The sequence below is a fragment of the Kitasatospora viridis genome, assembly GCF_007829815.1.
In the GTDB taxonomy this organism is placed as follows: domain Bacteria; phylum Actinomycetota; class Actinomycetes; order Streptomycetales; family Streptomycetaceae; genus Kitasatospora; species Kitasatospora viridis.
This window is the reverse complement of record NZ_VIWT01000001.1, coordinates 5032908-5263593: the sequence shown is the minus strand read 5'-3', so window position 1 is coordinate 5263593 and position 230686 is coordinate 5032908. Positions and strand designations below refer to the sequence as shown.

At 72.9% G+C, this 230686-nt stretch carries 190 protein-coding genes and 2 riboswitches (2 of these 192 only partly in view); of the genes, 78 read left to right on the top strand and 112 right to left on the bottom strand.

What is annotated here, in order from left to right; translation table 11 throughout:
* The 3 genes in view from FHX73_RS23640 to FHX73_RS23630 are tightly spaced (each overlapping or abutting the next) and all read right to left on the bottom strand, a layout consistent with a single transcriptional unit that may run on beyond the window.
* Window positions 1-1470, bottom strand: partial view of a TIGR02680 family protein gene (locus tag FHX73_RS23640; RefSeq protein WP_145906920.1) — the 5' portion only. It extends 2631 nt beyond the left edge of the window; 1470 of the gene's 4101 nt are visible here — the first part of the coding sequence; the start codon lies at window positions 1468-1470; the stop codon falls past the left edge of the window.
* Entirely contained in the window at window positions 1467-2651 is a 1185-nt protein-coding gene (locus FHX73_RS23635; RefSeq protein ID WP_145906919.1) for a TIGR02678 family protein, read from the bottom strand. The genes FHX73_RS23640 and FHX73_RS23635 overlap by 4 nt, the downstream gene beginning before the upstream one ends.
* A complete protein-coding gene (locus FHX73_RS23630; protein WP_145906918.1) occupies window positions 2648-4237 on the bottom strand; it encodes a TIGR02677 family protein in 1590 nt (529 codons plus the stop codon). Before FHX73_RS23630 ends, FHX73_RS23635 begins: the two co-directional genes overlap by 4 nt.
* Window positions 4238-4417: 180 nt before the next feature.
* Here FHX73_RS23630 and FHX73_RS23625 point away from each other — a divergent pair, with 180 nt between their 5' ends.
* Window positions 4418-6076, top strand: coding sequence for an N-6 DNA methylase (locus FHX73_RS23625; protein ID WP_145908477.1), 1659 nt, complete (start codon window positions 4418-4420; stop codon window positions 6074-6076).
* A 9-nt stretch (window positions 6077-6085) separates the two neighbouring features.
* Here the strand turns inward: FHX73_RS23625 and FHX73_RS23620 are convergent, their stop codons facing one another.
* From FHX73_RS23620 to FHX73_RS23600, 5 genes are all read right to left on the bottom strand, one after another.
* The gene (locus FHX73_RS23620) at window positions 6086-8221 is read right to left on the bottom strand and encodes a UvrD-helicase domain-containing protein (RefSeq protein WP_145906917.1); all 2136 of its coding nucleotides are present in this window, start codon (window positions 8219-8221) and stop codon (window positions 6086-6088) included.
* Between the two features lie 54 nt (window positions 8222-8275).
* Window positions 8276-9490, bottom strand: a complete 1215-nt coding sequence (locus tag FHX73_RS23615) for an McrC family protein (RefSeq protein WP_145906916.1) — start codon at window positions 9488-9490, stop codon at window positions 8276-8278.
* Entirely contained in the window at window positions 9487-11289 is a 1803-nt protein-coding gene (locus FHX73_RS23610) for a DUF4357 domain-containing protein (RefSeq protein ID WP_145906915.1), read from the bottom strand. The genes FHX73_RS23615 and FHX73_RS23610 overlap by 4 nt, the downstream gene beginning before the upstream one ends.
* A gap of 106 nt (window positions 11290-11395) precedes the next feature.
* Complete coding sequence (locus FHX73_RS23605; RefSeq protein WP_145906914.1) at window positions 11396-12535, bottom strand: hypothetical protein; 1140 nt, start codon at window positions 12533-12535, stop codon at window positions 11396-11398.
* A 112-nt stretch (window positions 12536-12647) separates the two neighbouring features.
* On the bottom strand, window positions 12648-13001 hold the full coding sequence (locus tag FHX73_RS23600) for a hypothetical protein (protein ID WP_246213677.1): 354 nt from the start codon (window positions 12999-13001) through the stop codon (window positions 12648-12650).
* A 188-nt stretch (window positions 13002-13189) separates the two neighbouring features.
* On the opposite strand from FHX73_RS23600, the gene FHX73_RS23595 reads away from it, so the two are divergent.
* Window positions 13190-14041, top strand: coding sequence for a helix-turn-helix domain-containing protein (locus FHX73_RS23595; protein WP_145906913.1), 852 nt, complete (start codon window positions 13190-13192; stop codon window positions 14039-14041).
* A 13-nt stretch (window positions 14042-14054) separates the two neighbouring features.
* Window positions 14055-14252, top strand: a complete 198-nt coding sequence (locus FHX73_RS23590) for a DUF397 domain-containing protein (protein ID WP_145906912.1) — start codon at window positions 14055-14057, stop codon at window positions 14250-14252.
* Between the two features lie 58 nt (window positions 14253-14310).
* On the opposite strand, the gene FHX73_RS23585 is transcribed toward FHX73_RS23590, so the two are convergent.
* From FHX73_RS23585 to FHX73_RS23575, 3 genes are read right to left on the bottom strand one after another with little or no spacing between them, the layout of a single operon-like run.
* Window positions 14311-18369: an Eco57I restriction-modification methylase domain-containing protein gene (locus FHX73_RS23585; RefSeq protein ID WP_145906911.1), complete on the bottom strand. Its 4059-nt coding sequence runs from the start codon at window positions 18367-18369 to the stop codon at window positions 14311-14313.
* Window positions 18369-21281 carry a DEAD/DEAH box helicase gene (locus FHX73_RS23580; protein ID WP_145906910.1) on the bottom strand — a complete coding sequence of 971 codons (2913 nt, stop codon included), beginning with the start codon at window positions 21279-21281 and terminating at the stop codon, window positions 18369-18371. Before FHX73_RS23580 ends, FHX73_RS23585 begins: the two co-directional genes overlap by 1 nt.
* Before the next feature lie 38 nt (window positions 21282-21319).
* On the bottom strand, window positions 21320-27559 hold the full coding sequence (locus FHX73_RS23575; protein ID WP_425461448.1) for a protein kinase domain-containing protein: 6240 nt from the start codon (window positions 27557-27559) through the stop codon (window positions 21320-21322).
* Between the two features lie 279 nt (window positions 27560-27838).
* Here FHX73_RS23575 and FHX73_RS23570 point away from each other — a divergent pair, with 279 nt between their 5' ends.
* The 6 genes from FHX73_RS23570 (at window position 27839) to FHX73_RS23540 (ending at window position 39265) form a co-directional block, all read left to right on the top strand.
* Window positions 27839-29752: a sigma-70 family RNA polymerase sigma factor gene (locus FHX73_RS23570; protein WP_145906908.1), complete on the top strand. Its 1914-nt coding sequence runs from the start codon at window positions 27839-27841 to the stop codon at window positions 29750-29752.
* A gap of 71 nt (window positions 29753-29823) precedes the next feature.
* Window positions 29824-32943 (top strand): helicase-related protein, encoded by a 3120-nt coding sequence (locus tag FHX73_RS23565; protein ID WP_145906907.1) that lies wholly within the window; start codon window positions 29824-29826, stop codon window positions 32941-32943.
* Entirely contained in the window at window positions 32940-34781 is a 1842-nt protein-coding gene (gene drmB, locus FHX73_RS23560; RefSeq protein ID WP_145906906.1) for a DrmB family protein, read from the top strand. The genes FHX73_RS23565 and drmB overlap by 4 nt, the downstream gene beginning before the upstream one ends.
* Window positions 34782-34790: 9 nt before the next feature.
* Window positions 34791-35885: a DEAD/DEAH box helicase gene (locus tag FHX73_RS23555; RefSeq protein ID WP_145906905.1), complete on the top strand. Its 1095-nt coding sequence runs from the start codon at window positions 34791-34793 to the stop codon at window positions 35883-35885.
* 713 nt (window positions 35886-36598) lie between these two features.
* On the top strand, window positions 36599-38803 hold the full coding sequence (locus tag FHX73_RS23545; RefSeq protein WP_170305011.1) for a tetratricopeptide repeat protein: 2205 nt from the start codon (window positions 36599-36601) through the stop codon (window positions 38801-38803).
* A 237-nt stretch (window positions 38804-39040) separates the two neighbouring features.
* On the top strand, window positions 39041-39265 hold the full coding sequence (locus FHX73_RS23540; RefSeq protein WP_145906903.1) for a hypothetical protein: 225 nt from the start codon (window positions 39041-39043) through the stop codon (window positions 39263-39265).
* A gap of 53 nt (window positions 39266-39318) precedes the next feature.
* On the opposite strand, the gene FHX73_RS23535 is transcribed toward FHX73_RS23540, so the two are convergent.
* Window positions 39319-40881 carry a serine/threonine-protein kinase gene (locus FHX73_RS23535; RefSeq protein WP_145906902.1) on the bottom strand — a complete coding sequence of 521 codons (1563 nt, stop codon included), beginning with the start codon at window positions 40879-40881 and terminating at the stop codon, window positions 39319-39321.
* Window positions 40882-41075: 194 nt separating this feature from the next.
* Between FHX73_RS23535 and FHX73_RS23530 the strand changes: the two genes are divergently transcribed.
* On the top strand, window positions 41076-42242 hold the full coding sequence (locus FHX73_RS23530; RefSeq protein WP_145906901.1) for a DUF1266 domain-containing protein: 1167 nt from the start codon (window positions 41076-41078) through the stop codon (window positions 42240-42242).
* Between the two features lie 31 nt (window positions 42243-42273).
* On the opposite strand, the gene FHX73_RS23525 is transcribed toward FHX73_RS23530, so the two are convergent.
* From FHX73_RS23525 to FHX73_RS23515, 3 genes are all read right to left on the bottom strand, one after another.
* Window positions 42274-43116, bottom strand: coding sequence for a siderophore-interacting protein (locus tag FHX73_RS23525; RefSeq protein WP_145906900.1), 843 nt, complete (start codon window positions 43114-43116; stop codon window positions 42274-42276).
* 96 nt (window positions 43117-43212) lie between these two features.
* Window positions 43213-45339, bottom strand: coding sequence for a potassium-transporting ATPase subunit KdpB (gene kdpB / locus FHX73_RS23520; protein WP_145906899.1), 2127 nt, complete (start codon window positions 45337-45339; stop codon window positions 43213-43215).
* 203 nt (window positions 45340-45542) lie between these two features.
* On the bottom strand, window positions 45543-46244 hold the full coding sequence (locus FHX73_RS23515; protein WP_145906898.1) for a C39 family peptidase: 702 nt from the start codon (window positions 46242-46244) through the stop codon (window positions 45543-45545).
* 220 nt (window positions 46245-46464) lie between these two features.
* On the opposite strand from FHX73_RS23515, the gene FHX73_RS23510 reads away from it, so the two are divergent.
* Complete coding sequence (locus tag FHX73_RS23510) at window positions 46465-48744, top strand: protein kinase domain-containing protein (RefSeq protein ID WP_145906897.1); 2280 nt, start codon at window positions 46465-46467, stop codon at window positions 48742-48744.
* Window positions 48745-48768: 24 nt separating this feature from the next.
* Here the strand turns inward: FHX73_RS23510 and FHX73_RS23505 are convergent, their stop codons facing one another.
* Window positions 48769-49626: a tetratricopeptide repeat protein gene (locus tag FHX73_RS23505; RefSeq protein ID WP_145906896.1), complete on the bottom strand. Its 858-nt coding sequence runs from the start codon at window positions 49624-49626 to the stop codon at window positions 48769-48771.
* Between the two features lie 183 nt (window positions 49627-49809).
* Here FHX73_RS23505 and FHX73_RS23500 point away from each other — a divergent pair, with 183 nt between their 5' ends.
* Both FHX73_RS23500 and FHX73_RS23495 read left to right on the top strand, forming a co-directional pair.
* Complete coding sequence (locus FHX73_RS23500; protein WP_145906895.1) at window positions 49810-52125, top strand: molybdopterin cofactor-binding domain-containing protein; 2316 nt, start codon at window positions 49810-49812, stop codon at window positions 52123-52125.
* A gap of 21 nt (window positions 52126-52146) precedes the next feature.
* Window positions 52147-52623, top strand: coding sequence for a (2Fe-2S)-binding protein (locus FHX73_RS23495; RefSeq protein ID WP_145906894.1), 477 nt, complete (start codon window positions 52147-52149; stop codon window positions 52621-52623).
* A 61-nt stretch (window positions 52624-52684) separates the two neighbouring features.
* On the opposite strand, the gene FHX73_RS23490 is transcribed toward FHX73_RS23495, so the two are convergent.
* Both FHX73_RS23490 and FHX73_RS23485 read right to left on the bottom strand, forming a co-directional pair.
* A complete protein-coding gene (locus FHX73_RS23490; RefSeq protein WP_145906893.1) occupies window positions 52685-54163 on the bottom strand; it encodes a purine-cytosine permease family protein in 1479 nt (492 codons plus the stop codon).
* A 158-nt stretch (window positions 54164-54321) separates the two neighbouring features.
* The gene (locus tag FHX73_RS23485) at window positions 54322-56313 is read right to left on the bottom strand and encodes a heavy metal translocating P-type ATPase (RefSeq protein ID WP_145906892.1); all 1992 of its coding nucleotides are present in this window, start codon (window positions 56311-56313) and stop codon (window positions 54322-54324) included.
* Window positions 56314-56473: 160 nt separating this feature from the next.
* On the opposite strand from FHX73_RS23485, the gene FHX73_RS23480 reads away from it, so the two are divergent.
* Complete coding sequence (locus tag FHX73_RS23480) at window positions 56474-56881, top strand: ArsR/SmtB family transcription factor (RefSeq protein WP_145906891.1); 408 nt, start codon at window positions 56474-56476, stop codon at window positions 56879-56881.
* Between the two features lie 15 nt (window positions 56882-56896).
* Here the strand turns inward: FHX73_RS23480 and FHX73_RS23475 are convergent, their stop codons facing one another.
* Genes FHX73_RS23475 through FHX73_RS23465 form a run of 3 tightly spaced genes read right to left on the bottom strand, consistent with a single transcriptional unit; the run spans window position 56897 to window position 59538 of the window.
* Entirely contained in the window at window positions 56897-57925 is a 1029-nt protein-coding gene (locus FHX73_RS23475) for an NAD(P)/FAD-dependent oxidoreductase (RefSeq protein ID WP_145906890.1), read from the bottom strand.
* A complete protein-coding gene (locus FHX73_RS23470; protein ID WP_145906889.1) occupies window positions 57922-58449 on the bottom strand; it encodes an isoprenylcysteine carboxyl methyltransferase family protein in 528 nt (175 codons plus the stop codon). Before FHX73_RS23470 ends, FHX73_RS23475 begins: the two co-directional genes overlap by 4 nt.
* Window positions 58450-58455: 6 nt before the next feature.
* Window positions 58456-59538 carry a type III polyketide synthase gene (locus FHX73_RS23465; protein WP_145906888.1) on the bottom strand — a complete coding sequence of 361 codons (1083 nt, stop codon included), beginning with the start codon at window positions 59536-59538 and terminating at the stop codon, window positions 58456-58458.
* Window positions 59539-59636: 98 nt separating this feature from the next.
* Here FHX73_RS23465 and FHX73_RS23460 point away from each other — a divergent pair, with 98 nt between their 5' ends.
* Both FHX73_RS23460 and FHX73_RS23455 read left to right on the top strand, forming a co-directional pair.
* Window positions 59637-60536, top strand: a complete 900-nt coding sequence (locus tag FHX73_RS23460; RefSeq protein ID WP_246213676.1) for a UbiA family prenyltransferase — start codon at window positions 59637-59639, stop codon at window positions 60534-60536.
* A gap of 170 nt (window positions 60537-60706) precedes the next feature.
* Window positions 60707-62407, top strand: a complete 1701-nt coding sequence (locus FHX73_RS23455) for an LCP family protein (RefSeq protein ID WP_145906887.1) — start codon at window positions 60707-60709, stop codon at window positions 62405-62407.
* A gap of 66 nt (window positions 62408-62473) precedes the next feature.
* Here the strand turns inward: FHX73_RS23455 and FHX73_RS44885 are convergent, their stop codons facing one another.
* Both FHX73_RS44885 and FHX73_RS23445 read right to left on the bottom strand, forming a co-directional pair.
* Entirely contained in the window at window positions 62474-63523 is a 1050-nt protein-coding gene (locus FHX73_RS44885; RefSeq protein ID WP_246213675.1) for an ALF repeat-containing protein, read from the bottom strand.
* A 264-nt stretch (window positions 63524-63787) separates the two neighbouring features.
* Window positions 63788-64990, bottom strand: a complete 1203-nt coding sequence (locus tag FHX73_RS23445; protein ID WP_211786245.1) for a helix-turn-helix domain-containing protein — start codon at window positions 64988-64990, stop codon at window positions 63788-63790.
* A 274-nt stretch (window positions 64991-65264) separates the two neighbouring features.
* Here FHX73_RS23445 and FHX73_RS23440 point away from each other — a divergent pair, with 274 nt between their 5' ends.
* Window positions 65265-65597, top strand: a complete 333-nt coding sequence (locus FHX73_RS23440; protein WP_145906886.1) for a hypothetical protein — start codon at window positions 65265-65267, stop codon at window positions 65595-65597.
* A 104-nt stretch (window positions 65598-65701) separates the two neighbouring features.
* Complete coding sequence (locus FHX73_RS23435; RefSeq protein WP_145906885.1) at window positions 65702-66202, top strand: hypothetical protein; 501 nt, start codon at window positions 65702-65704, stop codon at window positions 66200-66202.
* Window positions 66203-66295: 93 nt separating this feature from the next.
* Here the strand turns inward: FHX73_RS23435 and FHX73_RS23430 are convergent, their stop codons facing one another.
* The gene (locus FHX73_RS23430; RefSeq protein WP_145906884.1) at window positions 66296-68296 is read right to left on the bottom strand and encodes a S53 family peptidase; all 2001 of its coding nucleotides are present in this window, start codon (window positions 68294-68296) and stop codon (window positions 66296-66298) included.
* Window positions 68297-68640: 344 nt separating this feature from the next.
* On the opposite strand from FHX73_RS23430, the gene FHX73_RS23425 reads away from it, so the two are divergent.
* From FHX73_RS23425 to FHX73_RS23410, 4 genes are all read left to right on the top strand, one after another.
* A complete protein-coding gene (locus FHX73_RS23425; protein ID WP_145906883.1) occupies window positions 68641-69735 on the top strand; it encodes an S-adenosylmethionine:tRNA ribosyltransferase-isomerase in 1095 nt (364 codons plus the stop codon).
* Between the two features lie 54 nt (window positions 69736-69789).
* Complete coding sequence (locus FHX73_RS23420; RefSeq protein ID WP_145906882.1) at window positions 69790-70014, top strand: DUF397 domain-containing protein; 225 nt, start codon at window positions 69790-69792, stop codon at window positions 70012-70014.
* A 163-nt stretch (window positions 70015-70177) separates the two neighbouring features.
* Window positions 70178-72088 carry a molecular chaperone HtpG gene (htpG, locus tag FHX73_RS23415; RefSeq protein WP_145906881.1) on the top strand — a complete coding sequence of 637 codons (1911 nt, stop codon included), beginning with the start codon at window positions 70178-70180 and terminating at the stop codon, window positions 72086-72088.
* Between the two features lie 21 nt (window positions 72089-72109).
* Window positions 72110-73765: a DUF4132 domain-containing protein gene (locus FHX73_RS23410; protein ID WP_145906880.1), complete on the top strand. Its 1656-nt coding sequence runs from the start codon at window positions 72110-72112 to the stop codon at window positions 73763-73765.
* A gap of 3 nt (window positions 73766-73768) precedes the next feature.
* On the opposite strand, the gene FHX73_RS23405 is transcribed toward FHX73_RS23410, so the two are convergent.
* From FHX73_RS23405 to FHX73_RS23395, 3 genes are read right to left on the bottom strand one after another with little or no spacing between them, the layout of a single operon-like run.
* Window positions 73769-73996, bottom strand: a complete 228-nt coding sequence (locus tag FHX73_RS23405; RefSeq protein WP_145906879.1) for a hypothetical protein — start codon at window positions 73994-73996, stop codon at window positions 73769-73771.
* Window positions 73997-74027: 31 nt separating this feature from the next.
* The gene (locus FHX73_RS23400; protein WP_425461414.1) at window positions 74028-75758 is read right to left on the bottom strand and encodes a sodium:solute symporter family protein; all 1731 of its coding nucleotides are present in this window, start codon (window positions 75756-75758) and stop codon (window positions 74028-74030) included.
* The gene (locus FHX73_RS23395) at window positions 75755-77926 is read right to left on the bottom strand and encodes an alpha-N-acetylglucosaminidase (protein WP_145906878.1); all 2172 of its coding nucleotides are present in this window, start codon (window positions 77924-77926) and stop codon (window positions 75755-75757) included. The genes FHX73_RS23400 and FHX73_RS23395 overlap by 4 nt, the downstream gene beginning before the upstream one ends.
* Before the next feature lie 201 nt (window positions 77927-78127).
* Between FHX73_RS23395 and FHX73_RS23390 the strand changes: the two genes are divergently transcribed.
* The 3 genes from FHX73_RS23390 to FHX73_RS23380 are packed head-to-tail and all read left to right on the top strand — an operon-like array spanning window position 78128 to window position 81157.
* Window positions 78128-80077, top strand: a complete 1950-nt coding sequence (locus FHX73_RS23390) for an alkaline phosphatase family protein (protein WP_211786243.1) — start codon at window positions 78128-78130, stop codon at window positions 80075-80077.
* Window positions 80074-80526: a hypothetical protein gene (locus FHX73_RS23385; RefSeq protein WP_145906877.1), complete on the top strand. Its 453-nt coding sequence runs from the start codon at window positions 80074-80076 to the stop codon at window positions 80524-80526. The genes FHX73_RS23390 and FHX73_RS23385 overlap by 4 nt, the downstream gene beginning before the upstream one ends.
* Before the next feature lie 25 nt (window positions 80527-80551).
* Window positions 80552-81157: a hypothetical protein gene (locus tag FHX73_RS23380; RefSeq protein WP_145906876.1), complete on the top strand. Its 606-nt coding sequence runs from the start codon at window positions 80552-80554 to the stop codon at window positions 81155-81157.
* Window positions 81158-81182: 25 nt separating this feature from the next.
* Here the strand turns inward: FHX73_RS23380 and FHX73_RS23375 are convergent, their stop codons facing one another.
* The 3 genes from FHX73_RS23375 to FHX73_RS44880 all read right to left on the bottom strand — a co-directional run bounded on the left by FHX73_RS23375 (window position 81183) and on the right by FHX73_RS44880 (window position 83917).
* On the bottom strand, window positions 81183-82178 hold the full coding sequence (locus FHX73_RS23375) for a hypothetical protein (RefSeq protein WP_145906875.1): 996 nt from the start codon (window positions 82176-82178) through the stop codon (window positions 81183-81185).
* A gap of 222 nt (window positions 82179-82400) precedes the next feature.
* Window positions 82401-83588: an aminotransferase-like domain-containing protein gene (locus FHX73_RS23370; protein WP_145906874.1), complete on the bottom strand. Its 1188-nt coding sequence runs from the start codon at window positions 83586-83588 to the stop codon at window positions 82401-82403.
* Between the two features lie 65 nt (window positions 83589-83653).
* Window positions 83654-83917: a dsRBD fold-containing protein gene (locus FHX73_RS44880; RefSeq protein WP_170305009.1), complete on the bottom strand. Its 264-nt coding sequence runs from the start codon at window positions 83915-83917 to the stop codon at window positions 83654-83656.
* A 130-nt stretch (window positions 83918-84047) separates the two neighbouring features.
* Here FHX73_RS44880 and FHX73_RS44875 point away from each other — a divergent pair, with 130 nt between their 5' ends.
* Entirely contained in the window at window positions 84048-84461 is a 414-nt protein-coding gene (locus tag FHX73_RS44875) for a hypothetical protein (RefSeq protein WP_170305008.1), read from the top strand.
* Between the two features lie 17 nt (window positions 84462-84478).
* On the opposite strand, the gene FHX73_RS23355 is transcribed toward FHX73_RS44875, so the two are convergent.
* The 3 genes from FHX73_RS23355 to FHX73_RS23345 form a co-directional block, all read right to left on the bottom strand.
* The gene (locus FHX73_RS23355; protein WP_145906871.1) at window positions 84479-85711 is read right to left on the bottom strand and encodes an MAB_1171c family putative transporter; all 1233 of its coding nucleotides are present in this window, start codon (window positions 85709-85711) and stop codon (window positions 84479-84481) included.
* Complete coding sequence (locus FHX73_RS23350; protein ID WP_211786242.1) at window positions 85704-86249, bottom strand: ParH-like protein; 546 nt, start codon at window positions 86247-86249, stop codon at window positions 85704-85706. The genes FHX73_RS23355 and FHX73_RS23350 overlap by 8 nt, the downstream gene beginning before the upstream one ends.
* An 89-nt stretch (window positions 86250-86338) precedes the next feature.
* A complete protein-coding gene (locus FHX73_RS23345; RefSeq protein WP_145906870.1) occupies window positions 86339-86758 on the bottom strand; it encodes a helix-turn-helix domain-containing protein in 420 nt (139 codons plus the stop codon).
* A gap of 221 nt (window positions 86759-86979) precedes the next feature.
* Between FHX73_RS23345 and FHX73_RS23340 the strand changes: the two genes are divergently transcribed.
* Window positions 86980-87231, top strand: a complete 252-nt coding sequence (locus FHX73_RS23340) for a hypothetical protein (protein ID WP_145906869.1) — start codon at window positions 86980-86982, stop codon at window positions 87229-87231.
* Window positions 87232-87235: 4 nt separating this feature from the next.
* Here the strand turns inward: FHX73_RS23340 and FHX73_RS23335 are convergent, their stop codons facing one another.
* Window positions 87236-88267, bottom strand: a complete 1032-nt coding sequence (locus FHX73_RS23335) for a hypothetical protein (RefSeq protein WP_145906868.1) — start codon at window positions 88265-88267, stop codon at window positions 87236-87238.
* Window positions 88268-88363: 96 nt separating this feature from the next.
* The gene (locus tag FHX73_RS23330; protein WP_145906867.1) at window positions 88364-88816 is read right to left on the bottom strand and encodes a universal stress protein; all 453 of its coding nucleotides are present in this window, start codon (window positions 88814-88816) and stop codon (window positions 88364-88366) included.
* Window positions 88817-88968: 152 nt separating this feature from the next.
* On the opposite strand from FHX73_RS23330, the gene FHX73_RS23325 reads away from it, so the two are divergent.
* On the top strand, window positions 88969-92067 hold the full coding sequence (locus FHX73_RS23325) for a SpoIIE family protein phosphatase (protein WP_145906866.1): 3099 nt from the start codon (window positions 88969-88971) through the stop codon (window positions 92065-92067).
* A gap of 7 nt (window positions 92068-92074) precedes the next feature.
* Here the strand turns inward: FHX73_RS23325 and FHX73_RS23320 are convergent, their stop codons facing one another.
* The gene (locus tag FHX73_RS23320; protein ID WP_145906865.1) at window positions 92075-93625 is read right to left on the bottom strand and encodes a fatty acyl-CoA synthetase; all 1551 of its coding nucleotides are present in this window, start codon (window positions 93623-93625) and stop codon (window positions 92075-92077) included.
* 289 nt (window positions 93626-93914) lie between these two features.
* On the opposite strand from FHX73_RS23320, the gene FHX73_RS23315 reads away from it, so the two are divergent.
* The 4 genes from FHX73_RS23315 (at window position 93915) to FHX73_RS23300 (ending at window position 100431) form a co-directional block, all read left to right on the top strand.
* Window positions 93915-97409: a S8 family serine peptidase gene (locus FHX73_RS23315; RefSeq protein WP_145906864.1), complete on the top strand. Its 3495-nt coding sequence runs from the start codon at window positions 93915-93917 to the stop codon at window positions 97407-97409.
* A gap of 78 nt (window positions 97410-97487) precedes the next feature.
* The gene (locus tag FHX73_RS23310; protein ID WP_246213674.1) at window positions 97488-98390 is read left to right on the top strand and encodes a deoxyribonuclease IV; all 903 of its coding nucleotides are present in this window, start codon (window positions 97488-97490) and stop codon (window positions 98388-98390) included.
* 218 nt (window positions 98391-98608) lie between these two features.
* Window positions 98609-99823 carry a hypothetical protein gene (locus FHX73_RS23305; protein WP_145906862.1) on the top strand — a complete coding sequence of 405 codons (1215 nt, stop codon included), beginning with the start codon at window positions 98609-98611 and terminating at the stop codon, window positions 99821-99823.
* Entirely contained in the window at window positions 99820-100431 is a 612-nt protein-coding gene (locus FHX73_RS23300; protein ID WP_145906861.1) for a hypothetical protein, read from the top strand. The genes FHX73_RS23305 and FHX73_RS23300 overlap by 4 nt, the downstream gene beginning before the upstream one ends.
* Here FHX73_RS23300 and FHX73_RS23295 read toward each other — a convergent pair.
* Window positions 100338-102557, bottom strand: coding sequence for a tetratricopeptide repeat protein (locus FHX73_RS23295; RefSeq protein ID WP_145906860.1), 2220 nt, complete (start codon window positions 102555-102557; stop codon window positions 100338-100340). The two genes, FHX73_RS23300 and FHX73_RS23295, sit on opposite strands and share 94 nt — an antisense overlap.
* A gap of 308 nt (window positions 102558-102865) precedes the next feature.
* Here FHX73_RS23295 and FHX73_RS23290 point away from each other — a divergent pair, with 308 nt between their 5' ends.
* Window positions 102866-106066 carry an AfsR/SARP family transcriptional regulator gene (locus FHX73_RS23290; protein ID WP_145906859.1) on the top strand — a complete coding sequence of 1067 codons (3201 nt, stop codon included), beginning with the start codon at window positions 102866-102868 and terminating at the stop codon, window positions 106064-106066.
* Between the two features lie 311 nt (window positions 106067-106377).
* Here the strand turns inward: FHX73_RS23290 and FHX73_RS47285 are convergent, their stop codons facing one another.
* The 3 genes from FHX73_RS47285 to trpS all read right to left on the bottom strand — a co-directional run bounded on the left by FHX73_RS47285 (window position 106378) and on the right by trpS (window position 109860).
* Window positions 106378-107157 carry a DUF2785 domain-containing protein gene (locus FHX73_RS47285; RefSeq protein WP_145906858.1) on the bottom strand — a complete coding sequence of 260 codons (780 nt, stop codon included), beginning with the start codon at window positions 107155-107157 and terminating at the stop codon, window positions 106378-106380.
* A 20-nt stretch (window positions 107158-107177) separates the two neighbouring features.
* Complete coding sequence (locus FHX73_RS23280; RefSeq protein WP_246213673.1) at window positions 107178-108569, bottom strand: nucleobase:cation symporter-2 family protein; 1392 nt, start codon at window positions 108567-108569, stop codon at window positions 107178-107180.
* 292 nt (window positions 108570-108861) lie between these two features.
* Window positions 108862-109860: a tryptophan--tRNA ligase gene (gene trpS / locus FHX73_RS23275; protein WP_145906856.1), complete on the bottom strand. Its 999-nt coding sequence runs from the start codon at window positions 109858-109860 to the stop codon at window positions 108862-108864.
* A 293-nt stretch (window positions 109861-110153) separates the two neighbouring features.
* On the opposite strand from trpS, the gene FHX73_RS23270 reads away from it, so the two are divergent.
* The 3 genes from FHX73_RS23270 (at window position 110154) to FHX73_RS23260 (ending at window position 114146) form a co-directional block, all read left to right on the top strand.
* Window positions 110154-111833: a purple acid phosphatase family protein gene (locus FHX73_RS23270; RefSeq protein WP_145906855.1), complete on the top strand. Its 1680-nt coding sequence runs from the start codon at window positions 110154-110156 to the stop codon at window positions 111831-111833.
* A gap of 130 nt (window positions 111834-111963) precedes the next feature.
* Window positions 111964-112962 (top strand): phosphotransferase family protein, encoded by a 999-nt coding sequence (locus FHX73_RS23265; protein WP_145906854.1) that lies wholly within the window; start codon window positions 111964-111966, stop codon window positions 112960-112962.
* A 5-nt stretch (window positions 112963-112967) separates the two neighbouring features.
* A complete protein-coding gene (locus FHX73_RS23260; RefSeq protein ID WP_145906853.1) occupies window positions 112968-114146 on the top strand; it encodes an acyl-CoA dehydrogenase family protein in 1179 nt (392 codons plus the stop codon).
* 51 nt (window positions 114147-114197) lie between these two features.
* Here the strand turns inward: FHX73_RS23260 and FHX73_RS23255 are convergent, their stop codons facing one another.
* From FHX73_RS23255 to FHX73_RS23245, 3 genes are read right to left on the bottom strand one after another with little or no spacing between them, the layout of a single operon-like run.
* Window positions 114198-115151 carry an NADPH:quinone oxidoreductase family protein gene (locus FHX73_RS23255; protein WP_145906852.1) on the bottom strand — a complete coding sequence of 318 codons (954 nt, stop codon included), beginning with the start codon at window positions 115149-115151 and terminating at the stop codon, window positions 114198-114200.
* Window positions 115148-115933: an SDR family NAD(P)-dependent oxidoreductase gene (locus FHX73_RS23250; protein WP_145906851.1), complete on the bottom strand. Its 786-nt coding sequence runs from the start codon at window positions 115931-115933 to the stop codon at window positions 115148-115150. The genes FHX73_RS23255 and FHX73_RS23250 overlap by 4 nt, the downstream gene beginning before the upstream one ends.
* Window positions 115930-116685: an SDR family oxidoreductase gene (locus FHX73_RS23245; RefSeq protein WP_246213881.1), complete on the bottom strand. Its 756-nt coding sequence runs from the start codon at window positions 116683-116685 to the stop codon at window positions 115930-115932. The genes FHX73_RS23250 and FHX73_RS23245 overlap by 4 nt, the downstream gene beginning before the upstream one ends.
* Window positions 116686-116818: 133 nt before the next feature.
* On the opposite strand from FHX73_RS23245, the gene FHX73_RS23240 reads away from it, so the two are divergent.
* On the top strand, window positions 116819-117430 hold the full coding sequence (locus FHX73_RS23240; RefSeq protein WP_145906849.1) for a TetR/AcrR family transcriptional regulator: 612 nt from the start codon (window positions 116819-116821) through the stop codon (window positions 117428-117430).
* A 7-nt stretch (window positions 117431-117437) separates the two neighbouring features.
* Here the strand turns inward: FHX73_RS23240 and FHX73_RS23235 are convergent, their stop codons facing one another.
* From FHX73_RS23235 to FHX73_RS23210, 6 genes are all read right to left on the bottom strand, one after another.
* Entirely contained in the window at window positions 117438-118007 is a 570-nt protein-coding gene (locus FHX73_RS23235) for a methyltransferase family protein (protein WP_145906848.1), read from the bottom strand.
* A gap of 149 nt (window positions 118008-118156) precedes the next feature.
* Window positions 118157-119038: a S1 family peptidase gene (locus tag FHX73_RS23230; RefSeq protein ID WP_145906847.1), complete on the bottom strand. Its 882-nt coding sequence runs from the start codon at window positions 119036-119038 to the stop codon at window positions 118157-118159.
* Window positions 119039-119167: 129 nt separating this feature from the next.
* Window positions 119168-121312 (bottom strand): putative bifunctional diguanylate cyclase/phosphodiesterase, encoded by a 2145-nt coding sequence (locus FHX73_RS23225; protein ID WP_246213672.1) that lies wholly within the window; start codon window positions 121310-121312, stop codon window positions 119168-119170.
* The gene (locus tag FHX73_RS23220) at window positions 121309-122115 is read right to left on the bottom strand and encodes an SAM-dependent methyltransferase (protein ID WP_145906846.1); all 807 of its coding nucleotides are present in this window, start codon (window positions 122113-122115) and stop codon (window positions 121309-121311) included. Before FHX73_RS23220 ends, FHX73_RS23225 begins: the two co-directional genes overlap by 4 nt.
* Before the next feature lie 181 nt (window positions 122116-122296).
* Window positions 122297-124123, bottom strand: coding sequence for a glutamine--fructose-6-phosphate transaminase (isomerizing) (glmS, locus tag FHX73_RS23215; protein ID WP_145906845.1), 1827 nt, complete (start codon window positions 124121-124123; stop codon window positions 122297-122299).
* Between the two features lie 69 nt (window positions 124124-124192).
* Window positions 124193-124474 carry a hypothetical protein gene (locus tag FHX73_RS23210; RefSeq protein ID WP_145906844.1) on the bottom strand — a complete coding sequence of 94 codons (282 nt, stop codon included), beginning with the start codon at window positions 124472-124474 and terminating at the stop codon, window positions 124193-124195.
* Between the two features lie 261 nt (window positions 124475-124735).
* Between FHX73_RS23210 and FHX73_RS23205 the strand changes: the two genes are divergently transcribed.
* On the top strand, window positions 124736-126001 hold the full coding sequence (locus FHX73_RS23205; RefSeq protein ID WP_145906843.1) for an MFS transporter: 1266 nt from the start codon (window positions 124736-124738) through the stop codon (window positions 125999-126001).
* 113 nt (window positions 126002-126114) lie between these two features.
* Here the strand turns inward: FHX73_RS23205 and FHX73_RS47280 are convergent, their stop codons facing one another.
* The 3 genes from FHX73_RS47280 to FHX73_RS23190 form a co-directional block, all read right to left on the bottom strand.
* Window positions 126115-126636 carry a M50 family metallopeptidase gene (locus tag FHX73_RS47280; protein ID WP_281292695.1) on the bottom strand — a complete coding sequence of 174 codons (522 nt, stop codon included), beginning with the start codon at window positions 126634-126636 and terminating at the stop codon, window positions 126115-126117.
* 3 nt (window positions 126637-126639) lie between these two features.
* Complete coding sequence (locus FHX73_RS23195; RefSeq protein WP_145906842.1) at window positions 126640-127308, bottom strand: DUF6230 family protein; 669 nt, start codon at window positions 127306-127308, stop codon at window positions 126640-126642.
* Window positions 127309-127479: 171 nt separating this feature from the next.
* The gene (locus FHX73_RS23190; RefSeq protein ID WP_246213671.1) at window positions 127480-128199 is read right to left on the bottom strand and encodes a TetR/AcrR family transcriptional regulator; all 720 of its coding nucleotides are present in this window, start codon (window positions 128197-128199) and stop codon (window positions 127480-127482) included.
* Between the two features lie 308 nt (window positions 128200-128507).
* Here FHX73_RS23190 and FHX73_RS23185 point away from each other — a divergent pair, with 308 nt between their 5' ends.
* Window positions 128508-129449 (top strand): hypothetical protein, encoded by a 942-nt coding sequence (locus tag FHX73_RS23185; RefSeq protein ID WP_145906840.1) that lies wholly within the window; start codon window positions 128508-128510, stop codon window positions 129447-129449.
* 111 nt (window positions 129450-129560) lie between these two features.
* Complete coding sequence (locus FHX73_RS23180) at window positions 129561-130235, top strand: Tat pathway signal sequence domain protein (RefSeq protein WP_145906839.1); 675 nt, start codon at window positions 129561-129563, stop codon at window positions 130233-130235.
* A 327-nt stretch (window positions 130236-130562) separates the two neighbouring features.
* Here FHX73_RS23180 and FHX73_RS23175 read toward each other — a convergent pair whose 3' ends face one another.
* Window positions 130563-131387 (bottom strand): maleylpyruvate isomerase family mycothiol-dependent enzyme, encoded by an 825-nt coding sequence (locus tag FHX73_RS23175; RefSeq protein WP_145906838.1) that lies wholly within the window; start codon window positions 131385-131387, stop codon window positions 130563-130565.
* A gap of 123 nt (window positions 131388-131510) precedes the next feature.
* On the opposite strand from FHX73_RS23175, the gene FHX73_RS23170 reads away from it, so the two are divergent.
* From FHX73_RS23170 to FHX73_RS23155, 4 genes are all read left to right on the top strand, one after another.
* The gene (locus FHX73_RS23170; RefSeq protein ID WP_145906837.1) at window positions 131511-132203 is read left to right on the top strand and encodes a TetR/AcrR family transcriptional regulator; all 693 of its coding nucleotides are present in this window, start codon (window positions 131511-131513) and stop codon (window positions 132201-132203) included.
* 119 nt (window positions 132204-132322) lie between these two features.
* Window positions 132323-133897 (top strand): FAD-dependent monooxygenase, encoded by a 1575-nt coding sequence (locus FHX73_RS23165; protein ID WP_145906836.1) that lies wholly within the window; start codon window positions 132323-132325, stop codon window positions 133895-133897.
* A 70-nt stretch (window positions 133898-133967) separates the two neighbouring features.
* Complete coding sequence (locus FHX73_RS23160; RefSeq protein ID WP_145906835.1) at window positions 133968-135722, top strand: RNA ligase family protein; 1755 nt, start codon at window positions 133968-133970, stop codon at window positions 135720-135722.
* On the top strand, window positions 135722-138532 hold the full coding sequence (locus FHX73_RS23155; protein WP_145906834.1) for a poly(A) polymerase: 2811 nt from the start codon (window positions 135722-135724) through the stop codon (window positions 138530-138532). Before FHX73_RS23160 ends, FHX73_RS23155 begins: the two co-directional genes overlap by 1 nt.
* 20 nt (window positions 138533-138552) lie before the next feature.
* On the opposite strand, the gene FHX73_RS23150 is transcribed toward FHX73_RS23155, so the two are convergent.
* Both FHX73_RS23150 and FHX73_RS23145 read right to left on the bottom strand, forming a co-directional pair.
* Window positions 138553-140016: a cytosine permease gene (locus tag FHX73_RS23150; RefSeq protein WP_246213670.1), complete on the bottom strand. Its 1464-nt coding sequence runs from the start codon at window positions 140014-140016 to the stop codon at window positions 138553-138555.
* A gap of 181 nt (window positions 140017-140197) precedes the next feature.
* On the bottom strand, window positions 140198-141508 hold the full coding sequence (locus FHX73_RS23145; protein WP_145906832.1) for a hypothetical protein: 1311 nt from the start codon (window positions 141506-141508) through the stop codon (window positions 140198-140200).
* Between the two features lie 179 nt (window positions 141509-141687).
* Between FHX73_RS23145 and FHX73_RS23140 the strand changes: the two genes are divergently transcribed.
* Window positions 141688-142962, top strand: coding sequence for an MFS transporter (locus FHX73_RS23140; protein WP_246213669.1), 1275 nt, complete (start codon window positions 141688-141690; stop codon window positions 142960-142962).
* Between the two features lie 7 nt (window positions 142963-142969).
* Here the strand turns inward: FHX73_RS23140 and FHX73_RS23135 are convergent, their stop codons facing one another.
* Window positions 142970-143554 carry a TIGR03086 family metal-binding protein gene (locus FHX73_RS23135; protein ID WP_145906831.1) on the bottom strand — a complete coding sequence of 195 codons (585 nt, stop codon included), beginning with the start codon at window positions 143552-143554 and terminating at the stop codon, window positions 142970-142972.
* A 63-nt stretch (window positions 143555-143617) separates the two neighbouring features.
* Between FHX73_RS23135 and FHX73_RS23130 the strand changes: the two genes are divergently transcribed.
* Entirely contained in the window at window positions 143618-144418 is an 801-nt protein-coding gene (locus FHX73_RS23130) for a helix-turn-helix domain-containing protein (protein WP_145906830.1), read from the top strand.
* Here FHX73_RS23130 and FHX73_RS23125 read toward each other — a convergent pair.
* Window positions 144408-144986, bottom strand: coding sequence for a choice-of-anchor C family protein (locus FHX73_RS23125; protein ID WP_145906829.1), 579 nt, complete (start codon window positions 144984-144986; stop codon window positions 144408-144410). The genes FHX73_RS23130 and FHX73_RS23125 overlap by 11 nt on opposite strands.
* Before the next feature lie 141 nt (window positions 144987-145127).
* On the opposite strand from FHX73_RS23125, the gene FHX73_RS23120 reads away from it, so the two are divergent.
* The gene (locus FHX73_RS23120; protein ID WP_145906828.1) at window positions 145128-145742 is read left to right on the top strand and encodes a GDSL-type esterase/lipase family protein; all 615 of its coding nucleotides are present in this window, start codon (window positions 145128-145130) and stop codon (window positions 145740-145742) included.
* Window positions 145743-145746: 4 nt separating this feature from the next.
* Window positions 145747-146304, top strand: a complete 558-nt coding sequence (locus FHX73_RS23115) for a chloramphenicol phosphotransferase CPT family protein (RefSeq protein WP_145906827.1) — start codon at window positions 145747-145749, stop codon at window positions 146302-146304.
* Here FHX73_RS23115 and FHX73_RS23110 read toward each other — a convergent pair.
* The 3 genes from FHX73_RS23110 to FHX73_RS23100 form a co-directional block, all read right to left on the bottom strand.
* Window positions 146273-147232, bottom strand: coding sequence for a DMT family transporter (locus FHX73_RS23110; protein ID WP_145906826.1), 960 nt, complete (start codon window positions 147230-147232; stop codon window positions 146273-146275). The two genes, FHX73_RS23115 and FHX73_RS23110, sit on opposite strands and share 32 nt — an antisense overlap.
* 166 nt (window positions 147233-147398) lie before the next feature.
* Window positions 147399-148172, bottom strand: a complete 774-nt coding sequence (locus FHX73_RS23105) for a class I SAM-dependent methyltransferase (protein ID WP_145906825.1) — start codon at window positions 148170-148172, stop codon at window positions 147399-147401.
* Window positions 148173-148395: 223 nt separating this feature from the next.
* The gene (locus tag FHX73_RS23100; protein ID WP_145906824.1) at window positions 148396-149232 is read right to left on the bottom strand and encodes a TrmH family RNA methyltransferase; all 837 of its coding nucleotides are present in this window, start codon (window positions 149230-149232) and stop codon (window positions 148396-148398) included.
* 130 nt (window positions 149233-149362) lie between these two features.
* Between FHX73_RS23100 and cbiE the strand changes: the two genes are divergently transcribed.
* Both cbiE and cobM read left to right on the top strand, forming a co-directional pair.
* The gene (cbiE, locus tag FHX73_RS23095) at window positions 149363-150616 is read left to right on the top strand and encodes a precorrin-6y C5,15-methyltransferase (decarboxylating) subunit CbiE (RefSeq protein WP_145906823.1); all 1254 of its coding nucleotides are present in this window, start codon (window positions 149363-149365) and stop codon (window positions 150614-150616) included.
* Window positions 150613-151365, top strand: coding sequence for a precorrin-4 C(11)-methyltransferase (cobM, locus tag FHX73_RS23090; RefSeq protein ID WP_145906822.1), 753 nt, complete (start codon window positions 150613-150615; stop codon window positions 151363-151365). The genes cbiE and cobM overlap by 4 nt, the downstream gene beginning before the upstream one ends.
* Before the next feature lie 8 nt (window positions 151366-151373).
* Here the strand turns inward: cobM and FHX73_RS23085 are convergent, their stop codons facing one another.
* Window positions 151374-152492, bottom strand: coding sequence for a cobalt-precorrin-5B (C(1))-methyltransferase (locus FHX73_RS23085; protein WP_145906821.1), 1119 nt, complete (start codon window positions 152490-152492; stop codon window positions 151374-151376).
* 29 nt (window positions 152493-152521) lie between these two features.
* Here FHX73_RS23085 and FHX73_RS23080 point away from each other — a divergent pair, with 29 nt between their 5' ends.
* The 3 genes from FHX73_RS23080 (at window position 152522) to gcvH (ending at window position 154690) form a co-directional block, all read left to right on the top strand.
* The gene (locus tag FHX73_RS23080; protein WP_145906820.1) at window positions 152522-153253 is read left to right on the top strand and encodes a cobalt-precorrin-6A reductase; all 732 of its coding nucleotides are present in this window, start codon (window positions 152522-152524) and stop codon (window positions 153251-153253) included.
* 34 nt (window positions 153254-153287) lie between these two features.
* On the top strand, window positions 153288-154232 hold the full coding sequence (locus tag FHX73_RS23075) for an SDR family oxidoreductase (RefSeq protein ID WP_342795311.1): 945 nt from the start codon (window positions 153288-153290) through the stop codon (window positions 154230-154232).
* Between the two features lie 74 nt (window positions 154233-154306).
* Window positions 154307-154690 (top strand): glycine cleavage system protein GcvH, encoded by a 384-nt coding sequence (gene gcvH, locus FHX73_RS23070; protein ID WP_145906819.1) that lies wholly within the window; start codon window positions 154307-154309, stop codon window positions 154688-154690.
* On the opposite strand, the gene FHX73_RS23065 is transcribed toward gcvH, so the two are convergent.
* The 4 genes from FHX73_RS23065 to FHX73_RS23050 all read right to left on the bottom strand — a co-directional run bounded on the left by FHX73_RS23065 (window position 154669) and on the right by FHX73_RS23050 (window position 159632).
* Window positions 154669-156147 (bottom strand): helix-turn-helix domain-containing protein, encoded by a 1479-nt coding sequence (locus FHX73_RS23065; protein WP_145906818.1) that lies wholly within the window; start codon window positions 156145-156147, stop codon window positions 154669-154671. The genes gcvH and FHX73_RS23065 overlap by 22 nt on opposite strands.
* 175 nt (window positions 156148-156322) lie before the next feature.
* The gene (locus FHX73_RS23060) at window positions 156323-157825 is read right to left on the bottom strand and encodes a precorrin-2 C(20)-methyltransferase (RefSeq protein ID WP_145906817.1); all 1503 of its coding nucleotides are present in this window, start codon (window positions 157823-157825) and stop codon (window positions 156323-156325) included.
* A complete protein-coding gene (locus FHX73_RS23055) occupies window positions 157822-158448 on the bottom strand; it encodes a precorrin-8X methylmutase (RefSeq protein WP_145906816.1) in 627 nt (208 codons plus the stop codon). Before FHX73_RS23055 ends, FHX73_RS23060 begins: the two co-directional genes overlap by 4 nt.
* The gene (locus tag FHX73_RS23050) at window positions 158445-159632 is read right to left on the bottom strand and encodes a cobalamin biosynthesis protein CobG (protein WP_246213668.1); all 1188 of its coding nucleotides are present in this window, start codon (window positions 159630-159632) and stop codon (window positions 158445-158447) included. Before FHX73_RS23050 ends, FHX73_RS23055 begins: the two co-directional genes overlap by 4 nt.
* Window positions 159633-159752: 120 nt before the next feature.
* On the opposite strand from FHX73_RS23050, the gene FHX73_RS23045 reads away from it, so the two are divergent.
* Window positions 159753-160103, top strand: coding sequence for a hypothetical protein (locus FHX73_RS23045; RefSeq protein WP_145906814.1), 351 nt, complete (start codon window positions 159753-159755; stop codon window positions 160101-160103).
* Window positions 160104-160129: 26 nt separating this feature from the next.
* Here the strand turns inward: FHX73_RS23045 and FHX73_RS23040 are convergent, their stop codons facing one another.
* Window positions 160130-160528 carry a spore-associated protein A gene (locus tag FHX73_RS23040; RefSeq protein WP_145906813.1) on the bottom strand — a complete coding sequence of 133 codons (399 nt, stop codon included), beginning with the start codon at window positions 160526-160528 and terminating at the stop codon, window positions 160130-160132.
* A gap of 253 nt (window positions 160529-160781) precedes the next feature.
* Between FHX73_RS23040 and FHX73_RS23035 the strand changes: the two genes are divergently transcribed.
* Window positions 160782-161609 carry a hypothetical protein gene (locus FHX73_RS23035; RefSeq protein ID WP_211786241.1) on the top strand — a complete coding sequence of 276 codons (828 nt, stop codon included), beginning with the start codon at window positions 160782-160784 and terminating at the stop codon, window positions 161607-161609.
* Here FHX73_RS23035 and FHX73_RS23030 read toward each other — a convergent pair.
* The 4 genes from FHX73_RS23030 to FHX73_RS23020 all read right to left on the bottom strand — a co-directional run bounded on the left by FHX73_RS23030 (window position 161597) and on the right by FHX73_RS23020 (window position 164392).
* On the bottom strand, window positions 161597-162394 hold the full coding sequence (locus FHX73_RS23030; RefSeq protein ID WP_145906812.1) for an aldo/keto reductase: 798 nt from the start codon (window positions 162392-162394) through the stop codon (window positions 161597-161599). The two genes, FHX73_RS23035 and FHX73_RS23030, sit on opposite strands and share 13 nt — an antisense overlap.
* Window positions 162328-163521 (bottom strand): JmjC domain-containing protein, encoded by a 1194-nt coding sequence (locus tag FHX73_RS23025; protein ID WP_145906811.1) that lies wholly within the window; start codon window positions 163519-163521, stop codon window positions 162328-162330. Before FHX73_RS23025 ends, FHX73_RS23030 begins: the two co-directional genes overlap by 67 nt.
* Before the next feature lie 79 nt (window positions 163522-163600).
* The gene (locus tag FHX73_RS44870; RefSeq protein ID WP_170305007.1) at window positions 163601-163771 is read right to left on the bottom strand and encodes a hypothetical protein; all 171 of its coding nucleotides are present in this window, start codon (window positions 163769-163771) and stop codon (window positions 163601-163603) included.
* Window positions 163772-163957: 186 nt separating this feature from the next.
* The gene (locus tag FHX73_RS23020) at window positions 163958-164392 is read right to left on the bottom strand and encodes an ATP-binding protein (protein WP_170305006.1); all 435 of its coding nucleotides are present in this window, start codon (window positions 164390-164392) and stop codon (window positions 163958-163960) included.
* Between the two features lie 289 nt (window positions 164393-164681).
* On the opposite strand from FHX73_RS23020, the gene FHX73_RS23015 reads away from it, so the two are divergent.
* Both FHX73_RS23015 and FHX73_RS23010 read left to right on the top strand, forming a co-directional pair.
* Window positions 164682-166139 carry an NsdA family TPR-like regulatory protein gene (locus tag FHX73_RS23015; RefSeq protein ID WP_145906809.1) on the top strand — a complete coding sequence of 486 codons (1458 nt, stop codon included), beginning with the start codon at window positions 164682-164684 and terminating at the stop codon, window positions 166137-166139.
* 17 nt (window positions 166140-166156) lie between these two features.
* Entirely contained in the window at window positions 166157-166642 is a 486-nt protein-coding gene (locus FHX73_RS23010; protein WP_145906808.1) for a hypothetical protein, read from the top strand.
* A 185-nt stretch (window positions 166643-166827) separates the two neighbouring features.
* Here the strand turns inward: FHX73_RS23010 and FHX73_RS23000 are convergent, their stop codons facing one another.
* Window positions 166828-167037 carry a hypothetical protein gene (locus tag FHX73_RS23000; RefSeq protein WP_145906807.1) on the bottom strand — a complete coding sequence of 70 codons (210 nt, stop codon included), beginning with the start codon at window positions 167035-167037 and terminating at the stop codon, window positions 166828-166830.
* 70 nt (window positions 167038-167107) lie between these two features.
* A riboswitch (cobalamin riboswitch) is annotated at window positions 167108-167251 on the top strand.
* A 40-nt stretch (window positions 167252-167291) separates the two neighbouring features.
* On the opposite strand from FHX73_RS23000, the gene cobN reads away from it, so the two are divergent.
* Window positions 167292-170900 (top strand): cobaltochelatase subunit CobN, encoded by a 3609-nt coding sequence (gene cobN / locus FHX73_RS22995; protein ID WP_145906806.1) that lies wholly within the window; start codon window positions 167292-167294, stop codon window positions 170898-170900.
* 22 nt (window positions 170901-170922) lie between these two features.
* Here cobN and FHX73_RS22990 read toward each other — a convergent pair whose 3' ends face one another.
* The 8 genes from FHX73_RS22990 to FHX73_RS22955 all read right to left on the bottom strand — a co-directional run bounded on the left by FHX73_RS22990 (window position 170923) and on the right by FHX73_RS22955 (window position 176657).
* Window positions 170923-171576, bottom strand: a complete 654-nt coding sequence (locus tag FHX73_RS22990) for a class I SAM-dependent methyltransferase (protein ID WP_145906805.1) — start codon at window positions 171574-171576, stop codon at window positions 170923-170925.
* Between the two features lie 51 nt (window positions 171577-171627).
* Window positions 171628-172332 carry a zf-HC2 domain-containing protein gene (locus tag FHX73_RS22985; protein WP_145906804.1) on the bottom strand — a complete coding sequence of 235 codons (705 nt, stop codon included), beginning with the start codon at window positions 172330-172332 and terminating at the stop codon, window positions 171628-171630.
* A complete protein-coding gene (locus tag FHX73_RS22980) occupies window positions 172329-172871 on the bottom strand; it encodes a sigma-70 family RNA polymerase sigma factor (protein WP_281292694.1) in 543 nt (180 codons plus the stop codon). Before FHX73_RS22980 ends, FHX73_RS22985 begins: the two co-directional genes overlap by 4 nt.
* 72 nt (window positions 172872-172943) lie before the next feature.
* Window positions 172944-173498 carry a COG4315 family predicted lipoprotein gene (locus FHX73_RS22975; RefSeq protein ID WP_145906803.1) on the bottom strand — a complete coding sequence of 185 codons (555 nt, stop codon included), beginning with the start codon at window positions 173496-173498 and terminating at the stop codon, window positions 172944-172946.
* A 112-nt stretch (window positions 173499-173610) separates the two neighbouring features.
* A complete protein-coding gene (locus tag FHX73_RS22970; RefSeq protein WP_145906802.1) occupies window positions 173611-174357 on the bottom strand; it encodes a DUF4232 domain-containing protein in 747 nt (248 codons plus the stop codon).
* Between the two features lie 109 nt (window positions 174358-174466).
* Window positions 174467-175072 (bottom strand): vitamin K epoxide reductase family protein, encoded by a 606-nt coding sequence (locus tag FHX73_RS22965; protein WP_145906801.1) that lies wholly within the window; start codon window positions 175070-175072, stop codon window positions 174467-174469.
* Window positions 175069-175893 carry a DsbA family protein gene (locus FHX73_RS22960; RefSeq protein WP_145906800.1) on the bottom strand — a complete coding sequence of 275 codons (825 nt, stop codon included), beginning with the start codon at window positions 175891-175893 and terminating at the stop codon, window positions 175069-175071. Before FHX73_RS22960 ends, FHX73_RS22965 begins: the two co-directional genes overlap by 4 nt.
* Before the next feature lie 101 nt (window positions 175894-175994).
* Window positions 175995-176657, bottom strand: a complete 663-nt coding sequence (locus FHX73_RS22955; RefSeq protein ID WP_145906799.1) for a hypothetical protein — start codon at window positions 176655-176657, stop codon at window positions 175995-175997.
* Between the two features lie 226 nt (window positions 176658-176883).
* Between FHX73_RS22955 and FHX73_RS22950 the strand changes: the two genes are divergently transcribed.
* The 6 genes from FHX73_RS22950 (at window position 176884) to FHX73_RS22925 (ending at window position 182165) form a co-directional block, all read left to right on the top strand.
* Entirely contained in the window at window positions 176884-177792 is a 909-nt protein-coding gene (locus FHX73_RS22950) for a lysylphosphatidylglycerol synthase transmembrane domain-containing protein (protein WP_170305005.1), read from the top strand.
* Window positions 177793-177885: 93 nt separating this feature from the next.
* Complete coding sequence (locus FHX73_RS22945) at window positions 177886-179334, top strand: dihydrolipoyl dehydrogenase family protein (RefSeq protein WP_246213667.1); 1449 nt, start codon at window positions 177886-177888, stop codon at window positions 179332-179334.
* A 28-nt stretch (window positions 179335-179362) separates the two neighbouring features.
* The gene (gene trxA / locus FHX73_RS22940) at window positions 179363-179725 is read left to right on the top strand and encodes a thioredoxin (RefSeq protein WP_145906797.1); all 363 of its coding nucleotides are present in this window, start codon (window positions 179363-179365) and stop codon (window positions 179723-179725) included.
* A gap of 113 nt (window positions 179726-179838) precedes the next feature.
* The gene (locus FHX73_RS22935; protein ID WP_145906796.1) at window positions 179839-180297 is read left to right on the top strand and encodes a hypothetical protein; all 459 of its coding nucleotides are present in this window, start codon (window positions 179839-179841) and stop codon (window positions 180295-180297) included.
* A gap of 90 nt (window positions 180298-180387) precedes the next feature.
* A complete protein-coding gene (locus FHX73_RS22930) occupies window positions 180388-181389 on the top strand; it encodes an isopenicillin N synthase family dioxygenase (RefSeq protein WP_145906795.1) in 1002 nt (333 codons plus the stop codon).
* A 56-nt stretch (window positions 181390-181445) separates the two neighbouring features.
* Window positions 181446-182165, top strand: a complete 720-nt coding sequence (locus FHX73_RS22925) for a MerR family transcriptional regulator (protein ID WP_145906794.1) — start codon at window positions 181446-181448, stop codon at window positions 182163-182165.
* On the opposite strand, the gene cpt is transcribed toward FHX73_RS22925, so the two are convergent.
* Window positions 182146-182700, bottom strand: coding sequence for a chloramphenicol phosphotransferase CPT (gene cpt / locus FHX73_RS22920; protein ID WP_211786240.1), 555 nt, complete (start codon window positions 182698-182700; stop codon window positions 182146-182148). The genes FHX73_RS22925 and cpt overlap by 20 nt on opposite strands.
* Window positions 182701-182885: 185 nt before the next feature.
* Here cpt and FHX73_RS22915 point away from each other — a divergent pair, with 185 nt between their 5' ends.
* On the top strand, window positions 182886-185423 hold the full coding sequence (locus FHX73_RS22915) for a collagenase (RefSeq protein ID WP_145906793.1): 2538 nt from the start codon (window positions 182886-182888) through the stop codon (window positions 185421-185423).
* A gap of 76 nt (window positions 185424-185499) precedes the next feature.
* On the opposite strand, the gene FHX73_RS22910 is transcribed toward FHX73_RS22915, so the two are convergent.
* From FHX73_RS22910 to FHX73_RS44865, 3 genes are all read right to left on the bottom strand, one after another.
* The gene (locus tag FHX73_RS22910; RefSeq protein WP_145906792.1) at window positions 185500-185865 is read right to left on the bottom strand and encodes a bleomycin resistance protein; all 366 of its coding nucleotides are present in this window, start codon (window positions 185863-185865) and stop codon (window positions 185500-185502) included.
* 51 nt (window positions 185866-185916) lie between these two features.
* Window positions 185917-186636 carry a class I SAM-dependent methyltransferase gene (locus FHX73_RS22905; protein ID WP_145908462.1) on the bottom strand — a complete coding sequence of 240 codons (720 nt, stop codon included), beginning with the start codon at window positions 186634-186636 and terminating at the stop codon, window positions 185917-185919.
* A 73-nt stretch (window positions 186637-186709) separates the two neighbouring features.
* Window positions 186710-186868, bottom strand: coding sequence for a hypothetical protein (locus tag FHX73_RS44865; RefSeq protein ID WP_170305004.1), 159 nt, complete (start codon window positions 186866-186868; stop codon window positions 186710-186712).
* A gap of 185 nt (window positions 186869-187053) precedes the next feature.
* Here FHX73_RS44865 and FHX73_RS22900 point away from each other — a divergent pair, with 185 nt between their 5' ends.
* Window positions 187054-188502, top strand: a complete 1449-nt coding sequence (locus FHX73_RS22900; RefSeq protein ID WP_145906791.1) for a DUF4190 domain-containing protein — start codon at window positions 187054-187056, stop codon at window positions 188500-188502.
* Window positions 188503-188539: 37 nt separating this feature from the next.
* On the opposite strand, the gene FHX73_RS22895 is transcribed toward FHX73_RS22900, so the two are convergent.
* Entirely contained in the window at window positions 188540-190975 is a 2436-nt protein-coding gene (locus tag FHX73_RS22895; protein ID WP_145906790.1) for a helix-turn-helix domain-containing protein, read from the bottom strand.
* 152 nt (window positions 190976-191127) lie between these two features.
* On the opposite strand from FHX73_RS22895, the gene FHX73_RS22890 reads away from it, so the two are divergent.
* Window positions 191128-191361 (top strand): hypothetical protein, encoded by a 234-nt coding sequence (locus FHX73_RS22890; RefSeq protein WP_246213666.1) that lies wholly within the window; start codon window positions 191128-191130, stop codon window positions 191359-191361.
* Here FHX73_RS22890 and FHX73_RS22885 read toward each other — a convergent pair.
* Window positions 191354-192208 carry an MBL fold metallo-hydrolase gene (locus tag FHX73_RS22885; protein WP_246213665.1) on the bottom strand — a complete coding sequence of 285 codons (855 nt, stop codon included), beginning with the start codon at window positions 192206-192208 and terminating at the stop codon, window positions 191354-191356. The genes FHX73_RS22890 and FHX73_RS22885 overlap by 8 nt on opposite strands.
* A gap of 12 nt (window positions 192209-192220) precedes the next feature.
* A riboswitch (guanidine-III (ykkC-III) riboswitch) is annotated at window positions 192221-192288 on the bottom strand.
* Window positions 192289-192743: 455 nt separating this feature from the next.
* Between FHX73_RS22885 and FHX73_RS22880 the strand changes: the two genes are divergently transcribed.
* Together FHX73_RS22880 and FHX73_RS22875 are read left to right on the top strand one after the other, a co-directional pair.
* Window positions 192744-193556 (top strand): leucyl/phenylalanyl-tRNA--protein transferase, encoded by an 813-nt coding sequence (locus tag FHX73_RS22880; protein WP_145906788.1) that lies wholly within the window; start codon window positions 192744-192746, stop codon window positions 193554-193556.
* A 73-nt stretch (window positions 193557-193629) separates the two neighbouring features.
* Window positions 193630-195438 carry a non-ribosomal peptide synthetase gene (locus tag FHX73_RS22875; protein ID WP_170305003.1) on the top strand — a complete coding sequence of 603 codons (1809 nt, stop codon included), beginning with the start codon at window positions 193630-193632 and terminating at the stop codon, window positions 195436-195438.
* Between the two features lie 74 nt (window positions 195439-195512).
* Here the strand turns inward: FHX73_RS22875 and FHX73_RS22870 are convergent, their stop codons facing one another.
* The 9 genes from FHX73_RS22870 to FHX73_RS22830 form a co-directional block, all read right to left on the bottom strand.
* Window positions 195513-196814 (bottom strand): MFS transporter, encoded by a 1302-nt coding sequence (locus FHX73_RS22870; protein ID WP_145906786.1) that lies wholly within the window; start codon window positions 196812-196814, stop codon window positions 195513-195515.
* Window positions 196811-198208: a condensation domain-containing protein gene (locus FHX73_RS22865; protein WP_145906785.1), complete on the bottom strand. Its 1398-nt coding sequence runs from the start codon at window positions 198206-198208 to the stop codon at window positions 196811-196813. The genes FHX73_RS22870 and FHX73_RS22865 overlap by 4 nt, the downstream gene beginning before the upstream one ends.
* Window positions 198205-199479, bottom strand: a complete 1275-nt coding sequence (locus tag FHX73_RS22860; RefSeq protein ID WP_145906784.1) for a DegT/DnrJ/EryC1/StrS family aminotransferase — start codon at window positions 199477-199479, stop codon at window positions 198205-198207. The genes FHX73_RS22865 and FHX73_RS22860 overlap by 4 nt, the downstream gene beginning before the upstream one ends.
* Window positions 199476-200627 (bottom strand): MDR/zinc-dependent alcohol dehydrogenase-like family protein, encoded by a 1152-nt coding sequence (locus FHX73_RS22855; protein WP_145906783.1) that lies wholly within the window; start codon window positions 200625-200627, stop codon window positions 199476-199478. The genes FHX73_RS22860 and FHX73_RS22855 overlap by 4 nt, the downstream gene beginning before the upstream one ends.
* Window positions 200614-201747, bottom strand: coding sequence for a sedoheptulose 7-phosphate cyclase (locus FHX73_RS22850; protein WP_246213664.1), 1134 nt, complete (start codon window positions 201745-201747; stop codon window positions 200614-200616). The genes FHX73_RS22855 and FHX73_RS22850 overlap by 14 nt, the downstream gene beginning before the upstream one ends.
* 88 nt (window positions 201748-201835) lie before the next feature.
* Window positions 201836-202846, bottom strand: coding sequence for an ROK family protein (locus FHX73_RS22845; protein WP_145906782.1), 1011 nt, complete (start codon window positions 202844-202846; stop codon window positions 201836-201838).
* A gap of 659 nt (window positions 202847-203505) precedes the next feature.
* Complete coding sequence (locus FHX73_RS22840; protein ID WP_145906781.1) at window positions 203506-204324, bottom strand: methyltransferase domain-containing protein; 819 nt, start codon at window positions 204322-204324, stop codon at window positions 203506-203508.
* A gap of 121 nt (window positions 204325-204445) precedes the next feature.
* A complete protein-coding gene (locus tag FHX73_RS22835) occupies window positions 204446-204799 on the bottom strand; it encodes a beta/gamma crystallin domain-containing protein (protein WP_145906780.1) in 354 nt (117 codons plus the stop codon).
* Between the two features lie 241 nt (window positions 204800-205040).
* Window positions 205041-206555, bottom strand: a complete 1515-nt coding sequence (locus tag FHX73_RS22830) for an FAD-dependent monooxygenase (RefSeq protein ID WP_145906779.1) — start codon at window positions 206553-206555, stop codon at window positions 205041-205043.
* 123 nt (window positions 206556-206678) lie between these two features.
* Here FHX73_RS22830 and FHX73_RS22825 point away from each other — a divergent pair, with 123 nt between their 5' ends.
* Window positions 206679-207452: a MerR family transcriptional regulator gene (locus tag FHX73_RS22825; RefSeq protein ID WP_145906778.1), complete on the top strand. Its 774-nt coding sequence runs from the start codon at window positions 206679-206681 to the stop codon at window positions 207450-207452.
* Window positions 207449-207691 (top strand): hypothetical protein, encoded by a 243-nt coding sequence (locus FHX73_RS22820; RefSeq protein WP_145906777.1) that lies wholly within the window; start codon window positions 207449-207451, stop codon window positions 207689-207691. The genes FHX73_RS22825 and FHX73_RS22820 overlap by 4 nt, the downstream gene beginning before the upstream one ends.
* A gap of 76 nt (window positions 207692-207767) precedes the next feature.
* Here FHX73_RS22820 and FHX73_RS22815 read toward each other — a convergent pair whose 3' ends face one another.
* Entirely contained in the window at window positions 207768-208304 is a 537-nt protein-coding gene (locus FHX73_RS22815) for a GNAT family N-acetyltransferase (RefSeq protein ID WP_145906776.1), read from the bottom strand.
* Window positions 208305-208501: 197 nt separating this feature from the next.
* Between FHX73_RS22815 and FHX73_RS45670 the strand changes: the two genes are divergently transcribed.
* Entirely contained in the window at window positions 208502-210271 is a 1770-nt protein-coding gene (locus FHX73_RS45670; RefSeq protein WP_211786239.1) for an eCIS core domain-containing protein, read from the top strand.
* 58 nt (window positions 210272-210329) lie between these two features.
* Here FHX73_RS45670 and FHX73_RS22805 read toward each other — a convergent pair whose 3' ends face one another.
* The gene (locus FHX73_RS22805; RefSeq protein ID WP_145906775.1) at window positions 210330-211073 is read right to left on the bottom strand and encodes an RICIN domain-containing protein; all 744 of its coding nucleotides are present in this window, start codon (window positions 211071-211073) and stop codon (window positions 210330-210332) included.
* A gap of 314 nt (window positions 211074-211387) precedes the next feature.
* A complete protein-coding gene (locus FHX73_RS22800) occupies window positions 211388-212479 on the bottom strand; it encodes a DUF5937 family protein (protein ID WP_145906774.1) in 1092 nt (363 codons plus the stop codon).
* Between the two features lie 100 nt (window positions 212480-212579).
* On the opposite strand from FHX73_RS22800, the gene FHX73_RS44860 reads away from it, so the two are divergent.
* Entirely contained in the window at window positions 212580-212717 is a 138-nt protein-coding gene (locus FHX73_RS44860) for a hypothetical protein (RefSeq protein ID WP_170304789.1), read from the top strand.
* A gap of 70 nt (window positions 212718-212787) precedes the next feature.
* Here the strand turns inward: FHX73_RS44860 and FHX73_RS22795 are convergent, their stop codons facing one another.
* The 3 genes from FHX73_RS22795 to FHX73_RS22785 all read right to left on the bottom strand — a co-directional run bounded on the left by FHX73_RS22795 (window position 212788) and on the right by FHX73_RS22785 (window position 214087).
* A complete protein-coding gene (locus tag FHX73_RS22795) occupies window positions 212788-212979 on the bottom strand; it encodes a hypothetical protein (RefSeq protein ID WP_145906773.1) in 192 nt (63 codons plus the stop codon).
* 63 nt (window positions 212980-213042) lie between these two features.
* Window positions 213043-213234 (bottom strand): hypothetical protein, encoded by a 192-nt coding sequence (locus tag FHX73_RS22790; protein WP_145906772.1) that lies wholly within the window; start codon window positions 213232-213234, stop codon window positions 213043-213045.
* A gap of 7 nt (window positions 213235-213241) precedes the next feature.
* A complete protein-coding gene (locus FHX73_RS22785) occupies window positions 213242-214087 on the bottom strand; it encodes a helix-turn-helix domain-containing protein (protein ID WP_145906771.1) in 846 nt (281 codons plus the stop codon).
* Window positions 214088-214281: 194 nt separating this feature from the next.
* On the opposite strand from FHX73_RS22785, the gene FHX73_RS22780 reads away from it, so the two are divergent.
* A complete protein-coding gene (locus tag FHX73_RS22780; protein WP_145906770.1) occupies window positions 214282-214743 on the top strand; it encodes an ATP-binding protein in 462 nt (153 codons plus the stop codon).
* 9 nt (window positions 214744-214752) lie between these two features.
* Complete coding sequence (locus FHX73_RS22775; RefSeq protein WP_170305002.1) at window positions 214753-215061, top strand: DUF7677 family protein; 309 nt, start codon at window positions 214753-214755, stop codon at window positions 215059-215061.
* 16 nt (window positions 215062-215077) lie between these two features.
* On the opposite strand, the gene FHX73_RS22770 is transcribed toward FHX73_RS22775, so the two are convergent.
* Window positions 215078-215644 carry a DUF4291 domain-containing protein gene (locus FHX73_RS22770; RefSeq protein WP_145906769.1) on the bottom strand — a complete coding sequence of 189 codons (567 nt, stop codon included), beginning with the start codon at window positions 215642-215644 and terminating at the stop codon, window positions 215078-215080.
* A gap of 214 nt (window positions 215645-215858) precedes the next feature.
* On the opposite strand from FHX73_RS22770, the gene FHX73_RS22765 reads away from it, so the two are divergent.
* Window positions 215859-216965 (top strand): glycoside hydrolase family 19 protein, encoded by a 1107-nt coding sequence (locus FHX73_RS22765; RefSeq protein WP_145906768.1) that lies wholly within the window; start codon window positions 215859-215861, stop codon window positions 216963-216965.
* A gap of 87 nt (window positions 216966-217052) precedes the next feature.
* Here FHX73_RS22765 and FHX73_RS22760 read toward each other — a convergent pair whose 3' ends face one another.
* Window positions 217053-218747, bottom strand: coding sequence for a glycoside hydrolase family 27 protein (locus tag FHX73_RS22760; protein ID WP_145906767.1), 1695 nt, complete (start codon window positions 218745-218747; stop codon window positions 217053-217055).
* Window positions 218748-219263: 516 nt separating this feature from the next.
* Here FHX73_RS22760 and FHX73_RS22750 point away from each other — a divergent pair.
* Window positions 219264-220547, top strand: a complete 1284-nt coding sequence (locus FHX73_RS22750; protein WP_145906766.1) for an MFS transporter — start codon at window positions 219264-219266, stop codon at window positions 220545-220547.
* A gap of 39 nt (window positions 220548-220586) precedes the next feature.
* Here FHX73_RS22750 and FHX73_RS22745 read toward each other — a convergent pair whose 3' ends face one another.
* From FHX73_RS22745 to FHX73_RS46390, 7 genes are all read right to left on the bottom strand, one after another.
* Window positions 220587-221561 (bottom strand): LuxR C-terminal-related transcriptional regulator, encoded by a 975-nt coding sequence (locus FHX73_RS22745; protein ID WP_145906765.1) that lies wholly within the window; start codon window positions 221559-221561, stop codon window positions 220587-220589.
* 221 nt (window positions 221562-221782) lie between these two features.
* Window positions 221783-222607: a CHAP domain-containing protein gene (locus tag FHX73_RS44855; protein WP_170305001.1), complete on the bottom strand. Its 825-nt coding sequence runs from the start codon at window positions 222605-222607 to the stop codon at window positions 221783-221785.
* A gap of 98 nt (window positions 222608-222705) precedes the next feature.
* A complete protein-coding gene (locus FHX73_RS22735; RefSeq protein WP_211786238.1) occupies window positions 222706-223593 on the bottom strand; it encodes a peptidoglycan-binding protein in 888 nt (295 codons plus the stop codon).
* Between the two features lie 179 nt (window positions 223594-223772).
* Entirely contained in the window at window positions 223773-224207 is a 435-nt protein-coding gene (locus tag FHX73_RS22730) for a hypothetical protein (protein ID WP_145906764.1), read from the bottom strand.
* A gap of 276 nt (window positions 224208-224483) precedes the next feature.
* Window positions 224484-224753, bottom strand: coding sequence for a hypothetical protein (locus tag FHX73_RS22725; protein ID WP_145906763.1), 270 nt, complete (start codon window positions 224751-224753; stop codon window positions 224484-224486).
* A 9-nt stretch (window positions 224754-224762) separates the two neighbouring features.
* On the bottom strand, window positions 224763-225110 hold the full coding sequence (locus tag FHX73_RS22720) for a hypothetical protein (protein ID WP_145906762.1): 348 nt from the start codon (window positions 225108-225110) through the stop codon (window positions 224763-224765).
* 46 nt (window positions 225111-225156) lie between these two features.
* Window positions 225157-226137, bottom strand: a complete 981-nt coding sequence (locus tag FHX73_RS46390) for a helix-turn-helix domain-containing protein (protein ID WP_246213663.1) — start codon at window positions 226135-226137, stop codon at window positions 225157-225159.
* A gap of 296 nt (window positions 226138-226433) precedes the next feature.
* On the opposite strand from FHX73_RS46390, the gene FHX73_RS22710 reads away from it, so the two are divergent.
* Window positions 226434-227657 (top strand): glycoside hydrolase family 183 protein, encoded by a 1224-nt coding sequence (locus FHX73_RS22710; protein WP_145906761.1) that lies wholly within the window; start codon window positions 226434-226436, stop codon window positions 227655-227657.
* A gap of 58 nt (window positions 227658-227715) precedes the next feature.
* Here the strand turns inward: FHX73_RS22710 and FHX73_RS22705 are convergent, their stop codons facing one another.
* The 3 genes from FHX73_RS22705 to FHX73_RS22695 form a co-directional block, all read right to left on the bottom strand.
* Entirely contained in the window at window positions 227716-228165 is a 450-nt protein-coding gene (locus tag FHX73_RS22705; protein WP_145906760.1) for a MoaF-related domain-containing protein, read from the bottom strand.
* Between the two features lie 173 nt (window positions 228166-228338).
* Complete coding sequence (locus FHX73_RS22700; RefSeq protein ID WP_145906759.1) at window positions 228339-230507, bottom strand: 3-hydroxyacyl-CoA dehydrogenase NAD-binding domain-containing protein; 2169 nt, start codon at window positions 230505-230507, stop codon at window positions 228339-228341.
* Window positions 230508-230526: 19 nt separating this feature from the next.
* On the bottom strand, window positions 230527-230686 hold the final stretch of the coding sequence (locus FHX73_RS22695) for an acetyl-CoA C-acetyltransferase (RefSeq protein WP_145906758.1). 1055 nt of this gene lie beyond the right edge of the window; only the last 160 of its 1215 coding nucleotides appear in the window; the start codon falls outside the window, past its right edge; its stop codon occupies window positions 230527-230529.

Sequence of the window (230686 nt, the reverse complement as noted above, 5' to 3'; positions counted from 1 at the left end):
CCGGTCGGCGACGGCCTCGGCGGCGAGCGCGGCCCGCTCCCGTCCGGCCTCCAGGTCCGAGGCGCGGCGGTCCGCCTCCGTCCGCGCCTCCCGAGCCCGGTCGTCGGCCCGGTCGACGGTGGTGAGCAGCTCGGCCAGGCCGGTAACGGCCTGACGGCGGCGCTCCACCGCCCGCTCTCCCGTCCGCTGGGTGTCCTGGTAGGGGGAGTGATCACGAGCGAGTGCCTCGACCACCGGGGCGTGGTCGAGTCCGGCGTCCTCGGCACAATGGTGGGCGGCGTCCCCGGCCTGGTCGAGAACGTCCTGGTCCGCCGCCGTCTGGGCCAGGGCGGCCGCGCTGCGCCGGTTCCAGTCGGCTGCAGTGCGCTCTGCGGTCTGCTGCGCGGCCACCCGGTCGAGCGCGGCCCTGCGCAGGGTCCCGGCGGTCCGGGCGGCTTGCTCCAGCTCCCGGGCGGCGTCCATCTCGGGACTGCGGTTCAGCGCGTCACGGGCGGCCGTCAGCCGGACCCGGTCGTCCTCCAGCACCCCCAGTCGCGCCTCGGCCTGCGCCAACTCCTCCTCGGCGGTCGTGTGTTCCTTCTCCGCCTCGCCCAGGTCCCGGCCCAGGTGCTCGTAGCGGCTGTGCGCCACTCGCAGCACGCCGGCCTGGCGCTTGGCGGCGATCCGCGCGTACCGGCGGTAGTGGGCGAGGAAGCTCGCGGCGGCCCCGGAGGCTTCGGAGAGCGCCGCCAGCGCCTGTCGTTCCTCATCCAGGCCGCGGAACGCCTCGGCGACCTCGCCGACGAGCACCGGGTCCAGTGGGGGCAGGGACTCGGTCAGCGCCTTCGACAGGAGTTTCTCGTCCGGCCGCTTCGACAGCTGCGGCTGGCGCAACTGGATCAGCAGCGTGACCAACGCCTCGTAACGCGACTGGCCCAGGCCGAACAGCTGCTCGTCCACCGCGCGGCGGTAGTCGGTGGCGGTGTCGTGCACCAGGCCGTGGCCCTGCAGGGCGTCCCGCAGCCGTTCACGGGTGTAGGGGACACGCGTCGGGGAGAGCAGCGGCAGGTCCGGGCCGATCCGCAGGGCGGTGGTGAAGAACCAGTGCTTGGCGATGCCACGGCCCTTGACGGCCTTGAGCCCGCAGCCGATGGTCCGGTACTGCGCGGTGCCGTCCTCGCCGATCCGGCCGAACTCCAGCCAGGTGTAGCCGGTGCGTTCGTCGTTGGGGTGCTTGCCACCGAGCAGCAGGTTCCACTCCATCCGCTTGGCCCGGTCGCCGTCCGGCTCGACCCGGTTCGGCGCGAGTTCGCCGTCGAGCAGGAACGGCAGGGTGAGGGCGAGCACCTTCGACTTGCCGGTGCCGTTGTTGCCCCGCAACAGCAGGCGGCCGTCGTGGAACCGAAACTCCTCGGCGTCGTAGTAGAAGATGTCGACGAGCCCGGCCCGCAACGGCTGCCAGCGGGTCTTGGAGGGCTGCGGCAGGGTCATGAGCGGGAGCGGGCCTTTCGGATGATGGGTGCGGCGAGCGCGTAGCGGACCAGCGCGGGCTTGGCGCGCACCGCCTGGCCGTCCACGGTGGCGAGGTCCAGCGCGGTGAGGCGGTCCAGCGCCTGCGTCAACAGGTCTGCGGCGGCGGCCGGTTCGGCGGCGGACTTGCGCCAGAACGCGGAGTGCCGGACGGCGAGCTCGCGCACCAGGTCCACCAACTCCGGCACCGTGCGCGGACCGTCGGCGGTCGCGAGGTGGGCGGCGAGCAGCAGCGTCAGGTGCCCCTCGGTCCCCTGCTCAGGCATCCGCACGTCGGTCAGTTCGTCCTCGGGGTCCACCATGGCGATGCCCTCCGCCCGCACCTCCGCGACCAGTCCGGTGAGTTCGGTGATCCGTCGGGTGATCGCGTGCCGTTGGGAGGCCAGGTAGGCGCGTTCGCCCTCAAGGAGCTCGGCGTAGTAGACCACGGGGTCGTCGAGCAGCCGCCGGGTCAGCCGGTGGCGCAGCGAACGCAGCCTCAACTCGTCGGTGTCCGGCGACACTTCCTCGGTCAGTGCGGACAGGCGCCGGTCCGGGTCGGTGATCGTGACGGTGGACGGCCCGCGCGTGGTGGCGAGCAGCCCCGCCAGCACCCTGCGGCGCACGTCGTAGAGCACGTCGTTGGCGGAAGCCGACAGGTACGCCTCCTCGTCGCCGGCCACCCGGTGCAGCACGCCCCGCTCCAGCAGCAGCCGCACCACCGCGACCAGGTCGGAGCGCTCCTCGCGGTGCTCCAGCCGGAACTCGACCCCGGCCGCCGCCAGGGCCGGATCACCGGCCGCGGTGAGCACGCCTTCGGCGAGCCTGCCGAGCGTGATCTGCGCGTCCGCGCGTTCCAGCACGGCCAGCGCCAGGCAGATCAACACGTAGCGCCGCCGAGTGAACGCGACTCCGGTCCGCGGCGTGCGGGCGGGCCGGGTCGCGTCATCCAGCCGCGAGGGCGACTTGAACAGCCGAGCGGTCTCCGCATCCACCGCCAGCCGCCAGCCGGTCTCCTGGGTGAACCACGCGGCGAGCTCGGCCGCGTGCTTGCGCACCAGCCTGAAGTCCTCGTCCGCGGTGGTCAGCAACGGGGCGGCGAGCAGCGCTCGGGCGGCCCGGCGGCGCTCCGCCTGGACGTCGGCCGGCGGCCCGGAGTTCACTGCCGGCCCCCGGCCGGCGCCAGGTCGATGATCTCGACCACGTGCTCGGGACCGGACAGCACCCCGTCCACTGTCGGGATCTCCACCAGCTCCTGCGCATCCACCAGCTTCAGCCGGATCTCCATCGTGCCGTCACTGGTGACCGCCGAGGACTCACTCTCCCCTGGTATCCGGGCCGACAGCGCATCGCCGAGGACGGCGAGGAACAACCTGAACTCCTGGGCGTCCAGCCCGTTCGGGCCCGCGAGAGCGGACAGCAGGACCGGTCCGTCAGTGGCCAGCCTGGCCCTGGCCGCCGCCGTCTGCTCCGCCTCCTGCTCGACCAGTTCCGCCAGGACTTGCCGCGCCGGGGCCCGGTCGGCGACCCGGTTGGGTGCACCGCGCCGCTCGTACGAGCCCGTCTCGCGCAACCGCGGACTGATCTCCAGCGGCGGCGCCTCGCCCCACGGGGTCGCCGCCGGCAGGTCCGCGTCCTGCCAGAGCGCCTCGGTCACCGCGTCCACCGTCAGGTGCCGGGCCGGGGTCAGCCCGAACGCCGCCCGCCACAACCGGTGCGCCGCCGCGTCGTCCGGCGCCTCGGCGAAGAACCGGGCCAGGGCCCGGAAGTCGGCCGACCGGTCGGTCCGACCACCGCGCCGCTCGTTGAGCGCCGCAACCGTGTTGACCAGGCCGGTGATCGCACTGACCGCCGCACCACGCAGCAGCTTCGCCTGGGACGGCTGACGGCTGGACCGGCTCAGGAACCAGTCGGTCAGCCCGCGCCAGCGGTTCTCCCATGCGGTCAGCGCGGACGTCAGGGCTGTCTGCCTGGCCGCGTCGACAGCCTCCTCCTGTCCGTCGCCCAAGGGGACCGCGTCGCTGGCCTCACGCCGGGCGGCCGCCAGCAGCAGGCGAGCCACCCCGGCGCCTTCCAGACGGCCGATCAGATCCGCGATCTGCGCGCCCCGGTTGGCCAGGTCGGCGATGAACCGCTCGATGTACTCGACCAGCCGGTCCTTGTAGGCGATGAACGCCTCCTCGTCGCCGTCCTGGAAGTCGATGGTGCGGCGCAGCGAGGCCATGAACGCCTGCGCGTTGTCCGCGAGACTGCCGAACCGGTCGGCGAGTTGGAGCAGCAGCAGGTGGGCCTTGACCGGGTCGGGATCGCGCTGCTCGGCCAGCACCAGCAACAACCCGAGCTGCTCGGCGATGTCCGCGAGCGCGACCGACTGCAACTGCCCCCGCTGACCGAGCGCCTCCTCGTACAGCAGGACGGCGCGCAGCGCGGCCTGGCCGTGCCGGGTCAACTGGTAGAGGTAGCGGGCACGGTGGAAGTCCTCGACCGAGGTGACCCGCCCGGTGTCGGCGTCAGCCCGCAGGTTGCCCCACTCCACCAGCTGCTCCAGCGCCCCGCCCACCGCCTCCAAGGGCACCGTGCCAGCCCCGCCGTCCGCACCCCAGCGGAGTTCCCCGGCCACGTCCTCCGGCCGCAGGTGAACGATGAACCGCTCCCGGGCCTGCGCGAAGACGGTCAGTACCTGCCCGTACAGCTCGGCCTTTGGTGCGTTCAGGTAGGCGAACGGCTGTGGCGGCGGCGCGGTGGTCACGCGCCCACTATCGCAGGGCCCCTCCGCTCGCAGGGCCGGATCACGGAAATCGCCCGCACACGACCTGCCGCCGTACCACTTCCACGCTGTGGCCATGGCGTCTTCAAGGCGATGAATATGTGTACGCCGCCAACACAAGCATCGATTGATGCTGATCACGCGCCCGTGTACGGTGACGGCATGATGGATGACACTGGCCCCACCGCTGATCTCCTGATCACTGGTGCCGAGATCGCCCGCCTGGCCGGCGTTACCAGGGCCGCCGTCTCCAACTGGCGGCGGCGCTATGACGACTTCCCGACACCGGCGAGTGGTGCCGCGAACAGCCCGCTCTTCAACCTGGCCGAGGTGCGGTCCTGGCTCGCGAGGCAGCGCAAGGGGCAGGACGTGGCCGAGGAGGTCCAGCTCTGGCAAGCGCTGCGCGGGGTGTACGGGGACGACATGGTCTCGGGTCTCGTGGCGCTGGGCCAGCTCTTCACACAGGACGCACCACCGCCAGGGCTCGCGCCCGAGATCGCCCAGCGGGGGCTGGCGCTCGCCGGCGAAACCTCGAAGGCTGAGGTGCTGACGGCGCTGACCGAGCGCTTCCTGGATGCCACCCGCCGTGCGGGGTCGGACCAGGTCTCCTCCCTGAGGATCGTCCGCGCCGTGCGCCACTTCGCCGGATCCGTCCCCGAGACGGCACGCGTCCTCGACCCGGCCTGCGGAATCGGCAGCCTGCTCCTCGCTCTCGGCCCAGCCGCCGGACCGAGCCGGCACGGCCAGGAGATCGACCCGGCGATGGCCGAGCTCACCCGCCTTCGCGCCGCTCTGACGGGCTGCACGCCTACCGAGATCCGCTCCGGCGACTCGTTGCGCGATGACCGGTGGGGCGGTCTCAAGGCCGATCTGGTCGTCTGCGACCCGCCCGTCGGCTCGCCCGACTGGGGGCGCGAAGACTTGATCCTGGATGCGCGGTGGGAGCTCGGGGTCCCCTCCCGCGCCGAGGGCGAACTCGCCTGGCTGCAACACGCCTACGCGCACACTTCACCGGGCGGCAGAACCGTCATGGTGATGCCGCCCTCCGTCGCGTACCGCAAGGCCGGCCGCCGCATCCGCGCCGAACTCGTCCGCCGGGGCATCCTGACCCAGGTCGTCGCGCTGCCCGCCGGAACGGCGACGGGCCACGCCCTCCCCGTGCACCTGTGGTTGCTCGACCGACCGGACGGCGCGCCGGCGACGACGGTCCGGATGGTCGATCTCAGCTCGAACGCCCCCGACGATCCCTTCGATCCCGCCCCCGACCAGGTAGTCGACGTCCCACTCATCGATCTCCTGGACGACACGGTCGATCTCACCCCGGGCAACCACACCGGCGGTTCGACCCGCGACTACGCCGCCGACTACTCAGCCCTGCGAAGCCAGTTGCAGGATCAGCTCCGCGCGATCGGCGACCTGCTGCCCCGACTCGGACCTGGCGACGGTGCCGGCGCGCTGGACAGCGCCTCCGTGAGCATCGCCGACCTCACCCGGGCCGGACTCGTCGAGCACCCCGAGGACGGCCCCGTCTCCGCCAGCGACCAGTTGGACACCGACTACCTTCGGGGGTTCCTCGCCGGCCCCGCCAACCGGCGCCGTTCCACCAGCGCCAGCGGAACCTTCAGGGTCGACACGCGCGGGTCCCGCATCCCGCAGATGGGCATCGAGGATCAGCGCCGCTACGGCGCCGCCTTCCGCGCGCTCCAGGAGTTCGACGAGGGCGTGCGAACGCTGGCCCGGATCGGTGAGCAGGCCGCCTCACTGGCCCGGGAGGGCCTCACGAACGGCGGCCTGTGCCCACCACCTGTCACCGGCGCCTGACCTGCTCGCTCACCCATGCGCAAGCAGGAACTCGCTCGGTGCCCCGCTCCAGGAGACGGCGAGCGCCTCACGGGCCCGGGTGCAGGCCACGAACAGCAGGCAGCGCTCGCGCAGCAGATCCGTCTCGTGCTGCAACCGGTCCACGGTGGCCGGGGTGATCTCCCGGGCGAAGGGCACCGCACTGGCGGTCGCCCCGAGGACGGCGACCGCCCGGAATTCGAGGCCCTTCATGGCGTGCATCGTGGCGAGCCGTACACCGACCACGTGCGGCGCGGGACTGTCCTTCACCCTGGCGACCGGCACGCCGGCTGCGGACAGTCGGTCATGGACCTTGTCGAGCAACACGTTGAAGCGCGCACACACCCCGATCTCCGCCGGCCGGATGCCTTGGGCAATCCAGCCCTCCACGCGCTCGACGAGGGCGGCGACCTCGGCCTGCTCGGAGCCGTGGCCGTCGATGTGCGGGCGACGGCCGTGCAGCAGCGACCGGTACCCGGCGAGGCTGTCGTTGCCGTCCCCACCGAGGTCCTCGACGGGAACCGCCCCGATGATGCCGGTGGACCAGGCGAGGATCTCCTCGGTGCTGCGGTAGTTGATACGGAGTCGGCTGCTGCGGCCCTTGACGGTGATCCCGAGCGATCCCAGGGACACCCTGGAGTCGTAGATGCGCTGGTGCGGGTCCCCGGTGATGAACAGATCGTCGGGTCCGGGGGCGACAGCCGCTCGCAGTACCCGCCACTGCGCGGGGTGGAGGTCCTGCGCCTCGTCGACCACCACATGGTCGTAGCCCGCCCCGGCGCCGGCCAGCAGCCGAGCTGCCTCGGCGCACACCTGAAGATGCGTCACCGCGCCGCGCGCCTTCACTTCGGCGGTGAAGAGCTCCACTGCCGACCAGAGCAGCGGCCGCCGTGACGTGGGCAGCGGCGTGCGGCGCCCAGGACGGTCCGCCCCGAGGTAGTCGTCCAGAGTCCGCAGGTCGTGGGCGAGCACCACGTTCCGGTATTCCTGGGCGAGGAACTGCTCGGTCCACGGCAGGTCGAGACGCTTCCTGACCCGCTGCCAGATCTGCCGCTCCTCCTGGTCCCCGATCGGGGAGGGGGCCCGGCCGGCGAGCTCGGTGGAAATCCGGTGCGCGTACGCGTTCACCGTCGTCACGTCCACCCTGGCGAGCTGCGCGCCGTCGCCGTCGAGCAGCTGTGCCAGGTTCTCCCGCAGGGTCCCGGCGAGCGCGTTGGTGTAGGTGGTGAGCAGAATGCGGGTGTCGGGCGATCGCGACAGCAGGTGCTTGACGCGGTGCAGTGCCACCACGGTCTTGCCGGTACCCGGGCCACCGGTGACCTGGACGGAACCCGCGTACGAGACCCGGTAGGCGACACGACGCTGCGAGGGGTGCAGGAAGACCCGCCAGGCGGCGAAAGGCTTGTCCAGGATGTCGGCCAACTCGTCCGGCCCGGAAACGAGGGTGATCCGGCTGGCGGTGTTGGCGATGGCGGACGCGAGGTCCTCGACCGGTTCCGGCTTGGCGTCGGCGGGCCGGCGCTCGGCGACGACATCGCGGTAGACCTCTTCCGCGCTGTAGCCCTCGGCCAGGAACTGCAGGACCTCGAACTGGTCCTCCGGCAACAGGGTCCCGAACGCCTCCAACTGCGGCTTGTCGACGACGGTCCGCACAGCCCGCAGCACCTGGTCGTCGATACCGAGTTCCCGGAGCACCGTGTCCGAGTACTTCGCGAACAGCAGGGCCGGAGCTGTTGAGGCGGCCTTCTCCAGAGCCGGTGTCAGCTGCTCGATGGCGACGACGTTGCGGACCTCCAGCGCTCGGGTCGCCGTGTTGACGGTGTAGAGCCGCTTGGCCGCCCAGGTGTACGCGTCGTCGTGCGGCACCACGTTGATGAGCAGGAAGACGTCACTGCCGTCGTCCGGGGCCAGGACGACGCCGCGCCAGAAGTCGTTGATCCTGATCGTGCGCATCCGCGAGTCGCGGGCCTTGTCCACAGATTCCAGGTGAAGGCCTTTGTCCGCGTGCAGTTCGGGCACGGTGAGCTGCTGGAACTTCGCCATCGCCTTGCGCACACCGGATTTGACCGGCCGCTCCAGGACGTCGTAGCTCTCCCAGAAACTGTTCGCGAACGCGAGCTGCGGCATCGGCGGACTCCCTCGCCCTGACGGATCTGGCCCTGATGGATCTTCAGATCGTGATCATAGCGTTCGGTCGGCCGCCATCTTCCGGGCCAGCGAGCTGACTTCGGCCAGCAGCTCCGTGGGCGGCCGGTCGAGGTCCAGCGCGTGCTGATGGATGGTGATGCCGGCCTGGCGGACCCGGTGGGCGGCGTGCGGGGCGTTGCCTTTCGCGTAGACGAGGTGGCCCTGGGGCAGGCCCAGGGCGGTGCAGTAGGCGAGCATCTGGTAGAGATCGCCGTCCGGATAGCCGTCGCGTTTCTCGGCCTTGTACTTGGTGTCGGCGACGGCTCGTGGGGTGCCGGCCGGTCCGTACAGGACGAAGTCCGGCTTCATCCGGATCATGGACGCCTCATCGAGGTGGTGCGAGTCCTGGAAGCGGCAGGTGAGGTCGGTGGCCCGGTATGCCTCGCGCAGGGCGATCGTGACGAAGTCCTCGAAGAGCTTGTTCATGTTGAACAGGAAGCCGTCGATGCGCAGCTCACCGGTGGTGTGCTCGGGCGAGAAGCCGTCGAGGATCACACGGGCGAGGTGGAGGGCCTGGTGGTAGCGGGAGTTGAGACGCGTGGGGCGCCAGTCCGGGATTTCCTGACCGCGCACCAGCGGAGTCACCTCGGCGAGCCGGACCCGCTGGTGGAGCAAGCGGCGCCGTACGTCACGGGGCACGCCAGGCAGCCGGAGCAACCGTTCGACGGCGGTGCGCAGGATGCGGTTCTCGGCGATGTCGGTGGTGAACTCGTCGTAGGCAATCTCCACCGGCAGGGCGGCACCGAACCGGCGGCGGATCTGCTCGGCCTCGCGGATCCGGCCGCGCACCACGAGGGCACTCTCGTCGACTGCCCGGTACCCCTGCAGCAGGCCCTGGCGCAGTGCCCGGTCCACCTGGCGTTCGACGGCGTGGGCGAGGGCTGGGAGGACGTCGTGGTTCTCGCCCAACTCGACCTGGCCGTCGCGCCAGCCGCGTGGGTCGAGGCTGTAGCCGATCAGGAAGAAGAGGCGGGCGATCGGCACCTTGGGGGCGATGCGGACGGCGACGGGTTCACCGCCCGGCACGTCGAGGGTCACCGCGCCGACCTTGCTGCCGGCGCGGAGTGTCCAGTGGCCCGTCCGGTACGGGTCGGGGGCTGCGGTGTCGAGGATGCGGGAGGCGGCGAGCGCCCGGCCGGCCGTGTCCGGGAGCGGACGGCTGACGGCCGGGGCGTGTTCGACCAGTTCGACGACAGCACCGCTCGTCATGCCAGAGCATCCTTGAGAGCGGCGAGCCCGTACCGCTTCTCGATGTCGACACCCTCTCCATAGTGGTGCTCTTCGAGGAGCGGGAGGATCTTCGTCCGCCAGGTGCGATCGAGTCCGCCCTCCCGGTAGACGCCTGACTTCATCAGATAGGAGGGGCCGATCCGGAAGTCCGCTTCGTCGATCCGGGCGTTGAGGGCGTCCAGCAGGTCGGCCGGCTCGCTGTCGTATCCCTTGTCGGCCAGCCAGCGGCGCAGCAGGCCACTGGTCGGCTCGGTCCGCGGTGACAGCTCGACGAATGCGAACCGGCGCCGCATCGCCGCGTCGACCAGGGCGATGGAGCGGTCGGCGGTGTTCATGGTGCCGATGACGAAGAGGTTCGGCGGCAGGGCGAAGTCGTCGCCGGAGTAAGTGAGCCGCACCGACTTGTTGCGGTACTCCAGGAGGAAGTACAGCTCGCCGAAGACCTTCGCCAGGTTGGCCCGGTTGATCTCGTCGATGATCAGGAAGTGCGGCACGTGCCGGTTGCCCTCGCGGGAGGCGAGGTCGGCAAGTTCACGCAGCGGGCCGGCAGTGAGCCGGAAGGCGACCTCCCGCGTCTCCGGGTCCTCCTTGGGGCGGAAGCCCTCGAAGAAGTCCTCGTAGGCGTAGGAGGGGTGGAACTGGACCAGCTTGACCTGTTCGGGTCCACCGCCCAGGAACTCGGCGAGCTTCTGGGCGAGATAGGTCTTGCCGGTGCCCGGCGGGCCGTAGAGCACCAGCTGGCGCTCGTCCCAGAGCAGGTCGCGTACCTCCTGGAGCCAGGCCACGTCGTGGACGAGCAGGTCCCGGGCGAGCTCCGGGGTGGGCTCGGGGAGCGTCAGTTCGCGCCGGGCGATGAGGATCTCCACGCTCGGGTCGCGCTCTATGGCCTCGGCCTCCGCCGCCAGCTCCTGGTCGCTCACTCCCAGACCCTCGATCAGGGCCTGTACCGAGGTGAGATCGACGACGTCGTGCTGGATGGAGAGCTTCTGCTGGAGCTCCTCCGGCAGATCGGCGTAGGGGTACCCCTCGCTCTGCCAGTCCACTGGGCGGCGCAGGTTGGACCGCGCGTCCTCGGTGGGCGCCTGCTCTGCGGACCCCGTCACCTCACCCACGTAGAGCAGTCCACCGGAGATGGTGCACACGGTGTCACCGGGCTTGATCCGGGAGAGGAATGCGTGCAACTCCTCGACGAGGTCCTGCCGCTGACTGTACGTCGCGGCGGACTCGTAGTCCTCCTGGACGTACTCGCGCAGCTGCTCCTTGCTCGTGCCCTGCCCGACGCCCTGCCGCAACCGGGAGGCGGCGACGGTGGTCAGCCCCTCCGGCAGCCAGAGCCGCTGGACGAGGTCGAGGCCCGAGACGTTGGAACCGCGAACCAGCCAGGCCCGGTTGGGGCCCGCCCAAACACCCGGCATGAACTCTGACAAGGGCCGGTCGTCCTCAGTCCGCCACCGCGTCCAGCCGTTGGCCGAGCGGCCCATCAGGATCTCCGCCGCAGCGGACGGGGAATTGCATTCCACGTCCTCCACCAGTTCGAGGAGTCCGGGCCACTGCTCGGACGGGCGCAGCTTGCCGTCATCCGTCAACTGCATCCGCAGCCGGTAGGAGGATGCCCTCCGCTCCTCGAAAGACGGCACGACCCGTGCCCGCGCCGGCGCCCCCGCGTACACCAGGAACTTCTGACTGCCGTTGCTGCCCATCTCCGGCAGCAGCCGCCCGCGGGCGACCGGCCCGCCGACGGTCACCCGCAGCTTGAACTCCTGGTACTCGTCCTCCACGACCCTTTTCCGTCCCTCGCCCTCGAAACCCTGTACGCACAATAGGGCCTGGGGCCAAATGGCCGCGGCAACAGGCCGGACGGGCGAGAAGTCTCGCCCGTTTCGCTCAGGTCGGCCGGCGGTCGAACAGGCCCCGCGCCGGGAGCCAGGTCGGGTCGTCGAGTACGACCTCGCGCGCGAGACCGTTGCAAGCACCGAGTCGACGGCTGTCGGGATCCACCGCGAAGACGAAGGCCTCCACATCGTCGGCGAAGGCGAGCGCGGGTCGGGTGGCGGAGTTCTCCGTCACGAGGACCATCAGCCGTCGGCGCTTCGCGGCCGCAATGCCGTACAAGCGCTGCATGTCGGCGAGGCCGATGCTCTTCCATCGGGTCCACCACTCGATGTGGAAGGTATCCGAGTCAAGTCGCGTACGGCCATTGCTGTCCGGTACGACGCCCGCGAATCCCGTCCGAGCCAGCTCTCGGGCGGCGGAGTCGAGGAGGGTCGACCCCGCCGGGAGGGTGCTGACGAAACCGTCATCCACCGTGGGGACATGGGGAACGCGGGCCAGCTCGGCCACCAGGCCCGCGAGGTCGGCCCGGTCAACGCGGCCGGACTCCAAGCCGGGGACGGCGGACGGCTGGCCGAGGAGGAGACCGCCCAGGTCGAGCCGCTGTGAGGCTCCACCTTCCGCCGGCCGGACGTCGGCGACCCAGCCGGACAGCGGCTTGTGGGACACGGTGATCAGACTTCCCTGGCCCCGAACGACGAGGAAGTCGCCCTCGTCGCGTCCGAAGTACTCCTCCTTCGTGCCTCGTTCGACCTCCACAGCGCGGGACCTGTTCTGCGCCACGGCCATCAGGACGGGCACGCTGCGGGCTGCCAACTCGTCCGCGAGCGCCACGATTTCGCCGACCACGGGCTCGTCCCACCGCCAGGGGCTCTGCTCCTCGACGCGCCCGAGCTCGGCGACAGCTCTGGCGTGGAGTGCGTCCACGAGGATGTCGCTGCTCGTTGTCGCCGACCAGATGCGGGGCGGCTCGGCGATGTCGGGTCCCACCACTGCCCAGACTGGGGCGCAGTCGTACGGCTTGTCGAAACGCCACTGGGCGAGGAGCACCGAACGCCCGCCGGTCAGCGGCACCGACAGGTGCAGCGGTAACGAGTCCGGGACCTGTAGACGCGCGGCAAGATCAGGATGCCGCGTGCGGAACCGTTTGCCGAGCGACTGGTAGGTGAGGAAGCTCCCCACCACTGACAGCATGTCACTTGAGGGGAAGCCCACAGTAGTCTCACTTCCTGATGTTCCGTCAGCATCGTTCGCGCCAAGCGGGATGCTATCGCCGCCCACCGACGGACGGAGGCACGGAACTGGCTCAGGCAGCCTCAGCCCCATCGAGCGCGGCGGCGCCTGGTGCCGCGAGCCAGACCAGCCGCGCCGTGATCCCCGGTCGCCCGGCGAACAGGTGCACGGCGCACTCGGGCGAGGTGAGGGCCATCTGCGTCTGCCCCGCGACACTGACGATGCAGGCGGACTTCTCGCCGTCGGCGATCCCCCAGGCGACGACCCACCCGTCGGCGACCTCGGTTCCCTCGTCGCTCACGTGGACGACGGCGAACAAGCGGGGCGCGGTGTCGAGCACGAGCCCGCACAGCTCCTGCTCGAAGGGCACAGGAGTCGGCCACAGGGGCGTGACCGGCTGGGGGTTTTGCGAGGGCGCAGCAGTCATGGAAGTCTCCTACACGAAAGCGAGTTGAACGCGGCGCTGCCACCTCGACGGACAGCGGACGACTCTGACGCAGGATCAAAAGTAGCCAGTCGATAGGATGTAGTCCACCACTCTTGAAGGATCCATCGCATCATCACTCCCAAGAGTGAACGACGCCAGCAACGGCCAGTGAGGAAAGGAAGCAGCGGATGCCGCCCAGCAAGACCCCACCGAGCATCCGGCAGCGGAGGCTCGGCGCAGAGCTGCGCCGGCTGCGCGAGCAGGCAGGCTTGTCGGTTACGCGCGCCGGGGAGTTGCACGGCGCCACCCAGTCCCGACTCAGCAGCATCGAGTCCGGGGGCTACCCGGTGAGTGCAGACCGGGTGCGGGCCCTGGCGCGCCTCTACGACTGCGCCGACGACAAGCTGATCGATGCGCTCACCGAGATGACCGGCGGCCGGACGCGGGGGTGGTGGGAGGAATACCGCGAGATCCTCCCGTCCGGTGCGCTCGACTTGGCGGAGCTCGAACACCATGCACAGTCGATGCGGATCGCTTCAGCGATCCATATCCCCGGCCTACTCCAGACACCGGAGCACGCTCGCGCGCTCTTCCGAGACTCAGTGCCGCCGCTGTCACCGCCCGAGGTCGAGCATCTCGTCTCTCACCGCATCAAGCGACAGGCGGTGCTGTACGGCGCGGAGCCGACACCACTGTCGGTCCTCGTTCACGAGGCCGCCCTGCAGATGGGTTTCGGCGGCCCCGAGGTGGCCCGCGCCCAGTTGAAGCACCTGCTGACCATGAGCGAGAACCCTCACATCGACCTGCGCGTAATGCCATTCGGCACTGGCAGCTACCCCGGCTCCGGCGCTGGCATCGTGTATTTCAACGCCGAGGTCCCCCGACTGGACACCGTCCAGGTCGACGGGGCAACATCCGAGTTCATCGACACCGACCCGCAGTTGTTCAAGTACCGGATCGTGATGGATCGGTTGGAGATGAATTCGCTCAACCCGGAGGCGTCCCGCGACCTCATCCACCATGTCACACAGAACATCTGAGCAAGGAGCGAGCATGGTAGTTCAGAGCTGGCAGAAGTCCTCCTACAGTGCAGACGCCGCCAACTGCATCTACCTTGCTGCAGCTCCCGATGGCACCATCAAGCTGCGCGAGAGCGACGACCCGGATGTCATTGTCACTACATCGCCCGAGAAGCTCCGCGCCTTCATACTCGGCGTCAAGGCCGGCGAGTTCGACCACTTGGCGAACTAACTCCGATCGTGTGTGAGGGCCCGCCAGCTTGCTGGCGGGCCCTCACACACGATCGAGACTAACGCGGCCCGTGCACGATTAGCGTCGGGTGACGCAGCCCTTCGCCGGCGGGCAGCGTGAGAGTTGAGATGAAGTTCTCACCATCACGCAAGGGGACAGTAAGCCCAACGCCAGCGGCAGCCATTCGGTCGTAGATCGAAAGGATCAGATCTTTAGTGCGGTAAGCGCCATACTTGGCCTCATCCTTCCGCTTCACGATCGGGAAGGTTTCGAGGATGTAATCGACATCGTCGCGGGTAATGCCATAGAGATGGAAGAATAGCGCATCCAGCTCAGCACGGATGACCAGGCGACGTTCATCGTTCCAACAGAACGGGCCCTGAATATCGCCGAGATCACGTGCAAATTCCGCCATATCGTAAGCACTATAGGTCAACTCAAGCACTCGGGGCGTAATGAACGCAGAGTGGCAGGAAAGATCGGCCGGCGGAAGAACTGGCAGCTGCTCAGAGATGAAGAAATTGAGGTGAACGCTGCCAACCTTGAAGCGCGCATTGAAATCGAAGATGAATGAGCTCAAGCAAGCGAGTAGAGCTCCTGCTAGAGCCACGTTACTCCTGGACAACGTTGAGATCGGAAGGTTGTTCCCCACTGCCGACCGAGGGAACCCGCCAATGATTGCAGTACGCTCATCAGTCGCACGGCAGATATCGCGCCATCCGATAAACCAGTCGCGATTCCAATCCTTCGCACGCACCGCCTCCTCAACCTTCGACTCGGCTACCCAATACCGCGGCAGAGCAACAGTAGCCGGATCCAACCTTTCGGAAGTCATGAGATCGCGAGTGGAGCCGCTCTCATCATAGCTAGCCCAGTGATGGTCATAGTGATGGAGCATTTTCGCCTCGTACAGGGGAAGCATCTTTGCTCCAGCCTTGGAAAAGATATTGCCAGCAAGCATCCACCCATCACTTTCAAGATCCTGACGGGAATGAAAGAGATGGGAGTCACTGGTCATATTAAACAGACCCTGACTGAACGAAATGCCCCATGGATTCCCCTGCGGATCATCGTTCTTACTTAGCACTGGAACTCGCCGATAGATACCTAGAGAAATCTCGGCATCGCGCCGCGATCGGAACACTGGACATGTTCCGGTATTCGGATTGATAAGAGTAATCTCGTCGGGAGTGAGCCTGAAGACTCTATTTGTATCTTCGAGCTCCACCGGGTCATGCAAGAAGAAGGCAAGCCGCGCAGCTGGCTCCCGACGGAAGCGACCAACGAGAGAGAGGATGCTAAATTTCATCCGCGAATCGACGGCCGGAAATAGGGCAGCACGGTTTTCAAAATCGTACAGTGCCGCAATCGAGCCACTCTGAACCAAGTTCTTAAAAAAGAACTGCGTCGTAGCATCAGTGGCGATGCCCGTCGGAAGGACCATCCCCATGCGACCGTATGGCGACGTGAGCTTATGCCCCTGCTCTGCAAAAATCGAGTCCGTTTTGATACGGCCACGCCCGCACAATGGGAAGAGTCCAGAACTGCTGGCAAAGTGCCGAGTTCCATCGATATTTCGCTTCGCGGCCTCGTACGCCTCATGCAAGCTGGGATCTTCAGCGCGCAGTCCATCAATCAAATTTTTCCGCTTTACACCCGCCACCCCTGCAATTTTCGGCGCACGAGAAGAGAAGAACTCCTGCTCTTTGAGTTCAAGATGCTCCCAGGGCGGGTTGCCAAGCATGCAGCTGAAGCCGCCGACCCAGCCGGTACGCTGGTCGACTTCGAGTCCGGCCAATTCACCTGGCACGGTAAACACTTCGGGGAACTCAAGATGCCAGTGGAAGAAGCGGTACTGCTCGCGCAAACGCACGATCTCATCGTGCATCGCCTGGGAGGCGGCGCCGGCTTCTGGATCCTGCAGAGCCTGGAAGACCTCGTGCGTGACGGCTTGTGGAGCATCCGCCACCTTGGGCCAGACGAACGCCGCGCACCAGGCGTCGGCAGCCCGCAGGGCTCGCACATAAACGTCGGCCTCGGACCACTCCGTATAGGCGGACTCCTGCTGGCGAACGTCAGTCAGGGTGTCCGACTTGGCGGTGGTGATGCGGCGCAGGCCGGATGCGAAGGCAGTGTTGGCGATCTTCAGACCGTCACCGAGGTCGAAGAGGCTGCTCTGGCCCGAGAGCTCCTTGTCGTTCTGCTTCTCCAGAGACTTGGCGATCTTCTTGTCATCGCCCTCGATCGGCTTGAACGCCTCACTCGGAATCCCCTTGAGCAGCAGCGCGGGTGTGGCACCGACAAGACCATTGCCGTGCTTCACGTGTGCGTCCAGGAAGCTCAGCGCCTTGCCGGGCTCCATGGCCTCCAGCCACAGCGACACCTTGGCGAGTTCCACTGCCATCGGGTTGAGATCCACGCCGTAAATACAACGGGCGACGACCTCGTGGAGAGCATGGCGGACAGCAGAAAGCGTGGGCTCGGGGTTGCGCTCCCGAACGGCCGCCACCCGCTTGGCGATTCGCCGGGCGGCAGCGACCAGGAAGTGGCCTGAGCCACAGGCAGGGTCACAGACCGTCAAAGAGAGCAACTCGACAACGATGTCCTCCGCCGGATCGGACCGGCCCGCCGCGATGGCAGCCTGCTCACCACGCTTGACGGCGTCGTCTATGACCGGGTCGAGCGCCGAATCGAGCAGGCAGTCGATCAGCGAGGACGGGGTGTAGTAGGACCCCGTGGTCTTACGGGTGTTGCCCGCCAGTTCAACGAGTTCGAAGGTGCGATCCACCGCACTGTGCTGCGGGACGAGTTCGAGCAGGGACTCGTAGATGGAACCGAGTTCCTCCGCGTCCAGGTGGCGATAGTCAACGGCCCGCCAGCGCCGCGATCCCATGTCCCGCACCTGAGCCAGGTGGCGCACTGCCGTCAGAAGGTACTCATTCGACAGGGACAGACCGTCCAGCGGGGAGTCCGCATCGGTGTGAGTGAAGAGACCACCGAGACCAGGCAATCCGAGCTCGGGGCGTCCCTTTTCATCGCCCAACGCATCAAGGACGACCCTCAGGGCCTGCCACCGGTCGCCGTGCGCAGTGCCGCGCCGGCGCCGTGCGTGGGCACGAAGCCGGGCGGAAGAGAAGTACGTGGCGTACCGCTCGCGTTCCGTCTCCCCCACCTCAGGCGCATGCAGAACATCGCGGTCCTCGGCCACGAAGAGGAACAGCAGCCGGTAAGCCAGGCGCAGCAGGGCGTTGTGCAGGCCCTGGGCTTTGACATTCTCGCGCAGGGCAGCGTTGTCCGGGTGACGGAGGAACCCCGTGCCCAGGGTCGTGATGGCATCCTGAACGCCCTTGCGGAGCTGATCCAGGGCCCTGGTCCCGGAGGCGATGGCCTCGGTGCGCCACTTCTCCAGTCGGCAAGCCGAAGCCGCCGCGCCCTCCGCCACCTCGAACCGTGAGACGTGCAGCAGCCGATAGAGCAGGACGAACTCGCTGAAGAGCTCGCCGTCGAAGATCGCCTCAAGATCGAACTCGACGTACGACGCCGTTGCCATGGCGCTGGAGTCGCGCAGGAGCCTCAACTGGCGGCCGTTGGAGAGCACGCCCCACAGGTGCGCCTCGGTGCGGTTGAGGCACTCCTGGAGCATCGACTGCGGCGGGACGGTACCGGCGCCGCCGGGGCGCCTGTCGAGGTCGGTGTTCCACGGGGTGAGGTGGACCAACGCGTGCTGCCAGCGGTGGCTGACGGCGAATACTTTCTCCGTATCACTGTCAGCGGGGATACCGTCGCCCCCCACCACCGTGAGCCGCCCGAACCCCAACTCGGCGAAGAGCGGCTCCAGCCACTGCGCCACCGCGATCCCCGTAGGGTCGGCCGCCGGAACACCCGTCTCCGCGTCCTCGGGCAGCCGGCTGCGCAGCTCGCGCCAGACCGACTTGAGGTAGTCCCAGTGGCGTTCGGCATCATCCCGCACCGACCGCGAGCCGATGACCCCGTAGTCGGCGGGCTTCGCCCCCGACACGTCCTTGCCCTCGGCGATCCGGACCAGTATGTCGACGGGCAGCAGCCCACCCACCGTGTGAACGGCGGAGAAGACCTGGTTACGAGTGGTGGCGGACATCAGGCGCCCTCTCCGGTCGACGCAGCAGCGGGCAGGTAGACGTATGCGCCGAGCACGTCGGCGTGCTCCTGCGCACGCACGCGCAGGCCTCGGACGATCTCGCCGGTGGCCTCGCGCACGCGGCGGTGCGAGGCGTCGAGGTCGGCCGCGAGCTGATCGCCCTGTGACTTCAAGTAGTCGTTCACATCAACCAGTTGTCCCAGGATCCGGGCCATCGTCCGTTCGCCGAAGTGGCGGTCGGTGTTGAGCGTGGCCTGCGCCCCGAGCAAGGCCTGCGCCTCCCCCTCCGGCAGCCAGACGGCGTGCTTCGGCGCGCCTTGGAAGGCGAACAGCCGGGCTTCCTCGGCGACGATCTGCTTCTCCTTGTACCGCGAGGGCAGCGTGAGGTGGAACCGGTACCGCACCAGCAACAGCGTCGTACGGGTGGCCACCGCGTCCGTCGTCACAACACCGCAGCGGCGGGCCGGGCGGTTCCCGTCAGCCAGCGTGTCGAGCGCGGCATTGAGGACGTGACCCGCGAGAGCGCCGACGACCGGGTCGGTGCGCACCAGCGCCGCCTCGCCCCGAGCGACCGCCGGGTCGGAGCGAAACGGGATCGGCCGCCCCGTCTCAACAGCCTCACCACCGACAACAGGCGCCAGGGCATCACGCAACCCAGCCGGCGTACCCGACACCTCTGCCGTGAAGTCCCCGCTCTCGGTGTCCCGCAGCACGGCGCCGAGCGCGTTCAGCGAGTCCCGCACGAAGGTACGGATCTCCCCCGCACTCCCCAGCGCCTCACGAATCGCCGCGACCTCGCGGGCCACCTCCTGCGGGTGGATGGAGCGCTGGGCGAACTTGGAGACGGAGGCCTTCTCCCGCTCGGCCGCGGAATTCCAGTCCTTCTCCAGCTCGGCGGCCTTGGCATCAACGATGTCATCGATCGCGAACAGGCCCTCCTGCTGGCCCTCCCTCCCCCGCATCAGCAGCCACTCGACGATCGCGTCCGTGACACCAGCTGACATCTCGTCAGGGACGGACACCGAGATCCCCAGATCCTTGCGGATCTGCCGGTACTTCTTGATGAGGACTTCGAGTACCTTGCCGTCGATGCCGTTGTCGCCACCGTAGAGCGTGATGACGCGGACCTCGTCGCGCTTCTGCCCGTACCGGTCGACGCGGCCCTCGCGCTGGTCGTGGCGGGTGGGGTTCCAGGCCAGGTCGTAGTGCACGACGGCGTCGAAGTGGTGCTGGAGGTTGACACCCTCCGAGAGGCAGTCGGTGGCGACCAGGACACGGCGGGCGGCGAGGCTGTCCCCCGCCTCCTCCGCCAACCGCTCGATGCGTTCGATGCGCTGCTGTGGCGAGAGCGTGCCGGTGACGGCGGCCACGGTGGCCTTCACGCCGCCCTTGCCCTGGAGCGCCGCTGCAACGTACTCCGCGGTCGGGATGAAGCGGCAGAAGACGATCGGGTTGTACCCGTCGGCGAGCAGCGCCTTGAGGTGCTTGATCAGCGCCTTCAGCTTGAGGTCGTGCTCGGTGCCCTCCAGCGCCGCCGCCCGCTCAGCGAGCGTCTTCAGCCGCGCACCCGCATCGTCCGTCTCCGCGCCCGGGGCGACGTCCATGCCCTCCAGCGCGTCGCTGTCCGCCGAGTCGCTGGTGAGTGACGCGCTGAGCCGGTCCGCCTCCTCCGCACTCGCCGCGATCGCGGCGGCCGAACGGGTCGTCAGCGTCTGGGCTGCAGCACGCGGCGAGGAGACCAGCGAGCGCAGCAGCGCGATCGCCGACCACCAGGCGATCCGGGCCTCGCGCTTGCCCTGCACGCCGGCAGCCTCGACCCGGTCGCTCGCGTACGCGATGGCGTCGTCGAGCAGCGCGCGATAAGCCGGGGAGAGCTTGTAGGTCTCGTCCTTGAAGTAGCGGTCGGAGGGGAAGACGGTCTTCTCGGCAAGGCTGTCGTCGCTGAGGCCGTCCTCCTTGGTGAGGTACTGGCGCACGTCGGCCCGCTTGCGCTGCACGAAGTGCTGGGCGAGCAGTTCACGGCCACGCTTGCCGTCGAGGTCAACGCCGGCCAGCTCGGGCTTGACCAGGCCGAGCAGGTTGCGGAAGGCGGACTCCTTGCCGCTGTGCGGGGTGGCGGTCACCAGCAGCAGGTGCCGCTCCGCATCCTCGGCAACCCGGCGCAGCAACTCGTAGCGCAGCTGGTTCTGCGACGAGGCGCCGGTGTCGTCGGCAGCGACGCAGGTGTGGGCCTCGTCCACGATGACCAGGTCGGGGCAGTGGCGGACGAAGTCGTCACGGTGGCGCGGGGACTTGATGAAGTCCGTGGAGACGATGACGTGCGGGTACTTGTCGAAGATCGACTGGCCCAGGTCGAGCCCGCGCTCCAGCCGCGAAACGGTGGAGGAGAGCACCAGTTCGGCATCCAGACCGAACTTGGTCCGCAGTTCCTCCTGCCACTGCTCGGCCAGCGCCGGCGAGCAGAGCACGGCCAGCCCCTTCGCCTCGCCCTGGGCGAGGAGTTCACTCGCGATCAGGCCGGCCTCGATGGTCTTGCCGATGCCGACGTCATCGGAGATCAGCAGCCGGACGGTCTTCTGACGCAGCGCCATCAGCAGCGGCACCAGCTGGTAGGCGCGCGGCTCGACGGCGATGCCGGCGAGCGAGCGGAACGGACCGGCGCCGGAGCGGAAACCGATCCGCAGGGCCGAGCGGAGCAGGCCGGCGGCCCGCTGGTCGCCGAGGTCGCCCGGCTCGGGCGCGGCGAACTCGGCGCTGCTGACCTTCTCGAAGGCGGGGAACACGGCCGCGATGTCGTCGTCGGAGCCACCGAGGGGGCGCAGCACGAGCATGTCGGCCGCACTCTCGGGCAGTACGACCCATTCACGACCGCGGGCGGACACCAGGGAACCGGCGGAGTAGGTGAGCGTCATCAGGTGGGTCCTCGTCGAGTGGTTCGTCGGTTCCGTGGTCAGGCGGTCGGGTGGGCGGTGCCGAAGTAGCGGGGGTGGTCGGCGGCGATGGCCTCCCAGTCGCCGTCGTGCGGAAAGCGGATCACATCCCAGTTGGCGTCGTAGAGCCGTTCCTCGGCGTCCGCGTCGCGCAGCGCGGTCGTCTCGGTGTCAGGGTGATCGTAGAAGATCGCGACGTTCACGCCGGGCATGCGGTAGATGAAGTCCGGCATCGCGTTCGCCTCGCGGACCAGGGTCTGCGTTCCGTCGGGGAGCCGCAGCCCTCGCTCCTTCAGCCAGGTGACGAGGTCGCGCTCCAGCGGCGACTCGTCCGGGACAGCCGGCGCCGCTACCTGCTCGACCTGCTCGGCGAGCAGGCGCCGGAACTGCTCGCTCCGGGACTCGCCGCGCTCGTCCCGCCGTGCATTCGCGGACGCGAGCCGCAGCAGCAGGGCGCGGACGGTGCGGCGGTCGATCAGCCCGTGGTTGAGCTGGTTGCCGTACGTCAGCAAGCACTCGTAGCAGCCGCGCTCGCACGGCCGGTCCGGGTGCGGACCGCCCAGGTCGGCGCCCAGCTCATCGAAGTGACAGATCGCCAGCGCCTGGCGTGCCGCCTTGGCGAGCGCGTCCGGCTCCGCCTGGAGACGGCGGAGCACGCCCGCCCCGCCCTCGGCGGCCTCGGTGAACAGGAAGCGGTTGCGCGGACCGTCGTTCGGCGGCAGGAGTTCGCTGCTGAGCTCGGAGTCCTCCAGTTCGAAGGCGGCCTCGATGCCCCGCTCCAGCGCGTACATCAGGGAGACGGCGATCGGCTCGGGCAGCGGCTCGTCGAGGGTGAGGACGAGGATGTTCCGGCGGTCCTCCACGTAGGGGATCACCCGCTTCTTGCGGCGCTTCTCGTTGCCGTCGGCGTCGACCACGGGCAGCTCGCTGGAGTCGCCCGAGGCATCGGCAGCGTCGCGGTCGTTCATCCAGCGGCCGTCGGCGGCGTCCAGCCAGTAGCCGGCCGGGTCGTCCTTCTTCGCGCGCAGCCGCCCGACGTTGGTGATCCGCACTGTCGCCGAGTCGCCGTACGCCAGCAGGGCGAGCGGGCCGGTCTCGTCCGCGATCCTGGCGTCCTGACGGCCCTTGCGGGTGCCGTGGTCCTGGAAGGCGTACGAGGTCTCCAACTTGAAGCCGGCCCGGCGCCGCTCCTCCTCGTCCGAGGAGATCCGCTCGCGGCGCTGGGTGTAGACGGTGTGCAGCTGGAGCAGGCCGTAAGTGGCAGCGCCGAGCGGCTCGTCGCACATCTGGCAGCGGTCGTCCCTATTGCGCGGCTCGTGGTGGTAGCCGCAGTGCTCGCAGCGCCGGGCCTCGCTGGTGGTGATGTCACCGGTGGAGTCCGGCGGCAGCTGGATCCGGGTGACCTGGTAGCGGGCGCCCTCGTGGTAGATGAGCGCGCCGGGTCCGAACTCGCGGATCGCGAGGAACCGCGGGCGCTGCAGGTAGTCGCCCTCGCCGTATCGGCGGCCGGTGGTGGGGATGTAGGCGGCCAGCGGCAGGCGGGGGAAGGAGTAGCCGGGGAGGAAACCCTCGGATGCCAGGTAGCGATACGGGTTGAAGTCGGAGAGCACGGACTTGTTCTCCGCACTCTCGTTCTTGAGCAGGTTGAGCTGGGTCTCGGCCTCCCTGCGGCGGCCGACGGCGCGCTTGCGGTCGCCCTCGGTGAGGCTGTGGTCCAGGACCCGCTTGTTCTGCACGTACTGGTCGTCCAGGGCGGCGCGGTACAGCTCTCGCCAGCGGTCGAAGGCGTGGTGGAACCGGTCGGGGGCGGTGCGCACCCGGTCCTCGATCCAGCGCTCGTCCCACCAGGTGGTGTTGGCGAAGTCGAGCAGCAGGGGACCGAGCACCTGGTACGCGGCTGCGATCGTCCTCGTCTGGGCGTCAACGTCGCGCGAAGCGGCGTGGATGTCGGGGTGCAGCTCCAGGGCGGGGTCGGGACGGTCACCGGTCTCCGGGTAGGAGATGTCGAGGACCTCGGGCACGGCCCGGCCGAGCTTGAGACCGGCTTCGGCCAGCCAGATGCCCTGAACGTGGGAGAGCACGAGGTCTTCGTTGGCCAGGTCGAGGCGCGGCGGAGCGACGGCACCCGCCACCATGCGCTCGGACCGCCTGAAGTAGTACTGGTCGTGGCTGTTGCCCGTCGCGCAGTAGGTGGCGACAAGGGCGGGCTGGCCGCTGCGGCCGGCGCGGCCGGAGCGCTGCGCGTAGTTGGCCGGGGTCGGCGGGACGTTGCGCATCATGACCGCGTTGAGCGAGGAGATGTCCACGCCCAGCTCCATCGTCGGCGAGCAGTAGAGCAGTTTCAGGTCGGCCTTGCGGAAGGCCTCTTCGCGCTTCTCACGCTCGGTCGGGTCGACCTGGGCGGTGTGCTCGCGGGCGAACAGGCCGGCCAGGGCGCCGGCCGCGTTCTGGTAGAGGTCGCGGAAGAAGGTGTTGACGCGGGGGCCGTCGCCGCTGGCGTAGGTGCGGGTGAGCGGGTCGTGGGCGCCCCGCTCGCCCTTGCCGGCGCGCCAGATGAGCGACTGCGCGGCTAGCCGGTAGCCGGTGACGGCCGGTCCGGAGGAGCTGCGGAAGCGTCCCGAGCGCTGCGGGGTCTCGGAGACCTCCTTGACCAGCCCTGCCTTGCAGAGCACCTTCAGCAGTTCCTCGATGACGAGCTGCAGATCGCCCTTGTCCAGCTCCCGGAAGGCCCGGTCGGTGCGGCGCAGGTACTTGCCGAACTTGCCGGCAGCGGACAGGAACAGCGCCGAGCGGTCCAGGCCGGGGCGCGAGGGCTGGGGGTAGGCGATGCCGACCTTGGGGCTGTCGGTCCTGGTCAGCACCCAGGGGTCGATGAGGCGCTCCTCGCTGGCCCGCTGCAGTGAGTCGAAGTCTTCGCGGAAGTACTGGACATCGATGGCGAGGGACCGGCGCATCTCGTCGAGGAGCGCCTTCATGACCTCGGCCCGCAGCGCGGGATCGGCGTCACGCAGGGCCTGGTGGGTGCGGTCCCAGCGGTCCTGACGGTCCGCCACCCAGTCCAGGTCCTCATAACCGATCTCCAGCAGGCCGGTCTGCTCCAGATTGGGCATGGTGATCCGCCAGCCGCGCTCCAGATCCAGGTAGAGCCGGAACGCGATGACGTCGCGGAGCGTCTTGGCCGCGTTGCGGGCCAGCGCGGGCGGCAGGTCCGCCGCGTCACCGGCGTAGTGCGCCGGCTCCAGCGCGAGGGCGTTGGCGACGGCAGAGGCCAGCTCCTCGTGGTGGAGGCCGTCCTCGCCGGCCGCGCAGGCCGCGCGGTAGAGGGCACCGCGGAGCTGGGTGATCTGCACGAAGTCGTTGAAGTGGCCGGCCTGCAGGGAGGCGTCCTGCCGGTTGTCGACGAAGGTGAGGAGCTTGCGTGCCTCCTTGTCGAGCGCTTCCGCGGGTACCGACGTCAGCGAGCGGACGACGGAGGCGGAGATCAGCGAGGTCGCCGAGGAGCGGCCCTCCTGGTCGAGGGTGGCGAGCTTGGCGAAGTCCTTGCCGCGGGTCTGCTCGTACGCGACACCGCAGTGCAGGCAGAACAGGAACGGGGACGGGATGAAGGCAGCCTGCAGCTCGCCGTAACCCTCGGCGCCGTACGGATCCACCGTCACGGCGCGCGGCACCCGGTCCCGGTGCGACTTGCGGACGGCCTCCTGACCCTTGTCGTCGATCTCCAGCCACGACTCCGGGAGGCGGCGGTCGGCGATCGCCACGTCCGGGCTGAGCGGCCACGGGCGGTCATGATCGACGTACAAATAACCGTCGCCCTGGCGGCCACCGGTGGCCACGGTGTCGCGACGTGCCTGGTACCGCACCTCGCCGTCCTGATCGGTGCGCCACACCGTCAGGTACTCCTGGCCGCACTCGCGGCAGAAGGCGAGCGGCATCAGCAACTTGCCCCCGGAACGCGGCTGTTCGAGCTGGTAGGCGCGAGTGAGGTGGCGGGACGCCTTGTCCTCAAGGGTGACGTAGACGGTGTCGCCCTTGGAGAGGAACTGGTGCAGCCGGAAGGCGAACAACGGACGCTCGGTGACCGGGTGGCGGGCCTGCGAGCCGGCCTCCAGGGTGGCGCGGATCGCGGCGTCGCACTGGTCGACCGGCACGTCGCTGTGCTCGGCCAGCTCCGCGGCGGCCTCCTCGATCTTGGCGGGCTGACGGCGGACCAGGCGGCCGGTGGCCTCGTCGGTGGCGAGGCCGAAGCGGGTCTCGATCCAGCGTGCGAGCGGGTCCCGGACCAGCTCGGCGTACGCCCGCGGGGCGGTGGGGTCCACGAGGCACTCCGGCGGGATCGACTGCGGAGTCTCGTCCGTGGCACGGACCAGCGTCTCGCCGATGACGTGCGCAGGATCGACCCTGGTGCCGAAGAGAGTTGACGCGACGTTCGCGACGACCTTCTTCTGGTCCTCCAACGAGCCCTCGGTCGACATGGTGGCCGAGGTGCCCACGCACTGCAGACGACCGGCCTGGCAGGCCTCGCGGACGCGGCGGACGAGCAGGGCCACGTCGGCGCCCTGGCGACCGCGGTAGGTGTGCAGCTCGTCGAAGACCAGGAACTCCAGGCCCTTGGCCATCTTGATGAGGCTCCGGCGGTCGTCGGGCCGGGTGAGCATCAGCTCCAGCATCACGTAGTTGGTGAGCAGGATGTCCGGCGGGTTGTCGCGGATCTCCTTGCGGCGAGCGTCGTCCTCCTGCCCGGTGTAGCGAGCGTAGGTGACGGGCTCCCGGCCCTTGCCGTAGCCGTCGAGCAGGTACTTGTCCAGCTCCTTGAGCTGGCTGTTGGCGAGCGCGTTCATCGGGTAGACGATGATCGCCCGGACCTTCCCCCGGCCGCCGGCCGCCGGCTTCGCGCCTTCGGCCCGGCGGTCCTTCAGCACCTTGTTCACGATCGGCACGATGTACCCGAGGGACTTGCCGGATCCGGTGCCCGTGGTCAGCACGTACGAGGCACCCGACTCGGCGGCCTCCACCGCCTCCCGCTGGTGCTGATGGAGCGTCAGCGGCCGACCGTCGCAGACCGTGCCGCGCTCAGTCTTGCGCGACTGGAAGATCCGCGCGCACTCCTCGTGCAGCACGCCTTGACCCGCCAGCTCCAGCACGGTGCCGCCGCCGGCGAAGAACGGGTTGAGGGACAGCCAAGGGTCGGGCCACTGCGACTTGGCGTTCAGGTCCTTTTCGACGAACGCGGCGATCCGTTCGTCGCGGATCACTGTGCCGCCCTCGGTGAAAGCGCGGTAGTCCTTGATGAGGGTGCGGTGGAGGCCGAACACGTCCATGCCGGCGGTTGGGGCAGTGGCACTCGGGGACTCGTCGCCAACTGCCCCGCCAAGATCGGCGGGCTGGGCGCTGCGCAGCATCCGAACCGGGTCGAAGGCGCTCCAGGAGGCGAGCTGTGAGACATCGTCATCCAGCGCGGTGAGCGGCAGCAGGGCATCCCGGACGGCCACGGCGTCAGCGGGACGGTCGACCGGCTTCTTGGCGAGCAGGCAGTCGACGAGTCGGGCCAACTCCGCGGGCACGTCCTGGCGCAGCAGCCGCACCGGCGTGGGCGCCTCCTCGGTGTGCTTGCGCATCAGCTCGTACGGAGCCTGCCCGACGAAAGGCGGAACGCCGGTGAGCATCTCGAAGAGCAGGCAGCCCAAGGCGTAGAGGTCCGCGGCCTGGGTGACCAGCACCGCCTGGAACTGTTCGGGCGCCATGTAACGGGCGGTACCGACAGCGACGCCGGTGCTGGTGAGCCGGGTGTCTTCGGGGTCGTCGGCGATCCGGCCCATCCCGAAGTCGAGGATCTTGACCGTGCCACCCCTGGTCAGCATGACGTTGGCGGGCTTGAGGTCGCGGTGGACGATGCCGACGGCATGGGCGGCGCCCAATCCGTCGGCGATCTGGGCGCCGATCGCGGCGGCCCAGGAGACGGGGAGCCGGCGCTCCTCCTCGATGAGGTCACGCAGCGTCTCGCCGTCCAGGTACTCCATGGCGAGGTAGGGCAGGCCGCCGTGGGACTCGTCCACGCCGCCGTCGATGAGGCGGGTGAGGTGGGGGTGATCCAGACGGCGCATGATGCGCACCTCCCGGGCGAACCGCGCCACGGCCTTCGCGTCACCGTAGGTGTCGACGGCAGCACCGGAGCGGCGGCGGAGGATCGTCTTGACGGCGACGGTGCGGTCCGCGGATCCCTCGGGGGCGCGAAGATCTTCGGCCTTGTGCACCTCCCCCATGTTGCCGGAGCCGATGGCCCCCACCAGGCGGAACCGGTCGCCGATCAACTCCACGCCCACTGCCTCTCCTCCATCACCGGACTCGCTCCGTATGCCACCGGCTCCAGCCCGTGATGGCGGCAGAGTAGCCGAGACGGGGCGGTGACACCGAGAACCGTACACGAGCGAGCACTGTGTACGCCATGGCTTACATGCGTTGACACCGTCAACAGACTGACGCTAGGCTCGCCGTGCACTGAGGCTCGACGCCTCTCCACATCCGGACCGATGTGAGGTGACATGGACCGTCCGGCTGCCTCTCAGCCCACCGGCCCCGATCTGCGGTCGGCGCTCGCCACGATGTACGCCAACCTCCAGCAGGCCGCGGTGCAGGGCGTCGTGCCGCAGCAGGCGTTCCAGCGCGAGACCGAGGCGCTCGGGCTCGGCGAGGCGGAGCGTGGGCGACTGCTGGCGGAGCTGGGGCGGCTGAAGATCCGAGTGGGCGAACCTGCCCGTGTCACGGGGCCCCTCAGGCGGCAGCCGGCGAAGGCCGCACCTGCGACGAAGGCGGTGCGGCCGGCGCAGGTCGTCCAGTCGTCACGGATCGCGCTGGCCCGCCGGCTACTCGAACGCTTCACCGATGACAACGGGACGGTCACCATGCGGGCGACCGAAGGCGTCATCCGCCTCGCCGGACTCTCCGAGCCCGAAGGAGCGCAGCTACGAGCTCTGGTGACGGTCATTCAGACCACCGTACCGCCTCCCACCCCGGTCGGCGGGCCCGAACCCGAATCCTCGCCGGCCCCCGCACCGACTGTGCTCGGCGACCTGGACGCCGCTGTCTCCGCTGCTCGCGCGATCCTGGCCGAGGACCGGTTCGCACGGAACACCGCCAAGCGCATCCTCACCGCGATCGAGGAGGTTGGCCTGATCGTCCTGGTTCGCGGCGGACCGGACCGACTGCATGAGGAGCCGACGGACGCGGAGCTGAACCGTCTCGACCCGTCCGACGAGCGCCGGCGAGCCCGCGACTGCCTCATGGTGCACAACCAGGGACTGGTCCACGGCCAGGCCCGCCAGTACTCACTGGACGGGATGGACTACGACGACATCGCCCAGCTCGGAATGCTCGGACTCCTGCGTGCCACCCGAGGGTTCGATCCGACCATGGGCTACAAGTTCTCGACCTACGCCACCCAGTGGGTCAGGCAGTCAATCACCCGGGGCATCGCCAACGAGTCCAACGCCATCCGGATCCCGGTCCACATGCACGAGCAGATGCAGAAGGTAGCCCGCGCCGAACGTCAACTCCGTGCCAAGGGACTGCCGACGCCCGCCGCAGCAGTGGCCGTGGCCTGCGATCTCACGGTGCAGAAGGTCGACCAGATCCGGCAGCTGAGCAGGTGCAGCGACTCCCTCGATCGAGTGATCGGCGAGGGCACTCATCTGAGCGACCTGATCGAGGACCGCACAGTGATCCCCGGCGTCGAGCACACCGTGCTCTCCGCCCTGACCACCTCCGAGGTCCTGGCCGCCGTCGACACGCTTCCCGAACGCTACGGGCGGATCGTGGTGATGCGGTTCGGGCTGGACGGGAACGAGCCCGCCACTCTCGACCAGATCGGCAAGGAGCTCGAGGTCACCCGCGAGCGGATCCGCCAGCTGGAATCGCAGGTCGTGCCTGTACTGCGGCTCGCGTTCGCCAGCCGGACGGGCGCTCCGGCCGTCGCGATGCAGCAGATGCTCGACGACCCGTGGCACCGGTCATCGACGGCCAACCCGGTCAACGCGATCGTCAAGGACCTGCGGAAGCAGGACTGGGCGGTCGGCATCGAGGCGCTGCGGGCGTTCCGGGAGCGGGAGGGGCACGTCCGTCCGACCCTGCAGACCATCGAGGGCAGCTTCCCGCTCGGGGCCTGGTTGGCGAAGCAGCTCCTTCTCGGCGGTATCGGCGGTCTCGGGCTTCCTGCTCATCGCCGGTTCGATCTGGAAGCGCTGGGTGTGGGATGGCCACCCGACCCGACCGCGACCGTACGCCGCCGCCAGCGGCGGCGGGTGGGTGCTGCTCCGCGACCGATCGCCGCGCCGAGGCCCTCGGCCCGACCGCAGCCGGCGAACCTGTCCAGCGCCGAAGAGAGCCCGGCTTCCAGGGCCGTCGGGGCCGCAACTGCCAGGCCCGAGCAACTGGAGTTCGCGCTCTTCGATACCGAGTAGTGGGCCACCACCACGGACCGACCCAGCACAACCATCAGCCAGAACACCCGAATCCGAGAACGGACAGCAGCGTGGAGCCCAGGGACGAACTCGTCGAGTACCTTCGCCGCCGCCTCGTCGGGCCGGCCCACGGCACGGACGAGGTCCTCGACGCGCCGCCGGACCGACAGTACCTGCTCGGCACCCTCTACCCCCAGAACGCCGATCTCCAGAGGCAGTTGACGATCTCCGCCGAGGAGGCCGACGGCCCCGGCACGGAGTCGGGCGCAGCGGACACGAGTCCGTCCGCCGACCCGCTGCCCGAGTCCAACGCCTGGCTGCCGTCGTCCCTGGGGCTCAGTTTCTACACCGACGCCACCACCGTCGCAGTCGACTGCGAGGCCGCGCGGTACGTAACCCGGCAGGGTGAACGCGGCCGGTACTGGGAGCGGGTTCCGCTGCCGCCAGCGGCCGCGCAGCACCTCGGGCCGGAGCGCGACCGGATCACGGTACTCGACGGCCGGGCCGAGCTGCGGATGCGCCGACGCCCCTTCGGGGCGGGGCAGTTGGTCACCGTGTCGCTGGTGAACACGGCCCGCACCGAGGCGGCACTCGGCCGGGCCGCGCAGTGGGACCAGATGCTCTTCCAGGTCGGCCTCGGTGTGCGGCCGGTGGACGGATCGATCCGGCAGTACCCGAGCGTGCGCCTCGCCAGCCGGGACCCTGAGGAACGGGAGCTACGGCTCCAGTACCGGCACGTGCGCACGCACGCGGTCGGCCACGGCTGTGCGGTCGAGGAGGTCTCGGACGGCGACCAGGTGGTCGCGCTGAACGCGGCGCTGATGCCCGAGACCGAGGTGTCCGACATCCGGGCGTCCGGGCTCTCCAGCGCTCCGGTCCTGAACCTCGCCCACCTCGCCGACCCGGCCGTGCCGCCTTGGCAGCTCCGCCTCGAACTCGACAGGTTCACCGCCGACTACCGCGCCTGGTACGAGGGCCAGTGCCTCGCCGAGGTCCCGGAATGGGGCCGGGAGGCGGCACAGCGGATCACCGACCGGATCGGTGCGGCGGTCCGCCGGATGGAGGCGGGCGTCCAGACGCTCTGCGATCCCTCCCGGCCGGAGCTGCTGGAGGCGTTCCGGACCGCCAATCGCGCGATGGCGCTCCAGATGCGGCACTCCGCGCGTGACCTCGCCGGCGAGCGGCACTCCCGCCGCGGGAGCGGTGTGCCGCTCGCCCCGGAACCCCGCGCCGATGCCTGCTGGCGGCCCTTCCAACTGGCGTTCTTCCTCCTGTCGCTGGACGGGATCGCCGACCCGCACCACCCGGACCGGCGGATCACCGACCTGATCTGGTTCCCCACCGGCGGCGGCAAGACGGAGGCCTATCTACTGCTCGCCACCTTCACCATGCTGCTGCGCCGGCGGGAGGCGGACGGCGGCGGAACAGCAGTGCTCAGCCGGTACACCCTCAGTTTGCTCACCACCCAGCAGTTCCAGCGTGCCGCAACCACGATCTGCGCGCTGGAGGTGATCCGCCGTGCCGATCCGGACCGCCACGGAGCGGAACCGTTCTCGATCGGGCTGTGGGTCGGCGAGAGCACGTCGGCGAACTCCTACAAGGCCGCGCACGGCCTCTTCGAGGACGTGCGCGCCGCAGCCCGACCGGAGGACGTGTTCATCCTCGACCGCTGCCCGTGGTGCGGCACCCGGATCCTGCCCGCGCACAAGTCCTCGGACCACGGGGACTACGGCATCCGCTCCACGGTCGACTCCTTCGCCTTCTTCTGCCCCCGCGACGAGTGCACCTTCCACGACGAGCTGCCGGTCTCCGTGGTCGACCAGCAGCTGTACGACCGTCCGCCGACCTTCGTCCTCGGCACGGTCGACAAGTTCGCCCGCCTGGCCTGGGAGCCGGAGGCCGGGCGGCTCTTCGGCGCCGGCCTCGGACACCGGGCGCCGTCGCTGGTCATCCAGGACGAGTTGCACCTGCTCACCGGACCGCTCGGAACGACCGTCGGCCTGTACGAGTCGGCGGTGCTGGGCCTGTGCTCGGCCCCGGACGGCACCGGTCCCAAGGTGGTGGCGTCGACCGCCACGATCCGCCGCTCCGGCGAGCAGGTCCGCGCGCTGTACGGCACGGACGTGCAGCTCTTCCCGCCCGCGGGGATCGACGCCCGGCACTCGTACTTCGCGGAACCGGACAACTCCCGGCCGGGTCGCCGGTACTTGGGCGTCATGGCGCAGGGGCACACCGCCGGTCGTGCCGCGGTGGCCACCGCCGCCGCGATGCTGCAGGGTGCCTGGGAACTGCCCGAGGACCACCGGGACGACTACTGGACACTGGTCGCCTACCACCACAGCCTGCGCGAGCTCGGCCGTACGGTCACGGCCGCGGCCGATGACATCCCGGCAGAGCTCACCGGGCTGGACGACGGCCGCGGAACGCGCGAGCTGATCGACCGTCAGGTCCAGGAGTTGACCAGCAACCTGCCGCGCGCCGAGCAGCCGGTTCTGCTGGACCGTCTGGAGAAGCCCTGGAACGACCCGCAGGCGGTGTCGTTCCTGCCCTGCACCAACATGCTCTCGGTCGGCGTCGATGTGAAGCGGCTCGCCCTGATGCTGATGCAGGGGCAGCCGAAGACCACGGCGGAGTACATCCAGGCCACCAGCCGAGTGGGCCGGCATGCTGTTCCGGGCTTGGTGGTCACCTTCTTCAACGCGACGAGGCCGCGGGACCGTTCGCACTACGAGACCTTCGACGTGTACCACCGCTCGCTGTACCGGCAGGTGGAGCCGACTAGTGTGACCCCGTGGTCGATGCCCGCCCGGCGCCGGGCCCTGCACGCCGCCCTGGTGATCCTGGTCCGCCACCGTCTCGGCCTGCGCGCCGAGAACCAAGCCGGTGACATCCTGCGGTTCCTGCCGCAGGCCGAGCGGCTCATAGAGGAGCTCGCCGCCCGCGCGGCCGCCGGCGATCCCGCCTCCGCCCTGAGCGTCCGGGCGGAGGCGACCGAGCTGCTGGCGGTCTGGGAACAGGCGGCGCGCGACGCCGTAGCCACCGGCAAGGAGCTGCACTACCGCTACCAGGGCAAGGGCCAGTCCAACCTGCTGAAGAGCTTCGAGCAGTACGGGGGGTTGTGGGAGACCCCCAACTCCATGCGCAACGTCGACCGGGAGTGCCAGGTGACGGTGAAGGGATCCGACCAGTGAGCAGGCGCCTGAGGGTACGTCAGTCGCAGACGGTGCTGCCTTTCGGGGTCGGCGCGGTCCTCGACATCCAAGGCGAGTCGTTCGTCGCCACCGGCATCGGCGACTGGCCCCGGCAGCGGCAGCCCGTCGAGTCGCGCCGGCTCGCCGACCGACTGGGAGTCACGGGCTTCTTCGCCGCACCGGCCGCGCTCGACGACCGGTACGACCGGCCCGACACGGCGGGTGCCCCGTACATCCGGTTCCCCTCCTGGCTGTTCTGCGGCTCCTGCCGACGGATGGTGCGTTGGCGGATCGCGGACGAGAAGCACGGTGTCCGGCCGCGCTGCCCCTCCTGCACACCAGTGCGGCAGTTGGCACCGATGCGGTTCGTGCAGATCTGCGCGTCCGGTCATCTCGCAGATGTCGACTGGTGGTTCTGGGCGCACTCGCGGCGCACGCCGACCGAGCGGCAGGGCTGCACCTCGCGCGAGCAGCTCCGGTTCCGGGTCGCCGAACGGGCCGCCGGCCTCGAAGCGCTCTCCGTCGAGTGCATGGCGAAGGGCTGTGGAGCCTCCCGAGACCTGCTCGACGTCCTCGGCACCCACGGCCTGCGCTGCTCCGGCCGCAACCCGTGGCAGCGGGCTGGTGAGGCCGTGGACTGCACGAAGCCCGTCCAGATCGTCCAGCGAACAGCCGGCAACCTCTACTACCCCGTGGTGCACTCCGCTCTCGACATCCCCGAGAGCGACGCGCCGCCCGCCACCGACCAGGCGCTGACCAAGCGAGTGCTGGAGAGTGACCTCTGGGTACCGTTGTGCCGCGCGGCCCAAGGGCCCCGGGCCGCGGTCTTCCGCGACCTGCTCAAGGAGGAGACCGGGGCCGACGACGCCCTGATCGACCTGCTCCTCGCCGAAGAGACCGGGGCTCCGCTACCCGCCCCCGCGAACCAGGACCAGCCGGTGCCGGGCCGCCCCGACCTCAGCCGTGAGGAATGGGTCGCCTTCACCGCGCCGGTACCGCCCGCCACCCGGGACTTCGCGCTCCGAGAGACCACGCTCGGCCTGGACCAGGAGACCGCCGAACCCTGGGCCGGGCTGCAACAGAGGTTCGGCCGGGTGGTGCTGGCAGATCGTCTGCGGGAGGTCCGCGCACTGTCGGGGTTCAGCCGGGTCTCACCGGACGCTGCCTTCGTCCCGGCGGACACGGCACGCCGACTCAGGTGGCTGCCCGCGGTGGAGGCCTTCGGCGAGGGACTGTTCATCACCCTCGACCGGGAGCGGCTCGGCGACTGGGAGGAGGACCCGGCGGTCCGCCGTCGCGTTGCCGGGATGCGGGCCGATCTCGAGCGTTCCTTCCAGCAGGACCGGCTCAGGAGCTGCACCGGCGAGGTACTCGCCCCGCGCTTCGTCCTCCTGCACACGCTGGCCCACCTCCTGGTACGACAACTCGCCTTCGAGTCCGGTTACACGACCTCCAGCCTGCGTGAGCGGGTGTACGCCCGCCCCGAGTACGACCAGTACGGCGTTCTGGTCTACACGGCGGCAGGCGATGCCGAGGGCACGCTTGGCGGGCTCGTCCGGCAGGGCGAGCCGCCGCAGCTCGCCGAGACGCTGCTGCGGACGATCGAGGCCGGTGCCTGGTGCTCCGCCGACCCGCTCTGCTCAGAGCACACCGGGCAGGGCTTCGGCAATCTCAACCGCGCTGCGTGCCATGCCTGCGCCCTGCTGCCGGAGACCAGCTGCGAGACCGGGAACGCCCTACTCGACCGGGCGCTCGTGGTCGGCGGCGAGAACGTCCCCGGTTTCTTCGAACCCGTCGTGGCCGCCGCCCGTGCTGCCGCGGCCGCTGCAGTGGAGTGAGCCCCAGTCATGACTACCGCCCTGACCTATCTCGATCTGACCGACGTTCAGCGTGAGTCCCTGGCTGCCCTGCCGTTCGACGGACACCACCTGGTCAGCGGCCCGCCCGGCAGCGGCAAGAGCGTGCTTGCCACCCAACGTGCCGTCATGCTGGCTCTCTCCGGCCGACCGACGGCGCTGCTCACCCGTTCCAACCTGCTCCGCCAAGCCATCGCGCCCAGCGTTTCGGCCGTCGGCCCGCAGGACGAACCGGTGCGGGTGGCGACCGCGCACGCGTGGCTGACACAGTGGTACGGCGAAGGCGCCCCCCGTTCTACTGACGGCTGGTTCAACTGGCCGGCCTTGTACGAACGCGCCGCGCTGGCCGCGCCACCCGCCGAGACCGACCTGGTGGTCGACGAAGGTCAGGACCTGCCGCCCGCGTTCTACCGACTCTGCCGCATCCTCGGAATCCGGGTGACGGTGTACGCGGACGAGTGCCAGCGGCTCACCGAGACCCACTCCACGCTCGCCGAAATCGCCAAGAGCCTCGGCGACTGCACCCACCACGACCTCAGTGGCAATCACCGCAACACCCGTCAGATCGCAGCCCTGGCAGCCCACTTCCACATCGGCGTGACGCCGCCCCCGCTGCCCGAACGCGCCGGACCGCCACCCCGACTGCACCGGTTCTCCCGGCCGAACGCCGCCACCAATCTGCTCGTCGGCCTCGCCGAGCACAACCCACGTCAGAACATCGGCGTCGTTCTGAGTTCCACTCAGGCACAGCTGGACCTACTCGCCCAGCTGGAACGCGTATCCCCCAGGCTGAAGCCTCAGCTTTACACCTCACAAGCCGTGCAAGGCCGGTACCGAACTATCGACCTCGCGCGCCCGGGCATCGTCATCATCAACCGCGCCAGCGCCAAAGGGCTCAGCTTCGACACCGTCGTCGTTCCCGACGCACACCTCGACGCCGTCACTGACCCGACATCGGCAGGTCTTCGCATGGCGTACTACGTACTGACCACGCGAGCCCGACAGGAGCTACACATCGGCTATTCGGGTACCAGGGAGCCATCACTTCTCGCGCCCGTACCGGGAGAACTGCTGCATCGGCATTGAGGGCAGGCGGGCTCTTGCCAGGGCATCGAGCGTGAACGTGAACGGGACGGGCAGCGGTTCGGGTTCTTCCCGGCCGAGGCTGTTCCCCGGGACTGACCCGGAGGTGGCGGACCATCAGCCGCTCACCCCCCCCCCGCTGTTTCGGGACGACGGTGACCGTCATCAGATCTCCCGCGCCGGCGACCTCAGCCAAGGTACGGCCGAGGTCGGTCAGAGTCTCCCGGGCGATGCGCAGGTCTTCGCGCAGGCGCTCGGCCTCGGCCCAGGCATGCTCATGGGCCACAGGGTCGAGGCCAGCCGGGCGGGCCGCCTCGTAGGCGGTCAGGACCGGGTGCCAACGGGTCAGAAGCGGGCGCAGGGCGCCATTGAGGACGGTGACGGCAAGCGCACCGAAACTGACGTAGCCGGGGTCGCGGCGTGGGGCCACCTCGGGGCCGTAGCGGCGCAGGATGTCTCGGGTGGTGGCGAACAGGCTGTAGAGGGAGTTCATCGCCTCGCGCAGCACTCCTTCGTCGGGGCCGAGTTCGACCACCGCCACCCGAGTGACCAGCTCAACGTAGAGCTCCCAGGCCGCCTTGCGCTCGGCGTCCACTGGCTCCCAGACTCCGCTGATCTCTCCGATCATCGGAACCGCGAGCTTGACGGTGAACTGCTTCGCCTTCGAGCGCTTCGCGCGGCGCATGATCCCCCCTAGCCGGTCCCCGAGTATTGTAGTGCGGCACCGCCCGTCGCGCGGGCAACTCCACTCAACAGCCCTGGGCGTCAGGAGCCGCGGTACGAAGGAGAGGGACACCGCCGTGTGGGACGTGTTCCTCAGCTACAGCCGCGCCGACCGTGAACGCGTGGCACCGCTGGTCGACGCACTTGAGCAGGCAGGCCTGAACGTCTTCGTCGACCATGCCGCGATCCCGGACTTCCAGCCGATCAGCGCGACGATCCGTGAGCAGCTCGGCCGTTCCAAGGTCCTGCTGGCCTTCTACTCCGCCGGCTACCCACACCGTCCCGCCTGTCAGTGGGAGCTGACGGCGGCCTACCTCGCCGGGTGGCACGAGCAGGACCCGCGGCGCCGGGTCCTGGTCGTCAATCCCGAACCCGGCAGCGAGCACATCCATCCCGTCGAGCTGCGCGACGCCCGGCACTGGCCACTGCCCACTTCTCCGGGTCAGCTCACCGCGTTCGCCGCTCAGGTGAGAGCGTTCACCGACCGACTCGCCGGTCCGCTGCCGATACTCGCCTCGCCCGCACCACCGGCGTTCTCCCCGCGCCCGCGCCCGTTGTCCTCACCAGTCTTCACCGGGCGCCTCACCGACCTGTGGCACTTGCACACCGCATTGAACAGCCACGACGCGCCGCTGGTGACCAGCGGCGCGGCGACCGGTCTGGCGGTCCTGCACGGCGCACCCGGCATCGGCAAAACGCTGCTGGCCCGCGAGTACGCCCTTCGGTTCGCCCCGGCCTACCCCGGCGGCATCTTCTGGCTGGACGTCAGTTCCGGCGCGGGCCACGGTCCGGCCACAGCCGCCCGGCACCAGTTCCGCCTGGGTCTGGCCGGCATCGCCACCGACCTCGGCCTGACCGGCACCGATCCGGACCTGGCGGTCCACCGGGCGCTGCGCGACACCCGGCTGCCCTATCTGTGGGTCTTGGACGGCCTGGCCGACGGGTTGAGCAACCGCGAGGTAGCCAACTTGTGCGCCCCCACCGCAGAGGGCCGAACCCTCCTCACCACCCGCAGTCTGCGTTACAGCTCACTCGCCCGCTCGGTCGAGCTGCGCGAACTCGAACCGCCATACGACTACGAGCTGCTCACCGCACGGGTCGAACCGTCGAACGTCGAACAGGTCACTGCGGCAAAGCAGTTGAGCGAGAGCCTGGGTGGTCACCCGTTGGCTCTCGACCTCGCGGGCTGCGCGGCGCAGCAACACCCGTTCACCGAGCTGCTCCAGGTGCAGCACACTCCTGGACAGAGCCTGCTGGAGCTGGCCGCCAAACAGTACCCGCCTGCCACTGACTGGCCGGTCGGCCTCACCCGCGCCTTGCTGGTCGACGCCCTCGACGCCGGTCCGCTCCCACTGGACGTGCTGCGCGTCGGCTGCGCCCTGGCGCCGGCCACAATCGACGCACGACTGGCAGCCGAGGTGCTGCGGTCCGTCGAACCTGCCTCCTCGGCGGTCGCGCTGCGCCGCGCGAAGGCGGGACTGAGTCTGCTGCGAGCCCAGCACCTGGTCCACTGCCCCGACGAGGCCCCAGATCGATTCCTGGTCTCCCCTGTCCTGGTGCAGGCATTCGCGGAGCACGACCCCAACCCGGCACGCACGGCACAACTACGGGCAGCGGCCGTTCGCCTGCTCGCCGACCACCGCTCGACTACCCTGGAGCGCGGCGCCCCGAACACGCGAGCAGCCGGCCCTCGAAGGGAGCTGTCGATGCCCCATCAGCACCGCGCGACCCACAGCGACCTGGACCGTATGGCCGCCTTCGATCTGCAGACCGAACTCGTGCTGCGGATCGGCACCCAGCAGCTCGAACCCGACACCGGCAGCCTGCGCGAGGCACTGTCCTCGTTGCACAGCCTCTTCGAGTTCACCCGCAGCACCCTGCGCCAGTACAACGTCGGGCTGAGCGAGCCCAGCCGGCCCCACGCCGTGCCGAACGTACCGGGCCTCGCCGACCAGCTGCTCAACGGCGTGCTCCGCCCGTTCCTGACCCGCTGGCACCCCCTCCTGCAAGCTCATGAGAGCGCCCGCCCCGCAGAGCTGCCGGCCCTGCACCACGAGCAGCGCTGGCCATTGGCCGGCGAACTGCGCACAGCGCTGGCCGCACTCAGCCGGCCCATGAACGCCGTGGTCGCCGACCTTGCCACGATTTCCGGCGCTGACTTCGGCCTCGACAGGCGCAGCACTTCCAGCGCCGACTGAACCCGAGGCTTCCGGCGGTCACGGGCGCGCACTTGTCGACGATCACGTAATTCCCCCAGGCAAACGTCACGCACTGTCCCAGGTGCCGGCGGACGGCCCGTGATGCACCGAATGCCGCGCCGCGAATGCCGCACCGGCGTGGACGGGCCGCGGGCGGACCAGGTCGCACGGCTGCGGGACGACCACCCGCGGGTGCGGGTTTGGGAGGCGTGCCGGGCCTGGGCGAGAATGAGGCGCATGAACGAGAACACCCCCGGCGCACCCACCTCGGCGATCGAAAGACGCGACCAGCTTCTCCGGGCGATGCGGGAGGACGGCGGCGCGTGGGACTGGGTGCGCGCCCGTGCGAGCTACGTGGTCCAGCCCGACCCGCGCACCGTGCGGCGGGACCTGGAGCAGTTGCGCAAGGCGGGCGCGATCTCCCGTGACCGGGAGACGGGGATGTACCAGGCCGGCCTGTAGGCCTGCGGCGCGAGATGCCCTGATCAGCCGACTGATCAGGGCATCTTCGGACCTCAGGTGCGCGGGACGGTCTCCAGGACCTTGCCCTTGGGGTCGGCGGCGAGGTAGCCGCCGTCGTGGTCGTCGGCGAGGTAGACGCGGATGGCCGGGGAGTGGTCGAACACGTCGTAGGTGATGGTGACGTAGCGCGTGGTCGGGTTCGGCACGTTCAGGGTGGCCTGGGCCTTCTGCAGCAGGGCCGGCAGGGCGTCCCAGTCGTAGTCCTGGAGGTCCACCGGCACGGCGTTGGGCGCCACGGGGCCGCCGGCCGTGCTGATGGCCGCGCCGTTGCTGTACATGCTCTGGTCGTAGACCGTCGGGTCGGCGGCGGTGGGCACCTGGGCGCTCGCGTGGTCGGGGTAGACGGTCAGGTCGATGACCTTGCCGGACAGGGCCATCCCCTTGATCACCGCGCGGATGCCGGCGGGTGTGAGCAGGTCCGCCGCCGCGCCGGAACCGGGCTGGTCGGGGGTCGCGGAGTCGCCTCCGGGCGTGATCGAGACCGCGGGCGGGGCCGCGGTGCCGCTGTCGGCGGTGCTGGCGGCCCGGTGCTGGAGCCAGAGCACCGAGCCGACGGTGAAGAGCGCACAGAGGTAGACGACGCCCATCAGGGTCCGCCGCCGCCGCAGGGCGGGCTCGGTGAAGGCGCGCGAACGCGGCGGGTCGGCCGGACCCGTGGCGCCCGGTGCGGGCGGGGGCAGCGGCATGCTCTGGACGGTCGGAACGTAGGCGGCGCCCGGCAGTTCGGCGGCGGCCAGCGCGCGCTCCAGCTGTTCGGCGTCCGGGCGCTGCGCCGGGTCCTTGGCGAGCAGGGCGGACAGCAGCGGGCCGAGCGGGCCGGCGTGCTGCGGGGGCGGCAGCTGCTCGTCGAGCACGGCGGCGAGGGTGGCCAGCGCGGTGCCGCGGCGCAGCGGGTGGTGGCCCTCGATCGCGACGTACAGCATCATGCCGAGCGACCACAGGTCGGAGGAGGCGTTGCCCTCCTCGCCGCGGACGCGCTCGGGGGCGATGTACTCGGGCGAACCGATGAGCGCGCCGGTCGCGGTCAGGGCGGTCGCGCCGTGCATCGCGGCGATACCGAAGTCGGTCAGCACCGGGGTGCCGTCGGTGCGCAGCAGGACGTTGCCGGGCTTCACGTCACGGTGCTGGATGCCGGCGCCGTGGGCCGCGCGCAGGGCGCTGAGCACCCCGCGCCCGATCCGGGCCGCCTCGGGCACGGTGAGCGGACCCTGCGTCAGGCGGTCGTGGAGGCTGCCGCCGGTGACCAGCTCCATGACGATCCAGGGATGGGGATGCTCGGCGGTGTCGACGATGTGATAGACCGTCACGACGTTCGGGTGCTGCAGCCGGGCCAGCGCACGGGCTTCGCGCAGCACGCGCTCGCGCGTCTCGCGTGCGGCCTGCGGATCCGCCGCGGCCGCCGCGGGGTCGAGCGGGCGGACCTCCTTGATGGCGACCTCGCGCTCCAGGGCGGTGTCCCGGGCGAGCCAGACCAGTCCCATGCCGCCGCCGCCGAGGCGTCTGAGCAGTTCGAACCGGCCGTCTATGAGCCGTACCTGCGGCCCCCCAGTGTTCATGGCGGTCATAGTAGGAGAAGCCGCCGACGGCGGGTGCGGCACCGTCCTGCCCGGCGCGGCCATGACAGTTGGGCTGACGTGACGTCAGCGCCCGGTGCAGATCTCCGCGTTGCACCGGGTCGCACGCACGCGCTAGCCTCGGCCACCTGGCTGGACCGGCTCGACCGCCTGAGTCCGCACACTCAGGGGGAGTCTTGGACGCCAACGGCTGGATCGCGCCGACCGACGAGGAGCAGCGCCTCTTCGAGGCGAAGCGCAACGACGACCTCGGGTCGTTCCTCACCGTGCTCGCCGCCGCCGACGTGTTCGTCCCGTCCCGGCTCGACCACGCCGACGCGCGCCTGGCCGGCCAGCAGGTGCGCGGTACGTCCCTGGTGAAGGGCAAGCGGTGGACCCGCATCACGCTCGACGTGTACACCCGGGGGCTGTTGCCCGCGCAGCGTCCTGACGGGGTCTTCTACGACCAGATGATGTGGCCCGTCCTCGTCCCGTGGGTGGGCAGGACCAGCCCGGACTGGACCCTGGTCGTCAACCGCGGCAGCCGGATCGAGACGCGGCTGAAGGTCGGCGAGGTCATGGCCTGGCTGAAGCGCAACCCGGACACCGTCGGCACCTGGCAGGACCTGCTCGGCACGGTCCGCACCATGCGGTCCGAGCCGCTGGACGGCGACCTGGCCCGCGCGCTGGCCTGCGGCGCGCAGCTGGCCGTGATGGGCGCCCGGCCGTGGAACACGATGGGCGCCGACCGGCTGGACTACGAGCAGACGCGCGAGATGCTGCGCAAGTGGTGGAGCATCGAGACCGCCGAGCAGTGGCACGCCCAGGTCGACAGCCTGCTCGACGCCGACCGGCTCACCTCGGTCGACCGGGTGCTGGCGCTGCGGCTGCACTACGCGGGCCAGTCGGCGCCCTCCGCCGATCCGACCGCGCTGACCCAGGCCGTGCTCGCCTGGTGCCGGCAGCAGGGCAGCCCGGACCGGGCCCGCGACGAACTGCTCGACGTGGCCGGCCTGGTGGGGCGCTGCGAGGGCTGGCTGCGCCGCGACGGCCTGCTGCCGCACGACGGCGTCATCCACACCCAGGCCGCCTGGAACCTCGGCCGCGCGGTGAACATGGGCTTCTGGGGCCAGGCGAGCGGGTTCTGCGACCGCGAGGGCGCGGAGCGGATCATCCGGCAGGCCGGCGGCGCGTGCGCGCAGACCTACCCCAACTGGTTCGGCCTGTCCGCCGCCTACGTCCTCGGCCGGGTGCTGACGATGGGTCGGAACGCGCCGGAGAAGGTCTACCAGGAGGCGCTCGACGCCCACACCGCCCTGGTGCGGTCGCCGAGCAGCCCGTGGCGCACCCTGACCCTGCGCTGACCCGGGGCCGGGGCCGGGGCGCCGTCCTGGTTCAGGCGTCCTGCTCCTGCTCGGCCTCCACCTGGGCGTTCCAGTCGCGCTTGGCCGCCCGCCAGGCCTCGTCGCTCTGGCCGAGCCGCCAGTAGCCCGAGACGGACAGCCGCTCGCGCGGGACGCCGTGGTCCAGGCGGAGCTGGCGGCGCAGTTCCTTGACGAAGCCGGCCTCGCCGTGGACGAAGGCCGACACCGTGCCGGCGGGGAACTCCAGTGCGCGGACGGCCTCGACGAGCGGCTCGCCCACCGGGCGGTCGCCGCGGTGCAGCCAGGTGAGCCGGACGGCGGCGGGCGAGTCGATCTTCTGCTCCTCCGCGGCGTCGGCGACCTCGACGAAGGCGTGCACCAGGGCGCCCGCCGGCATCCGCTCCAGGGCCGCCGCGATCGCGGGCAGCGCGCTCTCGTCGCCGGCCAGCAGGTGCCAGTCGGCGTCCTGGTCCGGGGCGTAGCCGCCGCCGGGGCCCAGGAAGCGCACCGTCTCGCCGGGTTCGGCCCGGGCCGCCCAAGGGCCGGCCAGGCCCTCGTCGCCGTGCACCACGAAGTCGACGGTCAGCTCGCGCAGCGCCGGGTCCCAGGCGCGCACGGTGTAGGTGCGGGTGACCGGCCACTGCTCGCGCGGGTGCTCCTCGCGGATCCGCGCCAGGTCGAACGGCTCCGGGTAGGCGACTCCCGCGGGGGCGAAGAGCACCTTGACGTAGTGGTCGGTGAACTCCGCGGCGTCGAAGTCCGCGAGCCCCGCACCGCCGAGGACCAAGCGCACCATGTGCGGCGTGATCCGTTCGGTGCGCAGCACCTGCGCCTCGCGGGCGCGCGGCGTCCTGCGGGTCGGCTGATCGGTCATGAGGTCCCCCCGGTCGTGTCGTCAGGTGGATCGGCCACCTGGTTAGGGTTACCTAAGTTAGCAGCTCGGGCCGGCGGAGCCGGACCACGGCCGCCGTCAGACCAGGAACCGCACCACCAGGTCGATCAGCTTGATGCCGACGAACGGCAGGACGAGCCCGCCGAGCCCGAAGACCCACAGGTTGCGCGCCAGCAGGTCGGCCGCCGAGGACGGCCGGTAGCGGACCCCGCGCAGGGCCAGCGGGATCAGCCCGACGATGATCAGCGCGTTGAAGATGATCGCCGAGGTGATCGCGGAGGTCGGGCTGTGCAGCGCCATGACGTTGAAGTCGCGCAGGCCCGGGTAGGCGCGCCCGAACATGGCGGGGATGATCGCGAAGTACTTGGCGACGTCGTTGGCGATCGAGAAGGTGGTCAACGCCCCGCGGGTGATCAGCAGTTGCTTGCCGATCTGGACGATCTCGATCAGCTTGGTGGGGTTGGAGTCCAGGTCCACCATGTTCCCGGCCTCCTTGGCGGCCGAGGTGCCGGTGTTCATCGCCACGCCCACGTCGGCCTGGGCCAGGGCCGGCGCGTCGTTGGTGCCGTCCCCGGTCATCGCCACCAGCTTGCCGCCCTCCTGCTCGCGCCGGATCAGCGCGAGCTTGTCCTCCGGGGTGGCCTCCGCGAGGAAGTCGTCCACCCCGGCCTCCCGGGCGATCGCCTGTGCGGTGCGCGGGTTGTCCCCGGTGACCATCACCGTGCGGATGCCCATCCGGCGCAGCTCGGCGAAGCGCTCCCGGATGCCGTCCTTGACCACGTCCTTCAGCTGGACGATCCCGAGCACCCGGGCACCGTACTCGTCGTGGACGGCCACCAGCAGCGGCGTGCCGCCGTTCGCCGCGATGACGTCGGCCGCCTCCAGCACCTCGCCCGCCACCAGGCCGCCGCGCTCGTACACCCAGACCGAGATCGCCGACGCGGCGCCCTTGCGCAGCTCGATCCGCCAGGCGCCGGGCTGCTCCAGGTCGACCCCGCTCATCCGGGTCTGCGCGCTGAACGGGACGAACTCCAGCGCCCCGAGCTCGCCCGGCGGCCGTTCGCGCAGCCCGTACCGTTCGGCGAGCAGCACGATGGAGCGGCCCTCGGGCGTCTCGTCCGCCAGGCTCGACAGCTGTGCGGCCTCGACGAGTTCGAGCTCGCCCGCGCCGGGTGCGGGCAGGAACCGGACGGCCTGCCGGTTGCCGAAGGTGATCGTGCCGGTCTTGTCCAGCAGCAGCGTGTCGACGTCACCGGCCGCCTCCACCGCCCGGCCCGACATGGCCACCACGTTGCGCTGCACCAGGCGGTCCATGCCGGCGATGCCGATCGCCGAGAGCAGCGCACCGATCGTGGTCGGGCTCAGCGCCACCAGCAGCGCGACCAGCACGGGTGTGGTCTGCTCGGCGCCCGCGTAGATGGCGAACGGCTGGAGCGTCACCACGCTGAGGATGAAGACGATGGTGAGCGAGGCGAGCAGGATGTTCAGCGCGATCTCGTTGGGCGTCTTCTTCCGCTCCGCGCCCTCGACCAGCGCGATCATCCGGTCGAGGAAGGTGAGCCCGGGCTTGGAGGTGATCCGCACCACGATCCGGTCGGACAGCACCCTGGTCCCGCCGGTCACCGCGCACCGGTCGCCGCCGGCCTCGCGGACCACCGGCGCCGACTCCCCGGTGATCGCCGACTCGTCGACCGCGGCGATCCCCTCGACCACGTCGCCGTCACCCGGGACCGTCTCACCGGCCTCCACCACCACGAAGTCGTACAGCTGCAGGTGCTCGGCCGGCACCCGCTCCTCCTCGAAGCGCTCCAGGCCGATCCGCCACCGGCGCAGGCGCCTCGCCGTGGTGCCCGTCCGGGCCTTGCGCAGCGACTCCGCCTGCGCCTTGCCCCGCCGCTCGGCCACCGCCTCGGCGAGGTTCGCGAACACGACCGTGAGCCAGAGCCAGCCGCTGATCAGCCAGGCGAAGACGCTCGGCTGCACCAGGGCCGAGACGGTGGTGAGCGTCGAGCCGACCTCGACCACGAACATCACCGGATTGCGCACCATCACCCGCGGGTGCAGCTTGCGCAGCGCCTCCGGAACGGCCGCCAGCAGTTGCCCCGGGTCCAAGAGGGCGCCGCGGGCCGCCCGGTGGCGCTGGCCGGTCGGCGGCGGTGCCGGTGGATCCGGCGTGACGGTTTCCTCTGGGGCGAGCGGCAGCATGCGGCGGACCTTCTCAGGCGTGGGCCGGAACGGGAGGCCGGCCACCCGGCCGGCGGTCCAGCCAACCGCGCCCCGCTCCCCCGGCCGCCCCGCTCTGACGAGATCCTGACACCGCACCGCCGATCCTGACGGAGCGTTGACAGCACGGTGACCCCGGCCCGTCGGGGCCGGGGTCACCGTGGTCGGATCAGGCTTCGGTCGGGTCAGGCGTCCTGAGGGCCGCTCAGCACCACGGCCATCTGCCCGTAGGTGCTGTAGCCGGCGTCGAAGTCGTCGGCGGAGAGCGAGTACTGGCCGGCGTAGGGGTCGTTGATGCTGACGGCCCCGTCCGAGTAGTCGGTCACCACCACGGCGTGCTCACCCGGTCCCGCGTAGGGGACGGACTGGCCGTCGTAGGCGGTGTAGTAGTCGGCCGGGAGCGCCTGCCACTGGTAGTCGGTCCAGATGACCGCCGCGGAGCCCGCGTCGAGGTAGGAGCTCAGTTCGTCCGGGGAGATGCCCTGCCCGGCGTCCACCACCGTCAGCCCGTAGGCCTGGGCGGCCGCCGCGATCGGCGGGTAGTAGACGCCGAAGCCGGTTCCCTGGCTCTCCGAGCCGTCCGGGTCGCCGACGAAGGCCGCGAACGGGTCGCCGGAGAGCGGGCCGGACCAGCCGAACTGGTAGTGCTCGCGGTCGACGCCGATCTGGGCGAGGACGTCCTGGTCGCTGGCGTCGACGCCATAGCCGGCCAGGACCATGCGCAGCGCGCTCGCCTCGCAGTCGTCGTTCATCTGCTGCTGGTACTCCGGGATGGGGACGGCCGAGGCGGCAACGGCCGCTCCTGCGGGGACGAGTGCCAGCACCGTCCCGGCGAGGACCAGGAGGGAACCCCTGACCAGCCGCCCGGGTATCGCGTTTCCAGTCATGGCCCCGAACCTAGGTCGCGCCCGGGCGGCGCGCAGCGGACTACCGTCCAACGGGTGAGTACGCAGCGGCACGACCGGCCGTCGCACCGGTGCGAGGCCGGCCCGGCCACCCCCTGGAGGGCCTGTTGGCGCACGCCGTACGATCTCCGGTCAGCAGGCGCCCCCGTGCCCGTCGACCGACGGCGTGGAGACCGGCGTCGCGTCAACGGGGAGCAGGAACATGCCGATCCAGCCTTTGGAGTCCGCCGATCCCGAGGCCGTCGGGCCCTACCGGCTGCTGGCCAGACTCGGCGCCGGTGGGATGGGCCGGGTGTACCTGGCCCGTTCGACCGGCGGGCGGACGGTCGCGATCAAGGTGGTGCGCCCGGAGCTGGCGGAGGATCAGGAGTTCCGCGAGCGGTTCCGGCGCGAGGTGGCGGCCGCGCAGGCCGTCAGCGGGGTGTACACCGCGCCGGTGGTGGACGCCGACCGGGACGGGCCGGTGCCCTGGCTGGCCACCGCCTACGTACTGGGCCCCTCGCTCACCGAGGCGGTGCAGGCGCACGGCCCGCTGCCGGTCGGCGCCGTCCGGGCGCTGGGGGCGGGCCTCGCCGAGGCGCTGGCCGCCGTCCACCGGGCCGGGCTGGTGCACCGCGACCTCAAGCCGTCCAACGTGCTGCTGGCCGCCGACGGTCCGCGGCTGATCGACTTCGGGATCGCCCGGGCGCTGGAAGGGGGCGGGCTGACCGGCACCGGGATCGTCGTCGGCTCGCCCGGCTTCATGTGCCCGGAGCAGGCGAGCGGCGCGGTGACGGGGCCGGCCGGGGACGTCTTCTCGCTGGGCTCGGTGCTGGTCTTCGCCGCCACGGGTGCGGGCCCGTTCAGCCAGGACACCGATTCGGCGGCCGCGCTGCTCTACCGCGTCATCCACGACCAGCCGGCGCTGGACGGCGTGCCCGAGGAGCTGCTGCCCACGCTCGCCGCCTGCCTGGCCAAGGACCCGGTGGACCGGCCGACCACCGCCGAGCTCGCCGAACTGCTGGGCGGCCGTGGGCCGTTGCGCTCCGGCTGGCTGCCCGCGGCGGTCGCCTCGGACATCGCCACGCACGCCGCCACCGTGCTGGACATGGAGACCCCGGCCCGGGGCAGCGCCGCCGCCGGACACCCGCCCACCGAAGTGAACGGGCACGGCGAAGGCACCGTCCGGCTCGCCGCCGCCCGCACCGTCCCGGCCCCCGCCGCCGCCGCGCCGACCGCGCCCGCGACCTCGCGCCGGATGCTGCTGGCCGGTGGCGGCGCCGCGCTGGTGGCCGCCCTGGGCGGCACCGTCTGGGCCCTCTCCCGCGGCGGCACGCCGCACCCGGGTCCGGCCCCGCTGCCCGCCCGGTCCTCCGGCGCGCCGAGCCCCGCCCGCACGCACGCCCCCGGCTCGCCGCCGTTCCCGCTGTGGACGCACGACATCCCCGGGGCGATGGCCTCGCTGACGCCGCTGTGCCAGGGGGACGCCGTCTACTTCTACGGCCCGGGCGGCGTGTACGCGCTCGCGATGACGGACGGCACCGTGCGCTGGTCCAAGCCGGACCAGGGCACGCTGGGCCTGGCCGCGACCGCCTCAGGCGTGGTCTACAACGGGACCGACCTGGTCGAGGTCGACCCCGCCAGCGGCAACGTGCTCTGGAAGTTCGACGCGACGCCGAAGGCGGGCGCCACCGAGCAGCTCGGCCCGGACCAGATCCTGGCGGGCGACGACCGGGCGGTCTACGGCCTGTGCCACTTCTCCGCGCTGGACTCCGCCGGCGACATCCGGCCGGACGTCACGCCGGTCCCGGGCGTCTTCGCCGTCTCCCGCCAGGACGGCTCGCTGCTGTGGAGCCAGCACCGCAGTCCCGACGCCGACACCGACGTGCAGGCGGTGCTCACCAAGGACCTGCTGCTCTACACGGACACCAAGAAGAACCTGGTCGCCCGCAGCACCGGCACCGGTGCGCAGCTCTGGTTCGTCGACACCGACTCGCAGGGCGTCTACCAGCCGGGCCTCGACGGCGACCGGCTCTACTGCTCGTCGAGCGGCTCCGGCCTCCAGGCGGTGACCCTGGCGACCCAGCACCAGGCCTGGGCGAAGAGCGCGCCGCAGGGCAGCAAGGACCTCTGGTACAGCGCGCCGGCGGTCGCCGACGGGGTGGTCTACACGGTGCTCGGCGGCACCACGATGCCGCAGTACGGCGCCACCCCGACGGCCGGCCCCACGGTGATCGCCTACCGGGCCGCCGACGGCACGGAGCTGTGGCGGCTGCCGCTGCCGAACGAGGTGTCGATGGACTGCACGCCGGTCCTGGTCCAGGGCACCCTCTTCGTCTCCACCAACACGAAGGGCTTCTACGCGATCGACACCAAGGCCAGGAAGATCCTCTGGATCTACCAGGCGGACGCCACGATCGACCTCGCCTGGGCGTTCGCCACCGACGGCCGGACGCTGGTCGCCGTCCAGGACACCAAGGTCGTCGCCCTGCCGCCGGTCTGACCGCGACCGGCAGCAGTCGGGACGTCAGGCCCGGTGCAGGTCGCGCCAGGCCCGCCCCGGGCCGCCGGCGGCCCAGGCGTCGAGGAGGGGCCCGGCCCCGTCCACCGGTGCGGCGAGCAGGACCTGCTGGGTGCCGGCCTGCACGTCGCGCTGCTGCTCGTGGCTGCCCTCGCTGCAGCACTTGCACAGCAGGTTGACGCTACCGGCCGGTTCGGCCCCGAAGCCCCGCTCGGCGAACAGGTCGATCAGCGCCGCCAGGTCGTCCGGCGCCGGGGCGGTCACGGTGGCGGTGTGGGTCGGCAGGTCGGAGGGCTCGAACAGCAGGATCTCGTCGAAGACGCTGTAGCTGCGGCCGTCGACGATCCGCTCGCCGGTCGGCGCGCCGTCGTGCAGCACGACCTCGCCGAACCGGCGGCCCGGCGTCACCGGGACGCTGACGACCCGGGCCCGGGTCGGGCACAGCCGCTCCGCCCAGACCACCTCGTGCTCGCCGGCCGTCTCCAGCCGCACGCAGGCCATCCCGAAGCCGCCGACGATCTCGCCCTCGCCCTCGGGCAGCGCGATGCCGAAGCCCGACCAGGCGTCACGGGCCGCCGGCCAGTCGCGCAGCACGGTCGCGGCGATGCCCAGGTTCCAGTAGGCGGGGTCGCCCTCGCCGCGCGGCGCCCGGGCCGCGGCCTCCTTGCCGAGCTCGAACGCCTTGGGCCAGTTGCGCAGGAACTTGTGCGCCAGTGCGGCGTCGAACCACCAGATCGCGCTCGGCTCCTCGTCGGGGAAGTGCCGCAGCACCTCCTCGTAGCGGTCCGCGGCGAGCTGCCACTGCTCCGCGTCCCAGGCCGCCCGGGCCTGTTCCAGCAGGGCCTTCGCCTCGTTCTTGCGCACCGACGCCACTCTTCCGATCGACCGGGTCCAGGCCTGCCACCTGGGCTTGTGCCGCCACAGTGTGCCACGGGCCGACCCGGGTGCCGTGCCGGGGACGACCCGTCGGAGCCCGACCCGGTGCGGCAGGCTACCGGCCGGTATGGCAGGCTCCGCCTCGCAGGATTGTCGGGGAGAGGACAACTGATGGACGATCAGGCCGGTCGGCAGGGCGATCAACTGGGGCGGCGCAGGTTCCTGGGCTACGTGCTCGCAGCCTCCACCCTCACCGTCGCCGCGCAACTCGGCGAGGTGGCCGCGCCGCAGCCGGCGGCGGCCGCGATCCCGTCGCTGCCCGAGCCGGCCGACATCCTCGACCTCAACGACCTGCTCACCGACGCCGCGCTGCCGACCTCGAACCTGATCAGCATTCAGCTGAACGCCGACGGCACCGCCTCCTTCGCACTGCCCCGGGCCGAGGTCGGCCAGGGGATCACCACCTCCACCGCGATGCTGATCGCCGAGGAGCTGGACCTGCCGCTGGACAAGGTGCACGTCACCCTCGCCGACGCCCGACCGGAGCTGGTCTTCAACCAGCTGACCGGCGGCTCGAACACCACCATCTCCACCTACACCCCGGTCCGGGTGGCCGCCGCCGTGGCCCGCCAGCGCCTGCTCGCCGCCGCTGCCGCCCAACTGGGCGTACCGGTTGCGGTGTTGACCACGTCGGCCGGCGTGGTCAGCGCGCCGGGCGGGGTCAGCATCGGCTACGGGCAGCTGGCGGCCGCCGCCGCGAGCACGACCACCGTCGCGGTGCCGGTGGCGCTCAAGCCGTCCGGCAGCTTCCGGGTGATCGGCACCCCGCAGAACCGGATCGACGCGCTGGACGCGGTGACCGGGCGCAAGCAGTTCGCCATGGACCTGAGCGTGCCGGGGGCGCTGCCGACCATGCTCTGCCGGCCGCCGACGATCAACGGCACCGTGCGGTCGGTGCAGAACCTGGCGGCCGTCCAGGCGATGCCGGGGATCACCGACGTGGTGACGGTGGCCACCGGCGTGGCCGTGCGCGGCCAGACCTTCGGGCAGTGCATCGACGCCGTCCGGGCGCTCCAGGTCAGCTGGGGGCCGGGCACCGTGGAGGGCGCCAGCGACGCGAGCGTGCTGCAGGAGCTGCAGGCGGCCGAACTTCCGCTGGTGGTGCCGCCGTTGCCGCTGCTGACCGAGGCCATCGACGCCCGCTTCACCTTCCACTTCGCCAGCAACAGCGCGCTGGAGCCGAACTGCGCGATCGCCGACGTGCGGGCCGACCGGGCCGAGATCTGGGGCGCGCTGAAGGCCCCGATCGTCGCCCAGGGCGCCATCGCGGCCGCGCTCGGCCTGCTGCCCTCCGCGGTCACCGTGCACGTCACCCAGGGCGGCGGCTCGTTCGGCCGCAAGCTCTTCCACGACGCGGCGCTGGAGGCGGCGCTGGTCTCCCAGGCGATCGGCAAGCCGGTCAAGCTGATGTGGCACCGCACCGACGAGTTCCGGCAGGGCCGCACCCACCCGATGGCGACCTCCCGGGTGCGGGCCACCTACTCGCTCGGCAACGTGGTCAGCTTCGAGCAGCGGCACACCTCGGTGTGGACCGACTTCGGCCACGGCGTCGGCGAGGTCATCACCTCGCTGGTCGACAAGCTGCCGGTCACCAACACCGCCTTCTCCGAGGTGATGTTCCAGCTCACCCAGCAGACCCCGTACGAGTTCGGCCTCACCACCCAGTTGCTGAGCGAGGTCGACCACGGCTTCAACACCGGCAGCATGCGCGGCATCTACTCGCCGAACGTGCGCTGCGCGCAGGAGCTGATGGTGGATCAGCTGGCGGCGGCGATGGGCCAGGACCCGTACCAGTTCCGCCGGCAGTTCCTCAAGGACGACCGGGCGAAGGCGGTGCTGGACCAGGTGGCGCAGGCCGGCAACTGGGGGCGCGCGATGGCGCCGGGCACCGCGCAGGGCATCGCGCTGCACCCGGAGTACCACGGCTTCGTCGCCGTGCTCGCCGAGATCGACTGCACCCCCGCCACCGTCAACCGGCAGGTCGCCGACGCCTACACCGGGCCGCGGGTGACCAAGGTGGTCTGCGCGGTGGACGTCGGGCTGGCCGTCAACCCGCGCGGCCTGGAGGCGCAGATGATGGGCGGCATCATGGACGGCATCGCGACCACTCTCTCCGCCAGCCTGCACCTCCAGAACGGCCAGTTCCTGGAAGGCAGTTGGGACAACTTCTTCTACACCCGGCAGTGGAACACGCCGCCCGAGCTGGACATCATCGTGATGCCACCGACCACCGGAGTGCCGGGCGGGGCGGGCGAGTTGGCGGTGGCCGGCACGATGGCGGCGGTCGCCTGCGCCTACGGCCGGGCCACCGGCGCCATGCCGACCAGCTTCCCGATCAACCACACCGCGCCGCTCGGCTTCACCCCGCTGCCGACCACGCCCCCGATCCCGCAGTCGCCGACCGACGGCCTCACCCGCGCCTACTGACCAGCTTTCAGGAGCAACCAAGTGCCCCAACACACCTTCATCCTGAACGGCTCCCCCGTCTCGGTGGACGTCGCCGACGACGTGCGGCTGCTCTGGGTGCTGCGCGACGTGCTCGGCGTCACCGGCCCCAAGTACGGCTGCGGGCTGGGCGTCTGCCAGGCCTGCACCAGCCACCTCAACGGCAAGGCCTTCAACCCCTGTTCGGTGCCGGTCAGCGCCGTCCAGCCGACCGACGAGGTCACCACCATCGAGGGCCTGCCCGCCACCGTCGGCAAGAACCTGCACCCCATGCAGGAGGCCTGGCTGGAGTACGACGTCGCCCAGTGCGGCTACTGCCAGCCCGGCCAGATCATGGCGGCCGTCGCCAAGGTCCGCCAGGCCCGCGCGGCCGGCCACGAGATCGGCGACGCCGACTTCGACGAGATCCGCAACATCTGCCGCTGCGGCACCTACCACCGCATCCGCGAGGCGATCACCGCGGCGGCCAAGGAGTTCTGAAACGCGCGCACCTCGCAGCCGGCCGCCCGGCTGCGAGGTGCGCGTGTGCGTGTGCGTCGGGTCAGACGGTGGCCCGCTCGGGCTGCGCGGCCGCGCGGGCGGCGGGCTCCTCGGGCGCCGTCGGGGCGTTCTCCCGAGGAGTGGGCAGGACCGCCATGATCGCGGCGGAGACCACGATGGTGGCCGCCCAGGCGAGCCCGTACTTGCCGACGGGGGTGCTGGAGAGCGGCCCGGCGAACCAGTCGCACTTGGTGAAGGCCAGACCGATCAGCAGGGCGAGCACCCAGGACACCGTCGCCTGCCAGCAGAAGCCGCCCGTGTACCAGTACCGGCTGCTCCGGGTGGTGTCCATCAGCGCGGCCGCGTCGTAGCGCACCGCGCGGATGCGGCGGCGGAACATGTCCACCGCGTAGACGCCGATCCAGGCCGAGAAGGAGACGGCGAGCAGGATCAGGAAGGTGATGAAGGAGCCCAGGAAGCTCTTCGCGACCAGCATCAGCATCAGGCCGCCGACCAGGGAGATCACCGCGTTGATGCTGACGGCCGTTGCGCGCGGCAGCTTGACGCCCATGGTCTGGGCGGTGAAGCCGGCCGAGTACATGGAGAGGCTGTTGATCAGCAGCATGCCGACGATCGCGGTCAGCAGGTAGGGCACGGCCAGCCAGGTCGGCAGCAGGTCGCCGAGGAAGGAGACCGGGTCCGAGGCCTGCGCCAGGCCGGGCGAGGCCACCGCCATCACCGCACCCATCAGCACCATCGGCACCATCACCAGGCCGGCGCCCGAGACGGTCACGCCGAGGATCTTCTTCCCGGAGGCGGCGTGCGGCAGGTAGCGGGCGAAGTCCGGGCCGGTGGGCACCCAGCTGATCCCGCCGGCGGCGATGGTCCCGATGCCGGCGATCATCATCGCGGGGGTGCCGGCGGGCTTGCCGAAGACCTCGCCCCAGTGGATGGTCGCGATCAGGTAGCCCAGCACCAGGACGCTGAAGACGCCGAACAGGTAGGTCGAATAGGTGTTGCAGACGTTCAGCGCCTTGCGGCCCATGCCGGAGACCAGGAAGGTGCAGGCGACGAAGGCGAAGAGGGTGACCACGATCAGCGCGGTGTTGCTCTTGACCCCGAAGAGCAGGTCGAGCACGGTCAGCACGGCGTAGGCGCCGGTGACCGCGTTGATCGTCTCCCAGCCGAACCGGGCGATCCAGAGCACCGAACCGGGGAAGAGGTTGCCCCGCACGCCGAAGGTGGCCCGGGAGAGCGTCGCGCCCGGCGCCCCGCCCCACTTCCCGGAGACCGAGACCACGCCGACCATGCCGAACGAGACCACGGCCGCGCACGCCGCGACCACCAGCACCTGCCAGAAGTTCAGCCGGTTGAACACCACCAGGGCCGCACCCATGGTGAGCAGCAGGACGCTGATGTTCGCCGCGACCCAGGTCGGGAAGAGCTCACGCACTCTGCCCCGGCGCTCGTGGTCGGGGACGGGTTCGATACCGCGGGTCTCTATCGCGCCGTCGGTGTCGGCGGTGGACAGCTTGGCCATGAGGGTGGCTCCGTGCGTGTGAAGCGGGAGGGCAAATCGGGCGTATGGATTATTTGCGGAAGTCTTCGCGCGTAGCACGCGAGTTTCGCCATCCTAACGTGCTCCCGCTGTGACCTGATCGATGCCGACCCTCCTCCTGCCCGGTCCGGGCCCGGACCTCAAGCCGACGCTTCGGTGCGGGCCTTGGTCCAGGCGGTCTCGCGCAGCAGCCGCAGGCCGTTGAGGCCGACGATCACGGTGGAGCCCTCGTGGCCGAGGACGCCGAGCGGCAGCGGGAGGGTGGCGACCAGGTCCCAGACGACCAGGGCGGTGATGAACAGTCCGGCGATGGTCAGGTTCTGCACGACGAACGAGCGGGCCCGGCGGGAGAGGGCCACGACGGCGGGGACGGTGGCGAGCTCGTCGCGGACGATGACGGCGTCGGCGGTCTCCAGCGCGAGGTCGGAGCCGGCCCGGCCCATCGCGATGCCGGTGTGGGCGGCGGCCAGGGCGGGGGCGTCGTTGACGCCGTCGCCGATCACCAGGACCTTCCGGCCGGCCCGTTCCTGCTGCTGGACGGCGGCGACCTTGTCCTGGGGCAGCAGCCCGGCGCGGACGTCGGTGATGCCGACTTCCGCGGCGAGGCGGGCGGCGGCGCGCGGGTTGTCGCCGGTGAGCAGCAGCGGGGCGGTGCCGGCCAGCGAGCCGAGGGCGGCGACGGTGACCGCGGCGTCGGGGCGCAGGCGGTCGGCGATGCCGAGCAGGCCGACCGGCACGCCGTCCGCCTCGACGAGCACCGCGGTGCGGCCGCCGGCCTCCAACTCCTCGGCGAGCGCGGCGGCGTGGGCGCCGACGGCGTCTGCGGCCACTCCCCCGAGCAGCCGGGCCGGGGCGCCGACGGCGACGGCGCGGCCGTCGACGGTGGCGGTGACACCGATGCCGGGGGCGGAGCGGAAGTCCTCGGCGGTGGCGATGGCCAGGCCCCGGCCGCGGGCGGCGTCGAGGACGGCGCGGGCGAGCGGGTGCTCGCTCGGGTGCTCGGCGGCGGCGGCCAGGGCGAGCAGCTCGTCCTCGGTCAGGCCGGCCCCGGCGAGCGGGCGGATCTCGGTGACCCGGGGGGTGCCCTCGGTGAGGGTGCCGGTCTTGTCCAGCGCGACCGCGTCCACCTGGCCGAGGCGCTCCATGACCACGGCGGACTTCACCAGGACACCGTGCCGCCCGGCGTTGGCGATCGCGGACAGCAGCGGCGGCATGGTCGCCAGCACCACGGCGCACGGCGAGGCGACGATCATGAAGGTCATCGCGCGCAGCAGCGAGCCGGTGAAGGCGGCGCCGAAGGCGAGCGGCACCGCGAAGACCGCGAGGGTGGCGACGACCATGCCGATCGAGTAGCGCTGCTCGACCTTCTCGATGAACAGCTGCGTCGGCGCCTTGGTCTCCGAGGCCTCCTCGACCATCGCGACGATCCGGGCGATCACCGAGTCGGCGGCGTCGCGCTCGACCCGGATCCGCAGCGCGCCGGCCCCGTTGAGCGTGCCGGCGAACACCTCGTCGCCGGTCCCCTTGGCGACCGGCAGCGGCTCGCCGGTGATGGTCGCCTGGTCCACCTCGCCGGCGCCCTCCAGCACCCGGCCGTCCGCGCCGATCCGCTCGCCGGGGCGCACCAGGATGCTGTCGCCGACGGCGAGTTGCGCGGTCGGCACGGTCTCCTCGCCGCCGTCGGCCGCCAGCCGGGTGGCGGTGGCGGGCGCCAGGTCGAGCAGGCCGCGCACCGAGTCGGCGGTGCGGGCGGTGGCCAGCGCCTCCAGCGCGCCGGAGGTCGCGAAGATGACGATCAGCAGCGCGCCGTCCATCACCTGGCCGACGGCGGCCGCGCCGAGCGCGGCGACGATCATCAGCAGGTCGACGTCGAGCGTCTTCTCCTTCAGCGCCTGCAGTCCCGCCCAGCCGGGCTCCCAGCCGCCGGTGGCGTAGGCGAGCGCGTACAACGGACCCCAGGCCCAGGCCGGGGCGCCGGTCAGCTGCAGCGGCAGCGCGATCAGGAAGAGCACCATCGCGGCCGCGGCCCACCGGGCCTCGGGCAGCGCGAACACCCGGGTGCGCCGCCGCGGGGCGGCTGCCGGGGACTGGGCGGCGGTGGGCGCCGGACGCTCGATCAGGGTGGAGGACATGGCAGGCGGGACCCTTCGGGCAGGGCGGGGTGGGGCGGGACACGGCGAGGGCGGGACAAGGCATGGCAAAGCGGGGCAGGCCCGGGCAGGACCGCCGACCCGACTAACAATACAGGAACATATGAACAGCCCTTCAAGTATGCGCTGTAAGATGACCCGCATGGGTCATGGAGCCGCATCCGCGAAGAACGTCGCCCCGCACGCGCGCCTGGACGCCACCGGCGCCGCCCGCGTCGCGAACACGCTGCAGGCCCTGGCCACGCCGTCCCGGCTGCTGATCCTCTCCCGGCTGCGCGAAGGGCCCTGCGCCGCCACCGAACTCGCCCACGAGGTCGGCATGGAGCAGTCCGCCTGCTCCCACCAGCTGCGCCTGCTGCGCAACCTCGGCCTGGTGGTCGGGACCCGGCAGGGCCGCTCCGTGGTCTACGCGCTGTACGACAACCACGTCGCCGAGCTCCTCGACCAGGCGGTCTACCACATCGAGCACCTGCGCCTCGGGCTCACCGACACGCTGGACGACGCCGAGCGGGACCTCCCGGACGACGCGGTGGCCGAACCCGCCCGCTGAAGCCCGGGGGCCGACTCAGGACAGCCGGTCGACCACGCCCGCGAAGAGCGCCGGCAGGCGGGCGGCCGTCGGCACGATGTGGGGTGCGAGCCCCGCGCGGTGCCGCGCCCACAGCAGCGCGTGGGTGAGCAGGCGGTGGCGGCGGGTGGCGCGGCGCCACGCGTGCTCGTAGGCGTCGGGCCGGCCGAGGCGGACGCAGCGGACCAGGGCCGCCGCCTCGGCGAGGGCGAGCGAGATGCCCTCGCCGGTGAGCGCGTCGACGTAGCCGGCCGCGTCGCCGACCAGCAGCACCCGGCCCGCCACCCGGGCGCGGACGCGCTGGCGCATCGGCCCGGCGCCCCGGACGGGGCCCGCCGCGCTCGCGTCCAAGCGCTCCCGCAGCGCGGGGAAGCGGGCGAGCTGGTCGTCGAAGGAGCCCCGTTCGCCGGTCAGCAGGGCGACGCCGACCAGGTCCGGGGCGACTGGCGTCACGTAGGCCTCGGACCGGGCCGCCCAGTGCACCTCGACCCGGTCGGACCAGGGTCGGACGGCGAAGTGACGGCGCAGGCCGTGCCGGGCCGGCCACCCCCGGGCGGGCCAGGGCTCGGCGCGCAGCAGGCCCAGCCGGCGCCGGATCGGCGAGTGCAGCCCGTCGGCGGCGGCGAGGTGACGGGCCGTCAGCCCGGCCGCGTACACCCGCGCCCCGTCCTGGCGGACCTCGTCGACGCGCAGCGACAGGACCGGCACGCCCAGCTCGGCGACCCGCCGGGCGAGCGCCGCGTGCAGCTCGGTGCGGCGCACCCCGAGCCCGGGCGTGCCCCGGAACGGCGCGTCGGCCTGGTGCCGGCCGTCGAGGTAGCGGATGCCGAGCAGCGGCCGCCCCGCCACCCGGACGCCGAGCTCGGCGAGCGCCCGGGCGCCGTGCGGCATCAGGCCCTCACCACAGGCCTTGTCGATCGGCGCGGTGCGCGGTTCGGCGACCACGACGTCCAGCCCGGCCTCGGCGGCGTGCACGGCCGTGGCCAGTCCGGCCGGTCCCCCGCCGACCACGAGCAGGTCGATCACCCGGCGGCCCCGACCGCCCCGGCGCCCGCGAGGGCGGTGTTCTCGCAGCGCAGCCGGACGGCCAGCAGCCGGGCGTTGAGCACGGTGAACACCGTGGCGGTGATCCAGTCCGCGTGCACCAGCGGGAGCGCGATCCCTTCGAGGACGACGGCGAGGTAGTTGGGGTGGCGCAGCCACCGGTACGGGCCGCCGCGCACCAGCGGCAGCCCGGGCACCACGATGACGCGGGTGTTCCAGCGCGGCCCGAGGCTGGTGACGCACCACCAGCGCAGCGCCTGCGCGGCCAGCACGGCGGCCAGGGCCGGCCAGCCGAGCGCGGGCACGAAGGGCCGCCGCAGCAGCGCGGTCTCCAGCAGGCAGCCGGCCAGCAGCGCGGTGTGCAGGGCGACCATCGCGGGGTAGTGGCCCGCCCCGTGCTCGACGCCGCCGCGCGCCCGGCTCCAGGCGGCGTTGCGCCGGGCGACGACCAGTTCGGCGCCGCGTTCGAGGGCGACCAGCAGGATCAGCAGCGTGTAGGGGGTCATCGGCGGCTACCAGCGCAGCAGGACGAGCTCGACGCCGAACCCGGGGCCCATGGCGAGCAGCAGGCCCGGGGTGCCCGGTGGCGGCGACTGGCCGGCGAGGGTGTCGCGCAGGATGTGCAGCACCGAGGCGGAGGAGAGGTTGCCGACCCCGGCCAGCGAGCGCCAGGTCGCCTCCAGGGCCCGCGGCGGCAGGGCGAGCGCCTCCCGCACCGCGTCCAGCACCTTGGGCCCGCCCGGGTGGCAGACCCAGGCGGTGACGTCCTCGGTCTTCAGCTCGTGCTCGGCGAGGAACTCCCGCACGACGGGGCCGAGGTGACGGCGGACCAGGTCGGGCAGGTCGGCGCCGAGCATGATGTGGAAGCCGGTGTCCCGGACGGTCCAGCCCAGCAGGTGCTCGGTGTCCGGGAACAGGTGGCTGCGGGTGGCGGTGATCTCGGGCCGCCGGCCGTCCCGGTCGCCCTGACCGGCGAGCGCGCCCGCGCGGTCGCGGCCGACGGCGAGGACGGCCGCCGCGCCGTCGCCGAACAGGGCGCCGGCGACGAGGTTCTGCAGCGAGGCGTCGGTGCGCTGCAGCGTGGCGGAGCACAGCTCGACGGAGAGCAGCAGCGCGGTCTGGTCGGGATGGCCGGTGAGGTAGTCGTGCAGCCGGGCCAGCCCGGCGGCCCCGCCGGCGCAGCCGAGGCCGAAGAGCGGCACCCGCTTCACGTCCGGGCGCAGGCCCAGGACGCCGGCGAGCCGGGCCTCCAGCGAGGGGGTGGCGATGCCGGTGACCGTGGTGGAGACCACCAGGTCCACCTCGTGCGCGCCGATCCCGGCCTGGTCGAGCGCGCCCTGCGCGGCCTCCCGCCCCAGGGCGAGCGCGCCCCGCAGGTAGGCGTCGTTGCGGGCGCCGAAGCCGTCCAGGCGGGCGCAGTCCTCGACCGGCACGGCCAGGTGACGGGTGGTCACCCCGGCTGCGGCGTGCACCCGGTGCAGCAGGCGGCGATCGCCGCGGGGCAGGCGGCAGATCGCCTCGACCGCCGCCGTGATCTGGTGCTGTGCGTAGCGGCGCGACGGCAGGACACCGTGAACCGCCACAATCCGGGTCATTCGGTCATCGTAGGACCCGGCCGGGGGCGATCCGGGGATCCGCGGGTGCCGCGCGTGGCTGACGGGTGATCAGCTCGGCCGGACCTAGCATCGACGGCGTGCCGACCGAAGCGCTGCCGCCCGGGGTGGGGCGGACCGAGCCGCCCGCCGAGGCAGCGGGTGCGGCTCGGCGTCCGGTCCCGGCCCGCGACCTGCTGCTGGCCGCACACCCCGTCCCGGCCTTCGCGGTGGCCGGCCTGGCGACCGCACTCGCCGCCGCCACCGGCCGGGGCCCGGCCGGCTGGCTGCTGGTGGGCGCCGCGGTGCTCTGCGGGCAGCTGTGCATCGGCTGGAGCAACGACGTCATCGACCTGCGGCGTGACCTGGCCGCCGCCCGGACCGACAAGCCGCTGGCCCGCGGCGCCCTGGCCCCGGCGTCCGCCACCGCCGCCGCCTGCTGCGCCGGCGCGGCCTGCGTGCCGCTCTCGCTCGCCTGCGGCAGCGCGGCGGGGGCGGCGCACCTGGGCGGCGTGGCGGCGGGCCTGGCCTACAACGCCCGGCTCAAGCGCACCCGGTGGTCCTGGCTCCCCTACGCGCTCGCCTTCGGCCTGCTGCCCGCGTTCGTCACCCTGTCGCTGCCCGGTCGGCCGTGGCCCGCGTGGTGGCTGGTCGCGGCCGCGGCGCTGCTCGGCGTGGGCGCGCACCTGACCAACGTGCTGCCGGACATCGACGCCGACCTGGCCGCCGGCGTGCGCGGGCTGCCCCAGCGCCTGGGCCGCACCCGCAGCCGGGTGCTCGCCGCCGCGGCGCTGCTCGCGGCCTCGGGCGTCCTGGTGCTCGGCCCGTCGGGCCCGGCCGGGCCGATCGGCTGGGCCGGGCTCGCCGGCGGCTGCGCCCTGACCGCCGCCGCGCTCGCCCGGGCCGGGAACCCGGTGAGCCGGGCGCCGTTCCTGCTCACCGTCGCCCTCAGCGCGGCCGACCTGCTGCTCCTGCTGCTCCGCGGCGCCGCCCTGCACTGACCGCCGGCGCGGTGGGGCACGCTCCCCGAGTCCTCCCCCAAACCCTCTGGCCGACCCATAAGCAGCGCTTGCTACATTGCGCGGATGCTGCAACCGCGCACGGGTTGTCCCGTGTCAACACTTCCGAGCAGCGACGCACGAGCGCACCCGAGCCAGGAAGGCGTGTGGAGATGACCGACGTGCCGGTGAGTGGCAACAAGCGGGCCCAGCCGGCCGCCGGGGGCCGGGCGGCTGCGCGAAAGAGCCGGAAGAAGCCGAAGCGCAAGGGCCTGCGGATCCTCGCGTACACCACGGCGGGCGTGATGGTGCTGGCCGCCGGCGGCATCGGCTACGTCTACGAGATGCTGAACGGCAACATCAAGCACGCGCCGCTGTTCGCCGGCACCTCCGGCGACGCCGGGCACGAGAAGCCGGACGCCTTCGGCCGCACCCCGATCAACATCCTGGTGCTCGGCTCGGACACCCGCGCCACCGCCGAGGACTGCCAGATCGGCGGCGACTGCTCCGACGGCGGGGCCGGCGCCAACGCCGACGTCGAGATGGTGCTGCACGTCTCCGCCGACCGCAGCAACGCGACCGTGATGAGCGTGCCGCGCGACACCGTCGCCAACCTGCCCGGCTGCACCGACACCCAGAACCACACCTCGATGAAGCCGCACCGCGACATCATCAACAGCAGCCTGCAGTACGGCCCGGGCTGCACCGTGGCCGCCGTGCACCAGCTGACCGGCATACCCATCGACCACTTCATGATGGTCGACTTCGGCGGCGTGGTGAGCATGTCCAACGCGGTCGGCGGCGTGCCGGTCTGCGTCGACAACAACGTCTACGACCCCGACTCGCACCTGAAGCTGAAGAAGGGCAACCACACCCTGCAGGGCCTGCCCGCGCTGGAGTTCCTGCGCACCCGGCACGGCTTCGGCGACGGCTCGGACCTGGGCCGCACGGTCGCCCAGCACATGTTCATCGGCTCGATGGTCCGCCAGCTCAAGAGCGCCGGCACGCTGACCAACCCGGCCGCGATGCTCTCGCTGGCCAACGCCGCCACCAAGGCGCTCACCGTCGACGACGGGCTGAACGGCATCACCAACCTGGTGAACCTGGGCGACGACCTGAACAAGGTGCCGACCAACCGCATCACCATGACCACGATGCAGAACTCCCCCGACCCCACCAACCCGGCCCGGGTGATCGTCGCCCCGGCGGCGAAGAACCTCTTCAACGCGATCATCAACGACGCCTCGCTGACCAACGGCGACGGCTCCAAGTCCTCCGCCGCCGCCTCGGCCACCTCCACCGCCAACCCGGACGACAGCTCCGCCCCCGCGCCCGCGCCCACCAGCGCGGCCGCGCCCGCCGACGGCGGGGCGGCGAAGTCCGAGATCGCGGTGCACGTGAAGAACGGCAGCGGCATCGCCGGCCGCGCCGGCGACGTGGCCGACGCGCTGAAGGCCGCCGGCTACAACTCCGGCACCGCCGCCACCAACGCGGTCGGCACCGACGAGACGAGCGAGGTCACCTACACCGCCGGGCGTGAGGCCGACGCCCAGGAGGTCGCCGCCTCGGTCGGCCTGCCCGCCTCGGCCGTCAAGCCCGGCGACGGCTCCGGGATCACCCTGGTGATCGGCAAGGACTGGCCCAGCGGCACCACCTTCGGCGGGTCCGGCGGCGGGTCCGGCAGTGGCTCGCCCGCGGCCCCGGCGCCGGTCAACACCCAGGCCGCGCTGTCGAACTCGGACGCGCAGACCGCCGACGACAGCAGCAAGTGCGCCCAGGTCTCCACCCAGGACACGGTGAAGCTCAACGGCGTGGGCATGAACCCCACCCAGGCCTACGCGCGCAGCCCCAGCGTGCCGGACTCCGCTAACTGACGGACGTGTAAAGCCGATTGGCCCGCGCCGGTTCCCCGGTGCGGGCCAATCGGTTACGAGGGGCGCTCAGCCCTCGGTGGACGGGCGGCGGCGGTTGGCGTACAGCAGGCCGGCGCCGGCGGCGAGCACCGCGGCGGAACCGCCGAGCTCCCACGGGAGTTCGGTGCCGCCGCCGGTGTAGGCGAGCCTGGTGGCGCCGCCGGGGGCGTCGGTGCCGGCGGTGGTGCCGGTGGTGTCCGTGGTGGCCACAGTGCCGGTGGTGCCGGCAGCGCCGGAGGTCGTGCCCGCACCGGTCACCGCGGTGGTGACGGCGGTGGCCGGGTTCGCGGTGCCGGGCTGCTGCGCGGCACCGGAGTTGCCCGCGGTGTGGTCGGCGGCAGCGGCAGCTGCCGCGTCGGCGGCGGCCTTGTCCTTCGCGGCGGCGTCGCTCCGGCCGGAGCGCAGGAACTGGCGGACGTCGTCGATGGTGCCGTCCATGGCCTTCGAGGCGGCAGCCTTCACCGCGGGACCGGACTTGGGGTCGGCCATGATCTGCGACACCAGGACGCGGTCGTCATCGTCCTGCGCCTTGAACCGACCGACCGCCAGGAACTGACGCACATCCTCGATCGACCCGTCCATCGCCTTCGAGGCAGCAGCCTTCACCCCAGGACCCGACTTCGGATCAGCCATGATCTGCGACACCCGCACACGGTCGTCATCGTCCTGCGCCTTGAACCGACCAACCGCCAAGAACTGACGCACATCCTCGATCGACCCGTCCATCGCCTTCGAGGCAGCAGCCTTCACCCCAGGACCCGACTTCGGATCAGCCATGATCTGCGACACCCGCACACGGTCATCGTCGTCCTGCGCCTTGAACCGACCAACCGCCAAGAACTGACGCACATCCTCGATCGACCCGTCCATCGCCTTCGAGGCAGCAGCCTTCACCCCAGGACCCGACTTCGGATCAGCGATGATCTGCGTCACCCGCACACGGTCGTCATCGTCCTGCGCCTTGAACCGACCGACCGTCAGGAACTGGTGGACGTCCGCCGGGGTGCCGTTCAGCGCCTGCTGGGCGCCCTCCCGGACGCCGCGTCCGATGTTCGGGTCCGCGAGGATCCGCTGCACCTCGGCGCGCTCGTCCGCCGTCGCGTCCGCCGGCTTCGGCGGGGCGACCGGGGCGTCCGGGGTGGTCGTGGCGCTGCCCGGCACGGGGGCGTCCGGCGCCGAGTTGGCGGGCGGGCGGCTGCCGTCGGCGGCGAACGCCGAGGCCGGCATCAGGACTGCCGGTGCGACGGCAACCGCGGTGAGGATCGCCGAGACACGTGACAGCTTCATCGCTGGACCTACTTCCCCCGTGAAAGATCGTGAACGGTGCACAGTAGATCACCTTTAGGAACTCTTCACCAACCCTTTTCCATTGCCAGCCCTTGCGGGCGCGAAGGCGACGGCCGCGGCCATCCACTGGTGGTCGCAGGTGCCAGCGGCCGCGTAGCTGCCGGGGGCGCCGACCGTCTCGTAGCCCGTGGCCAGCTGGTCCTGGCTGACGAACAGCGTCGGCAGGGCGGTGAACCCGTCGGACCAGGCCACCGCCGCACCGCCCTGGACGCCCGCGACGGCGAAGACCAGCTCGGACCGGGTGGCCGTGGGCGGCGTCGGCCCGGAGTCGAAGCCGGTGCCCGCGCCGCCGGTCGCGGCGGCGTGCTGGTCGACCGCCCCGACGTTGGCCAACTCGTCCACCGCCACGTGCTGTTCGCCCGTGGACGGATAGCTGAGGGTGATCGTGTCCGAGGTCGTCAGCGCCTTGACCGCGACGGCGGTGAGGATCAGAGTGCGGTCGCCGGCGCCGCCGTCGGGCTGGTCCGCCGCCGTGGTGTAGGTGTTGCCCCGGCTGTCGGTCGCGCTGACCGTCCCGTCGTGGGTGTTGGTGAGCATCACCGGCACCACGAGGGTGTCGCCGGCGGCGACCGGGTGGGTGACCGGGAGCTTCGTCGACGTCGCGTACACCGCCCCGGTCGCCGAGGCGATCCGGGCGACGTAACCGGGCGCGGCCGGCGGCTCCCCGGCGGCCGCACCGGTCGGCCCGTGGCCGGCGGGCACGGCTCCGGCGCCGATCGCGGCGCCGGCCGCCAGCGCGAGCGCGTGGGTGAGCACGAGGAGTCGGCGCCGCCGCAGTGCGCGGGCCGGCTTCCGGGGGTGGAGCGGCGGGGCCGGCTCGTCCTGACCCGGCTCGTCCCGGCCGGGCTCGTCTGACCCGCCATCAGCGGCGGGAACGGCGGGAACCGTGGTGGGCGGCAGGTCGGCCGGCTCCGGAACCGCCCCGGCCTGCGCGGCGGCCAGCCACCGCTCGTGCCACTCGGGTTCGCTGCCGCCGCAGGCCTGGACGTAGCTCCTGGTGGTGGGCCAGGACGGCAGCCGGGTGCCCGATGCCGCCTCGTGCAGCGTGGTGTGCGAGATCGCCCCCGTCGCGCCGGCCATCGCCCGGAACGACGGCTGACCCGCCCTCAGGCGCAGTTGGCGCAGCGCGGCGGCGAACTCCGCCACCGCCGCCCGGCGTTCCGCCACGGCTCCGGTGCCTGGCTCGGTCGTGTCCACTGGTGTCCCCCTTGGTGTTCGATGTTGTCAGACGCCTGTCAGGTGCTACCGAACACGTGACGCTTCCCCATCCTTGGGACCAGGCATTCCCGGAGTCGGGCCGCGATGCGTCCGGTCCGCGCCTTCGCCGGGACCAGTTGCCGACCGCCCCCGTCAGCGCCCTCACCGGCCCGCGTCGTACGACGCGGCGGGCGGTCCCACGTCAGAAGTCACCGATCAGAAGTCACCGATCAGTAGTCACCGATCAGTAGTCACCGACAGGAAGAGGTTCACCGTGTTCCGCAGGACGATCACCGGTCTGGCCGTCGCCGCCGCCGCAGTGGCCGGCGTGGTGACGGCGGCTCCGGCCCAGGCCGCCACCATCGGCTGCAGCTCCAGGAGCCCGCAGGGCGAGCAGATCTGCGTCACCAGCATTTCCTACAACCGCTCGATCGACGTCAGCACGGTCCACTTCACGCTCTCCGGCCCGTGGACCGACTACCGGGTCTACGCGAACGGCGGGTCCGACCTCTACTACCCGGGCTCCAACACCTACCCCGTGGACGGCCACCTGACCACGTCGTTCTGCGCGTCCGAGGGCACCACCCACTGGTACGCCTGCTCGTGAGTCCCCGGAGGGGCTGCGGGTCGCTCGCCGGCCCCAGCCCCTCCGCACCACCCACCCGTGGCAGATCCGACCCACCGATCCGACGCACCGAGGAGACACCCCCCTTGCCTTCCACCGCACTCCGCCGAACCTCGCTGGCCGCCGCGGCCACCGTCCTCGCCCTGGTCGGCATCGGCGCGACCGCCGGAACGGCCGCCGCCAGCGGCCCCGGCGACGGCTGCGACTACAGCACCACCGTCGGACACGCCCAGTACCTCTACGGCGGGGACACCTACCTCGGCCGGGTCGACCTGGTGTACTCCCCCGGGTGCCGCAAGGTGGTCGCCCACTTCAAGGGCGCGACCGCCTGGATGAACACCCCGGGCGCGTCGGTCGAGCTCCAGGTCATCGACGACGCGCCGGACGGGTCGGTGCTGAGCATGCAGGGCGACCGCGTGTCGTCCAACGCCCACAGCGACGACTACTCCTACGGCGTGAGCATCGACCAGGACTCCCGGACCTTCGGCGCGACGGCCACGGTCGACGGCTGCGTGATCTACAGCGACGACCACGACTTCAACACCGGGGCCAACTCCGGCACCGGCAACACCACCTTCCACTGCTGACCCGGCCGGTCCGGGTGGACGCCGGCGGGCGTCCACCCGGACCGGACCGTCAGGTGCCGGACCGTCAGGCGCCGGACCGTCAGTGCCGGATCGTCAGTGCCGCGCGAAGAAGCGGACGAAGTCCGGGCTGGCCGAGCCGACGCCGGTGACGTCGTCGTAGCCGGGCGCGGTCGTCAGGGTGCTGTCGTGGTCGAGCTGGGAGAGGTAGCTGTCGAAGCTGCCCGGGGTCTGCCAACTCGGCAGGTAGCTCACCACCGGGGGCACCTGGCCGGCCGCAGCGGGCACGATGTCGCGGATCGCCGGGGTGCCGCGCAGCTGGTAGAGCAGCGGGTTGGCGAAGCCGAGCGCGTGGCCCGCGGCCTGGCCGGCGTCCGCTTCGAGGGCCGCGATCAGCGGGGAGGAGCCGCTGGTGCCGGCGCCCAACTCCTCGTGGTAGCTGCCGCCGGGGGTGGTGAAGCCGATCAGCCAGCCGGAGTTGCGGTCGCCGTCGGCGGAGACGTCCGGCAGCTCGCGGTGGGCCGGTGCGGTGCCGCCGCCGGTGGCCAGCGCCCGGGGAACCACGTTCCGCTGGTACCAGGGCTGGCCGATCAGGTTGCTGCGGCCGCCGCCCGAGCCCATGAAGAACTGTCCGGGCGGCGGGGCCAGGTAGCCGGTGCCCTGCGGGTTGATCTGCACCGCGTCGGCGCCCCAGCCGAGTTCGCCGGCCACGTTGCCGTTCTCGCCGATCTCCAGGGTGGTGCCGCCGACGGCGGTGGCCCACTGGTCGGAGGCCGGGAAGATCACCGCGCCGGGGCCGCTGCCGTCCGATCCGTCGCCCTCGTCGCCGGAGGCGTAGTCGAAGCCGATGCCCTCCACGGTGCCCTGCTGGAACATCTGGTCCCAGGCGACGACGGTGGCGGGCGAGTCCTGGTCCTCCCTGGTGGCGAACGAGTCGGTCACCACGTCGGCGAGGTGCTGGTCCACGATCCGGGTGTGGGCGTCCAGGAACGCCGTCGATCCGCCGGCTCCGGTGTCGCAGTCGGCCCCGACGTAGACCACCTTGGCGTCCGGGGCGGCGATGTGGAGCGACTCCACGTCCAGCGGTTCCTCGGGCGCGTCGGCGTAGTGGCCGCAGGTGGCGGCGAAGCGCGGGCCGAAGTTCTCGCTGTACTGGCCCGGTGCGAAGCCGGGGAGGCCGTGGGCGGCGAAGAACCGGTCGGCGTCGGCCTCCATGGTGGGCAGCGCGCCGTCCAGCACCACGGCCACCGTGCGGCCCTTGCCGGTGTACTGGCTGTTCGTCACCCCGTAGGCGTCGCGCAGCTGTTGCGGGGTGTAGCCGCAGACCTGGTCGACGGCGGTGGTGCGGCCGTCGACGGGCGGGATCGCCGAGCTGCTCTGGCCCCACCACTGCGAGCACGGCTGGGCCGCGGCGGCCGGTGCGGGGGTGTCCGCGATGGCGGGGCTCGCGGGGGTCTCGGGGATCGTGGGGTTGGTGTCGTCGAGGCCGAGCACCGTGCTGATGTCGTGGCCGAGCGCGGCCGGCACGGAGATCCCGCCGACCGGGAACGCCAGCGCGGCGGGCTGGCCGGCCTGCCGGGCGTAGCCGTGCACCGTGGTGGCGAAGGCCCGCTGCACCTGATCCACGGTGGCGGTGACCGCCAGGTAGTGGGCGTTGGTGCCGGTGACGTGCATGCCGAAGCCGCTGAGCCAGTCGCCGACCTTCGCCGTCTGGGCCGGGGTGGTGCCGTAGCGCTGGGCGACCTGGGCGGGCGTCAGGTAGTGCGCGTAGGCCGGGTCGGCGGGGTCGGCGACCCGCTCGGCCGCCTCGGCCAGGCCCACCGGGTCCTTGCCGGCCAGGTAGACCCGCAGTGACAGGCCCCAGTCGCCCGGGGCCGCGCCGGTGTCGACCAGCGTTCCCTGGCCCGGGGCCGTGATCCAGCCGGGGACGGGGGACGCCAGCGAGGTGCGCGCCGGGCTCGCGGCGTCGGCGGCCGGTGCCGCCGCGCCGGCCGCGACCAGCGCGGCCGCGGCGGCGGTGGCGGCCAGTCGGCCCGCCCGGGGGCGCCGTGCGGCGGGGGCGTGGGGCGGGGTGGGCAGGGGGATGGTTCGGGGCAAGGTCTCACACTCCGTAGGTGGACCGCGGGGTCGCTGAACCGCAGGTCGGGGCTGTCTCGGCGGCACCTCGCCGCTCAGTGGTAACTCACGTGGCGACCCGGCGGTCCGGTCGCAGCGCCGCGCCACGGGATGGCGGTCCGTCATGCGCTGCGCCGACTCCGGGTGCTGACGCACCGCCACGGACGGCGCGCACCGCGGGCCCGTCGCCGCGCCCCGCCCGCCCGGCGGCCCGGGATGCGCGGGCGCGACGGGCGGGCGCATGCTGGGAGGAGCGCGGCCCGAATGGTTCGGACACGAAGGGGCCGTGCGGGGATTGACGGGGACCGGTTGCGGAAGGGGTACCAGTGGTGGAGCACGCGGAGTACACGGTGCCGCCCGAGCAGGTGGCGAAGGAGCCGGTCGAGGCGCGCGGCGCACAGCGCAGCGACTCCCGACTGGTGGTGGTGCGGCGCGCCGACGGCGCGGTGCGGCACCGGCGGTTCCACGAGATCGACGAGGAACTCCGGCCCGGGGACGTGCTGGTGCTCAACAACTCCCGGGTCCTGCCGTCCGTGCTGCGCGGCCTGGACGGGGCCGGGCGCCCGGTCGTGGTGCAGGTGTACTCGCCGATGGCGGACGGGAGTTGGCACGCCCAGGTGGTGGCCACCGAGCCGGACCGCCGAGCCGGCGAGGAGTTCGCCTTCGACGGCGGGCGGATGACCGGCCGACTGCTGCACTCCGAGGAGCCCGGGGTGTGGCGGATGCTGCTGAGCCCGCCGGAGCCCGAGGCGCTGGAGAAGGTCGCCACGCTCTTCTACCCGCACTACCTCGGCTCCGCGCCCCGCCCCGAGCACTACCAGAACGTCTACGCGAGCCGCCCCGGCGGCATCATGCTGCCCTCCGCCGGGCGGCACTTCACCCTGGCCCTGCTGCGCCGGCTGGCTGAACGGGGCGTCGCGGTCGCGGAGCTGACGCTGGACATCGGCGTCAAGTGGGGCGTGGTGCGCCTCGCCGGCTGGCTGCGCGAGACGGCCGGCGTCACCGAGCCGGTGCTGCCGGCGGACACGGCCCGCACCGCCGCCGACGAACGCGGCAACTTCCCGGGCTGCGAGCACTACGAGGTGCCGATCGAGACGGCCGACCTGATCAACGCCCGCCGCCGGGCCGGCGGCCGGGTGGTGGTCTGCGGCACCACGGTGATGCGCACGCTGGAGACGGTGACCGACGAGGACGGGCGGGTCTGGCCCGGCGACGGCTGGACCCGGTTGATCATCAGCCCGGAGCACCGGTTCCGCTCCTGCGACGCCTTCCTGACCAACCTGCACATGCCGCGCAGCTCCGAGCTCCAGCTCACGTCGAGCCTGGTGGGCGGCGCCCGGCTGCCCGAGGTCTACCGGACCGAGATCGTGCCGAACGGCTACCGGTTCTACGAGTTCGGCGACTCGATGCTGATCGTCTGACCCACCCACCGACTCCCCCGACCCCGATCGATTGCCCCGCGAGAGGAGAACACCATGTCCGAGATGCGCAAGGCCGACCTCTACCAGGTGGACCCGACCGACCTGACCTGGCGCACCAGCAGCTACAGCAAGGACGGCAAGGACTGCGTCGAGGTGGCCGAACTGCCGGGCGGCGCGGTGGCGCTGCGCGATTCCAAGAATCCGCGGCTGACCCCGCTGCGCTTCACGGCCGGCGAGTGGACGGCCTTCGTCGAGGGCGTGCGCGACGGCGAGTTCTGACCGCCGGCACCCCCGGCCCGCCGTCCCCGCCCGGGGGTGGCGGGCCCGCCGCGTCCCCGGCCGCCGGACGCCCCGTCAACTGCCGCCGCACCGGCCGACACCTCGTTGATCTACAGTGCTCGGGTCGGCACACAGCGTGCGAACCGAGGAGGAAAGACCGGGCATGGCGACTGAGACGTTCGAGTTCCAGGTGGAAGCGCGTCAGCTCCTGCAGATGGTGATCCATTCGATCTATTCGAACAAGGACGTGTTCCTGCGCGAGCTGGTCTCCAACGCCTCCGACGCGCTGGACAAGCTGCGACTGGCCGCGCTGCGCGGGGAGGTGACCGGCGCCGACGTCTCCGACCTGCACGTCGAGCTGACGGCCGACCCCGACGCCCGCACCCTCACCGTGCGGGACAACGGCATCGGGATGACCCACGACGAGGTGATCCAGCTCATCGGGACGATCGCCAACTCCGGCACCGCGAAGTTCGTCCAGGAGCTGCAGGGCGCCAAGGACGGCGACCCGACGGCCGCCGAGGGCCTGATCGGCCAGTTCGGCGTCGGCTTCTACTCCAGCTTCATGGTGGCCGACGAGGTGGTGCTGGTCACCCGCAAGGCGGGCGAGGAGTCCGGCACCCGCTGGGCCTCCAGCGGCGAGGGCAGCTACACCCTGGAGGACGTCGAGGACGCGCCGCAGGGCACCTCTGTCACCCTGAAGCTGCGCCCCGCCGACACCGAGGACCAGCTGCACGACTACACCGCGGAATGGAAGATCCGCGAGATCGTCAAGCGCTACTCGGACTTCATCACCTACCCGATCCGGCTGGCCGCCGCGGCTCCGGCGGAGGGCGAGGAGGCGGCCGAGCCGCAGACCCTCAACTCGATGAAGGCGCTCTGGGCGCGCTCCAAGGACGAGGCCACCGAGGAGGAGTACCAGGAGCTCTACCGGCACCTGAGCCACGACTGGACGGCGCCGCTGGAGACCATCCGGCTGCAGGCCGAGGGCACCTTCGAGTTCCAGGCGCTGCTCTTCCTGCCGGCCCGGGCGCCGCACGACCTCTACACCCAGGGCGCGACGCGCGGGATCCAGCTGTACGTGAAGCGGGTCTTCGTGATGGACGACTGCGAAGCCCTGATGCCGCCCTACCTGCGGTTCGTCAAGGGCGTGGTGGACGCGGCCGACCTCTCGCTGAACGTCTCCCGGGAGATCCTCCAGCAGGACCGGCAGATCCAGCTGATCCGCCGTCGGCTGGCCAAGAAGGTGCTCTCCACGGTCAAGGAGCTGCAGGCCAACTCGCCGGAGAAGTACGCCGACTTCTGGCGGGAGTTCGGGCGGGTGCTCAAGGAGGGCCTGCTCGGCGACACCGAGAACCGGGACACCATCCTGGCCGTCTCCTCCTTCGCCTCCACCCACGACCCTGAGAAGCCGACCACGCTCAAGCAGTACCTGGAGCGGATGCCCGAGGGCCAGGAGCACGTCTACTACCTGACCGGCGAGTCCCGGCAGGCGATCGAGCACTCCCCGCACCTGGAGGCCTTCCGGGCCAAGGGCATCGAGGTGCTGCTGCTCACCGACCCGGTGGACGAGGTCTGGGTGGACGCCGTGCCGGCCTTCGAGGGCAAGGAGCTGCGCTCGGTCGCCAAGGGCGAGATCGACCTGGACGCCACCGGCGAGGCCGAGCAGGGCGAGGAGCAGAAGGAGCAGCGCCAGCAGGAGTTCGCCGGGCTGCTGACCTGGATGACCGAGCAGCTGGGCGAGCAGGTCAAGGAGGTGCGGCTCTCCACCCGCCTCACCGTCTCCCCCGCCTGCGTGGTCTCCGACACCCACGACGCCACCCCGGCGCTGGAGGCGATGTACCGTGCGATGGGCCAGGAACTGCCGCACGCCAAGCGGATCCTGGAGCTCAACCCGGGCCACCCGCTGGTCACCGGCCTGAACCGGGCGCACACCGAGCGGGCCGACGACCCGGCCCTGCCGGAGACCGCCGAACTGGTCTACGGCATGGCCCTGCTGGCCGAGGGCGGGCAGCCCGAGGACCCGGCCCGGTTCATCCGGCTGATGGCCGACCGGCTGGCCGGCGCGCTGTAACGACCACGAGGGGGTCCGGACGTGAGGTGGCGCGAGCCCCAGTTCCCGTTCACCAACGGCGAGCACGAGCCGGACCCGCTGGTGCCGGCTCGTCTGGCCCGGGCGATCGCCCGGGCCAGACGAGCCGACCGGAAGCTGTACCGCCGCCGGATCGAGTCCGACCCGCGAGCCGAGCTGGAGGCGCCGCGCAGCCTCCGGCTGGCCGCCCGGCTGACCGAGCGGCAGCGCCGCGACGTGGCACTGCGGCTGCAGCGCGAGCGTGGTGGGCTCGGCTGCCGGGACCACGAGCCCTACATCGCCCACGCGTTGGCCGCGCTGCCGGGCGGCTGGCAGCCGGCGCAGGTGCACCGGCTCTTCGCGTACGCGCTGAGCCGGCTCGACCCGGTCCGGCCGCGTTGCGACTGGCTCGACGCCGCCGAGAGCCTGCTGCTGCCGATGACCGCGCTGCGGGAGCTGCCCGCCGCCGAGCAGCACGCCTTCCAGCCCTACCTGCGCACCGTCGTGGCCGCCTGGCACAGCTGCCTCCGGAGGGAGCACCCGGCCCGGGACCCCGAGGACGAAACGCTTCGGACCGGTGACGAGCGCGCCGCCGCCGAGGTGCGCGCGCTGCTGGTGACCGAGCACGACCCGGATCCGCTGTTGGCCGCCGGCGACCGCTTCACCGTGGCCGTGCGCTGCCTGCTCGGCGCGCGGGTGTACGAGCCGGCCGGCGGGCGGCTGCTCGCGCTGCTGGCCGACCGCCCCGACGGCGAACCCGCCGACCGCTGGCGGGGGCGCGTTCGGGAGTTGGCGCAACTGGCGCCAGGCACCACCGAGTTGCTGGACCTGTTGCTAATTGCCGGGCGGCACGGGGCCCCCGACTGCCGGGCCCACCTGGGGCTGATCGGCCAACCCGCCGCGGAGTCGAGCCATCGCCTGCTCACCGGCGTCGCGCACGCGGTGGGGGTGATCGGTGGCGCCGGACCGGTCGAGCAGCTGACCCGCACCCTGGAGTTCCAACTCGGCGAGTCCCTGGAACCGTTGGCGCGTGGCGCGGCCGCTTTCCAGCTGGCCGGGACCGCCGCGCTGACCGCCCAGGGCGCGCACAGCCAGGTGCAGCGGCTGCTCGCGGCCCGCCAACGGCTCTACCACGGACGGATATCCGCTCCGGTGGGCACGCAGGGCACCGCCGAGCTGGTCATCCGCCCCGATGAGCCGGCGGTCCAGCTGGCCTTCCGCGACCAGCGCGGCCGCGTGGTGCAGCCCTTCCCGTTCCGCTACAACGGCCCGTACGACCACCGGCTGCGCGAACTGGACGTGTTGCGCGACGCCCTGGACCGCTCCGCCCGGCGGTTGCGCGCCGAGGTGCTGGAGCAGCTGTCCGGCACCGCCGACCTCATCACGCAGCCCGCCGCCGACTGGCAGGCGAAGTGGCTGGACGACCCGGCGCTGGTGCTGCTCAGCCGCTCGCTGATCTGGCAGGCCGACACCCCCGCCGGCCCCGTCACCGGCCTGCCGGTGCTGCGCCAGGACGCGGTCACCTGGCAGTTGCGCGGCCTGAAGGCGCAGCGGCACCCGCTGCGGCCGGACTCGCCGGTCCGGCTCTGGCGGCCCGGGCCGGCGGACGAGGCCAAGGTGCTGCGCTGGCGGACCACCCTGACGCGGCTGAAGGTCCGTCAGCCGGTCGCGCAGGTCTGATCCTCAGGACCGGTCCTCGCGCTGTGCCGGCCGCTCCAGCGGCCGCCACAGCGCCCAGCCGCCCATCAGCGCCGCGAACACCAGCATGGCCAGCCCGGCCCAGAGGTTGACGTTCACCCCGCCCGCCTTGGCCCGGTCGGCGGCGCTGGTGGCGAAGGCGCCGAGCAGGCTCAGCACGGCGCCGTAGCAGCCGAACAGCAGGGTGATGATCCAGCGCAGGTCGAACAGCACGACTGCGGCCCTCCTTCGGAATCGTGAGCGGTCACCAGAAGACGGCGCTCAGTGCGACGGCCAGCGCCAGCGCGCCGCCGGCCAGCAGCCCTGGCGAGCGGTACCAGCCGCCGGCGGCCGGCCCGCGCAGCTCCGCCCGCGGCGTCAGCGACCAGACCAGGCCGCGCAGTTCGGCCGCCGGTTTGGGCCGGGTGAGCAGCGAGACCGGCACGCTCACCGCGATGTCCACCAGGAAGGCCGCGCTCGCCGCGACGAAGCTCGGGCCCTGCCCGGACATGTGCAGCACGTGGTGCCGGTTGAGCTGGTCGATGGTCAGCGCCGCCGCCGTGCCGGCCAGCAGACCCCAGCCGCCGGCCATCGGGCTGGCCCGGCGCCAGAACATGCCGAGCAGGAAGGTGGCGAAGAGCGGGGCGTTGAAGAACGAGAACAGGGTCTGCAGGTAGTCCATGATGTTGTTGTAGTCACTGGCGATGAAGGCGGTGCCGACCGCGATCGCGCAGCCGGCCACCGTCGCCACCCGACCCACCCTCAGGTAGTAGCCGTCCGGGCGGCCGGGCGCCACGTACGCCTGCCACAGGTCGTAGGTGAAGACGGTGTTGAAGGAGCTGACGTTGGCCGCCATGCCGGCCATGAAGGCGGCCAGCAGGCCGGTGATCGCCACCCCGAGCATGCCGCTGGGCAGCAGGTCGCGGATCAGCAGCTCGATCGCGTTGTTGTAGGTGACGCCGTTGGCCAGCTTGCCGCCGCTCGCCTTGTAGGCGGCCAGCTCCGGCGAGAGCACGGCGGCGATCATCCCGGGGATCACGATCACCAGCACGATCAGCGCCTTCGGGTAGGCGCCGATCAGCGGGGTGCGGCGGGCCGCCGACATGTCCCGGGCCGCCAGGGCGCGCTGCACCTCGGCGAAGTTGGTGGTCCAGTAGCCGAAGGAGAGCACGAAGCCGAGGCCGAAGACGATGCCGAGCACCGAGAGCGTGGCGTTGGCGATGCCGGTCAGGTTGCTGCCCGGCCAGGAGTGCAGCTGGGCGGCGGCGCCGACCGGGTCGGCGGTGGTGATCGCCCGCTTCAGCCCGTCCCAGCCGCCGACCCGGTGCAGGCCGACCAGGGTGAGCGGCACCAGCATGGCGACGATCACGAAGAACTGCATCACCTCGTTGTAGACCGCCGCCGAGAGGCCGCCGAGCGTGGTGTAGGCCAGCACGATCACCGCGGCGGCCAGCACCGAGGTCCACAGCGGCCAGCCCAGCAGCACGTTGACCACGGTGGCCAGCGCGTACAGGTTGACCCCGGCGATCAGCACCTGGGCCAGCGCGAAGCTCAGCCCGTTGACCAGGTGGGCGAACCGGCCGTAGCGGCGCAGCAGGAACTCGGGCACGCTGCGCACCTTGGAGCCGTAGTAGAACGGCATCATCACCAGGCCGAGGAAGACCATGGCCGGGATCGCGCCGATCCAGTAGTAGTGCACGGTCGGGATGCCGAACTCGGCGCCGTTGGCGGTCATCCCGAAGATCTCCACGGCGCCGAGGTTGGCCGAGATGAAGGCCAGGCCGGTCACCCAGGCGGGCAGTGCCCGGCCGGAGAGGAAGAAGTCCAGGCTGGAGGAGACGGAGCGGCGGGCCATCGTGCCGATGCCGATCACCAGCACGAAGTACAGGGCCAGCAGCAGGTAGTCGACGGGCTGGGCGTCCAGCCGCAGCGCGGCGGCCAGCAGGGATCCGGCCGGCAGGGTTCCGGCCGACAGGGTTCCGGGGAGCGTGGTCACGGCAGGTTCCCCACCTCGGTGGCGAGCGCGACCGGATCACCGGTCGGGCTGGTCGGGTAGCCGCCGGTGCGGTGCGCCCAGTCGTCGTCCGGGGTGAACCAGTCGATCGGGGCGGGGTCCGCGCCGGTGGCCATGGCAGTCTGCAGGCTGCGGAAGTAGGCGTCCCAGCGCGGCGCGTAGACGTCGGCGACCAGGCCGGACCACTCCCGGTTGGCGTAGTCGTGCAGCGGGCCGAGCTCGCTGGGGCCGCGCCCGCCCCAGGTGGTGAGCAGCGAGCGGGCGTCGTACTCCAGCCGGTCGGCCTCGGCCGGGTCGGCGGCCCAGCCGCGGGCGGCGGCGGTCCAGCGGCCGAGCAGGAACCGCGGGTCGGTGGCCAGCAGCCGCTCCAGCAGCGATTCGCCGCGCCGCCACTGGTCCGTCAGCCGGGTGAACTCGATGGTGTCCTGGTCGCGGTAGGCCGCGGCGATCGCGGGCAGCAGGGCCCGGGCCCGGTCGTCGAGGGTCTGCCGGGCCAGCTCCACCAGGTCGTAGCGGTAGGCGTCGGCCACTCTCAACTCGGGTGCCACTTGCAGCAGTTCGGTCAGCGCCCGGCGCACGGTGGCCGGGTCGTAGCGGGCCTCGGCCGGGCTCCAGGCGGCGGCCGAGCCGGCCTCCAGGCTGGGCCGGGCGGCGATCACGCTGTCCTGCGGCTCGCTCCACCGGCCCGAGCCGGTGCCGTACGGGCCCTGGCGCAGCAGCTCCCAGGCGGCCCGGGCGTGCGGGTCGGGCCGGCCGTAGCGCCGGTCGGCGTAGTCGGCGAACCACGCCTGCTGGTCCAACGTTCCTGGCTGCCAGGCGAGTTCGGTGAAGAGCTCGAAGGCGGCCGGGTTGTTGCCGGTGGCCTCCGGCAGCCAGGCCAGCCCGGCCAGCGCACTGCCGGGCCGGTCCCGCCAGCGGGCGAACCGGTCGGCCCAGACGCCGGTGTTGGCGCCGAGCGCGGTGTGGCCGCCGAAGTTGGGGATGCTGCCGAAGGCGCACCGCGCGCCGCCCCACTGGCGTTCGCGGTCCAGGCCGTCGTACCGGTCGGCGACGCCGTCCAGCACCAGCAGGTGGGCCGGGTCGGTACCGGCCAGTTCGGCGGTGGTCGGGTTGTCCTCCCAACCGAGCAGCACCCAGGTCGCGTCGGGGTGGGCCGCCGCCAGGGCCTGTTGGACGGCGCGGGCGGCGGCCGTCACGTCCACCCCGCCGGAGCGGCCGCCCTCGTGCATCGGGTCCATCTTGTAGAGCGTGCTGTCGCCGAACTGCTCGCGCTGGGCGCGGTAGTAGGCGGCGGCGAGCCGGGCGAAGGCGGGGCAGGTCGGGTCCAGCCAGTCGGGGCGGTCGAAGTGCACCCAGTCGCCCTGCGAGACGGTGACCGCGTCCGGGGTGCGCTCGGCGAAGCCGGGCGGCACCGTGCCGAAGTAGCCCGGCAGCACCGGGGTGATCCCCAGCTCGCGCAGCCGCCCGGCCAGCTTTCGGCCCAACGCGGCCCGGGCGTCGAGCAGTTGTTCGCTGACCGGCCCGCCGAAGCCGGCCAGGTTCTGCAGCAGCCACCACGGCTGGTGGGCCGGCGCCGGGATCCAGGCACGCAACTCCTCGGCCCGGTAGCCGAATTGCTTCAGCGCCTGGTAGTAGGGGTACTCGGCGCCGACCGTCAGGTAGACCTCGTTGATGCCGTGCAGCGCCAGCACGTCGATCTCGTGCTGGTAGGCGGCGAAGTCGCGGTAGGGCCCGGAGTAGCCCGCGTCGGTGTCGTTGAGCGCGTACCGGTGCGGCACGGTCGCGGTGCGGGTGGCGGCGCCGCCCGGCACGGCGGGCAGCACGGCGGGCAGGCCGGCCAGGCTGTCGCCGGGCAGGCCGATGTCCACGCCCGCGACCCGCTCCAGGTACCAGCCCGCGCCGGCCAGCAGGTCGGCCGGCCCGTCGGCCCGCACGGTGATCGCCCCGGCCGGGCCGGTCACCGTGTAGCCGTGTGCCGGCCCGCCGGGGAGCAGGGTGAACTGGCGGGCCTGCGCGGCGGGCAGCAGCCGGCCCAGCGCGGCCACCGCCGGGGCCGGGTCGAAGCCCTCCGACGCCCGGGCCGCGCCCGGGCAGAGCGCCGCCAGCAGCACCGCGCAGCACCCGGCCAAGCCGAGCCGACCACCGACCACCGGGAACCCCCAGACTGCCGACCCTGCCCACGAGCGGCCCACCGTAGCCCCCTGACGGCGCGTCACCGCCCAGGCGCGCGCGCCGCGGGGCCGAACGGGGGCCCCGACGGCGCGCCCGCTTGGCGCGGCCCGCCGCCCGTCGCACCGTTGCTGACGACACGTCACGAACGGCACCAGCACGACGGGCAGGGAGGACGGGCCGTGGCTCGGAGCGAGCGGGCCACCGGGCCCGAGGCCTGCTGCCCCCGGCCCCGGCCCACCCTGCTCGACCGCCGCGACGAGTGGCGGGCCCGGCTGGTCGAGGACGGCGTGGCCCGCACCCGGGCCGCCCGCACCCGGCTGGCCGCCTGGCGCCGGGCCGGCCGCCCCGCCCTGCGGCTGCCGCCCGCGGCGCTCGCGGCGCTGGCCTGCCGGACGGCGGCGGGCGGCTGCCGCAGCGCCGGCTGGCTGCTCTACTGGGGGCTCACCCTGGCGGACCGGCTGCGCCGCCCGCTGCGCCGCCGGACCAGCGGGGCGAACGCACCGGGCGGACCTGGCGGACCTGGCGGACCTGGCGGACCGACCATCCGGCACGTCTTCGTGCTGGTGCTGGAGAACCGCTCGTTCGACCACATGCTCGGCGTCTCCACCGGCAGCGTCGCCCCGGACGGCACCCTGCTGCCGGGCGTCGGGGTCGACCCGGTGACCGGCGCCGCGACCACCGTGGACGGCCCGGGCCTCGGGCTCAACACCCACGCCGGCACCGACTACCGGGTGCGGGCGGGCGCCCCGTTCGTGATGCCGGTCGACCCGCCGCACGAGTTCTGCGACGTCCAGCTGCAGCTGGCCGGCACCCCGATCAGCGGGCGCCCGCACGACGACCGCTGCGCCTACCCAGGGGAGTACCCGCCGATCACGCTCGGCGGGTTCGTCCGGAACTACGCCAACGAGGCCGCGGTCAAGGGCAGCGCGGCGGGCCTGGCCGACCTGGGCGCGGTGCTGGCCTGCTTCACCGACCGCCAGGTGCCGGTGCTCAGCGCCCTGGCCCGCGAGTTCGCGCTCTGCGACCGCTGGTTCTCGGCGCTGCCCGGCCCGACCTGGCCGAACCGGTTCTTCCTGCACGCGGCCAGCTCGGCCGGCCTGGACCGCAGCCCGGGCCCGCTGGCCACCGCCGGCTCCAAGCTGGACGGCTACCACTTCGAGCACGGCACCATCTACCAGGCGCTCTCCGCCAAGGGCCTGCCCTGGCGGGTCTACGCGGGCGACGCGCTGCCGCAGGTCTCCGCGCTGGCCGGGATGGACCTGCCGACCCTGCTCACCCGCTACCACCACGTCGACGACCTGGCCGCCCACCTGCGCCGCCCGCACTACGACGCCGCCTACACCTTCGTCGAACCGGCCTACGGCCACGTGCTCACCCACGGCGCCGACTTCCAGGGCGGCAGCAGCCAGCACCCGCTGGACGACGTGACCCGCGGCGAGGCCCTGATCAAGCAGGTCTACGAGGCGATCCGGCAGTCCCCGCACTGGGAGTCCAGCCTGCTGGTGGTCACCTACGACGAGCACGGCGGCTTCTACGACCACGTGCCGCCGCCCACCGCCGTGCCGCCCGGCGACCTGACCGACCCGGCCGAGAACGCGCACGGCTTCCGGTTCGACCGGCAGGGCGTGCGGGTGCCGGCCGTGGTGGTCTCGCCCTGGGTGCCGGACCTGCGCTCCGGCACGCCCGGACAGACCTGCAACCTGGTGGACCACACCCAGTACGACCACGGCTCGCTGCTCGCCACCGTGCAGCAGCTCTTCGGCCTCGACCCGCTCACCCAGCGGGACCGGCACGCCAACCACTTCGCCCACCTGCTCAGCGCGCCCGCGCCGCGCCGCTCCCCGCGCACCCTGCCGCAGCCGGCCGACTCGGGCTTCGTGCCCACCGAGGGGCCGCCGGAGCCCGCCGACCCGGAGCAGCCGCTCGGCCCGACCGCGCGCGGCTTCCTGCAGACCGCCGCGATCCTGCACACCCGGCTGGAGCCCGAGCAGCGCGAGCGGATCCGGCAGCGGGTCGGGGCGATCGGCACGGTCGGCGAGGCCGGCGGCTACCTGGCCGAGGTGCGCGCGAAGCTGGCCGGGCGCGGGGTGCGCCCGGCGGGGGCGCCGAGCGGGGAGGAGACCCGATGAGCACGACCCCGGAGCCGCCGGCAGTCCAGGCGAAGCCACCTGACGGACCGCCACCCACGGCCCCGAAGACCGGTGGTGCGTCGGACTCCGACCGGCAGCGCACCTTGGCCTCGCTGCTGCTGGTGATCGCCTACGGGCTACTGCTGGTCTTCCTGGTCTACTACGCGATGGACCGCAGCACCAAGCTGGCCAGCCTCAGCTCCTACCTGCCCGCGCTGATCTCCGCCCTGCTCGGCCTGGTCACCAACCCGGAGAAGCAGGCCTCCACCCGGCTCTGGGCGCTGATGGTGCTGGCCACCGGCGTCACCGCCGTACTGGCGGGCCTCCAGGTGTTCCTGCACCCGGCCAACGTCGGCGCGCTGCCGGCGCTGATCGCCGCGGTGGCCGCGCTCGGCACGCTCTTCGTCGACTCCAGCTCGCAGACCCACGGGGTCACCTCGAAGCCGTGACGGGCCCTCAGGCAGGATGGTGCGCATGCCCCGCATCCGCACCGCCGCCGCGCTCCTGACCGCGCTGCTCGCCCTGACCGCCTGCGGGCAGCAGCGGCCGGGCCACCCCGGGGCGGCACCCGGGTACTCGGCACCCGCGTCGCCGTCGCCCGCCGCGTCCGCCTCGCTGTGCCCCGGCGAGACGCCCCCTCCCCCGCCGCCCCCGCCGCCGAGCCCGACCGCGACGGACGAGGACGGTGAGCCGATCCTGCCGCCCTCCCCGGAGGCGCCCGCCGCCGGCGCGGAGGTGCCGAACTACCAGGACAACCACCGCTTCCAGGAGCAGCTCCCGCTGACCGGGCCGCAGCGCTGCCAGGGGCTGGCCGAGGCGGCGGCCCTGAAGGCGGCGCTGGAGCGGCTGCGGCAGTCGCACCGGACCACCGCGGACGACCTGCGCGCGCAGCTCGGCTCCCTGGGCTACTCCCCCGACCAGCTCCAGCTGACCTCGGGCACGGCGGACGACCTGGCCTTCACCATCGACCACTCGCCGGTCTGCCTGGACGGCCGGCTGACGCCGCTGCTGAGCGAGGCGGTGCCGTACGCCGGCTACTCCGACTCGACGCACTGCCGGCGCCCGCGCGGCGGGCACTGACACCGGCGGCCACCAGCAGTGGGGGTCACTGCGGCGCGGTGAACCCCGCCCGCTCGGCGAACACCCCGCCCTGGAACCGGCTCTCCGCCCCCAGGGCGAGCAGCGCGTCCGCGATGTGGCGGCGGCAGGTGCGCAGCGAGACGCCCAGCCGGCGGGCGATCACCTCGTCCTTGTCGCCCTCGGCGAGCATGCCGAGCAGCGCGCGGCGCAGGTCGTCGCCCACCTCGCGGTAGGCGGCGTCGCTGGTGCCGGTGAACGGCGCGGCGGTGGCCCACAGCTGGTCGAACACCCGGCACAGGTAGCCGACGATGTCCGGGTCGCGGACCAGCACCGCGCCGTTGCCGTCGCCGCCCTCGCTGCGGGTCGGCAGGAAGGCCACCGAGCGGTCGAAGACCACGGCGCGGTCCGGCAGTTCGGCGGCGGTGCGGTACTCGGCGCCCGCCGCCGTGAGGGTCTCGACGTAGCCCTGGGTGGCCAGGCTGCCGCGCGCCGAGTGCTGGTAGAGGGTGCGCATCCGGATGCCCCGGCGAAGCAGCGCCAGGTCGCGCTCCACCGACTCGGCCAGCCGGACCGGCTTGCGGCCGCCGCCCGGCTGGATCGCGAACACCTCCCGCTGGCAGCGCGCCGCCTGCTCGCCGAGCATCGCCGAGACGGTCGGCAGGTCGGGCAACCGCTCGCCCTCCGCCTGCCGGTCGCGCTCGCGCAGCGCGGCCCGGTACTTGGGCAGCAGCGCCCGGAGCTGCTCACGGGTGGCCTGGGCGCGCTCGCCGGCCGCCGCGATCCGCGCCTCCAGCGGGCCCAGCGCCTCGGCGGCGGCCGCCTCGGGACTGGCCGGCACCAGCAGCCCGGGCCGGTCGGGTGCCGGTCGGAGCAGCCGCAGGGCGAGCAGCGCCCGCACCGCCGGGTCCCCGTCGGTGTCCGGGCCGCGTTCCAGAGCGCCGGCGGCCAGCACCTGCTCGAACAGGCGCAGCGCCGCCTCGTCCAGCTCCGGCAGTTCGTCGAACTCCGTCCCGTTCTGCACCACTCACCCCTGTTTGCGACCCCCTCCTGAACCTGCCATGCACGCTAATGCCAGCGGACCCCGCTGGACCAGCCGCGCCCTGCCGGGGTGGACTGGACCTTCGGCCCCCACGCCGTGCGGCCGCCCCCACACCGTCCCCGCCCCCTCCGGAGGAGGTTCGCCATGCCCTCGTACATCTGCCGTGACACCAGCTGGATCTGACGCCGAGTCAGCGGGAGTGCCTCAGCCCAGCGCCTTGGCCAGCCGGCCCAGCCCCTCGCCGATCTCGGCCGGGGTGTGGGTGACGAAGGACATCCGCAGGGTCGCCGGATCGGCGCGGCCGGCGTAGAACGGGGCCCCGGGGACGAAGGCGACGTCCAGGGTGACGGCCCGGCGCAGGCACTCGGTCGCGTCGTGGCCCTCGGGCAGCCGCACCCACAGGAACATCCCGCCGGTGGGCCGGTTCCAGGCGCTGCCGGCGGGCAGCGCGGCGGGCAGGCCGGCCAGCAGCGCGTCCCGGCGCTCCCGGTAGGCGGCGGTCACGGTGGCCAGGTGCGCGTCCAGGTCGTGGTCGGCGAGGTAGCGGGCGGCGGCGGCCTGGTCGACCGTCGAGGTGTGCAGGTCGGTGGCCTGCTTGGCGATCACGCAGGCCCGCAGCAGCGCCGCCGGGGCGCGCAGCCAGCCGAGCCGCAGACCGGGCGCCAGCACCTTGGAGAAGCTGCCGAGCAGCACCGTGCGGTCGGCCGCCCCGGGCAGCCCGCAGAGCCAGGGCTGCGCCTCGCCCTCGTACCGCAGCTCGCCGTACGGGTCGTCCTCGACCACCCAGAGGCCCTCCCGCTCGGCGACCTCGACGACGGCGCGGCGGCGCTCGGCGGGCATCGTGCGGCCGGTCGGGTTCTGGAAGTTCGGCACCAGGTAGAGCAGTTTGGGCCGCTCGGCGCGGACCAGCTCGACCAGCGCCGCCGGGTCCACCCCGTGCTCGTCGGTCGGCACCGGCAGCACCCGGGCGCCGGCCAGCGCGAAGCACTGCAGGGCGGCCAGGTAGCTGGGGTCCTCGACCAGCACGGTGTCACCGGGCTCCAGCAGCGCGGTGGCGAGCAGCCCGAGGCCCTGCTGCGAGCCGCTGGTGACCAGCAGGTCGTCGGGCTCGGTGGCCAGGCCGCGCGCGGTGTACCGGGCGGCGACGGCGGCCCGCAGCTGCGGGTCGCCCTCGGTGGTGGAGTACTGCAGCACCTGGTGCGGGCGCTCGGCGAGCACCCGGTCGAAGGCGGCCCGCAGGCCCTCGGCGTCGAACAACTCGGGGGCGGGCAGGCCGCCGGCGAAGGAGATCACCTCCGGACGGGCGGTCAGCGCGAGGATCTCGCGCACCGCGGAGGCACCGACGGCGGCGGCGCGGGCGGCCAGGGCTGGGGCATCGGCTCGACTCGTCATGCCGGGCAGCCTGGCAGAAACGATCAACCGCCGTCGGGCCCGCTCACAGTGCGGTCAGCGGCCCGTCAGTAGACGAGGTAGGCCGGGCGGTGGCCCTCGTCCTGGATCTCCCCCGCCGACTGGGCGCGCAGCCGGCGCGACAGGTCGTCCAGCGCCCGCCAGGCGGCCACCTCCTCGCCGATCCGGGCCAGCGGCCGGTCCTCGGTGCTGCGGACCGCCTCGCCGTGGCCCTGCAGCTGCGGGGCCCGGGTTCCGACCAGCCGGGCGTCACAGACGGTGTTCACACCGTCTGCCTCGAAGCTCAGCTCGACATCCCATTGGTTGTGCATGGTGGACCTCCTCGTCCCCACCAGCGTCACTCCGGCGCGCCCGGGCTGCAAGCGCCGCCCCGGCCTTGCCCAACGACACTGGGCCGAGCACGATGTGACGCAGCGTCCACCCGCCACAGGAGGCCCCGCGATGCCGATCCTGCCCGAGCCGCCGGAGCTCCCGGAGCCGCCCGAGCTGCCGCGCACCGACGACCTGCCCGACCTCCCGCAGCTGCCCGAGCCCGGCCACCTGCCGGACGCCCCGCACCTGCCCGAGCCGTACGACCTCCCGGACGCCCCGCAGTTGCCCGAGCTGCACCACCTGCCGGACATCCCGCACCTGCCCGAACTCCACCACCTGCCGGACATCCCGCACCTGCCCGAACTCCACCACCTCCCCGACATCCCGCACCTGCCCGAGCCGGGGCAGCTGCCGGACGCCCCGCAGCTGCCCGACGTCGAGCTGCGCGGGCCCGCACGTCTGCCCGCGCCGCCGCGGCTGCCCGGGCCGCCGGCGCTGCCGGACGGCCCCGACCTGCCGGACGCCCCGGACCTGCCCCGGTAGGACGCGCCCGCCGACCGTCAGCCGGGCCCGGCGGCGGCGCGGCGGACGTCGGCCACCAGCCGCGAGCCCGTGAACGCCGCGGCCACCTGGAGCAGCCAGGTGGCCTCCGCGTCCACCGTGCCCGCGAGTTCCTGCGGCGCCCACTCCTGGCACTCGGCGGCGCGCCGGCCGCAGCGGCGGGACTCCAGCGCGGCGGCCAGCGCGGCCGCCTCCAGCACCGCGCCGTGCGGATCGCCCTCCCCCGCGGCGGCGGTGATCCACTCGGGCAGCTCGGCCGGCAGGTGCGGCCGCAGCGCGAGCTGGCCGTCGCGGATCTCGATGATCCGCCGGTAGAGCGCGAACTCGGCCGCGCGCAGCGGCGGCCGCCGGTTCGGCCGCGGGGCCAGCGCGATGCCGGGGACCGCGGTGTGCAGCGCGGACCAGAGCGGCCCGAGCGCCCGGTAGCGGCGGCGGGCCCGCAGCCAGCGCAGCGGCGCGGTGATCCTGGCACCCCAGCGGGTGGCGCCCCACACCGTGACGGTCGCGCCGCCCACCGCGAACGAGGCGCACAGGACGCCCAGCACGTTGGACGGGGTGTCCTCGCCGACGCCCTGGCTGCCCCGGATCAGCACGTCCGCCACGTCGTCCAGCGTCCACAGGCTCCACACCACGCCGACCCCGACCGCGGCGGTCATCAGCCGCAGCCCGGTGCGCAGCAGCCCGGCCTCGACCAGCCGGGCCTGCCGGGTCAGCACGGCGCCCAGCACCACCAGGCAGCAGACCGGGTAGCCCATGAAGAGCACGTCGTAGCAGGCCAGCAGCCAGCGCCCGGTGCCGTGCACCACCAGCGCGTCGCCCCGCATCGCGAGGCCCGCCCCGCGCATGCAGAGCGCCATCAGCGCCGGCACGGCCAGCGCGGCGGCCAGCCAGCGCCGGATCCACCGGCGCAGCCGGGGCCGGGCCTCGGGCTCGCTGCGGGCCCGCAGTCCGAGGGCCAGCAGCACCAGCAGGCTGACCGCCAGGGTCTTCAGGTCGTCGCCGAACACCTTCACCGAGTCCGGCGGGCCGGCGCCGGCCCGGCTGATCGCGGCGACCGTGGCGGGTGCCAGCGCCACCAGGGCCGCGCCCATGCAGAGCGCGAAGCCGATCGCGTAGCGCTGCGCCTGGTCGTCGGGGTGGGCGCGCGCGGCGTGCATCCGCTGCGCCGCGAAGAGCAGGAAGAGGGTGGCGGAGAGGTAGGCCTCCAGGTCGGCCGGGCCCAGCTCAACCACGGCCGCCGCCCCGCCCCGGCGTGCCGAACACCGAGTCGACCCAGGAGAGCTGACTGTCCGTCACCAGGCCGACCGGGCCCTTGGACTGCACCCGGTGCAGGATCATCGAGGCGACCAGTTCGGCCTCCTGCTCCTGCGGCTCCGCGTACACCGTGCGCCCCAGCACCCGTTGGACCAGCGCGCCGGAGAGGTTGGGCAGCAGCGCCTCGGCCGCCGACAACCGGGTGCCCGGGTCCTCGTGGTGCCCGCAGAGCAGGTGGGCGGCCTCGTGCAGCAGGATGTGCTGCTGGTGCAGCGGGGTGGTGTCGGCCAGGTAGAGGATGCAGTCGGCCCGGTCGGTGGTGACCAGCAGACCGCAGGGCAACTGCGGGCGGGCCGTCACCGGGATCAGTTCGATCGGCCGGCCGCGCCGCGCGGCGAGCAGCCGGATGAACCCGGTGACGTCGAACGGGTCGGGCAACTCCAGTTCGTCCACCCGCCGTTGGCAGCGCTGCCAGAGTTGCCGCCGCTGCCGGCCCAGCCCCTTCCAACTCCGCACCGATGTCCTCCCCTCGGCCGGCCCGCCCTGCCCGGCGGGCGCGACCGTCCGTTCCACCACCGGCGCCGTGCGCCGGTGTCCCGCCGCGGCTACTTGCCCCCTGCCGAGCCCTCGCGGCGGGCGATCACGTCGATCAGATCGCTGATCGTACCCACCCCCTCGGGCGAGAGGTTGACCGCTCGCAGGGCCACGCTGCGCACCCCCGCGTCACGCAGCGCGCCGAGCAGCTCCAACTCCTGGGCGATCGCCGCACCCTGCTCGTCGTCGAAGAAGTAGGCGACCGGGACCTGGAAGAACTGCGCGAGCGCCTCCAGGTGGCGCTTGGTCGGATTGTCCCGCCGACCGGTGCGCAACTGCCAGAGGTAGGTGGCTGAGAAACTCTCCCCGGTGGCCTCGCGGCAGGCCTTGGCGACCTCCTCGTGGCTGTACTGCTCACGGTTGGGCCGGCGGACGACCCGGAACAGGCCATCGATCTTCTCGGCCAGCGTCGTGGCCTCCGCTTCCGACATCCCACACCTCCAGGACCGCCCCCGTACCACTCCAGCACGCGCGGACGCAGCATTCGTTGCCGTTCATCCTAGTTCAGCCGGTGACTCGCTGTCAGTGTCCTTCGTCCGCACCCGCACCGTGCCGCCCTTGCCCGGGGCCGGGGATCGGAGTTGGATGGCGGTATCGGATGTTGGGCGCCGCCGCCCCGACCGGCCCGCGGCCTGATCCGGGGAGCACCGGCATGATCACCGAACTGGCCGTGGAACACGTCGCGTTCACCTGCGGGCACTGCTGGAACCAGTGGGCCGCAGACTACGACGTCCTGCACTACCGGGACGAGGACGGCGCCGACTGGGAGAGCTTCTCCCGGTCCGGCATCCCGACCGCCTCCCCGTACGAGACGGCCGGGGCGCCGCCCTGTCCGCAGTGCCACCGGCACTGGGTGGGGCACCTGGCCGAGCGCCACCTGCTGCCGCTGCCCGGCACCGCCTGAGCGCTCAGCCGGCGACCGCCGCCTCCGCGAGCTCCTCCTCCCGCGCCGCCGGGCTCTCGACCGCGCCCGCCGCGCGCCGCTCGTACCAGGCCCCGGCCACCGCCAGCAGCGCGCCCGCGGCCAGCCAGAGCACCAGCGAGACCACCCGGCCGGCCAGGCCCGCGCCGCCGTCGAAGTAGAGGATCGACCGGGTGCCCTCGACGAAGCCGGCCCCGTCGTAGAACCGGTGCAGCAGGCCGAACGGCGCCGGCTGCAGCTCGGGGCGGAAGATGCCGCCGGAGCTGGTGAAGTTGAGCATCACGAACAGCACCATGGTGGTCAGCGTGGTCCACCGCTTGAGGAAGCTGTGCAGGCCGATCCCGACCAGCACGACGCCGGCCGAGTAGAGCCAGCCGAGCGCCCAGACCGCCGCCAGGTCGTGGTCCACCACGTGGAAGACCGGCCCGGCCGTGACGATCCCGATCGTGCTGACCACCAGCGAGACGGCCAGCCCGACCAGCGCCCGCAGCCGCATCGACAGCGCCGCGCCGGCCGCGCCGATCACCGCCACGCTGCCGTAGGAGCCGATGCTCAGCGCCACCAGCAGGAAGAAGAGGCCCTGGCCGGTCGGGTCGCCGGGCGCGGTCGGGATCAGGTCGGTGGTGTGCAGCGGCACGCCCTGGGCGGCCGCGACCTGGCCGAAGGCCTGCTCGGCGGCGGTCGCCGAGGTGGCCGAACTGGCGGTGGCGACCAGCAGTTCGGGGCTGCGCGGGTCGGGCACGAAGGCGCCGACCAGCGAGCGCTGCTCGACCTGGTGGGCGGCGGCGGCCCGGTCGGCGACCACCGAGACGTCGAGCGCGCTGCCCGCCCTGCCCTGGATCCCGTCGGCGAGCGCGCGGACCTGCGGCCCCTCGCCGACCACGGCCACCTTGAGGTGGTGCGGGGTCGGCTGGTGGAAGGCGCCCTGGTAGGCGAGCGCCATGCCCAGGCACATCAGCAGCGGGGTGAGCAGGTGGAGGGCGAGGTGGGTGAGGGTGTGCCTGGTGGTGTTGTTCATGGACGCACTTGGCCAATCTAGGTGCAATCTACAACTGATACAGATGCACTATACAACCGAAACCCCGCGCCGCGCATTCCCCCGGACCCGCCTCGGCTACGGCACCACCGTCACCGGCCACCGCCCGGCCCGCACCAGCCGCACCGCCAGCGAGCCCAGCAGCCGGTGCCCGAGCTTCTCCGAGCAGCCCACCAACACCCCGTCCGCCCGCACCTCGTCGGCCAGCGCCGCGATCTCGGTGAACGGATCGCCGGTGCGGCTCACGAAGCCCGCCCGCACCCCGCGGTCCCGGGCCGCCTGCTCGACCAGCCCGCGCAGCTCCGCCGCCGTCTCCTCGGCCCCCTCGCGCAGCGCCTGCGCCGCGTACGCGCTGGTGCCGGCCAGCGCGCCGACCGTCTGCACGTACACCGCGACCAACCGGCTGCCCTGGCGCCTGGCCAGCCCGGCCGCGTAGGCGGCGGCCCGCAGCGAGGTCACCGAACCGTCCACCGCGACCAGCAGCGTGGTCGGCCCGTCCGTCCCCAGTTCGAACTGCTCCCCGGTCTCCATGACGGTCAGTATGTCCCGCCCGCCCCGGCCGGCCGGCCCGCCGACACGGCGGGGCTGCCGACACGGTGGGGCTGCTGGCACGGTGGGGCTGCTGACACGGTGGGAAAATGGGGGATGCCTGAGCGGGAACCCCCTTCGAACGGTCGGCGGCCATGGACGCAGTCGGACAGGAGAGCGGTGGCGCCGCCCGCCGCGGTGCGGCGGACGGCGCTGACGGCCGCTCCGAGCCCCCGCTGATCGTGCCGATCGCCACCGCGCTGCTGCGCCGCGACGGCCGCATCCTGCACTGGAGCGACGACGCCGCGGAACTCCTCGGCCACACCGCCGAGGAGGCGATCGGCACCCCCGCCGCCGTGCTGCTGGCCACCGAGGACCAGCGCCCGCAGGTGCTGGAGCTGTTCGAGCGGATCCTGTCCGGCCGGTCCTGGTCCGGCGTCTTCCCGGTCCGGCACCGCTCCGGCCACCTGGTCAACCTGGAGTTCCGCACCCACCCGGTGACCGGCCCGGACGGCGAGCCGCTGGTGCTCGCGGTGGCCTCCGACGTGACCTCGCTGCGCCGGATCCAGGCCGACCTGGCGGTGCTGGACGGCTTCTTCACCCAGTCCCCGGTCGGCATGGCGGTCTACGACGAGCAGCTCAGGTTCGTCCGGCTCAACCAGGCGCTGGCCCAGGTCAACGGCATGACGGTGGCCGAGCACGTGGGCCGGCGGATCTCCGAGGTGCTGCCCGGCATCAACGGCGCCGAGATCGAGGCCGTGATGCGGCAGGTGCTGATCACCGGCGAGCCGGTGCTGGACGCCCGCTCGCACGGCCGCACCCCCGGCGACCCGCACCACGACCACGCCTGGTCGGCCTCCTACTTCCGGCTGGAGGACCCGCCCGGGCAGGTCCACGGCGTCTGCTCGACCATCGTCGACGTCACCGACCACTACCTCGCCGAGTTCCGGGCCGCCCGGGCGCAGGACCGGCTGGCCCTGCTGGTGGACGCCACCGCCTCCATCGGCACCACCCTGGACCTGCACACCACCGCCCGGGAGCTGGCCGAGGCGATGGTGCCCCGGGTGGCCGACCTGAGCGGCGTCTTCGCGCTGGACCCGCTGGTCGGCTCGGCCGACTCGGCCGCCACCGGCAGCCACGCCCCGCTGCGGGTGCGCCGGTTGGCGCTGGCCGCCGCCGACCCCGGCTACCCGCTCGACCGCCTGCCGATCGACGGCGTCTACGAGGTGCCGCCCGGCTCCGCCTACGCCCGGGCGATGACCGGCGCGCGGACCGTGGTCGTGCCGTCCTGGGAACTGCCGCCGCTGACCGGGGCGCTGACCAGCGTTCAGCTGCGCAGCTTCCTCGGCCGGCGGTCCCGATCGGTGCGGATCACCCCGCTGGTGGCCCGCGGCACGGTGCTCGGCATGGTGGTCTACTCGCGGCGCGGCGAGCGCGAGTCCTTCGCCGAGGCGGACATCACCCTCGGCGACGAGCTGACCTCCCGGGCCGCCGTGGCGATCGACAACGCCCGGCTCTACACCCTGGAGCGGCGGGCCGCCGAGGCCCGCCGCCAGGCCCTGGTGCAGGCCCGCGAGGCGACCGACCGGCTGGCCCTGCTGAACGAGGCATCCTCCCGGATCGGCACCACCCTGGACCTGCCGCGCACCGCCGAGGAACTGGTCGAGGTGGTGCTCGGCCGGTTCGCCGACTTCGTCACCGTCGACCTGCTGGAGGCCGTGCTGATCGGCGCGGAGGGCGCCGTGGTGCCGCCGTCGGGCACCGTGACGATGCGCGCGGTGGCGGTCGGCGAGGTGGACGCGGGCGGGGTGCTGACCGGCGCCGCCGACCCGGTGGGCGGCAGCTCCCAGTCGGCCGCGCTGTACGCGCAGAGCCTGCGCACCGGCCGGTCGATCCTGGTCGCCGAGGTGGACGAGGAGAACCTGGCCACCATCGTGGCCTCCCCCGACCGGATCCAGCCGGCCCTGGACTCCGGCATCCACTCCTACCTGATGGTGCCGCTGCTGGCCCGCGGCCGGGTGCTCGGCGGCGCCGAGTTCATGCGGATGCACAACCCGGAGCCGTTCACCGAGGCCGACGTGGCGCTCGCCGAGGAGCTGGCCGCGCGGGCCGCGGTGGCGATCGACAACGCCCGGCTCTACCGCCGCGAGCGGGACACCGCGCTGACCCTGCAGCGCAGCCTGCTGCCGCAGCGGGTGCCCGACTCCCCCGGCCTGCAGATCGCCCACCGCTACCTGCCGGCCAGTCAGCTCAGCGAGGTCGGCGGCGACTGGTTCGACGTGGTGCCGCTGCCCTGCGGGCGGGTCGCGCTGGTGGTCGGCGACGTCACCGGGCACGGCCTGCGGGCCGCGGCGACGATGGGTCAGCTGCGCACCGTGGCGCGCACCCTGATCACCCTGGACATGGATCCGGCCCGGGTGCTGCGCCGGCTGGACGAGGCGGCCGCCACCGTCAACGAGGGCACCGGCCACGGGCAGTACGCCACCTGCGTGTGCGTGGTGCTGGACCCGGTGGACCTGGTCGGCACCGCCGCCTGCGCCGGCCACGTGCCGCCGCTGCTGACCGGCCCGGACGGCGAGCCGCAGGTGCTGGAGCTGCCGCCGGGCGCACCGCTCGGGGTGGGCGGGGTGCCGTTCGAGAGCGTGGACTTCGCACTGCCGCCGAACGGCCTGCTGGTGCTCTGCACCGACGGCCTGATCGAGCGCCGGGACCGCGACCTGGACGAAGGGCTGGAGCTGCTGCGGCGCACCGTGGCCGAGCAGCGCGGCGGGCTGGAGGAGAGCTGCGACGCGGTGCTGGACCGGCTGGTCACCGGCGACCGGGAGGACGACATCGCGGTGATCATGGCCCGGGCCGAGCCGATCGGCCCGAACCGGATCGCCACCCTGTCGCTGCGCGGCGACCGGGCCCTGGTCGGCCACGCCCGGCGGTTCACCCGCCGGGTGCTGGCCGGCTGGGGCCTGGACGCGCTGGCCGACCAGGCCGAGCTGCTGACCAGCGAGCTGATCACCAACGCCCTGGTGCACGCCGGCGCCCCGACCCAGCTGCGGCTCTTCCGCCACCAGGTGCTCACCATCGAGGTCTCCGACGTGGACGGGCAGGCGCCCAAGCTGCGCCGGCCGCTGGAGGACGACGAGGGCGGGCGCGGCATGCACCTGGTGAACGAGCTGGCGCACCGCTGGGGCAGCCGGGGCACCAAGGAGGGCAAGGTGGTCTGGTTCGAGCTGGAGCTGCCGCCCGGCAGCCCGGCCTGACCGACCGTCAGAACGCGTTCCCGGAGCCGGTCACCCGCTCCCGGAGCTCCCGCTTGAGCACCTTGCCGGAGGCGTTCTTCGGCAACGCCGCCACGAAGTGCACCGCCTTGGGCGTCTTGTGCGCGGGCAGCCGCTCGCGCAGCCAGGCGATCAGCTCGGCCCCGTCCAGCGGCTCCCGGGCCACCACCACGGCGGTCACCGCCTCGATCCAGTGCGGGTGCGGGACGCCGATCACGGCGGCCTCGGCGACGCCCGGGTGGGCGAAGAGCACGTCCTCCACCTCGCGGGAGGCGACCAGCACGCCGCCGGTGTTGATCACGTCCTTGATCCGGTCCACCACGTAGAGGTAGCCGTCGGCGTCCCGGCGGACCAGGTCGCCGGAGCGGAACCACTCGCCGTCGAAGGCGGCCGCGGTCTCCTCCGGCTTGTCCCAGTAGCCGGTGCACAGTTGGGGCGAGCGGTAGACCAGTTCGCCGGGCTCGTCGGGCGGCAGTTCGCGGCCCTGCGGGTCCACCACCCTGGCCTCGACGAAGAGCACCGTGCGGCCGGCCGAGCCGGGCCGGTCGGCGTGCTCCTCGGGGCGCAGCACGGCGGCCAGCGGGGCGATCTCGGACTGCCCGAAGGCGTTGTAGAAGCCGGTGCCCGGCAGGGCCGCGCGCAGCCGTTCCAGCACCGGGGCGGGCATCACCGAGGCGCCGTAGTAGGCCTTCTCCAGCGCGCCCAGGTCGGTGGTCGGGAAGTCGGGGTGGGCGGCCAGCGCGGTCCACACGGTGGGCGGGGCGAAGAAGGAGGTGAGCCGCTCGGCGGCGAGCAGCCGCAGCACCTGGGCCGGGTCCGGGCTCTGCACCAGGTGGTTCTCGCAGCCGAGCAGCAGGGCCGGCAGCAGGAAGACGTGCAGCTGCCCGGAGTGGTAGAGCGGCAGGGCGTGCAGCGGGCGGTCGCCCTCGCGCAGGTCGAGGCCGACCACGGCGGACAGGTACTCGTGCAGCAGCGCCCGGTGGGTCATCATCGCGCCCTTGGGGGCGGCGGTGGTGCCGGAGGTGTAGAGCAGCTGGGCCAGGTCGGTGTCGCGGACCGGCACCCCAGGATCCTCGACGGGGCCGTGCTGAGCCACCGTCAGCAGGTCCTCCAGCGGGCGGGTGGTGCCCGCCGGGCGGACTGCCGCGACCAGTTCGCCGAAGGCCGCGTCGTGGAAGAGCGCGGAACTGCCGGACTGCTCGGTGAAGTAGCGCAGTTCGGCGGCGTTGCAGTTGTAGTTGACCGGCACGTGGACCAGGCCGGCCCGGCCGCAGGCGAGGAAGAGCAGCAGGTAGGCGTCGGAGTTGCGGCCGAGCGCGGCCACCCGGTCGCCGGGGCGCAGGCCGAGGGCGAGCAGGTGGGCGGCGGCCCGGGTGACGGCGTCGTCGAGTTCCCGGTAGGTCCAGGAGCGGTCGGTGCCGGGGGCGGTGTAGCGCAGCGCGCGGCGCTCGGGGGTGCGGGCGGCGGAGCGGCGCAGCAGGCCGGGGACGGTGCTCGGGTGGAGCGGGTCCGCGGCTGACGCCGTGTTGGAGAGGTCCATGACAACCAATATTTCCGGACAGCCAAATGGTTATGTTGCGATCTTCATAAAAAGCTCACGGCGCGGCGACCTGTCATGACCCGTCTGACGTGCGATTGTCCGTCTATCGGACGGTCAACTCCGCTCTCGCTGTTGTTCCGTACCCCGCAACCCCTTGTCCGAAAGGCCGCGGGCGCGATGGAATGCGTGAGCTTGTCGGGACGGGCGTTCCAGAGGCACGCGTGCGTCCGACCCCGGTACGCGCGGTCTGGTGACGCCTCCTGACGTCTTATCAGACGAAAGGAAGTTCATGATCGGCTGGCGCAAACCGCAGCTCGCAGCCGTCACCCTCACCGCCGCCTCCCTGGTCCTGGCTTTCGGGACCACCGCGAACGGCGCTCCGGCCGTCCCCGCCCCGAACGCCCAGGCGGCGTCCGAGAGCGGCAACCCGGCCCCGGTGATCGTGATCCTCAAGGACCAGCTCGCGAGTGCCCCGGCGGACGCCGGGCACCTGGACGCCCGCAAGAAGGAGGCGACCCAGGCCCAGGCACCGCTGCTGGCCAAGGTGCGCGCCGGCGGCGGCAGCGACATCAAGAGCTTCGTGGTCGGCAACGCCTTCTCCGCCACGGTCAGCCCGGCCCTGCGGGCCCAGCTGTCCGCGGACCCGGCCGTCGCCCAGGTCATCGCGGACGAGACCGTCCGGGTCACCCCGCCCGCCCCGGCCAAGGCCGGCACGGACCAGGCCGACGGGACCGGTGCTGCCAAGCCGGCCGGCACCGCCAAGGCCGCCACCACGCCCTCGGTCGCCAAGGGCGACGCGCAGGACCCGAACGCCGTCTGCCCCAGCGACCCGAGCAAGCCGCTGCTGGAGCCCGAGGCGCTGTACTCGACCCACACCGAGTCCAGCCCCGGCGCCCCCGGCGCGCACGAGATCGCCGACGGCACCGGCGTCAAGGTCGCCTACATCGCGGACGGCCTGGACCCGAACAACCCGGACTTCATCCGCCCCGACGGCTCGCACGCCGTGGTGGACTACCAGGACTTCTCCGGCCAGGGCTTCTTCAGCCCCGCCGGTGACGCCGAGGCCTTCGGCGACGCGTCCGCGATGATCGCCCAGGGGACCCAGAGCTACGACCTGTCGAAGTTCGTCAACCCGAGCCACCCGCTGCCGGCCGGCTGCAACATCCGGATCGAGGGCATCTCGCCGGGCGCCTCGCTGGTCGCGCTCAAGGCCGGTGGCGACCTCTTCCCGAACTCCGCGATCCTGCAGTCGATCGACTACGCCGTCACGGTCGCCCACGTGGACGTCCTGAACGAGTCCTTCGGCAGCAACGTGACGCCGGACAGCGGCGCGCACGACACCATCTCGCTCTTCAACGACATGGCCGTCAAGGCCGGTGTCACGGTCACCGTCTCCAGCGGCGACGCCGGCATCAACGGCACCGTGGGCACCCCGTCGACCGACCCCAACGTGATCTCCGCCGGGGCCTCGACCGACAACCAGTCGTACGCGCAGACCGGTTACGCGGCCTTCCAGTTCTCCAACGGGACCTGGGCCAACAACCGGATCTCGGCGCTCTCCTCCGGCGGCGTCACCCAGGCCGGCAAGACCGTCGACCTGGTCGCCCCCGGTGAGTCCGACTGGGCGCTCTGCTCGCCGGACGTCTCGATCTACACCGAGTGCACCAACTTCAACGGCCAGGGCAGCCCGATCCAGCCGTTCGGTGGCACCAGCCAGGCCGCCCCGCTGACCGCCGGCGCCGCCGCCGACGTCATCCAGGCCTACCGCGACGGCCACAACGGCCAGTCGCCGACGCCCGCCCTGGTGAAGAAGTTCCTCACCGGCACCGCCTCCGACCTGGGCCTGCCGGCCGAGGAGCAGGGCGCCGGCCTGCTGAACGTGCGCGGCGCCGTCGAGGCCGCCCGCGGCTACCAGGCCCCGGCCGGTTCGACGGACAGCAGCACCGTCGCGGTGACCACCGGTCAGATCAACGACACCGGCGCGGTGGGCACCTCCCGCACCGCCGACGTGACCGTGGTCAACACCAGCGCGAAGCCGCAGACCGTGTCCGCGAGCACCCGCGTCTTCACGCCGCAGAGCGACGCCCAGCAGACGGTGCAGATCAACTCCAGCACCGACCCGCAGTTCTCGTACGCGACCAACGGCGCGCCGTGGGTCTCGCACAAGGCCACCTTCACCGTCCCCGCCGGCGCCGACCGGCTGGCCGCGTCGATAGCGTGGCAGGGCGCCCCGCAGGCCAACGGCAACTCCACCGTCACCCCGGTGGTCCGGATGACCCTGCTGGACCCCTCCGGCCGGTTCCAGACCAACACCCGCCCGCAGGGCGGCGCGGTCTCGCCGAACTTCGGCATCGTGGACGTCCCGCACCCGGTGGCCGGCACCTGGACCGCCGTCCTCTACACCCCGGCGGGCACGGCCGGCTTCACCGGCCCGGTGCAGCTGGACGCCTCCACCCAGAAGGCGGTGCCGGCCGGCGCCGTCAGCCCGCAGGTGACCGACCTGAAGCCGGGTCAGTCCAAGACCCTCAAGGTCCAGCTGACCACCCCGGCCGCCGGCGGTGACGCCACCGAGTCGGTCGTGATCGCCGGCTCCAACGGCACCACCACCAGCGTCCCGGTCGTGCTGCGCAGCCTGGTTCCGCTGAACGGCAACACCGGTACCTTCACCGGCACCGTCACCGGCGGCAACGGCCGGGCCAGCTCGCCCGCCCAGAGCTTCTCCTGGGCGTTCGACGTGCCGAAGGGCCACCAGGACCTGCGGGTCGGCCTGACCGTCGCCAAGGACCCGAACCTGATCATGCAGGGCGTGCTGATCAGCCCGAACGGCACCCCGATCGACGCCGAGTCCAACGCGGTCTTCGACACCAACGGCAACCTGACCAGCACCACCGCCGGGGTCTCGGCGACCACCGTCAACCCGGCCGCCGGCCGCTGGCGGTTCGTGCTGAACGTGCTCAACCCGGTCTCCGGCGCCGAGCTCGGCCAGCCCTTCACCGGCACCATCGGCCTGGACCAGAACCAGGCCGCCGCGCCCGGTCTGCCCAACTCGGCGGGCACCAAGCTGCCGGCCGGCAAGCCGGTCAGCGTCACGGTGAACTACACCAACAACACCGCCGCCGTGCAGCAGCTGCTGGCCGACCCGCGCCTGAACAACCGGGTCAACCTGCCGCTGGTGCCGCTGGGCGCCTCCGCCACCGTCACCCTGCCGATGACCACCAGCACCGTGGTGCCGGGCTTCCTGGTCCCGCCGGGCACCGACGGCCTGACCGGTGTGGCGGCCTCCACCACCCCGGCGCAGTTCGAGCTGAGCAGCCCGACCGGTTCGCCCGACCTGTTCGGCGACCTGAAGACGGCCCAGGGCGGCTCGACCATCTCGGTGGTCAAGGACGCCGGCAGCGCCGCGCAGCCGATCGTCCCCGGCTTCTGGAGCACCTACATCCAGCAGATCGGCCCGTTCCCGGCGGCCGGCGCCCCGGCGGGCAGCTCCACGCTGACCGCTTCGGCGCACACCCAGGCCTTCGACCCGGCGGTCTCCTCGACCACCGGCGACCCGTACGCGGCGGCCTGGAACGCGACGGCCCCGGCCGTCACCCCGGTGGTCCTGTCGCCCGGTGCGACGGGCAGCCTGCAGGTCACCATCACGCCCAAGGGCGCCAAGGGCAGCGTGGTGCACGGTGTGCTCTACCTGGTCTCCGGCCCGGCGGGCGCGGCCCTGGCGAACAACAGCTTCGCCACCACGGGTTCGGTGCTGGCGGCCCTGCCGTACAGCTACACCGTGAGCTGATCACCGCTCTCCCGCTCCACGGCGAGGCCGCTCCCACCTGGTGGGGGCGGCCTCGTCCGCGTGTGGCACCCTCTCAGGGTGAACGACGCACCACCGCGCAACCCGATCGGCGCGCACGTCCCCGTGGCCGGGCGCGGCCTGGTCGGCACCGGCCTGGCCTACAACGAGCGGATCGGCGGCGAGGCCGTCCAGGTCTTCGTGGCCAATCCGCGCGGCTGGGCCACCCCCGCCGGCAACCCGGCGCAGGACGAGGCCTTCCGCGCCGCTTGCGCCGAGCGGCGGATCCCGGCCTACGTGCACGCGCCCTACCTGATCAACTTCGGCTCGGACAGCCCCGCCACCCGCGAGCGCTCCACCGACTCGCTGCGCCACTCGCTGCTGCGCGGCCGGGCGATCGGCGCGCTCGGCGTGGTGGTGCACACCGGCTCCTCGATCGGCGCGCACCGGCGGGCCGAGGCGATGGCCCAGGTGCGCGAGGACGTCCGCCCGCTGCTCGACGAGCTGGACGCGCTGGGCGACGACTCCCCCTGGCTGCTGCTGGAGCCGACGGCGGGTCAGGGCGCCTCGCTCTGCTCCCGGTTGGAGGAGCTGGCCGACTACCTGGACGCGCTGGACCGCCACCCCCGGGTCGGCGTCTGCCTGGACACCTGCCACGTCTTCGCGGCCGGCCACGACCTCGCCGCCCCCGACGGCGTCGCCGCCGCCCTGGCCGTCCTGGAGGACGCGGCCGGCCCCGGGCGGCTGCGCCTGATCCACGCCAACGACTCCAAGGACGTCGCCGGCTCCCGCAAGGACCGCCACGCCAACATCGGCGACGGCCACATCGGCGCCTCCCCGTTCCGCGACCTGCTGGCCCACCCCGCCACCGCCGGGGTGCCGCTGATCCTGGAGACCCCGGACCGCTCGGCCGCCCCCGGCCACGGGCACCCGGCGGACGTGGCCCGCCTGAAGGCGCTGCGGGCGGAGGCGGCCGCACGCTGACCCGCACTGACCGGGGCTGACGCGGCGACATATGCCGGACGCGCCCCGCCTCCCCCGCCGCGCGACCGCCGGGCGCCGGGTCGCCGCTCCGGCCGCCAGCTGCGCGGCAAGGATTCCGCAAGGCCGTGTCAGGACTTCCGCCAGCATCCCCGAGCAACCCCCGAGAGGTCGCGGCCCACGCGACCGCCAGCCGAACGGCACACCGAGGGGGAACCGACATGTCATCGGACCAGCAGCAGCGCTCCGGCCCGGTCCGGCGCGACCCGGGCCAGTGGGGGACGCTGCCCGACTGCAAGCGCGTGCTCGTCGTCATCCACAGCACGGTCTACGGCCGCCGCCTCCAGGACCTGCTCCCCGTCTTCCGCGCCGACCTGCGGGTCAGCGTCCAGTTCACCGTCGCCCCGCACGCCTTCAACAGCGGCGTCGAGGCCGTGCTCGCCGACCTCGGCGGCACCGCCCTGCCCTGGGAGGAGGCCTGCCGGACCCGCTTCGACCTCATCCTGACCGCCGGCTCGCAGGGCATGGAACAGCTGACCGGTCCGGTCGTCCGGCTGCCGCACGGGGCCGGGCACATCAAGCTGTCGCGCCCGCAGGACACCGCCGACCGCACCGTGGGCGGCTTCGGCCGCCGCTACCTGACCTGGCAGGGCAAGGTGGTGCCGGTCGCCTTCGCGGTCGCGCACGACGAGGACCTGGCCGCCGTGGCCCGCTGGTGCCCGGAGGCGCTGCCGATCACCGAGGTGGTGGGCGACGCCAGTTACGACCGGATCGCCCTGGGCCTGGGCCAACGCGGCGCTCACCGGGCCGCGTTGGGGCTGCGGGAGGACGAGCGGCTGGTCCTGGTCAGCTCCACCTGGGGGCTCGGCTCGGCCTTCAACCGGCTGGACTCCCTGCTGCCCCGGCTGCTCACCGAACTCCCCGGGTACCGGGTGGCCCTGCTGGTGCACCCGAACGTCTGGGCCGGGCACGGCGCCTGGCAGGTCCGCAGCTGGCTGGCGGACGCCCTCGGCGACCGGATCGTGCTGGTCCCGCCGCAGCACGACTGGCGGCCGGTGCTGATCGCCGCCGACTTCGTGATCGGCGACCACGGCTCGGTCACGCTCTACGGGACGATGACCGACGCGCCGATCCTGATCTCCCGCTACCCCTTCCGGTCCGTCAACCAGGACTCCCCCGGCGCCCAACTCGCCCGCACCGCACCGGCGCTGTCACCCAGCAGGCCGCTCGCGGAGCAGCTCGACTACGCCGCCGAGCGCTACCGGGCCGCCGACTACCGGAAGATCGCGGCCAGGATCTCCTCCCGGCCCGGGTCGTTCAACCAGGGCATCCGCGAACTGCTCTACCGCGTCCTGGAGTTGGGCGAGCCGGCGCACCGGCCGCAGACCGAGCCGCTGGCACTGCCGGAACCGCTGGTCCACCGGGGGCCGCGGTGACCGGGCGGGCGGTGACCGGACGGGCGGTGACCGGGCGGGCGGTGACCGGGCGGGCGACGGCCCTGGTGCTGCTGGCCGGCACCGGGTCCGCGCCGCTGCTGCTCCGGCTGGTCTTCGACGGCGGGCAGCCGCTGCCCGCCTGGCGGGCCGACGAGCACCTGGCGGTGGAGCTCGCCCCGGCCGGGCCGCCCGGGCTCCGGGAGGCGGCCGACGTGCTGTACCGCGACGGCGCCGGTCCCGGGCTGCCCGGCGAGCTGCTGGCCCGTCATCCCGGCTGCCTGGTCGCCGCGCTGGCCCGGCCGGACGGCGTCGTCGACACCGCCTGGCCGCACGGGCGGCTCAGCTGGCGGCCGGCTCCTGGCGGGCGCGGGGTGCCCGCCGGGGTGCTGGGTTCGCTGCTGCACGGCTGCCTGGTGGCGCGGCTTCCGGTGCAGCTGCTGCGGGCCGTTGCGCTGAACGGCCACGCCGGGCCGGCCCGTTCGCTGGCCGTGCGGGTGCCGGTCCGGGCCGCCGCTCACCCGGGGGGACCGGCCTGCGGCTGTGCGCCGGCCAGTCGCTCCACCGTGGACCGCAGCCGTTCGGCGTCCGGCGCGCCCATCCGCTGGTAGCGCGCGAGGGACTCCCGGTAGTGGGCCGAGGCCCGCTCCGGGTCGTCCCTCGCCTCGGCCAGTTCGCCGAGCAGCTCCAGCGTCCGCCCCTCCCAGTAGAGCGACCCCGCGGCCCGGAAGAGCTCCACCGCCCGCTCCAGGGCCTCGGCCGCCGCCGCGTGGTCGCCCAGCACCGTCCGGGCCCGCCCCAGGTGGGCCAGCGCCCGGGCCGCCTCGTAGGGCTCGCCCAGCTCGGTCAGGGTCCGCTGGGCGAGCAGCAGTTCGGGGACGGCGAGGTCGGGGCGGCCGCGGGCGACGGCGATCTCCGCCAGGGTCATCCTGGTCAGCGCCGCGCCCCGCTGGTAGCCGACGGCCAGCCGCAGGCGCAGCGCCCGCTCGAAGCAGTCCTGGGCCTCGTCCAACCGCCCGGCCGCGTGGTGGATCCGGCCGATCCCGTGCAGCGCCTGGCCCTGCGCCTTCGGCTCGCCGCCGGCCAGCGCGGCGGCCAGCGCCTCCTGGAAGAGCGGCATCGCCCGCTCGCCCCGGCCCAGGTTGTAGAGCCGGGTGGCAGTGTCCGTCAGCATCCGGGCCAGCGCCGCCGGGTCGCCCTCGCGGCGGGCCGCCGCGAGCCCCGACTCGTGGACCGCCGAGCCCAGTTCGTGGGCCCGCAGGCGCAGGAAGAGCGGGTGCATGGCGTCGGCCAGCTGCCACACCAGGCCGTCCCAGGCGTGCGCCTCGGCCGTGCGGACGGCCGCCGCCAGGTGTCCGCGCCGGGCGTCCAGCCAGGCCAGCGCGGCCGTCCGGTCACTCTCGGCGAACGGCGCGGGCGGCAGCGGCCGGCGGACGTCGCGGCGCTGGGTCGCGTGGTTGGGGGTCAGCACCCGCTCGGCCGCGGAGCAGGTGGCCAGGTACCACTCCAGCACCCGGCGCAGCGCGTCCTCCCGCTCCCCCGCCGGCTCCAGGTGCCGGGCCCGGCCGGCCGCGTGCAGCCGCACCAGGTCGTGGCACCGGTAGCGGCCGTCGCCCAACTCCTCGACCAGGTTGGCCTCGGCCAGCACGTCGAGCAGGTCCTCGGCCGTCGCGAGGTCCAGCCCGGCCAGCGCGGCGCACTCCGCCGCGCCGAAGTCGGCGAACGGCAGCAGGCCCATCAAGTGGTAGAGCCGGCCCGGGAGTTCGGACAGCCCGGCGCAGCTGGCGTCCAGTGCGCCCTGCACCGCGCTCTCGCCCGCCAGCCGCAGCGCCGCCAGCCGTCCGCTCTCCCGCTCCAGCGCGGCCGCGGCGTCGGCGAGGCTCATCCGGGGCCGGGCCGCCACCCGGGCCGCGACCACGGACAGCGCCAGGGCCAGACCGCCGCAGTGGGCGGCCAGTTCTCGGGCCGCCTCGGGCTCGGCGCCGGTCCGCCCGGACCCGATCCGGTGCGCCAGCACCTCCTCGGAGGCGGATTCGTCCAGCAGGCCGAGCGGCAGGAACGCGGCGCCGTCCACGCCGAGCCCGGTGAGCCGGAAGCGGCTCGCGACGACCACCAGCGCGCCGGGCGCGCCCGGCAGCAACTGGCGGACCTGGGCGGCCGTCACCACGTTGTCCAGCAGCACCAGGACGCGGCGGCCCGCGGTGACGGAGCGCCAGAGTGCCGCGGCCTCGGCCGGGTCCGCGGGGATCCGCTCGACGCCGAAGGCCCGCAGGAAGCCGCCGAGGGTCTCGGCGGGGCCGGCCGGCTCGCCGGGTCCGTGGCCGCGCAGGTCGGCGTAGAGCTGCCCGTCCGGGTAGTCGGCGGCCCGGCGCGCCGCCCAGGCCAGCAGCAGCCCGGTCTTGCCGACGCCGGCCGGCCCGTTCACCACCAGCAGCCAGTGGGTGGTCACCCAGGCGTCGAGGGAGTCGAGTTCGGTGCCACGTCCGACGAACCCGGCGGCGGGCTGCGGCAGCTGACGCGGAATCGGGAGTTCGGTTTTGGCCGAATGCCAGTGCAGCCCGCCGTGCACGTCGCGGGCCTGCACCACGAGACCGCTGAGCCGGGCCGATCCACCGATGCCGTTGTGCTGGATCCGAATGCTCGGCAGCTGTTCGACCCAGGCCAGCAGGGCGAGTTCGAGAGCCCGGTCGGCGGCGGCCCGCCGGATCGCGTACTCGACCAACCCATGGTCCGTCAACTCAGGTTCGTTCAGCGGAAGTTCATCTTCCCTTTGACTCCCGAGCAGTCGGCGCAGTTCGGTTCGGCCGGCGGCTCCAGCGTGGGCGAGCGCCGCTCCCAGCACCTCGGCGAGGAGTGATTCCACGTGGTACACCTCCTGCTTAAGCGATCATTTGTCGATCAACTTCTTTCGCTCTGATTGCTAGTTAGAACTTATTTCGCCAAATACTTTTCACACTCCGCTACACGTGATGCAGTGTCCTCTACCCCGCTCACAACTCTGATAAAGGCGCGCGGGGCGATGCCCGACCGAGAAAGGAGAGATCCTTGATAGAGCTGCGACTGCTCGGCACGGTCGAACTGGTGGCCCACGGCAGACCCATGAGACTCAGCCGGGAACAGGTCCGCTGCCTGCTCGCCGCCCTCGCGGTGGACGTCAACCGACCGCTGGCGCTGAACACCCTCGCGGACCGGATCTGGGACGGGCAACTGCCCGCCGAACCGGTGAACAGCCTGTACTCCCTGGTCTCCCGGCTGCGGCGCGACCTGGACGCGGCCGCCCGGGCCGAGGGCCTCGGCAAGGGCACCATCGGGATCGCCAACCACGCCCACGCGTACACCCTGGAAGCCGCCCCGGAGATCATCGACTACCACCGGTTCCGCCAACTCGCCGAACAGGCCCGCCGGGACGCCGCCCGCGGCGACGACGAGTCCGCCCTGGCACTGCTGCGCCAGGCCGACGCCCTCTGGCACGGCGAACCGCTGGCCGGGCTGCACGGCGACTGGGCCACCGCCACCCGCGCCGTGCTGCGCTCCGCCCAGCTCGCCGCCGCCACCGTCCGGGTCGCCGCCGGCCTGCGCCTCGGCCAGTTCGCCGAACTCGTCACGGACCTCACGCCGTTGGCCGACCGGTACGACACCAACCAGCCCCTGGTCGCGGGGCTGATGACCGCCCTGTACGGCGCCGGCCGGCAGGACGAGGCCTTCGCGCTCTACCTGCGCACCCGCCGCGCCCTCAAGAACCGGCTGGGCATCGAACCGTCCAAGGACCTGGCCGAACTGCACGAGGGGATCCTGGCCGGCCTCCCCGCAGCCGAGCTGGTGCCGCGACCCACCGCCCGCGCGGCGATCCGCCCCGCGCCCGCTCCGACCCCGGCCCCCGCGCCCGCCGTCCCGCACAACCTCCCCACCCCGCGTCTGCTGGTCGGCCGCGAGGACGAACTGGCCGCGGCCACACGTGCGGGCTCGGACGGACCTCGGGTGATCAGCGGGCTCGGCGGCACCGGGAAGACCAGCCTCGCCGTGCACGTCGCACACCGGTTGCGCGAGCAGTACCCCGACGGACAGATCCGGGTGGTCCTGCACGCGCACTCCGCCACCCAGCGCCCGCTCCCGCCGGACGCGGTGCTGACCGCACTGCTGCGCGCCCTCGACCTGCCCCCGCAGTCCGTCCCGGCCGACCGCGAGAAGCGCACCGCGCTCTGGCACCGGCTGATCACCGAACGGCGCTTCGTGGTGATCCTCGACGACGTGGCCGGCGCGGACCAGGTGCGCGACCTGCTGCCGCTCGCCAGCCGCTCACTCGTGCTGCTGACCAGCCGCCGCGGCCTGAGCGAACTCCCGGGCGCCCAGCACATCCTGCTCGACGCCCTGCCGCCCGACCAGGCGGTGGCGCTGTTCCGCACGCTGGTCGGCCCCGACCGGGCCGACGACGAGGAGCGGATCGAGGAGATCGTCCGGCGCTGCCTCTGCCACCCGTACGCGGTCGAGCTGGTCGCGACCCGGTTCAAGAGCAGGTCCAGCTGGACCCTGGAGCACCTGCTGCAACGACTGCGCCGCACGGCACAGTTGCTGGACGAGATCCACGACACCCGGCGCGACCTCGCCCCGATCCTCGAACTCTCCTACCTCGCCCTCTCCGAGGAGCACCAGGAGTCGTTCCGTCTGCTCAGCCTGCACCCCGGTCCGCGCTTCGGCCAGCACGCCGCAGCCGCCCTGCTCGGCCGCTCGCCCGCCGCCACCGAGCGGGCGGTCGAGGAGCTGATCGAGACCCACCTGCTCCAGGAGCCGCTGCCCGAGGCCTACACCTTCCACGACCTGATGGCCGAGTTCGCCGCCGGCCTGGCCCACCGCACCGCCCCGGGACCCGCCGAACGCGCGGCGATGTCCCGCCTGGTCCGCTTCACCATCGACGCCGTGGACCGCGCCGACCGTCTCCTCTACCCGCACCGCCTGAGGCTCACCCTGCCCACCCGGCTCACGCTGGCCGAACCGACCCTGCACTGGGACGACCCGGCGGCGGCGCGGCGCTGGATGAGTTCGGAACTCGACGGCCTGCTGGCCGTGTTGCGCTACCTCGAAGAGCACGAGCAGGATCCCGAGACGGCCTGGTTCACCCATGCCCTGGGCGGCTTCCTCGACGCGGAGGGCTACTGGGGCGAAGCCCTGCCGCTGCACCAGGCCGCGGCCGACCACTGGCACGCCACCGGCGACCTGCACGCCGAGACCCGTGCGCTGCTGGACCTGGCCGGCCTGCACATCCACCTGGCCCAGCTCCCGCAGGCCGCGACCATCAACGCCCAGGCCACCACCTTGGCCCGGTTGGCCGACGACCAGGAGGGCATCGCCGAGGCCATCTCCCAGTCGGGCGTCCTGCACGGCACGACCGGCGACTTCCGGGCCGCTCTGAAGTCCCAGCAACAGGCCCTGGCGATGGCCCTGGAGTGCGGCAACTCCCTCCAGGCGGACCGGATCAGGAACAACATCGGCATCATCACCATCTACCTGGACGACCTGCCGACAGCCATCGCGAACCTGGAGGACGCCCTGGTCGGCTTCCGGCGGATGGGCAACCTGCGGATGGAGGCCAGCGCGCTCGGCAACCTCGGTCAACTCCTGCTGCAGAAGGGCGAGGTCAACTCCGGCAGACTGCTCATGGAGCGCTGCCTGGCCATCGGCGAGCGGATCCTGCCCGCCCACGAGCAGGCCCGCGCCCGGACGAACCTGATCCCGGCGCTCGCCCCCGACGACTGGGAGCGTGCCCACCAGCTGGGCATTTCGGCGCTCGCGGTGTTCCGCCGCACCGGTGAACGCCTGGCCCAACTCGGCACCATGACCGCGCTCGGCGACCTGCTGCGTCGCGCCGGCCACCCCGAGCAGGCCATCCAGTGGTACCAGGACGCGCTCCCGCTGAGCACCGTGCTCGGCGCCGACCACGAGCGGATCGCCGCCACCCGCGGGCTCGGTGAGGCGGAGGCCGCCGCCGGCCTGCTCGACGCCGCCCACAACCACCTGGTCGCCGCACTGGAGCTGGCCCAGCGCCTGGACAACCCGCACGAGGAGGGCGAGACGCTGCGCGCCCTCGGCGAGACCCTCGCACTGCTGGGCGACCGGACCGGCGCGTCCGACCTCCGCCGACTCGGCGTCAGGATCCCGAACCAGCCGGCGGCACCCGTGCGGCCCGCGCCTGAGGCCGCGTCACCGCAGGCATCTACAACACCAACAGCCTCGAACACAAGCAGCAGTTGATCGATTACCCGTGCCATTCTAGGGTTGGCAGTGTGATCAGCGGACCGCTGACGCCACCAGCTCCTCAGAAGGGCGCACATGCACCGGCACCAACACGACGCCGTCCCCGCTTCCGTTCCCACCGGGGCACGGCCGTCGCACCGCCCAGTCGAGACCCGCCCCGCCCAGGCGAAGCACCTGGCGGACCGTGCGGCGAGCGGCTGGCTTCCGTTCTGGATGTTCGACTGCTGAGGCAGGACGAAGCGGAACCCGCGGGGTGTGCCCATCGAGGGCACACCCCGCGGTGCTGTCCGACCCCGGCCGCGGCCCGCTCACCCCAGCCACGGGAACGGCAGCCGCAGGATGCCCAGCACCCCCTCCCCCACCGCCCCCGCGTGCGGCGGGACTCCGCCCTCCGCCAGGCCGCGCGCCAGGTGCAGGTGCAGGGCCTGGAGGGTGGCGAAGGTGTTGCAGGCCCAGGGCGGGACGGGGCCGGGGCCGCCGTCGGCCAGGGCGGTGGCGGGGACGTCGAGCCAGGCGGTGGCGGCGGGTTCGGTGAGGCCGGGGGTGGCGAGGAGGGCGGTGAGGGCGCGGGCCAGGCGGGCGTCCTCCAGCTGCTGGTAGCGGTGCGGGGTGTCTGCGGTGAACCGCCGTGCGCAGAGCTGGAGCAGGTCGGGGGCGCGGTGCGGCAGGGCGCGGGCGAAGGCGGCGGCCGCGTCGGCGCCGTGGGCGACGGCGTGCAGCCAGCCGAGCCGGTCGTCCCAGCCGCGGGTGTCCGGCTCGGCGGGGTACCAGTCGGCGAAGGCGGCGTACCAGCGCTCGGCCGTCTGCGCGTCCACCAGGTCGCGGGCGAGCACGCAGCGCAGCACCAGCGGGGCGAAGCTGCGGGCCTGCACCTCGGGGTGGGTGAGCCGGTCGACGGCCGCGTCGCCGAGCGGGACGAGCAACTCGTCCAGGTGGCCCTCGCGGGTCCACCTGGCGAGCGCGGTGTAGGCGTGGTCGTCGCGGACCACGGGGTCGGGCGAGGCGAGCATCTCGGAGAGCTGCTCGGCGAGCCCGACCACCGGGACGTCGGACGGGAACGGGAAGTCGGGGGCGGTGAAGTGCGGCACCGCAGCAGTCTAGGGAGCGGCTAGTGGTCGCCCACGGCCCCCAGGGCGGCGATCTGCTGCTCGGGCACGTAGGCGGGTGGGACCTCGCGGCCCCGGCCGAGGTGGTTGAAGAGCAGGTTGAGCACGATCGCGAGCAGGCAGCCGGCCGAGATGCCGGAGCTGAGCAGGGTGGACACCTGCTCGGGGAGCGCGTGGTAGAAGGACGGGTAGGCGATCGGCACCACGCCGAAGGCGAGGCTGACGGCGACGATCATCGCGTTGGAGCCGATGCTCAGGTCGGCCTTGCTGAGGGTGCGGATGCCGGCCACCGCGACCGAGCCGAAGAGCACCACCCCGGCGCCGCCGAGGACCGGCTGCGGCACCAGCGAGACCAGCCCGCCGACCACCGGCATCAGGCCCATCACCACCAGGAAGCCGCCGCCGAGGGCGACCACGAACCGGCTGCGGATCCGGGTCAGCGCAACCAGGCCGATGTTCTGCGCGAAGGCGGAGCAGATGAAGCCGTTGAAGACGGCGCCGACGGCGGTGGCCAGGCCGTCGGCGCGCAGGCCGCCGGCGATGGTGCGGTCGTCGGCGGGGCGTTCCACCACCTCGCCGAGCGCGATCATGTCGGCGGTGGACTCGGTCATCGCGACCAGCATGACCACCAGCATCGAGACGATCGAGGCGAGTTCGAACTTCGGCGCGCCGAAGGCGAACGGGTGCGGCAGTTCGAAGACCGGCAGCCGGCCGACCGCGGCCAGGTCGACCTTGCCGAGCGGGATCGCGGCCAGGGTGCCGATCAGCAGGCCGAACAGGATCGCGATCCGCTGCAGGAAGCCGCGCAGGAAACGGTGCAGCACCAGCACCGAGAAGAGCGTGAGCAGGGCGAGGCCCAGGTTGGACAGCGAGCCGTAGTCGGCGGCGTGCGCGTTGCCGCCCTGCGCCCAGTTGCCCGCGACCGGCAGCAGCGAGACGCCGATCAGGGTGATGACGGTGCCGCTGACCACCGGCGGGAAGAATCTGACCAGGCGGCAGAAGACCGGTGCCAGCAGGAAGCAGCAGGCGCCGGCGATGATCGTGGAGCCGAAGATCAGCGGCAGGGCGGCGCCCTTCTTGGCCTCGACCACGGCCAGGATCGGCGAGACGGTGGCGAACGAGACGCCGTTGACGAACGGCAGCCGGGAGCCGATCCGCCACACGCCCAGGGTCTGCAGCAGGGTGGCCACACCGGCCATGAAGAGGCTGGCGGCGAGCAGGGTGGTGAGTTGGGCGGGGGACAGCCCGACGGCAGCTCCGATGATCAGCGGCGGTGCCGCGACCCCGGCGTACATGCTCGCCACGTGCTGCAGTGCCACGGCGAACATCCGCCCGGGCGGCAGCACCTGGTCCACCGGGTGCACGCCGGACTCCTGCATTTGCTGACGGTCCATCAGGGACCGCTCCCTCCACATCCGATGGGAGTTTCGGGCCCGGGAACGACCACCGGATGCGGGACGGGCACGGCGACGCTGGGACGACCCTGGTGGGCGGCCACGCGGCCGCCCGCCGGCCGGCACCCGCGGCGACGGGTCCGGCCCATTGGAAAATCCGCGATGCGGAACATCTTTTCCGTATTGCAGGAGAATGTAGGAATCCCACCGACCCACGTCAATACCTCCGGCTATCGAGCCCCCTCACGCCGCCATACCTTGGAGCTTCCTCCAAGAGGGATTCACATGCGCCTCAGTAGCGCATCCCCATCACTTCCAGCACCTGCGCGAGCGTGCGGTCGGCGATCTCGTTGGCCCGGGCGTTGCCCCGGGTGAGCACGGCGCGCAGGTGGCCGCGGTCGGTGGCGAGCTCGGCGCGGCGCGCGCGGATCGGCCGGAAGTAGTCGTTCACGGCGTCGGTGACCGTGGACTTCAGCCGGGCCGCACCGCCGTCGCCGATCTCCTCGGCGAGCGACTGCGGATCGCGGCCCTGGCAGAGCGCGCCGAGCAGCAGCAGGCTGGACACCTCGGGGCGGCCGACCGGGTCATAGCTGATCCGGCGGTCGGCGTCGGTCTTGGCGCCGCGCAGCAGTTGGGCGGTCTCGTCCTCGGTCGCGGCCAGCGTGACGGCGTTGTCGCGGCTCTTGCTCATCTTGCCGCCGTCGGTGCCGAGCAGTCTCGGCGCGGCCGAGAGCAGTGCCTGGGGTTCCGGGAAGACGGGTGAACCGGGCGGCGCGTAGCGGGCGTTGAAGCGGCGGGCGATGGTCCGGGTGGCCTCCAGGTGGGGCAGCTGGTCCTGGCCGACCGGCACCAGCCCGGGCTTGCAGAACAGGATGTCGGCCGCCTGGTGGACCGGGTAGGTGAGCATCAGGCCGCTCACGGCCGCCTGTTGGGAGTGCGCGATCTCGTCCTTGACGGTCGGGTTGCGGTGCAGCTCGGAGGCGCTGATCAGGCTGAGGAAGGGCAGCAGCAGCTGGTTGAGGCCGGGTACCGCGCTGTGCGTGAAGATCACGGCGCGTTCCGGGTCGATCCCGATCGCCAGGTAGTCGAGCACCAACTCCTCGACGTACTCGGCCAGTCGCTCGGCCACGTCGCGGTCGGTGAGCACCTGGTAGTCGGCGATCACCACGAAGAGTTCGGCGCCCTCGGACTGCAGCCGGACCCGGTTCTGCAGGGTGCCGAAGTAGTGGCCGAGGTGGAAGCGGCCGGTCGGGCGGTCGCCGGTGAGCACGCGCGGGTGGGCCAGGGTCATCGGGGTCTCTCCTCGTCTCCGGGTGGGCGGCCGTCCGGCGGGGCCCGGGGCGAGGAGCACGCGAAAGGGCCGTCCGTCCGGACGGCCCAGGGCATGCGGGATGCGCGGCCGTCCTAGGACGGCCACCAGCTGATGGTCGGCAGCGTTGCGCACATGGGTCCCACTGTAACCCCTGCGCGGCGGGGCCTGAACGCGGATCAGCGTTCAGTGGGGCGCTGCGCACTGTTCACTCCAGCGGCGGTTGCGGATCCTACTGTGGTCCGCCATCGGTGAACCAGAAGTGAGGATCTTTCATGGACCAGCCCAATGACGCCCCTTCGACGAACCCCGCGGAGGGCACCGTGAGCCGGCGCAGCGCGCTGCGGCTGACCGCCACGGTGGGGGGCGCCGCGCTGGCCGCCGCACCGCTGCTGGCCGCCACTCCGGCGGCCGCTGACGCACCGTCGGGCAACTCCGGCGACGGCACCGACAACGGCTCCGACAACAACTCCGGCAACGGCAGCGCCGGCGCCGGCTCGCCGCTGCTGCTGACCCGCCCCGAGTCGATGGGCGCGCCGGCCGTCGAGGGCCTGCACCTGACCTTCGGCGCCGACCCGACCCGGCAGATGACCGCCTCCTGGACCACGGACGGCCCGGTGCGCCGCCCCCGGGTCCAACTCGGCAGCCTGGACGGCGGGTTCGGCCACACGGTGCAGGCCGAGACCCGCACCTACGTGGACGGCGCCAGTGGCCGCACCGTCTACACCCACCACGCCCGGATGCAGAACCTGCGCCCGGGCGCCTACTACACCTACGCCGCGCTGCACGACGGCGGCCGGCCGGACGCGGGCACCTTCCGCACCGCCGACCGCGGCCGGCACCCGTTCACCTTCACCAGCTTCGGCGACCAGGCGGTGCCGATCACCACCTGGCAGCCGAACGGCAAGGGCGGCTACACCTCGGTGCCCAGCGGCATCGCCTCCCCCGCCTCGGCCGACATCGTGGCCGGCATCGAGCAGGTGGACCCGCTCTTCCACCTGCTCAACGGCGACCTCTGCTACGCCAACATCTCGCCGGACCGGCTGCGCACCTGGCAGGGCTTCCACGCCAACAACACCCGCTCGGCCCGCTACCGCCCGTGGATGCCGGCGGCCGGCAACCACGAGAACGAGAAGGCCAACGGCCCGATCGGCTTCACCGCCTTCCAGACCCGGTTCGACCTGCCGGACAACGGCGGTGACGACGAGACCAAGGGCCTCTGGTACTCCTTCACCGTCGGCTCGGTGCACGTGGTGGTGCTGCAGAACGACGACGTGGCCTACCAGGACGCCGGCGACAGCTACGTGCACGGCTACAGCGGCGGCGCCCAGCAGGCCTGGCTGGAGCAGGACCTGGCGGCGGCCCGGGCGAACCGGTCGATCGACTGGGTGGTGGTCTGCATGCACCAGGTGATGATCAGCTCCTCGGACGCCAACGGCGCCGACCGCGGGGTGCGCGAGCAGTGGGGCCCGCTCTTCGACCGCTACCAGGTCGACCTGGTGGTCTGCGGGCACGAGCACGACTACGAGCGCTCGCTGCCGGTGCGCGGCGTGGTCTCCGGCTCGGAGACGCTGACCCCGAACCCGGTCTCCACCGCGACCGACGTGATGGACACCTCGCAGGGCACCGTGCACATGGTGCTGGGCGGCGGCGGCACCTCCTCGCCGTCCAACGCCTCGTTCTTCCAGCCGGCCAAGGCCAAGGTGGTCACCGGGGTCGGCGCGGTGGGCGCCAACGGCAAGCGCGCGCCGATCTACGTGTTCGAGGACGCGCCGTGGATCGGCAACCGCGACCTGGACCACTCCTACGGCTTCGCGGCCTTCACGGTGGACCCGGGCACCCGGCCGGGCGCGACCACGAGCATCCACGTCACGTATTACACGGTGGCCCAGCCGGACGGGTCGATCAGCCCGCTGGAGACCTTCGTGCTGCAGCGCAAGCGCTCCGACGGCTGACGGTCCGCACGCTCGACGAAACGCCCGACGAAGCCGCACCCGTCCTGGGAGACGGGTGCGGCTTCGTCGTTGACAGCGCGCGCCTCGGGACTAGGCTAAGCAAGCGCTTAGTCACCCTTGGAGGACGCCCATGACCGACAACCCACCCGGACTCGACCTCGCCAGGCTGCGCGACCACCTGGGCACCGGGCCGCTGCGCGCCGAGCTGATCGAGGGCGGCCGCTCCAACCTGACCTACCGGCTGACCGACGGCACCGAGCACTGGGTGCTGCGCCGGCCGCCGCTCGGCCACGTGCTGGCCACCGCGCACGACATGGGCCGGGAGTTCCGGGTGCTCAGCGCGCTGCACGGCTCGCCGGTGCCGGTCCCCCGGCCGATCCGGCTCACCGAGGACCCGGAGGTGATCGGCGCGCCGTTCTACCTGATGGAGCTGGTGGAGGGCACCGCGCACCGGGACAGCGCCGCCCTGGCCGCGCTGGGCCCCGAGCGGGTCCGCGCGCTGGCCGACCACCTGGTGGACACCCTGGTCGCGCTGCACGCCATCGATCCGCAGGAGGTCGGCCTGGCCGACTTCGGGCGCCCGGAGGGCTTCCTGGAGCGCCAGGTGCGGCGCTGGAGCAAGCAGTTGGACGCCTCCCGCAGCCGCGAGGTGCCCGGGATCGACGCGCTGCGCGACCGCCTGGCCGCCGCCCTGCCCGACTCCCCCGCGCCCGCCCTGGTGCACGGCGACTACCGGCTGGACAACGTGCTGGTCGGCCCGGACGACCGGATCACCGCCGTGCTGGACTGGGAGATGTCCACCCTCGGCGACCCGCTCACCGACCTCGGACTGCTGGTGATGTACACCGAGTTGGCCGACCGGTTCGCCGGCGTCATCCCGGGCGTGGCCCTGGCCCCCGGCTTCCCGGGGAGCGCGGAGCTGGTCGGCCGGTACGCGGCCGGCTCCGGCCGCGACGTCTCCAGCGTCGACTGGTACGTCGCTTTCGCCAGCTTCAAGCTCGCCGTGGTGCTGGAGGGCATCCACTTCCGGTTCCAGCAGGGCGGCACCGTCGGCGCCGGCTTCGACCGGGTCGGCGCGCTGGTCCCGATCTTCGTCCAACACGGGCTGGACGCCCTCAAGGAGCGCTGAGAGCAATGGACTTCGCCTTCGACGACAAGACGCTCGAACTGACCGAGCGGCTCACCGCCTTCCTGGAGGAGCGGGTCTACCCCGCCGAGTCCCGGCTGGAGCTGAACGCCGACTGGTCCACCCCCGCGGTGATCCGCGAGCTGCGGCAGGAGGCCCGGGCCCGCGGCCTGTGGAACCTGTTCATCGAGCTGCCCAACCTGCAGTACGCCCCGCTGGCCGAACTCACCGGCCGCAGCATCCTGTTGGCGCCGGCCGCGCTGAACTGCGCGGCGCCCGACACCGGCAACATGGAGCTGCTCGCCCAGTTCGGCGACGAGGCCCAGCGCGAGCGGTGGCTGGAGCCGCTGCTGGCCGGCGAGATCCGCTCCGCCTTCGCGATGACCGAGCCCGAGGTGGCCTCCTCGGACGCCACCAACATCGAGACCCGGATCGAGCGGGTCGGCGACTCCTACGTGGTCAACGGCCGCAAGTGGTACATCACCGGCGCGATGAACCCGGACTGCAAGGTCTTCATCGTGATGGGCCAGACCGACCCGCAGGCCGACGTGCGGCACCGGCAGTCGATGATCCTGGTGCCCCGCGACACCCCGGGCGTCACGGTGAAGCGCGCCATGACGGTCTTCGGCTACGAGGACCGGGACCACGGCGGCCACGCCGAGGTGCTCTTCGAGGACGTCCGGGTGCCGGCCGCCAACCTGATCGGCGAGCCCGGCTCCGGCTTCGCGATCGCCCAGGCCCGGCTGGGGCCGGGCCGGATCCACCACTGCATGCGGGCGATCGGGGTGGCCGAGCGGGCGCTGGAGCTGATGTGCCGCCGGGTCGGCGAGCGCACCGCCTTCGGCAAGCCGCTGGCCGCCCAGGGCGTGGTCCAGGACTGGATCGCCGAGTCCCGGGTGCGGATCGAGCAGGCCCGGCTGCTGGTGCTCAAGGCCGCCTGGCTGATGGACACCGTGGGCAACCGGGGCGCGCACACCGAGATCCAGGCGATCAAGATCGTGGTGCCGCAGACCGTGGAGTGGATCCTGGACAAGGCCGTGCAGGCGCACGGCGCGGCCGGGGTCAGCCAGGACACCCCGCTGGCCCAGCTCTGGGCGGGCCTGCGCACGCTGCGCCTGGCCGACGGGCCGGACGAGGTGCACCGCCGCTCGCTGGCCCGCCGCGAGCTGGCCAAGTACCGCAAGTGACAGTACGTCAGAGGCCTTGTGCTCACCGAGCACAAGGCCTCTGACGGATGCTCAGGGCACGATCACCAAGCGCCCGGTGGTGCGCCCGCCCAGCACCCGCTGCACCGCGTCGGCCGCCTGCTCCAGCGGCAGCCGCTCGCTGACCAGCGGGCGGATCGCACCCGCCTCGGCCAGCGCGGTCAGCTCCCGGTGGCAGTCCCGCACCGCCGCCGGGTCCTTGGTGTTGTACAGGCCCCAGTGCAGGCCCAGCAGCGTGTAGTTCTTCACCAGCGCGTGGCCGAGCGGCGGGGTCGGGATGGTGCCGCTGGCGAAGCCGACCACCACGATCCGGCCCTCGAAGGCGATGCACTTGGTGGAGCCGGTGTAGGCCTCGCCGCCGACCGGGTCGAAGACCACGTCGGCGCCCCGGCCGCCGGTGAACTCCTTCACCACGGCCGGGAAGTCCTGCTCGTTCCGGTCGATCACCAGGTCGGCGCCCAGCTCCTTGGCGACGGCGGCCTTCGCGGCCCCGCCGACCACCGCGACCACCCGGGCGCCGGCCGCCTTGCCGAGCTGCACGGCGGCGCTGCCGACGCCGCCGGCCGCCGCGTGCACCAGCAGGGTCTCGCCCGGCTTGAGCGCGGCCCGGCGGTGCAGCGCGAACCAGCCCGTCTGGTAGCCGATGTGCAGGGCGGCCGCCTCGGCGTCGTCCAGCGCGGCGGGGGCCGGGAAGAGCGCCCGCGCGTCCATCAGGGTGTGCTCGGCGAAGGCCCCGCCGGGCGTCACCGGGTTGCCGATCACCCGGGTACCGTCCGGCAGTTCGCCGCAGAGCTCGACGCCCGGCACGAACGGCAGGGCCGGCTGCGCCTGGTAGCGGCCCAGGCACATCAGCCCGTCCGGGAAGTTGACCGCCGCCGCCCGCACCCGCACCAGCACCTGCCCGTCGGCCGGCTCCGGCAGCGGCGCGTCCACCAGGTGCATCACGTCCTTCGGCAGTCCGACCGCCGCGACCTGCCAGGCCCTCATCGCTCCTCCTCCACCACGAACTTGCGCTGCAGCCGGTTCATCGCGTCCAGCCAGTGGTCGGTGTCGCCGGCCCGGGCCGCGTAGAAGGCGGCCACCTCGGGGTGCGGGAGCACCAGGAACCGGTCCTGCTCGATCGCCCGCAGCGTCTCGGCCGCCACCTGCGCCGGCTCCAGCGCTCCGGCACCCATCAGGGCCTGGCCCAACTCGCCGGCCTCCGCCAGTAGTTGGGTCCGCACGCCCTGCGGGCACAGGGCGTGCACCCGGATCCCGCGGTGCCGGTAGGTGGCGGAGAGCCACTCGGCGAAGGAGAGCGCGGCGTGCTTGCTCACCGAGTACGGCGCCGAGCCGAGCATGGTGAGCAGCCCGGCCGCCGAGACGGTGGCGACGAACCGGCCCGCGCCGCGCTCCAGCCACTCGGGCAGCAGCAGTTCGGCCGCCCGGACGTGGGCCATCACGTTGACCTCCCAGGCCGCCGTCCAGTGCGCCTCGGGCGCCTCCGGTCCGCCGGTCGGGGCCACGCCCGCGTTCGCGCAGTAGACGTCGATCCCGCCCAACTCGGCCCGGGCGGCGGCGATCAGGTCGGCCACGCCGTCCCGGCCGGCCGCGTCTCCGGGGACGGCCAGGGCGCCGATCCGGGCGGCGGTGCGGGCGGCGGCGTCCGCGTCCAGGTCGTTGACCACCACGGCGGCGCCGGCGGCCGCGAAGGCCTCGGCGAGCGCGGCCCCGATGCCGTTGCCGGCGCCGGTCACCACCACCCGCTCGGGGGCCGCGGGCCCGGTCACAGGCCGCCGCCGAGGGTCACGCCGCCGTCGATCACCAGGGTCTGGCCGGTGATCCAGGCGGCGTCCTCGGAGAGCAGGAAGGCGACCGCGCCGGCCACGTCCTGCGGCACGCCGAGCCGCTTGAGCGGGTAGGGCGCGGCGGCCTCCTCCTCGCGGCCGAGGTAGAGCGCCTCGGCGAACTTGGTCTTCACCACGGCCGGGGCCACCGCGTTCACCCGGATCCGCGGGCCGAGTTCGCCGGCCAGCTCCATGGTGAGCCGGGAGAGCGCGGCCTTGCTCACCCCGTACATGCCGATGCCCGGCGAGGTGCGCAGGCCGGCGATCGAGGACACGTTCACCACGGCGCCGCCGTGCTCGCCCATCCAGGCCCGGTGCGCCAGCCTGGTCCAGGCGAGCGGGCCGAGCACGTTGACCGCGAGGATCTTGGCTGCGGCCACCGGGTCGGTGTCCAGCACCGGGCCGAAGACCGGGTTGATGCCGGTGTTGTTGACCAGCAGGTCGAGCCGGCCGAAGGCGGCGATGGTGCGGTCCACGGCCTCCTGCTGGTGCGCCGGGTCGTCGGCCTTGCCGGCCACCGCGATCGCCTGCTCCGGTCCGCCGAGGTCCTGCACCGCCTCGGCCAGCGGCTCCGGGTTGCGCGCGGTGATGCAGACCCGCGCGCCGCGGGCCACCAGCTCGCGGGCGATCCCGAGGCCGATGCCCCGGCTGGCTCCGGTGACCAGTGCCACCTGTCCCTTGAAACTCACCGTCACTGCGACCCCAATCACGAACTCGTCGGTAACTAAGCGCTTGCTTAGCATCTGGGGCGCGGCGCACACTGTCAACACCCGTCGAGCAACACCTGTCAAGACCGACCAGCTGGGACGTCGTGCAAGGATGTGCACCATGACCACCGCGCAGCACCTCGCCGAGCTCTGGCCCGGCGAGCGCCCCGAAGCCGCCAGACGGCTGCTGAGCGCTGCCGTCGAGTCCTTCGCCAAGCGCGGTTTCCACGCGACCACCACCCGGGACATCGCCACCCAGGCCGGGATGAGCCCGGCCGCGCTCTACATCCACTACCCGTCCAAGGCCTCGCTGCTCGCCGAGATCAGCCGGACCGGGCACGCGGCCACCCTGGCCCTGGTCGAGCGGGCGGTGGCGCAGGCCCCGGAGCCGCGCGAGCAGATGCACCGCCTGGTGGCGGACTTCACCGCCTGGCACGCCCGCGGCCACACCATCGGGCGGATCGTCAACTACGAGCTGCGGGCGCTGTCGGAGGAGGACCTGGCGGTGGTGGCCGACCTGCGCCGGCGGATCGAGGACACCGTCCGCCAGGTGATCGAGGCCGGCATCGCGCAGGGCACCTTCAGCCCCACCGACACCCGCACCACCGCGCGCGCGGTCACCGGGCTCGGCATCGACGTGGCCCGCTGGTACAACGAGCGCAGCACCGAGACCCCCGAGGAGCTCGGCGAGCGCTACGGGGAACTGGTGCTGCGCATGCTGGGCGCCGCCTGAGCGGGCGTCAGTAGACGAACGGGATGAGCCGCTTCGAGTGGCGGCTGTACTCGGTGTAGGCGGGCCCCAGCGCGGCGACCAGCAGGCGCTCCTCGCTGTGGATCCGGTAGCCGTAGGCCGCGCCGAGCACCAGCGCGACCAGCACGGTGGCGACCCAGCTGCCCTCGGCCAGGCTGTAGCCGATCCAGACCAGCAGGCTGCCGCAGTAGCCGGGGTGGCGGATCAGCCGGTAGGGGCCGGTGCGGACCACCGACTGCTCCTGCACCGTGCGCAGCGTGCGGGTGTAGAACCGGCCCAGGGTCCGCATGCCCCAGGCCCGCAGCAGCAGCCCGCCGGCCAGCACGACCAGTCCGGCGTACCGGGGGCCGGGCGCGACCAGCCCGAGGCTCCAGTGGCCGCAGACCACCAGCAGCAGCGTCGAGGCCAGGTAGGCGGACAGCAGCAGCCGGGTCGAGCTGCCGTCTCGCTCGTCACCCTGCCAGGTGCCGGCGGCCGCGTCCTTCCTGCGGCGCAGCAGCAGTTCGTAGCCCAGCCAGCAGAGGATGCCGATCAGGGCCAACAGGCTCGTCGGGGACATCGGGACGCCTCCTCCCACGGAGATCCGGTGGAACCTTGCCCCACCACGATCCCCCGCACACCCCCGCCCCGTGATGGGCCCACGGGTGGAGACCGCCGATCTCCACCCGTGGGTGGAGGTGCGCGCCGGGAGGTGCCCGCCGGGAGTGCCTACGGCTTCGGGAGCGCGCACCCCGCCAGGGTCAGGTCCAGCTGGGTGCCCGGGCCGAAGCAGGCCGGTATCCCGTAGGTCTCCTCGGCGTAGTTGGTCCCCTGGTGCACCGTCACGTTGCCGTTCGCGTCCACCTCGCAGGGGTTGTCGACGGTGCAGCGCTCGCCGTTCTCGTTCCCGGTGTTGTTGACCGCGACCACCAGCCCGGTGTCGGTGTCGATCACCGGCGAGCCCGAGGTGCCGCCGATGGTGTTGCAGGTGGAGGTGTAGCGGACCGAGTCCTTCCAGGTCCAGTCGCCCTCCTTCAGCTGCGGCACGAAGCCGTCGATCGAGCAGCTGTAGACGGTCTGCCAGTAGCCGGAGACCACGGCGATCGGGCTGCCCGCCACCGGGTGGTCGGGCGAGATGGTCAGCGGCGCGGTCCCGTACTGCTGCTGGATCGAGTCGTAGCTGCTGTCCAGCTGGTAGAGCGTCACATCGGTGTCGGTCATGGTCGAGTAGACCACCTTGACCGCCTGCAGGGTGCCGAGCTGGCTGCCGTCGTCGGCGAGCAGGCTGAAGGTGCGGTCGGACGGCTGGTCGGTGATCACCTGGCCGGCCGCGGGCATCCCGGTCTCCAGGCAGTGGCCGTTGGTGAGCACCAGCGCCGGGTCACCGCCCTGCGAGTCGGGCATCCGGACCACCGAGCCGGAGCAGTCGTCCAGCGCGACGGTGCCGGCGAAGCCGACCGTGGCGGCGTGCGGGGCGCGGGCGGCGTGCGGGGCACGGACGGCGTGCGGCGCGGTCGGCGCGGTCACGGCGGCGGCCGGCCCGGCGGCGGCGAACGCGCCGGCCGTGCCCAGCAGGGTGACCGCGAGCAGGCCGCTGAGGGGAGTCTTCATCTGCGGGCTCCTCCGAGAGCTGTGGGGGTCCCGCAACTTTGTCCCGAACATGACGAACCGTCAAGGGTTCCTGCAAGCCCGCTGAGAGCACACTGGGAGCCCGCCGGCCGGACCCGCCACCGACCGGACCTACCGCTCCCCGCGCCCGCTCTCCTCGGTGATCATCTTGACGATCTCCTCCGGCCGGACCGGCCGCCCGAAGTACCAGCCCTGGGCCCGGTCGCAGCCCATCGAACGCAGCCGCTCGGCGTGGTCCTCGTTCTCCACGCCCTCGGCCGTCACGGTCAGCCCCAGCGTGTGGGCCAGCGAGACCAGGCCGCCGACGATCCGCCAGCCGAGCACCTGCTCCCGCCCGCTGTCCCGCAGGTCGCTGACGAAGGAGCCGGCGATCTTCAGACCGGAGACCGGCAGGTCGCGCAGGTAGGCGAGGTTCGACCAGCCGGTGCCGAAGTCGTCGATGGCCAGTGAGACGCCCATGTCCACCAGCGAGTTGAGCGCGCGCAGCGACTCGTCCTCCGGCCCCACCACGGCGCTCTCGGTGATCTCCAGCTGGAGCCGCTTGGGCTCCAGCCCGGTGCTCCGCAGGATCCGGTCGATGTCCTGCACCAGGCCGGTGTTGCGCACCTGGCGGACCGCCAGGTTGACGTTGATGTGCGGCGCCCGGTCACCGAACCGCCGCACCCAGTCGGCCGCCTGACCGCAGGCCTGCTCCAGCACCCAGCGGCCGAGCGGCATGATCAGACCGGTCTCCTCGGCGGTGCCGATGAACTCGTCCGGGCCGAGCACGCCCAGCTGCGGGTGCCGCCAGCGGACCAGCGCCTCCACCGAGGAGAGCGAGCCGTCGTCCAGCCGGCACAGCGGCTGGTAGTCGATGAAGAACTCGCCCCGGTCCAGCGCCGCCGGCATCCGCACCGAGACGGCGTACCGGCTGACCGAGCGGGCGTTGCGCTGCGGGTCGAACAGGGTCCAGCGGCCCCGGCCCTCCGCCTTCGCCCGGTAGAGCGTCAGGTCGGCGGCGCGCACTGCGGCCAGCGGGGTGGTGGACGCCACCGGCCGCTCCAGCACGCCGATGCTGGCGCCGACGGCCAGCCGGTGCCCGTCGATCGGCACCGGCTTGGTCAGCGCGGCCAGCACCGTCTTGGCCGCCGCCACCGCCTCCTGCTCGCCCCGGCAGTCCTCCAGCAGCACCACGAACTCGTCGCCGCCGAGCCGGGCCACCAGGTGGCCGAGCGGGCGCAGCGCCGCGTCCAGCCGCAGCGCCACGGCGGCCAGCAGCTGGTCGCCCATCTCGTGGCCCAGGCTGTCGTTGACCACCTTGAACCCGTCCAGGTCCACGTAGCACAGCCCGAACCGGGCCCCGGGCTCGGGCGAGTCGAAGACCGCCTCCAGCCGCTCGAAGAAGGCCGAGCGGTTCGGCAGGCCGGTCAGCGGGTCGTGGGTGGCCTGGTGGCGCAGCCGCTCCTGGAGCCGGTAGCGGTCGGTGATGTCCTCCATCATCGCGACCTGGTAGACCGGGGTGCCGTCGTCGTCGCGGATCAGCGAGCAGGTCAGGTGGGTCCAGACCACCTCGCCGTCCTGGCGGTAGTAGGGCTTGTCGAACGAGAAGTGCTCGCGCTTCCCGCTCACCATCTCCTCGTATGCCTCCCAGACGCCCGGGGTGTCCTCCGGGTGCACCAGGTCGTTGACCTTGCGGCCCTGCAGGTCCTCCGGCTTGGCGCCGAAGATGTCCTGCAGCGCCTTGTTGACCGCGAGGATGTTGCCCTCGACGTCGCCGATGCCGATGCCGATCGCGGCCGACTCGAAGAGCGCCCGGAACCGGGCCTCGGACTCGCGCAGCGCCCGCTCGGCGTCCCGGCGGGCGGTGTCGGCGGCCAGCCGGATCGCCTCCTGCTCCTGCAGGGTGCGCTCGCGCAGGGCCGCGGCCCAGCCGGCCGCGAACGCGCCGGAGAGCTCGGGCGGCGCGGGGCGGCCGGCCCCGTCGGACTGCAGCAGGCCGATCGCCCGGGCCAGCAGGTCCGGGTCGGTGAACTGGGACTCGACCAGCTGCGCGCCCGCGTCGGCGGCCGGGCCGGGGTCCAGGGTGCGCGCCGCCTGGGCCTCGTGCAGCAGCCTGGTGGTGCTGCTGACCAGCTGGTTGAGCGCGTCGGGGTGCATCGCACCGCCCTGGCTGCTGCGCAGCAGGCGGGCCCACTGGGCCGGGTCCGGCACCAGCGGCACCGGGGCACCGTCGACGGCCCGGGACCGCGGGTCACCCGCCGGCCCGGGCGTGGTCACGGCAACAGCCCGACGCCGACCACGCCGACCATCCGCTCCGGGTTCTCGTCGACCTCGGCCGGCTCGTCGGGGCGCCACTGGGGCAGGTAGACCACTCCGGGCTCGACCAGGTCGAAGCCGTCGAAGAAGCCGGTGATCCGCTCCCTGGAGCGCATGGTCATCGGGGTGGGGGTGCGGTTGTAGAGCTCCTGGTGGGAGTCGGCCTGGTCGGGGCGGCCCTCCAGGGAGGCGTGGCAGACGGCCAGCGCGCTCCCCGGCGGCAGCGCGTCGCGCAGCCGGCGCAGGATGCCCTCCGGGTCCTGCTCGTCGGTGACGAAGTGCAGCACCGCGACCAGCAGCAGCGCCACCGGCTCGCCGGGCGCCAGCAGTTCGACCACCTCGGGGCGGGAGAGCAGGTCCTGCGGGTCCGTCAGGTCGGCGTCGACCACCAGGCTCAGCGGGTCGTGCTCCAGCAGCAGCCGGCTGTGCGCGACGGCGACCGGGTCCCGGTCCACGTAGACCACCCGGCTGTCCGGCTGGATCGCCCGGGCCACCTCGTGCACGGCGCCGAAGGTCGGGATGCCGGAGCCGACGTCCAGGAACCGGGTGAAGCCCTGCCCGGCCAGGTAGCTCACGGCCCGCCGCAGGAAGGCCCGGTTGGCCCGCATGATCAGCGGCAGGTCGGGCCACATCTCTATCGCCCGCCGGGCCATCTCCCGGTCGGCCGCGAAGTTGTGCGATCCGCCCAGGTAGTAGTCGTACACCCGGGCCGCCGCCGGGCGGTCAAGGTCCATGCCCTCGGGCACCCACGACGGTCGCCGCATCAGGGGACCCCTTTCGACCCAGAACTAGACAAGAGGCACAAAGATCATCCTACTGACGCACATGCGCAGCAAGCACCCGGCGACTCGCCCGAAGAGTACAGCTATGCGGAGCAGAGCCGTCCGGTGATGGCCCGAAAGCTACCAGGTCACCGCCGGACGGCTGGGAACCGCCCGGGCCGACCTACTCGACCGTCACCGACTTGGCCAGGTTGCGCGGCTTGTCCACGTCGCGCTCCAGGGCCACGGCGGCGTGGTAGGCGAAGAGCTGGAGCGGGACGTTGAGCAGCAGCGGGTCCAGCTCGGGCTCGCTCCTGGGCACCAGCAGCGTGTGGTTGGCGAACTTCGGGTCGGGCGCGGTGTGCGCGACGGCCAGCACCCGCCCGGCCCGGGCCCGGATCTCGCCCAGCGTGGTGAGGTTCTTGTCCAGCAGCTCGTCGTCCGGCACCAGCGCCACGGTGGGCAGCTCGGGGCTGATCAGCGCCAGCGGGCCGTGCTTCAGCTCGGAGGCCGGGTAGGCCTCGGCGTGCACGTAGCTGATCTCCTTCAGCTTCTGCGCGCCCTCCCGGGCCACCGGGTAGCCGCGCACCCGGCCGATGAACATCATGCCCTCGCAGTGCGCGTACTCGGCGGCCAGCTCGGCGATCCGCTCCTCCTGCTCCAGCACCTCCCGGATCTGGCCGGGCAGCGCCTTGAGCGCCTCGACGATCCGGCGGCCGTCGGCCGGCGAGAGGTCGTTGATCCGGCCGAAGTGCAGGGCGAGCAGCGCGAAGGCCACCACGGTGGAGGTGAAGGCCTTGGTGGAGGCGACCGAGATCTCCGGGCCGGCGTGCAGGTAGATGCCGCCGTCGCAGGCCCGGGCGATCGCGCTGCCGACCGTGTTGACCACGCCGAGCACCCGGCCACCCTTGCGCTTGACCTCCTGCACGGCGGCCAGCGTGTCGTAGGTCTCGCCGGACTGGCTGACCGCGATGTAGAGGGTGTCCCGCTCGATCACCGGGTTGCGGTAGCGGAACTCGGAGGCCGGCTCGGAGTCGGCCGGGATCCGGGCCAGCTCCTCGATCAGCTGGGCGCCCATCTGGCCCGCGTAGTAGGCCGATCCGCAGCCGATGATCTTGACCCGGCGGATGTCCCGCAGCTCCCGGGCGTCCATGTTGAGGCCTCCCAGGTGGGCGGTGGCGAACCGCTCGTCCAGCCGGCCGCTCAGCGTGCGCTCCACGGCGGCGGGCTGCTCGTGGATCTCCTTGATCAGGAAGTGCGCGTGGCCGGCCGTGTCGTAGGAGTCGATCTCCCAGTCCACGGTGGAGGGCTGACGGGTGGTGGGGCGGGCGTCCTCGGTGAAGGTGCGGAAGCCGTCGGCCCGGACCACGGCCAGCTCGCCGTCCTCCAGGTGCACCACCTGGCGGGTGTAGCGGACCAGCGCGGAGACGTCGGAGGCGGCGAACATCTCCTTCTCGCCCAGGCCCAGCACGATCGGGCTGCCGTTGCGGGCCACCACCAGGCGGTCGGGCTGCTCGGCGTCGAGCACCGCGATGCCGTAGGTGCCGACCACCAGGGCCAGCGCGGCCCGGACCGCCTCCTCCAGCTCCACGCCCTCGCCGCTGTGCGCCGCGATCAGGTGGACCAGCACCTCGGTGTCGGTCTCCGAGCCGAAGACCGCGCCGTCGGCGACCAGCTTCTGCCGCAGCTGGTCGGCGTTCTCGATGATGCCGTTGTGCACCACGGCGAACCGGCCGGCGTTGTCCAGGTGCGGGTGGGCGTTGGCGTCGCTCGGCTCGCCGTGGGTGGCCCAGCGGGTGTGGCCGATGCCGGTGGCGCCCTTGAAGCGGGCCGGCACGGCGGCGGCCAGGTCGGCCACCCGTCCCTTGGTCTTGCGCACCTTGAGGCCGGCGCCCTTGCCGGTGACGGCGACGCCGGCCGAGTCGTAGCCGCGGTACTCCAGCCGCTGCAGGCCTTCGAGCAGGAAGGGCGTGGCGTCCTTGGGTCCGATGTAGGCGACGATTCCGCACATGGTGAGGGGTGGCTCCTTGGTCGGTGTGGTCGATGTGGTCGGGTTCGCGCGGGTGGCGCGGCGCCCGGGTCAGCCGTAGACGATCCGGCGCAGCTGACGGGCCGACAGCTGCGGCGCGGCGACCCGGCGGGCGGGCAGTTCCTCGGCGATCCGCTGGAAGATCTGCTCGTTGGTCAGTCCGCGCGCCTGCAGCTCGGTGTGCCGGCGCTGGACGAACTCCGCGGTGGTCTCCGAGAAGTACGCGAGCACCTCGGCCACCACCCGGGCGGCCTCCCGGGGGTTCAGGCCGCTGCTCCGGGTGAGGTGGGCGATCAGGTCCGCGTGCGGAGCCTGGGGCGAAGAACTGTGCACGGGCAGTGAGCCTAGGCTCGCCGAACGGAGAACACCAAGATTTCTGCCCGATTTCGGGCAGGATCCGCGAGCATCTCCCACCGATGCAGCAACTTCCGCTGCGGGGGGTGGCAAAGCACCGGAACTCCGCTACTCTCCTGATCATGTTCTTCTCCGAGCGGCATTAACGGACCGTCAGACCGCCCCCAGGCGTGGGCGGTAGACGCCATCCGTCATGCCCGCACGCTGCCGAGCGGCGTGCCATTTCTTCGGAGAACCCCCATGTCTGCCAGCACCTCCTACCGTGCTGTCCTCGCGCTGCCCTCGGCGCGCAGGCTCTTCCTCGCCGCGCTCGCCGCGCGGCTCTGCTACGGCGTGCTCAGCATCCCGCTGCTGCTCGCCGTCCGCGCCGGCACCGGCTCCTACGCGCTGGCCGGCACCACCGTCGGGCTCGCGGGCCTGGGCACCGCGCTGCTCGGGCCGTTCCGGGCCCGGCTGGTGGAGCGGCACCCGGCGGTGCTGCGGCCGATGGCGCTGGTCTACGCGGTGCTGCTGGCGCTGCTCGCCACCGCCTGCGCCGAGCGCTGGCCCGCTCCGCTGCTGGTGGCCACCGCCGTGCTGGCCGGGTGCTGCCCGCCGCCGGTCGGGCCGCTGATGCGCACGCTCTGGGGCCGGCTGGCCGCCGACGAGGCGCAGTTGCAGTCGGCGCTCAGCCTGGACACCGCCGCCGAGTCCACGGTCTTCGCGCTCGGGCCGGTGCTGGCGGGCTCGCTGGTCGCGGCGAGCTCGGCGGCGGTGGTGCTGGGCAGCTGCGCGGTACTGGTGCTGATCGGCTTCGGCCTGCTCGCGGCCGCCCTGCCGGCCCCCGCGGAGTCCGGCCGCGCCACCGGGCGCGGGCGCACACCGCTGCTGGCGAAGGGCTTCCTCCCGCTGGTCGGCCTGGCCGCGGCGGTCGCGGCGGCGCTCGCGATGGCCGAGGTCGGCCTGCTCGCGAGCTGGGGGACGCTGATCACCGGCGTGCTCACCACGCTCTTCTCGGTCGGCGGCGTGGTCGGCGGGCTGCTCTACGGGCGGCTGTCGGTGCCCGTGCCGCTGAGCCGGCGCCCGCTGCTGCTGGCCGGCGCGGCGGCGCTCTGCTACGCGCTGCCGGCCGGGGTGCCGGTGGTCGCGGTCGGCGGGGTCGGCCTGCTGCTCGCGGGCGCCTTCTCCGACGTGCTGCTGGTCACCTGCTACCAGCTGGTGGACCATCTGGTGCCGGCCGGTTCGCGCACCGAGGCCGGGGCCTGGCTGAACACCGGGTACAACCTCGGCGCGGCCGCCGGCGCCGCGCTGGCGGGCGCGCTGGTGGAGCGGACCGGGGCCGGTGCGGTGCTGCCGGTGGCGGCCGCGGTGGTGGCCGGGTTCGCACTGCTCGCCGCGCTGGCCGCGGTGGTGGGCGCACGGCGCGGGGCGGCCCCGGACGGGGCCGGCGCCGAGGTCGGCCATGAGCTCGGTGAGGAGCTCGCTGCGGAGCTCGGCCGCGAGCCGGCCGACCAGGTCCGCGTCTGATCCGCGTGGGTGCTCGCGGTGCGGACGCTCGCACCGCGGGCGTCCGCACCGGCCCGCCCCCGTGGACTGGGTGGAACCCGCGGGGGCCGGGGTGACGGTTGGTCAGGGGCGGCTCAGGAGCCGCCGGCCGGTGCCCGGCGACGGATCAGCCGGCGGCGCTCCGGCTGGTCGGGCAGCCAGCCGAAGGCGAGGCTGCTGCCGATCAGGCCGAGCAGCAGGCCGATCACGAAGCCGCCCAGGTTGGAGGTGACCCAGCTGGCGAGGGCGAGCAGCACCGCCATGATCGAGTAGAACAGCCGTTGGGCCGGGTTGAAGAGCAGCAGCAGTCCGCAGAGCCCCAGCATGCTCGGCACCAGGTAGCCGGCCAGGCCCATCATGCCGATGTGCAGGATCACCGGGAGCGCCGCCTTCTCGGTGAACAGGATCTCCGCTCCCGCCAGGGTGACCAGCAGCCCGCCCCAGAACGGCCGGGCGCCGCGCCACTGCCGGAAGCTGCGCCGCCGCTTCGGTGCCGGGCCCGGCTCCGTCGGGTCGGCCGCTGCCTCCGCCGACGCCTGCGCCTGCGCCTCGACCTCCGCCTCGACCTCCGCCTGTACCGACTCGGCCGCCGGGTCGTGCGCCGTCCGCTCGCCCATCCGTCAGCAGCCCGTGTCGCTGAAGCTGAGGCGCAGGTGGGGGAGGTTGAACTTGGCGGCAGTGGTGGCGTAGTTGTCCTGCCGCAGGTTCAGGATGTCGACGGTGTCGGCCTGTTGCCCGAAGACGCCCTGGTTGCCCTGCACGCCGGGGACCTCGTTGAACGTGCTGGCGTCGCCGCCGATCTGGATGTTCTTGAAGGAGGCGTCGCCGGAGAGCAGGTCCGAGTCGGTGGTCAGCCCGTTGGCGGTCACCGGGGTGCCCGCGTCACCGGCCGTGATCTTCAGGTTGGTGCCGCCCAGGTTGACGCTCTGGCACAGGTTGGTGAGCCAGCCCTGCTTGATCGCGGAGACCGCGACCAGCACCTGGCCGCCGGTGTTCCCCTGGTTCGGACTGTTCGGGATCATGTTGTCCATGTCGCCGAACTGCTCGAAGCCGTCGCCGTGCAGGTGATCGGCGGTGACGGTGAAGGCCATCCCGGAGATGGCGAACTGGGCGCCGAGCACGCCCTGCGCGGTCATCGCCATCAGCACGCCGCCGGCGACGCAGGCGGGGATCGCCATCAGTGCACTGCGGCGCAGCCGGACCCGGCCGCGGCCGCTGCGTGGCGCGGGGGTCGGTTGCGGCTCGGCGGCTTCGGGGGTCGCGGAGGTGGGGTCGACGGAATCGGGCATGGCTGCTCCAGGAAGTGGGGGTGGGGGCCGGTGGAGAGCTCAGCGGCACGGTGTCCTGGCGCGGACAGTGCTCCCCCTCGGGCGATCAACCACGCTCCCTGGCAGGGGAGTTGACGATCAATCGGGCGATGGGGACAGCTGCCTGGAAGTTACCTCGGGGTAGACAGCGGGTCAAGGCTTGGCACAGGGCAGCTCCGGGCGCCGCCAGTCGGCGCCGGCCGCCTGCGCCTGCGCCACCCGCTCGGCCGCGGCCGCCGGGCCGATGAACGCGGCCAGCGCGAAGTGCGCCAACGTCGGCAGCAGGCCCGGGAGTTCGGCGTGCCGACCGGACGCGATGCAGCGGTAGACGGCCGAGTAGACGCCGCCCACCACCGCGTCCACCAGCACCTCGCCGTCCACCCCGCGGGGCGGCGGCGGGCAGTCGGCGAAGAGCCGGCGCAGCCGCATCCGGAACTGCTCGCGGGCCAGCCGCCCGGCCGGTCCGACCGCGTCGATCTCCACCACCGCCAGGGTGGCGAAGGCGGGCACGTCGGCCAGGATCGCCAGCACCGCCCGCAGCGCGGCGTGCAACCCGGCGCACCAGTCCGTCTGGGCCGCGTAGGCCTCCTCCATCCGCCGGATCACCACGGCCGTGCCGTGCCGGTGGGCGGCCAGGAAGGCCTCCTCCTTGCCGCTGAACTGCTCGTAGAACACCGGTCTGGTGACCCCGGCGGCCCGGCAGATGTCGCTCACCCTGGCCCCGGCGTAGCCGCACTCGGCCACCGTGTGGACCACCCCGTCGAGCAGCCGTTCGCGCTGGGTGGCGGCCACCACCTCGGCCGGGATCCGGCTCGGTCCGCGCCGGATCGAGCGCGCCGGATCTCGTCCGCTGCGCTCGCCGGGAAGGATCAAGTCGCTTACCACCACGTCGGTTTCAAGATTTATCCGCAAGTTTCGCACCATCCCTTGACGCTCGCCCGGGCCAGGTTTAGAACCTTCCCAGGTTTCCAATCGGGTGAGATCAACCCGGCACTGTGGCATCCGAGTTGACGGTCAATCACGTCAACTGCTCAGTATGGCGCAGAAACTGCCGAAGAGCGGTGGCAGCCGCCGAGCCCGGCACCGGGAAACCTGTCAACCGGCTGAGTGGGCCGGACCCCCGTGGCGCCGGGCGGTCCGGCCCCACCGGTCGGCCGCCCCGTGTCGCGAGGAGCCCTGCCATGCCCCGTAACGCACCCGCACATTCCAGCACCCGGCGTCGACTGTCCGGCGCGGTCGGCGCGGCCGCCGCCGCACTGCTGCTGACGGTCGCCGCCGCGCCCGCCCAGGCGGCCGGCGCCCCCGGCGGCGGCTACACCGGGATGGGCCACTGCCCGCTCACCTCCCCCGCCATGCAGGACCCGAGCGACCTCCAGGTGGGCTGCGTGGTCGCGGTGACCAACGCCGGCAGCTTCACCATCGGCTCCACCGTCGTACCGCTGACCTCGCCGATCACCCTGCAGTTCGGGGTCTACTGGGACAAGTCCGCTCCCCAGGTCAACTTCCCCGACGGCAGCAGCGCCAACCAGTACACCACCGTGACCCCCAGTGGCGCGCCGCTGCTCAGCGCACAGCCGGCCCAGATCACCATCCCCGGCATCGTGAACTTCCTGCCGGGCCTCACCAGCATCTTCGCCCAGGTCCAACTCGCGGGCCAGGTAACGCAGTTCACTCCGCTGGCGACCGGCGAGTCATACCCGGTGTTCAAGCTGCCGGTCAAGCTGCACCTGTCCAACGCGTTCTTCGGCGACGACTGCTACATCGGCTCGGACTCCTCGCCGATCGTGCTCGCGCCGACCACCGGCACCACCGCCCCGCCGGCGCCCGCCAAGCCGATGACCGGCGACCCGGGCACCATCTCGGTCAACCAGGACCCGAACGGGTACAGCTCGCTGCTGGCCTCGTTCACCGGCGCCTCGCTGGTGGACAACACCTTCACCGTGCCGGGCGCGACCGGCTGCGGCCTGGGCGGCAGCCTGGACTGGATCATCGACCTGGCGATGGGCCTGCCCGCCGGGGCCGGCAGCGGCTCGGTGAGCTTCCGGCAGACCGACACCTCACTGGCGCTGGACACCAGCCTGTCCGACCTGACCTCCGCGCTGAACGCCTCCGCCGGGCACTGACCCGCGGGGCCCGCACCGCTCCCTCACGAACCGCTCCCTCACGCACCACCGCCCCACGAACCACTCCCCCACGGAGTGCACCCCCACCCAGGAAAGAGAAGAGAACCCCTCATGCGCAACCGCATCCTGCTCGGTACGGCCGCCCTGGCCGCCGCAGCCGTCACCGCGCTCACCGCGCTGCCCGCCAGCGCGGCCGGCACCGTGCTCACCTACGGCAGTGCCGGTGGCAGCGCCGTCGCCGTCGGCGACGTGCTGACCGCCAACCTGGCGAGCGGCACCTACGCCACCCTCTACTCGACCGCGGCGGGCGGCTCCGGCGTCAAGTGCTCCAGCTCCGCCTTCAACGCCACCGTGACCGCCAACCCGAGCGCCCCCGGCACCGCCGTGGAGACCCTCAACACCCAGACCTTCGGCGGCTGCAGCGCCGTCGGCGTCCCGGGTGTCACCGGGGTCAGCAGCGTGACGGTGAACAACCTCACCTACACCAACAACGTCAGCGACGCGAGCGGCGACCCGGTCACCCTCAGCGCGGGCAGCGCCGGTCCGATCCAGACGACCATCGTGCTGCGCACCCTGCTGGGCACCGTGACCTGCGTCTACCAGGCCTCGCCGGCCAGCCTGAGCGGTGTGGCCAGCAACGCCGCGCAGACCCTCAGCTTCACCAACCAGTCCTTCACCCGCAGCTCCGGCCCCGCCACCTGCTTCTCGGCCGGCTACTTCACCGCGGCCTACGGTCCGATCCAGGACAGCAGCCAGTCGGGCAGCCCGGCGGTGTACGTGAACTGACGCACCCCCGGGCGACCGGGGCCGCGGTGCGGCGGTCGGGACCGCCGCACCGCGGCCCCGCCCGTCCGCCCCGCCTACTGCGCTGGTTGGAGACGGCCGCCCGGCTACCGCGCTGGGTTGACGCCGTGGTCGGGCGATCGGCCGATGCGGCCGCCCGTCCGCACGCGTTAGCGTGATCGTCGTGGCCCGCCGGGAGCGGGGGGTCCAGTCGGACCGGACGGGCGGCGGCCAAGGCGCGCATCCCTGTCCCGCCGTGGGGGCCGGTCCGCCGCACGGCCCTCGGGCGGTGGTCGGGATGTGGTCCCCGACCACCGCCCGGGGTGGCGCTCAGACCTGCGGCACCAGGGTGAAGTAGCGCTCCAGCACGGCCCGGTCGCCGCTCACCGCGAGCCGGTCGGCGGGCAGCCGGCCCCACAGGAAGAGCACCAGGTCACCGGCGCTGCCCGCGAGTTCGACGTCGGGCCGGACCTGCTCGTCCGCCGGGTCCAGGATCAGCACCTGCTCGCCCTCGAAGCGGACCGTCCAGCTCTGCGGCCCGTCGGTGCGGCGCAGCCGGTAGCACTCGCCGGCCCCGGCCGGGGCCGGCCGCAGCACGCGCCGCACCGGCGCCATCACCTCGAAGGTCTGCGCCACCGCGTCCACCGCCAGGTCGGTGGCGAGCGGGGCGCCCGGCTCGCCCAACGCCCGCTCGGCGTCCCAGCGGTGCAGCGAGACCTCGATGGCCTGCACCCGCAGCCAGAAGGCGACGGTCGGGTCCGCGCCGTAGGTCCAGACCCGGGTGTCCAGTGGCGTCTCGGCGAGGGCGGCGGCGAGGGCCGCCGCGCCGGTGGCCAGCCAGTCGGCCAGGCCCGGCGGCACCGGACCGGCGAAGGGCTGCTCGGCGGGCCGGTCGGTCGGCGGCCAGTGCGCGGTGTCGGCCGGCAGGTCGAGGTGGCTGAGGTCGGCGGGGTCGGGCGGGGTGTCGCGCCGCTCGGTGACCAGCCGGGCCACCACCCGGTACACGGCTCCCATGTGCAGCGCCAGGTCGGCGACCGACCACTCGGGGCAGGACGGCACCAGGAGCGCGCCGGGCGCGCCGGCCGCCTGCCGGACGGCTCGTTCGAGGGCCGCGCTCTCGCGGCGCAGGTGGTTGAGCTGGTCTGCATGGTCCATGTACCAACCATGCTGACCGATCGTCAGGCGGGCAACCAGCGCACGGCGGGAAATCCTGCCTGTCGCGAAAACTTGCGCGCCACGCAACCTTGCGTGGCGCGCAGAATTGTCTAGAGTGGAGGCATGACGACGGATCAGGTCGACCCGGCGACGGCGGCGCAGGCCGCGGGCGGACTGCGCGAGCGCAAGAAGCAGGCCACCCGCGAGGCGCTGAGCTGGGCCGCCCTGCGACTCGCCGTGCAGCGCGGCGTGGAGGACGTGCGGGTGGAGGAGATCGCGACGGCGGCCGGCGTGTCGCCGCGCACCTTCAACAACTACTTCTCCAGCAAGTACGAGGCGATCATCTTCCGGCACCTCGACCGCACCCGCCAGGCCGCCGCGGCCCTGCGGGCCAGGCCGGCCGAGGAGCCGCTCTGGCCCGCGCTGACGGCGGCCCTGCTGGCGCCGTACGAGGAGTGGGACGGGATGCCGCCGGAGCAGGGCCGGGCGCAGCCGGCCGGCCCCACCGTGCGCGAGTCCCCCGGCATCGCCTGGACCGCGGGCGTGCGCCGACTGCTCGCCGAACCGGCGCTGCAGGGCGAGTTCGCCCGGGCCGGCGTGGCCGCCCGGGCCGAACTGGCCGCCGCGGTGGCCGCCCGCACCGGGACCGACGCCGAGCGCGACCTCTACCCGCTACTGGTCGCCGCCGCCGCGCTCACCGCGCAGCAGGTGGCCAGCGACCAGTGGCTCCGGCACGACCCGCCGGTGCCGCTCGGCCCACTGCTGCGGCAGGCCCTGGCCCAGCTGTCGGCCGGCCTGCCCGACCCGTCCCGCTGATCCACCCCAACTGATCCACCCCAGCTGATCCACCAGCGGTCCGCGCCGCGCCACGCGCCGGACCGATGCCCTTGCACGCTCTCACATCTGACGGACCGTCAGTTTTCAGGGGGTTCCCCATGCCCAACGACACAGCAAACGACACAGCAAACGACGCAGTCATCGACGTCGCCGTCATCGGCGCCGGCCCCAACGGCCTGCTGCTCGCCTGCGAGCTCGCCCTCGCGGGCGTGCGCCCGGTGGTCTTCGAGAAGCTCGCCGAACCGGGCGAGGCCCAGCGCGCCAACGGCGTGGTCGGCCAGGTGGTCCGCCTGCTCGACCACCGCGGCCTGCACCAGCGGATCACCGGCGGCGACCAACCGCCCGCTCCCGCACCGGGGTTCATGTTCGCCGCGTTCCCGCTCGACCTCGCCGAGCTCGACCCCAACCCGGTCCACCTGCTCACCGTGCCGCAGCCCCGACTGGAGGCGCTGCTCGCCGAGCGGGCCGCCGAGCTCGGCGTCGAGGTGCGCCGCGGCCACGAACTGCGCGGCCTGCGGCAGGACCCGGACGGCGTGGACCTGGAGCTGGACGGCCCCGACGGCGCCGTCCGGGTCCGCGCCCGCTACCTGGTCGGCTGCGACGGCGGCCACAGCACGGTGCGCCGGCTCGCCGGCATCACCTTCCCCGGCGTGCCGGGCCCCGGCGTGGTGTCCCGGGCGGCGCACGCCACCCTGCCGCCGGAGTGGATCGACCCGGAGAGCGGCGAGCTGGTGGTCCCCGGTCACGGGCGGGTGCCGTACTTCCGCTTCTACCGCACCGAGCAGGGCGTCTTCATCTTCGCCTCGCCCGACCCGAAGCGCCCGCTGATCTCCACCCTGGAGTGGGGCGAGCCGCCCGCCGATCCCGAACTGCCGCTCACCCTGGAGGAGATGAGCGCCAGCATCGAGCGGGTGCTGGGCGCACCCGTGCCGCTCACCCCGCCGACCGGACCGGGCCCGCACCTGCTGCGGCGGCACGTCAACGGCAACACCCGGCTGGCCGACCGCTACCGGGAGGGCCGGGTGCTGATCGCCGGCGACGCCGCGCACGTGCACTCGGCCGTCGGCGGGCCGGGGCTGAACCTCGGCATGCAGGACGTGGCCAACCTCGGCTGGAAGCTGGCCGCCGACCTGCGGGGCTGGGCGCCGCCCGGCCTGCTGGACACCTACCAGTCCGAGCGCTACCCGCTGGGCGAGCGGGTCTACCTGCACTCGCAGGCCCAACTCGCCCTGATGGCACCGGGGCCGGAGGTCACCGCGCTGCGCGCGCTGTTCGGCGAGCTGCTGGCCGCGCCGGAGAACACCCGGCGGATCGCCGACCTGATCGCCGGCTCGGACGTGCGCTACCCGGTGGCCTGCCCGCACCCGCTGGCCGGCCGGTTCGCTCCCGAGTTCCCGCTCGACGGCCCCCGGCTGGCCGAACTCATGCACCGGGCCCGCCCGTTGCTGCTCGACCTGACCCCCGACCAGTGGTTCCTGCCGGTCGCCCGGGGCTGGCGGGACCGGGTCACCGCGCACGCCGCCACCAGCTCCGCGGCCCCGGCCGCCGCACTGCTGGTCCGCCCCGACGGTTACGTCGCCTGGGCGGCCGACCCCGAGGAGGACGCCGACACGGGCGGGAAGGCGCTGCGGGCCGCGCTCACCGACTGGTTCGGGGAGCCGGTCGACGGTTAATCGATGGCCCGGCCCCGCCCGGCCTCCTATCGTCCTCGGGGCAGGACATCCAGCACGGGGAGCCACGGACATGCGCACGCACTACCCTCGGACGCCGCATCTGCCCTGGTCGCCCGGGGCGAGCGCGGACGACCTGCGCACCGGCGACCTGTCCGGGCTGCGCGGGCGCGAGGTGGTGGTGACCGAGAAGCTCGACGGCGAGAACACCACCCTCTACCGGGACGGTCTGCACGCCCGCTCGCTGGACTCCGCCCACCACCCCTCCCGCACCTGGGTCAAGGCGCTCCAGGGCCGGATCGGCCCGACCGTGCCGCAGGGCTGGCGGATCTGCGGGGAGAACCTGTTCGCCCGGCACTCCATCGCCTACCGCGAACTGGCCGGGTACTTCTACGGGTTCTCCGTCTGGGACGCCCAAGACCGGTGCCTGGACTGGGACCTGACGGTGCGTTGGCTCGGTGAGCGGGGCGTTCCGGTGCCCCGGGTGCTCTGGCGCGGCGTGCTGGACGACCGGGCCGTGCGCGCGCTGCGGGCGCTGCGGCTCGACCTGGACCACCAGGAGGGGTACGTGGTCCGCACCGCCGACGGGTTCCCCCGGGCCGAGTTCGGGCAGCGGGTCGCCAAGTGGGTCCGCCCCGGGCACGTGCAGACCTCGACGCACTGGATGCACGCGCCCGTGGTGCCCAACGGCCTGGGGCCGTCGGCCGCGCTCTGGTCGGTGCGCTCCGGCGGGCCGGTGGTGGCCGAGGAACTGCTCGCGGCGCTGGGGGCGGACCTCGTGGGCGACCCCGCCGCCGCGCGGGCCGCAGCCGAACGGCTCGACCTGCTCAGCCGCACCGGGGACGCCCGGCTGGCCGGGGTGCTCGCCGCGCTGCTGCACGGCGCGCACCGCGGCCGGCTGGCCGGCCGGCTCGCCGGGGCGCTCGGGGTCGGCGCGGCCCGCCGGGTCGCCGACCTGGTCGGCCTGCACGCCAACCTGCTGCTGCCCTACCCGGACCAGGACCGCCGGGGCGGCCTCGGCCGGCTCGCGCTGGCCGCCGACCTGGGCGTGCTGCACGCCGTCGCGGCGGCCGTCGCCGACGGCCCCGCCGGCTCGGCCGAGGCGGTCGAGCAGGTGGAGTGGTCGGCGCTGCTCGCCGAGGAGGCCGGGCTGCTCGGCCCGGACCCCTTCGCCGAGCTGCGCACGGGGCTGCGGGCCGAGCTCGCCGGCCTCGACCCGGCGGCGGCCGACCGCTGCTGGGCGCAGGCCAAGGAGGCGTTCGCCCTCGGGCGGATCGGCAGCGCGGCCGAAGCGGTGCCGGCCACCTGGCGATGGCGGGACGGCGGCTTCCCCCGGCTGGTGCAGCTGGTCGGGCCGTCCGGCAGCGGCAAGAGCAGCTTCGCGCGCCGGTTCGCGGGATCGGCACGCTACCTCGCGCTCGACGACCTGCGGGCCGCCCGGGGCGACCGCGCCGACCAGCGGGCCAACGGCGAGGTGCTGCGCGAGGGGCTGGACCGGCTGGACGCCGCGCTGGCCGCCGGCGGCACCGCCGTCTGGGACGCCACCTCGCTCACCCCGCACCAGCGCGCCCAGGCGCAGGCGGTGGCCCGGCGGCGCGACGCGCTCACCACCCAGGTGGTCGCGCTGGTCGGCGAGCCGGAGCTGCTGCGCCGCAACGCGGTGCGCGAGCACCCGGTGCCGGCCGAGGTGCTGACCGAGCAGCTGCGCCGCTACGACCCGCCCTACCCCGGGCAGGCGCACCGCACCTGGTACCTGGACGCGGCGGGCGAGGTGTCGGACACCGCTGACACACTGTCGGACCTGTCCCTTCCGGAGGTGGGAGCCTGATGCGCACCAGCGAGGAGATCTACCACCGGGTCCGCTGGGACGCCCGGTTCGACCCGGCGCGGTTCGTGCTGGGGGTGAGCCGGCGTCAGGCCGAGCCCAAGCGGATCCCGCTGCCCGCCTTCGTGCCGGGCGGGGAGATCCCCTGGCACCGGGTGCTGTTCGTGGAGGCGGACGGGGAGCTGGTCTGGGACCGGGCCAGCGGCCTGGACCTGCTGGACCGCACCGACGCCGGCCTGGCACGCGAGCCGCGCCGCCTGCAACCGCCGTTCTTCACGCCCCGTCAGGTCTGGCACTGGAACGGCGCCGCCTGGACCGCCGGGGCCGAGGCGGACGGCGTGGCGGACGTCGCGCACCCGCGGCTGGTCACCTGGAACACGCTCTGGGACCGCTACGACGGCGCACTGATCGACACCGCGCGCCGCCGCCCCGCGCTGCTCGCCGCGCTGGCCGGGGCCGACGCCGACCTGATCGCCCTCCAGGAGGTCGAGCCGGCTCTGCTCGACCTGCTGCTCGCCGAGCCCTGGGTGCGCGAGCGGTACGCGCTCAGCTGCGGCCCGGCCGACCGGCGCACCCTCGACGCGCACGGCCTGCTGCTGCTCAGCCGGCTGCCGGTGCGCGAGGCCGGGCACCACGAGCTGGGCCCGCACAAGGCGCTGGCCGCGCTCACCGTGAGCACCGCCGCAGGGCCCCTGGTGCTGGCCGCCACCCACCTGAGCAGTGACCACTCGCCGGCCGGCGCCGATCGGCGCGAGGTCGAACTCGCCCGGATCGCCGAGGGGTTGAGCGGTGTGCCGGGCGAGCTGGTGCTGCTCGGCGACTTCAACGACGGCCGCGAGGGGTCGGCCGGCCCGGGCGTGGCGCTCGCCCTGCGCGACGCCTGGACCGAGGCGCACGGCCCCGGCGACCGCACGCCCACCTTCGACCCGGTGGCCAACCCGCTGGCCGCCGTCTCCTCGCTGACCGGTCGGGCCGGTCGGCTGGACCGGATCCTGCTGCGGCCGGGAGCGGCGAGGGTGACCGGCGCGCGGCTGCTCGGGCGCGTCGCCGAGCCCGGCCGGCCGCTCCCGTCGGACCATTACGGCGTGGCGGCCGACCTGGACCTGAGCGGCGACGCGCCCGGGGAGGTGCTCGACCTGGCGCCCGGCGCGCGGACGGCGGTGGCCTGGCTGCCGCCGGCCGAACTCTGGCCGGCCGTCCAGGAGGTGCGGCGGCGCCACGACGCGCAGCTGCACCGCTGGCCGCCGCACGTCAACCTGCTCTTCGGCTTCGTCCCGGAGGCGGAGTTCGAGCGGGCCGCGCCGCTGCTGGCCGCCGCGGCCGCCGAGGTCGGGCCGTTCACCGCCCGGCTGGCCGGCCTGCACAGCTTCGGCCACCGCGAGGACGCCACCGTCTGGCTCGACCCGGCGGCCGGCGGCGAGCAGCCGTGGGCCGACCTGCGGCACGCGCTGCTGCGCCGCTTCCCGCGCTGCCGGGGCCGGGCCGAGGGCTTCACCCCGCACCTGACGCTGGGTCGGACCGCCGACCCGCAGGCGTTGATCGCCCGGGCCACCGAGGCGCTGGCGCCGATGACGGCCGAGGTCGGCGAACTGGTGCTGCTCTCACGGCGCGGCAGCGGGCCGATGCGCCCGCGCGCCACGGTGCGGCTGGGCAGCGGCGAGCTGCGCTGGCTGCCGGAGGCGCTGGGGTGCCACCCACCGACCGGCGGGCCGGCGGACCAGGCGCTGGTCAGCGAGCTGATCAGCCGGGTGGTGCGGCACGCGGAGGTGCTGGAGGTGGTCGGTTCCCGGCGGATGCGGTGCGCGCTGGAGGGCGCGGACCTGGACCTGGTGGCGATCGTGCCGGGAGACGTCGATCTGACGGACTTCCAGCTCCCGGAGGACATCGAGGTCCGCGAGGTGACGGGGGCTCGGGTGCCCGGACTGCGGCTGCGGACGAACGGGCTGACCGCCGACCTGGTCGTGGTGGGCTGCGGTGACCTGCCGCCCGCCGAGGCCGTGGCCCGGCGGGCCGAGCTCGGCGAGGCGGCCGCCGTAGCGCTGAGCGCAGTGACCGACGCGGCGGCGATCGAGCGGGCGGTCGGCGCGCGGCACGCCGCGTTCGCCCTGCTGGCCCGTCAGGTCAAGGCCTGGGCGCGGGCCCGCGGGCTGGACGGCGCGCCGTTCGGCGGCCTGCCCGGGCTGGCCTGGGCGGTGCTGGCGGCGCGCACCACCCTGGACCACCCGGAGCTCGCGGGCGACGCGCTGCTGCGCGAGTTCTTCGCGGACTGGGCGGGCTGGGACTGGCGCCGACCGGTCGCGCTCCTCGGCGGTCCGACCGTGTCGGTCGAGCCATCCGGACACCCGGTCACGGTGCTGACGCCGACCGCTCCGGTGCGCAGCTGCACCGAGCAGGTGGACGTCGGCCGGCTCGACCTCCTGGTCCAGGAGCTCTACACGGCCTGGGAGTCGATCGGCGACGACGTCCCCTGGCGGGAGCTGCTCGCCTCCCCGCCCCTGCACCGCCGCCACCGCGCCTGGGCCACCGTGGACATCACCGCCGCCACCCCGGAGCGGCTGGCGGACACCCTCGGCCGGGTCCGCGGCCGGCTGCGCGCCCTGCTCACCGCGCTGGCCCAGGCCGGCTCCCCCGACCTGCACGCCTGGCCCCGCCCCCACGAACTGACGCCCACCACCGCCCACTTCGCCATCGGCCTCGGCCGCACCCCGCCCGACCGGGACCGCCTCGCCGAGCTCACCGCCCCGTGGCTGCGCGGCCTGGCCGGCGTGTCGGTCGCCCGGCTGGGCGGAGGTGACGTGCCGACGCTCCGCTGACGGCGGCGGCCTGACAGACCCTAACGGTCCGAGAGGACCGGCGCCTCGGCCACGGCCGGCGCGGTCGCTCCGGCGCGCCCCCGTGCCCGCCGGGACAGCGCCAGGTAGAGCAGCGCCGCCACTGCGCCGGAGAGCAGGAAACTCACGTCGATGCCGCCCGTCAGCGGCAGCAGCGGACCCTGGTAGACGGGGGTGTCCACCGCGCACAGGCCGACCGCGCCGCCCGCTGCCCAGGCGACCGTCGCGGGAACGTTCCAACCCGCCCGGTACCAGTAGATGCCGCCGCGGGTCCGCCGGTTGAGCACCTGGAGCGACGCCCGGTCGTAGTCGCCCCGGCAGCGCCGGTGACCGATCAGCGTGATCACGGCCCAGGGCGTGCCGATCGCGGTGAGGACCAGCACGAACGAGGTCACGGCGTCCTGCGCGCTCCACACGAAGTGGCCGAGGAAGACCAGGACGGCCGCCGTCGCCGCCACCACGTAGGTGGCCTGCAGACGGGTGGCGCGCGGGAGGATCGCGTCCAGGTCGAGGCCCATCGAGTACAGCATCAGTCCGGTGTTGCCCGCGCTGCCGAGCAGCCCGTTGATCAGCAGCGGCAGCAGGAACCAGGCCGGCGCACCGGTGATCAGGCTGTGCACGTAGTTCTGGCCCGCGCCCGTGGCGACCGCCGTGAAGGTGCCGAAGAGCTGCGGGATCAGCAGGCCGAGGAACAGGCCCAGGCAGGTGGACCGCAGCACCTTCCGGCCGCTGTGCCGGGCCGGGGAGACGTACCGCGTGTAGTCGCCGAGCAGCGTGATGAAGGCGATCGGGCCGCTGAGGCCCGCCGCGACCACCGACAGCAGCCAGGTCGGCCAGAAGCCGCCGAGCAGGTAGGCGCCGTGCGCCGATCCGTCGAAGTGCGGGGCGAAGGCGAACAGCCCGGCCAGCAGCAGGCCGCCCATCGCCCACATCAGCAGCTTCTCCAGCTTCAGCAGCAGCCGGTAGCCGAAGACCGCCGCCGTCGCGCTCAGTGCCGCCAGCACGCTGTACGTCACCACGTACGCGGGGCCGTCGGCCGGCAGGCCGAGCATCCGGTTCAGCGCGCCGACCACCACGTCACCGCCCACCCAGAGGGCGAGCGCCGTGTAGCCGAGGGAGAGCAGCAGACCCACCACCGAGCCGATCAGGCGCCCGCGCACGCCGAAGTGGGCGCCGGAGCTGGTGGAGAGGTTGGTCGCGGTCCGCAGCGAGACCAGGGCCAGCGGCGCGGTCAGCACGATGCCGAGGACCGTGCCGAGGACCACCGAGCCGGCGCCGGCCCAGAAGGAGAGGCCGAAGGAGACCGGGAGCCAGCCGAAGACGACCACGCCGAAGGCGAGGTTGGATCCTACGAGGATCGAGACGACGTCACGGGGCGAGCTGGTCCGCTCCGCCTCGGGAATGGTGTCGACACCGTGCTGTTCGATCAGCGAGTGGCCCGCGGAGGGGGCGTGGGGCTGCTGCAACGTCGTGTTCCTGGTGCTCTCGTTCGCCGACGCGGGGGTTCGCCGGCGTCCGTCCATGATTCGTTCCGGCGGGCTGCGCGCACAACGTCGGAAACTCCACAGAACCGGACAGTCGGCGCAAAACCCTTGGACGACCGCACCACGGCGCCGGCCGGCGGACGTCCGCCGGCCGTCGCCCCCGTCAGGACGGATCGGCCGACGGAAGGGCGGGCGCCGCCTTCGCGGCGGCCGCGACCGTCGGGTCGGCCATCAGCTTGGTGTACTCCTGCTGCAGCAGAGCGGTCAGCGAGTCCCGGTCGATGTTGGTCGGCGTGTAGGAGTCGAGCTCGACGGCGATGTTGCCGACCGCCAGGTAGGCCTCGGTCCACCGGTTGCCCTGGTCGTCGAGTTCGGGGTGGATGTAGGCCGTGGCGCCACCGCTGTCGGGCACGTCGTAGACGTCCGCGGAGCCGACCTCGGCCTTCACCGACGCCTGGCAGTCCAGCAGGAAGCTCTGCGCTCCGGCGGTGCCGGCGAACTGGATCAGCTGGAGGTCGGCCTGCTCGTCGTTCGCGTCGGTCCAGTTCTCCCGCACCGCGTACTGGAAGCCGCGGTCGACCTGCTCGTCGGTGATCCGGGCCTTGGCGTCGTCGGCACCGAACCGCTTCATGAACTGCGGCAGCGTCAGCACGCCGACCGGCCCGTTCTGGTCGTCCACCGGCCACGGGTCCGAACCGCTCGGCGGCGCCACCAGGTCGCCCTGCAGCCGCGCCTGGTCGGCCGGGCCGGCGGACGCGGGCTTGGCGCCGCCGAGCGGGGTGGGCGTGGTCGGCGAGGCGGTGGGCATCGGCGAGGCGGTGGCGGTCGCCGCCTGCAGGCGCGCGTACTGGGCCGTGACCAGCCTGGTCAGCCCGGGGGTGTCGGGCGAGCCGGCGGTGAAGTAGTGCACGTTGGCCACGATGTTGCGGTCGATGAGCCATGCCTGCTGCCAGACGTCGCCCTCGTGGTCCAGCCGGCCGGCGGTCCAGCGCTGGGCGTGCGGCACCCCGTCCACCGCGAAGAGCGGGGTCGCGGGGCTCTGCTGCTGCGAGGTGGCCTGCGCGACCGAGGCCGCGAAGTCCTTCGCGCCGCTGCTGTGGGCGAACTGGGCCAGGAAGACGGCGGCCTGGGTGCCGTCCGGCGCGTTCCAGTTGACCTCGGCGGCGTACTTGAAGCCCTCGCTGTCGAGGTTGCTCCGCTCGGCCGCCTGGCCGCTCTGGACGAAGAGGTGACCGACGAACTGGTCCCGGTCGAGCAGTCCGTCCGGCCCGTAGGCGTCCCGGCTGAACGGCTGCGCGCCGGTGGGCGCCGTGACCAGTTCGGCCTGCAGCTGCGCGGAGGGCAGGGTCGGCTCGGGGGTGCTGCCGTTCTGGCGCTGCACCACCTGGAAGACCAGCACCGTGAGGAGGACGACGACGAGGACGAAGAGGACCCGGAGGACCGGATTGGCTCTGACTCCGGACAGTGAGGACATCGCGGACCGTTCTGGGGAGGTGCGGCGGGGGGAAGGAGGAGACGGTCAGCATCCTCACCGAAGATGATCATTCCCGTACAGCGAATTGGTCACGGTGTGATCATTTCGAGGCGTTCCGTTCCGGTCTCCGCCCGAAAACCACTTTCGCCCCAGCCATCGTGCACGTACATTTCCCCGCTGTGACTTTCGGCCTGGACCTCTCCCCGCTGCGCAGCTCGCGCGACTTCCGCCTGCTCTGGGGATCCGGGGTGATCACCATCCTGGGCACCACGCTCACCGTGGTGGCGCTGCCGCTGCAGATCAAGGCGCTGACCGGCTCCTCGGTCGCCGTCGGTGCGGTGGGCGCGGTGGAGCTGGTGCCGATGGTGGTCTGCGGGCTGTGGGGCGGGGCGCTGGCCGACGCGCTGGACCGGCGGCGGCTGCTGCTGTGGACCGAGCTGGCGCAGGGCGGGTCCGCGCTGGTGCTGGTGGTCGACTCGCTGCTGCCGCACCCCGCGGTCTGGCCGCTCTACTGCGCGGCGGCGTTCACCACCGCGGGCGCCGCGCTCCAGCGCCCCTCCCTGGACGCACTCGCGCCGCAGCTCGTGCGGCACGACCAACTCGCCTCCGCCGCCTCGCTGCTGTCGCTGCGCTGGAACATCGGCGCGATCCTCGGGCCGGTGCTGGCCGGCCTGATCGCCACCACCGCCGGGGTGGCGGTGGCGTTCCAGCTCGACCTGCTGAGCTTCCTGGCCTCCGCCCTGCTGCTCTTCCGGCTGCGCCCGGTGCCCACCGCGCCGAGCGCCGAGCGCGCCTCGCTGGGCTCGATCACCGAGGGGCTGCGGTACGCCCGTCAGCGGCGCGACCTGCTCGCCAGCTACGCGGTGGACTTCGTCGCGATGCTGCTGGCGATGCCGACCGCGATCCTGCCCTTCCTCGCCGACCGGCTGCACGCGACCTGGGCGCTCGGCCTGATGTACTCCTCCTTCGCGATCGGCAGCCTGCTGGTCGGCCTGACCAGCTCCTGGGCCCGGCGGGTGCACCGGCACGGCCGGATGATCGCGCTCGCGGCGGCCGGCTGGGGCGCGGCGATGGCGGGCGCGGGGCTGGTCCCGAACGTCTGGGTGGTGCTGTTCTGCCTGGTCGCGGCGGGCGCGGCCGACATGGTGAGCGGGCTCTTCCGCTCCACCCTGTGGAACGGCACCATCCCCGACGAGCTGCGCGGGCGCCTCGCCGGGATCGAGGTGCTGAGCTACTCGACGGGCCCCCAGCTGGCCTCGGTCCGCTCGGGCTGGACGGCGGCGGCGCTCGGCGTGCGCACCTCGGTCTGGGCGGGCGGCCTGGCCTGCGTGCTCGCGGTCGGCGCGATCGCCTGCGCGCTGCCCGCGCTCTGGCGCTTCGACGCCCGCACCGACCCGAACGCGCGCGCCGTCCGGCTGCGGCGGGAGACCGCACCGCAGCCGGCGGCGCTCTGACCGACGGTCAGGCGGCGCGGTACGGGTCGCGGCCGGAGGCCGCGAGCGCGCGGTCCAGCACCGGCGCGTCCGCCGGCACCGCCACCGGGTCGGCGAACCCACCGTACTGGCGGAACAGTTCGACGTTCTCCTCCACCACCGCGAGCAGCAGGGCGCCGAGCTCCTCGCTGACCGCCACCCGCTGGCCGGTCGTCCGGGCGACGTCCCAGCCGTGCAGCAGCAGCTCCATGACCAGCATCCGCGCGACGGACCCGGCCGGCACCGTCATGCCGCCGAGGTCCACCTCGCCCGCCCAGGCGGCGGGGTCGGCCCAGGCCGCGACGCCGCGGTCCAGCTGGGCGGCGTAGGCCTCGGCCCAGTCGGCGTCGGCGGTGAAGTCACGGGCCGTCAGCTCCCCGGGGAGCTCGGTGCGGCGGGCCCGGTGCTCAAGGCCGTGCGAGGTGTAGAGCACCCAGTGGTTGACCAGCGCGCGGGCGTCGAACTCGGTGCAGGGGGTGGGCTCGCCCAGCTGCTCGGGGCGGACGCCGCGGGCGATCCGGGCGGCCTCGGCGGCGGCCTCGGCCAGCATGGGGTGAAGTTCGGAAACGGACATGCCGCCATGCTGGCGAGCCCGGCCGCGCGGGTCTTGAAGAAACGCGACGGATAGCCTGGCCGCATGTCCGTCCCCGACCTCGGGCGCGGCGTGCTGCACCCTCGGCCCGCCGCCGCCGTGATCACCCTGGCCCGCCATCAGCCGGCCCCCGCGCTGGCCCGGGTCGTCGAGTTCTACTGGTCGGTGCGCTGGGACCGACGCGGCCAACCGCCGCACGAGCAGCCGGTGTTGGCCCACCCCAACGTGCACCTGGTCTTCGAGGCGCCGGTGGCCCGGGTGTACGGCGTGGACCGGTCGCTGTTCGTGCGGCGGCTGGCGGGGGCGGGGCGGGTGCTGGGGGTGAAGTTCCGGCCCGGCGCGTTCCGGCCGTTCGTCGACCGCCCGGTGGCGGAGCTGGCGGACCGGAGCGTGCCGGCGGCCGAGCTGTTCGGGCCGGCGGTGGAGCGGCTCAACACGCTGGTGCTGGGCAGTGACGAGGACCTGACGGTCGAGGTGGACGACTTCCTGCTCGCCCGCCTGCCCGCGCCGGACCCGCTCGCCGAGCGCGCCGCCGCCCTGGTCGAGCACGTCACCGGCACCCCCGACCTGCACCGGGTGGACCAGCTCGCCGAGCGCTTCGGGCTGTCCGTGCGCGCCGTGCAGCGCCTGTTCGCCGAGTACGTCGGCGCGAGCCCGAAGTGGGTGCTGCGCCGCGCCCGCCTGCACGAGGCCGCCGCCCGGGCCCACGAGGGCGCCGGGGTCGACTGGGCGGCCCTGGCCGCGGAGCTCGGCTACGCGGACCAGGCCCACCTCACCCGCGACTTCACCGCGGCCGTCGGCCTCTCCCCCGCCCGCTACGCCGCCGGCGGGCCGGTCAGCAGCTAGGGCAGCTGGGGCAGGCCGTCACCTGCACGTTGTCCAGCACCGGGCCGGCCGCCCCCGGGTTGGTGCTGGCGAAGGCCAGCGTGGTCGAGGGGTTCACCGCGACGAAGCTGAACACCCGCCCCACGTAGCCCATGGCGGTCGGCGACTTCCCGGTGGTGTCGAAGGTGAAGTCCTGGAAGTCCTGACCGTCGATCAGCGCCATCCCGCTCTTCACCGCCGGCGCGAGCGCCGAGTTCCCCGCCAGGTCGTAGCTGACGGTGTACCTGGTCCCGGGCGTGGTGCTGAAGGTCTGTGCCACCTCGCCCGGACCGGTGCCGTTCAGGTCCACCGACTGGTCGCCCTCGGCCGCCTGCCAGAAGCCGGCCCCGATCAGGTCGACCGTGCCGCTGGTGACCTGCCACGGGCCGATGCTCTGACCGACGCCCAGGTCGGTGAAGGAGTTGGCGGGGGCCTTCTGGTACTCGAAGCTGCCGTCGTCGAACCGGGTGGTGGCCGCGTGGGCGGGGGCGGCGAGGGCCAGCAGCAGGGCAGCGGAGGCGACCGCGGTGGCGGGGCGCGAGAAGTGCATGGGGGTTCCTCCCTTGACTGATGATCAGCTGTACACAGAGCTTCGGGCGGCGCCCGAGGTCTCGCCAAGCCGGGCACGGTGGCGCGGTCCACTGATCGGATGCCTCCGCGCGCCGGTTTCGCGGGCCCGTACAGTGCTGCGATGACCAGGGACCTGCGCATCACCTTCCTCGGCGACTCCTTCGTGCAGGGCCTCGGCGACCCCGAGTACCGGGGCTGGCCCGGCCGGGCGCTGCAGCAGGCCGGCGTCACGGCCACCGCCTTCAACCTCGGCATCCGCCGCAACACCTCGGCCGACGTCCGCCGGCGCTGGGCGGCCGAGCTGACGGCCCGGCTGCTGCCCGGCGCGGACAACCGCCTGGTGGTCTCGGTCGGCAGCAACGACGCGATGCTGGAGGACGGCGCGCCCCGGGTCGGGCACGCCGGCACGCTCACCAACCTGGCCGCCGTGCTGGACGGCGCGCACGCCCTGGGCCTGACCGCCCTGGTGGTCGGCCCGCCGCCGGTGGTCTGCGGCGGGCCCGAGCACCTGGACCGGCTGCTGCGCCTGGTCCCGGACCAGCGCGGGCTGTGCGAGCGGCGCGGCGTGCCGTTCCTCGACGTCACCCGGGCGCTGGCCGAGGACCCGGTGTGGGTCGCCGAGGCCACGGCGGGCGACGGCGCCCACCCGGGCGCGGGCGGCTACCGGCGGCTGGCCGGGCTGGTGCTGGCGGCCGGGTTCGCCGGTTGGCTGACGAACGATCTTCCGCGATCATGACGTCATGACATACGGTCAGATCATCTTCCTTAACGGCACCAGCAGCTCCGGCAAGTCCAGCATCGCCGAGGAGCTCGTCGAACTGCTCGACGACCAGGTCTACTTCCACCTCGCCGTGGACGCCTTCGGCGCGATGCGCACCAAGCGCCCGCTGACCGAGCACGAGCAGCTCGACGAGGTGCTCAAGCGGACCCGGATGGGCTTCCACCGCTCGATCGCCGCGATGGCCTCGGCCGGCAACGGGGTCGTGGTGGACCACGTGCTGACCGAGCCCTGGCGCCTGCTCGACCTGCTGGAGCTGCTGCCGGCCGAGCAGGTGCTGTTCGTCGGCGTGCACTGCCCGGTCGAGGAGCTGAACCGCCGCGAACTGGCCCGCGGCGACCGGCAGATCGGCGCCGCCGCGCTCCAGTTCCCGCTGGTCCACGCGCACGGCGACTACGACCTGGAGCTCGACTCCAGCACCGCCGACCCGCTGGAGTGCGCCCGGCGGATCCGCGACTTCCTCCCGCACCGGCCCACCCCGACGGCGTTCAGCCGGCTGCGCGCGGAGCTCCTGGCCTGACCGCCCGGCCGCGCGCCTCCGCGACCGCCAGGCCCGCGACCGAGAGCAGCAGCACGGCGGTGCCCAACACCGTGGCCGGGGTGAGGCGTTCGCCGAGCAGGGTGGTGGCCAGCAGGGTGGCGCAGGCCGGTTCGAGCAGGGCGATCACGGCCGCGGTGGTGGCCCGGACGGCGGGCAGGGCGGTGAAGTAGAGGGCGTAGCCGAGCGCGGTGGGGACGGCGGCCAGGTAGAGCATCAGCGCCAGCGAGCGCGGCAGCGCGGCCGCGTGCGGCAGCAGTCGGCCGTCGGCGCAGCAGGCGAGGCTGACCAGGGCGCAGACCAGGAACGAGTACAGGGTGGTGCCGAGCGCGTCCCCACCGGAGCCGCGACGGCGGCCGTGCAGCGTGATGCACGCGTACCCGGCCGCCGAGGCGAGCGCCCAGCCGACGCCCCCGGCCCGCACCGTGCCGCCGGTGCCGGTGCCGGTGCCGCCGAGCACCAGCACCAGCAGCCCGGCGACCGCGCCGGCCACCGCCGACCGGCCGCCCGCGCCGAGCCGTTCGCCCAGCAGCGGCCGGGCGCCGACGGCGACCAGCACCGGGGCGGCGCCGAGCGTGACCACGGTGGCGACCGCCAGCCCGGTGCCGCTCACCGCCTCGAAGTAGCCGATCTGGAAGAGCGTCAGGCCCAGCCCGTCGACCAGCAGTCGGACCGGGTCGGGCCGCCGGGGCAGGCCGCGGCGCAGGCAGGCCGGCAGCAACAGCAGCACCCCGACGGCGGAGCGCCAGAAGGTGCCGGCCACCGGGCCGAGGCCGCTGCTCTGCTGGAACAGCGCGGCGGCGGCACCGGCGGTGCCCCAGCAGCCGGCGGAGAGGACGAGGTAGAGCAGGCCGCGCCCGGCCGGGAAGGCGGGGCGCGGCGCGGCGGACGGGACGGACGAGGAGGACAAGGGTGCTCCCGGAAGACGGCGAACGGTCGGATGGTCGCGTCTGCGGGCAGCACCGATCGCCCCGGGACCCAGCCCGGGTTCGCGTCACTCCTGGCCAGGCCGCCCGCTCAGGCGGCGGGCGGTGGCAGCACGAGGCTCGTCGGCATGCGTCCGATGCTACTCCCCGCTACTCCCGGCGCCGGAAGAGGCCGGTGAGCAGGAAGGCCACGCCGAACAGCGGTGAGTCCGGGCCCTGTTCGCGCATCGGGCGGATCTCGACCTCCTCGAACTCGGCGAAGATCCAGCGCAGCGCGGCCGGCGTGTGGGCCAGCCCGCCGCCGAGCGAGCGCTGCCGGTAGTGCTCGGCGTCCGGCAGTTCGGAGCCCATCCGGCCGGAGGCGAAGCAGGTGAGCGCGAAGTGGCCGCCGGGCGCCAGCCGGCGGCGCAGCAGGTCGAGGTAGGAGATCCGGCGGTGCGGGGCCAGGTGGTGCAGGCAGCCGGAGTCGTAGACCAGGTCGTACTGCTCGTGCGGCAGTTCGACGGCGAAGACGTCGCCCTGGTGGAACCGGGGCGGGCGGGCCAGCCCGGCCGAGCGCTCGGCGGCCCAGGCCAGCGCGGCGGGCGACAGGTCCACGCCGTCGACCTCGTGGCCGAGGGCGGCGAGGTGGCGGGAGTTGCGGCCGGGTCCGCAGCCGAGGTCCAGCACCCGGGCGGACCCGCCGCGCGGGCCGTGGTCCAGCAGGCCGCGCTCCAGCAGTGCGGCCAGGTTCTCGTCGGGCTTGTCCACGAAGAACGGCACCGGCCGGCTGCGGTCCGCGTAGAAGCGGTCCCACCAGTCGGCGGCGGTCTCGGTCCAGCGGTCGGCCTGGCTCGGGAAGAGTCCGTCGAGCAGGCGCAGCACGTCGTCGAAGTCGCGGATCCAGCGCTGCTCGGCGCGGGCGCGGTGGAGTTGATGGTTCATCAGCGTGCTCCTCACGGGGTGACGTTCAGGAGCCTAGTGCTGGTCAGTGCTGGTGCCGGGGGCGCCGAAGGGGTCGGCGGCGGCCCGCCGGGAGCGCCGCGATCCACCCGTCCGGCCGCGCCGCGCAAGGCCGTTCGCACCCCCACTGAACCCCCGCGCGGACCCTTCCCGGCCGGCCGCCGTCGCGCCCGCCGAGGGGGTCCGCGGAAATTTTCCCCCGCGTTCAGCGCGGCGCCGGGACGAGGGCGCGGCGGCGCTGGCGGGCGGCCTCGTAGAGCACGGTGGTGGCGGCGCTGGCCGCGTTGAGCGAGCTGGCCGCGCCGGTCATCGGGATCGCCACGGTGTGGTCGCACAGCTCCCGCCAGGCGGTGCTCAGGCCGGCCGTCTCGTTGCCGACCAGCAGCAGCACCGGCTGGGTGAAGTCGAAGTCGTCGACCTGCCGTTCGCCGTGCTCGTCGGTGCCGACCAGCACGACCGGGCAGCCGGCCGCCCGCCGGGCGCCGACCCAGTCCATCACCTCGCGCGGCGACGGCACCCGCACCGCGGGCAGCGCGAACAGCGAACCGGTGCTGGCCCGCACCGACTTGGCGTCGTAGACGTCGGCCGCGTGCCCGCTGACCAGCAGGCCGTGCGCGCCGAAGGCGTCGGCGGAGCGGATGATGCTGCCGATGTTGCCGGGGCTGCTCGGGCGGTCGAAGAGCACGCCGAGGAAGTCCGGGCCGACCGGGATCCGGTCCAGGTCGTCGGCGGGCAGCTCGACCACGGCGACCAGTTCGGGCGCGGCCTCGTTCTTCTCGCCCAGCTCGGCCAGCAGTTCGGGGGCCATCGCGATCCGCTCGACGGCCGCGGGCAGGGTGCGCAGCAGGCCGCTGGCCCACTCGGAGGGCCGGCGGTCCGCGTCGATGAGCAGCGCGCGCACCGTCCAGCCGTGCTCGACGGCCAGCGAGATCGGGCGCACCCCCTGGACCAGGAACTCGCGGGCCCGCTGCCGCTTGTTCCGGTTGGTCAGCAGCGCCTGCCACTGCTGGAAGCGAGCGTTTCGCGAGGTGATGCGCAGCAAGACCCGGTCTCCCCCTGGATGAGCCGACTGTGACCGGGACAACTCTACGCGGCCCACCGTGCCCGCCGGGCCGGGCGATAGGCTGCCCAGGCCCCGTAGCCCCACCGCCCTGACCTGGGAGGAGTCCTCGTTGAGCAGCACCGCAGCGCCCGAGCCCGTGACCGTGGTCGGGATCGGTGCCGACGGCTGGGCCGGCCTCGGGCCGGCCGGGCGCGCCGCCCTGGCGGCGGCCGACGCCGTGGTCGGCGGCGGCCGGCAACTGGCGCTGCTGCCCGAGGAGCTGGCGGCCGAGCGGATCGCCTGGCCCTCGCCGCTGCGGCCCGCCGTGCCGGGGCTGTTCGCCCGGCTGGCCGGCCGCCGGGTGGCGGTGCTGGCCAGCGGCGACCCGATGTTCTTCGGGATCGGGCGGACCCTGGCCGAGGAGCTGGGCGCCGAGCGGCTGCGGGTGCTGCCGCACCCCTCCTCGGTCTCCTACGCCTGCGCCCGGCTCGGCTGGCCGGTCGAGGAGACGCCGGTGGTCAGCCTGGTCGGCCGCGACCCGGACACCCTGGTGGGCGCGCTGCACGACGGGCGCCGGCTCCTGGTGCTGAGCGCCGACGCGCACACCCCCGCGCTGGTCGCCGGGCTGCTCGCCGCCCGGGGCTTCGGGCCGAGCCGGCTGCGGGTGCTGGAGCGCCTCGGCGCGCCGGGCGAGCGCGAGCTGGACGGCACCGCCGGGACCTGGACCCACCCGGCGGGCGACCCGCTGAACCTGGTCGCGGTGGACTGCCGGGCCGCCGCGGACACCCCGCGGCGCTCGCTGGTGCCCGGCCTGGCGGACGAACTCTTCGAGAGCGACGGCCAGCTGACGAAGCGTCACATCCGGGCGGCGACGCTCGCGACGCTCGCCCCGGCGCCCGGCGAGCTGCTCTGGGACGTCGGCGGCGGCTCCGGCAGCATCGGCATCGAGTGGCTGCGCGCCGACCCGTCCTGCCGGGCCGTCAGCGTCGAGAAGAGCCCGCTGCGGGCCGAGCGGATCGCCCGCAACGCCCGGGCGCTCGGCGTGCCGCGGCTGCGCGTGGTGACCGGCGGCGCACCCGGGGCGCTGGCGGGGCTGCCGGTGCCGGACGCGGTCTTCGTCGGCGGCGGCCTGACCGCGCCGGGGCTGCTGGAGGCCTGCTGGGCGGCGCTGCCGACCGGCGGCCGGCTGGTGGCGAACACCGTGACCCTGGAGTCCGAGGCGCTGCTGACCGAGTGGTACCGGCGGCACGGCGGCGAGCTGGTCCGGCTCGCGGTGGCGCACGCGGTGCCGGTGGGTGGGTTCACCGGGTGGCGCCAGGCGATGCCGGTCACCCAGTGGTCCGTGACGAAACGAGGAGAAACGGAACGAGGAGAAACGAAGTGACCGTCTACTTCATCGGCGCGGGCCCCGGGGCCGCCGACCTGATCACCGTGCGCGGGGCCCGGCTGCTGGCCCGCTGCGAGGTCTGCCTGTACGCGGGCAGCCTGGTGCCGGCCGAGCTGCTGGCCGAGTGCCCGCCGCACGCGCGGCTGGTGGACACCGCCAAGCTGAACCTGGACGAGATCACCGCCGAGCTGGTCGCCGCGCACGCGGCCGGCCGGGACGTGGCCCGGCTGCACTCCGGCGACCCGTCGGTGTTCAGCGCCGTCGCCGAGCAGATGCGGCGCCTGGACGCGGCCGGCGTGCCGTACGAGGTGGTGCCGGGCGTGCCGGCCTTCGCGGCGGCCGCGGCGGCGCTCAAGCGCGAGCTGACCGTGCCGACGGTGGGTCAGACGGTGATCCTCACCCGGATCGCCCAGCAGGCCACCCCGATGCCGCCCGGCGAGGACCTGGCCACCCTGGGCCGCAGCGGCGCGCTGCTGGTGCTGCACCTGGCGGCCCGTTACGTGGACCGGGTGGTGGCCGAGCTGCTGCCGCACTACGGCGCCGACTGCCCGGCCGCCGTGGTGGCGTTCGCCAGCCGCCCGGACGAGCTGGTGCTGCGCGGCTCGCTCGCCGACATCGCCGAGCAGGTGAAGGCGGCGGGCGTGCTGCGCACCGCGGTGATCATGGTCGGCCGCACGCTGGCCGCGGAGCAGTTCCAGGACAGCCACCTGTACTCCTGCGACCGCGACCGCAGCGCGCAGCTCTGAGCGCCGTGCTAGCGGTTGGCCGCCGGTTCGCACCGGCCGACGACGGTGCCGCCGCGGTCGATGCAGATCACGTCCACCGCGACCGGCGCCTCGCGCAGCACCTCCAGCGCGGTGGCCCGGGCCGCCTCGGCCACCAGGTCGCCGAGCGGCACCCCGGCGGCCCGGCACAGCTGCACCGCCTGCAGGCCGGTGTTGGCGGCGGCCACGGCCGCGGCCAGCTCCTCGTCGGCGCCGCCGGTGCGGGCCAGGCCGGCCAGGTAGCCCTTGTCCACCTGGGAGCGGGCCGAGTGCAGGTCGAGGTGGCCGGCGGCGAGCTTGGAGAGCTTGGCGAAGCCGCCGGCGATGGTCAGCCGGGGCACCGGGTGGCGGCGCAGGTACTTGAGCACGGCGCCGGCGAAGTCGCCCATGTCCAGCAGCGCGTCCTCCGGCAGTCCGTACTCGGCGATCGCCACCTTCTCCGAGGTCGAGCCGGTGCACCCGGCCACGTGGGTGTGCCCGGCCGCCCGGGCCACGTCCACCCCGCGCCGGATCGACTCGATCCAGGCCGAGCAGGAGTAGGGCACCACCACGCCGGTGGTGCCGAGCACCGAGAGCCCGCCGAGGATGCCCAGGCGCGGGTTCCAGGTGGAGCGGGCGAGTTCGGCGCCGTTGTCGATGGAGATCTCGATCTCCACGTCGCCGCTGCCGCCGTGCGCGGCGGCCACGCCGGCCACGGCGGTGCGCATCAGCTCGCGCGGCACCGGGTTGATCGCCGGCTCGCCGACCGCCAGCGGCAGGCCCGGCTTGGTGACGGTGCCGACGCCCTCGCCGGCCCGGAACACCACGCCGCTGCCGGGCGCGCCGCGGCGCACGGTGGCGCGGACCACCGCGCCGTGCGTCACGTCCGGGTCGTCGCCGGCGTCCTTGACCACCGCCGCCATGGCCTGACTGTCCGTCAACTCCTCGCCGGTCAAAGCGAACTCCGGCTGCTGACCCTTCGGCAGGGTGATCCGCACCGGGTCCGGGAAGTCGCCGGTGAGCAGCGCGGTGTAGGCCGCGGTGGTGGCGGCGGTGGCGCACGCGCCGGTGGTCCAGCCCGGCCGCAGGCCGCTGCTGCGCAGTTGTCCGGTACGGCCGCCCTCAGCCACGGTCGCCCCCCTCGGAGTTGGAGTCCGGCATGAAGCACGTCCTGATCCTCGGCGGCACCACCGAGGCCCGGCAGTTGGCCGCCGCCCTGGTGGAGCTGCCCGGCCTGCGGGTCACCAGCTCACTGGCCGGGCGGGTGGCCGAGCCCCGGCTGCCGGCGGGCGAGGTCCGGGTGGGCGGCTTCGGCGGCGCGGCCGGCCTCGCCGACTGGCTCCGCGAGCACGGGGTGCACACCCTCATCGACGCCACGCATCCCTTCGCCCAGGTGATCAGTCGCAACGCGGCGCAGGCCGCCGCGTCGGTCCATACTCCCCTGCTGGCGCTGCGCCGGCCCAGCTGGGTCCCGGTCCCGGGCGACGACTGGCACCCGGTGGAGTCGCTCGCGGCCGCCGCCGAGCTGCTGCCGCGCCTGGGCCGGCGAGCCCTGCTCACCACCGGCCGGCTGGGCCTGGGCGAGTTCGCGGGCGTGCGCGGCGTCCACCTGGTGGCCCGGTCCGTGGAGCACCCGGACCCGCCGCTGCCGCCGGACCTGACGGTGCTGCTGGAGCGCGGCCCGTTCACCCTGGACGGCGAGCGGGCGGTCTTCCGCGAGCACCGGATCGACCTGCTGGTCACCAAGGACAGCGGCGGCGCGGCCACCACCCCGAAGCTGGCGGTGGCCCGCGAGCTGGGGCTGCCGGTGGTCGTGGTGCAGCGGCCGGCCGCGCCGGAGGGCGTGCGGGTGGTGGGGACGGTGGCGGAGGCGGTGGCGGCGCTGCGGTAGCGTCGCTGGACACCGGTCGGTCGAGAGGAGCCTGATGATGGGTCAGCGGGAGCGGGACATCGCGGTGCCGGACCAGAGCGGTCGGCTCGCGGTCGTGACGGGGGCGACCAGCGGGATCGGCTACCACACGGCGCGGCGGCTGGCGCTGGCCGGGGCCGAGGTGGTGCTGGCCGTGCGCAACACCGCCAAGGGCGAGTCGGCGGCGGCCCGGATCCGCTCCAACTCCCCCGACGCCGGCCCGGTTTCGGTGGCGGAGCTGGACCTGGCCTCGCTCGCCTCGGTGAAGGCGTTCGCCGAGGCGCTGCTGGAGCGCGGCACGCCGGTCGACGCGCTGGTGAACAACGCCGGGGTGATGGCCGTGCCCGGCCACCGGACCACCGAGGACGGCTTCGAGCTGCAGTTCGGCACCAACTACCTGGGCCACTTCGCGCTCACCGGCCGGCTGCTGCCGCTGCTCCTCGCCGCCGAGGCGCCCAGGGTCGTCAGCGTGAGCAGCGTCTCCGCCTGGGTCGGCCGGCTCGACCTGGACAACCTCAACGCCGAGCGCCGCTACAACGCCTGGGACGCGTACGCCCGCTCCAAGCTGGCCAACCTGGTGTTCGCGCTGGAGCTGCACCGGCTCGCCTTCCGCCAGGGCTGGGGCCTGCGCAGCATCGCCGTGCACCCGGGCGCGACCCGCACCAACCTCGCCACCACCGGCCCGACGCTCGGCCGCCGGGCCGGCCTGCCCAACCTCTCGGCGGTGGCGATGAACCTGCCGCTGGTGACCCAGGACGCGGCGCAGGGTGCACTGCCCAGCGTGGTGGCCGCCACCAGCGAGCGCGCGGCGGGCGGGGCCTACTACGGGCCCGACGGACCGTTCGGGCTGACCGGCCTCCCGGCGCCCGCCCGGGTGCCGTGGCACGCCATCGACAGCGCCAAGGCGGAGGGGCTCTGGGCGGCCTCGGAGGCGCTGACGGGAGTGACGTTCACTCGTTAGGGTGACGGTGCCCCGGCCGGGCGCCGGCCTGTAGGAAGCTGACGGCACATCAATTGCCGATTCTGGAGGCTCCCATGGCATACCCGAAGGACTACAAGTACACCAAGGAGCACGAGTGGGTGTCCGTCCAGGGCAAGAAGGCCAAGGTCGGCGTCACCGAGTACGCGGCCAGGCAGCTGGGTGACGTCGTGTTCGTGGAGCTGCCCAACGTCGGCTCCGCGCTCGACACCGGCCAGTCGATCAGCGCCATCGAGTCGGTCAAGGCCGCCTCGGAGCTCTACTCCCCGGTCTCCGGCAAGGTCAGCGCGGTGAACGAGGAGCTCAACGACGAGCCGGAGCTGATCAACGACGACGCCCACAGCGCCTGGATCGTCGAGATCGAGCTCAAGGACCCCAAGCAGCTCGACTCCCTGCTCACCGCTGCCCAGTACGAGGCCTACATCTCCGAGGAGGGGTAGCCCGCCGCCCCGCTCGCCCACACCGCCCAGGCCAGCTCGTAGGCACCCGTCCGACCGGCCGTCAACTCCCGCTCCAGCAGCCGCTCGGCGGTGCGCAGGTGGTCCAGCACCGTCTGGTGGTGCAGGCCGAGCGCGGCCTGGGTGTCCCGCGCGTTGGCCCCGGCGGCCACCCAGCCGGCCAGGGTGCGCAGCAGCGGGCGGCGGTCCTGGGCCAGCGGGGCGAGGAAGGCCCGCGCCCAGGCCCCGGCGGCCGGGTCGGCGAGGATGCCGGCGAGCTCGGAGCGCGGCACCACCGGGCTGCCCCGGGAGGTGAGCCGGAGCCCGAGGTCGAGCAGCGCCCGGTCGGCGAACGAACTCCACTCCAGGCCGAGGAGTTGCACCGCCCGCTCGATCCGCCGGGTCACCGTGTTGCGGTGCACGCCCAGGATCCGGCCGGTCTGCCCGTTGCTGAAGCCGAGCGCCAGCCTGGTGGTCTCGACCACCTCGTCGCGCTGGTCCCTGGGCAGCTCCAGCAGCGGGCGCAGCAGGTGCTCGGCCCAGGCCCTGGCCGGGCCGCCGAGCAGCTGGGCGAGCTCGGTGCGGGCCTGGTAGAGGGCGTGCCGCTCGGGCAGCCGGCGGGCCACGGTGAGCGCGTTGAACGCCTCCTGGTAGGCGTCGGCGGTGTGCGCCAGCGGGACGGTGCTGCTGCCGCCGATCCGCAGCTCGGCGCGCCGGGCGACGACGGCGCGCAGCAGCAGGCCGGTCGCGCACCAGCCCCGCTCGTCCAGCCGCGCGTCGGGGGCCAGCGGGGCGAGCACGATCAGGTGGGTGTCGTGGGCCGGGCAGCGGACGATCAGCGCCTGGCCCGGGGCGGCGTCGGCCAGCAGCTCGGCGACGGCGTCCCGCTCGGTGGCCCCGCAGTCGACCAGGTAGACCCGCGCGCTGTCGTGCACCAGCACGCCCGGCACCAGGGGCGCGGCGGTGCGCCGGGCCAGCGTGGTCTGACCGCCCATCAGCAGCTGGAAGGCGGCCACCCGGAGCGAGGCGGAGACCCGGTGCAGCGCGGCCCGCTCGGCGGCGGCCGCCCGGTCGGCGAGCAGCCGGGCGAGCACCGTGGTGACGTGCTCGACGAGCCGCACCTCCAGCGCGTCGAGCGGTGCGCGCCGGTGCAGGGCGAGCAGCGCGTCCGGCTGCCGGCCGCCGATCGGGAAGGTCCGCAGCGCCGGGTCGGCGGCCGCGCGGGCCGCCGCGAGCCGTTCGTCGGCCCCCGCCGGCGCCCAGGCCTCCGGGGCGTGCGAGGCCTGCGGGGCGTGCGGCGGCAGGGCGAGCGCCACGTCGGCCGCCAGCTGCTCGGCCAGCCAGCCGACCACCCGGGCCGGGCCGTCCGGGCGGTCGCTGCGCAGCCGCAGTTGGTCGAACAGGCCGTCCAGCCGCTCCCCGTACCGGGCCGCCGCTGCCGCCGCCTCCGGTTCGGTCATCGCGCCGCCCTCCCGCTCCGGTGTGCTGTGCAGCCGTGAGCATCCTCCCCCGTCACGGGGTGCACGGGTCAGGTGCCCGCGGACGGGTGTCCGGCCGTACCGTCGGCGCACGAGGTCCGCGGGGCCCCGGCTGCCGGACGGGGGTCGGCAGCCGGGGCCACCGCCCGGTCCGGCGTCAGCCCTCCGGGTAGCGCCGCGGCGTCCAGACCACCTCGTCGCCCTCGCCGCGCCGCACCGCCTGGGTCTGCGAGGAGCCGATCAGCAGGATGGTGCGCATGTCCACCTCCGCCGGGTCCAGCTCGGCCAGCCGCACCGTGCGCACCCGCTCGGTGGGGCCGCCGACGTCGCGCGCCATGACCACCGGGGTGTCCGGGGCGCGGTGCTCCAGCAGCAGGTCGCGGGCCGAAGCCACCTGCGTGGTGCGGGACTTGGAGCCCGGGTTGTAGAGCGCCAGGACCAGGTCGGCGCGCGCGGCGGCGGTCAGCCGCTCCGCCACCACCGACCACGGCTTGAGCCGGTCGGAGAGCGAGACCACGGCGTAGTCGTGGCCCAGCGGCGCGCCGGCCCGGGAGGCGGCGGCGTGCGCGGCCGTCATGCCCGGCACGATCCGCACCGGCACCCCGTGGTACCGCTCCTCGCAGGCCACCTCCAGCACGGCGGTGGCCATCGCGAAGACGCCCGGGTCGCCGGAGGAGACCACCACGACCCGCCGCCCGCGCCGGGCCAGCTCCAGGGCGAACTCGGCGCGCTCGGACTCCACCTTGTTGTCCGAGCCGTGCCGCAGCTGCCCGGGCCGCACCGGCACCCGGTCCAGGTAGGTGGTGTAGCCGACCAGGTCGGTGGCGGCGGTCAGCACGCCGCGCGCCTCGGCGGTCAGCCAGAGCGGGCCGGCGGGGCCGGTGCCGACCACCACCACCTCGCCGTGCTCGGGCTCCGGCTTGGGGTGGTTGAGCCGGCTGGGCAGCACCGCGACCGAGAAGTACGGCACGGTCTGCGGGTCCACCTCGGCCAGCACCGCGGTGCGCTCGCCGGCCATGGTGGCGCGCTCGACGTACCGCGCCTCGTCCAGCCGGCCGGCCCGCTCCAGGGCGCGGCGCACGGTCGGGAAGGTGCGGCCGAGCTTCATCACCACGGCGGAGTCGGTGGCGGCCAGCCGGGCCGTCAGCTCCTCCTCGGGCAGCGTGCCCGGAATGATCGTCAGCACCTCCTGGTCCTCGCAGAGCGGGGTGCCGAGCCGGGCGGCGGAGGCGCTGATCGAGGTGACGCCGGGGATCACCTCGGTCGGGTAGCGGTGCGCCAGGCGCTTGTGCATGTGCTGGTAGGAGCCGTAGAAGAACGGGTCGCCCTCGGCCAGCACGGCGACGCTGCGGCCGGCGTCCAGGTGGGCGGCCAGCCGGGCGGCGGCCTCCTCGTAGAACTCCTCCAGCGCGCCCCGGTAACCGCCGGGGTGGTCGGTGGTCTCCACGGTGATCGGGTAGACCAGCTTCTCCTCGATCTGCTCCCCCGTCAGGTGCGGGGCGGCGATCGAGCGGGCTATCGAGCGGCCGTGCCGGGCGCTGTGGTAGGCGATCACGTCGGCCTCGGCGATCGCCCGGGCCGCCCGCAGGGTGAGCAGTTCGGGGTCGCCGGGGCCCAGGCCCACGCCGTACAGGGTGCCGGGCTGCTGCTGGTCCGTCATTCGATCTCACTCGCGATCGCGTTCAGGGCGGCCGCGGCGATCGCGCTGCCGCCGCGCCGGCCGCGCACCACGAGGTGCTCCAGGCCGGCCGGGTGGTCGGCGAGCGCCTGCTTGGACTCGGCGGCGCCGATGAAGCCGACCGGCACACCGATCACGGCGGCCGGGCGCGGCGCGCCCGCCTCGATCATCTCCAGCAGCCGGAACAGCGAGGTCGGGGCGTTGCCGACGGCGACCACCGAGCCTTCGAGCTTGTCCCGCCAGAGCTCCATCGCGGCGGCGCTGCGGGTGGTGCCCAGCTCGGCGGCCAGGCCCGGCACCCGCGGGTCAGACAGGGTGCAGACCACCTCGTTGTCGGCGGGCAGCCGCTTGCGGGTGACGCCGCTGGCCACCATCGAGACGTCGCACAGGATCGGCGCGCCGGCCCGCAGCGCGGCCCGGGCGTCGGCCACCACGTTCGGGCTCCAGAGCAGGTCGGCGACCAGGTCGGTCATCCCGCAGGCGTGGATCATCCGCACCGCGACCTGGGCCACGTCGGCCGGCAGGGCAGCCAGGTCCGACTCGGCGCGGATGGTGGCAAAGGACTGGCGGTAGATCTCCGCGCCGTCCTTCTCGTACTCGATCACGTGGTCCTCCTGGCGGCGGCGACGGCCGCCGCCATCTGTTCGGTCGTCACTTCGGTGGAGCTGTCGATGGTGTAGCTGTGGACGCCGGTGGCCAGCACGTCCACCCAGGCGCCGGTGGGGTGGCCGCAGCGGCGCTCGCAGCCGGACCAGTGCACGGGGAGGCCGGTGCCCGTCGCCGTGTCCAGGGCAGCGGCCGCGTCCGCGCGCACGTCGGCGAGCGACTTGGCGCAGCCCGGCGCGCCGGTGCAGGCGGTGGCGCCCTCCCAGGGCGAGCCGGGGGCGGTGCGCAGGCCATGGGCGGCGAGGGCGGGGAGCACGGCGGGGTCGGCGTCGGGGAGGACGACGGTGCGCCAGGGGGTGACGCGCAGTTCGTCGGTGGCCGCGTGGGCGAGCGCGCGCCACTGCGCGGCGGTGCCCCGGCCGAACGGCAGGCCGATCACCAGCGCACCCTCGACCGGGCCGACCTGCGGCCTCCGACCGGACAGCGCGGGCAGCGGACGGAGCGTCAACCCGAGTCGGCCGGCCAGCAGCGTGCCGTCGGGGTCGGCCTCCCGGATCCGCCACGCACCGCTACCGAGCGCGAGGAACTCCTCGGCCGCCCGCAGCATCAGGCGCGCAGCGTCGGCGATCCCGACTTCCGCCGCAGCTTCAGCCCGGGCGATCCGCAGCAGCGCGGTGTCACCCGTCACGATCACCGTCAGGTCCGCATCCAGCGCGGCGACATCGCCGAGCCCGCCGTCCAGCGCGAACAGGAACCGCCCCGACAGCCCGCGCGCCGTCTCGCTCGCGCACAGCGCCTCGTCCAGCTCGCGCAACCATCCGCGCACCTCGGGCCCGCCCAGCGGGCTCGCCACGATGTTGCGCACCCGGTCGTGCGCCAGCGAGGGCAGCAGCCCAGCCGCGTGCAGCCGGTTGGCCAGCTCGGTCCCGGCGTCCGCCGCCAGGCCGCGCAGCTGGAGGTTGCCCCGCGAGGTGGCCTCCAACGCACCGTCACCCAGCTCCTCGGCCGCCGCCACCAGCGCCGTCAGCTGATCCACCGCCAGCACCCCGCCCGGCACCCGCACCCGGGCCAGCGCCCCGTCGTCCGCCTGGTGCAGCCGCAGCGCCCCGGGGCACGCGTCATCGCGCCCGCGCCCGGACACCGGTGCGCGGGCAGGCTCGACGGCGTCGGCTGAGGGTGGCATGGGCGCGAGCATACCCACGATCCGCCTGGGCGTATCCCCCGTGCCTGGCGTGATCATTGTCTCGACCCGGGGGGAGTCTCCCCGGCCCGTGCCCGTCGTCGTGAAACGGAGTGACCCGTCGTGGAGAACGTGACTCCCGAGCAGTCCGGAAGAGTCCTGTGGAGAGGGCGGCTCGGCAAGAAGGACGTGGAAGTCCGCGAGGTCGACGGCCGGTGCACCCTCCGGGCCGGCGACCGGTCCACCGTGCTGGACGACCGGTCGACGGTCCGGCACCGTCAGGGTCTGCTACGCAACCGCATCATCGTCGAGCGCCCCGGCGAGCCCGCGTTCGTCTACCGCTACCGGCTCCACTGGATGGCCCAGGTGTACTCACCCATGTTCGAGGGCAGCTACGACCGCTGGTCCGCCGAGGCCGACGATCCGGGCCTGGGACTGGTCGAGCTGCTCGGTGGCACGGACGACTGGACCTGAGCGCGCCGGGCGCGGGAGCGGCCGGGTCAGCCGCAGTGCACGTCGCTGTAGCCGGCGGCGCTGTGGTTGATCTCGCCGCTCCAGTTGATGCACTGGCCGGGGGCGTAGACGTACACCGGGCCCGCGTAGCTGGTGAAGTTGCCGGCGTTGGTGTACTGCTGGCCGCCGGTGAGGCCGACGGTCGCCCTCATCGAGTAGTAGGCGCCCGGGGTGTTGCGGACCGTCACCACGCAGTCGGTGGAGCCGTTGTACAGCAGGTAGACGCTGCCGCCCCAGACCGAGGCGCCCTGGAGGATCGAGTACCCCGGGCCGCAGGCCCCGTTGTAGGCGGCCGCCTGGGCGGTTCCCGGCAGGCCGACCAGGCCGGCGGTGGCGGCGGCGAGCACCGCCGCGCTGGTGATCGTCCGTCGGATCAGACGCTTCATGTCCGTGTGTCTCCCCCGTGTCGACCGAACTCCGGCGTCCCCGGAGTCGCCGTGCTCACACCGCCTGTCCAGAGCGGGTGGCCACGTCCAGGATGGCGCGCGGGCTGGCCCCGGTCTACCCATTGTCATGACGGTGCAGGAGGAAACCGGTGAGCCCCGCACCGGAACAGACGTAGGAGCCGGATGGGCGAGCCGCCCGGTACTCCGTGTTGGCCCTCATCCCAACCCCGCACGGAATGGCTACCGTTGTCCCATGACGGATCTGCGCCGCGTGCCGGTTGACGGGGTTCTCGAACGAGTCGAGAGCACCTTGGGAACGCGGCTCGACAGGGCAACAGTGATCCGCAAGCGCCGGTCCGTGGGCGCTCGTACCGGGCGCGACACCTGGGTGCGGATCGAGCGGCGCGGGTTGGATCGGATCGGTATGCAGGGCGGCGACGGCACGCCCTCGGCCGAGGCGCTGAGCGGAGTGGCGAAGCCCGCGTGGCTGGCCGGCATCGCTTGGCGGGACGAGGTCGAACCCGTGATGTGGCGGGCCGACGAGACGACGCTCCTGCCGTCCGCACCGGTGGGGTCGGCGGTCGTGACCGATGCGCCCCAGCTGCCGTACGGCTGGTGGGCTCAACTCAACGCCTCGCTGGACGCGCTCGCTCAGCACCGGACGAACCGGATCGCCACCCCTGACACGAAGACGATCACGCAGGAGCTGGCAGCGCGGACGATCCACCAGGTGTTCCCGCAGGTCGATGTGACGGTGAGCGAGTGGCACCCGGCGCACGCGGATCTCAACTGGGCGAACATGACGGCGCCCGAGTTCTGCGTCTTCGACTGGGAGGACTGGGGTATGGCCCCGCGCGGCCTCGACTCGGCCACGCTGTGGGCCGCTTCGCTCGCCGTGCCATCGCTGGCCGATCGTGTCCGCGCCGAGCGGAGCGCCGACTTCGCGAGCCGGGACGGCAAGGTGATGACGCTGTTCGTCGCGGCGAAGATCCTCGGGCCGCACGCACACCCCGAGGACCCTCGCCGCGTGGGAGCCCGCGCACTTGCGGAGCAGGTGGTGCAGGAGCTTCAGACCGACTGACTAAGGAGCAGCCGATACGCCCGGAGGACATCGGTGTCGAGGTCGTGATCCAGGCCGCCGCACAACTCCCGCAGGTGCTCCGCGTCATCGGTACCGACCGCCACCGCCGTAACGTCAGGCAGCGCGAAGGCCACTCGGAACGCTGCCTGTACCAGAGTGGCATCGGGCGCGGCCAGGAACATCCGGGCGTCAACCCTTCCCCATACAGGGTCGGTGGTGCTGCCGCCGAAGGGGCTCATCCCCCGGACCTCGGTGGGTCTCCATGTGGTCACGAGTGCTTCGGCTGCTTCGAGGACGCTGCTACTGACCAACAGTCCAGAGCGGACCATGAGGATGTCCGGGCGCGGCACGTCGAGTCCGACGAGCGGGCGCGGGTCCCAGGTAGCGATGCCCCAGGAACCGCACTGCCCCCGAGCCGCCGCATCAGCAAGTACCCCGCACGCCTGCAACAGAGCCTCGGTGTCCGGAGCGGAGTGCTCGGGGTTGTGCAGGAGGACGGTGTCCGGATCCCGGCCGAGGTCGGCCGCCGCCGTCTCGACGGCTTTCCGTAGCCGTGCTGGGTTGAGGCTGTGCCCGTCCCTGAAGTAGCCGACTTTGGTGGAGATCACGAACTTCGGGAGCAGGTCGCCGGCCATCTCGCTGAGGAGACGGTGGGACCGGTGGCGGTAGTAGTTGGAGGCGGTGTCGATCGTGGTGACGCCGAGGTCGAGCGCCCCTGTCAGGACGTCGCGGCGGTGACGAGACCGGTGTAGCCCGAGGACAACTCGTCGGTCAGCGGTGCGCACAGCTCCTCCTTGATCAGGATGTCGGCCACCTCGTGGACCTCGTCCCCGACGGTCGCCGCGGCCAGGTCGAGCGGGACCGGTCGGCCACTGAGGAGCAGTCGCAGGGCAGGCAGCGCCTTGGCGGCGAAGGTGAGCTGCTTCCCGGCCGCCCTGACGTCAACGGTGCTTGCGTCCTCGGTGATCCGGGGTGGGAAGTGGGTGGTGCACACCACGGCCTTGAGCCCGCCGAAGATGTCCAGGAACGGCACCTGTCGGCCGGGGGTGGTCTGCTGCTCGTGGGCGGTCAGGAAGTCTTCCGGACCGCGCAGGCCGACGAGCCGTGTGGCGGCTTCCACCAGGAGTGCGCTGTCGGCGCCGGCGCGGTTGAGGTCTCGGCGGAAGATCTCCTGCTCGCGGCACCAGTCGCCCAGCCAAGCCATCCAGGACGCGCCCGTGCGCTTGGTGATCCCGAAGGTGACGTGCAGGCTGTGGCCGGTACCGCTGCGGGTACGGGTGGCCTGGTGCCAGTGGCCGCGCGGGATGTGCATGACGTCGCCCGCGTGGAGCGTGCCGTTGAAGATCCCGGTCTCACTGGGGGTGCTGTTGGGGTCGGCGTCGCGGTACATGGGCGCGGTGCGAGAGGTGGCGCGGACCTCCCAGTCCTTCTCTCCCGAGAGCTGAACCACGATCACGTCGTGGTCGTCCCAGTGCAGCGGGAAGCCGGCGGCGGCGTTGGTGGTCAGGTAGGCATTCACTTGCACCCGCTCGCGTGCCCACCACTGCAAGGCGCGGCAGGTGACCTCCATCGTGGGATCGAAGACGTTGACCTGGTCCATGATCAGCGTCGCCCCCTGCCGGAGCAGATCGCCCAGGCGGTGCATGTTGACCATCGGGATGGACTGTCCGCGCGGGCTGACGGTGTCGGTGAAGTAGACGGCCGGGTGGACCTCCTCGCCGTTCTGGAAGGCCCGGAACTGCGGCCGGTTGAGGCTGCGCCGCATGGCGATGTCGAGGAGCCTGTTCGGGGTGAGGATGCGCGGCAGCAACGCGTCGTCCTCGATCCGGCCGAGCGCGAAGCCCGTGCCGATCGGTTCGGAGCCGTCCCAGCTCAGGGCCGTCTCGATGGCGGTGATCAAGCGGTGTTCCACTGCTACCTCCGTGCAGGGTGCTGGACGCGGGGCGGGAGCCCGCTCGGTAAGCAGCCCCCGCCCCTGGGATGGCCGGGTCCTACGCGACCTCGGTCAGGTTGCCGTCGCCACCGGGCCACGGCGCGTCGCCCGAGGAACCGGCGTTGTCGGAGCGCAGGCTGTCGTACCGGTCCTGGACGGCGCTCAACTCCTCGACCGCGACCAGCAGCCCGCTCTCCTCCGGCGCCGGCTTCTTCGTGCGGTTCTCCATGTGGTGCTCCTTCCGTCATCGCTTCCGCCCACCTCCGAGCGGAAGATCCGGGGTGAATCGCCCCTGTGCTTATGGCGCTTGGGGATAAAGCTGCAGACGGCACCGACCGTGGGGGACGAAGCGGTCGGCGCCGCCGATCCACCTGACCGAAATTCCCAACGTGGCCAGGTGGAGATCGGAGGGGGTTCAGAGGTACTGGGAGGCGTGGACGAGCACCGCGAGCCGCGCATCTCCCGTCACCAACTGGTCGGCCGCGCACTCGAACCACACGACCTTGCCCGTGCCGCGCGGGTGCCAGCCCCAGGAGTGCGAGAGTCCTTCGACCAGGGTCAGCCCGCGTCCGCCGGTGAGCAGGTCCTGGGCCGCCTCCCGGTCGGGCGGCCGCAGGCTGGAGTCCGCGACCTCCACCCGAAGGCGCTCGCCGGTCCAGCGCACCGTCACCCGGCAGCGGGACGCCGTGTGCTCCATGGCGTTGGCCACGAGCTCGCTGGTGCACAGCGCCACGTCGCGCAAAGCGTCCTCCGAGAGCGGGACCCGCCAGAACCGAGCGATCCCGACCACCAGGCGACGGGCCTCCGGAACGGCCGACGGGGTCGGTTCGACGTCCCACTCATGAGGCACCGGGAACGAAACCATGTCACTCATTGGCAGTCCCGGCCCTGTGGGTGGCGGACGTGGGCTTCTCGAACCACCCGGTTCCTCGGGGAGCGACGGGCACGACGGCAACGGTGACAGGCATACAACCTCCAGCCGAACTCTCGGACTGTGCAGCGAACCGCACACAAGAAGCATCGGACCGGAGCCAACTTCGGAGAATGCCCGCCGAGTGTTACCGCGACGGTAATAGTCTCTGAGAATAGGGACTTTGATACTCCGTAACCGGCTATGCTCCCAGCGAAGGCTGTGTCCGATGACGCACACCGGCCAGACCCGTGGCCCACTGCTGCCGGCTGAGCTGCTGGCACGTGAAGACTTCCGCCTGGCTCTGGCCGAGCACGACTTCGCAGCAGTCTTCGGCCTGATCAAGAAGTACGGCGGTTTGTCCCAGAACCGCATCGCGGCGGCGTGCCAGCTGACTCCGGGCAAGGTCTCCGTGATCATGTCCGACGGGTCGAAGCGGATCACTTCCTTCGAAGTGATCGCTCGCATCGCCGATGGGCTGGGCATTCCGGGCGGCCTTCTCGGTCTGGCGCCACGCTCATGGGAGAAGCACAGCGCGGAAGTGCCCGTCACGATGGCAGTAAGCCCAGCGGCCCTCGATTTCCCGTGGCAGTCAGAAGTGACGACCGCGCTGGCCACCGAACTCACTGGAACAGATCTCACCTTGGACAGACGCACAGCCGCCCGGCTACTCGCCGGAGCCGCCGTCACCGGGACTGCCCTCCTGGACCCGCTCGAAGGCTGGTTAGCCCCAGCGCTGACCGCTTCCGAGCGTCGGCGCCCAGGCCGCCTCGGAACTCACGACATCGGCCAACTCGAACACGCAGCCGCTGCCTTCCGCCGATGGGACCACCGCTTCGGCGGGGGCCTGCGAGCCAAGGCGGTGCTCGGCCAACTGAACGACACGGCCGCCATGCTCGAAGATCGGCAACGACCCGATATCGAGGGACGCCTCCATCGCGTCATGGCACAGCTCGCCGGTACCGCAGCAACCATGATGTGGGACAGCGGATACCAACGCCGGGCGCAGGACTACTACCGCCTGGCGCTCCGCTCGGCACATGCGGGTGGTGACCGCGCGTTCGGCGCCAACGTACTGGCCGGCATGGCACGTCAGATGCTCTACACCGATCGCCCTGGCGATGCGCTCGAACTCGTCCGACTCGCTCAGGAGGGCAGTCACGGACACGCCAGCCCGAGGGTTCGGGCCATGCTTCGAACCCGCGAGGCTTGGGCTTACGCAGCGACGGGGCGGGTTGCGGCGTTTCGGCGGGCAACCGAGCAGGCCCATGAAGAGCTTGCCTCGGCTGGTGCCGCCGAGGATGAACCACACTGGATCGCGTACTTCGACGAGGCCGAGATCTCCGGGGTCACCGGTGGACGGTTGCTGGACCTCGCCCGCACTGACCCGGGTTCGTACTCGAAGGTTGCCGCCGACCACATCCGGGCAGCGCTCACCGGGCGAGGAACCGAGGCAAGCCGATCTCATGCACTCGACAGGATCGGGCTTGCTGAGGCGCAGTTCCTCATGGGCGACGTATCGGGGGCCATCGAGGAGACCCGTCAGGCCGTGGCCGCTGCCGCACTCACCAAGTCCGACCGGGTTCGCACTCAACTCAGCGGCCTCTACCGGTACACCGTCCGGGAATCCACGAACCCGGCTGTCAAGGAAGCCCGCGATAGCATCCGCGAGCTACTGGCGAACTGACCCGAAGGGGATGCGGTATGACCGTGATCGCAGTGACCGGGCACATGGACCTCACCGAGGAAAGCGTCACCCTGGTCCGTGGAGCACTCGAAGTGCTGCTCGCCGACCACATCGAGCACGGCCTCACTGGTGTCTCGTGCATCGCGAAGGGCGCGGACTCGATCTTCGCCGACGTGGTGCTGTCGCTCGGCGGCCGACTGGTCGCTGTAGTCCCGTCAGCCGACTACCGGCAGGCCAAGGTGAAGCCCGCGTTCGCCGCCGAGTTCGACCGTCTTCGCCAAGCCGCTGCAGAGGTCGTCGTCATGCCGTTCGCAGAGGCAAACCGCGAGGCATACGAAGCCGCCAACACAGAGTTGCTGCGCCGTGCCGACCACCTGTTCGCCGTCTGGGACGGCAACCCTGGCAACGGGCGCGGGGGAACCGCCGACACCGTCGCGGCGGCGCGTGCAGCCCAGGTGCCCGTTACTGTCGTCTGGCCGGAAGGTGCGGTCCGAGCCGGCTGACGACCACCGAGGCCAGACCGACCCGCAGTCCAAGATCAGAGCACGGGCCGGTCCGTCGGGAGGCACTCGACCATGGCCAGGCGTGACTACGAGAACGACCCCGACGCACCGAAGCCCAACAGCCTCGTACCCGCCGCCTCGGTGGTCGCCGTCGACGATGAGCGCCGGACCTGGGGCCGCGGTGGTCAGCCGCAGTGGGTGTGCTGGACCTGGAAGAGGATGATGTCCCAGTCGGGCTCGGCGTCCCAGTTGAAGCACTGGCCGGGGGCGTAGGCGTAGTTGCCCGCGTCGGTGTGCGGCTGGCCGCCGCTGGCGCCGGCCTCCGGGTAGGAGTAGGTGCTCGGTGCGGTGAGGACGGCCGCGCTGGTGGCCGGCCGGTGGACGAGACGGTTCATCAGTTGCTCCCCCGAAGTACCCGAAGTAGTCGTCATGGTCACACCGCCTGTCACCGGCGGGTGGCCCCGTCTAGGATGTCGCGCGGGTGGGCTCCGGTCCACCGGTTGACATGACGGTGCAGGAGGAAACCGGTGAGGAACCGGTGCGGTCCCGCCACTGTGACCACGGCTCAGCAGCCGTGGGAGCCAGGAACTCCACTCCGTCAATTCCTCCTCCACCAGCCCGGGGCGCGGACCCCGAGGAAGGCCACCGCATGATCCTGCTGCTGTCCACCTCCGACACCGACCTGCTCTCGGCCCGCGCGTCCGACGGCCCGGTCGCCTACCGGCTCGGCAACCCGGCCCGGCTCTCGGCGGCCGACCTGCCCGAGCTGGTGGAGGGCACCGACCTGGTGGTGGTGCGACTGCTCGGTGGCCGGCGGGCCTGGCAGGAGGGGCTGGACGTGCTGCTGGCCGGGCCGCGCCCGGTGGTGGTGCTCAGCGGCGAACAGGCGCCGGACGCCCAGCTGATGGAGCTCTCGACGGTGCCGGCCGGCCTGGCCGCGGAGGCGCACGCCTACCTGGCGCACGGCGGGGCGGCCAACCTGGCCGAGCTGGGTGCCTTCCTCTCCGACACCGTGCTGCTCACCGGCCACGGCTTCGCGCCGCCCGCCTCCGCGCCCGACTGGGGTCCGCTGGAGCGGACCCCGGCGAACACCGACGGCCCGAGCGTCGCCGTCCTCTACTACCGCGCCCACCACATGAGCGGCAACACCGCGTTCGTCGAGGCGCTGTGCGGGGCGATCGAGCAGGCCGGCGGCCAGGCCCGGCCGTTCTTCTGCTCCTCGCTGCGCGGTGCGCCGGCCGAGCTGCTGGCCGAGCTGGGCGCGGCCGACGCGATCGTCACCACCGTGCTGGCGGCCGGCGGCACCCGGCCGGCCGACGCGCAGGCCGGCGGCGACGAGGAGGCCTGGGACGCCGGCGCGCTGGCCGCGCTGGACCGGCCGATCCTCCAGGCGCTCTGCCTGACCTGGTCGCGCGAGCAGTGGGAGGGCAGCGACGACGGGCTCTCCCCGCTGGACACCGCCACCCAGGTCGCGGTGCCGGAGTTCGACGGCCGGCTGATCACCGTGCCGTTCTCCTTCAAGGAGTTGGACGAGGACGGCCTGACCGTCTACGTGGCCGACGCCGAGCGGGCCGCCCGGGTGGCCGGCATCGCGGTGCGGCACGCCCGGCTGCGCCACGTGCCGCCGGCCGAGCGGCGCCTGGCCCTGGTGCTCTCCGCCTACCCGACCAAGCACGCCCGGGTGGGCAACGCGGTCGGCCTGGACACCCCGGCCAGCCTGGCCCGGCTGCTGCGCCGCCTCGGCGCGGAGGGCTGGGACCTGGGCGAGGGCTTCCCGGGCATGGAGCCCACCGAGGACGAGCACGAGGGCGACGCGCTGATCAAGGCGCTGATCGACGCGGGCGGCTACGACCAGGACTGGCTGACGGAGGATCAGCTGGCCCGCAACCCGGTGCGGATCCCGGCCGCCGACTACCGCCGCTGGTACGCCGGCCTGCCGGCCGGCCTGCGGGCCCGGGTCGAGGAGCACTGGGGCCCGGCGCCCGGCGAGCTCTACCTGGACCGCTCGCAGAACCCGGACGGCGACATCGTGCTGGCCGCCATGCGGGCCGGCAACCTGCTGGTGCTGGTGCAGCCGCCGCGCGGCTTCGGCGCCAACCCGGTGGCGATCTACCACGACCCGGACCTGCCGCCCTCGCACCACTACCTGGCCGCCTACCGCTGGATCGCGGCCGCCCAGTCCGACGGCGGCTTCGGCGCCGACGCGATCGTCCACCTCGGCAAGCACGGCAACCTGGAGTGGCTGCCCGGCAAGACCGCCGCGCTCTCGGCCGACTGCGGCCCGGACGCGGCGCTCGGCGACGTGCCGCTGATCTACCCGTTCCTGGTCAACGACCCGGGCGAGGGCACCCAGGCCAAGCGCCGGGCGCACGCCACGCTGGTCGACCACCTGGTGCCGCCGATGGCCCGGGCCGACTCCTACGGCGACATCGCCCGCCTTGAGCAACTGCTCGACGAGCACTCCAACATCGCCGCGATGGACCCGGCCAAGCTGCCGGCCATCCGCGCCCAGATCTGGACCCTGATCCAGGCCGCCAAGCTCGACCACGACCTGGGCCTGGACGAGCGTCCTGAGGACGACGGCTTCGACGACTTCCTGCTGCACGTCGACGGCTGGCTCTGCGAGGTGAAGGACGCCCAGATCCGGGACGGCCTGCACGTGCTGGGCAACGCCCCGGTCGGCGCCGAGCGGGTCAACCTGGTGCTGTCGATCCTGCGGGCCCGGCAGATCTGGGGCGGCGTCAGCGCGCTGCCCGGGCTGCGCGAGGCGCTCGGGCTGGACGAGGCGGCGCTCACCCTGGGCGCCACCGACGCGGCCGAGGCCAAGGCCCGCGAGCTGGTCGAGGCGATGGAGGCCGCCGACTGGGACGCCTCCAAGGTCGCCGAGGTGGCCGAGGGCCACCCGGCCGCAGTGGCCGAGGTGCTGGAGTTCGCCGCCCGCCAGGTGGTGCCCCGGCTGGCGTCCACCACCGACGAGCTGGACGCGGTGATCCACGCGCTCGGCGGCGGCTTCGTGCCGCCCGGGCCGTCCGGCTCGCCGCTGCGCGGGCTGGTCAACGTGCTGCCGACCGGGCGCAACTTCTACTCGGTGGACCCGAAGGCGGTGCCCAGCCGGCTCGCCTGGGAGACCGGGCAGGCGCTGGCCGCCTCGCTGGTCGAGCGCTACCAGGCGGACAACGACGGCGCGTTCCCGCCCTCGGTGGGCCTCTCGCTCTGGGGCACCTCGGCGATGCGCACGGCCGGCGACGACATCGCCGAGGCCTTCGCCCTGCTCGGCGTCCGCCCGGTCTGGGACGACGCCTCGCGCCGGGTGACCGGCCTGGAGGCCGTCCCGCTGGAGGAGTTGGGCCGCCCGCGGATCGACGTGACGCTGCGGATCTCCGGCTTCTTCCGGGACGCCTTCCCGCACGTGGTGGCGCTGCTGGACGACGCGGTGCGCCTGGCCGCAGCGCAGGAGGAGGCGGACGAGCAGAACTTCGTCCGCGCCCACGTGCAGGCCGACCTGGCCGAGCACGGCGACGAACGGCGGGCCACCGTGCGGGTCTTCGGCTCCCGCCCGGGCACCTACGGGGCGGGCCTGCTCCAGCTGATCGACAGCCGGGACTGGCGCACCGACGCCGACCTGGCCGAGGTCTACACCGTCTGGGGCGGCTACGCCTACGGGCGCGGCCTGGACGGGCGGCCGGCCCGCGAGGAGATGGAGACGGCGTACAAGCGGATCACGGTGGCGGCCAAGAACACCGACACCCGCGAGCACGACATCGCCGACTCGGACGACTACTTCCAGTACCACGGCGGCATGGTGGCCACCGTCCGGGCGCTGACCGGCTCGGCCCCGGCCGCCTACATCGGCGACTCCACCCGCCCCGAGACGGTGCGCACCCGCACCCTCACCGAGGAGGCCGCCCGGGTCTTCCGCGCCCGCGTGGTCAACCCGCGCTGGCTGGAGGCGATGCGCCGGCACGGCTACAAGGGCGCCTTCGAGATGGCCGCCACGGTGGACTACCTGTTCGGGTACGACGCCACCACCGGCGTGGTCGCCGACTGGATGTACGAGCGGCTCACCCAGGAGTACGTGCTCGACCCGGTGAACCGCGAGTTCCTCACCGGGGCCAACCCGTGGGCCCTGCACGGCATCAGCGAGCGCCTGCTGGAGGCGGCCGAGCGCGGCCTGTGGGCCGAGCCGGACCCGCAGCTGCTGGCCGAACTCCAGGCCGCCTTCCTGGAGTCGGAGGGCGACCTGGAGGGCGAGGACTGACCCGCCCCTTGCTGACGGGGCGTCAGACGGTGATCAGCGCGTAGCGCTCGTCGTCCACCTGGCGCCCCCACAGGGCCGGCTCGACCGTCAGGTCCTCGACCCGGGCCTCGAAGCCCAACTCCCGCACGGCTGCTGCCAGTTGCTCGGCGCCGACCCCGCCGCCCCAGGGCAGCGCCCCGGCACCCGGCACGTACGGCACGGGTTCGGCCGGCTGGCGCCAGCGGCCCTCGACCAGCACCAGGCGCCCGCCCGGGCGCAGCCGGCCGGCCCAGGCGCGCAGCGCGGCCAGCGGGTCGGGCAGCGTCCAGAGCAGGTGGCGGGCCAGCACCACGTCGAACTGCTCGCCCCCGGTGGGCGGTTCGGCCGCGTCGCCGACCAGGAAGGCGCCCGGCAGGCCCTCCCCGGCGAACTTCGCCCGGGCCAGCTCCACCATGGCGGGCGAGCAGTCCACACCGGTCACCCGGTGCCCGGCCGCTGCGGCGAGCAGTGCGAGCGAGCCCGTGCCGCAGCCCGCGTCGAGCACCCGCACCGGCTCGCCGGGCAGCCAGTCGGCGAGGCGGTCCGCCCAGGCGGTCCGGGCCTGCTCCTCGCGCAGCCCGTGATCCACCTCCTGGTCGAAGTCGGGGGCGGCGGCGGTCCAGTACGCGGCGATGGCGGTGCTCAGTTCGGTGGGCATTCGGCGATCATCTCAGCGACCACTGACAGTTCTCCGGCGCGTGACGGTGCCTCAGCGCGCCGGCGCGGCCACCGACACCAGCAGCTGACCGGTGCTCAGATCCCGCACCTCGAAGTGGTCCAGCGCGGCCGGGGCGAACCCGGTGCCGCCGGTCGTGTGCAGGACGGGCAGGGCGCCGTAGCCGCTCGCCGGGACGGCCCAGCTGGTGACCGTCTGGCGGGTGCCCTGGGTGGAGACGGCGACCAGGTCGCAGGTGCGCGGGCCGGACACGCCGCCGAGGGTGAGGGTCACCGTGCTGCCCCAGGCGGCGGGCGCCACCCCGACCGTGGCGTGCGCGCCGTCCGGGCCGGTGGCGGCGGCGGTCGCCACGGCCGCCGGCGCGCTGCTGCCCGCCGGCGTGTCCAGCACCGCCGCCGTGATCGCCGGCCCGCCCAGCACCAGCACCGCCGCGACCGCCGCCAGCCAGCGCCGCCGCACCTTCCGCCGGCGCCGAGCAGTGGCCACCTCGGCCAGCAGGCCGTCCAGCAGCCGGGGGCTCGGCTGCACCGGTTCGGCGCCGGCGGCCGCGTACTCGGCGAGCAGCGGCGCCAGCCCGCCGAGCTGCCCGACCTCGGCCCGGCAGCTCGGGCAGTCGGCCAGGTGGGCCTCGAAGGCGGCCCGGTCGGCCGGGTCCAGCAGGCCGAGGACGTACGCCCCGACCTCCAGGTGCGGCTCCCCCCGCTCCCCCTGCGAGTCCCGTTCTGCCGACGCGGTCACGACGTCACCCCTCGTTCCTCCAGCGCGAGTCGCAGCGAGCGCAGGGCGTAGAAGACCCGCGACTTCACGGTACCTTCCGGGACGCCCAGCACGGCCGCGGCCTCCGGGACCGAACGGCCCCGCAGGTAGGTCTCGACGATCACCTCGCGGTGCGGCTGGGTGAGCGCGCCGAGCGCGTCGGTGATCGCCATCATCCGCAGCGCCCGGTCCAGCTCGTCCTCGGCGGGCAGCAGTTCCAGCGGGCCGGGGTCGGTCTCCGGCGGGCGGGCCAGGCTGCGCCGGTGGTTGTCGATGACGATCCGCCGGGCCACCGTGACCAGCCACGGCCGCAGCGAGGCGTGCTGCTCCCCGGTCAGCTGGTCGGCGTGTCGCCAGGCCCGCAGCAGGGTCTCCTGCACCACGTCCTCGGCGCGCTGCCGGTCGCCGTCGACCAGGTGCATGACGAAGCCGAGCAGCGGGCCGGCGTGCTCCCGGTAGAGGGCGCGCATCAGCTCCTCGTCCGTGCCGGCCCCGGGGGCTTCGCGGCGTTCGTCGGTCACAAGGCCATCCTGGAGCACCACCGCGTCACCTCGACAACTCCTGATCACCCGTCAGCGCCCACCACTCGGCCATCAGTAGCCGCTGCTCGGCGGGGCGGTCGGCGAGGTGCTCGCCGCCATCGCCCGGCCGCCGGACGGGGTGGCGGCCCACCAGGTGCCGCCGATGCCCTGGCCGTTGGTCTGCCCGGCCTTGCTGTCGCCGGAGTAGCGGTAGAGCGGCCAGCCGTTCAGGGTGAGCTGCTTGCTGCCGTCGGCGCGGGTGATGGTGCCCAGGGTGCCGGACACGCCGCTGCCGCTGGGCTGGCCGGTGACGGTCGCGGCGGGCCAGGTGGCGGCGCAGCTGCCGGTGCAGTTCGAGGTGGGCGGGCTGTTGGTGTCACTGTCGAAGCGGTACAGCGTGAAGCCGTTGCCGTCGGTGACGATCTGGCCCAGCGTGCCGTTGCTCGCCACCTTGACGGTGGCGTTGCTCGGCTCGCTCGGCATCGGGGTGGCCGGCGCCGAGTTGGTCGGCGACGGGCTCGCGGGCGCGCTCGCGGTGCTGCCGCTCGACCCGCAGGCGGTGGCGAAGGCCAGGACCGCGGCTCCGGAGGCCGCCAGCAGTCCGGCCCGGCGGATGGTGGAGGACATGGTGCTTCTCCCGTCCATGGGTGCCGCTCCCCAGCGGCTCACCAGGGGGTACGCACCCGTGGGCGGCACCGTTCAACCGTCCGCCGCGCCTTTTTCCGCCCGGTTGCCCGGTTCAGCCCGTGATCGGGCCGATGGTGGCCGCGTGGATGCTCGGGCCGGTGCAGTGCTCGGTCTGCCAGGGCAGGAAGAGCGCGGTCCGCTGGTCCGGCGGGTAGACCTTCAGCCCGGTGGCCGGGGCCAGCGCGCACTGGCCGGGGTCGTAGCCGCTGACGCCGTTGGCGTCGTGGAAGGCGGCGTGCGCGGTGCCGCCGGGGGCCAGCGTCACGGTGCGGTACGGGTCGCCGGTGCGGGCGGCGGGGTTGCCGGACTGCCCGTTCGCCTGCGGGACGTAGGAGACGCCCGGGTAGCCGGTCAGCGAGCAGGTGTGCCCGGAGGTGTTGGTGAAGGTCAGCGTGGAGTAGTACTGCCCGGCGCCCACCGAGGGGTTGGTCTGCGCCACGGTGAGCTGGCTCGCGGTGCACTCGGCGGCGCTCGGCGCGGCGGTCGAGCCCCCCGTGCCGGACGAGCCCCCCGTGGTGGAGCCGACCGCCGAGGCGGTCGGGTTGCCGCCGCCCGTGGACGAGGACCCGCCGGTGGACGACCCGCCGGTGGACGACCCGCCCGTGGACGATCCACCCGTGGACGCGGACCCGCCGTCGGACGGCGCCCCACCGGTGGACGGCGCCCCGCCCCCCGTGGCGGCGGCGGAGGACGGCGGCTGGGCGGCCCGCCCGGGGGCGGGCGCGGCGGACGAGGAACAGGCGGTCAGAGCGAGGCCGCCCACCAACAGGGCGGCCGCGGCGGCGAGCTTCGGCGACATGCGGGGTCTCCTTCCCACTGACCGACCGTATGCCCGGGCCCGCCCGCCGCACCCCTCCCGGGACACGGCTGTTGCAGAACCCGGGCACCCCCGTGACGGCCCGTCAGGCTCAGAGCAGCGTGCGCCAGTAGTACCAGAACCGGTTGAGCACCAGGAGTGCGATCACGGTGTACCAGAGCACCGGGACCACCCAGTGGTACCTGGCCACCTCCCGCACCACCACCCGCAGCCGCGCCGGCACCGGTATCGCCCCGCTGCGCAGGTTGGCCAGCGTGGTGTACCAGAACAGCAGGATGGTCACCGCCCACACCACCATGCAGTACGGGCAGACGGCGCCGATCGTGTAGAGCGTCTGCCCCATCAGCCAGTGCACCAGCACCACGCCGAACAGCGTGCCGAGCTGCATCCCCAGCCAGTACCAGCGCCGCGCGGCGGCCCCGGCCAGCAGGCCGGCGCCGGAGGCGACCACCACGGCGAAGCCGACCAGGCCGAGCAGCGAGTTGGGGAACCCGAAGACCGAGGCCTGCCAGGTCCGCATCACCGAGCCGCAGCTGATGATCGGGTTGATGTTGCAGCTGGGCACGTAGCCCGGGTTCTCCAGCAGCCGGATCTTGTCGACGGTCAGCACCGCCGAGGCGGCCAGCCCGATCGCCCCGGCCACCACCAGCAGCCAGCCGTACGCCCGCCCGGGCGCCGCCCGCTCGGCCGGGGTCACTGCGCCCCCACCTGCTTCTTGAAGTCGTCCGCGCTCACCGGGTTGCCGGCGCTGTCGAAGAGGTTCAGCGCCTTGCCGTCGAACTTCATGGTCGGGGTGCCGGTGACCCCGCTGTCGTCGAAGGCGGCGGCCACCTTCTGGGCCCACGGCAGGTAGGTCTTGCCCTGCACGGCGGAGGTGAAGGCGTCGGTCTTCAGGCCGGGCACCTGGCCGGCCAGGTCGAGCAGCTTGTTGGTGTCGCCGAAGCCGTCGGTGGTCTCGGCGGGCTGGTTGGCGTAGAGCTCGTCGTGGAACTTCTTGAACTGGTCCACGCCCTCGTTGAGCGCCGCGCCGGCGGCGGCCAGCGCGTTGATCGAGCCCTTGCCGCCCAGGTTGTCGTCGAGGAAGGCGGCCAGGTGGTAGTTGATCTTGTAGTCGCCGGCGTCCGCCAGCTGCTGCACCAGCGGCCCGTTGGTGGTCTCGAACTTCTTGCAGATCGGGCAGCGGAAGTCCTCGTAGACGTCCAGGGTGTGCGGGGCGTCGGCCTTGCCGTAGGTGACCACGGTGCCGCCCGGGCCGCTCGCGTTGGCCGGGGTGACCACGGGCGCGCTGCTCGCCGCGGAGCCGCCCGACTTGTGGTCGGAGCCGCTGGTGACGACCGCCGCGCCGATGCCGCCGACCAGCAGCAGCGCGAAGACCGCCGAGCCGGCGATCACGATCTTGTTCCGGCGCTGCTGCTTCTCCTCGGCCAGCTGGGCCTGGCGCAGCCGCTCGCGGCGGGCGGCCTGCTGCTCGGCGGCGGTGGGCTTCTTCTTGTTGGCGTTGGGGGTGGTGCTGCTCATGGTGGGTGTCCCGTCCGCGCCGGGTCGTCGGCACCGGCGCTGGTCGCTGCGGAGGTGTGGGCGTCGGCGCTCCCGGCCCGTCCCCCTACGAGGAAGGAGACTCAGGCAGCGAGCGCGAAGGACGCCGGGGGTCCGCGGCGGCGGTCCCGGGCCAGCGGCAGGTCCTCGGTGGGCGCGTGCTCCGGCCGGGGCTCGGGCAGCGGCACCGCGGGCGCCGGGCGGACCGGCAGCGGGGCGAGCAGCAGGGACAGCAGGCCGAGCAGCCGGCCGGCCAGCCGGGCCAGCGCGGCGACCAGGTCGGGCACCCGCACCAAGGCGGCCTCGGCGAGCCGCAGGCAGAGCGCGCCGAGCAGCGCGATCGCCAGGTGCACGGTGAGCAGCAGCAGTTCCAGCGCGGCGGGCGCCACGTCGAGCACGCCCTGCCCGCCGCCCACCTGGCCGCCTCCGCAGACCATCAGGTCCAGCCCCCGGGACGGACCGTGGTGGGTGGCGCCGGGCGCCGCGCCACAGGTGTCCTGGCCGAGGTTGAAGGTGGTGTTGAGCAGCAGCTGCACCGGCAGCAGCAGCGCGGCGATCTGCGTGAAGCCGCGCTCGGCGCCGGCCGCGAGCAGTGCGCCGGCGAAGACCGCGACGGCGGCTCCGGCCAGCACGGTCAGCGGCAGCGGGCGTCCGGTGACCACCACCTGGGCCGCCGCGGCCAGCGGAACGGCGAGCGCGGCGAAGAGCAGCGCCCGCAGCATCCGGGTCGTTCGGCAGGTGGTCACGGCACCGGAGTATGTCATGGGCAGGTGAGGCCCGGATAAGGATCGAGGCGCCTGCGGGCCGCTCGCGAATCCACCCCCGGTACTCCTCGGGGCCAACCCGAAGTCATACCTGAGGAGTAAGCGCCGCAGGTTTCCCCCGTGAAACCATTCACCGGTGACAAGGGGGACACCGCAGACTTCGACCGCCCGCCGGCCTGCCTGGCTCCGGCCGCGGACCATGATCACCGTGACGGCCGTGCTGGTCTTCGCCGCGCTGGTCTACCTCCAGGGCACCCAGTCGTCGGTGGATCCGGTCCACCTGGTGGAGGGCGTGGACCAGGGGTGGATGCTGCTGGCGGTGCTGGCCGCGGCGGCCAGCTACCCGGCGGCGACCATGGGCTTCCTCGGCTTCGTGCCGGAGCGGATAGGTTTCGGCCGGGCCTCGCTGGCCCAGCTCGCGGGCTCCTTCGTCAGGCTCGTCGCGCCGGGGGGCTTCGGCGGGGTGGCGCTGAACACCCGGCTGCTGCTGCGGGCCGGGATAGCCCCCGGACCGGCGGCCTCCAGCGTCGGCGCCGGTGCGCTGATCGGCCTGGTGCTGCACCTGGGCCAGCTGGCCTTCTTCCTCTGGCTGACCGGCTTCCGCCCGGACCACCGCTCCTCCGACAACACGATCATCGGCTGGGTGCTGATCGCCAGCCTGGCCGTGCTGGTGCTGCTGGTGCTGGCCCTGCTGGTCTCGCCGACCCTGCGCCGCTGGGCGCTGCGCAAGCTGGTGCCGCTCACCGAGGGCGCGCTCAGCCGGCTCTGGCAGCTCGCCCGGCACCCGCGCCACCTGGCGGTCGGCGTGATCGGCCAGGTGCTGATCTCGATGGCCCTGGTCTCCTCCCTCTACTGCTGCGTCCGGGCCACCGGCGGCCACCCGAGCTTCGCCACCGTCGCCGTGGCCTACCTGCTGGGCAACGCGATCGGCTCGGCGGTGCCCACCCCCGCCGGCTTCGGCGGGGTGGAGCTGGCCACTGCCGCCCTGCTCGCCGAGACCACCGGCCTGGGCAACACCATCGGCCCCGTGGTGCTCTTCCGGATCATCACCGTGCTGCTCCCGGTGCTGCCGGGCTGGCTGGCCTTCGGCATCCTGCAGCGCAACAAAGCACTCTGACGGGCCGACACACAGCTCCCTGACTCCCCGTCGGACCCGCGCTGCCCGAGGATGGGTTGACCCAACCTCAACCACGCACTGAGGAGCAGCCCGGTGACGATCCGGAACAGCACCACCGAGTACGACGTGATCGTGCTGGGCGCCGGCCCGACCGGCGAGAACCTGGCGGACCGGACCCGGGCCGCGGGCCTGCGCACCGCCGTCGTGGAGCGCGAGCTGGTCGGCGGCGAGTGCTCGTACTGGGCCTGCATGCCGAGCAAGGCGCTGCTGCGCCCACCGGCCGCGCTGGCCGCCGCGCGGGCGGTGGCCGGCGCCCGGGAGGCGGCCACCGGCGAGCTGGACGCGAGCGCGGTGCTGGCCCGGCGGGACGCCTTCGCCTCGCACTGGAAGGACGCCGGCCAGGTCGCCTGGCTGGACGGCGTCGGGGTCGACCTGGTGCGCGGCATCGGGCGGCTGGACGGCGAACGGCGGGTGCTGGTGCGCACCCCGGAGGGCGCGGAGCGGGTGCTCACAGCCCGGCACGCCGTCGCGGTCTGCACCGGCAGCCGGGCGGTGCTGCCCGAGTTGCCGGGCCTGGCCGACGCCCGGCCGTGGACCAGCCGGGAGGCCACCAGCTGGCCGACCGTGCCGGCCCGGCTGGTGGTGGTCGGCGGCGGGGTGGTCGGGGTGGAGATGGCCACCGCCTGGCGGGCGCTGGGCGCGACCGTGACGCTGCTGGTCCGGGGGCGGGCGCTGCTGCCGAAGCTGGAGCCGTTCGCCGGGGCGCTGGTCGCGGCCGGGCTGCGGGCGGCCGGGGTGGAGGTGCGGTTCGCCGCCGTGCCGGTGGCGGTGCGCCGGGACGGGCCGCAGGTGACGGTGGAACTGGCGGACGGCGAACCGCTGGTGGCCGAGGAGGTGCTCTTCGCCACCGGCCGGGCGCCGCGCACCGAGCACCTGGGCCTGGCCAGCGTGGGCCTGCGGGACGGCGACTGGCTGCCGGTGGACGAGAGTTGCACGGTGCTCGGGGTGCCGGGCGGCTGGCTCTACGCGGCCGGGGACGTCAACCACCGGGCGCTGCTCACCCACCAGGGCAAGTACCAGGGCCGGATCGCCGGCGCCGTGATCGCCGCCCGGGCGGCCGGCCGGCCGCTGGCGGACGGGCCCTGGGGCCCGCACGCGGCGACCGCGGACGGCGCGGCGGTGCCGCAGGTGGTCTTCACCGAGCCGGAGGTGGCGGCGGTCGGGCTGACCGCCGAGCAGGCGGAGCGGGCCGGCCACCGGGTGGCGGTGGCGGACTACGAGATCGGCCAGGTGGCCGGCGCCTCGCTGGCCGCCGACGACTTCCAGGGCCGGGCCCGGCTGGTGGTGGACCGGGACCGCCGGGTGGTGCTGGGCGCGACCCTGGTCGGCCCGGGGGTCGGGGAGCTGCTGCACGCGGCGACCGTCGCGGTGGCCGGCCAGGTGCCGATCGACCGGCTCTGGCACGCGGTGCCCGCCTACCCGACGATCAGCGAGATCTGGCTGCGGCTGCTGGAGACGCTGCGCGACGAGGCGGCGGAATAGCCCCGGCAGCGGCCTGGTTGAAGCCGCCATGACTACGGTTGAGCTGACCAAGGACAACTTCGACGAGGTCGTCAACGAGGACTCCTTCGTCCTCATCGACTTCTGGGCGGGCTGGTGCGGGCCGTGCCGGCAGTTCGCGCCGGTCTACGACAAGGCCGCCACCGCCAACCCCGACCTGGTCTTCGGCAAGGTCGACACCGAGGCCCAGCAGGAGCTGGCCGCCGCCTTCGGCATCACCTCGATCCCGACCCTGGCGATCATCCGGGAGAACGTCCTGGTCTTCTCGCAGGCCGGGGCGATGCCGGCGCCGGCCCTGGAGAACCTGATCGAGCAGGCCCGCGGGCTGGACATGAACGAGGTGCGCGCCAAGATCGCCGCCGAGAACAACTGATCCGCCCTCAGGCGCCCACCTGACGCCCCGTCGGAAGTCGACCCGATCGACTTCCGACGGGGCGTCAGCGCGTCGTAGACGGAGCGTCACCAGGACCTCGCAGACTGCTTGTCATGATCCGACTCCGTACCGCCACCGCGGCGGTCTTCGCGCTGTCCCTGGCCGGTCTGCTGGCCCCCGCCCCCGCGCTCGCCGCGGACACCACCGCCGGGCCGCAGGCCTCCCAGAGCCAGCAGGCGCTGACCCCGGCCGAGCTCCAGGTCGACCACTTCTTCAGCGCGTACCGCGACGACATCCTGAACGGCGACCCGGCGGGCGCCTACGACGTCCGCCGGCAGTACCTGACCGACTACCTGAACGGCCAGCTCGACCAGTGGGCCGCCGACAACAACGCCGACCCGGTCTTCCGGGCGCAGAACACCCCGGTCGGCTGGTCCGTCGCCCAGGGCGACAGCGGCGCCGGGCACACCACCGTGTACCTCACCGAGGACTGGGGCGACGGCTCCACCACCCAGGTCAACTACCAGCTGCGCCTCGCCGACCTGGTGATCGACGATCTTCGGAACGGATAATCACAGGTAGGACCCACGAACATCCGTGCCCCGGTCGTGCGGGCACCGCCCCACGACCGGCCGGGCCGAAGCCGAGCGGAGGCCGCCCGCATGTCCGCACAGCACGACACCCTCCCGGTCGTCGACCTCTCCACCGCCGACGGCACCCCCGAGCAGCGCGACGTCTTCCTCGCCGCCCTGCACCGCGCCGCCACCGAGGTGGGGTTCTTCCACCTGGTCGGCCACGGCGTGCCCGCCGCGGACACCGACCGGCTGACCGCGGCGATGCACGCCTTCTTCGCCCTGCCGGAGGCCGACCGGCTGGCCCTGAGCAACCTCAACTCCCCGCACTTCCGCGGCTACACCCGCACCGGGGCCGAGCGCACCGGCGGCCGCAGCGACTGGCGCGACCAGCTGGACATCGGCCCCGAGCTGCCCGCCCACCCGCCCGCTCCGGGCGAGCCCGCCTACTGGCTGCTGGAGGGCCCGAACCAGTGGCCCGCCGCGCTGCCCGAGCTGCGCGAGGCGGCGCTGCGCTGGCTGGACCGGCTGGGCGCGGTCGCGCACCGGCTGCTGCACGAGCTGCTGAACGCGATCGGCGCCCGCCCGGACTTCTACGACCCGGCCTTCGCCGACCGCCCGGCCCTGCACCTCAAGCTGGTCCGCTACCCGGGCGCGGCCCCCGACGGCGCGGGCCAGGGCGTCGGCGCGCACAAGGACTACGGCTTCCTCACCCTGCTGCTCACCGACGGCGTGCCGGGTCTGCAGGTGGAGCGCCCCGACGGCGGCTTCCTGGACGTGCCCCCGCTGCCCGGCGCCTTCGTGGTGAACCTGGGCGAGCTGCTGGAGGTGGCCACCGAGGGCTACCTGAAGGCCACCAGCCACCGGGTGGTCAGCCCGCCCGGCGGGGCCGAGCGCTTCTCGGCGCCGTTCTTCTACAACCCGCGCCTCGACGCCCACATCGCCCCGCTGGACTTCCCGCACGCCCACCGCGCGCCGGGCGCCACCGACGATCCGGCCAACCCGCTCTACGCCGACTTCGGCTGGAACGAGTTGAAGGGGTACGCCCGGGCCCATCCCGAAGTGGCCCGGCGCTACTACGCGCACGCCTGATCCGGCGGGGACGGCACTGCTAGTGTCACAGCAGGACTGTCCCACCAGGAGCACCGTTGCGTCTGACCGTTGACGAACTCGCCGCCCGCGCCGGGGTGACCGTGCGGACGCTGCGCTTCTACAGCGGGCGGGGCCTGCTGCCGCCGCCTGAGCTGGGTCCGCGCCGGGTCGGCTGGTACGGGGCGGAGCACCTGGACCGGCTGGAGCTGATCGAGGAGTTGCAGCGGCAGGGGCTCACCCTCGCCGCGATCGAGCGGTACCTGGCCCAGCTGCCGGCCGACATCGGCTCGCTGGACCTGGCGATCCACCGTGCGCTGGTGGCCGCCTGGACCCCGGAGAGCGCCGAGCAGGCGGACGTCGAGCAGCTCTCCCGGCGGGTCGGCCGGCAGCTCAGCGCGGCCGACCTGGACCGGCTGGTGGCGATGGGCGCGCTGCACCGCACCGAGCGGCCGGAGGTGTTCCGGGTCGATCCGGGCCTGTTGCCGCTGGGGGCCAGGGTGTTGGACCTGCCGATCCCGCTGGAGGCGATCCTGTCGACCCGGGCGGCGGTCCGGCTGCACACCGAGGCCACCGCGCGCGAGCTGCACCGGCTCTTCCGGGAGACCGTCTGGAAGCCGTTCCGGGAGGGCTCGCCGTCGGACGCCGAGGTCGAGCGGATGCGCGAACTGACCGGTCGGATCGAGCCGTTGCTGACCCAGGCGCTGGTCACCGCGTTCCACCGCTCGCTCGCCGAGCAGCTGGCCGAGCACGACGCGGCTACGCCCGACGAAGCGTGAGCAGCCCCGCCCGCTCGGCGATCTCCCGGGCCACTGCGGCGGGCCGGTCTCCGGTGGTGTCCACCTCCAGGTCGTAGCGCACGCCCCGGTGCACCAGCTCGGCCTGACCCGCCGCCATGCCCGGCGCCCGGTCGCCCCGGGCGAGTTCGCGGGCGGCGGCGGTGGCCGGGTCGCAGCGCACGCCGACCCAGAACACGTCGAGGCCGTCCAGCGCCCGCGCCCAGCGCTGCTGGGAGGCCGCGCCGCCGAGGAAGACCTCGTCGATCACCACCTTGGCACCGGCCCGGACCATCGCCGCGACGCCGGCCATCCAGGCCGCCTCCAGCTCCCGGAACCGGGCGCCGACGGTGACGGCGCCGTCCGCCGCGACCTCCAGGCCCTCGGTCGAGTCCTGCAGGGCCGGCGGCAGCGCCTCGACGAAGGCGTCCACGCCGATCCACAACCAGGCCTCGGGCAGCACCTGTTGCAGGGCCCTGGCCAGGGTGGTCTTGCCGGTGCTGGAGCCGCCGTTGAGCACGATCACGCGGTGGGTCATCCGGCCATCCGATCACGAACGGTGAACGTGACGCACCGGATTTTCACAGTGATATGGCAGGAGCGCGCCATGTGCTATGTCATACCTCATTGATCCGTGGACGACCCCGTGAGACGGTTCGTCAGTCGCCTCGTCCCCCTCCCCTCACCGAGGCGCATCCACTCGACCCCCACCGAGGAGTGACGATGCGTCAGCCATTCCGGCTGCCGAAAATCATGGCTGTGCTCGCCGCCGCGAGCACGGCCGTCGCGGGTTTCGCCGCCACCCCGAGCTTCGCCGCCGCCCCCACGGCGACGACCGCCCACCAGGTGAGCCCGGCCCGCCCCAGCACCGCGATACCCCCCACCGGCAGCGCGCTCGGCGCGAACACCAACGCCGCCACCCAGAACCAGCGCCTCGCGCCGGCCCTGCTGCCCCCGCACTCCCCGCAGTCCGCCGCCCCCAAGGCGCCCGCGCCCCGGCTCGCCGCCCGGGCCGGGGCCGCCACCCGGGCCGCCACCTCCTGCACCCCGGCCGACTTCAGCGGCCGCACCGGCGCCGACCTGGTGAGCTACATCGAGGGCTCGACCCAGGACTGCATCAGCTCGCTCTTCCCGCTCACCGGCAGCGACGCCACCGCGGTGTTCAAGGAGAGCCAGATGACCGCGGTGGCGAACGGCCTGCAGGCCGCCGCCGCCTCGTACGCCGGTGACAACTCCACCGGCATCTTCCAGCTGGCCTACTTCCTCCAGGCCGGCTACTACGTGCAGTACAACAACCCCACCGACGTGCCCGCCTACTCCGCCGCGCTGACCAGCGCGGTGCAGGCCGCCCTCGACACCCTGGTGGCCAGCCCGCACTTCCTGGACGACAGCGACGGCAACGGCCAGGTGGCCGGCGAGGCGATGATCCTCAGCGACTCCGCCAACCTCCAGGCGCACTACCTCAACACCTACAAGCAGGTGCTGAACGCCTACACCAGCGCCTGGGACTCGTCCTGGTACATGGTGAACTTCGCGAACAGCGTCTTCACCCCGATCTTCCGGGGCCACCAGAACCCCGACTACGTCGCCGCGGTGACCGCCGACCCGAGCATCATCAACACCCTGGACTCGTTCGCGCAGAACCACCTCTCGATGCTGGGCGGCACCAACGGGTTCCTGGACTCCAACGCCGCGCTGGAGACCTCGCGGTTCATCGAGCACCCGGCGCTGGCGCCCACCGTCAAGCCGCTGATCCAGGCCCTGCTCAACCAGACGCAGATCAGCGGCCCGACCGCGGCCGTCTGGGTCCCGCTGGCCGGCATGGCCAACTACTACGACCCGAACAACTGCTCCTACTACGGCACTTGTGACCTGCCGACCCGGCTCAAGGCCGCCGCGCTGCCGATCAGCTACACCTGCGACTCGACGCACAGCATCCTGGCGCAGAGCCTGACCGCCGCCGACCTCACGGCCGTCTGCACCAGCCTGGAGAACGAGGACGGCTTCGTCCACAACCTGGTCAAGGACAACGGCCCGATCCCCGGCCAGTACGAGAACACGCTCCAGATGGTGGTCTTCGCCTCCCCGCAGGACTACCAGACCTACGCGGGCGGGATCTACGGGGTGAGCACCAACAACGGCGGCATCACCCTGATCGGTGACCCGACCGACCCCAACAACCAGCCGATCTCGCTGACCTACCAGAACGGCAACGACGGCTTCACCGCCGGCATCTGGAACCTCAACCACGAGTACACCCACGCCCTCGACGGCCGCCTGGACCTGAAGGGCAACTTCACCCAGCAGACCGCCGTCCCGGACGTCTGGTGGATCGAGGGCGTCGCCGAGTACGTCTCCTACACCTACCGCAACGTCACCGACACCGGCGCGGTGGCCGAGGCGCCCAAGCACACCTACGCGCTCAGCACGCTGTTCCAGAACACCTACGAGAACAGCGACACCACCCGCACCTACCCGTGGGGCTACCTCGCCGTCCGCTACATGGTCGAGAAGCACCCGGACGTCATCCAGAACATGCTGAGCCACTTCCGCACCGGCGACTACACCGGCGGCTACGCGGTCTACAACTCGATCGGCACCGCCTACGACGCCGACTTCAACACCTGGCTGGACGCCTGCGCCGCCGGCGCCTGCGTGGTGGGCGGCGCCCCGACCGCCGCGTTCACCGCCGCCCCCACCGACCTGGCCGTGCAGTTCACCGACCAGTCCACCGAGACCGGCGGCAGCATCTCCTCCTGGGCCTGGAACTTCGGTGACGGCGCCACCGCCACCACGCAGAACCCGTCGCACACCTACGCCGCGGCCGGCAGCTACACCGTGGGCCTCACGGTGACCGACGCCAACGGCAAGACCGCGACCATCAGCCAGTCCGTCACGGTCAGCTCCTCCGGCGGCACCGGCGGCGGCGTCACCCCGTGCACCTCCAGCAACACCCAGCAGCTGGACCGCAACTGCGAGCGGACCGGCCAGTCCGCCACCGCGGGCAACCTGGACTACTACTGGATCTACCTGCCGGCCGGCACCACCACGCTGAGCATCAACAGCAGCGGCGGCACCGGCACCGCCTACCTGTTCTACAACGCCGACACCTGGGCCACGCCGAGCGCCAACTCCGGCGGCTCGCAGAACAACGGCACCACCCAGAGCCTCACCGTCACCAACAGCACGGCGGGCTACCGGTACATCAGCCTGTACGCCCAGACCGACTTCAGCGGCGTGACGATCAGCACGCAGTACTGATCCCGCGTCAACGACCGGCGGCGGTCCGGGGCTTCGGCCCCGGACCGCCGCTGCGCCACCTGCCGACCGCGCGGGCTCAGCTGGGTGAGCCGACCCGGTGCAGCGTGCCGTCCGGGTCCACGTAGCCGAACTCGCGCAGGCCGTAGTCGGTGTCCCGCGGCGCGGTGAGCCGGCCGGGGAGGCCCGCGGCGGCCCACTCGGTGTGCACGGCGTCGGCGTCGGAGACGTAGAGGTAGACCACGGCGCCCGCCACCTCGGGGTCGTGCTCCGCCCACTCGGTGAGGTGCAGGGTGACGCCGCCGCGACTGGCGAAGCCGTACTGCGCGTCGCCCTGGTACTCGCGCGCGGTGAACCCCAGCCGCCGGTAGCGGTCCAGCGCCGCCGCCAGGTCACGCACCGGCACCACCGGCTCCACGCGCTCGAACACGACGTCCTCGGCCATGCCACCGACCTTTCCCGAACACGGATCACCCGCCGTGGGAGACGCTTTCGATCATAGGCAGGCTGCCCGGGCCGTGAGCACGGGTTGGTAGTACCCGCTCTCCGCGGGTTCCAGCCAGCACGGTTCTTCGAACCCCGCCTGCACGGCGAAGTCGCTCAACTGCGCCCGGGTCAGCGCCCAGTAGGTGGTCCGGCGGACCCGGGTGTCCCAGCCGGTGCCGTTCGGGAGCAGCTGGAAGTGCTCCAGGTCGTAGCGCTCGCCGTCCTCGTGCCACTGCCAGAGCTGGAAGGTGATCGTCTGGTTGTCGCCCGTGCCCGCGACCTGGGGCGGGGTCGAGGTCGGCCGGGTGCGGCGCAGCTCGTCGTAGTCCCGCACGGTGAGCAGCAGCAGGCCGTCCTCCCGGAGCACCCGGCGCAGTTGGGCCAGCGCCGCGCGCACGTCGTCGGCGGTCAGCAGGTGCGGCAGCGAGTTGTCCGCGCTCAGCACGACGTCGAACTGACCGGCACGGAACGGGAGTCGGCGCATGTCCGCGGCGAGGGCCGGCAGCCGCGCGCCGCGCCCGGCGGCCTCGGTGCGGGCCCGGGCCGCGGCCACCGGGCTCAGGTCGCCGGCCACCACGCGGTGCCCGGCGAGGGCGAGCCCGATCGCCTGGGTGCCGATCCCGCACGAGCAGTCCAGCACGGTGTGCGGCCCCTCGCCGAGCTGCTGCCGCACCAGGGCGCCCAGCACCTCGGCCTGGTGGGCGATGCTCGCGTCCCAGTCACGGAACATCAAGTGGTAGTCGCCGGCCAGCCGGTCGTAGAACTCGCGCGGCGAACCCGCGGGTTGGGAGGTGGCGGTCACGCTACCGGCCCGCCCGCTCGGCGCCGAACCGGGCGACGGCCGCCATCACGGTCTCCCGCATCGTCGGGCTGCCGGCGTGACCGGAGTCGTGGATGCGGTTGCCGTCGCCGACGTCGAGCAACCCCTGCTCGTAGGGCGGGTGCTGGGGGAACGGCTCCATTGCGGTCTCCTCCTCGCCGGTGGTGCGGGAACGAGCTGCCCACAGTAGTACCTGACGGTTCGTCGGCTACCGGCGCCTGCGGGCCGCCGAGGGGCGGGCCACCTGCCGTGAAGGGATCTTCACGGGTCCGCTAGAGTCCGTCCGCAAACGAGCGGCGGCGGGGCAGTGCACTGGGGGGCAGGGGTATGACGGACTCGACCGGGACACCGCGGGACGAGGAACCGGAGCACGCACCGGCACAGGACGTGCCGGTGCAGGACGTGCCGGTGCAGGACGTGCCGGTGCAGGACGTGCCGGTGCAGGACGGGACGCCGCAGGACGCGGCGCTGTGGGACGTGACGCCCCCGGCCGGCGGTGCGCCCAATCCCTACGCCACGCCCCCTGCCGCGCCGTACGGTTCGCCCTACCCCAGTTCGCCCTACCCCGGCGCGCCGGGCTTCGGCCACCCGGCCCCGTCGCGCACCAACGGGCTGGCCATCGGCTCCCTCGTCACCGGCATCATCTGCTGCCTCTGGCCGGTCGCCATCGGCCTGGGCGTCGGCGCGCTCAGCCAGTTGGGCAAGCCGCGGCACCAGCACGAGCGCGGGCGCGGCCTGGCCGTGGCCGGGTTGGTGCTCGGGACAATCGGACTGCTCTGCACCGTGGTCGTGATGGCGACCGGCGGGTTCCACTTCTACGTCCGCACCGGCTCCGGCGCGCCGGGCCCGTCCGCACCGGGCCTGTCCGCGCCCGGCGGCCCGAGCGCAGCGGCCCCGGCCGCCGGCCCGAGCGGCGTCTTCGCCTGGAAGCCCGGTACCTGCTTCAACGAGGCCACCGGTGACAGCGGCGCCGCGCGCACCCCCGTGGACTGCGCCCAGCCGCACTACGGCGAGGTGTTCAGCACCGCCCCGCTGGCCGGCGGCTCCGGCTACCCGGGCCTGCGGGACACCTACCGGCAGGCGTCCCTGGACTGCTCGACCACCGAGCACACCTACGTCACCGACCCGTGGGCCCGGGACGTGCTCGGCGGCTCCTACCAGATCCGCTTCCTCTACCCCGACTCCCCGGCCACCTGGGACCGCAGCGGCCACCTGGCCGTCTGCTTCCTGCACAGGGCGAGCGGCCCGGGCAAGGGCTCGGTGCGCCTGGACGGCACCACCCTGACGCAGGACCAGCAGAACCTGCTGACGGTGCTGAGCCACCTGGAGCTCCGGCAGAAGGCGCTGGCCATCCAGGTGACCGACCCGGCCCAGGCCAGTGCCACCGCGCAGGGCATCGCCGACGGCATCGGCGGCGCGCTGACCGCGATCGGCAGCACCCAGTGGTCGGGCGCCGCGAAGGACGGCATCGCCGCCCTGACCAGCACCCTCCAGGCCGACCAGCCCGTCTGGACCGCCGCGGCCGACAACACCGACGACCCGGTCGGGGCCTACCGGCAGGCCGTGCGGGCCGACAACCCGCTGGTCGCCGAGACCGCCGCCCGCACCGCCTTCTCGCTCACCGACCACGACACGGCGACCGCACCCGACCCCGCCGTCCCGGACCTGCCGGGTGACGGCAGCGGCAGCGGAGGCGGCAGCGGTGACGGTGGCGGCTCAGGTGGCGGCGGCGCGAGCGGTGGTGCGAGCAGCGCCCCGGCGCCGGGCTCCGTCTGACACCGCGTCGGCCCGCCGGCCTCAGCCCGGCGGGCCCTCAGCCCTGCTCGGGCGCCCCGAAGGTGACCGGCACGTAGCGCGACCGGCTCTCCCGGTGGGTGCGGGCGAGGTGGTGCTGCAGGCGCAGGTGCCGGAACTGGTGCACGGCGCCGGTCTGCCGCAGCACACCGCGCTGGTAGGCGTCGTCGAGGAACGCGGCCGGGTCGCGCGGCAACCGGCCGGTGACGGGGAGCCAGATCCGGCAGAAGACGACCCACTGGCCCCAGGCGGTGAAGGCGAGCACGTAGGCCAGCGACCCCCCGAGGCCGCCGATCGCGCCGAGCATCAGGCCGTCCGGCAGGTCCCAGGTCATCGGGCCGAACACCGGCTGCAGCAGGTCCGCCACCGGGAACCCGCCGAAGCAGATCGAGAGCGTCAGGGTCGGTACCAGGCAGAGCAGTTGGCGCCGGACCGTGCTGCGGTTGGCCGCCAGCAGACCGGCCGGCGAGGCGGCCGCGTTGGTGTCCAGCGGGCTCTCCAGCGCGGTCACCACCGCGACCGCCAGCCCGGTGGCCGAGCCGAGGATCAGCCCGAAGCCGAGCACGTTGACGGCGGTGCCCTCCAGCACCCGCGGATCGGTGATCGGCAGCCCGTCGAACAGCCAGCGCTCCAGGGTGGTGGCGGCGGCGACGCCCGCGCCCATCACGAAGCCGCCCAGCAGCACCGCCCAGAACCGCGCCCCGATCGCCCGCAGCGAGCTGCGCGCCGCCCGCCCCCGCAGGCGGGGCCGGCCCAGCCGCACCTGGGTCGGTCTGACCAGCCCGCCCTGGAAGGTGATCAGCACCGCGTACATCGCCGCGAACGCCACGCCGACCACTGGTCCGATCAGCGCGCCGTCCAGCAGCACCTGGCCGATGCCGTCCGGGGAGGCCACCAGGCCGACCAGCCAGTCGCTGCAGCTGATCGCCACCGCGCAGGTGACCGCCACCGCCAGCACCCGGGTCGAGCGGCGCAGCGAGGCGGCCAGCCGCCACCAGGCGAGGTCGCGCTGGTCGTGCTCCTGGCCGACCAGGTGCTGGGCGAGGTGTCCGAGCCAGCGCTGCGCGCGCTCGGCGCCCCACCGCCGCGCCGGCCCCCGCCGGCCGTCCGGCGCCCGGTCGGGCACCCGGTCCCGGTAGAGCGTCGGCACGAAGCCGGCCAGCAGGTGCTCCTCCAGCGCGTGCCGGGTCGGGAAGCGGTCCGGGTCCAGCAGTTCGATCGGATCGCGGTCCGCCGACTCGCTGTACATGGTCCGCGCCAGGATCACCATCAGCGGCGTGCGGAGCACGTCGGCGAGGCGGGCGGCCGGACCACCAGGCTCGGCATGTTCGGCTGACTCGGCCGCCTCGGCCGCCTCGGCTGACGCGGCGTCGAGTCGGGCCAGCACGTCCTGCCAGACCGGGTCCGCGCCTCCGGGGCGCGCGGTGCCGCGGGCCGTCCGGGGCAGGTAGTGCGCGAGGTCGGCCACGGTCAGCTCGGACAGCTCGATCGCCGCGGCCAGCAGCAGCGGCGCCCGTCCCGGCCCGGCCGCCTCGGTGAACTGCTCCGCGCGGCTGGTCAGCACCAGCGGCAGCCGGGTCTCGTTGAGCTTGGCCAGCACCGTGGTCCGCAGACCCTCGGCGATCTCGTCGAAGCCGTCCAGCACCGGCAGCACGGCTTCCGAGTGGACCAGTTCGGCCGCCAGGGTCGCACCGTTGGCGGCCCGGGCGGCGAGCCGCGGGTGGTCGCGCAGCAGCAGGTCGGTCAGCCAGTCGCGCAGGGAGAGCACGGTCGGGTCCCAGGAGCCGAGGCTGAAGATCACCGGCACCCGCTCGGGGCACTCGGGCCCGGCCTCCAGCAGGTCGAGGGCGAGCCGGATCGCGAGCACCGACTTGCCGGAGCCGGCCGGGCCGAGCACCACCAGCCGCCCGGAGGAGACCCGCCGGTAGACCTCGGCGACCCGGCCCACCTCGCCCGCCAGGTCGAGTTCCGGCACCGCGCCGCCGGGCGGGACGAGCAGCACGTTCTCCGGCAGGTCGCTCAGCTCCGGCGGCGCGAGCTCCCAGCGCACCGGCAGCACGAACGGGTCGTGCACCCGGCGCTGCTCCTCCTCGCGCCGCAGCCGCCGCCGCACCTCGCGGGCCAGTTCGGCGGCGGGCCCGGCGAGCTCCGGCCGCAGCTGCGGCGCGGGCGGGCCGGACGCGGGGGCGGGGGCGGGTGTTCCGGGCGCGGGCCGGCCCTCCGGCTCCCACGCGACGCCCGCCAGCGCGGCCGCCAGCCGCCGGGTGTCCTCGGGGCTGGCGTTCAGCGCCTCGGCGAGCTGGTTGAGCGTGCTCAGCCGCAGGTCGGCGGCGCGCCCGGTCTCCACCCGGCGGATGGTGCTGACGCTCACTGCGGACAGCTCCGCCAGCTTCTCCTGCGTCAGTCGAGCGTCCGTGCGCATCCGCCGTACCAGCGGGCCGAGTTGCTCAAGCACCCCCGTGCCCCCTCTGTTCCCCCGTCAGGTCGCAGGGAGTCTAGCGCGGCCACCGGTCAGCGATGACCGGTGCGCTGACCTGTTCCTTCCCCCCGTGGCACGCCGACCATCGGGTGCTGACACCCCGTCAGGCGGGGCACTTGGGAGGGATCGTGGCGGACCGGTACTGGTGCGGCGAGTGCGGCTTCAGGACGCCGTGGCTCACCCGGGCCGAGGGCGCGCGCCGCCTGCTCGACCACCACCGCGCCCGGCACCCCGGCGTGCCGCCCACCGGCCACCTGGAGAGCACTCGCAGACCGTCCGCGCCCGTGCTGCTGCTCGTCGGGGCGGGCCTGCTGCTGCTCGCCCTCGCCCTGCTGGCGGCCGCCTGCGGCACCGTCAGTTGACGACCAGGATCAGGTCCGGCAGCACGTGGCGGCCCGGCCCGTCGCCCGCCCCGGCGAGGGCCGCGCGGATCTCGTGCAGGTGGCGGACCGTCAGCTGGAGCGGCGGCTCATCGGGCTGGTAGGTGGTGCGGATCGGGTAGTCCACGCCGGGCTCGGTGGTCATCTCGATGTGGCAGCCGAGCAGGTGGCTGACGGGGCGCTGCTCGCAGAACTCGATCAGCCGCTCGATGGTGCGGGCGAACGCGGCCCGGTCGTCGATGTAGAGCCGGCCCGGGTACACGGTGTCGCCGGTGAGCAGGAACCCCGTGCGCGGGTCGTGGAAGGTGACCGCCGCCTCGTGGTGCCCGGGCGTGGCCAGGCACTCCAGCACCCGCCCGCCGAGGTCGAGCCGCACCACGGCCTCCGGGTCCGCCGCGCTGAACCCGAAGAAGGCGAACGCGCTCGCACGGTCGGCCGGCACCACGGTGGTGTCCGCCCGGTCGGCGAACTGGCCGTCGCCGGCCACGTGGTCCCCGTGCGCGTGGGTGTGGACCACGAGCAGCCGGTACCCGTCGCGCGGATGCCGGGCGAGCCAGTCCTCGACCAGCCCGTCCACCACCCGCCGCAGCGGGAAGTACTCGGGGGACGCGGTCGCCCCGGTGTCGATCAGCACCGCCCGCTCCTGCCCGAACAGCAGGAAGAGGAACGGTGCCTCGTAGTCGACCGCCTTGTTCTGCCGCAGGATGACGGTGTGCTCGTCGTACCCGTGCACCTGGATGTCGGGGTCGGTGTTGTGCTTCGCCGACGGCGACCCGTGGATCCACCGCACGTCCAACCCACCACCGGTACCGCCCTGCCCTGCGCCCACGACGACTCCTCGCGTGCGTCGTCTTGGCGGACCGGGTACGGCGCACATCTCGTCCGGGGCGGGCCCGGACGGGCCGCCTCGGCGATCATAGGCGCCGCCCGTCCGCTCCGCAGCGGTCGAGCGGGGAGCGCCGGTCACCGGGGAGCGCGGCCGACGACAGCCGGGAGACCGATCCGATCAACCGTCAGATCCGATGCCGTCCTTGCGATTTGGTCCGCCGGCGGTCGCCCCTCGACGCCGGCCCCACGGCGACGTCGCGCCCTGCCGCGCACCCGCCTGCTTTCCGATCCGCTCGAATCACCCGGAAACGCAATCCGACAGACCATCAGGAACACCTTTACCGTCCATGGTCGCGGTATCGCCACCCGCTCCGCCGAAATCGGCTCCACCAGTCGACGGCTACCCATACGCTCCATGTTCCTATACGATTCAGCTGCCCGCCGCCTCGGTATGCTAAAGCTGCCCGACCGGCGGATTCGCAAGATGAGTGACGTTGTACACATGGGGGGCTGTCTTGACGACAGAAGCTGCTGTCGTGCCAGTGGACGACTGGTCTGCCGTCGAACTCGACCGGGCGCTTCCGGAGCAGCCCTGCGTCATGGGCGGGAACATATCGGCGCAATCACTTCTGAACGCCTACCGGAATGGCTTCTACCCGCTTCCGACCGATGATCCGGACACCGCCGAGGAGAACGAGGTCAGGTATTCCGACCTGGTGGATTCCGGGAACATCAGGATCATGCCGACCGAGCACCCGCTGGGGCCCTACGCGACGCGCTGGTGGAATCCGGACAGCCGTCCGGTGATCGCGCCGAACGAGGCGCACCTGTCGAAGACCCTGCGGCGCCTGCTCCGCAACACCTACGACTGGACCACCACGGCCGACACGGCGTTCGCCCAGGTGGTCGACGCCTGTGCAGCCGAACGTCAACCACCGTGGCTGACGGGGTCGTTGAAGACAGCACTGCTGGAGCTTCACGAGCAGGGCTGGGCCCACAGCGTCGAGGTGTGGTCCGGCGCGGAACTCATCGCCGGCGTGTTCGGCATCGCCTTCGGTTCGGTGTTCAGCATCGACTCGACGTTCCACACCGTGAACGACGCCGGGAAAATCGCTTTCGCGGATGCCCAGGACCGCCTCTCCGGGAATCCTGGCGTGCTGCTCGACCTGCAATGGCCCCAGCATTATCTCGGCAGCCTCGGCGCACATTGGAAGAGCCGCACGGAATACCTGGGAACGGTCGGCGACATCGACGCGCGAGTGGCTTTCTCCACCGACCGCCGACCGGCCGCACGACTGGCCCCTGCCGCCGTTTCCGTGCCGCGTTCCAAGCAGTCCGGCAAGAACTAGTGGGCGGCTTGACGGCCGAAACTCGCCGCGGCCTTCCGGGCCGCTGCCCACACACCATCCCCTGGAGACGCAAGTGAGTTCCACCCTGGCCTCGGAAGATGCCTGGACATCCCTGGTCCTGACTTCGGCAGAACAGCACCCGGACACCGTTTGCCTGGAATTCGCGGGCACCTCCCTGACGTTCCGCGAGTTCGTCGACCAGGCCCGGTCACTGGCCGCCCGACTCGACGACACGGGCATTCGCAGCGGGGACCGGGTGCTGCTGCTCGCCGATCGCGGTCTCGTGCCGTCGATCGGCGTGCTCGGCGCCGTGCTGGCCGGCGCCGTGGTGGTGCCGGTGGATCCGGCGCTGCCGCGCGAGCAACTGCGGTGGCGGGTGACCGACGCCGCCGTCCGGGCTGCGGTGGTGGACACCGCGAACGCGACCGACGCGCTGCTCGCCGAGCTGGCCGTGCCGACGGTCGAGGTGGTTCCCGGCGTCGTGCCGGCGCACGACCCGGTCCCCGCGCACCGGTCGGCACCGGGCCCGGAGAACCCGGCGTACGTCATCTACACCTCCGGATCCACCGGGCGCCCCAAGGGAGTCGAGGTGGCGCACGGGGCCCTGGCGACCATGACCCGGGTGCACGGCGACCTGCTGTTCCGCGAGGGCGACGGCGAACGCCGGCTCGACCGGGTCGCGTTCAACAACCCGATCTCGGCCGACGCGTTCTTCGCCGACCTGGCGGCCCTGGCCGCCGGGCGAACCGGCGTGGTGGTGGACGACGCCACCCGTCGCGACCCGGAGGCGATGGCCGACTGGCTGGTGCACCACCGGATCGACGTCCTCGACGCCACTCCGACCCAGGTGCAGAGCATGCTGCTGGCCGGCCGGGCCGAGGCCGTCGCCGGGCTCGGGCTGCTGGTGCTCGGCGGCGAGGCCGTGTCGGCCCAGCTGTGGCAGCGGCTGCGGGACATCCCGGGGCCGCGGATCCTCAACATGTACGGACCCACCGAGTGCACCGTCGACGTGACCTGGGCGGATCTGCGGGCCGACGGCGAGCGGCCGGTGATCGGGCGGGCCGTGCCCGGCACCGAGCTGTTCCTGGCCGACGACCGGCTGCGCCCGGTCGCCGCCGGCGAGCAGGGTGAACTGCTCGTCGCCGGAGCCCAGTTGGCCCTTGGCTACCTGAACAACCCGGAGCAGACGGCATCCCGCTTCGTCTCCTACACCCCCGCCGACGGCATCCCGCGCCGGGTGTACCGGACCGGCGACCGCGCCAGCATCGACGAGCGCGGACTGCTCGGGTTCCACGGCCGCCTGGACGAGCAGGTCCAGGTCAGCGGGTACCGGGTGGAACTCAACGAGGTGACCGTGGCGTTGGAGGCCGCGCCGGGCGTGGCTCAGGCCTGCGTCTTCCCCGTCACCGACGCCCTCGGTGCCACCGTGCTGCACGCCGGTGTGGTCCTGGAGCGGTCCGGCGCGCCGCTGGATGCGGTCGAGGGCCACCTGCGGGAGCAGTTGCCCGCTGCCGCCCGGCCGCGCCTGCACGTCGTGCCCCAGCTGCCGCTGGGTCCGACCGGCAAGGCCGACCGGGCCGCGGTCCGCGCGATGATCGACCCGTCCGAGCCCGCCGGACCCGTCCGGGCGGCGGCGACCGGGCTGCCGGCGACCACGGCGGACCGCCTGGGCGCACTGTGGCAGCAAGTGCTCGGCCTGGAGTCGGTCGGACCCCGGGACAGCTTCTTCGGCCTCGGCGGAGACTCGCTGACCGCGACCAAACTGACGGTGCAGGTGCGCCGCGAGTTCGGGGTCAAGGTCTCGGTGAAGGCCATCTTCGAGGCCGACTCGCTGACCGACTACGCGTCCGCGGTCGAGGCGCTGGTGACCGCCTCGGGCTGAGGAACGCACCGGAGGGGGCCCGCCCGCGGTCAGCGGGCGGGCCCCCTCGGTCCGGGTCGACGGCCGACGCACGGTCAGGCCGACTGCCCGGCCGGCTCGGGCACCCCGGGTGCCCGGTCCTCGGTCGGCTCCTCGGTCGGCTCCTCGGTCTCGATCCGGCGGATGGTGCGGATGCTCGGCACCAGCAGCACCAGAGCGGTCACCACCACCAGCATGACCGCCGCCCCGGTGAGGGTCGTCACCACGCCGAAGGTCGAGGACAGCGCGGCCGCGAGCACGAAGGAGAGCGGGTTCATCGCCACCGAGCCGAGCCAGTCGTAGGAGGAGACCCGGGACATCGCCTCCTCCGGCACGTGCTGTTGCAACGTCAGCTTCCACAGCAGGTCGGGGTAGGTCTGCGCGATGCCGGCCAGCAGCGCGGTCAGCAGGACCAGCACCAGCGGGGCCCGCACGGCGACCAGCAGCACCATCGGCACCAGCCCCACCTGCACCGCGGTGCTCACCAGCATGGGCCGCCGGGGCTTCCAGACGAAGCCGAGCAACCCGCCGAGCGCGCTGCCGATGCTGACCGCGGTCAGCACGGCGGCCCAGCCGCCGGCGCCGCCGAAGCTCTGCTTGGCCACTGCCGGTCCGAGGACCACGAAACTGGAGTAGAGCACCTGCCAGGCCGCGCAGGCCAGGATGGTCGACCAGATCCAGCTTCGGGTGCTGACCTCGGTCCAGCCCTGCCGGAGCTCGGTGAGGAAGCCCGGCTCGGCCGCGTCGCCGTCCTGCCGGGCGGGGCGGGGACGGAGCACGATGCCGGAGCAGAACAGCGCGCTGAGCGCGAACGAGGCGGCGTCCGCCGCCAGGCACCAGCCCGGACCGACCGTGCCGATCAGCACTGCCGCGACCAGCGGGCCGACGGCGGCCAGCGCCGTGTTGGTGGTCGACAGCAGCGAGTTGGACTCCTGCAGCCGTGACGGCTTGGCCGTCAGCACGGTCAGTCCGCTCGACGCCGGGGAGAAGAGGCCGCTCGCGGCCCCGGAGACCACCTGGGTGGCGGCGATGAACCAGAGGTTCGTCCACCCCGCCAGGATGGCCGCGGCCAGCGCGCCCTGGGACACCACCCGGACCAGGTCGGCCAGCGCCATCAGCCGGTTGCGCGGGTACTTGTCCGCCCAGACACCCGCGAACAGCAGCAGCGTGATCATGGCGATCGAGCCGGCTGTGAGCACCACGCCGAGGTCCGCCGCGCTGCCGCCCCTGTCGAGGATCGCGAAGGACAGACCGATCGGGGCCATCGCGGTGCCGAAGGCGGAGACCGCCCTGGCGAGGTACTGGCGGCGGAACGACCGCTCGCCCAGCACCTCGGTCAGCAGGATGCGCACCTTCATGACGCCGTGAACCCCCCCTCGATCAGCCGCATCGACTCGGCCAGCGGGCGCGACGGCTCGTCGAGCAGCAGGCGCAGCGCGTCCAGGTAGGCCCGGCCCAGCGCGTCGGCCGCCTCCGGCGGGTACTCGCTGTCCAGGTGCAGCACGTGCAGGTGGCCGCCGGTGGCGTCCCGGGTGATCCAGAACTGGATCCCGTAGGTGTCCACCTCCTCCTCCTGCTCGCGGATCGCCACCGTGGTGCCGGCCAGTTCCAGGCCGGCCCCCCAGTCCTCACCGGACATGAAGTAGACGATCGGCAGCGGCCGTGCCTGTGCCGACCCCTCGGTCCAGATCTGCCGCCGCAGGTAGCCGGCCGGGAGCCCCGCGTGCATGATCGCCTCGGCGACGGCCTCCTGGGTGGTGTCGGCGAACTCGGCGAAGGTCTGGGCGCGGTCGACGTCGGTGCTGGGGAACATCCCGCAGGCGTACCAGCCGACCGTGGCCAGCTGGGTGTCGTCCATCCGGTTGAGGAACGTGCTGTTGACGGTCACTCGGTCGAGTCCGGTCAGCGTCGCCACCAGGACGTTCAGCGCGGCCAGGCCCACGCTGTACTCCGTCAGCCGCTCGGCGTGGGCGAACCGGTTGATCCCCCGCGCCAGCTCGGTGCCGATCGGGAACTGCCGGCAGCGGGACTCCACCGCCGGATCGGCCGTCTGCTCCCGCCGCTCGCCGCCGCGGTGACCGGGCAGCGCGATGGAGGAGGCGGCCGGGCCGGTGCCGAGGACCGCGCGCCAGTGGTCCACGGCCTCCGCCCACTCACCGGCCGCGATCTCCTGCCGCTGCTGCTCGGCCCACTCCAGGAAGGCGTTCTCGGTCCGCGCCCCGGCCGGGCCGTCGACGACCCCGGGGCCGGTGGCGTAGGCCGCCGACAGGTCCCGCAGGAACAGGTCCAGGGCGTAGCCGTCGGCGATCACGTGGTCGAAGGTGAAGACCAGCACATGGGATCCGGCGCCGGTCCGGACCACCAGCAGCCGGAACAACGGCGCGGCCGACCGGTCGAGCGGGCGGCGCGACTCGGCGTCGATCAGCCGGTCCAGCTCGGTCCCGGGGTCCGCGCCGGCGTCCGCGGCGAGCTCGACCACCCGCAGCGGCACCGGCGCCGTCTCGTGGACGAGCGCCCACACGCCGTCGGACCCCACCTCGAACGAGGTGCGCAGCGCCGAGTGCCGCGCGACGACCCGGGCCAGCGCGTCCCGCAGCCGTTCGAGGTCCAGCGGGCCGGCGACCGTGTAGGTGGCGTTGAACATCCGCGGCGCCTCGTCGGGCCGCCCGTGGCAGCGCTCCAGCTCCAGCTGCTGGGAGAGGGCCGCCGGGCCGCGGTGCAGCACCGCGGCCCGGCGTGTGGCTGCCGTCACGAGCTCAGCGCCGAGAGGTTGGCCGTCACCTTGGCGACCGCGGCGGCGATGGACTCGATCTGCTCGGGGTCGGCCAGCAGCGCCGCGTGGTGGAAGTTCAGCACCGTCCGCTGGGTCCGCTCGGTGACCGGCAGGTCGACCTCGCGCCGGTCGATCCGGGCGAGGTGCTCCTCGCTGATCGCGAACCGGGGGCGGGTGCGCGGGCCGTACAGCGGCGTCCGGTACAGCGGCGGGTACGGCGGCTTGATCGGGAAGCCGAGCTCGGCGGTGAGCGCGCCGGCGATCACCCGCAGCTCGACCCGCTCGGTCACCTCCGGGTCCAGGGCCACGCAGTAGGCGTAGTAGGAGCGGCGGTCGGTGCCCTCCGAGGTCTGCTGCGGCCGGTGGCCCAGCTCGGTCAGCAGTGCGTCGAGCCGGGCCGCGTTCCGCGCCCGGGTCCGGTTCTCCGCGTCCAGCGAGTCGAGCTGTTCCAGCAGGACCGCAGCCTGGAACTCCGACAGGCACCGGTTGCTGCCCATCAGTTCGGCGGTGTTGACCAGCTCCATCTCGCCGTAGCCCGGGGTGCTGGGGGCGAAGGCGCGGCCGTCGGCGCGCAGCAGCTCCATGCGCCGGGCGAGCTCGGGGTCGTTGGTGATCGCCGCGCCGCCCTCCCCTGCGGTGAGCAGCTTGCTGTGCTGCATGCTGAAGGCACCGACCTCGCCCCAGGTCCCGATGCCGCGACCGCGGTAGACCGCGCCGTGCGCCTGGGCCGCGTCCTCGATCAGCGCCAGCCCGTGCTTGTCGGCGACCGCGCGCAGCGCCCGCAGGTCCGCCAGCGCGCTGTACAGGTGGACCACCACGATGGCCTTGGTACGGCTGGTGACGGCCGCCTCGACGGCCACCGGGTCCAGGCAGTAGGTGTCCGGGTCGATGTCGACGAAGACCGGCACCGCGTTGACGCCCACCACGGTCGACACGTTGGCCGCCCAGGAGATGCCGGGGATGATGACCTCGTCACCGGCGCCCACACCGCAGGCCTCCAGTGCCACCATCAGGCTGGCGGTGCCGCTGGCCGTCGGGACGCAGTGCCGGGCACCGGCGTAGTCGGCGAAGGCGCGGGCGAACCGGCGCTCGTAGGCCTCCTGCTCGCGGTACGGGCCGGAGACCGCCCACCGGCCCGAGTGCAGCACGTCGTCCAGTGCCTTCAGGGCGCCGGCGGCCGGCCGGGGCCAGATCGGCCAGTCACGGGTGTTCGTCCTGGGTCCGCCCAGGATGGCCAGCTGTTCGGTCATGCTTGCTCAACTCCGTTCTCGTTCGGCTTGCTCGGGGCGGACGGCGGCACGGTGTCGCTCAGGTCGACGGTCCGTTCCCGGTCACCCTCCAAAGTCAGGTCCACCAGCGTCTTGATCTGCTCCCCGGGGCCCTCGCCGGCGCCGGTCGCGATCCGGTTCATCACCGCGGCGGCCCGTTGCAGGGAGACCACCCGAGTGATCGTCTTGGCGAAGACCTCCTGGTGCTCCAGCAGCAACTGCTGCGCCCGCAGGAGGTGTTCGGCGTTGGAGCCGCGGTGGCCGGTGAGCAGCGGGCCCCCTGCGTCCGGTCCGGCCGGTTGCAGGGCGGGTGGGACCGGTCGGCCGCAGACGTTGCGCCGCCGCACCTCGCCGAGGTCCGTGCCGGGGCAGCGGTGGTGCCGGTCGCCGGGGCCGAAGCCGCCGAAGAGGTCGATCACACCGCCCGGCCCGACCAGCTCGAACGCGGTCTCCAGGGCGTGCTGGGCGCCCTCCCGGGGGACGCAGACGAAGGCGCAGTCGGCACCGCCGTGCGGAAGCCGGGAGCCCGTGCCGAAGCGCAGCGGCAGGCCCTCCGCGAGGCCGAGGGCCCGCAGGTGCTCCGCCCGTTCGGCACGGCGGTGGAGGATCTCCACCTCGACACCGGCCACGGCGCCGGCCAGGCCGACCAGCAACCCGGCCGTCCCGGCTCCGAGCACGACCGCCCGCCCGGGGGCGGTCCGGGTCCTGACGATGTCCCAGGCGTACACCGCCGTCGCCAGCGGCTCGACCAGGCAGGAGAGGTCGAGCGGCAGCCCGGGCAGCGCGGGCAGCAGACCGGCCTCGGGCAGCGATCCCGGACCGATCGTCAGCTGGTGCTGCATCAGTCCGTCGTAGCTGTGCCCGAGGATGTGGTCCTGGTCGTCCTCGCTGACCGGGTTGAAGACGACGTGGCGCGACTGCCCGGTCGTCGGGTCGGTCAGTTCGCCGAGCCCCTCGTGCCCGAGCACGTCGGCGCTGTCCGGTCTGATCCGTCGGGCGATCTGGCGGTCCGTCCCGCAGATGCCGGTGCGCAGGACGCGCGCCCGGAGCGCGCCGTCCTCGGCGTCGTACTCCCGGCGGACGACCCGGAAGTCCAGGCCGTCGCGCACCAGGGCCTCAGACGTAGGCATGGGCGCTCTCCACCGCGGTGAGCTCCTGGAGCTCCTGCCAGGCCGCGACCACCTCGTCGCGGGTGACGTCCTGCAGGAAGTCGGCGCGGCCGAATCCCACCGGGACCACGAAGTTCTGGGCACCGTCGCGGTGCCGCACCGAGTCCTCGAAGCCCGCCCAGAGCAGATCGGCGGTGGCCCACGGGACGGTGACCGGCAGACCGTACGCCTGCAGCAGCCACAGGATCCGGTCGCGCAGGGCCGCGGGGACCAGGCCCCGTCCGGCGGCGAGCACGGTGCACAGCGCCATGTCGACGGCCACCGCCTCGCCGTGCAACAACTCGCTGTCCGCGGCCAGTTCGAGCGCCGGGCTGAAGGTGTGGCCGAAGTCGACCAGCCGCCGCAGGTCCTTCTCCAGCAGGTTCGGCTCCAGCTCGCGCAGCATGCCCTCGACCGACTTGACGATGATCTCCCGGCCGGGCGCGGTCAGCAGTCGCTCGCGCAGCAGCTGTCCGGGGTCGGCGGCGAGCAGTTCGAAGAGTTCGGGGTCGCCGACCAACGCCATCTTGATGATCTCGGCGACGCCGTTGGCGAGGTGCCGCATCGGCACGGTGGAGAGCAGCCCGGTGTCGATCACGGTCCAGCTCGCCGGGTAGTAGGTGCCCAGGCGGTTCTTGTGGCCGTGCGCGTTGACCGCGGTCTTGGCGCCGACGGCCGCGTCCACCATGCCGATCAGCGTGGACGGCACCCGCACGTACGGCGTGCCGCGCCGGTAGACGCTCGCGGCCAGGCCCACGATGTCGGTCAGCACCCCGCCGCCGATCGCCACGATCGGGGCCGAGCGACGGACGATCTTCGCCGCGTCCGCCTCGGCGGCGATCCGCAGCACCGCCTCGACGCTCTTGTGCTCCTCCACCGCGTCGATGGTGACGATCCGCGCCCGGGGCGCGTGCGCCCGGGCGTACGCGCGGATCCGGTCACCCCAGTGCGCGTGCATCCCCTCGTCGACCACCAGCAGCTGGTTCGCGTCGGCGGACATGCCGGCGAGTTCCGCCAGGGTCCGGTTCTCCGGATCGAATATTCCCTGGGTGGTCCGGATCGAGTATTCGAAGACGTGGCGGTAGCGGACGTCCCAGGACACAATTCCCCCCAATAAGAAGTACGCGCGGACAGCCGTCCGCAATTCGTTTCGTGACAGGATTGGGCGGCGGAATCACTTCCGCCGCGTTTCAATCGCCGATCCGCAGGGCGTGGAGGCCCGCTCCGACGAGCGCCTCCACACCGGGACGGGAACTGATCAGGATCCGCTCCCCGAAATATCCGGGATCGGCCGCGGACACCAGGTACAGCGGGTCCTTGTCGAGATTTCGCAGCAGGCTTTCCCGGTAAAGCCGGCCGAAGGCGTGCACCACCCCGCCCATGAGGACCGTTCGGGCGACCGTCGGATCGAGGGTCGCCTGGGCGAGCAGCAGCCGGGCCAGCGGCGCGGTGCAGGCGTCCAGCAGCTCCAGGGCGGGGCCGTCGCCCGCCGCACAGCCGGCCGCGAGCTCCGGCACCGTGCGGTAGCGGTCGAGTTCGGCGGCGAGCGGCTCCCGCAGGATCCGCTCGATCCCCCGCCCGGACGCGAAGGCACTGGTGTGGTTGGCGACTCCGCAGTCGCACGCGAGGTCGAGGGCCGCACCACGCCACTCGAACCGGGCCGGCAGGTGGCCGATCTCGCCCTGCAGGCCGTGGACGGCGTCCAGCGGGATGTGGCCGGTCACGGGGTCGATCGTCCGGTAGGCGATGCCGGTGCTGACCGTGAGCGCGGCCAGCCGGGACCCGGTCGGCCAGTCCTCGCCCAGCAGCGAGACCGCCTGCGCCGAGACGTCGTTGAGGACCGCCCAGGAGAACCGCGGGGCGCCGGCGGTCAGCAGCTCCGCCAGCGGCAGCGGCCAGCGGCCCGGCCCCCACAGAGGGGCGCTGGCCAGCACCAGACCGCTGGAGCCGTTCATCGCGGCCCCGAGGGAGACTCCGACCCGGTCGAACACGTGACGGGTGCGGTAAGCCTCGGCGGTCTCCACGAGATACCGGACCAGCGCCCGCTGGAGTTGCGGGACGTCACTCCCGTCGACTCCCCTGCGCGGCGCCGGGCGCTGCCGTACGTCGGTCAGCCGGTCACCATCGAGGATTCCGCTGCGGAACCAGGTCCCGCCCAGGTCGAAAACCAGCGCGACGGAACCTCCCGCAGAATTGTCCACCGCATTTTCCGGATTTGCTCCGGCAGGCCGGCAGAACTCCGTTGGAATGTTTTCCCGCCCCACCAGCAAACCCTACCCCTGTGAGTCCATCGTCGCCGTTGGCACGAGCATCCCCCCGCACCGGAATTGGCGTCCGATCTTGATCGCACCGGAACGGTAGCAGACCGCCTGCAGGCGATCCGTGCGAAAACCGCGGACCCCCGGGGCGGGGTTTCGCCTGAGAACGGCGGCAGTCGGCGCTATTGACGGCTTATGGGCGATTCGGCAGCATTGCTCCGACGTCGCCGCAAGTACACCGAATGCGCGGGAACAGCCGACTCGGTGCGCCGCGCCCGCCTGACTGACGGTCACTTCCGGGCTGCGCCGGGCTGATTGGCGGCACTGCTCACGAGCGACGAGCGGCCCACGACACCCCGCGGCCGACCGGGGCCGCGACCAGGCAGGACAGGGGCCGACCTCGACGTGTGCATCCCGTGAGATGCACATCACACCTACTCGATGAAGATGAAGGAAGATCGAACAGCACCCTGATCACCGGTGAACTGATCGTGTGGGACTAGTGACGAACGGGCCGACGGGCACCGGTGCGCCCGCCGGCCCGAACGCCGATCAGATCCCTTGTCTCCCGGCCGGCTCGTGCGCCTCGGGAACGGAGCCGTTCAGTCGAGCGGGCGGACTCCGGTCGCGACCAGGGCGGCGACCGGGAGGGCGACCAGGCCCTCGGGGGTGGCGTAGCGGGTGACCAGGCGGTCGTAGGCGGCGCGGATCCGGGTCAGGGTGGCGGCGTCCTGGCCTTCGAGCACGGCGGAGGTGAGGACGGTGCCCGCGAGGACGTCCTGCCACCAGCGGGCCGGGTCGACGTGGTGCGGCCAGTCGGCCCGGGTGACCCGGACGTCGGTGAGGCCGGCGTCGGTCAGCAGGGCGGTGAAGGCCTCGGGGTCGGCGTGCCGGGCGAACGGCGAGCTGCCGGGGAGGTGGGCCGGGGGCGCCGCGCCGGCCTCGGCAACCGCGTCGAAGAAGAGGCCCTGGGCACGGTTGTCCGCCAGGGCGGCCCAGCAGGACAGCAGCACCCGGCCACCCGGGCGGACCACCCGCGCGAGGTCGCGGGCGGCGGCCGGCGGGTCGGGCACGTGGTTGATCACGAACGCGCCGACGGCCGCGTCGAACCCGGCGTCACCGAAGGGCAGGCCGGGCAGTTCGGCGCGGAGCACCTTGGCGGCGGGCAGCGCCTCGGCGGCGACGTCCACCATCTGCGCGACGGCGTCGGTGGCCACCACCTCCGCGCCCCGGGAGAGCGCCAGGGCGGACAACCGCCCGCTGCCGCAGCCGACTTCCAGCATGCGGACGCCCGGGCCGACCCCGGCCGCGTCGAGCAGCGCCGGGTGCAGGGCGGCGGTCATCGCGCCGAAGCCCTCGTCGTAGGTGCGGCTGCGGCGGGCCCAACCGCTCCGTTCGAACTCCGCGAAACGTTCGTCCATGACCGGAGACTGCCAGAGACGGGGCGCCGAGCGGCGCCCCGTCTCAGCCTCCGATCATCCGGTCGGCGTCCCTGACCCCAGAGGATCTGACCTCAGAGGATCCGGCCCCAGAGGAGCCGGCTCAGAGGATCTGGATGCGGGTGACCTTCGGCGGGCGGTTCGGGTAGGTGATGTCGGTCCAGCGGTTGACCCGGACCGAGTCGCCGTTGGCGTCGGAGTAGACCAGGTCGTTGTTGCCCGTGGAGATCTCGTCCACCCACCAGCCGCCGAAGTCGGTCGTCCCGGCGTTGGCGTAGCAGTCCACGCTGTCCCGGCCGTCGAGGTGCGAATGGATCTTCAGGAGATCGTTCCGATTACCGTCACAGGCGACGTGGTCGATGGCGTAAGCACTGCTCGGCGCACTGACCGTGAGCGCGGCAGCGGCGGCGAGCGCCACCGCCATCGAACAACCGGCCTTCAGGCTCTTCGAGATCACAGGATCCTCCGATGGGCGGACAGGTATGACGGACCGCCGATGGATGACGGCCCGTCAACACGTGGCGACGGTAAGAAGGGCGTGCAGCTCGTCGGACCCCCGAGTGGCCGACCGCACACCGAACGACCCCTCACGGCCGCGCCTTTCGAAGCCGCCACCGGAGGACCCGTGCACCAAAAGTAGCGATCTGTGTCCCTCGTCCGGCCGCAACACTCCGACTGCGAACCGTGCCGCCCGAGCATCACCCGTTCGTGGACGGCCGCTCCTCGGGCGCGGGCGCTCCGAACCAGTGGGCCAGCGCCCGCCGCAGCCCGGACGCCCGGTGGTCCGCCGCGCCCGCCAGCCAGGCGGCATGCCCGTCCGGGCGCAGCAGCAGGGCACCGAGCTCCGGCTGCCCGGGGCAGGTCGCCGTGACGGTGTCCACCCGGTCCGCCCATCCGGCCGCCGCCTCACGAACGGCGGTGCGGTCGGCCAGGTCGAGCAGCAGGCCTCGCCCGGTAGCCAGCAACTCGGCCACGCTCTCGGCTCCTTGACCGGTGTTCAGCGACAGGTCGGGTGCCAGCCGACCGAGCCACGGGTGGTCGGCAGCGGCCCCGATCTCGTTCGGCATCTCGTAGCGGGTGTCGAGGCCGGTGAGCGTCTCGGTCAGGGCCCGGTTGCCCGCCGGGTGGCGGGCGACGCGGGTGAGCAGGTCGACGAGCGGCCCGAGCCGCCCGTCGGCGGCGGCAGCGCCGAGCAGCACCTGGGCCCGGGTGTTGGCCAGCACGTGCGCGCCGGCGGGGTGGCGCTCGGCGTGGTAGCTGTCGAGCAGGTGGGCCGGTGCAGTGCCGCGCACCGTGGCGGCGAGCTTCCAGCCGAGGTTGAACGCGTCGTCCAGGGCGAGGTTGACGCCGATCGCCCCGGCCGGCGGGTGGATGTGCGCGGCGTCCCCGGCGAGCACGACCCTGCCCCGGACGTACTCGGCCGCCTGCCGGGCGGCGTCGCCGTACCGGCTCAGCCAGCGCACCGCGCGCAGTTCGAGGGGGTGGCCGAGCGCGTCGGCGAGGGCGGCCCGGAACAGCTCCGGGGTGACCGGGCCGTCCTGGTCGGCCGGTGGCCGCCGGTCGGCGGTGAGGATCCTGACGTACCCGGTGCGGGGTATGACGACGACCGTCCCGCTCGGGCCGGTGGTCGCGCCGAACGGCAGCGCCGCCGGGTCGGCGAGCTCGACGTCGCCGAGCAGCCAGTGGCCCGTCGCCGCGGTGCCGGGGAAGTCGATGCCGGCCTGTTTGCGGACGGTGCTGCGGCCGCCGTCGCAACCGACCAGGTAGGCCGCCCGGATGCGGTACTCCTCGCCGCCGGCGGTGGCGACGGTGGCGGTGACGGCGTCGAAGTCCGCTTCCAGGGCGCGCAGTTCGTGCCCGCGCCGGAGGTCGGCGCCCAGCGCGCCGGCCTGTTCCTCCAGGAGCTCCTCGACCCGGGTCTGCGGGATGCCCAGCGAGTAGGGGTGGTCGGTGTGCGTGCCCGCCAGGGTGAGCGTCACCGGCAGGCCGGAGGACGCGGCGTGCGGCACCTGCCAGCCCTCGCTGACGAACCGATCGGCGAGTCCGCGCCGGGCCAGCAGGTCCAGGGCGCGGGCGTTGAGGTTGAAGCCCCGGCAGAACTCCGGCCGCTGCGAGTGGCGTTCGAGCAGGACGGTCTCGATGCCGGCGAGCCGGAGTTCGGCGGCGAGTAAGAGTCCGGCCGGGCCGGCTCCGACGATCAGCACCTCGGTCATGGGGTCCCCTGTCTGTGGCCCGTGAGTCGTATAGTCGAAAACGACTATACGACATGGACTATTGGACGGGTCGTGACCGTCCGGGCTTGCACCTCACGCGACGTCAGGAGGCATCGTGGGCGCATGACCACAGAACAGACCTGGAAGGTCGGCGCCCTCGCCGAGGCGAGCGGCCTGACCGTGCGCACGCTCCACCACTGGGACCAGATCGGGCTGCTCAGCCCGTCCCGCCGCACCCCCGCCGGCCACCGCGAGTACACCGAGCAGGACCTGGTCCGCCTCTACCAGGTGCTCGCACTGCGCCGGCTCGGCCTCGGCCTGGAGACCGTCGCGACCTGCCTGGACGCCGGGGTCGACCCGGTCCGCCTGGTGGGCGAGCACCTGGCCGGCATCGAGACCGCCCTCGCCGGGCTCAACACCCTGCGGCAGCGGCTGGCCCACGTGCACGCCGAACTCACCGCCGCCCGCGCCCCGCAGGCCGCCACCCTGATCGGGGTGCTGCAAGCCATGCACGGCACCGACCCGGCCGCGGAGGCCGTGCTCCGCCGGCACGCCACCGGCGACCAACTGCGCGCCCTGCAGGAGCGGGTGGCCGCGCTCGGGCCGGCCGCACACTACCTGCTGGAGGTGGAGTGGCCGGAGCTCTACCGCCGCGCCGAGGCCCTGCGGGTGGCCGGCACCGACCCCGGCGCGCCGCAGGTGCAGCGGATCGTCGCCAGGTTGGACGAGCTCAGCGCCACCTTCAACGGCGGCGACCGGAGCCTGTCGGAGGCCGTGCAGACCGCCTGGCGCGAGGAGCCGGCCGTGCTCTGCGATGATCCGGCCGTCCCGGCGGAGGGCTGGCCGGACGTAACCGCCTACCTGGAGCGCGCCCGGACTCTGGGGACGTCCTCGTGAGCGCCGAAGTGGGCCCCGACGCGAGCCCCGGGCTGAGCCCCGAGTCGAGCCCCGCCATGAGCCCCGAAGCCCGCCGCCGGGTCGCGGTGGCCGCCGCGCTGCCCGTCCTCGTCGTCGGCCTGCCGGTGCTGGTCGCGCTCGCGGTGGCCGGGCTGGTCCCCTGGGCCACCGCCCCGGCCGTCCTGGTGGCCGCGGCGCTGTGGAGCCTGGTCGTCCACGCCCGGCTGGGCCGGGGGTGACGCACCCGCCGTCACGGCAGCAGACGGTCCGGGGCGGGGATCCGGGTGAGCGGCTCGCCGCCGGTGGCGTCGGCGGTCACGCGGGGGTCCACACGGCGAACCACTGCTCGGCGCCGTAGTCCTCGAACCGCTCCACCTCGGTGAAGCCGAGCTTCGTCGCCACCCGGATCGAACTCGCGTGCACGGCCTGGGTGGAGAGCACCACGGGCTCCCCCGGCCGCACGCCGGCGAACCAGTCGAGCACCGCCGCGCACGCCTCCGAGGCGAAGCCCTGCCCCCACGCCCGCGGCAGGAACAGGTAGCCGAGCTCGGTCTCGCCGCCCTCCGGCCGGATGTGGCCGAGCCGCTCCGGGTCGCGCGGGTCGAGCGTGATCACCCCGATCATCGCGCCGTCCAGCTCGACCGCGAACGCCCCGAACCGCCGCCCGGGCACCTCGGGCATCGCCCGCTCCAGCTCCTCGCGCGGCCGGGCGCCGCCGATGTGCGCGCCCACCTCCGGCGAGGAGAACAGCTCGACGAACGCCGGCCGGTCGCGTGCCTCGGTCTGGCGCAGCACCAGCCGCCCGGTCCGGATCGGGGCGGGCGGCCAGGCGTCGGTGGCGAGTTCGGTCATGACGGGCAAGCTACCGCACGCGCGTCGTGCACGACCCGCTCGCGGCGGCCCGCACGCGTTCCCGGGCACGCGTTGCCCGTTGGTCGGCCCCGGCTGCCCGGCAGTCCTGCCGACTCTGTCCGCACGGCCCTGTTCCCGCCGGCCCGGGCGGGATATGCAAGATCCGGCAACACGCACCCGAACCACAGGAGACACCCGTGCCCGCACACGACCACGGCCAAACAGCCGAGCCGCGGACGGCCGGGCCGACGCCCTCCCGTGCCGCCGCCCGCACGTCGGTGCCGGGCCTGACGTCCCCTCAGGGCCTGCTCGCCCTCCAGGCGTCCGTCGGGAACGCCGCCGCCGTGCAGCTGGCCCGTCGGGCCGGCCTGCTGGCGGCCCGGGAGCAGCACCAGCACGATGCCGGGTGCGGCCACCCCGCCACTGCGGCGGTCCAGCGCTCCGCGGTCCACGACGTGCTGCGCACCAGCGGCCGCCCGCTGGACCACGGGACCCGCACCGACATGGAGGCCCGGCTCGGCGCGGACTTCTCCAACGTCCGCGTCCACGACGACAGCGCCGCCAAGGCGTCCGCGGCCGAGGTCGGCGCCCGCGCCTACACCAGCGGCAGCCACGTGGTCATCGGTGCCGGCGGCGGCGACAAGCACACCCTCGCCCACGAGCTCACCCACGTCATCCAGCAGCGCACCGGGCCGGTCGCGGGCACCGACAACGGGAACGGCCTCAGCGTCTCCGACCCCTCGGACCGGTTCGAACGGGAGGCCGAGGCCAACGCGACCCGGGTGATGAGCGGCCCGGCGCCGGAGCACCCGGTCCAGACCGCCCCGGCGACGGGCGCCGCTCAGGAGGCGGCACCGGCGGTCCAGCGGGCCAGCAGCACCGTCAAGGAGCAGGCGGTGGTGAGCCGTTACCAGCCGTCGAAGCAGGGCAGCCTGCCGATCACGGACCTCCCCATCGAGCGTCCTCGCCAAGTGACCGGCCCCATCCAGCCGACGGGTACCAGCGGCCGGGGCGCGGCACCCGAGCCGCTGTCCGTCACCTCCCTGCAGAGCGCGTACAAGACCGCCCTGAAGAACCACCACCAAGGGGCCGGCACGCGTGCGCCGCGCGGGTCCACGCCGAGCAACGCCGACGTCTGGCGGGACCTGTTCGGCGGGGCCGGCTACGACCGCGGACACATCATGGGGCTGGAGGTGGGCGGCAGCGACGTCACCGAGAACATCGTTCCGCAGTGGTCGCTCAACCAGCAGTCGGGTGAGTGGCGGGACATCGAGAAGCAACTCGTCACGCTGGGCGCCGGGCAGGTCAGGTTCACCCCGCACTACCCGTCGCAGCACGGCAACTACCGCGCGGTGATGATCCCGACGAGGATCGACGTCGACGTCGCCGCGGGCGGCACCACACGGTCCACGCAGTGGCACAACGACCCGAACCTGAACGACTTCTTCCGGTCCGGCCAGGGCCCGGACGACTTGGCGATCTCCTACAACGCCGCCAAGGACCACGTCCGCCCGCAGGGCGGCACCGTGACCGTCGACGAGAACACGATGCACACCATCGCCTCGCTCGCGCAGACGCACGAACGCGCGGTCGCCACCTCCCACGCCGAGTACGTCGAGCAGCAGCGCCTGGGCCAGGCGCCCGGACCCTCCAGCCTGGCCTCGACGATGGCCGCGGCCGGGATGAGCGACGTCGCCAAGGCCGCCCGGGAGAAGCTCATCGCCACGTACATCTCCTGCGGCTGGGTCAGCAAGTCGGGGGCGAACTACACCCTCAAGGATGCGGACATCGACGACTCCGCCTCCGACAGCAGCTCCAGCGAGTCGGAGAGCGGCAGCGAGTCCGACTCCAGCATGCACTCGGCGACGCCGCCCCAGTCCCTGAGCACCCAGGTCCCGTTCTCCCAGATGGACCTGGGCAACAGCTCCGACTCCTACTCCGACGACAGCGACTACATGTCCGACTGAGCCCCCACCCCACCGCCGCCCCGAGGCCGCGCCGGACCATCCCGGCGCGGCCGCCGCGTCAGCACCCGGGCGTGGACGGCACCGGGCTACTGGCGCTGCCCGGCGAAGTGAAGGCCGTGAACCTCTGGTTGTCGGCACCGTTGCCCGGCCAGATCTGCAGCGGGTTCCCCTGCACGAACGCCCGCGGGCCCGGACCTCCCCACACGTCCAGCCACTCCGGCGAGTTCGCGAACGCGGGCTTCAGGCTGAAGGTGCCCGTGTGGTCGCGCTCGCAGACGTCCCACAGCTGGTTGGCGGCATTGCCCCCGCCGCCGGAGTTCCCGTAGCAGGGATAGGCCTGCACCCGGGTACCGGACGCGAACCCGTTGCCTTGGCCGTTGATGACGTCCAGGCAGTCGGGCTCCGATGCGTACTGGGCGAAGACGAAGTACGCCCCCACCCCTGGTCCGCTGGTGGCGTAGGAGGGCATCATGCACCACTGCTGGGCGTTGCTGCCGTTGCCGGGCCACAGCCGCACCGGGGTGGCCTGGGCGGAGTTGGCGGCGTCGAGCCACAGGTCGTTGGCCACCCCGCCGTCGGAGGTGCTGCCGGGCGCGATCCCGAACCAGCCGTACCCGCCCCCGCCACCTGTGCAGAAGGAGTCGGGCGGCGTCGCCGGCCGCAGCGGCCCGGCCCCCTCCGTGTGGCTGGCGGGCGAGGCCGCCGGTGTGCTCGCGTAGCCGGGTGAGGATGCTCCCACCAGGGTGCCGGAGGCGGCGAGGACGAGGCCCGCAGCGACGGCGAGGTTCTTGACGAGGTTCATCGTCTTCCCTTCAAGGGCCAGGCGTGCTCGACCTGGCCGGACATGGGGAACAGCCGTTCAGGAACCGTCAACCGTCAGCGAGGAAGGGGCGGCTCAACCGCGCGTCGCCGGCGCCGGCCGGGCTCGCGCCGATGAGCGGCACGGCGCAGCAGCGCGGGAATGTACGAACAGACACAGTTCCCCCGAGTCAGTGTGTTCGACCGGGCCCAGCGTAGGCGCGAACCCCGGGGCGGTCAGGTCACTTTCCGGCCATCAACTCAGCAGGAACAACGATCAGTTGACGTGGACGTCGATGTCCCTCGCACCGGGCGCCGCTACCGCAGGACCGACTCCAGGAAGTCGCTGCCGATCCGGGACACCACCGAGATGTCCAGTTGGTGCAGCACGTAGCGGCCCCGGCGCTGGGTGACGAGCAGCCCGGCCTTCTTCAGCACGGCGAGGTGGCGGGAGACCTCGGGGGCGGTGATGCCGTAGGCGTCGGCCAGCTCGCTGGTCGAGAACGCGCCGCGCGCGAGGTGGCGGGACAGGTTGCGGCGCATCGGGTGGGTCAGCGCCTCCAGGCGCAGCATCACCGTCTCCACGGACTCGGCGCCGCCGACCTCGTGGCCGGCGACCGGGTACTGGATCACCGGCTGCCAGCCCGGCGCGTAGAGGGCGAAGAAGTGCGGCCAGCCGAAGACGCTCGGCACCAGCGTGACGGCGCTCCCACGGGCGTCCGCCCGGCCCTGCACCAGCTTGTCGACGACGATCCGCCGGCCGCGCTCGTCCTGCTCCAGCCGCAGGCCCGGCGAGGCGGCGGCGAGCGCCTCGGCGAGGCCCTTGCGGCGCAGCAGTTCGGTCTTGTGCCGGGCGTCGGACGCGAGCTGCACCCGGACCCGGCGCCAGGTGTCGGCGAAGAACGCCCGGTCGCAGTCCTCCAGCAGACGGCGGATCCACGCGCGGGTGGCGGTGGGCTCGGCGAGCATCCGCTCGGCGAACGCCGCCTGGCGCGGGCCGCGCGCCGCCGCCAGGTCGAGCGCGCGGCACCGCGACCACTCGTCGACCAGCGGCGAGGGCACGCCCTTGGGGTAGTGGCTGGTGCTGCACGAGATCTCCAGCGCCGAGCCGACGAACTTCTCGTCGTCCATCCGGTCGAGGTCGTCCAGCTCCTCGGCCAGCGTCTCCCGGGGCTGGGCCGGGATCAGGAAGTCCGAACGTGTCGAGCGCCACATGAACTCGGCCTCGTTCAGCCGGTCCGCCAGCTCCGGTTCGAGCGCGGCGGAGGTCGCCGTGGCCCACGCGTGCAGCCGGGGATGGTGAGCGGGCTCGGCCAACGTGTGCAGCGCGTTGCCGAGTTCGGCCAGCGGCGAGGGGCAGAAGGCGATCCGCTCGGGCGGCAGTCCGGTGATGTCGATGGTCACGCTCACCCCCCAATGATGCCGGGTCGGGCTGGGGTGCTGTCATGCCGTTTGACCAGGTCAGTCAATCGACGGGCCGCGCGGGACGCCCCGGGCGCACAGTGGCCGCATGAACGCACTGCAGCAACACCTGTTCGACAGCTACCGGGCCGCCCAGCGGGGCGAGCCGGCCCCGCCCGCGCCCGGCACCCGGGGCATCCGTCTGGGCTTCCGGGAGGTGCTGCGGCGCCTGCGGCAGCGGGCCTGAACCTGCTCACCGCCTACTACGGCGCCCTGTACGCGGACATCCGCCTCGCCGCACCGAGTTCGACGGACGGTCAGAGCAGGTGGTCGGCCTCGCCGGACTTGATGGCGAGGATGAGGGCCCGGAGGGCGTCGCGGGAGTCAGTGATCGCGCGCTCCTCGGCGCCGGCTACGGCGATGTAGGCGTTGCCGGTGGGGTCGGTGCCGAGGCGGAAGCAGGAGTTGCCCTCAGCGCAGAACGGGTCTTCCCACGTGATGTCGGACATGGAGGTGCCTCCACAAGGGTCGGCCGGGGCAGCGAGTGGCTCGCCGCCCCGGCGGAGGGACGACTACAGCAGATGGTCCGCCTTGCCGGCCTTGATGTCGAGGATGAGGGTGCGCAGGGCGTCGTGGGAGTCGGTGATGGCGAGCTCCTCCTGGCCCGCGACCGCGATGTAGGCCTTGCCGTCGGCGTCGGTGCCGAGACGGAAGCAGTTGTTGCCCTCGCCGCAGAACGGGGCTTCCCAGGTGATGTGAGACATGGTTCTCCTAGAGCTGACGAGCAACGGTACGAACGAAGTCACGCGAGTCCTCTGGCGACAACGCCATCTTGGCCATCCACCCGAGATGTGCACGGTACTTGGCGAGTTGGGCCTCGGCGCCGAAGAACTCCGGCCCATGGGCGGAGTCGAGTTGAGCCGTGTCGAGCTGCGGCACCTGCCCCTCGGCGAAGAGGAGCGCGTGCCCGGCCCCCGGGAAGCTACCTGTCTCGACCGTCAGCACTCGGATACTGACGTTCTCTCGTTCCGACTCGGCGGCCAGGCGATCCAACTGGGCGCGCATGACCGCCCGCCCACCGAACTGCATCCGCAGCGCTGCCTCGTGGACATAGCCGACGTACGGAAACCCTCGGTCGAGCACACGTTGCCGAGATAGTCGGTGGCTCACTCGAAGCTCGACCTCCAGACGCGGAAGCGGCGGAAGCACTGCGTCGAAGATGGCCCGAGCATAGTCCTCGGTGTGCAGCAAACCAGGCACGTGCAGTATTTGCGTGGTCTGCAATCCGGCCGCGTTCCACTCAAGTTCGGCGATGTCGAGCATTCCCGGCGGCAGCGTCCCGCGAAACTGCTCCCACCAGCCGCGCTCGCGGCCCTCCGCCATCGCGACCAGCGCCTCGATGTAGGCGTCGTCGACGCTGTCGTAGTTGCTGGCCAAGGTGCGGACTCGCTCGGGCGAGATGGCTCTGATACCGGACTCCATGTTGGCGATCCGAATCCGGTCCATCCCCAGCAGGCCGGCGGCGTAGTCCGTGGTCACTCCGGCGGAGAGGCGGAGCTTGCGCAGTTCGGCGCCGAGGCGCTTCTGACGCTCTGTCGGGGTGCGTCGAGTGGGCATGCGGTCCTCTCGGAAGGTGGCCAGCACAGTCTGCCGCGATCAGAGCCTAGCGCCACACTTGAGGGGTATTTACCGCCGGAAGTGGTGGCGCTCGGCATCCCTACGCGCTAGCTTCAAGTAGTGCCAGCGTCACACATGGCGACGCCGGTCACGCCTGCATGCCCATTACCCCGCGTTCTGACCGGAGGTCAGCCATGCCCGGAACCCCTTCCTCCCCCTCTCCCTCCCCCATCCCCGCCATCCCCGCCCACTGGCGCTTCCCCGCCCAGCTCCCCTCCGTCGCCCAAGCGCGCGGGGCGATCGCGGCCGCGCTGCCCGCCACCTGTTCGCGTCAACTCTCCTTCGAGCTCAGGCTCCTGACTTCCGAGCTCGTCACCAACGCGATCCAGCACGGCACCCGGCACCCCGACGACGACATGATCGAGCTCTTCTTCTGGACCGCCGACGGCCACCACTGGCTCGCCGTCTCCGACCCCGGCGCCGGCAACCCCACCCCTCCCTCCACCGTCCCCTCCCCCGACGCCATCGACGGACGTGGCCTGTTCCTGGTCGACGCGCTCAGTGACGCGTGGGGCGTCAGCAAGCGCGCGGTCCGGGGCAAGTCCGTGATCGCCGGGATCCGCGTCTCACGGAACTCGGCAACAACCGACCGCTAGATTCGCGGCATGCCTTCACACCTCACCCCCGGCACCTCGGGCGCCTTCCGGCGGTTCGCCGGGTGGCTCGCGCGTGGCTCGGTGGGCCATCCGATGCTCGACGGGATCGACTACTGGGCGGAGCTGCGCGAATCGCCCTCACAGGCGGAGATCTGCTTCGCGATCTTCGCCAATGTCCTCGAACTGGACGAGCGGGGCGAGCCGGTCAACGAGAAGTACGCGGAGCGGCGGGCCGCGACCTGGCTCTACCGCTACTGCACCGGTGAACTGCCGCCCGGCGAGCCGGACATCGAGCCGTGGGAGTGCGAGCTCCACTGACGACCCGACGGCACCGCTACCCCGCCGGCCACGGGTACTCCCGCTCGGGTGGGAACAGCCGCTGGGCCTGCGCCGCGCGCCCGCCCTGCACCAACTCGGCGGCCTTGCGCACCTGCGGGGTCAGGTCCGTCAGCCCCACCACCCACTCCTCGGCGAAGGTGCGGATCAACTGCCGCCCGATGCCCACCTGGATGCTGTAGTGGTTCAGCGCGGCCCCGCGCACCGAGCGCTCCGGGTCCCACTGCAGGTGCACGGCGGCCTTCGCCACGGCCGCCGGGTCGGCTGTCGTCAACACGGCCCGGGAGAGCGCCTCTTCCCAGCCCTCCCGCGTCATCCGAACGCCGAGGATGCGCTCCTGCCCCGCCTTCCGGCCCCAGTTGCTGCGGTGCATCAGCCACCGGAACGACGGCTTCACCCAGGTCATCCGCTGGAACGAGAACGGCGCGACGAACCGCCCGGCCCGCAGCGCCGCGTCCGCGATCGCCGGCGAGTACGCCTGGTAGACCACGATCGTCCGCGCGTCGTAGTCGGCCCGGATCCGGTACTGGTCCCCACTGCGACTCTGGCTCTGATTCGCCGTCATGGCGCCGACCCTGCCACCTGCTGCACCGGCCCCGCGAACCGTTTTCGATCCGCCCGAGCGGCCCGATCGACACCGCCGCATCCATTGACAGGTCTAGACCGACTCCGGTTTAGTGCGGGTGGTTTCCCCGGTCGGCCAAGCATCTCCGCCCCGGGTGAGCCCTCCCCCGTCCTCGAACACGTGCGCCCCCACATCCGCACGAAGGAGCGACACCATGACCAAATCGCGCATCGGGGCCCTGCTTTCGGCCCTGCTCCTCGCGACCGGGCTGGCCGTGCTGGTACCGGCCGCAGCCTCCTCCGCCACCACCGCCTGCGCCACGGCGTGGAGTTCCTCGGCGGTCTACGTCAACGGCAACACCAGCTCGTACAACGGCCACAACTGGCAGGCCAAGTGGTGGACCCAGGGCGACACCCCCGGCGGCAGCGCCGGCGTCTGGGCCGACCAGGGCGCCTGCGACTCAAGCGGCGGTGGCGGCACGGGCGGCGGCACCGGCGGCGGCACGTCCTGCTCGTACCCCGCCTGGGTGGCCGGCCAGTCCTACGCCACCGGCGCGATCGTGCTGTACAGCGCGAACGGCCAGTACTACATCACCACCCACGACAACCCGGGCTACGACCCGACCATCAGCACCTGGTACTGGTCGCCCTACAGCTGCACCGGCGGCGGCACGGGCGGCGGCGGCACGGGCGGCGGAGGCACCGGAGGCGGCGGATTCGTGGTCAGCGAGGCCCAGTTCGACCAGATGTTCCCGAGCCGGAACAGCTTCTACACCTACAGCGGCCTGGTCGCCGCGCTGAGCGCCTACCCGGGCTTCGCGACCACCGGCAGCGACACCGTGCAGAAGCAGGAGGCGGCCGCCTTCCTGGCCAACGTGGACCACGAGACCGGCGGGCTCGTCTACATCGACGAGATCGACAAGTCCGGCAACTACTGCGCCAACGAGCCCTACGGCTGCCCGGCCGGCACCTACTCCTACTACGGGCGCGGGCCGATCCAGCTGAGCTGGAACTTCAACTACAAGGCCGCCGGCGACGCGCTGGGCATCGACCTGCTCGACAACCCCGGCCTGGTCGAGACCGACGCCGCGACCTCCTGGAAGACCGGCCTCTGGTACTGGAACACCCAGACCGGCCCGGGCACCATGACCGGCCACGACGCCATGGTCAACGGCGCGGGCTTCGGCCAGACCATCCGCTCGATCAACGGCAGCATCGAGTGCAACGGCGGCAACACCGCCGAGATGCAGGACCGCGTCAACGACTACCAGGCCTTCACCGCGATCCTCGGCGTCCCGGCCGGCGCCAACCTCACCTGCTGACCGGCCACCCGGCCTCCGGGTGGGGCGGGGACCGACCGGTCCCCACCCCACCCGCTCACGCGCTCAGCCGCTCAGCCGCTCAAGCGGTCAGGACAGCCGCCACTGCTGGTTGGCGCCGCCGTCGCAGGTGAACAGCTGCAGCTGGGTGCCGTCCTGGTTGCCCGCCACCGTGTCGCCGTGGGTCACATCGAGGCAGAGGCCGGACTGCACGCCGGTGACGGTGCCGTCGGGGTTCAACGTGAACTGCTGGTTCGCCCCGCCGTTGCACGACCAGAGCTGGACCAGGGTGCCGGGCGCCGTCTGGTTGTTCACGGCGTCCAGGCACATGGTGCCGCCGTAGAGCCGCAGTTCACCGGCGGCGGTGGGGGTCACGGTCTGGTTGCCGGAGCCGTCGTTCTTGCAGTCGAAGATCTCGATCTTGGTGCCGGGCGCGGTCTGGTTGTTGTAGGCGTCCAGGCAGCGGTTGGAGGAGGCGCCGACCAGCGCGTGCGAGGTGCCGGTGCTGCTGCCGTTGCCGACCGAGACCCGGTACATCACCGTGCCGTGGCCAGGCACGGTCGCCGAGATCGCGCCGGTGGTGCTGGTGAGCACGTTCGACCAGAGGTTGTTCAGCTGGTACGAGGCGGCGGCGGGCAGGCCGACGGCCGAGGCGGTGGTGGAGATCGTGGTGGCGGCGTCGTTCTCGTTGAACAGCGCGACCGCCACGTCCCCGCCGGCGAGCGGCTTGGCCAGCACGTGCGCGCCGTTGCCGGAGAACTGCTCGACGCCCTGCTTGCCCAACGAGTCCTGGTCGACGGCGATGACGCCGCGGTCGCCGTAGAGCGAGAGGGTGGCCGGCGAGGCCTTGGTCAGGTCGGTGCCGGCGATCAGCGGGGCGGCCATCTCGGACCAGAGCGAGAACTCCGAGCGGTCCTCGGTGAAGCTCATGCCGTTGCCGACCTCCAGCATGTCCGGGTCGTTCCAGCCGCCGGGCCCGGCGTACGGGGCGAGTTGGACGTTCTGCTTGAAGATCGACAGCATCGACGGGTAGGTGGGCTGGATGTCGCCCGTGGTGCGCCAGGTATGGCCGACCCCGGCGCCCCAGGTCCAGACGTTGTCCTGGCCCCACTCGCAGATGCTGTAGAGGATCGGGCGGCCGGTGGCGGCCAGCGCGTCCCGCATCCTGGTGTACCGGCCGATCCAGTCGTTGCGGCTGTCGGTCGGGTCGGCGCTGACGTTGCCGTTGTAGCAGTTGTCGTACTTGAGCAGGTCGACGCCCCAGGAGGCGAAGAGCGCGGCGTCCTGCGTCTCGTAGCCGGAGCCGCCCGGTCCCCAACTGCCCGGATAGCCCTGGCAGGTCTCGGTGCCGGCGCTCTCGTAGATGCCCAGCTTGAGGCCCTTGGCGTGCACGTAGTCGGCGGTCGCCTTGATCCCGTCGGGGAACTTCTGCGGGTCGTACTGGAGCTGGTTCGTCCCGGCCGCACGGGTCTTCAGCATCCAGCAGTCGTCTATGTCGACGTACTGGTACCCGGCGTCCTTGAGCCCGGACGAGACCAGGAAGTCGGCCGTCTGCTCGATCATGCCCTCGCTGACGGAGCAGCCGGTCTGCCCGTTCGTCGCGGCCAGCACGGCGTTCCAGTCGTTCCAGCCCATCGGCGGGGTCAGCGCCAGGGCGGGCGTCGACAGGGCGCTCGCGGGCGCCGCCGTGCCGAGCAGCAGCGCCCCTGGTGCGAAGGCGACCAGCAGCGCCATCACCACCAGCGCGGGCAGGCTCCGGTGCCTTCGTGTGGAAGTCAGCAGCATCTCGTCCTCATCAACACATCGCTTACGGACCAGGCGGCCCGCGCGGGAGTATGTCAGAGACTCACGTCATATATGAGGGACATGTGATGATTCTTCGTCAGTTCAGTGTCACCCCCAACTCGCCCTGACAGGCCCGCTGACCAGCGCAGCAGACGCCGTGTCAGCTCTCAGCGAACATCCGCACTTCCGCCTGCGGACCGTTCCCGCTCGGCGGTACTCTCCGCGGGAAGCCCCGGCTCGGCGGGCGGCGCAGCGAGATCCCATCCGCGCGCGATCGCCCGATCCTCCAGCCCCTGCGCGAGCATCCGCGCGATGGCCGGCTTCGTCTCCTCCCCAGGGACTCCTTGAGCACCTCCTCCTTGCCCGCGCCGCCGGGCTGCGAGGTCAGGAGCTCCCGCCGGGCGCCCGCCGCCGATTCGGTGACCACCACCCGAGCGCCGCCCGCGCCCAACCCACCCAACCCGTCCGACCAGCCCGAGAACCGGCTAAACCTAACCCACCCAAGGAGCACATCCGATGACGCCCACCACACCATTACCGCCGGCCACCAGCGCCCCCGAGCAGGTCGCCGTCGCGCGCAGCCACGGTCCGCTCGGCGCGCGCTACCTGAGCTTCACCGGGGCCATGGGCCTGTCCCAACTCGGCGACGCCGCCTGGTACGTGGCGCTCACCTGGACCCTGGTCCGGGAGGTCGGCCCGGCCACCTCCGGCGCCGTGCTGGCCCTGGCCAGCCTGCCCAGGCTGGTCGGGCTGCTCGGCGGGGGCGTGCTCGCCGACCGGAGCGGGCCGCGCCGGGTGATGGTGCTGACCGACGTGCTGCGCTGCGCGGTGATGCTGGTCGCCGCCCTGGTCACCGTGCTGACCAGCCCGACGGTGCCGAGCCTGCTGGTCGCCGCCGCGCTGCTGGCCTTCCTCAGCGCGTTCTTCGTCCCGGCCTCCGGGGTGGTCCGCCCGCTGCTGCTGGACGACGAGCACCTGGTCCGGGGCAACGCCCTGTACGTCCTCGGCCTGCGCGGCGGCCAGGCGGCCGGCGGGCCGCTCGGCGCCTGGCTGATCGCGGTCGGCGGGGTGCCGCTGGTGGCGCTGGCCAACGCGGTCAGCTACCTGGTATCGGCGGCGGCCTCCTGGCGGGTGCGGTACCTCCGCGAACCGGCGGCGCCGAAGATCACCGCCGAACCGACCCCGCTACGACGGCAGTTGCTCGCCCAGCTGCTCGAAGGCCTGCGCTACCTGGCCCGCGAGCCGAGGATCCGGCTGGTCATCCTGGTCATCGGGCTGACCGAGCTGAGCTGCGCACCGCCCGTCAACATCGGCCTGGTGCTGCTCTCCTCCCGGCTCGGCGGTGCCGCCGGCGGCGCCGGCCTGCTGCTCACCGCCTACACGGTCGGCGCGGTGGCCAGTTCCCTGATCAACATGGCCTGGCCGCCCAAGCGGCGCGCGGGCCTCTCGCTGATCCTCGGCACCCTCGCCGCCACGGCCTGCCTGAGCGGCCTCGGCTTCGCCGGCTCGCTGCCGGTGGGCCTGGGCCTGTACGCCGTCCTGGGCGTGGTGACCGGCCAGTTCAGCGTCGTGCTGATCTCGATGCTCCAGCGCTGGACCGACCCGGGGATGCGCGGGCGGGTGATGTCCGTGATGTCGCTGGTGGTCTTCGCCGCCGCCCCGCTGTCGAACCTGCTCGTCGGCCTGCTGATCCAGGCGCTCGGCCTCGCCACCGCGATGTGCGCGTTCGCGGTGGCGGCCCTCGCGGCGGCAGCGGTCATCTGCGCCGCGCCGCCCCTGCGCACCGCCCGCCTCGACTGACCGCCCCGCCCGCTCCCTTCGCCGTCTGGCGACCACCCCTCACAGCCAGTCCTTCCGCACGGCTTCGACCCCTGCCTGGAAGCGGCTTTCGGCGCCCAGACGAGTCATCAGGTCCTGCATCATCCGACGCACCGTCCGCAAGGACAGGCCCAGCTTGCGGCTGGCGGACTGGTCCGTGTGGCCGTGGCCCAGCAGTTGCAGCAGAGCGCGCTCGGACCCGGTGAGGTCTTGATCGTCACGGGTGGTGGGCTGGCCGAGGTCGGTTCCGCTGCGCCACAGTTCGTCGAACAGTGCGCACAGGGGCTGGATGAGGGCCTCCCCGCGCAGTTCCAGTGCGCCGCGGCGGCCGTCGCTCGGGTCGGTCGGGACCAGGGCGATGCTGCGGTCGACGACCACCAGTCGGATCGGCAGCAACGGCACGGTACGCGTCAGTCCGCCCAGATCGGTCAACCACCGGGCGTAGCGCAGGGTGTCGGGGTCGTTGCGGAAACTGTCCTGGAAGATGCTGCGGACGACCACTCCGCGCTCCAGCGCCACCTGGTTGGGGTGTTTGCCGGCTTGGATGGAATCGGGGCGAACGGCTCCCCCGCGCATCAGGGACAGGCATTCCTCGGTCGCGGTCGCCGCGAGTTCCTCAAGGCGGTCACGGACGGCTTCGAGCGAGTCCAGGCGCAGGACCATCTCGTCATCGGGCCGTCGGTCGATGTACTCGGCCGAGAGGGCCGCGATCGCGGTGCGGGTGTTCTCCAACTGCTTCTGACGGAAGAGCAACTGGTTCTGGTTGTGGGCGAGCAGCCTGGTCAGTCCGACCTCCGGACTGACGGCACGCAGTGACTGGGAGCCGGCCGCGGGCCGCAGCAGCGTCAGTTCCAGCAGTTCGTCGAGTGCTTCACGCGTCTGCGCTTCCGACAGCTGCAGACTGGCGGCGATCCGCTCGACCCCCCAATCCGGCTCCGCTAACAGGGTCCTGTAGACGTTCTCCGTCAGTGCGCTCAGTCCGAGTGCTTGCAGCACCGATCCCCCTTTCGATGTTGAAGATCATCATCGGTGCACGGCGAACGGCTACGCAATGCCTTTGCACGAAGTGGGAGACCCTCTCATTTAGCGGGTTTGCGGGTGCGGATGAGGCGCACGGGGTGGGAGTTGGTGGTCCGGCGGCAGGGCGAAGCCCCGTCGGGCAGGCGGCCTTTCCAGGTCGCCTGCGTCCGACGGGGCTTCGACGCGCTGAGGGTCGCTCAGAAGTGGAGCATCCACTGGAAGTCGGCCTGCGCATCGCTCACGTGCACGTGGCTGCGGGTGCCGTAGGCGAGGGGGTTGTTCCAGTTGTACTCCTCGACGTCGAACGAGCCGTCGGAGTAGACCGCGTTGACGTAGGCGACGTGGCCGACCTTGTGCACGTCGTTCACGGCGATGGCACCGACGGTGGGGGTGGTGTTGACGGTGACGCCGGTGGCGCGGGCGGCGTTGGCCCAGTTGCCGGCGTTGCCCCAGGTGGTGCCGCCCCAGGAGTTGCTGAAGTTCGGGACGCCGAGACGGCTGGCGATGCGGTACGCCGCGAAGGCGGTGCAGTTGTCGGCGGCGAAGCCGCGGGTGCCGTGGTCGAAGTCGTTGACCGGGGACTGGTTGCCACCACCACCGCCGCCGCCGAGGAACTGGTGCGAGGCGTCGTTGTTCTTCAGGGTGGCGTCGAGGTTGCCCTTGGCGCCGGGGGCGAAGTCCTGGCTGGCGCCCGAGTAGCCGCTGTTGAAGTAGACGCGGACGGTGTGCCCGGTGCGGTTCCACACCGAGGCGGCGTTGTTCTTGACGCACAGGCCCTGGCCGGCGCCGGCGCCCTTGAAGTCGTAGCAGGTCGGCTGGGTGGCGCCGAGGTCGCTGACCGAGCCGGTGAAGTCGGAGACCGAGCCGGCCTCGTTGCTGTTGTAGTAGTAGCAGAACTCCCCGGAGTCGCAGACCCCGTCGCGGGAGGCGGCGAAGGCGGGCGCGGAGGTGGCGCCGATGAGCGGGACGGCCATGGCCAGTGCGGCGCCGGCGACGGTCAGCGTGGTGCGTATGGTCTTCAAGGCTGTTCTTCTCCCTGGTTGTGACGTGCCGTCAGAAGTGCTTCGGTCGTGCTTCGGTCGTGCTTCGTTCGTGATCAGGTGGTGCAGCACCCGATCACTCAGTGACTGCGCTGGTACTGCTCCCAGGTCTGGATGGGGATCCGGGGGCCGTCGTCGGCGCCGTGGTTCGCCAGGCCGTTGAAGCCGAGGTAGTAGTCACCGGTCTGGTTCTGGGCCTGGGTGGACAGATCGGTGTCGCTGATCGCCGCGGCGTGGATGTGCCACGGCCAGTCGCCCTGGCTGGGGTTGCGGACCCAGGCGGCGAATCCGACCTCGCGCAGGGCCCGGGCGACGGCGGTGCGGGTGGTGCTGGACATCCCGTCGATGTTGACGTCCACGACGCCACCGCCGTCGTGGGTGCCCGCGGAGGTGGGGTCGCCGCCGGGGTTGTAGGAGCCCTGCGACAGGGTGAGGTGGAAGCCCAGGAGGCGCTCGGCCTCGGTGAGCATCTGCTGGGTGCGGGTGTCGATGGTGTATCCGTCGCGCTGCAGGCGCGCACCCGGTCCGATCTGGTGGATGAGGGTGTACCGCCCCTGCCCGAGTGTGGCGAGGGAGGAGGCGCCGGGCAGCCCGTTGGCGGCCAGGCCGGTGTAGCCGAGGGAGCGCTGGAAGGCCGCGTAGGCGCCGATGGCGGTGGTGCCGAAGTACCCGTTCACCCAGCGGGCGTCGAGCAAGTGACGGGCTTCCAGGGCCTGTTCGACGGCCATGACCGAGTCATGCGCCCCGGGGGTGAGCGTGTGGTCGGCGCGTCGGGGATCGATCTGGGCGGCCAGGACGACGGCTTCCATGTCCACCGCGGGCAGCGCGGCGGCGGAGGCCGACGCCTCGGTGTGGGACGGCGTGGCTGCCGCGTGGGCCGGTGCGGCGCTGAGCACCAGGCCGCTCAGCACGGCGGCGGCCGTGAGCAGCCGGGTTGCGGTGTTGCGGGTCTTGATGGCGAGGGCCATGCGGTGGTTCCTTCTTACTCGGTGGAAGATCGGCCCTGACCTCGTCCCGATGTCGGACGCCGGCGGGCGGGAGGTCTGCTGGAGGGCGGTGGACACGACCGGCTTCGAGGGGTCCGCCGGTCAGGCGGCAACGGTCGCCGTGGGCCTCGGCGCCACGGCGGTCGCCGTGTGCCGAGGGGTCAGCAGCGGACGTCGGTCTTCACCGCGACGTCGCCGGGGTAGGGGATGGGGCCGAGCCCGTTGAAGCCCAGGGCCTGGGTGCACTGCGACAGGGTGGCGGCACCCTGGGACCACAGCTCCACGCTGTTGTGGCCGCACATCGGGTCCTGGAGGTCGTGCCCGCCGCCGGTGACGATGGACGCGCACACGTCCCAGCTGCTGTGCGAGGAGCGGTAGCCCTGCCACACGTACACGTAGGAGTAGTTCTTGCCGCAGCCCTTGTACTGCTTCACCGACGCCATCGTCTCCCCGCCGACGTTGAGGTAGGCGGTGCTGCCGATCTGCGCGACGCTGGAACAGCCGGACGGGGTGGAGGCCTGAGCGGTCGCGGGAACCGCGACGAGCAGCGGCACGGCGAGGGCGGCGACGGCAGCGATCTTGGTCAGGATAGCCATGGTGGAACGACCTTCTTTCAGGGAAAAGGGAATGACGGAGATGTCCTCGGCCGTCGCCGAGACGTTGAGTTGACCCCGGTGCGCGGGCAGGTCGAACTGCCGCTTCCTGATGCGGAGTTGACGACGCGCTCCGGTGCGGGTCAGGTCACCTGTCGCCAGCCGGGCACATCAGTGCGCGCGGACACCGGCGGATGAGGTGGAAGAGCCCGTGGCAACGACCGCTCTGCGCCGGTCATCAGGGCCGTCACAGTCGGGCGTGCTCGGTTCGTGGAGGCCCTACGCGCGGTCGAGGCACCAACTGCGCAGGGCCGGCGCGTGCTGCAGGGCGCGCTCGCAGACGCGGCGCAGGTTCGCGATCGCCGCATCCGGAGTGGCCGCGATGATCGCGGCGGCGATGCGGCAGCGGTTGAGCTCGACACGGGTTCGGATGTGTTCCACCCGGTCCTCGTGTCGGCTGTGGACCCAGATCAGATCGGTGACGGCTGCGGCCGTCAGCTGCGATGACGGAGGATCAGGACAGATGAGGGTCACCGCGACCAGCTGCACGGAATCCGGTCAACTCTGTGCGGGTGTTGCGAGGCGGGCGCCGTCCCAGTCGAAACCGTGGTGGGTGACGCCGTGTTGGGCGGGCGATTGATCCGCGACGACGGTGCCGCTCGCGGCGGTGGCGCCCAGGCCGACGGTGAACGCCACGACCATGGCGGCGCATGCGATGCGTATCGAGTGACCCACGACTGTTCTCCCCTGTTTGGTAACCAACGCCGTTCCCGTGAACGGTTCCTGGAACTCGTCCCGGTTCTCGCGGCGTTCCCCGGTGCTGAGGAAGATCCTGCCGTCCGCACGAGGCGGTGTCACGGCTTCAGAGGTGGCACCAAGTCGCTTGGCAGCTAAGTGCAAGATCATTTGTCCACCGGGCGGGCAGTCCCGGCCGGAGGCGCGCAACGGACCGCTAGGCGGTCGGGCGGTAGCGCGGGAGCTCGACGCCGACCTCGGCCAGGTAGGGCTGGATGGCGGCCAGCCTGGCCTGGTCGCGCTGCTGCACCACCCAGGTCGAGGTCTCGTAGGAGGCGGCCAGGTTGAGCGCCGGGTCGCCCGGGACGCCCTGCAGCTCGGGGGCGATCGCGCACAGCATCCGGCCCACGGCGAGGATCGACTCCCCGGGCGGGAACGGCGGTACGGGCAACGTGCCCTGACGGTCCGGCGGCAGGTAGTAGCGGAGCACCCGGGGCGTCCAGCGGGCGATGCCGTACTCGTCCTTCGCCGGGTCGCTCAGGTTCGGGTCGAACCCGCTCTCGGCTTGGAGGATGGCCGCGACCAGGGCCGGGGTGACCTCCTCCGCCGGACAGCCGGTGCCGGCTTCGACGATCAGGTCCCGGTACCGGGCGGGGATGTCGCTGCCCGGGCGCAGCCACCGCGCGGTGTCGCGCAGCGGCGCCACCCGCGCGGCGGGAGCGGCCAGGACTCCCGAGGCGACCGAGTCGCCCAGCACGGCGGCGCTGAACACGAGGGCGAGCAGCGCGGCGAGCAGCGGGGCGAGCGGACGCCGCCGTCGCGCCGGTGCGGGTGCCGGGAGCGGCGCTGACGGGGCCTCGGGTTCCGGACCGTCAGGCGACGTGAGCTCAGCTGACGGACGGTCAGGCTCGGCCGCCGCCTCCGGCGGTCGGGTGATCAGCAGGTGGGTGTGCACCCGGCGGCGTTCCCACTCCTGCGGGTCGCCCCCGCAGGCCGTGACGAAGGCGGCCAGCACCACATCGCTCGGCAGCCGGCGCCCGGCGGCCGCCTCGGCGAGCGTGGAGGCGGAGTAGTTGGCGAGGGCGGCGAGCCGGCGGTAGGGCGGGCTGCCGGCCCGGCGCCGCAGTTCGCGCAAGTCCAGGGCGAAGCGCGCGAGCGGGCCATCCCCGGCGTCGAGCGGCTGTTCCTGCCGTCCCACCTGCTGTCCCTCCCTCTCGGGTGCCAGTGTCCGGCACCGTTGTCCGACTCCACTGTCCGGCACCGTTGTCCGACACGGCTGTCCGACACCGCTTCCGATCGTTGTCCGGCCTTTGTCCGGGCTTTGTCCGAGCGGGCGGACAGGCCGTGACGGTGCGCCCCGGGCCGCGTTGGATGGGGTACGGCACGTCCGGCGCACCCACATCCAATCGCTTCGCGGGTGCCGCGGCTCGCTCTCCACAGGATCTGCCCGTGCGCGCCGCCGCTCCCCGCACCCCTCTCCTGGAGGCTCACCCGATGTCCACCCCTTCCCAGCCGGATCACGGCGGACTCAGCCGGCGCTCGGTGCTCCGGGCCGGCGCGGGCCTGCCACTGGGCGCCGGTCTGCTCGGCGCCGCCGCGGGCTCCGCCGCCGCCGCTCCCGCCGGCCCCGGCACTCCCCGCGCGGTGCGGGCACCGATGCTCCAGTCCGGCGCCGCGCTCTGCGACACGCCCGGCGACTCGGCGAGCGCGCAGGGCCTGGGCTCCGGGGACCTCGGCATCCCCTACTTCCGCCAGCACGACGGCTCCTGGGGCTACGTCTTCGGCGACTCCTGGGCGCAGGCCGCCCAGCAGGGCACCTACCTGGGCTCGCCGGTGATGCTCAACCAGGCGAACTTCGACAACTCCGGCGGCTCGCCGATCTCGTTCAGCTGGGCGATGCCCGCCGGCGGCCAGGCCAACCAGCTGTTCAACTACACCCACCAGACGGACAACGGCTACGGCTGGGAGTTCAGCCGGATCCCCAACGACTGCATCGAGTTCGGCGGCCGCACCTACATCCAGTACACCTCGGTGGCGACCTGGGCCCCGCCGGCCGGCTACGACGGCTCGCTGATGTCGGGGGTCGCGTACTCCGACGACTACGGGGTGACCTGGCAGGACTACTCGTACCACTGGCCCGGCGACACCCAGGGCACCAACCAGTCGCTGTACGGCATGTGGTCCTTCGCCGGCATCGACCCGGACGGCTGGCTCTACATCTTCTCGAAGCGCTGGAACGGCACCCACCGCAACACCGCCGACGGCGGCGCGATCCAGCTCTTCCGCATCCAGCCCGCCGACTTCCGGGCCGGCAACTTCGGCGCCCAGCAGAACTGGGCCTACCTCAACGGCTCCTGGCAGTGGACCCAGTCGGCCCCGCCGTCGATCATCCTCTCCGGCAACAACATCGGGGAGTTCTCGGTCAAGCTGATCAACGGCACCTACTGCATGAGCTACTTCGACGTGAACGACTACTCGATCTGCACCCGCACCGCGCCGCGCCCGGACGCGGTCTGGACGGCGCCGAAGCCGCAGATCGCCGGCAACACCACCGTGCCGAACCACTGGGGCCTGCCGCAGGTCCCGTTCCTCTACGGCGGCTACATCCACCCCGGCAGCGCGAACGCCAACTCGCTGACCCTGATGGTCTCCCAGTGGAACGGCCAGCAGGGGCAGTCGCCCTACCGGGTGCTCCAGTACGACGGCATCAACCCGTGAGCGCGCGGGTGCGGCGGGCGCTCCCGCCCGCTGCACCCGCCAGACCCACCGCCCGCCGTCAGCCCAGGCAGCGCAGGGTGCCTCGGTGCAGCTCGCCGGCCCGCACGTCGCCGCCGCTCGGGTAGGAGTAGTAGGTCTGCGCGGTCTTCGCCTTGAGGTTCAGCGTCACGCTGATGGTGAGCTGGCCCGCCTCGTTCCAGTTCACCAAGTACACGTTCTTGGCGGCCTGACCGAGGGCGATCGGCACGGTGTTGACCACGCCGACGACGGCGCCGGACTGGCCCGCCGCCTCGACCGTGCCCGTGACCTGGCTGCCGTCGGCGGCGAAGTCGAAGCGGGTCTCCAGGCCGTTGTCGAGGGTGACGTCCACCGACTTGCCGACCAGGCCGGCGCAGCCCGGCGCGGAACTGGCCTGGGCGGTACCGGTGGTGAGGGCGTCGGCCGCGGTGAGGGTCGCGGCGGCCAGCAGGGCCGTGGCCGCGAGGCGGGCGATCCGGTTGAGCGTCATGTTCGCTGCTCCCAGGGAGAGGTTCGGGAGCCGCAGCGTGCCAGGGCCGCCAAGGGCCGCGCTAAAGGAACGGGCGGCCGAGGGCCGCGCTGGAGGGACGAGCCGGCCGAGGGCCGCTGGAGGGGACGCGGGTGCGCCCGCGTCCCCTCCAGCGGCCCGAGGGGCTCCCGGACTCAGTCCGTGAACCGCCCGCCCTCCGCCGCGATCCGCTCCAGCATCGCCGGGGGCGCGAACCGCTCGCCGTACTGCGCCGCCAACTCCCGCGCCCGCGCCGCGAACCCGGCCGGGCCGCCGTCGTACCCGTTGACGTACTGCAGCACGCCACCGGTCCAGGCCGGGTAGCCGATGCCGAGGATCGAGCCCACGTTGGCGTCGGCGACCGAGGTCAGCACGCCCTCCTCCAGGCAGCGCACGCTGTCCAGCGCCTCGGCGAACAGCATCCGCTCCACCAGGTCCTGGAACGGCGGCTGTTCGGCGGCGACCGGGAAGTGCTCGGCCAGGCCCGGCCAGAGCCGGCCGCGCTTGCCGCTCTCGTCGTAGTCGTAGAAGCCCGCTCCCCCGCTGCGGCCCGGACGCCCGAACTCCTCGACCATCCGGTCGAAGACGACGTCGGCCGGGTGCTCCACCCAGCTGCCGCCGGCCTCCTCGACCGCCCGGCGGGCCTCGCCGCGGATCTTGCGGGGCAGCGTGAGGGTCAGCTCGTCCAGCAGCGAGAGCACCTTGGCCGGGTAGCCCGCCTGGGCGGCGGCCTGCTCGATGCTGGCCGGCGCGACGCCCTCGGCGACCATCGCCACGCCCTCGTTGATGAACTGCCCGATCACCCGCGAGGTGAAGAAGCCGCGCGAGTCGTTGACCACGATCGGCGTCTTGCCCAACTGCCGCACCAGGTCGAAGGCCCGGGCCACCGCCTCGTCGCCGGTCCGCACGCCCTTGATGATCTCGACCAGCGGCATCTTGTCCACCGGCGAGAAGAAGTGCAGGCCGATGAAGTCCTGCTGCCGCTCGACGCCCTCGGCCAGCAGGCTGATCGGCAGCGTCGAGGTGTTGGAGCAGAGCAGCGCGTCGGGCGCGAGCACGCCCTGCACCTCCTGGAACACCTTGTGCTTGAGCTCGACGTTCTCGAACACCGCCTCGATCACGGCGTCGCAGCCGGCCAGGTCGGCCACGTCCGCCGTGGCGGTGATCCGGGCCAGCAGCTCGTCGCGCTGCTCGGCGGTGCTCCGGCCGCGCGCCACCGCCTTGTCCAACAGGCCCGCGGCGTAGGCCTTGCCGTGCTCGGCGGCCGCGACGGTGACGTCCTTCAGGACCACCTGCATACCGGCCTTGGCGCAGGAGTAGGCGATGCCCGCGCCCATCATGCCGGCGCCCAGCACCGCGACCTTGGCGACCTTGCGCTCCGGCTGCCCGGTCGGCCGGGAGGCGCCGGCGTTCACGGCGTTCATGTCGAAGAACAGCGCCTGGATCATGTTCTTCGCGGTCTGCCCGCAGGCCAGCTCGGTGAAGTAGCGCGCCTCGATGACGAAGGCGGTGTCCACGTCGACCTGGCTGCTCTCCACGGCCGCCGCGAGCAGGTTGCGCGGAGCCGGGTAGGGCGCGCCGTTCAGCTGCTTGCGCAGGTTGGCCGGGTAGGCGGGCAGTTGGGCCATCAGGCCGCGCGAGGCCGGGGTTCCGCCGGGGATCCGGTGGCCCTTGACGTCCCAGGGCTGCTGGGCGGTCTCGTTCGCGGCGATCCAGGCGTGCGCCTTGGCGAGCAGCTCCTCCTGGGTGCTCGCCAGTTCGTGCACCAGGCCGGCCTCGACGGCGGCCGCCGGGCGGTACTGACGGCCCGTCAGCAGCCACTTCAGCAGCGCGTCCGCGATGCCCAGCAGCCGCACGGTGCGGACCACGCCGCCGCCACCGGGCAGCAGGCCGAGGGTCACCTCGGGGAAGCCGATCCGGCTCTTCGGGGTGTCCAGCGCGATCCGGTGGTGGCAGGCCAGGGCCAGCTCCAAGCCGCCGCCCAGCGCACTGCCGTTGATCGCGGCGACGACCGGCTTGCCGAGCGTCTCCAGGGTGCGCAGCGCCTGCTTCAGCCGCAGGCTGCCGGCCATGAACTCCCCGGCGTCCTCGGGCCGCACGGCGCCGAGCATCTTCAGGTCGCCGCCGGCGAAGAAGGTCTTCTTGGCGGAGGTGATCACCACGCCGCGCAGCCCCTCGGTGCCGGCCAGCCGGGCCACCACCTGCTGGAACTGCTCGGTGAACGCGGAGTTCATGGTGTTGACGGACTGGTTGGGGTCGTCCAGGACGAGGGTGACGATGCCCTCCTGGTCCTGCTCCCAGCGGATGACGTTCTGCTCGCTCATGATCAGGGGCTCCAGGAGATCAGATTCGCTCGACGATGGTGGCGACGCCCATGCCGCCGCCGACACACAGGGTCACCAGTCCGTACCGCAGGTCGCGGCGCTCCAGCTCGTCGATCAGCGTGCCGAGGATCATCGCGCCGGTGGCGCCGAGCGGGTGGCCGAGCGCGATCGCGCCGCCG

Bases quoted from the DNA above. Each gene is read 5' to 3' on its own strand.
- FHX73_RS22700 (WP_145906759.1), bottom strand. From the start codon at position 230,507: ATGAGCGAGCAGAACGTCATCCGCTGGGAGCAGGACCAGGAGGGCATC.
- FHX73_RS23325 (WP_145906866.1), top strand. From the start codon at position 88,969: ATGGACGCAGTCGGACAGGAGAGCGGTGGCGCCGCCCGCCGCGGTGCG.
- FHX73_RS23170 (WP_145906837.1), top strand. From the start codon at position 131,511: ATGACGACGGATCAGGTCGACCCGGCGACGGCGGCGCAGGCCGCGGGC.
- FHX73_RS47280 (WP_281292695.1), bottom strand. From the start codon at position 126,636: ATGGGCGAGCGGACGGCGCACGACCCGGCGGCCGAGTCGGTACAGGCG.
- FHX73_RS22780 (WP_145906770.1), top strand. From the start codon at position 214,282: ATGCCCGGAACCCCTTCCTCCCCCTCTCCCTCCCCCATCCCCGCCATC.
- trpS (WP_145906856.1), bottom strand. From the start codon at position 109,860: ATGACCCTGGCCCACCCGCGCGTGCTCACCGGCGACCGCCCGACCGGC.
- FHX73_RS22990 (WP_145906805.1), bottom strand. From the start codon at position 171,576: ATGCCCACCGAACTGAGCACCGCCATCGCCGCGTACTGGACCGCCGCC.
- FHX73_RS23035 (WP_211786241.1), top strand. From the start codon at position 160,782: ATGACGGATCTGCGCCGCGTGCCGGTTGACGGGGTTCTCGAACGAGTC.
- htpG (WP_145906881.1), top strand. From the start codon at position 70,178: ATGGCGACTGAGACGTTCGAGTTCCAGGTGGAAGCGCGTCAGCTCCTG.
- FHX73_RS23490 (WP_145906893.1), bottom strand. From the start codon at position 54,163: ATGGCCAAGCTGTCCACCGCCGACACCGACGGCGCGATAGAGACCCGC.
- FHX73_RS23195 (WP_145906842.1), bottom strand. From the start codon at position 127,308: ATGCCCGATTCCGTCGACCCCACCTCCGCGACCCCCGAAGCCGCCGAG.
- FHX73_RS22815 (WP_145906776.1), bottom strand. From the start codon at position 208,304: ATGACCGAACTCGCCACCGACGCCTGGCCGCCCGCCCCGATCCGGACC.
- FHX73_RS22975 (WP_145906803.1), bottom strand. From the start codon at position 173,498: ATGTCCTCCACCATCCGCCGGGCCGGACTGCTGGCGGCCTCCGGAGCC.
- FHX73_RS23525 (WP_145906900.1), bottom strand. From the start codon at position 43,116: ATGACCGATCAGCCGACCCGCAGGACGCCGCGCGCCCGCGAGGCGCAG.
- FHX73_RS23115 (WP_145906827.1), top strand. From the start codon at position 145,747: ATGACATACGGTCAGATCATCTTCCTTAACGGCACCAGCAGCTCCGGC.
- FHX73_RS23480 (WP_145906891.1), top strand. From the start codon at position 56,474: ATGGGTCATGGAGCCGCATCCGCGAAGAACGTCGCCCCGCACGCGCGC.
- FHX73_RS22870 (WP_145906786.1), bottom strand. From the start codon at position 196,814: ATGAAGGTGCGCATCCTGCTGACCGAGGTGCTGGGCGAGCGGTCGTTC.
- FHX73_RS23570 (WP_145906908.1), top strand. From the start codon at position 27,839: ATGGACCGTCCGGCTGCCTCTCAGCCCACCGGCCCCGATCTGCGGTCG.
- FHX73_RS23175 (WP_145906838.1), bottom strand. From the start codon at position 131,387: ATGGACCATGCAGACCAGCTCAACCACCTGCGCCGCGAGAGCGCGGCC.
- FHX73_RS22705 (WP_145906760.1), bottom strand. From the start codon at position 228,165: ATGACGCTCAACCGGATCGCCCGCCTCGCGGCCACGGCCCTGCTGGCC.
- FHX73_RS23040 (WP_145906813.1), bottom strand. From the start codon at position 160,528: ATGAAGCGTCTGATCCGACGGACGATCACCAGCGCGGCGGTGCTCGCC.
- FHX73_RS22970 (WP_145906802.1), bottom strand. From the start codon at position 174,357: ATGTCGCCGAAGCTCGCCGCCGCGGCCGCCCTGTTGGTGGGCGGCCTC.
- cpt (WP_211786240.1), bottom strand. From the start codon at position 182,700: ATGACCCACCGCGTGATCGTGCTCAACGGCGGCTCCAGCACCGGCAAG.
- FHX73_RS22790 (WP_145906772.1), bottom strand. From the start codon at position 213,234: ATGTCTCACATCACCTGGGAAGCCCCGTTCTGCGGCGAGGGCAACAAC.
- FHX73_RS23465 (WP_145906888.1), bottom strand. From the start codon at position 59,538: ATGACCCGGATTGTGGCGGTTCACGGTGTCCTGCCGTCGCGCCGCTAC.
- FHX73_RS23305 (WP_145906862.1), top strand. From the start codon at position 98,609: ATGTCATCGGACCAGCAGCAGCGCTCCGGCCCGGTCCGGCGCGACCCG.
- FHX73_RS23625 (WP_145908477.1), top strand. From the start codon at position 4,418: ATGATGGATGACACTGGCCCCACCGCTGATCTCCTGATCACTGGTGCC.
- FHX73_RS44860 (WP_170304789.1), top strand. From the start codon at position 212,580: ATGAACGCACTGCAGCAACACCTGTTCGACAGCTACCGGGCCGCCCAG.
- FHX73_RS44865 (WP_170305004.1), bottom strand. From the start codon at position 186,868: ATGGAGCCGTTCCCCCAGCACCCGCCCTACGAGCAGGGGTTGCTCGAC.
- FHX73_RS23345 (WP_145906870.1), bottom strand. From the start codon at position 86,758: ATGTCGGAAGCGGAGGCCACGACGCTGGCCGAGAAGATCGATGGCCTG.
- FHX73_RS23000 (WP_145906807.1), bottom strand. From the start codon at position 167,037: ATGAACCGTCTCGTCCACCGGCCGGCCACCAGCGCGGCCGTCCTCACC.
- FHX73_RS23205 (WP_145906843.1), top strand. From the start codon at position 124,736: ATGTCTGCCAGCACCTCCTACCGTGCTGTCCTCGCGCTGCCCTCGGCG.
- FHX73_RS23145 (WP_145906832.1), bottom strand. From the start codon at position 141,508: ATGTCCTCACTGTCCGGAGTCAGAGCCAATCCGGTCCTCCGGGTCCTC.
- FHX73_RS23185 (WP_145906840.1), top strand. From the start codon at position 128,508: ATGCCCCGTAACGCACCCGCACATTCCAGCACCCGGCGTCGACTGTCC.
- FHX73_RS22905 (WP_145908462.1), bottom strand. From the start codon at position 186,636: ATGTTCCGTGACTGGGACGCGAGCATCGCCCACCAGGCCGAGGTGCTG.
- FHX73_RS23335 (WP_145906868.1), bottom strand. From the start codon at position 88,267: ATGAACAACACCACCAGGCACACCCTCACCCACCTCGCCCTCCACCTG.
- FHX73_RS23010 (WP_145906808.1), top strand. From the start codon at position 166,157: ATGACCGTGATCGCAGTGACCGGGCACATGGACCTCACCGAGGAAAGC.
- gcvH (WP_145906819.1), top strand. From the start codon at position 154,307: ATGGCATACCCGAAGGACTACAAGTACACCAAGGAGCACGAGTGGGTG.
- FHX73_RS23385 (WP_145906877.1), top strand. From the start codon at position 80,074: ATGAGCACGACCCCGGAGCCGCCGGCAGTCCAGGCGAAGCCACCTGAC.
- FHX73_RS22730 (WP_145906764.1), bottom strand. From the start codon at position 224,207: ATGGCTATCCTGACCAAGATCGCTGCCGTCGCCGCCCTCGCCGTGCCG.
- FHX73_RS22765 (WP_145906768.1), top strand. From the start codon at position 215,859: ATGACCAAATCGCGCATCGGGGCCCTGCTTTCGGCCCTGCTCCTCGCG.
- FHX73_RS22805 (WP_145906775.1), bottom strand. From the start codon at position 211,073: ATGAACCTCGTCAAGAACCTCGCCGTCGCTGCGGGCCTCGTCCTCGCC.
- FHX73_RS23180 (WP_145906839.1), top strand. From the start codon at position 129,561: ATGCGCAACCGCATCCTGCTCGGTACGGCCGCCCTGGCCGCCGCAGCC.
- FHX73_RS44880 (WP_170305009.1), bottom strand. From the start codon at position 83,917: ATGCACAACCAATGGGATGTCGAGCTGAGCTTCGAGGCAGACGGTGTG.
- FHX73_RS23595 (WP_145906913.1), top strand. From the start codon at position 13,190: ATGCCGCCCAGCAAGACCCCACCGAGCATCCGGCAGCGGAGGCTCGGC.
- FHX73_RS23155 (WP_145906834.1), top strand. From the start codon at position 135,722: ATGCGCACCAGCGAGGAGATCTACCACCGGGTCCGCTGGGACGCCCGG.
- trxA (WP_145906797.1), top strand. From the start codon at position 179,363: ATGACTACGGTTGAGCTGACCAAGGACAACTTCGACGAGGTCGTCAAC.
- FHX73_RS22720 (WP_145906762.1), bottom strand. From the start codon at position 225,110: ATGATCTTGCACTTAGCTGCCAAGCGACTTGGTGCCACCTCTGAAGCC.
- FHX73_RS23540 (WP_145906903.1), top strand. From the start codon at position 39,041: ATGAACGAGAACACCCCCGGCGCACCCACCTCGGCGATCGAAAGACGC.
- FHX73_RS23270 (WP_145906855.1), top strand. From the start codon at position 110,154: ATGGACCAGCCCAATGACGCCCCTTCGACGAACCCCGCGGAGGGCACC.
- FHX73_RS23105 (WP_145906825.1), bottom strand. From the start codon at position 148,172: ATGAACCATCAACTCCACCGCGCCCGCGCCGAGCAGCGCTGGATCCGC.
- FHX73_RS23600 (WP_246213677.1), bottom strand. From the start codon at position 13,001: ATGACTGCTGCGCCCTCGCAAAACCCCCAGCCGGTCACGCCCCTGTGG.
- FHX73_RS23015 (WP_145906809.1), top strand. From the start codon at position 164,682: ATGACGCACACCGGCCAGACCCGTGGCCCACTGCTGCCGGCTGAGCTG.
- FHX73_RS23120 (WP_145906828.1), top strand. From the start codon at position 145,128: ATGACCAGGGACCTGCGCATCACCTTCCTCGGCGACTCCTTCGTGCAG.
- FHX73_RS23220 (WP_145906846.1), bottom strand. From the start codon at position 122,115: ATGCGGCGACCGTCGTGGGTGCCCGAGGGCATGGACCTTGACCGCCCG.
- FHX73_RS23165 (WP_145906836.1), top strand. From the start codon at position 132,323: ATGCCCAACGACACAGCAAACGACACAGCAAACGACGCAGTCATCGAC.
- FHX73_RS23240 (WP_145906849.1), top strand. From the start codon at position 116,819: ATGACCACCGCGCAGCACCTCGCCGAGCTCTGGCCCGGCGAGCGCCCC.
- FHX73_RS23380 (WP_145906876.1), top strand. From the start codon at position 80,552: ATGCCCCGCATCCGCACCGCCGCCGCGCTCCTGACCGCGCTGCTCGCC.
- FHX73_RS23585 (WP_145906911.1), bottom strand. From the start codon at position 18,369: ATGTCCGCCACCACTCGTAACCAGGTCTTCTCCGCCGTTCACACGGTG.
- kdpB (WP_145906899.1), bottom strand. From the start codon at position 45,339: ATGCTGCCGCTCGCCCCAGAGGAAACCGTCACGCCGGATCCACCGGCA.
- glmS (WP_145906845.1), bottom strand. From the start codon at position 124,123: ATGTGCGGAATCGTCGCCTACATCGGACCCAAGGACGCCACGCCCTTC.
- FHX73_RS23060 (WP_145906817.1), bottom strand. From the start codon at position 157,825: ATGACGGACCAGCAGCAGCCCGGCACCCTGTACGGCGTGGGCCTGGGC.
- FHX73_RS22770 (WP_145906769.1), bottom strand. From the start codon at position 215,644: ATGACGGCGAATCAGAGCCAGAGTCGCAGTGGGGACCAGTACCGGATC.
- FHX73_RS22795 (WP_145906773.1), bottom strand. From the start codon at position 212,979: ATGTCCGACATCACGTGGGAAGACCCGTTCTGCGCTGAGGGCAACTCC.
- FHX73_RS22775 (WP_170305002.1), top strand. From the start codon at position 214,753: ATGCCTTCACACCTCACCCCCGGCACCTCGGGCGCCTTCCGGCGGTTC.
- FHX73_RS23320 (WP_145906865.1), bottom strand. From the start codon at position 93,625: ATGGACCTCTCCAACACGGCGTCAGCCGCGGACCCGCTCCACCCGAGC.
- FHX73_RS23470 (WP_145906889.1), bottom strand. From the start codon at position 58,449: ATGACCCCCTACACGCTGCTGATCCTGCTGGTCGCCCTCGAACGCGGC.
- FHX73_RS23075 (WP_342795311.1), top strand. From the start codon at position 153,288: ATGATGGGTCAGCGGGAGCGGGACATCGCGGTGCCGGACCAGAGCGGT.
- FHX73_RS23330 (WP_145906867.1), bottom strand. From the start codon at position 88,816: ATGGAGACCGGGGAGCAGTTCGAACTGGGGACGGACGGGCCGACCACG.
- FHX73_RS22915 (WP_145906793.1), top strand. From the start codon at position 182,886: ATGCGTCAGCCATTCCGGCTGCCGAAAATCATGGCTGTGCTCGCCGCC.
- FHX73_RS23080 (WP_145906820.1), top strand. From the start codon at position 152,522: ATGAAGCACGTCCTGATCCTCGGCGGCACCACCGAGGCCCGGCAGTTG.
- FHX73_RS23500 (WP_145906895.1), top strand. From the start codon at position 49,810: ATGGACGATCAGGCCGGTCGGCAGGGCGATCAACTGGGGCGGCGCAGG.
- FHX73_RS23485 (WP_145906892.1), bottom strand. From the start codon at position 56,313: ATGTCCTCCACCCTGATCGAGCGTCCGGCGCCCACCGCCGCCCAGTCC.
- FHX73_RS22785 (WP_145906771.1), bottom strand. From the start codon at position 214,087: ATGCCCACTCGACGCACCCCGACAGAGCGTCAGAAGCGCCTCGGCGCC.
- FHX73_RS23050 (WP_246213668.1), bottom strand. From the start codon at position 159,632: ATGCCACCCTCAGCCGACGCCGTCGAGCCTGCCCGCGCACCGGTGTCC.
- FHX73_RS23605 (WP_145906914.1), bottom strand. From the start codon at position 12,535: ATGCTGTCAGTGGTGGGGAGCTTCCTCACCTACCAGTCGCTCGGCAAA.
- FHX73_RS23615 (WP_145906916.1), bottom strand. From the start codon at position 9,490: ATGACGAGCGGTGCTGTCGTCGAACTGGTCGAACACGCCCCGGCCGTC.
- FHX73_RS23255 (WP_145906852.1), bottom strand. From the start codon at position 115,151: ATGAGGGCCTGGCAGGTCGCGGCGGTCGGACTGCCGAAGGACGTGATG.
- FHX73_RS22750 (WP_145906766.1), top strand. From the start codon at position 219,264: ATGACGCCCACCACACCATTACCGCCGGCCACCAGCGCCCCCGAGCAG.
- FHX73_RS22735 (WP_211786238.1), bottom strand. From the start codon at position 223,593: ATGGCCCTCGCCATCAAGACCCGCAACACCGCAACCCGGCTGCTCACG.
- FHX73_RS23510 (WP_145906897.1), top strand. From the start codon at position 46,465: ATGCCGATCCAGCCTTTGGAGTCCGCCGATCCCGAGGCCGTCGGGCCC.
- FHX73_RS23370 (WP_145906874.1), bottom strand. From the start codon at position 83,588: ATGACGAGTCGAGCCGATGCCCCAGCCCTGGCCGCCCGCGCCGCCGCC.
- FHX73_RS22830 (WP_145906779.1), bottom strand. From the start codon at position 206,555: ATGACCGAGGTGCTGATCGTCGGAGCCGGCCCGGCCGGACTCTTACTC.
- FHX73_RS22960 (WP_145906800.1), bottom strand. From the start codon at position 175,893: ATGAGCAGCACCACCCCCAACGCCAACAAGAAGAAGCCCACCGCCGCC.
- FHX73_RS23260 (WP_145906853.1), top strand. From the start codon at position 112,968: ATGGACTTCGCCTTCGACGACAAGACGCTCGAACTGACCGAGCGGCTC.
- FHX73_RS23535 (WP_145906902.1), bottom strand. From the start codon at position 40,881: ATGAACACTGGGGGGCCGCAGGTACGGCTCATAGACGGCCGGTTCGAA.
- FHX73_RS22860 (WP_145906784.1), bottom strand. From the start codon at position 199,479: ATGACCGAACAGCTGGCCATCCTGGGCGGACCCAGGACGAACACCCGT.
- FHX73_RS23515 (WP_145906898.1), bottom strand. From the start codon at position 46,244: ATGACTGGAAACGCGATACCCGGGCGGCTGGTCAGGGGTTCCCTCCTG.
- FHX73_RS23580 (WP_145906910.1), bottom strand. From the start codon at position 21,281: ATGACGCTCACCTACTCCGCCGGTTCCCTGGTGTCCGCCCGCGGTCGT.
- FHX73_RS23235 (WP_145906848.1), bottom strand. From the start codon at position 118,007: ATGTCCCCGACGAGCCTGTTGGCCCTGATCGGCATCCTCTGCTGGCTG.
- FHX73_RS23575 (WP_425461448.1), bottom strand. From the start codon at position 27,559: ATGGGGGAGGTGCACAAGGCCGAAGATCTTCGCGCCCCCGAGGGATCC.
- FHX73_RS23125 (WP_145906829.1), bottom strand. From the start codon at position 144,986: ATGCACTTCTCGCGCCCCGCCACCGCGGTCGCCTCCGCTGCCCTGCTG.
- FHX73_RS22910 (WP_145906792.1), bottom strand. From the start codon at position 185,865: ATGGCCGAGGACGTCGTGTTCGAGCGCGTGGAGCCGGTGGTGCCGGTG.
- FHX73_RS22935 (WP_145906796.1), top strand. From the start codon at position 179,839: ATGATCCGACTCCGTACCGCCACCGCGGCGGTCTTCGCGCTGTCCCTG.
- FHX73_RS23420 (WP_145906882.1), top strand. From the start codon at position 69,790: ATGTCCGAGATGCGCAAGGCCGACCTCTACCAGGTGGACCCGACCGAC.
- FHX73_RS23065 (WP_145906818.1), bottom strand. From the start codon at position 156,147: ATGACCGAACCGGAGGCGGCGGCAGCGGCGGCCCGGTACGGGGAGCGG.
- FHX73_RS23590 (WP_145906912.1), top strand. From the start codon at position 14,055: ATGGTAGTTCAGAGCTGGCAGAAGTCCTCCTACAGTGCAGACGCCGCC.
- FHX73_RS23555 (WP_145906905.1), top strand. From the start codon at position 34,791: ATGACTACCGCCCTGACCTATCTCGATCTGACCGACGTTCAGCGTGAG.
- FHX73_RS23340 (WP_145906869.1), top strand. From the start codon at position 86,980: ATGATCACCGAACTGGCCGTGGAACACGTCGCGTTCACCTGCGGGCAC.
- FHX73_RS23620 (WP_145906917.1), bottom strand. From the start codon at position 8,221: ATGCCGCAGCTCGCGTTCGCGAACAGTTTCTGGGAGAGCTACGACGTC.
- FHX73_RS23230 (WP_145906847.1), bottom strand. From the start codon at position 119,038: ATGAAGACTCCCCTCAGCGGCCTGCTCGCGGTCACCCTGCTGGGCACG.
- FHX73_RS44875 (WP_170305008.1), top strand. From the start codon at position 84,048: ATGCCGATCCTGCCCGAGCCGCCGGAGCTCCCGGAGCCGCCCGAGCTG.
- FHX73_RS22825 (WP_145906778.1), top strand. From the start codon at position 206,679: ATGACCACAGAACAGACCTGGAAGGTCGGCGCCCTCGCCGAGGCGAGC.
- FHX73_RS23280 (WP_246213673.1), bottom strand. From the start codon at position 108,569: ATGGACCGTCAGCAAATGCAGGAGTCCGGCGTGCACCCGGTGGACCAG.
- FHX73_RS23135 (WP_145906831.1), bottom strand. From the start codon at position 143,554: ATGTCCGTTTCCGAACTTCACCCCATGCTGGCCGAGGCCGCCGCCGAG.
- FHX73_RS23265 (WP_145906854.1), top strand. From the start codon at position 111,964: ATGACCGACAACCCACCCGGACTCGACCTCGCCAGGCTGCGCGACCAC.
- FHX73_RS23315 (WP_145906864.1), top strand. From the start codon at position 93,915: ATGATCGGCTGGCGCAAACCGCAGCTCGCAGCCGTCACCCTCACCGCC.
- FHX73_RS22760 (WP_145906767.1), bottom strand. From the start codon at position 218,747: ATGCTGCTGACTTCCACACGAAGGCACCGGAGCCTGCCCGCGCTGGTG.
- FHX73_RS22855 (WP_145906783.1), bottom strand. From the start codon at position 200,627: ATGCCTACGTCTGAGGCCCTGGTGCGCGACGGCCTGGACTTCCGGGTC.
- FHX73_RS23130 (WP_145906830.1), top strand. From the start codon at position 143,618: ATGTCCGTCCCCGACCTCGGGCGCGGCGTGCTGCACCCTCGGCCCGCC.
- FHX73_RS23455 (WP_145906887.1), top strand. From the start codon at position 60,707: ATGACCGACGTGCCGGTGAGTGGCAACAAGCGGGCCCAGCCGGCCGCC.
- FHX73_RS22840 (WP_145906781.1), bottom strand. From the start codon at position 204,324: ATGGACGAACGTTTCGCGGAGTTCGAACGGAGCGGTTGGGCCCGCCGC.
- FHX73_RS23160 (WP_145906835.1), top strand. From the start codon at position 133,968: ATGCGCACGCACTACCCTCGGACGCCGCATCTGCCCTGGTCGCCCGGG.
- FHX73_RS22930 (WP_145906795.1), top strand. From the start codon at position 180,388: ATGTCCGCACAGCACGACACCCTCCCGGTCGTCGACCTCTCCACCGCC.
- FHX73_RS22900 (WP_145906791.1), top strand. From the start codon at position 187,054: ATGACGGACTCGACCGGGACACCGCGGGACGAGGAACCGGAGCACGCA.
- FHX73_RS44870 (WP_170305007.1), bottom strand. From the start codon at position 163,771: ATGGAGAACCGCACGAAGAAGCCGGCGCCGGAGGAGAGCGGGCTGCTG.
- cobN (WP_145906806.1), top strand. From the start codon at position 167,292: ATGATCCTGCTGCTGTCCACCTCCGACACCGACCTGCTCTCGGCCCGC.
- FHX73_RS22710 (WP_145906761.1), top strand. From the start codon at position 226,434: ATGTCCACCCCTTCCCAGCCGGATCACGGCGGACTCAGCCGGCGCTCG.